227 protein-coding genes, 2 tRNA genes and 33 pseudogenes (2 of these 262 only partly in view) are annotated in these 230,686 nt (G+C 48.1%); 109 read left to right on the plus strand and 153 right to left on the minus strand.

Going from position 1 to position 230,686, the window contains the following annotated elements; all coding sequences use genetic code 11:
- The 7 genes from chbG to osmE all read right to left on the minus strand — a co-directional run.
- Positions 1–374: the 5' end (the start) of a chitin disaccharide deacetylase gene (gene chbG, locus C1P89_RS07950; protein WP_000440481.1), read on the minus strand. The gene continues 385 nt to the left of window position 1, outside the view; 374 of the gene's 759 nt are visible here — the first part of the coding sequence; the start codon lies at positions 372–374; its stop codon lies beyond the left edge, outside the window.
- Positions 375–386: 12 nt separating this feature from the next.
- On the minus strand, positions 387–1,739 hold the full coding sequence (gene celF / locus C1P89_RS07955; protein WP_000078721.1) for a 6-phospho-beta-glucosidase: 1,353 nt from the start codon (positions 1,737–1,739) through the stop codon (positions 387–389).
- Between the two features lie 104 nt (positions 1,740–1,843).
- Complete coding sequence (gene chbR, locus C1P89_RS07960; RefSeq protein ID WP_000983653.1) at positions 1,844–2,686, minus strand: transcriptional regulator ChbR; 843 nt, start codon at positions 2,684–2,686, stop codon at positions 1,844–1,846.
- Positions 2,687–2,693: 7 nt separating this feature from the next.
- The gene (gene chbA, locus C1P89_RS07965; protein ID WP_000968919.1) at positions 2,694–3,044 is read right to left on the minus strand and encodes a PTS N,N'-diacetylchitobiose transporter subunit IIA; all 351 of its coding nucleotides are present in this window, start codon (positions 3,042–3,044) and stop codon (positions 2,694–2,696) included.
- Positions 3,045–3,094: 50 nt separating this feature from the next.
- Positions 3,095–4,453 carry a PTS N,N'-diacetylchitobiose transporter subunit IIC gene (gene chbC / locus C1P89_RS07970; protein WP_000073012.1) on the minus strand — a complete coding sequence of 453 codons (1,359 nt, stop codon included), beginning with the start codon at positions 4,451–4,453 and terminating at the stop codon, positions 3,095–3,097.
- An 84-nt stretch (positions 4,454–4,537) separates the two neighbouring features.
- Positions 4,538–4,858: a PTS N,N'-diacetylchitobiose transporter subunit IIB gene (chbB, locus tag C1P89_RS07975; RefSeq protein WP_000412169.1), complete on the minus strand. Its 321-nt coding sequence runs from the start codon at positions 4,856–4,858 to the stop codon at positions 4,538–4,540.
- Positions 4,859–5,156: 298 nt separating this feature from the next.
- On the minus strand, positions 5,157–5,495 hold the full coding sequence (osmE, locus tag C1P89_RS07980; RefSeq protein ID WP_001039044.1) for an osmotically-inducible lipoprotein OsmE: 339 nt from the start codon (positions 5,493–5,495) through the stop codon (positions 5,157–5,159).
- 201 nt (positions 5,496–5,696) lie between these two features.
- Between osmE and nadE the strand changes: the two genes are divergently transcribed.
- Positions 5,697–6,524, plus strand: coding sequence for an NAD(+) synthase (nadE, locus tag C1P89_RS07985; protein ID WP_000175008.1), 828 nt, complete (start codon positions 5,697–5,699; stop codon positions 6,522–6,524).
- Positions 6,525–6,753: 229 nt separating this feature from the next.
- A complete protein-coding gene (cho, locus tag C1P89_RS07990) occupies positions 6,754–7,641 on the plus strand; it encodes an excinuclease Cho (RefSeq protein WP_000252397.1) in 888 nt (295 codons plus the stop codon).
- Here the strand turns inward: cho and ves are convergent.
- The 8 genes and pseudogenes from ves to astC form a co-directional block, all read right to left on the minus strand.
- Entirely contained in the window at positions 7,601–8,176 is a 576-nt protein-coding gene (gene ves, locus C1P89_RS07995; protein ID WP_004983350.1) for an environmental stress-induced protein Ves, read from the minus strand. The two genes, cho and ves, sit on opposite strands and share 41 nt — an antisense overlap.
- Positions 8,177–8,431: 255 nt before the next feature.
- Positions 8,432–9,129, minus strand: a protein-coding gene (locus C1P89_RS08000) for an IS1-like element IS1A family transposase (protein ID WP_094096600.1) whose coding sequence is annotated in 2 segments (ribosomal slippage) — positions 8,432–8,880 and positions 8,880–9,129 — 699 coding nt in all. Because the reading frame shifts where the segments join, the coding sequence is not laid out codon by codon here.
- Between the two features lie 50 nt (positions 9,130–9,179).
- Positions 9,180–9,641 (minus strand): ATP-independent periplasmic protein-refolding chaperone Spy, encoded by a 462-nt coding sequence (gene spy, locus C1P89_RS08005; RefSeq protein WP_001228982.1) that lies wholly within the window; start codon positions 9,639–9,641, stop codon positions 9,180–9,182.
- 329 nt (positions 9,642–9,970) lie between these two features.
- On the minus strand, positions 9,971–10,939 hold the full coding sequence (gene astE / locus C1P89_RS08010; RefSeq protein ID WP_000368481.1) for a succinylglutamate desuccinylase: 969 nt from the start codon (positions 10,937–10,939) through the stop codon (positions 9,971–9,973).
- The gene (gene astB / locus C1P89_RS08015) at positions 10,932–12,275 is read right to left on the minus strand and encodes an N-succinylarginine dihydrolase (protein ID WP_000994988.1); all 1,344 of its coding nucleotides are present in this window, start codon (positions 12,273–12,275) and stop codon (positions 10,932–10,934) included. The genes astE and astB overlap by 8 nt, the downstream gene beginning before the upstream one ends.
- Positions 12,272–13,750: pseudogene (gene astD / locus C1P89_RS08020) on the minus strand (succinylglutamate-semialdehyde dehydrogenase). The gene astB and the pseudogene astD overlap by 4 nt, the downstream one beginning before the upstream one ends.
- Positions 13,747–14,781, minus strand: coding sequence for an arginine N-succinyltransferase (gene astA, locus C1P89_RS08025; RefSeq protein ID WP_000989404.1), 1,035 nt, complete (start codon positions 14,779–14,781; stop codon positions 13,747–13,749). The pseudogene astD and the gene astA overlap by 4 nt, the downstream one beginning before the upstream one ends.
- Complete coding sequence (gene astC, locus C1P89_RS08030) at positions 14,778–15,998, minus strand: succinylornithine/acetylornithine transaminase (protein WP_000081997.1); 1,221 nt, start codon at positions 15,996–15,998, stop codon at positions 14,778–14,780. The genes astA and astC overlap by 4 nt, the downstream gene beginning before the upstream one ends.
- Positions 15,999–16,443: 445 nt before the next feature.
- Here astC and xthA point away from each other — a divergent pair, with 445 nt between their 5' ends.
- From xthA to ynjE, 9 genes and pseudogenes are all read left to right on the plus strand, one after another.
- Positions 16,444–17,250, plus strand: a complete 807-nt coding sequence (gene xthA, locus C1P89_RS08035; protein WP_000673918.1) for an exodeoxyribonuclease III — start codon at positions 16,444–16,446, stop codon at positions 17,248–17,250.
- Between the two features lie 166 nt (positions 17,251–17,416).
- Entirely contained in the window at positions 17,417–18,127 is a 711-nt protein-coding gene (locus tag C1P89_RS08040) for a TVP38/TMEM64 family protein (RefSeq protein WP_005138990.1), read from the plus strand.
- Between the two features lie 4 nt (positions 18,128–18,131).
- A complete protein-coding gene (gene ydjY, locus C1P89_RS08045) occupies positions 18,132–18,809 on the plus strand; it encodes a lipoprotein YdjY (protein WP_000077941.1) in 678 nt (225 codons plus the stop codon).
- Positions 18,810–18,823: 14 nt separating this feature from the next.
- Complete coding sequence (locus tag C1P89_RS08050; protein WP_000977126.1) at positions 18,824–19,531, plus strand: TVP38/TMEM64 family protein; 708 nt, start codon at positions 18,824–18,826, stop codon at positions 19,529–19,531.
- Positions 19,531–20,079 carry a carboxymuconolactone decarboxylase family protein gene (locus C1P89_RS08055; RefSeq protein ID WP_000524072.1) on the plus strand — a complete coding sequence of 183 codons (549 nt, stop codon included), beginning with the start codon at positions 19,531–19,533 and terminating at the stop codon, positions 20,077–20,079. Before C1P89_RS08050 ends, C1P89_RS08055 begins: the two co-directional genes overlap by 1 nt.
- Positions 20,080–20,088: 9 nt before the next feature.
- Entirely contained in the window at positions 20,089–21,255 is a 1,167-nt protein-coding gene (locus tag C1P89_RS08060; RefSeq protein ID WP_001215333.1) for an ABC transporter substrate-binding protein, read from the plus strand.
- Positions 21,228–22,764 (plus strand): annotated as a pseudogene (locus tag C1P89_RS08065) (ABC transporter permease family protein). The gene C1P89_RS08060 and the pseudogene C1P89_RS08065 overlap by 28 nt, the downstream one beginning before the upstream one ends.
- Positions 22,764–23,417: an ATP-binding cassette domain-containing protein gene (locus C1P89_RS08070; protein ID WP_005138999.1), complete on the plus strand. Its 654-nt coding sequence runs from the start codon at positions 22,764–22,766 to the stop codon at positions 23,415–23,417. The pseudogene C1P89_RS08065 and the gene C1P89_RS08070 overlap by 1 nt, the downstream one beginning before the upstream one ends.
- A 66-nt stretch (positions 23,418–23,483) precedes the next feature.
- Complete coding sequence (gene ynjE, locus C1P89_RS08075; RefSeq protein WP_001297658.1) at positions 23,484–24,791, plus strand: thiosulfate sulfurtransferase YnjE; 1,308 nt, start codon at positions 23,484–23,486, stop codon at positions 24,789–24,791.
- An 8-nt stretch (positions 24,792–24,799) separates the two neighbouring features.
- Here the strand turns inward: ynjE and C1P89_RS08080 are convergent.
- From C1P89_RS08080 to C1P89_RS08090, 3 genes and pseudogenes are all read right to left on the minus strand, one after another.
- A pseudogene (locus tag C1P89_RS08080) lies at positions 24,800–25,156 on the minus strand (CDP-alcohol phosphatidyltransferase family protein); the annotation flags it as partial.
- Positions 25,157–25,172: 16 nt separating this feature from the next.
- Positions 25,173–25,870 (minus strand): IS1-like element IS1A family transposase gene (locus C1P89_RS08085; RefSeq protein ID WP_094096600.1). Its coding sequence is split into 2 segments (ribosomal slippage): positions 25,173–25,621 and positions 25,621–25,870, totalling 699 coding nucleotides; the frame shifts between segments, so codons are not numbered across the junction.
- Positions 25,871–25,926: 56 nt separating this feature from the next.
- Positions 25,927–26,196: pseudogene (locus C1P89_RS08090) on the minus strand (CDP-alcohol phosphatidyltransferase family protein); the annotation flags it as partial.
- Between the two features lie 86 nt (positions 26,197–26,282).
- Between C1P89_RS08090 and nudG the strand changes: the two are divergent.
- Entirely contained in the window at positions 26,283–26,690 is a 408-nt protein-coding gene (gene nudG / locus C1P89_RS08095) for a CTP pyrophosphohydrolase (RefSeq protein ID WP_000781869.1), read from the plus strand.
- Here nudG and C1P89_RS08100 read toward each other — a convergent pair.
- Positions 26,656–26,928 (minus strand): annotated as a pseudogene (locus C1P89_RS08100) (YnjH family protein). The gene nudG and the pseudogene C1P89_RS08100 sit on opposite strands and share 35 nt — an antisense overlap.
- A gap of 235 nt (positions 26,929–27,163) precedes the next feature.
- On the opposite strand from C1P89_RS08100, the gene gdhA reads away from it, so the two are divergent.
- A complete protein-coding gene (gene gdhA / locus C1P89_RS08105) occupies positions 27,164–28,507 on the plus strand; it encodes an NADP-specific glutamate dehydrogenase (RefSeq protein WP_000373023.1) in 1,344 nt (447 codons plus the stop codon).
- Between the two features lie 116 nt (positions 28,508–28,623).
- On the opposite strand, the gene C1P89_RS08110 is transcribed toward gdhA, so the two are convergent.
- Positions 28,624–29,664: a DUF1266 domain-containing protein gene (locus C1P89_RS08110; protein ID WP_000756927.1), complete on the minus strand. Its 1,041-nt coding sequence runs from the start codon at positions 29,662–29,664 to the stop codon at positions 28,624–28,626.
- 159 nt (positions 29,665–29,823) lie between these two features.
- Between C1P89_RS08110 and C1P89_RS08115 the strand changes: the two genes are divergently transcribed.
- Positions 29,824–30,521 (plus strand): IS1-like element IS1A family transposase gene (locus C1P89_RS08115; RefSeq protein WP_094096600.1). Its coding sequence is split into 2 segments (ribosomal slippage): positions 29,824–30,073 and positions 30,073–30,521, totalling 699 coding nucleotides; the frame shifts between segments, so codons are not numbered across the junction.
- 47 nt (positions 30,522–30,568) lie between these two features.
- Here the strand turns inward: C1P89_RS08115 and topB are convergent.
- From topB to C1P89_RS08130, 3 genes are all read right to left on the minus strand, one after another.
- Complete coding sequence (gene topB, locus C1P89_RS08120) at positions 30,569–32,530, minus strand: DNA topoisomerase III (RefSeq protein WP_001235834.1); 1,962 nt, start codon at positions 32,528–32,530, stop codon at positions 30,569–30,571.
- A 4-nt stretch (positions 32,531–32,534) separates the two neighbouring features.
- Positions 32,535–33,578, minus strand: a complete 1,044-nt coding sequence (gene selD / locus C1P89_RS08125; protein WP_001298241.1) for a selenide, water dikinase SelD — start codon at positions 33,576–33,578, stop codon at positions 32,535–32,537.
- A 116-nt stretch (positions 33,579–33,694) separates the two neighbouring features.
- Positions 33,695–34,246 (minus strand): NAD(P)H nitroreductase, encoded by a 552-nt coding sequence (locus C1P89_RS08130; protein WP_000339283.1) that lies wholly within the window; start codon positions 34,244–34,246, stop codon positions 33,695–33,697.
- 160 nt (positions 34,247–34,406) lie between these two features.
- On the opposite strand from C1P89_RS08130, the gene sppA reads away from it, so the two are divergent.
- The 3 genes from sppA (at position 34,407) to pncA (ending at position 38,098) form a co-directional block, all read left to right on the plus strand.
- Positions 34,407–36,263, plus strand: a complete 1,857-nt coding sequence (gene sppA / locus C1P89_RS08135; protein ID WP_001259824.1) for a signal peptide peptidase SppA — start codon at positions 34,407–34,409, stop codon at positions 36,261–36,263.
- 166 nt (positions 36,264–36,429) lie between these two features.
- A complete protein-coding gene (gene ansA / locus C1P89_RS08140; protein WP_001170162.1) occupies positions 36,430–37,446 on the plus strand; it encodes an asparaginase in 1,017 nt (338 codons plus the stop codon).
- Positions 37,447–37,456: 10 nt separating this feature from the next.
- Entirely contained in the window at positions 37,457–38,098 is a 642-nt protein-coding gene (gene pncA, locus C1P89_RS08145; RefSeq protein WP_001135075.1) for a bifunctional nicotinamidase/pyrazinamidase, read from the plus strand.
- Positions 38,099–38,258: 160 nt separating this feature from the next.
- Here the strand turns inward: pncA and C1P89_RS08150 are convergent, their stop codons facing one another.
- Positions 38,259–38,531, minus strand: coding sequence for a YeaC family protein (locus tag C1P89_RS08150; RefSeq protein WP_001299575.1), 273 nt, complete (start codon positions 38,529–38,531; stop codon positions 38,259–38,261).
- 41 nt (positions 38,532–38,572) lie between these two features.
- Positions 38,573–38,986 (minus strand): peptide-methionine (R)-S-oxide reductase MsrB, encoded by a 414-nt coding sequence (msrB, locus tag C1P89_RS08155; RefSeq protein ID WP_001284618.1) that lies wholly within the window; start codon positions 38,984–38,986, stop codon positions 38,573–38,575.
- Positions 38,987–39,327: 341 nt separating this feature from the next.
- On the opposite strand from msrB, the gene gapA reads away from it, so the two are divergent.
- On the plus strand, positions 39,328–40,323 hold the full coding sequence (gapA, locus tag C1P89_RS08160; protein ID WP_000153502.1) for a glyceraldehyde-3-phosphate dehydrogenase: 996 nt from the start codon (positions 39,328–39,330) through the stop codon (positions 40,321–40,323).
- Positions 40,324–40,406: 83 nt separating this feature from the next.
- Positions 40,407–41,291 (plus strand): D-hexose-6-phosphate mutarotase, encoded by an 885-nt coding sequence (locus C1P89_RS08165; RefSeq protein WP_005139030.1) that lies wholly within the window; start codon positions 40,407–40,409, stop codon positions 41,289–41,291.
- A gap of 50 nt (positions 41,292–41,341) precedes the next feature.
- Here the strand turns inward: C1P89_RS08165 and yeaE are convergent, their stop codons facing one another.
- The 3 genes from yeaE to C1P89_RS08180 form a co-directional block, all read right to left on the minus strand.
- The gene (gene yeaE, locus C1P89_RS08170; protein WP_001186339.1) at positions 41,342–42,196 is read right to left on the minus strand and encodes a methylglyoxal reductase YeaE; all 855 of its coding nucleotides are present in this window, start codon (positions 42,194–42,196) and stop codon (positions 41,342–41,344) included.
- Between the two features lie 89 nt (positions 42,197–42,285).
- Positions 42,286–43,032, minus strand: coding sequence for a scaffolding protein MipA (mipA, locus tag C1P89_RS08175; protein WP_000163765.1), 747 nt, complete (start codon positions 43,030–43,032; stop codon positions 42,286–42,288).
- A 492-nt stretch (positions 43,033–43,524) separates the two neighbouring features.
- Entirely contained in the window at positions 43,525–44,250 is a 726-nt protein-coding gene (locus C1P89_RS08180; RefSeq protein WP_000101249.1) for a class I SAM-dependent methyltransferase, read from the minus strand.
- A 34-nt stretch (positions 44,251–44,284) separates the two neighbouring features.
- On the opposite strand from C1P89_RS08180, the gene C1P89_RS08185 reads away from it, so the two are divergent.
- Positions 44,285–44,740 carry a hypothetical protein gene (locus tag C1P89_RS08185; RefSeq protein WP_000358334.1) on the plus strand — a complete coding sequence of 152 codons (456 nt, stop codon included), beginning with the start codon at positions 44,285–44,287 and terminating at the stop codon, positions 44,738–44,740.
- Between the two features lie 25 nt (positions 44,741–44,765).
- On the opposite strand, the gene C1P89_RS08190 is transcribed toward C1P89_RS08185, so the two are convergent.
- The 5 genes from C1P89_RS08190 to C1P89_RS08210 all read right to left on the minus strand — a co-directional run bounded on the left by C1P89_RS08190 (position 44,766) and on the right by C1P89_RS08210 (position 47,239).
- Positions 44,766–45,560 carry an HNH endonuclease signature motif containing protein gene (locus tag C1P89_RS08190; RefSeq protein ID WP_001278181.1) on the minus strand — a complete coding sequence of 265 codons (795 nt, stop codon included), beginning with the start codon at positions 45,558–45,560 and terminating at the stop codon, positions 44,766–44,768.
- A 60-nt stretch (positions 45,561–45,620) separates the two neighbouring features.
- A complete protein-coding gene (locus tag C1P89_RS08195; RefSeq protein WP_000623522.1) occupies positions 45,621–45,914 on the minus strand; it encodes a 3TM-type holin in 294 nt (97 codons plus the stop codon).
- Complete coding sequence (locus tag C1P89_RS08200; protein ID WP_001008612.1) at positions 45,911–46,222, minus strand: hypothetical protein; 312 nt, start codon at positions 46,220–46,222, stop codon at positions 45,911–45,913. Before C1P89_RS08200 ends, C1P89_RS08195 begins: the two co-directional genes overlap by 4 nt.
- A gap of 75 nt (positions 46,223–46,297) precedes the next feature.
- Entirely contained in the window at positions 46,298–46,798 is a 501-nt protein-coding gene (locus C1P89_RS08205) for a hypothetical protein (RefSeq protein ID WP_243666942.1), read from the minus strand.
- A gap of 9 nt (positions 46,799–46,807) precedes the next feature.
- The gene (locus C1P89_RS08210; RefSeq protein WP_024261339.1) at positions 46,808–47,239 is read right to left on the minus strand and encodes a GIY-YIG nuclease family protein; all 432 of its coding nucleotides are present in this window, start codon (positions 47,237–47,239) and stop codon (positions 46,808–46,810) included.
- Between the two features lie 39 nt (positions 47,240–47,278).
- Here C1P89_RS08210 and C1P89_RS08215 point away from each other — a divergent pair, with 39 nt between their 5' ends.
- Positions 47,279–47,728 (plus strand): glycoside hydrolase family protein, encoded by a 450-nt coding sequence (locus tag C1P89_RS08215; protein WP_001281602.1) that lies wholly within the window; start codon positions 47,279–47,281, stop codon positions 47,726–47,728.
- Positions 47,729–47,766: 38 nt separating this feature from the next.
- On the opposite strand, the gene C1P89_RS08220 is transcribed toward C1P89_RS08215, so the two are convergent.
- From C1P89_RS08220 to C1P89_RS08260, 9 genes are all read right to left on the minus strand, one after another.
- Complete coding sequence (locus tag C1P89_RS08220) at positions 47,767–48,039, minus strand: PspA/IM30 family protein (protein WP_000350982.1); 273 nt, start codon at positions 48,037–48,039, stop codon at positions 47,767–47,769.
- Positions 48,040–48,101: 62 nt separating this feature from the next.
- Positions 48,102–48,758 (minus strand): hypothetical protein, encoded by a 657-nt coding sequence (locus tag C1P89_RS08225; protein ID WP_000896789.1) that lies wholly within the window; start codon positions 48,756–48,758, stop codon positions 48,102–48,104.
- Between the two features lies 1 nt (position 48,759).
- The gene (locus tag C1P89_RS08230) at positions 48,760–49,056 is read right to left on the minus strand and encodes a hypothetical protein (RefSeq protein WP_000046940.1); all 297 of its coding nucleotides are present in this window, start codon (positions 49,054–49,056) and stop codon (positions 48,760–48,762) included.
- Between the two features lie 157 nt (positions 49,057–49,213).
- Positions 49,214–52,234, minus strand: a complete 3,021-nt coding sequence (locus tag C1P89_RS08235) for a fibronectin type III domain-containing protein (RefSeq protein ID WP_243666943.1) — start codon at positions 52,232–52,234, stop codon at positions 49,214–49,216.
- A protein-coding gene (locus tag C1P89_RS08240; RefSeq protein ID WP_087880099.1) for an IS3-like element IS911 family transposase occupies positions 52,164–53,332 on the minus strand; the annotation gives its coding sequence in 2 pieces (ribosomal slippage) (positions 52,164–53,083 and positions 53,083–53,332; 1,170 coding nt in all). Before C1P89_RS08240 ends, C1P89_RS08235 begins: the two co-directional genes overlap by 71 nt.
- Entirely contained in the window at positions 53,313–53,768 is a 456-nt protein-coding gene (locus C1P89_RS08245) for a hypothetical protein (RefSeq protein ID WP_000520404.1), read from the minus strand. The genes C1P89_RS08240 and C1P89_RS08245 overlap by 20 nt, the downstream gene beginning before the upstream one ends.
- Positions 53,761–54,165, minus strand: coding sequence for a DUF6950 family protein (locus C1P89_RS08250; RefSeq protein WP_000792963.1), 405 nt, complete (start codon positions 54,163–54,165; stop codon positions 53,761–53,763). The genes C1P89_RS08245 and C1P89_RS08250 overlap by 8 nt, the downstream gene beginning before the upstream one ends.
- Entirely contained in the window at positions 54,165–54,788 is a 624-nt protein-coding gene (locus C1P89_RS08255) for a hypothetical protein (RefSeq protein ID WP_000377003.1), read from the minus strand. Before C1P89_RS08255 ends, C1P89_RS08250 begins: the two co-directional genes overlap by 1 nt.
- Positions 54,788–55,345, minus strand: coding sequence for a hypothetical protein (locus C1P89_RS08260; protein ID WP_000146083.1), 558 nt, complete (start codon positions 55,343–55,345; stop codon positions 54,788–54,790). The genes C1P89_RS08255 and C1P89_RS08260 overlap by 1 nt, the downstream gene beginning before the upstream one ends.
- A 1-nt stretch (position 55,346) precedes the next feature.
- Here C1P89_RS08260 and C1P89_RS08265 point away from each other — a divergent pair, with 1 nt between their 5' ends.
- Positions 55,347–55,919, plus strand: coding sequence for a hypothetical protein (locus tag C1P89_RS08265; protein ID WP_000937665.1), 573 nt, complete (start codon positions 55,347–55,349; stop codon positions 55,917–55,919).
- Positions 55,920–55,929: 10 nt separating this feature from the next.
- On the opposite strand, the gene C1P89_RS08270 is transcribed toward C1P89_RS08265, so the two are convergent.
- The 12 genes and pseudogenes from C1P89_RS08270 to C1P89_RS26345 all read right to left on the minus strand — a co-directional run.
- Entirely contained in the window at positions 55,930–58,143 is a 2,214-nt protein-coding gene (locus tag C1P89_RS08270) for a hypothetical protein (protein ID WP_000002824.1), read from the minus strand.
- Complete coding sequence (locus tag C1P89_RS08275) at positions 58,133–58,495, minus strand: hypothetical protein (RefSeq protein WP_000247585.1); 363 nt, start codon at positions 58,493–58,495, stop codon at positions 58,133–58,135. Before C1P89_RS08275 ends, C1P89_RS08270 begins: the two co-directional genes overlap by 11 nt.
- Before the next feature lie 32 nt (positions 58,496–58,527).
- Entirely contained in the window at positions 58,528–58,827 is a 300-nt protein-coding gene (locus C1P89_RS08280; protein WP_001052317.1) for a hypothetical protein, read from the minus strand.
- Positions 58,828–58,878: 51 nt separating this feature from the next.
- A complete protein-coding gene (locus C1P89_RS08285; RefSeq protein WP_001240498.1) occupies positions 58,879–59,352 on the minus strand; it encodes a phage tail tube protein in 474 nt (157 codons plus the stop codon).
- A 58-nt stretch (positions 59,353–59,410) separates the two neighbouring features.
- Positions 59,411–62,062: a tail fiber domain-containing protein gene (locus tag C1P89_RS08290; protein WP_001279896.1), complete on the minus strand. Its 2,652-nt coding sequence runs from the start codon at positions 62,060–62,062 to the stop codon at positions 59,411–59,413.
- 17 nt (positions 62,063–62,079) lie between these two features.
- A complete protein-coding gene (locus C1P89_RS08295) occupies positions 62,080–62,472 on the minus strand; it encodes a hypothetical protein (RefSeq protein ID WP_000979722.1) in 393 nt (130 codons plus the stop codon).
- A 1-nt stretch (position 62,473) separates the two neighbouring features.
- Positions 62,474–62,797, minus strand: coding sequence for a hypothetical protein (locus C1P89_RS08300; protein ID WP_001263482.1), 324 nt, complete (start codon positions 62,795–62,797; stop codon positions 62,474–62,476).
- Between the two features lie 13 nt (positions 62,798–62,810).
- Entirely contained in the window at positions 62,811–64,655 is a 1,845-nt protein-coding gene (locus C1P89_RS08305) for a phage major capsid protein (protein WP_000425297.1), read from the minus strand.
- Entirely contained in the window at positions 64,603–66,111 is a 1,509-nt protein-coding gene (locus C1P89_RS08310) for a phage portal protein (RefSeq protein WP_000498730.1), read from the minus strand. Before C1P89_RS08310 ends, C1P89_RS08305 begins: the two co-directional genes overlap by 53 nt.
- On the minus strand, positions 66,111–66,599 hold the full coding sequence (locus C1P89_RS08315) for a hypothetical protein (protein WP_134799512.1): 489 nt from the start codon (positions 66,597–66,599) through the stop codon (positions 66,111–66,113). The genes C1P89_RS08310 and C1P89_RS08315 overlap by 1 nt, the downstream gene beginning before the upstream one ends.
- A 53-nt stretch (positions 66,600–66,652) precedes the next feature.
- The gene (locus tag C1P89_RS08320; RefSeq protein WP_311774405.1) at positions 66,653–67,699 is read right to left on the minus strand and encodes a terminase gpA endonuclease subunit; all 1,047 of its coding nucleotides are present in this window, start codon (positions 67,697–67,699) and stop codon (positions 66,653–66,655) included.
- Positions 67,691–68,131 (minus strand): annotated as a pseudogene (locus C1P89_RS26345) (phage terminase large subunit family protein); the annotation flags it as partial. The gene C1P89_RS08320 and the pseudogene C1P89_RS26345, both read right to left, overlap by 9 nt.
- A gap of 113 nt (positions 68,132–68,244) precedes the next feature.
- On the opposite strand from C1P89_RS26345, the gene C1P89_RS08325 reads away from it, so the two are divergent.
- A protein-coding gene (locus C1P89_RS08325) for an IS3-like element IS2 family transposase (RefSeq protein WP_243666944.1) occupies positions 68,245–69,473 on the plus strand; the annotation gives its coding sequence in 2 pieces (ribosomal slippage) (positions 68,245–68,560 and positions 68,560–69,473; 1,230 coding nt in all).
- Here the strand turns inward: C1P89_RS08325 and C1P89_RS25895 are convergent.
- Both C1P89_RS25895 and C1P89_RS08335 read right to left on the minus strand, forming a co-directional pair.
- On the minus strand, positions 69,444–69,887 hold the full coding sequence (locus C1P89_RS25895) for a phage terminase large subunit family protein (RefSeq protein ID WP_112367396.1): 444 nt from the start codon (positions 69,885–69,887) through the stop codon (positions 69,444–69,446). The two genes, C1P89_RS08325 and C1P89_RS25895, sit on opposite strands and share 30 nt — an antisense overlap.
- Positions 69,802–70,347 (minus strand): terminase small subunit, encoded by a 546-nt coding sequence (locus C1P89_RS08335; protein ID WP_000355337.1) that lies wholly within the window; start codon positions 70,345–70,347, stop codon positions 69,802–69,804. Before C1P89_RS08335 ends, C1P89_RS25895 begins: the two co-directional genes overlap by 86 nt.
- A 35-nt stretch (positions 70,348–70,382) precedes the next feature.
- Here C1P89_RS08335 and C1P89_RS08340 point away from each other — a divergent pair, with 35 nt between their 5' ends.
- Positions 70,383–70,946 (plus strand): hypothetical protein, encoded by a 564-nt coding sequence (locus tag C1P89_RS08340; RefSeq protein WP_001283839.1) that lies wholly within the window; start codon positions 70,383–70,385, stop codon positions 70,944–70,946.
- Between the two features lie 145 nt (positions 70,947–71,091).
- Here C1P89_RS08340 and C1P89_RS08345 read toward each other — a convergent pair whose 3' ends face one another.
- From C1P89_RS08345 to C1P89_RS08355, 3 genes are all read right to left on the minus strand, one after another.
- A complete protein-coding gene (locus tag C1P89_RS08345) occupies positions 71,092–71,394 on the minus strand; it encodes a hypothetical protein (RefSeq protein ID WP_129025646.1) in 303 nt (100 codons plus the stop codon).
- Positions 71,395–71,613: 219 nt separating this feature from the next.
- Complete coding sequence (locus C1P89_RS08350) at positions 71,614–72,054, minus strand: hypothetical protein (RefSeq protein WP_000705803.1); 441 nt, start codon at positions 72,052–72,054, stop codon at positions 71,614–71,616.
- 750 nt (positions 72,055–72,804) lie between these two features.
- Positions 72,805–73,356: an EAL domain-containing protein gene (locus C1P89_RS08355; protein ID WP_001017964.1), complete on the minus strand. Its 552-nt coding sequence runs from the start codon at positions 73,354–73,356 to the stop codon at positions 72,805–72,807.
- A 192-nt stretch (positions 73,357–73,548) separates the two neighbouring features.
- Between C1P89_RS08355 and C1P89_RS08360 the strand changes: the two genes are divergently transcribed.
- Positions 73,549–73,860, plus strand: a complete 312-nt coding sequence (locus tag C1P89_RS08360; RefSeq protein ID WP_000031010.1) for a hypothetical protein — start codon at positions 73,549–73,551, stop codon at positions 73,858–73,860.
- Between the two features lie 132 nt (positions 73,861–73,992).
- Complete coding sequence (locus tag C1P89_RS08365; RefSeq protein WP_000340587.1) at positions 73,993–74,661, plus strand: hypothetical protein; 669 nt, start codon at positions 73,993–73,995, stop codon at positions 74,659–74,661.
- Positions 74,662–74,917: 256 nt separating this feature from the next.
- On the opposite strand, the gene C1P89_RS08370 is transcribed toward C1P89_RS08365, so the two are convergent.
- Together C1P89_RS08370 and C1P89_RS08375 are read right to left on the minus strand one after the other, a co-directional pair.
- On the minus strand, positions 74,918–75,391 hold the full coding sequence (locus tag C1P89_RS08370) for a hypothetical protein (protein WP_000029077.1): 474 nt from the start codon (positions 75,389–75,391) through the stop codon (positions 74,918–74,920).
- 82 nt (positions 75,392–75,473) lie between these two features.
- Positions 75,474–76,217 (minus strand): HNH endonuclease, encoded by a 744-nt coding sequence (locus C1P89_RS08375; RefSeq protein ID WP_001080479.1) that lies wholly within the window; start codon positions 76,215–76,217, stop codon positions 75,474–75,476.
- Between the two features lie 545 nt (positions 76,218–76,762).
- On the opposite strand from C1P89_RS08375, the gene C1P89_RS08380 reads away from it, so the two are divergent.
- From C1P89_RS08380 to yeaK, 3 genes are all read left to right on the plus strand, one after another.
- A protein-coding gene (locus C1P89_RS08380) for an IS1-like element IS1A family transposase (RefSeq protein ID WP_237158186.1) occupies positions 76,763–77,460 on the plus strand; the annotation gives its coding sequence in 2 pieces (ribosomal slippage) (positions 76,763–77,012 and positions 77,012–77,460; 699 coding nt in all).
- Between the two features lie 9 nt (positions 77,461–77,469).
- Positions 77,470–78,942 carry a diguanylate cyclase DgcJ gene (gene dgcJ, locus C1P89_RS08385; RefSeq protein WP_024261240.1) on the plus strand — a complete coding sequence of 491 codons (1,473 nt, stop codon included), beginning with the start codon at positions 77,470–77,472 and terminating at the stop codon, positions 78,940–78,942.
- Positions 78,943–78,984: 42 nt separating this feature from the next.
- A complete protein-coding gene (yeaK, locus tag C1P89_RS08390; protein ID WP_000138052.1) occupies positions 78,985–79,488 on the plus strand; it encodes a mischarged aminoacyl-tRNA deacylase in 504 nt (167 codons plus the stop codon).
- On the opposite strand, the gene yoaI is transcribed toward yeaK, so the two are convergent.
- A complete protein-coding gene (yoaI, locus tag C1P89_RS08395) occupies positions 79,489–79,593 on the minus strand; it encodes a small membrane protein YoaI (protein WP_000999630.1) in 105 nt (34 codons plus the stop codon).
- Between the two features lie 169 nt (positions 79,594–79,762).
- Here yoaI and C1P89_RS08400 point away from each other — a divergent pair, with 169 nt between their 5' ends.
- Complete coding sequence (locus C1P89_RS08400) at positions 79,763–80,209, plus strand: DUF441 domain-containing protein (RefSeq protein ID WP_000460707.1); 447 nt, start codon at positions 79,763–79,765, stop codon at positions 80,207–80,209.
- Here C1P89_RS08400 and nimR read toward each other — a convergent pair.
- Positions 80,166–80,986: pseudogene (gene nimR / locus C1P89_RS08405) on the minus strand (DNA-binding transcriptional regulator NimR). The gene C1P89_RS08400 and the pseudogene nimR overlap by 44 nt on opposite strands.
- A 96-nt stretch (positions 80,987–81,082) precedes the next feature.
- On the opposite strand from nimR, the gene nimT reads away from it, so the two are divergent.
- The gene (nimT, locus tag C1P89_RS08410; protein WP_000128453.1) at positions 81,083–82,264 is read left to right on the plus strand and encodes a 2-nitroimidazole transporter; all 1,182 of its coding nucleotides are present in this window, start codon (positions 81,083–81,085) and stop codon (positions 82,262–82,264) included.
- A gap of 54 nt (positions 82,265–82,318) precedes the next feature.
- A complete protein-coding gene (locus C1P89_RS08415; RefSeq protein WP_001297652.1) occupies positions 82,319–82,666 on the plus strand; it encodes a DUF488 domain-containing protein in 348 nt (115 codons plus the stop codon).
- Between the two features lie 21 nt (positions 82,667–82,687).
- On the opposite strand, the gene yoaF is transcribed toward C1P89_RS08415, so the two are convergent.
- Positions 82,688–82,942: a DUF333 domain-containing lipoprotein YoaF gene (gene yoaF, locus C1P89_RS08420; RefSeq protein ID WP_000691906.1), complete on the minus strand. Its 255-nt coding sequence runs from the start codon at positions 82,940–82,942 to the stop codon at positions 82,688–82,690.
- A gap of 182 nt (positions 82,943–83,124) precedes the next feature.
- On the opposite strand from yoaF, the gene dgcP reads away from it, so the two are divergent.
- Genes dgcP through yoaJ form a run of 3 tightly spaced genes read left to right on the plus strand, consistent with a single transcriptional unit; the run spans position 83,125 to position 84,358 of the window.
- Entirely contained in the window at positions 83,125–84,150 is a 1,026-nt protein-coding gene (gene dgcP, locus C1P89_RS08425) for a diguanylate cyclase DgcP (protein WP_001283451.1), read from the plus strand.
- Between the two features lie 32 nt (positions 84,151–84,182).
- Positions 84,183–84,281, plus strand: a complete 99-nt coding sequence (locus tag C1P89_RS08430; protein WP_001219350.1) for a YoaK family small membrane protein — start codon at positions 84,183–84,185, stop codon at positions 84,279–84,281.
- A gap of 2 nt (positions 84,282–84,283) precedes the next feature.
- Positions 84,284–84,358, plus strand: coding sequence for a protein YoaJ (gene yoaJ / locus C1P89_RS08435; protein WP_001386836.1), 75 nt, complete (start codon positions 84,284–84,286; stop codon positions 84,356–84,358).
- Between the two features lie 58 nt (positions 84,359–84,416).
- Here yoaJ and C1P89_RS08440 read toward each other — a convergent pair whose 3' ends face one another.
- The 5 genes from C1P89_RS08440 to dmlR all read right to left on the minus strand — a co-directional run bounded on the left by C1P89_RS08440 (position 84,417) and on the right by dmlR (position 87,219).
- Positions 84,417–84,665, minus strand: a complete 249-nt coding sequence (locus C1P89_RS08440) for a GlsB/YeaQ/YmgE family stress response membrane protein (protein ID WP_000512153.1) — start codon at positions 84,663–84,665, stop codon at positions 84,417–84,419.
- A gap of 147 nt (positions 84,666–84,812) precedes the next feature.
- On the minus strand, positions 84,813–84,995 hold the full coding sequence (locus tag C1P89_RS08445) for a DUF1869 domain-containing protein (protein ID WP_000513737.1): 183 nt from the start codon (positions 84,993–84,995) through the stop codon (positions 84,813–84,815).
- Positions 84,996–84,998: 3 nt separating this feature from the next.
- Entirely contained in the window at positions 84,999–85,358 is a 360-nt protein-coding gene (gene yeaR, locus C1P89_RS08450) for a DUF1971 domain-containing protein YeaR (protein WP_000939321.1), read from the minus strand.
- A gap of 172 nt (positions 85,359–85,530) precedes the next feature.
- On the minus strand, positions 85,531–86,169 hold the full coding sequence (leuE, locus tag C1P89_RS08455; RefSeq protein WP_000457202.1) for a leucine efflux protein LeuE: 639 nt from the start codon (positions 86,167–86,169) through the stop codon (positions 85,531–85,533).
- A 126-nt stretch (positions 86,170–86,295) separates the two neighbouring features.
- On the minus strand, positions 86,296–87,219 hold the full coding sequence (dmlR, locus tag C1P89_RS08460; RefSeq protein ID WP_005138615.1) for a DNA-binding transcriptional regulator DmlR: 924 nt from the start codon (positions 87,217–87,219) through the stop codon (positions 86,296–86,298).
- A 102-nt stretch (positions 87,220–87,321) separates the two neighbouring features.
- On the opposite strand from dmlR, the gene dmlA reads away from it, so the two are divergent.
- The 4 genes from dmlA to yeaX all read left to right on the plus strand — a co-directional run bounded on the left by dmlA (position 87,322) and on the right by yeaX (position 92,445).
- Positions 87,322–88,407: a multifunctional D-malate/3-isopropylmalate/tartarate dehydrogenase gene (dmlA, locus tag C1P89_RS08465; RefSeq protein WP_000978510.1), complete on the plus strand. Its 1,086-nt coding sequence runs from the start codon at positions 87,322–87,324 to the stop codon at positions 88,405–88,407.
- Positions 88,408–88,657: 250 nt separating this feature from the next.
- Positions 88,658–90,268: a BCCT family transporter YeaV gene (gene yeaV, locus C1P89_RS08470; RefSeq protein WP_000987539.1), complete on the plus strand. Its 1,611-nt coding sequence runs from the start codon at positions 88,658–88,660 to the stop codon at positions 90,266–90,268.
- Between the two features lie 31 nt (positions 90,269–90,299).
- Positions 90,300–91,424, plus strand: a complete 1,125-nt coding sequence (gene yeaW, locus C1P89_RS08475) for a carnitine monooxygenase, oxygenase subunit YeaW (protein ID WP_000067822.1) — start codon at positions 90,300–90,302, stop codon at positions 91,422–91,424.
- Positions 91,425–91,479: 55 nt separating this feature from the next.
- Entirely contained in the window at positions 91,480–92,445 is a 966-nt protein-coding gene (gene yeaX / locus C1P89_RS08480; protein ID WP_001287008.1) for a carnitine monooxygenase reductase subunit YeaX, read from the plus strand.
- A gap of 53 nt (positions 92,446–92,498) precedes the next feature.
- Here the strand turns inward: yeaX and rnd are convergent, their stop codons facing one another.
- From rnd to yoaA, 5 genes are all read right to left on the minus strand, one after another.
- The gene (gene rnd / locus C1P89_RS08485; protein WP_005138604.1) at positions 92,499–93,614 is read right to left on the minus strand and encodes a ribonuclease D; all 1,116 of its coding nucleotides are present in this window, start codon (positions 93,612–93,614) and stop codon (positions 92,499–92,501) included.
- A gap of 81 nt (positions 93,615–93,695) precedes the next feature.
- Positions 93,696–95,381 (minus strand): long-chain-fatty-acid--CoA ligase FadD, encoded by a 1,686-nt coding sequence (gene fadD / locus C1P89_RS08490; protein ID WP_005142335.1) that lies wholly within the window; start codon positions 95,379–95,381, stop codon positions 93,696–93,698.
- Between the two features lie 204 nt (positions 95,382–95,585).
- The gene (yeaY, locus tag C1P89_RS08495) at positions 95,586–96,167 is read right to left on the minus strand and encodes a Slp family lipoprotein YeaY (RefSeq protein WP_000290561.1); all 582 of its coding nucleotides are present in this window, start codon (positions 96,165–96,167) and stop codon (positions 95,586–95,588) included.
- A gap of 39 nt (positions 96,168–96,206) precedes the next feature.
- Entirely contained in the window at positions 96,207–96,902 is a 696-nt protein-coding gene (gene tsaB / locus C1P89_RS08500) for a tRNA (adenosine(37)-N6)-threonylcarbamoyltransferase complex dimerization subunit type 1 TsaB (protein ID WP_001221020.1), read from the minus strand.
- A 57-nt stretch (positions 96,903–96,959) separates the two neighbouring features.
- Complete coding sequence (yoaA, locus tag C1P89_RS08505) at positions 96,960–98,870, minus strand: DNA repair helicase YoaA (protein WP_000128844.1); 1,911 nt, start codon at positions 98,868–98,870, stop codon at positions 96,960–96,962.
- A 131-nt stretch (positions 98,871–99,001) separates the two neighbouring features.
- On the opposite strand from yoaA, the gene C1P89_RS08510 reads away from it, so the two are divergent.
- The 3 genes from C1P89_RS08510 (at position 99,002) to C1P89_RS08520 (ending at position 100,843) form a co-directional block, all read left to right on the plus strand.
- The gene (locus C1P89_RS08510) at positions 99,002–99,346 is read left to right on the plus strand and encodes a RidA family protein (RefSeq protein WP_001295493.1); all 345 of its coding nucleotides are present in this window, start codon (positions 99,002–99,004) and stop codon (positions 99,344–99,346) included.
- A gap of 427 nt (positions 99,347–99,773) precedes the next feature.
- Positions 99,774–100,471 (plus strand): IS1-like element IS1A family transposase gene (locus tag C1P89_RS08515; protein ID WP_094096600.1). Its coding sequence is split into 2 segments (ribosomal slippage): positions 99,774–100,023 and positions 100,023–100,471, totalling 699 coding nucleotides; the frame shifts between segments, so codons are not numbered across the junction.
- 72 nt (positions 100,472–100,543) lie between these two features.
- Positions 100,544–100,843, plus strand: a complete 300-nt coding sequence (locus tag C1P89_RS08520; RefSeq protein ID WP_001111990.1) for a DUF1889 family protein — start codon at positions 100,544–100,546, stop codon at positions 100,841–100,843.
- A 119-nt stretch (positions 100,844–100,962) separates the two neighbouring features.
- On the opposite strand, the gene C1P89_RS08525 is transcribed toward C1P89_RS08520, so the two are convergent.
- Positions 100,963–101,142, minus strand: coding sequence for a YoaH family protein (locus C1P89_RS08525; RefSeq protein WP_000457334.1), 180 nt, complete (start codon positions 101,140–101,142; stop codon positions 100,963–100,965).
- 73 nt (positions 101,143–101,215) lie between these two features.
- Here C1P89_RS08525 and pabB point away from each other — a divergent pair, with 73 nt between their 5' ends.
- The 4 genes from pabB to C1P89_RS08545 all read left to right on the plus strand — a co-directional run bounded on the left by pabB (position 101,216) and on the right by C1P89_RS08545 (position 106,436).
- The gene (pabB, locus tag C1P89_RS08530) at positions 101,216–102,577 is read left to right on the plus strand and encodes an aminodeoxychorismate synthase component 1 (RefSeq protein ID WP_000854984.1); all 1,362 of its coding nucleotides are present in this window, start codon (positions 101,216–101,218) and stop codon (positions 102,575–102,577) included.
- Between the two features lie 3 nt (positions 102,578–102,580).
- Positions 102,581–103,159 carry a CoA pyrophosphatase gene (locus tag C1P89_RS08535; protein ID WP_000456706.1) on the plus strand — a complete coding sequence of 193 codons (579 nt, stop codon included), beginning with the start codon at positions 102,581–102,583 and terminating at the stop codon, positions 103,157–103,159.
- Positions 103,160–103,342: 183 nt separating this feature from the next.
- Positions 103,343–104,707, plus strand: a complete 1,365-nt coding sequence (gene sdaA / locus C1P89_RS08540; protein ID WP_000624298.1) for an L-serine ammonia-lyase — start codon at positions 103,343–103,345, stop codon at positions 104,705–104,707.
- A gap of 130 nt (positions 104,708–104,837) precedes the next feature.
- Positions 104,838–106,436 carry an EAL domain-containing protein gene (locus C1P89_RS08545; protein ID WP_005138590.1) on the plus strand — a complete coding sequence of 533 codons (1,599 nt, stop codon included), beginning with the start codon at positions 104,838–104,840 and terminating at the stop codon, positions 106,434–106,436.
- A 3-nt stretch (positions 106,437–106,439) separates the two neighbouring features.
- Here the strand turns inward: C1P89_RS08545 and yoaE are convergent, their stop codons facing one another.
- Both yoaE and C1P89_RS26250 read right to left on the minus strand, forming a co-directional pair.
- Positions 106,440–107,996: a CNNM family cation transport protein YoaE gene (gene yoaE, locus C1P89_RS08550; protein WP_000394983.1), complete on the minus strand. Its 1,557-nt coding sequence runs from the start codon at positions 107,994–107,996 to the stop codon at positions 106,440–106,442.
- Positions 107,984–108,142, minus strand: coding sequence for a protein YoaL (locus C1P89_RS26250; RefSeq protein WP_001327808.1), 159 nt, complete (start codon positions 108,140–108,142; stop codon positions 107,984–107,986). Before C1P89_RS26250 ends, yoaE begins: the two co-directional genes overlap by 13 nt.
- Positions 108,143–108,458: 316 nt before the next feature.
- Here C1P89_RS26250 and manX point away from each other — a divergent pair, with 316 nt between their 5' ends.
- The 5 genes from manX (at position 108,459) to mntP (ending at position 112,665) form a co-directional block, all read left to right on the plus strand.
- Entirely contained in the window at positions 108,459–109,430 is a 972-nt protein-coding gene (manX, locus tag C1P89_RS08555) for a PTS mannose transporter subunit IIAB (RefSeq protein WP_000150543.1), read from the plus strand.
- A gap of 62 nt (positions 109,431–109,492) precedes the next feature.
- Complete coding sequence (manY, locus tag C1P89_RS08560; RefSeq protein ID WP_000406926.1) at positions 109,493–110,293, plus strand: PTS mannose transporter subunit IIC; 801 nt, start codon at positions 109,493–109,495, stop codon at positions 110,291–110,293.
- Between the two features lie 12 nt (positions 110,294–110,305).
- Positions 110,306–111,157: a PTS mannose transporter subunit IID gene (gene manZ / locus C1P89_RS08565; protein ID WP_000228655.1), complete on the plus strand. Its 852-nt coding sequence runs from the start codon at positions 110,306–110,308 to the stop codon at positions 111,155–111,157.
- A gap of 54 nt (positions 111,158–111,211) precedes the next feature.
- On the plus strand, positions 111,212–111,670 hold the full coding sequence (locus tag C1P89_RS08570) for a DUF986 family protein (RefSeq protein WP_000156255.1): 459 nt from the start codon (positions 111,212–111,214) through the stop codon (positions 111,668–111,670).
- Between the two features lie 428 nt (positions 111,671–112,098).
- Positions 112,099–112,665, plus strand: coding sequence for a manganese efflux pump MntP (mntP, locus tag C1P89_RS08575; protein WP_001296134.1), 567 nt, complete (start codon positions 112,099–112,101; stop codon positions 112,663–112,665).
- Here mntP and rlmA read toward each other — a convergent pair.
- From rlmA to mgrB, 5 genes are all read right to left on the minus strand, one after another.
- Positions 112,662–113,471, minus strand: coding sequence for a 23S rRNA (guanine(745)-N(1))-methyltransferase (gene rlmA, locus C1P89_RS08580; protein WP_000010143.1), 810 nt, complete (start codon positions 113,469–113,471; stop codon positions 112,662–112,664). The two genes, mntP and rlmA, sit on opposite strands and share 4 nt — an antisense overlap.
- 165 nt (positions 113,472–113,636) lie before the next feature.
- Positions 113,637–113,846, minus strand: coding sequence for a transcription antiterminator/RNA stability regulator CspE (gene cspE / locus C1P89_RS08585; protein WP_001062678.1), 210 nt, complete (start codon positions 113,844–113,846; stop codon positions 113,637–113,639).
- A 12-nt stretch (positions 113,847–113,858) separates the two neighbouring features.
- Complete coding sequence (locus tag C1P89_RS08590; protein WP_001295496.1) at positions 113,859–114,002, minus strand: DUF2627 domain-containing protein; 144 nt, start codon at positions 114,000–114,002, stop codon at positions 113,859–113,861.
- A gap of 669 nt (positions 114,003–114,671) precedes the next feature.
- Positions 114,672–114,959 (minus strand): YebO family protein, encoded by a 288-nt coding sequence (locus C1P89_RS08595; RefSeq protein WP_001006860.1) that lies wholly within the window; start codon positions 114,957–114,959, stop codon positions 114,672–114,674.
- A 74-nt stretch (positions 114,960–115,033) separates the two neighbouring features.
- Entirely contained in the window at positions 115,034–115,177 is a 144-nt protein-coding gene (gene mgrB / locus C1P89_RS08600) for a PhoP/PhoQ regulatory lipoprotein MgrB (protein ID WP_000714550.1), read from the minus strand.
- A gap of 158 nt (positions 115,178–115,335) precedes the next feature.
- Here mgrB and C1P89_RS08605 point away from each other — a divergent pair, with 158 nt between their 5' ends.
- Positions 115,336–115,575, plus strand: coding sequence for a YobH family protein (locus tag C1P89_RS08605; protein WP_001211011.1), 240 nt, complete (start codon positions 115,336–115,338; stop codon positions 115,573–115,575).
- A 142-nt stretch (positions 115,576–115,717) separates the two neighbouring features.
- Here the strand turns inward: C1P89_RS08605 and kdgR are convergent, their stop codons facing one another.
- Positions 115,718–116,509 (minus strand): DNA-binding transcriptional regulator KdgR, encoded by a 792-nt coding sequence (kdgR, locus tag C1P89_RS08610; RefSeq protein ID WP_001262174.1) that lies wholly within the window; start codon positions 116,507–116,509, stop codon positions 115,718–115,720.
- Positions 116,510–116,685: 176 nt separating this feature from the next.
- Here kdgR and C1P89_RS08615 point away from each other — a divergent pair.
- A pseudogene (locus C1P89_RS08615) lies at positions 116,686–117,749 on the plus strand (MFS transporter).
- Positions 117,750–117,794: 45 nt separating this feature from the next.
- On the opposite strand, the gene htpX reads toward C1P89_RS08615, so the two are convergent.
- The 4 genes from htpX to msrC form a co-directional block, all read right to left on the minus strand.
- Positions 117,795–118,676, minus strand: a complete 882-nt coding sequence (gene htpX / locus C1P89_RS08620) for a protease HtpX (protein ID WP_000984517.1) — start codon at positions 118,674–118,676, stop codon at positions 117,795–117,797.
- Between the two features lie 191 nt (positions 118,677–118,867).
- Positions 118,868–120,916 carry a carboxy terminal-processing peptidase gene (prc, locus tag C1P89_RS08625; protein WP_011310196.1) on the minus strand — a complete coding sequence of 683 codons (2,049 nt, stop codon included), beginning with the start codon at positions 120,914–120,916 and terminating at the stop codon, positions 118,868–118,870.
- 19 nt (positions 120,917–120,935) lie between these two features.
- The gene (proQ, locus tag C1P89_RS08630; RefSeq protein WP_000431370.1) at positions 120,936–121,634 is read right to left on the minus strand and encodes an RNA chaperone ProQ; all 699 of its coding nucleotides are present in this window, start codon (positions 121,632–121,634) and stop codon (positions 120,936–120,938) included.
- Positions 121,635–121,730: 96 nt separating this feature from the next.
- Complete coding sequence (msrC, locus tag C1P89_RS08635; RefSeq protein WP_001043882.1) at positions 121,731–122,228, minus strand: L-methionine (R)-S-oxide reductase; 498 nt, start codon at positions 122,226–122,228, stop codon at positions 121,731–121,733.
- A gap of 129 nt (positions 122,229–122,357) precedes the next feature.
- Here msrC and yebS point away from each other — a divergent pair, with 129 nt between their 5' ends.
- The 4 genes and pseudogenes from yebS to C1P89_RS25900 form a co-directional block, all read left to right on the plus strand.
- Positions 122,358–123,641: a membrane integrity lipid transport subunit YebS gene (gene yebS, locus C1P89_RS08640; RefSeq protein WP_001207284.1), complete on the plus strand. Its 1,284-nt coding sequence runs from the start codon at positions 122,358–122,360 to the stop codon at positions 123,639–123,641.
- Positions 123,610–126,243, plus strand: a complete 2,634-nt coding sequence (gene yebT / locus C1P89_RS08645; RefSeq protein ID WP_005138565.1) for a lipid-binding membrane homeostasis protein YebT — start codon at positions 123,610–123,612, stop codon at positions 126,241–126,243. Before yebS ends, yebT begins: the two co-directional genes overlap by 32 nt.
- Positions 126,244–126,323: 80 nt before the next feature.
- The gene (rsmF, locus tag C1P89_RS08650) at positions 126,324–127,763 is read left to right on the plus strand and encodes a 16S rRNA (cytosine(1407)-C(5))-methyltransferase RsmF (protein WP_005138560.1); all 1,440 of its coding nucleotides are present in this window, start codon (positions 126,324–126,326) and stop codon (positions 127,761–127,763) included.
- A gap of 117 nt (positions 127,764–127,880) precedes the next feature.
- A pseudogene (locus C1P89_RS25900) lies at positions 127,881–127,964 on the plus strand (DUF1480 family protein); the annotation flags it as partial.
- Positions 127,965–127,980: 16 nt separating this feature from the next.
- Here C1P89_RS25900 and C1P89_RS08655 read toward each other — a convergent pair.
- Positions 127,981–128,678, minus strand: a protein-coding gene (locus C1P89_RS08655) for an IS1-like element IS1A family transposase (protein ID WP_094096600.1) whose coding sequence is annotated in 2 segments (ribosomal slippage) — positions 127,981–128,429 and positions 128,429–128,678 — 699 coding nt in all. Because the reading frame shifts where the segments join, the coding sequence is not laid out codon by codon here.
- A gap of 57 nt (positions 128,679–128,735) precedes the next feature.
- Between C1P89_RS08655 and C1P89_RS08660 the strand changes: the two are divergent.
- Together C1P89_RS08660 and C1P89_RS08665 are read left to right on the plus strand one after the other, a co-directional pair.
- Positions 128,736–128,894: pseudogene (locus C1P89_RS08660) on the plus strand (DUF1480 family protein); the annotation flags it as partial.
- 104 nt (positions 128,895–128,998) lie between these two features.
- Entirely contained in the window at positions 128,999–129,190 is a 192-nt protein-coding gene (locus C1P89_RS08665) for a YdfD/YebW family protein (RefSeq protein WP_001296140.1), read from the plus strand.
- Here C1P89_RS08665 and C1P89_RS08670 read toward each other — a convergent pair.
- The 3 genes and pseudogenes from C1P89_RS08670 to C1P89_RS08680 form a co-directional block, all read right to left on the minus strand.
- Positions 129,191–129,391, minus strand: a pseudogene (locus tag C1P89_RS08670) (serine/threonine-protein phosphatase); the annotation flags it as partial.
- 41 nt (positions 129,392–129,432) lie between these two features.
- Positions 129,433–130,589 (minus strand): IS3-like element IS600 family transposase gene (locus tag C1P89_RS08675; protein WP_094096605.1). Its coding sequence is split into 2 segments (ribosomal slippage): positions 129,433–130,340 and positions 130,340–130,589, totalling 1,158 coding nucleotides; the frame shifts between segments, so codons are not numbered across the junction.
- A gap of 57 nt (positions 130,590–130,646) precedes the next feature.
- Positions 130,647–130,952 (minus strand): annotated as a pseudogene (locus C1P89_RS08680) (metallophosphoesterase family protein); the annotation flags it as partial.
- Between the two features lie 54 nt (positions 130,953–131,006).
- On the opposite strand from C1P89_RS08680, the gene C1P89_RS08685 reads away from it, so the two are divergent.
- Positions 131,007–131,704, plus strand: a protein-coding gene (locus C1P89_RS08685; protein ID WP_094096600.1) for an IS1-like element IS1A family transposase whose coding sequence is annotated in 2 segments (ribosomal slippage) — positions 131,007–131,256 and positions 131,256–131,704 — 699 coding nt in all. Because the reading frame shifts where the segments join, the coding sequence is not laid out codon by codon here.
- A gap of 13 nt (positions 131,705–131,717) precedes the next feature.
- On the opposite strand, the pseudogene C1P89_RS08690 reads toward C1P89_RS08685, so the two are convergent.
- Positions 131,718–131,891: pseudogene (locus tag C1P89_RS08690) on the minus strand (metallophosphoesterase); the annotation flags it as partial.
- A gap of 650 nt (positions 131,892–132,541) precedes the next feature.
- On the opposite strand from C1P89_RS08690, the gene C1P89_RS08700 reads away from it, so the two are divergent.
- Positions 132,542–133,698 (plus strand): IS3-like element IS600 family transposase gene (locus tag C1P89_RS08700; RefSeq protein WP_085948186.1). Its coding sequence is split into 2 segments (ribosomal slippage): positions 132,542–132,791 and positions 132,791–133,698, totalling 1,158 coding nucleotides; the frame shifts between segments, so codons are not numbered across the junction.
- A 201-nt stretch (positions 133,699–133,899) separates the two neighbouring features.
- Complete coding sequence (gene ipaH3, locus C1P89_RS08705; protein WP_077137862.1) at positions 133,900–135,615, plus strand: T3SS effector E3 ubiquitin-protein ligase IpaH3/Hc; 1,716 nt, start codon at positions 133,900–133,902, stop codon at positions 135,613–135,615.
- Positions 135,616–135,730: 115 nt separating this feature from the next.
- Here ipaH3 and C1P89_RS08715 read toward each other — a convergent pair.
- A protein-coding gene (locus C1P89_RS08715; RefSeq protein WP_094096605.1) for an IS3-like element IS600 family transposase occupies positions 135,731–136,887 on the minus strand; the annotation gives its coding sequence in 2 pieces (ribosomal slippage) (positions 135,731–136,638 and positions 136,638–136,887; 1,158 coding nt in all).
- 247 nt (positions 136,888–137,134) lie between these two features.
- On the opposite strand from C1P89_RS08715, the gene C1P89_RS08725 reads away from it, so the two are divergent.
- The 9 genes and pseudogenes from C1P89_RS08725 to C1P89_RS08770 all read left to right on the plus strand — a co-directional run bounded on the left by C1P89_RS08725 (position 137,135) and on the right by C1P89_RS08770 (position 142,544).
- Positions 137,135–137,455 (plus strand): exodeoxyribonuclease VIII, encoded by a 321-nt coding sequence (locus C1P89_RS08725; protein ID WP_241556168.1) that lies wholly within the window; start codon positions 137,135–137,137, stop codon positions 137,453–137,455.
- Positions 137,433–137,549: pseudogene (locus tag C1P89_RS08730) on the plus strand (host-nuclease inhibitor Gam family protein); the annotation flags it as partial. The gene C1P89_RS08725 and the pseudogene C1P89_RS08730, both read left to right, overlap by 23 nt.
- Before the next feature lie 62 nt (positions 137,550–137,611).
- Positions 137,612–138,768 (plus strand): IS3-like element IS600 family transposase gene (locus C1P89_RS08735; RefSeq protein ID WP_087879964.1). Its coding sequence is split into 2 segments (ribosomal slippage): positions 137,612–137,861 and positions 137,861–138,768, totalling 1,158 coding nucleotides; the frame shifts between segments, so codons are not numbered across the junction.
- Positions 138,769–138,813: 45 nt separating this feature from the next.
- Positions 138,814–138,996: pseudogene (locus C1P89_RS08745) on the plus strand (host-nuclease inhibitor Gam family protein); the annotation flags it as partial.
- 5 nt (positions 138,997–139,001) lie between these two features.
- Positions 139,002–140,099, plus strand: a complete 1,098-nt coding sequence (locus C1P89_RS08750) for an AAA family ATPase (RefSeq protein ID WP_001173292.1) — start codon at positions 139,002–139,004, stop codon at positions 140,097–140,099.
- Positions 140,100–140,149: 50 nt separating this feature from the next.
- A complete protein-coding gene (locus C1P89_RS08755) occupies positions 140,150–140,338 on the plus strand; it encodes a DUF1187 family protein (protein ID WP_000276803.1) in 189 nt (62 codons plus the stop codon).
- Positions 140,339–140,444: 106 nt separating this feature from the next.
- Positions 140,445–140,705, plus strand: a complete 261-nt coding sequence (locus C1P89_RS08760; protein WP_077447296.1) for an excisionase — start codon at positions 140,445–140,447, stop codon at positions 140,703–140,705.
- Positions 140,706–140,733: 28 nt separating this feature from the next.
- A protein-coding gene (locus tag C1P89_RS08765; RefSeq protein ID WP_229318984.1) for an IS1-like element IS1A family transposase occupies positions 140,734–141,431 on the plus strand; the annotation gives its coding sequence in 2 pieces (ribosomal slippage) (positions 140,734–140,983 and positions 140,983–141,431; 699 coding nt in all).
- Between the two features lie 36 nt (positions 141,432–141,467).
- Positions 141,468–142,544 (plus strand): tyrosine-type recombinase/integrase, encoded by a 1,077-nt coding sequence (locus C1P89_RS08770; RefSeq protein WP_001189101.1) that lies wholly within the window; start codon positions 141,468–141,470, stop codon positions 142,542–142,544.
- A gap of 392 nt (positions 142,545–142,936) precedes the next feature.
- Here the strand turns inward: C1P89_RS08770 and C1P89_RS08775 are convergent, their stop codons facing one another.
- From C1P89_RS08775 to yobA, 3 genes are read right to left on the minus strand one after another with little or no spacing between them, the layout of a single operon-like run.
- The gene (locus C1P89_RS08775; RefSeq protein WP_000976476.1) at positions 142,937–143,278 is read right to left on the minus strand and encodes a YebY family protein; all 342 of its coding nucleotides are present in this window, start codon (positions 143,276–143,278) and stop codon (positions 142,937–142,939) included.
- Positions 143,279–143,290: 12 nt separating this feature from the next.
- Positions 143,291–144,163 carry a copper homeostasis membrane protein CopD gene (gene copD / locus C1P89_RS08780; RefSeq protein WP_000879296.1) on the minus strand — a complete coding sequence of 291 codons (873 nt, stop codon included), beginning with the start codon at positions 144,161–144,163 and terminating at the stop codon, positions 143,291–143,293.
- Between the two features lie 3 nt (positions 144,164–144,166).
- The gene (gene yobA, locus C1P89_RS08785) at positions 144,167–144,541 is read right to left on the minus strand and encodes a CopC domain-containing protein YobA (RefSeq protein ID WP_000168735.1); all 375 of its coding nucleotides are present in this window, start codon (positions 144,539–144,541) and stop codon (positions 144,167–144,169) included.
- Between the two features lie 138 nt (positions 144,542–144,679).
- Between yobA and holE the strand changes: the two genes are divergently transcribed.
- From holE to exoX, 3 genes are all read left to right on the plus strand, one after another.
- Positions 144,680–144,910: a DNA polymerase III subunit theta gene (gene holE, locus C1P89_RS08790; protein WP_000916763.1), complete on the plus strand. Its 231-nt coding sequence runs from the start codon at positions 144,680–144,682 to the stop codon at positions 144,908–144,910.
- A 101-nt stretch (positions 144,911–145,011) separates the two neighbouring features.
- Positions 145,012–145,668: a carbon-nitrogen hydrolase family protein YobB gene (gene yobB, locus C1P89_RS08795; protein WP_000011652.1), complete on the plus strand. Its 657-nt coding sequence runs from the start codon at positions 145,012–145,014 to the stop codon at positions 145,666–145,668.
- A 23-nt stretch (positions 145,669–145,691) separates the two neighbouring features.
- On the plus strand, positions 145,692–146,354 hold the full coding sequence (gene exoX / locus C1P89_RS08800) for an exodeoxyribonuclease X (protein WP_000944256.1): 663 nt from the start codon (positions 145,692–145,694) through the stop codon (positions 146,352–146,354).
- On the opposite strand, the gene ptrB is transcribed toward exoX, so the two are convergent.
- From ptrB to yebG, 4 genes are all read right to left on the minus strand, one after another.
- On the minus strand, positions 146,351–148,411 hold the full coding sequence (gene ptrB / locus C1P89_RS08805; RefSeq protein ID WP_000936913.1) for an oligopeptidase B: 2,061 nt from the start codon (positions 148,409–148,411) through the stop codon (positions 146,351–146,353). The genes exoX and ptrB overlap by 4 nt on opposite strands.
- Before the next feature lie 208 nt (positions 148,412–148,619).
- On the minus strand, positions 148,620–149,279 hold the full coding sequence (locus tag C1P89_RS08810) for a tellurite resistance TerB family protein (RefSeq protein WP_000024745.1): 660 nt from the start codon (positions 149,277–149,279) through the stop codon (positions 148,620–148,622).
- Positions 149,280–149,605: 326 nt separating this feature from the next.
- Positions 149,606–149,962 carry a protein YebF gene (gene yebF, locus C1P89_RS08815; protein ID WP_001295500.1) on the minus strand — a complete coding sequence of 119 codons (357 nt, stop codon included), beginning with the start codon at positions 149,960–149,962 and terminating at the stop codon, positions 149,606–149,608.
- Positions 149,963–150,028: 66 nt separating this feature from the next.
- Entirely contained in the window at positions 150,029–150,319 is a 291-nt protein-coding gene (gene yebG / locus C1P89_RS08820) for a DNA damage-inducible protein YebG (RefSeq protein ID WP_000257738.1), read from the minus strand.
- 133 nt (positions 150,320–150,452) lie between these two features.
- Here yebG and purT point away from each other — a divergent pair, with 133 nt between their 5' ends.
- On the plus strand, positions 150,453–151,631 hold the full coding sequence (gene purT, locus C1P89_RS08825) for a formate-dependent phosphoribosylglycinamide formyltransferase (protein WP_000173484.1): 1,179 nt from the start codon (positions 150,453–150,455) through the stop codon (positions 151,629–151,631).
- A gap of 55 nt (positions 151,632–151,686) precedes the next feature.
- On the opposite strand, the gene kdgA is transcribed toward purT, so the two are convergent.
- The 3 genes and pseudogenes from kdgA to zwf form a co-directional block, all read right to left on the minus strand.
- Positions 151,687–152,328 (minus strand): bifunctional 4-hydroxy-2-oxoglutarate aldolase/2-dehydro-3-deoxy-phosphogluconate aldolase, encoded by a 642-nt coding sequence (kdgA, locus tag C1P89_RS08830; RefSeq protein ID WP_000800512.1) that lies wholly within the window; start codon positions 152,326–152,328, stop codon positions 151,687–151,689.
- Positions 152,329–152,364: 36 nt separating this feature from the next.
- Positions 152,365–154,176, minus strand: coding sequence for a phosphogluconate dehydratase (edd, locus tag C1P89_RS08835; protein WP_001069438.1), 1,812 nt, complete (start codon positions 154,174–154,176; stop codon positions 152,365–152,367).
- Between the two features lie 234 nt (positions 154,177–154,410).
- Positions 154,411–155,885 (minus strand): annotated as a pseudogene (gene zwf, locus C1P89_RS08840) (glucose-6-phosphate dehydrogenase).
- 337 nt (positions 155,886–156,222) lie between these two features.
- Between zwf and hexR the strand changes: the two are divergent.
- Together hexR and pyk are read left to right on the plus strand one after the other, a co-directional pair.
- Positions 156,223–157,092, plus strand: a complete 870-nt coding sequence (hexR, locus tag C1P89_RS08845) for a DNA-binding transcriptional regulator HexR (protein ID WP_001056706.1) — start codon at positions 156,223–156,225, stop codon at positions 157,090–157,092.
- Between the two features lie 127 nt (positions 157,093–157,219).
- The gene (pyk, locus tag C1P89_RS08850; protein WP_000091148.1) at positions 157,220–158,662 is read left to right on the plus strand and encodes a pyruvate kinase; all 1,443 of its coding nucleotides are present in this window, start codon (positions 157,220–157,222) and stop codon (positions 158,660–158,662) included.
- Between the two features lie 59 nt (positions 158,663–158,721).
- On the opposite strand, the gene C1P89_RS08855 is transcribed toward pyk, so the two are convergent.
- Positions 158,722–159,564 carry a Nif3-like dinuclear metal center hexameric protein gene (locus C1P89_RS08855; RefSeq protein WP_000546442.1) on the minus strand — a complete coding sequence of 281 codons (843 nt, stop codon included), beginning with the start codon at positions 159,562–159,564 and terminating at the stop codon, positions 158,722–158,724.
- Between the two features lie 120 nt (positions 159,565–159,684).
- A protein-coding gene (locus C1P89_RS08860) for an IS1-like element IS1A family transposase (protein WP_094096600.1) occupies positions 159,685–160,382 on the minus strand; the annotation gives its coding sequence in 2 pieces (ribosomal slippage) (positions 159,685–160,133 and positions 160,133–160,382; 699 coding nt in all).
- 55 nt (positions 160,383–160,437) lie between these two features.
- Here C1P89_RS08860 and C1P89_RS08865 point away from each other — a divergent pair.
- From C1P89_RS08865 to C1P89_RS08890, 5 genes and pseudogenes are all read left to right on the plus strand, one after another.
- Positions 160,438–160,743: pseudogene (locus tag C1P89_RS08865) on the plus strand (phospholipase D-like domain-containing protein); the annotation flags it as partial.
- Between the two features lie 88 nt (positions 160,744–160,831).
- The gene (locus tag C1P89_RS08870) at positions 160,832–162,700 is read left to right on the plus strand and encodes a beta-L-arabinofuranosidase domain-containing protein (RefSeq protein WP_000575888.1); all 1,869 of its coding nucleotides are present in this window, start codon (positions 160,832–160,834) and stop codon (positions 162,698–162,700) included.
- Between the two features lie 36 nt (positions 162,701–162,736).
- Positions 162,737–164,369: pseudogene (locus C1P89_RS08875) on the plus strand (glycoside hydrolase family 38 N-terminal domain-containing protein); the annotation flags it as partial.
- Positions 164,370–164,424: 55 nt separating this feature from the next.
- Positions 164,425–165,122 (plus strand): IS1-like element IS1A family transposase gene (locus tag C1P89_RS08885; RefSeq protein WP_094096600.1). Its coding sequence is split into 2 segments (ribosomal slippage): positions 164,425–164,674 and positions 164,674–165,122, totalling 699 coding nucleotides; the frame shifts between segments, so codons are not numbered across the junction.
- 15 nt (positions 165,123–165,137) lie between these two features.
- Positions 165,138–166,595, plus strand: a pseudogene (locus tag C1P89_RS08890) (glycoside hydrolase family 38 C-terminal domain-containing protein); the annotation flags it as partial.
- Between the two features lie 87 nt (positions 166,596–166,682).
- On the opposite strand, the gene lpxM reads toward C1P89_RS08890, so the two are convergent.
- From lpxM to znuA, 3 genes are all read right to left on the minus strand, one after another.
- Positions 166,683–167,654: a lauroyl-Kdo(2)-lipid IV(A) myristoyltransferase gene (gene lpxM, locus C1P89_RS08895; protein ID WP_000448381.1), complete on the minus strand. Its 972-nt coding sequence runs from the start codon at positions 167,652–167,654 to the stop codon at positions 166,683–166,685.
- A gap of 119 nt (positions 167,655–167,773) precedes the next feature.
- On the minus strand, positions 167,774–169,096 hold the full coding sequence (gene mepM, locus C1P89_RS08900) for a murein DD-endopeptidase MepM (RefSeq protein ID WP_001184041.1): 1,323 nt from the start codon (positions 169,094–169,096) through the stop codon (positions 167,774–167,776).
- Between the two features lie 15 nt (positions 169,097–169,111).
- Positions 169,112–170,044, minus strand: a complete 933-nt coding sequence (znuA, locus tag C1P89_RS08905) for a zinc ABC transporter substrate-binding protein ZnuA (protein WP_001300644.1) — start codon at positions 170,042–170,044, stop codon at positions 169,112–169,114.
- A 78-nt stretch (positions 170,045–170,122) separates the two neighbouring features.
- Here znuA and znuC point away from each other — a divergent pair, with 78 nt between their 5' ends.
- Together znuC and znuB are read left to right on the plus strand one after the other, a co-directional pair.
- Positions 170,123–170,878: a zinc ABC transporter ATP-binding protein ZnuC gene (gene znuC, locus C1P89_RS08910; RefSeq protein WP_000202996.1), complete on the plus strand. Its 756-nt coding sequence runs from the start codon at positions 170,123–170,125 to the stop codon at positions 170,876–170,878.
- Entirely contained in the window at positions 170,875–171,660 is a 786-nt protein-coding gene (znuB, locus tag C1P89_RS08915; RefSeq protein WP_000571478.1) for a zinc ABC transporter permease subunit ZnuB, read from the plus strand. Before znuC ends, znuB begins: the two co-directional genes overlap by 4 nt.
- A gap of 146 nt (positions 171,661–171,806) precedes the next feature.
- On the opposite strand, the gene ruvB is transcribed toward znuB, so the two are convergent.
- From ruvB to yobI, 3 genes are all read right to left on the minus strand, one after another.
- The gene (gene ruvB / locus C1P89_RS08920) at positions 171,807–172,817 is read right to left on the minus strand and encodes a Holliday junction branch migration DNA helicase RuvB (RefSeq protein WP_000568511.1); all 1,011 of its coding nucleotides are present in this window, start codon (positions 172,815–172,817) and stop codon (positions 171,807–171,809) included.
- An 8-nt stretch (positions 172,818–172,825) separates the two neighbouring features.
- Positions 172,826–173,437 (minus strand): Holliday junction branch migration protein RuvA, encoded by a 612-nt coding sequence (gene ruvA / locus C1P89_RS08925; RefSeq protein WP_000580326.1) that lies wholly within the window; start codon positions 173,435–173,437, stop codon positions 172,826–172,828.
- A gap of 138 nt (positions 173,438–173,575) precedes the next feature.
- Positions 173,576–173,641: a stress response small protein YobI gene (yobI, locus tag C1P89_RS08930; RefSeq protein ID WP_072095795.1), complete on the minus strand. Its 66-nt coding sequence runs from the start codon at positions 173,639–173,641 to the stop codon at positions 173,576–173,578.
- 73 nt (positions 173,642–173,714) lie between these two features.
- On the opposite strand from yobI, the gene C1P89_RS08935 reads away from it, so the two are divergent.
- Positions 173,715–174,317, plus strand: a complete 603-nt coding sequence (locus tag C1P89_RS08935; RefSeq protein WP_001024929.1) for a YebB family permuted papain-like enzyme — start codon at positions 173,715–173,717, stop codon at positions 174,315–174,317.
- A gap of 1 nt (position 174,318) precedes the next feature.
- Here the strand turns inward: C1P89_RS08935 and ruvC are convergent, their stop codons facing one another.
- The 4 genes from ruvC to aspS all read right to left on the minus strand — a co-directional run bounded on the left by ruvC (position 174,319) and on the right by aspS (position 177,986).
- On the minus strand, positions 174,319–174,840 hold the full coding sequence (gene ruvC / locus C1P89_RS08940; protein WP_005140141.1) for a crossover junction endodeoxyribonuclease RuvC: 522 nt from the start codon (positions 174,838–174,840) through the stop codon (positions 174,319–174,321).
- Positions 174,841–174,874: 34 nt separating this feature from the next.
- Positions 174,875–175,615: a YebC/PmpR family DNA-binding transcriptional regulator gene (locus tag C1P89_RS08945; protein WP_000907248.1), complete on the minus strand. Its 741-nt coding sequence runs from the start codon at positions 175,613–175,615 to the stop codon at positions 174,875–174,877.
- Positions 175,616–175,643: 28 nt separating this feature from the next.
- Positions 175,644–176,096 (minus strand): dihydroneopterin triphosphate diphosphatase, encoded by a 453-nt coding sequence (gene nudB, locus C1P89_RS08950; protein ID WP_001308712.1) that lies wholly within the window; start codon positions 176,094–176,096, stop codon positions 175,644–175,646.
- 117 nt (positions 176,097–176,213) lie between these two features.
- On the minus strand, positions 176,214–177,986 hold the full coding sequence (aspS, locus tag C1P89_RS08955; protein ID WP_001258664.1) for an aspartate--tRNA ligase: 1,773 nt from the start codon (positions 177,984–177,986) through the stop codon (positions 176,214–176,216).
- A gap of 309 nt (positions 177,987–178,295) precedes the next feature.
- Between aspS and C1P89_RS08960 the strand changes: the two genes are divergently transcribed.
- From C1P89_RS08960 to ipaHd, 4 genes and pseudogenes are all read left to right on the plus strand, one after another.
- Complete coding sequence (locus C1P89_RS08960; RefSeq protein WP_000891620.1) at positions 178,296–178,862, plus strand: hydrolase; 567 nt, start codon at positions 178,296–178,298, stop codon at positions 178,860–178,862.
- Positions 178,859–178,954, plus strand: a pseudogene (locus tag C1P89_RS25905) (hypothetical protein); the annotation flags it as partial. The gene C1P89_RS08960 and the pseudogene C1P89_RS25905, both read left to right, overlap by 4 nt.
- 262 nt (positions 178,955–179,216) lie before the next feature.
- Complete coding sequence (locus tag C1P89_RS08965) at positions 179,217–179,465, plus strand: DinI-like family protein (protein WP_001217553.1); 249 nt, start codon at positions 179,217–179,219, stop codon at positions 179,463–179,465.
- A gap of 600 nt (positions 179,466–180,065) precedes the next feature.
- A pseudogene (gene ipaHd / locus C1P89_RS08975) lies at positions 180,066–181,816 on the plus strand (T3SS effector E3 ubiquitin-protein ligase IpaHd).
- A 179-nt stretch (positions 181,817–181,995) separates the two neighbouring features.
- Here the strand turns inward: ipaHd and C1P89_RS08985 are convergent.
- The 4 genes and pseudogenes from C1P89_RS08985 to C1P89_RS09000 form a co-directional block, all read right to left on the minus strand.
- A complete protein-coding gene (locus tag C1P89_RS08985) occupies positions 181,996–182,619 on the minus strand; it encodes a DUF4376 domain-containing protein (protein ID WP_000551126.1) in 624 nt (207 codons plus the stop codon).
- Positions 182,570–183,448, minus strand: a pseudogene (locus tag C1P89_RS08990) (phage tail protein); the annotation flags it as partial. The gene C1P89_RS08985 and the pseudogene C1P89_RS08990, both read right to left, overlap by 50 nt.
- A 102-nt stretch (positions 183,449–183,550) precedes the next feature.
- A pseudogene (locus C1P89_RS08995) lies at positions 183,551–184,708 on the minus strand (IS3-like element IS600 family transposase).
- A 116-nt stretch (positions 184,709–184,824) separates the two neighbouring features.
- Positions 184,825–185,945 (minus strand): annotated as a pseudogene (locus tag C1P89_RS09000) (IS3-like element IS2 family transposase); the annotation flags it as partial.
- A gap of 33 nt (positions 185,946–185,978) precedes the next feature.
- On the opposite strand from C1P89_RS09000, the gene istA reads away from it, so the two are divergent.
- The 9 genes and pseudogenes from istA to C1P89_RS09050 all read left to right on the plus strand — a co-directional run bounded on the left by istA (position 185,979) and on the right by C1P89_RS09050 (position 190,751).
- Positions 185,979–187,151 carry an IS21-like element IS21 family transposase gene (istA, locus tag C1P89_RS09005; protein WP_000952382.1) on the plus strand — a complete coding sequence of 391 codons (1,173 nt, stop codon included), beginning with the start codon at positions 185,979–185,981 and terminating at the stop codon, positions 187,149–187,151.
- Positions 187,151–187,948 (plus strand): IS21-like element IS21 family helper ATPase IstB, encoded by a 798-nt coding sequence (gene istB, locus C1P89_RS09010; protein ID WP_000544828.1) that lies wholly within the window; start codon positions 187,151–187,153, stop codon positions 187,946–187,948. Before istA ends, istB begins: the two co-directional genes overlap by 1 nt.
- A 215-nt stretch (positions 187,949–188,163) precedes the next feature.
- Positions 188,164–188,286, plus strand: a pseudogene (locus C1P89_RS26450) (hypothetical protein); the annotation flags it as partial.
- Positions 188,283–188,540, plus strand: a complete 258-nt coding sequence (locus tag C1P89_RS09020) for a hypothetical protein (RefSeq protein WP_001064800.1) — start codon at positions 188,283–188,285, stop codon at positions 188,538–188,540. The pseudogene C1P89_RS26450 and the gene C1P89_RS09020, both read left to right, overlap by 4 nt.
- Positions 188,540–188,914, plus strand: coding sequence for a RusA family crossover junction endodeoxyribonuclease (locus C1P89_RS09025; protein WP_001215509.1), 375 nt, complete (start codon positions 188,540–188,542; stop codon positions 188,912–188,914). The genes C1P89_RS09020 and C1P89_RS09025 overlap by 1 nt, the downstream gene beginning before the upstream one ends.
- The gene (locus tag C1P89_RS09030) at positions 188,911–189,765 is read left to right on the plus strand and encodes an antitermination protein (RefSeq protein WP_000762867.1); all 855 of its coding nucleotides are present in this window, start codon (positions 188,911–188,913) and stop codon (positions 189,763–189,765) included. The genes C1P89_RS09025 and C1P89_RS09030 overlap by 4 nt, the downstream gene beginning before the upstream one ends.
- Before the next feature lie 102 nt (positions 189,766–189,867).
- Positions 189,868–189,943, plus strand: a tRNA-Ile gene (locus C1P89_RS09035).
- 100 nt (positions 189,944–190,043) lie between these two features.
- Positions 190,044–190,120 (plus strand) — tRNA-Arg (locus C1P89_RS09040).
- A gap of 499 nt (positions 190,121–190,619) precedes the next feature.
- Entirely contained in the window at positions 190,620–190,751 is a 132-nt protein-coding gene (locus C1P89_RS09050) for a DUF3927 family protein (RefSeq protein ID WP_000562553.1), read from the plus strand.
- Between the two features lie 280 nt (positions 190,752–191,031).
- On the opposite strand, the gene C1P89_RS09055 is transcribed toward C1P89_RS09050, so the two are convergent.
- Positions 191,032–191,367, minus strand: coding sequence for an anti-adapter protein IraM (locus tag C1P89_RS09055; protein WP_032156133.1), 336 nt, complete (start codon positions 191,365–191,367; stop codon positions 191,032–191,034).
- Positions 191,368–191,627: 260 nt separating this feature from the next.
- Between C1P89_RS09055 and C1P89_RS09060 the strand changes: the two genes are divergently transcribed.
- Positions 191,628–191,801, plus strand: coding sequence for a DUF1737 domain-containing protein (locus tag C1P89_RS09060; protein ID WP_005145943.1), 174 nt, complete (start codon positions 191,628–191,630; stop codon positions 191,799–191,801).
- Here the strand turns inward: C1P89_RS09060 and C1P89_RS26350 are convergent.
- Positions 191,798–191,902, minus strand: a pseudogene (locus C1P89_RS26350) (IS3 family transposase); the annotation flags it as partial. The gene C1P89_RS09060 and the pseudogene C1P89_RS26350 sit on opposite strands and share 4 nt — an antisense overlap.
- 54 nt (positions 191,903–191,956) lie before the next feature.
- Between C1P89_RS26350 and C1P89_RS09070 the strand changes: the two are divergent.
- Positions 191,957–192,654 (plus strand): IS1-like element IS1A family transposase gene (locus C1P89_RS09070; RefSeq protein WP_094096600.1). Its coding sequence is split into 2 segments (ribosomal slippage): positions 191,957–192,206 and positions 192,206–192,654, totalling 699 coding nucleotides; the frame shifts between segments, so codons are not numbered across the junction.
- Between the two features lie 16 nt (positions 192,655–192,670).
- Here C1P89_RS09070 and C1P89_RS09075 read toward each other — a convergent pair.
- From C1P89_RS09075 to C1P89_RS09120, 9 genes and pseudogenes are all read right to left on the minus strand, one after another.
- Positions 192,671–193,731: pseudogene (locus tag C1P89_RS09075) on the minus strand (IS3-like element IS600 family transposase); the annotation flags it as partial.
- A gap of 51 nt (positions 193,732–193,782) precedes the next feature.
- Positions 193,783–194,394 carry a hypothetical protein gene (locus C1P89_RS09080; protein WP_000620675.1) on the minus strand — a complete coding sequence of 204 codons (612 nt, stop codon included), beginning with the start codon at positions 194,392–194,394 and terminating at the stop codon, positions 193,783–193,785.
- Positions 194,395–194,823: 429 nt separating this feature from the next.
- Positions 194,824–195,147: a hypothetical protein gene (locus C1P89_RS09085; RefSeq protein WP_001067387.1), complete on the minus strand. Its 324-nt coding sequence runs from the start codon at positions 195,145–195,147 to the stop codon at positions 194,824–194,826.
- 167 nt (positions 195,148–195,314) lie between these two features.
- Entirely contained in the window at positions 195,315–195,734 is a 420-nt protein-coding gene (locus tag C1P89_RS09090) for a hypothetical protein (RefSeq protein WP_000882667.1), read from the minus strand.
- On the minus strand, positions 195,734–196,024 hold the full coding sequence (locus C1P89_RS09095; RefSeq protein WP_001216626.1) for a hypothetical protein: 291 nt from the start codon (positions 196,022–196,024) through the stop codon (positions 195,734–195,736). The genes C1P89_RS09090 and C1P89_RS09095 overlap by 1 nt, the downstream gene beginning before the upstream one ends.
- 320 nt (positions 196,025–196,344) lie before the next feature.
- Positions 196,345–196,635 (minus strand): hypothetical protein, encoded by a 291-nt coding sequence (locus C1P89_RS09105; RefSeq protein WP_000666098.1) that lies wholly within the window; start codon positions 196,633–196,635, stop codon positions 196,345–196,347.
- Positions 196,635–197,521, minus strand: a pseudogene (locus tag C1P89_RS09110) (helix-turn-helix domain-containing protein). Before C1P89_RS09110 ends, C1P89_RS09105 begins: the two are co-directional and overlap by 1 nt.
- Positions 197,522–197,884: 363 nt before the next feature.
- The gene (locus tag C1P89_RS09115; RefSeq protein ID WP_000021003.1) at positions 197,885–198,547 is read right to left on the minus strand and encodes a DNA N-6-adenine-methyltransferase; all 663 of its coding nucleotides are present in this window, start codon (positions 198,545–198,547) and stop codon (positions 197,885–197,887) included.
- 368 nt (positions 198,548–198,915) lie between these two features.
- Complete coding sequence (locus C1P89_RS09120; protein WP_000996134.1) at positions 198,916–199,467, minus strand: recombinase family protein; 552 nt, start codon at positions 199,465–199,467, stop codon at positions 198,916–198,918.
- Between the two features lie 586 nt (positions 199,468–200,053).
- On the opposite strand from C1P89_RS09120, the pseudogene C1P89_RS09125 reads away from it, so the two are divergent.
- The 4 genes and pseudogenes from C1P89_RS09125 to cmoB form a co-directional block, all read left to right on the plus strand.
- Positions 200,054–200,401: pseudogene (locus tag C1P89_RS09125) on the plus strand (DUF72 domain-containing protein); the annotation flags it as partial.
- A 52-nt stretch (positions 200,402–200,453) separates the two neighbouring features.
- Positions 200,454–200,849: an MAPEG family protein gene (locus C1P89_RS09130; RefSeq protein ID WP_000252980.1), complete on the plus strand. Its 396-nt coding sequence runs from the start codon at positions 200,454–200,456 to the stop codon at positions 200,847–200,849.
- Positions 200,850–200,889: 40 nt separating this feature from the next.
- Positions 200,890–201,633 carry a carboxy-S-adenosyl-L-methionine synthase CmoA gene (gene cmoA, locus C1P89_RS09135; RefSeq protein WP_000019601.1) on the plus strand — a complete coding sequence of 248 codons (744 nt, stop codon included), beginning with the start codon at positions 200,890–200,892 and terminating at the stop codon, positions 201,631–201,633.
- Positions 201,630–202,601, plus strand: a complete 972-nt coding sequence (gene cmoB, locus C1P89_RS09140) for a tRNA 5-methoxyuridine(34)/uridine 5-oxyacetic acid(34) synthase CmoB (protein WP_000564745.1) — start codon at positions 201,630–201,632, stop codon at positions 202,599–202,601. Before cmoA ends, cmoB begins: the two co-directional genes overlap by 4 nt.
- Positions 202,602–202,765: 164 nt before the next feature.
- On the opposite strand, the gene torZ is transcribed toward cmoB, so the two are convergent.
- The 4 genes from torZ to C1P89_RS09160 form a co-directional block, all read right to left on the minus strand.
- Positions 202,766–205,195, minus strand: a complete 2,430-nt coding sequence (gene torZ, locus C1P89_RS09145) for a trimethylamine N-oxide reductase TorZ (RefSeq protein ID WP_000176753.1) — start codon at positions 205,193–205,195, stop codon at positions 202,766–202,768.
- A 24-nt stretch (positions 205,196–205,219) separates the two neighbouring features.
- Positions 205,220–206,320 carry a NapC/NirT family cytochrome c gene (locus tag C1P89_RS09150; RefSeq protein WP_001214309.1) on the minus strand — a complete coding sequence of 367 codons (1,101 nt, stop codon included), beginning with the start codon at positions 206,318–206,320 and terminating at the stop codon, positions 205,220–205,222.
- 387 nt (positions 206,321–206,707) lie between these two features.
- A complete protein-coding gene (gene cutC / locus C1P89_RS09155) occupies positions 206,708–207,454 on the minus strand; it encodes a copper homeostasis protein CutC (protein WP_001185741.1) in 747 nt (248 codons plus the stop codon).
- 13 nt (positions 207,455–207,467) lie between these two features.
- Entirely contained in the window at positions 207,468–208,034 is a 567-nt protein-coding gene (locus C1P89_RS09160) for a VOC family protein (RefSeq protein ID WP_005140097.1), read from the minus strand.
- Positions 208,035–208,249: 215 nt separating this feature from the next.
- Here C1P89_RS09160 and argS point away from each other — a divergent pair, with 215 nt between their 5' ends.
- Positions 208,250–209,986: an arginine--tRNA ligase gene (gene argS / locus C1P89_RS09165; RefSeq protein ID WP_001025298.1), complete on the plus strand. Its 1,737-nt coding sequence runs from the start codon at positions 208,250–208,252 to the stop codon at positions 209,984–209,986.
- Positions 209,987–210,027: 41 nt separating this feature from the next.
- Here the strand turns inward: argS and yecV are convergent, their stop codons facing one another.
- Positions 210,028–210,072, minus strand: a complete 45-nt coding sequence (gene yecV, locus C1P89_RS25915) for a protein YecV (RefSeq protein ID WP_211180499.1) — start codon at positions 210,070–210,072, stop codon at positions 210,028–210,030.
- Between the two features lie 90 nt (positions 210,073–210,162).
- On the opposite strand from yecV, the gene C1P89_RS09170 reads away from it, so the two are divergent.
- On the plus strand, positions 210,163–210,651 hold the full coding sequence (locus tag C1P89_RS09170; RefSeq protein WP_005142225.1) for a lysozyme inhibitor LprI family protein: 489 nt from the start codon (positions 210,163–210,165) through the stop codon (positions 210,649–210,651).
- A gap of 119 nt (positions 210,652–210,770) precedes the next feature.
- On the opposite strand, the gene flhE is transcribed toward C1P89_RS09170, so the two are convergent.
- The 3 genes and pseudogenes from flhE to flhB all read right to left on the minus strand — a co-directional run.
- Complete coding sequence (gene flhE, locus C1P89_RS09175) at positions 210,771–211,163, minus strand: flagellar protein FlhE (protein WP_001259583.1); 393 nt, start codon at positions 211,161–211,163, stop codon at positions 210,771–210,773.
- On the minus strand, positions 211,163–213,241 hold the full coding sequence (gene flhA, locus C1P89_RS09180; RefSeq protein WP_000066983.1) for a flagellar biosynthesis protein FlhA: 2,079 nt from the start codon (positions 213,239–213,241) through the stop codon (positions 211,163–211,165). Before flhA ends, flhE begins: the two co-directional genes overlap by 1 nt.
- Positions 213,234–214,181, minus strand: a pseudogene (flhB, locus tag C1P89_RS09185) (flagellar biosynthesis protein FlhB); the annotation flags it as partial. The gene flhA and the pseudogene flhB, both read right to left, overlap by 8 nt.
- A 140-nt stretch (positions 214,182–214,321) precedes the next feature.
- On the opposite strand from flhB, the pseudogene C1P89_RS09190 reads away from it, so the two are divergent.
- A pseudogene (locus C1P89_RS09190) lies at positions 214,322–214,900 on the plus strand (IS110-like element ISEc11 family transposase); the annotation flags it as partial.
- Positions 214,901–214,916: 16 nt separating this feature from the next.
- Here C1P89_RS09190 and C1P89_RS09195 read toward each other — a convergent pair.
- A protein-coding gene (locus C1P89_RS09195) for an IS1-like element IS1A family transposase (protein ID WP_094096600.1) occupies positions 214,917–215,614 on the minus strand; the annotation gives its coding sequence in 2 pieces (ribosomal slippage) (positions 214,917–215,365 and positions 215,365–215,614; 699 coding nt in all).
- Between the two features lie 57 nt (positions 215,615–215,671).
- Between C1P89_RS09195 and C1P89_RS09200 the strand changes: the two are divergent.
- Positions 215,672–216,118: pseudogene (locus tag C1P89_RS09200) on the plus strand (IS110-like element ISEc11 family transposase); the annotation flags it as partial.
- Between the two features lie 246 nt (positions 216,119–216,364).
- Here the strand turns inward: C1P89_RS09200 and C1P89_RS09210 are convergent.
- From C1P89_RS09210 to flhD, 13 genes and pseudogenes are all read right to left on the minus strand, one after another.
- Positions 216,365–216,601 (minus strand): annotated as a pseudogene (locus C1P89_RS09210) (EscU/YscU/HrcU family type III secretion system export apparatus switch protein); the annotation flags it as partial.
- 201 nt (positions 216,602–216,802) lie between these two features.
- The gene (cheZ, locus tag C1P89_RS09215) at positions 216,803–217,447 is read right to left on the minus strand and encodes a protein phosphatase CheZ (RefSeq protein ID WP_000983603.1); all 645 of its coding nucleotides are present in this window, start codon (positions 217,445–217,447) and stop codon (positions 216,803–216,805) included.
- A gap of 10 nt (positions 217,448–217,457) precedes the next feature.
- Complete coding sequence (gene cheY / locus C1P89_RS09220; protein ID WP_000763867.1) at positions 217,458–217,847, minus strand: chemotaxis response regulator CheY; 390 nt, start codon at positions 217,845–217,847, stop codon at positions 217,458–217,460.
- 14 nt (positions 217,848–217,861) lie between these two features.
- Positions 217,862–218,911, minus strand: coding sequence for a protein-glutamate methylesterase/protein glutamine deamidase (gene cheB / locus C1P89_RS09225; protein WP_000036371.1), 1,050 nt, complete (start codon positions 218,909–218,911; stop codon positions 217,862–217,864).
- 2 nt (positions 218,912–218,913) lie between these two features.
- The gene (gene cheR, locus C1P89_RS09230) at positions 218,914–219,774 is read right to left on the minus strand and encodes a protein-glutamate O-methyltransferase CheR (RefSeq protein ID WP_000204335.1); all 861 of its coding nucleotides are present in this window, start codon (positions 219,772–219,774) and stop codon (positions 218,914–218,916) included.
- An 18-nt stretch (positions 219,775–219,792) separates the two neighbouring features.
- On the minus strand, positions 219,793–221,394 hold the full coding sequence (gene tap, locus C1P89_RS09235) for a methyl-accepting chemotaxis protein IV (RefSeq protein ID WP_000483231.1): 1,602 nt from the start codon (positions 221,392–221,394) through the stop codon (positions 219,793–219,795).
- 45 nt (positions 221,395–221,439) lie between these two features.
- A complete protein-coding gene (tar, locus tag C1P89_RS09240; protein WP_001324928.1) occupies positions 221,440–223,101 on the minus strand; it encodes a methyl-accepting chemotaxis protein II in 1,662 nt (553 codons plus the stop codon).
- Between the two features lie 144 nt (positions 223,102–223,245).
- A complete protein-coding gene (cheW, locus tag C1P89_RS09245; protein WP_000147302.1) occupies positions 223,246–223,749 on the minus strand; it encodes a chemotaxis protein CheW in 504 nt (167 codons plus the stop codon).
- Between the two features lie 20 nt (positions 223,750–223,769).
- On the minus strand, positions 223,770–225,734 hold the full coding sequence (gene cheA / locus C1P89_RS09250; RefSeq protein WP_011310187.1) for a chemotaxis protein CheA: 1,965 nt from the start codon (positions 225,732–225,734) through the stop codon (positions 223,770–223,772).
- A gap of 4 nt (positions 225,735–225,738) precedes the next feature.
- Entirely contained in the window at positions 225,739–226,665 is a 927-nt protein-coding gene (gene motB, locus C1P89_RS09255) for a flagellar motor protein MotB (protein ID WP_000795616.1), read from the minus strand.
- Positions 226,662–227,549 (minus strand): flagellar motor stator protein MotA, encoded by an 888-nt coding sequence (gene motA, locus C1P89_RS09260; protein ID WP_000906331.1) that lies wholly within the window; start codon positions 227,547–227,549, stop codon positions 226,662–226,664. Before motA ends, motB begins: the two co-directional genes overlap by 4 nt.
- 125 nt (positions 227,550–227,674) lie before the next feature.
- Positions 227,675–228,253 (minus strand): flagellar transcriptional regulator FlhC, encoded by a 579-nt coding sequence (gene flhC / locus C1P89_RS09265; RefSeq protein ID WP_001291603.1) that lies wholly within the window; start codon positions 228,251–228,253, stop codon positions 227,675–227,677.
- A gap of 2 nt (positions 228,254–228,255) precedes the next feature.
- Positions 228,256–228,606, minus strand: coding sequence for a flagellar transcriptional regulator FlhD (flhD, locus tag C1P89_RS09270; protein WP_001295647.1), 351 nt, complete (start codon positions 228,604–228,606; stop codon positions 228,256–228,258).
- Between the two features lie 780 nt (positions 228,607–229,386).
- Between flhD and uspC the strand changes: the two genes are divergently transcribed.
- Positions 229,387–229,815, plus strand: a complete 429-nt coding sequence (gene uspC, locus C1P89_RS09275; protein ID WP_000122426.1) for a universal stress protein UspC — start codon at positions 229,387–229,389, stop codon at positions 229,813–229,815.
- 6 nt (positions 229,816–229,821) lie between these two features.
- Here uspC and otsA read toward each other — a convergent pair whose 3' ends face one another.
- Positions 229,822–230,686, minus strand: the 3' portion of a protein-coding gene (gene otsA / locus C1P89_RS09280) for an alpha,alpha-trehalose-phosphate synthase (protein ID WP_001295646.1). The gene runs 560 nt beyond the window's last position; the window shows 865 of its 1,425 coding nt (coding positions 561–1,425); its start codon lies off the right edge, out of view; its stop codon occupies positions 229,822–229,824.

Below are 230,686 nucleotides of genomic sequence, written 5' to 3' on the forward strand. Positions count from 1 at the left end.
TGGCTATCAAGATGCGTAGGTTTGCGTCCAAATAGCTCAATGAAACGCAAATACTGACTGGCAAGCTCCTGAGTAATTTCTTCCAGCGGTAAAGCATCTTCTTCTGCCAACTGCCAGATCCATTTTCCCAGCACACCATCGCGGGTTAACCCCGGCATAGCTGTCAGTGGCTTGCCCATAGTAAGGACAAAGTACATCCCTATGGCCAGACTCGGTTCATCACGACTCAACTGCACCGCATGGTCAATAGCCTGCCCATTCACCAGCGCCGTCGTCGATGTGACAATCCCATTGCGACAGGCCTCGATAATGCCGTAGTTCTGACCTTTGCTTAAGCCAAAATCATCGGCATTAACAATCAGTAAGCGTTCCATAATCAGCCTCGGTTAATGTGCTTTTTTAAGCTCTGCGATGCAGTCGGCAAAATTTGGCAGCCATTTCTCGTGCGCCAGAATCATCTCGCGTGCCAGCAGCTCAGCATCGCGATCGGAATGCACCAACGGACTAAGGTTTAGCGCCAGTAACACATCGTTAAATTCTCCGCTAAGTGCGGCGTTGCTGGCAGCAATCTCGAAGCCTTTAATGGTGTGAATCAGCCCCATCACTTTATCATCGAAATGCGTAATGCGCGGATGTGGCGTCGCGCCATCGCGCCCCAGCTTACAGGTCATTTCTACCGCCCAGTCTGCCGGAATATTATCAATATGCCCATGATGCGGGATATTAACGTAATGTTCAGCTTGCTTGTCGTTGTAGATAGCGTTGATCACTTCGCACGCTGCATCAGAGTAATAAGCCCCACCGCGCTGTTCCAGTTCTTTCGGCTTAACTTTCAACTCCGGGTTTTTATACAGCTCAAAAAGTTGTTTCTCGACTTTCTGTACTACCTGCGCTCGTGCGCCGCCTTTGTAGTATTCGCCCATTTCAATAGCCAGCATCTCTTTTTGCTTGAAGTAATAAAGCAAATAAGAACACGGCAACAGATTCAGAGAACGAATTAAGCCTTCGCTAAATGGCAGATCGAAAATATTTTTAACGCCAGATGCTTTTAACTGCCCGGATGCCACACCATCAAGCAATTCGGCAAAGCGCGACTTGCCATTTACCAGCACATCCTTAATGAACACCATATGGTTGAGGCCGAACAAATCGATAGATAAATCATCGCTGTCTTTCAGCATCAGAACATCGTGAATAAACATCTTCATGCCGATCGGAATATTACACACGCCGATAAAGCGTTTAAATCCGGTATGACGATAAACGGCTTCAGTAACCATTCCCGCCGGGTTAGTGAAGTTAATCACCCATGCATTCGGACAAAGTTCTTCGACATCTTTTACGATGTCAAAAATCACCGGAATGGTACGCAGACCTTTAAACAGACCGCCCGCGCCGTTGGTTTCCTGGCCAAGATAACCATGACTTAATGGAATACGTTCATCCAGTTCGCGCGCCGGTAATTGGCCTACGCGCAGTTGGGTAGTAACGAAATCAGCATCTTTCAATGCTTCGCGGCGATCCAGCGTTTTATAAAGCTTCATCGGGACGCCAGCGTTATCAATCATCCGTTGGCAGAGTTCAAAAATGATATCCAGTTTCTCTTTACCATCTTCGACATCCACCAGCCATAATTCGCTGACCGGCAATTCGTGATAACGCTTAATAAATCCTTCCAGTAACTCCGGGGTATAGCTGCTCCCGCCACCAATAGTGACGACTTTTAATTTCTGGCTCATAATTTCTCCCTTCAGTACAGAATACTGATATCTGGCATATCTGCCCCCCCGGACATAAATAATCCAGCAACAGGACAGATATGTGAATTGTCAGGTATAACGACTTACTGATTAAATTCAGTCAATTTCTTACGATAGCTCTTAGGCGTAAAGGACGTTAATTTCTTAAACGTTTTAATAAACAAACTCGGGCTACTATAACCGGCCTCAAACGCAATATCCGTCACGGAATAGTTGGTCATTTCCAGTTGTTTTTTGGCAAAATTAATACGGATCTCATTAATAATCTGCATTGGTGTTTTGCCATAATATCGTTGAGTCGCTCGCGTCAAATATTCCTGTGATTTGGCTGACAACGTCACCATATTCTCCAGCGCCGATTCACTAAACTGCTCTTTATCATGCATCTTTTCTACCGTACTTTTCAGCCACTGCGGTACATCATCAATCACCTGTTCTTCGCGGTAATGACGTAAACGGTTAATGACATAAAAAGTAACCATCTCAACAAACTCTTCCAGCCCTGTTTCGCGGAAATTCAATGAAGAAATCACTGTTTCCACATAGGTGAGAAAAGCGTTATTGGTCCGGTATACCTGCGAAGCGACAAAGCAATAAGGCAACAACGGCAGGTAATGCTGCTCAAAAAAGCGTTTACTGATCCCAACGTTCAATATACGCGTGGCACCAAACTCATAAAAACTTTGATGGTGCGAACCTAACGGAATAAAAACAAAATCGCCCCGTTCCAGTAACACGCGCTTACCGTTAATCTCCTGGAAATAACGCCCGGTTAATACCAGAGTAAATTCATAATAGTCGTGCTGATGCAGCCCGCTGATACTCTCAGTTTTGTTATAGATAAACACATGGAAGTTTTTGCCATTAAACAACTGCTGTTCTCGGGCAGTGGCAATTTCCGGCGCGTTAATCACTGGCTGCATCATCGACTCCTTATGCCTTCAGTTTTTCATGAAGCTCAATTAATTCAGTAATCAGTTCACGCGCAAGCATGGACGTCATTAAATGATCCTGAGCGTGGACCAGCACCAGACTCACTTTCATCTTACCTTCGCCCGCATCGCCTTCAATCAGTTTCGTCTGTACCAGATGCGCTTCATTCAATGCCATCCGTGACTGATCCATCATGGCTTTTGCTGCAGCAAAATCGCCCTGCTTCGCCTGTTTCAGTGCCGCATACGCCAGGCTGCGCGCTTGTCCGGAGTTGATGATAAGCCCCATCACCACTTCTTCCAGCTCTTCAGCTTCCGTTTGCGTATCGGGAATGTTATCGAGATCCATCATACATCGTTCCTCTCTATTCTTACCGGCACGATTACCCGTACCGGCATCGATTAAAATTTCAGGGCGTTAGCGATATCTTCTTCGCGCTCTTCTTTATCAATCGCGTTTTGTGCTTTGTTAGCCACCACAACAAAGGGCAGATAAATTAACGTTGCGATACCAAGGTTGAAGAGTGCAACCAGCAATGCGGCGACGCTACCGTTGGTGTTAAAGAAGGCTCCCAGACCGGTTGGCATGGTCCACGGTGCAATATTGGTCACCGGAGGAATGATGCCCATGTAGTACGCTGCGAGGGTGATTGCCGCCAGAATCGGTTGTACCAGTACAAACGGGATAAACATCACCGGGTTCATGATAATTGGCAGACCAAACAGAATCGGTTCGTTAATCTGGAAGATGCCGGACGGCAGCGCCAGTTTTGCCACCTGACGATAATCAGCACGGCGAGAGGCGATAAAGATAGCCAGGATCAGGCCTAAAGTCGCACCACTGCCCCCAAGGAAAATAAAGGAGTCCAGCATCGGCTTGGCCCAGATATGGAAGGTCTTACCGGCTGCCAGCGCCGCTTCGACGGAACCATATTGCTGATAGGTCGCGATATTTTCCAGCGCCCACGGCGTCATAATGCCGTTGTCCAGTGCGGTCAGCGCCAGCGCGCCATGAATACCGAAGAACCAGAGCAGTGGAACAAAGATCACATAGGCCCAGCCCACCACGCTACCCAACGATGCCAGTGGGGTTGAGATGGTATCCATAATGATCTGATGGAAGTTGGTGCCCCAGGTATTCAACGCCCAGGCAATAATCCCCATCACGGAAAGAATAATAAAGCCGGGAATTAATGCCGAGAAGGAACGCGATACTGAAGCAGGTACGCTATCGGGCAATTTAATGACCCAATTGCGGCGGACAATAAAGGTAAACATTTCTGCCACCACCAGGCCAATAATAATCCCGGAGATGATATTCGCTCCACCTAACCAGTTTGCGCCAACCACATAGGCCTCACCGACACTATATGGGGTGACGGTCATAAATGCTGCAACGGATAACAACCCAGCCGCCAGCGCATCGACTTTACGCTCTTCTGCCAGCGCCATGCCAATAAAGAACGGTGCCATTAAAGACATTATCCCTAATGTTCCGTTATATACGTTGCCGCCAATACCTTTCAGGCCATTAAGTGTTTCAATGGTTGAGGCGTCGAGGCGAATACCTAAGGAATAAAAAAACGCCCCCTCCCCAAAGCTTAGAAAAACGTTGTTAATTAATACAAACATGGCCCCCGCAAGGGTTAACGGCATTAAGCGAATAAAGCCATTTTTGATTGCATTAACGTGTGGCTGCTTTCCTATTTTAACTGCAAAAGGGAGGAGTACCTTTTCAAGCGATGCAATAACATTACTCATAGAAAAATACCCTTAAAAACCGCAATTTAAATATTGCGGTATTGATTTATGAAATAACTCTTTGACGGGAAAATTTAAAATAAATTAATTTGCTGCGGCTTTTTTAATCGCTGCAACCGCAGCCTTAAGCACGCCTAAACCATCGACTTTGCCATAAAGCAGCGAGTCAATTACTTCAACCGGTTTGTTGGGTAACAAACGCTGGATTTCGGGCAACATATAAGCAATCTGCGGCCCTAATAACACGACATCGGCATTCTGACCTTTTTCACCAGCCAGTGTTTCCGGAAATGCTTCAATAATGACCGGAACTTCATATTTTTCTGCCTGTGCGCGCATTTTTGATACCAGTAAAGAGGTAGACATGCCCGCAGAACAAAACAGATAAATGTGTTTCTTTTCCATAAAACTGCCCTCATCGACGATTATCTGTCAGCCAGACACTCCGCAAGCCTTAACCTGCTTCCATGCTCTGGGTAACTTGCGAAACCAACATGACTTTTTTTGTGGCTGAAAGGAGTATACGGTATAGACCTGAGCAATAGTATTTCTTTGACCTTATAAATTGTTTCTCCTTGACCTGTGGTTATGACCCTCTTCACATTTCGGGCAAATAATTCGCGAAGATAATTAAGAACTCAGGCCAAAAAAAACCGGCGCAATGGCCGGTTTCCGTTGTTACTCAAGCTTTCAGACGAATTGATTACTTCGCAGCCTGTGGATCAGTGTCGTATTCAGCACAGGTCTGATAACCGGAGTTGATGACATGTCCGGTATCATCTAACGCGACAAAGTAGGTTTCTGCTTTACCATCACGTTGACCCAGGATGTAGGTCTGGCAAGTACCACGAGCATGGATCATGCTCACTTCAGACGAAGGTTTACCCGCAATTTGTGCAACCTGCGCCCGGCTCATGCCTTTTTTGACGTCTTTCACCACAGGCTGTACAAACTGGTCTTTAGTACGATCATAAGCCGTACAACCCGCCAGCATGGTTAATACCGCCGCTGCACTCAGAATTCCTGCCATATTCTTGTTCATATTCCGTCCTCTTGTTTATCAGCGTGTTAGATAAGCCTGGAATACATTGGGCGCTTTTTCAAGCCCGCGAACGAAACGGCTCCGCTTTCAGAGGATTCCTGTATGACGTTTTAACCACCATTCAGCCCGCTGTCGCTTGTCGTTTCAGTGGCAACGGGTTAGCTTTAAGGAAGTTTTGTCTTTTCTGTCTGGAGGGGTTCAATGACATTGCAACAACAAATAATAAAGGCGCTGGGCGCAAAACCGCAGATTAATGCTGAAGAGGAAATTCGTCGTAGTATCGATTTTCTGAAAAGCTACCTGCAAACTTATCCGTTCATTAAATCACTGGTGCTCGGGATCAGCGGCGGTCAGGACTCCACGCTTGCCGGAAAGCTGTGCCAGATGGCGATTAATGAGCTGCGCCTGGAAACCGGCAACGAATCACTGCAATTTATTGCCGTACGCCTGCCCTATGGTGTTCAGGCCGACGAACAAGATTGCCAGGATGCCATTGCCTTTATTCAACCGGATCGCGTATTAACCGTTAATATCAAGGGCGCGGTATTGGCCAGCGAACAGGCATTGCGGGAAGCAGACATTGAACTGAGCGATTTTGTCCGTGGCAATGAAAAAGCGCGTGAGCGGATGAAAGCACAATATAGCATTGCGGGTATGACCAGCGGTGTCGTGGTGGGCACCGATCATGCAGCAGAAGCCATTACCGGATTCTTCACTAAATATGGTGACGGCGGTACAGACATTAATCCGCTGTATCGTCTCAACAAACGTCAGGGTAAACAGTTACTGGCGGCATTAGGTTGCCCGGAACACCTTTATAAGAAAGCGCCAACGGCCGATCTGGAAGATGATCGCCCTTCTCTGCCAGATGAAGTGGCACTCGGCGTGACCTATGACAATATCGACGACTATCTGGAAGGGAAAAACGTACCTGAACAGGTCGCCAGAACAATAGAGAACTGGTATCTGAAAACCGAACATAAACGCCGTCCGCCAATTACCGTTTTCGATGATTTCTGGAAAAAGTAATAATTTGCACATAATGGTTTGTGCGAAAAAGAGTAATTTGTTCACGCCGGATGCGGCGTGAACGCCTTATTCGACCTACAAAACTATGCAAATTCAATATATTGCAGGAGTCGAATAGGCCTGACAGGCGTAGCACGTCAGACGGTGTAACCTTTGTCATCGACCCGCCTCTTTTTTAATCGCTCCCCGCCTGTTACACTGGATAGATAACCAGCATTCGGAGTCAACAGTGGTACGGCGTTTAACTTCTCCGCGGCTCGAATTTGAAGCTGCGGCAATTTATGAATATCCCGAACATTTACGTTCATTCCTTAATGACTTACCCACCCGACCAGGGGTGTATCTGTTTCATGGCGAAAGTGACACCATGCCGCTCTATATCGGCAAAAGCGTTAATATCCGCAGTCGGGTGCTTTCTCATTTACGCACCCCGGATGAAGCCGCCATGCTACGGCAATCCCGGCGAATTAGCTGGATCTGTACCGCAGGCGAAATCGGCGCTCTGCTCCTTGAAGCGCGATTAATCAAAGAACAACAGCCGCTGTTTAATAAACGGTTGCGCCGCAATCGCCAGCTCTGTGCCCTGCAATTAAATGAAAAGCGCGTCGATGTGGTGTATGCCAAAGAGGTGGATTTTTCACGAGCCCCCAACCTGTTTGGCCTGTTTGCCAATAGGCGCGCAGCTTTGCAAGCATTGCAGACCATCGCTGATGAACAAAAACTTTGTTATGGCCTGCTGGGACTGGAACCGTTAAGTCGCGGTCGTGCATGTTTTCGTTCAGCGCTAAAACGTTGCGCCGGAGCATGCTGCGGTAAAGAGAGCCATGAGGAACATGCGCTACGCTTGCGCCAGTCTCTGGAGCGTTTGCGGGTGGTGTGTTGGCCTTGGCAAGGTGCGGTGGCACTGAAAGAACAGCACCCGGAAATGACTCAATATCATATTATTCAAAACTGGCTGTGGCTGGGGGCGGTTAATTCGCTGGAAGAAGCGACAACGTTAATTCGGACACCCGCCGGGTTTGATCACGACGGTTATAAAATTCTTTGTAAGCCGCTGCTTTCCGGTAACTATGAAATTACTGAACTTGATCCGGCGAATGACCAGCGAGCCAGTTGATTTCACTGAACAACAGTTTACCTTGCGGTTGTAAAAGCCGCAGGGTGTGCCTGCCATCGAACCAGCACGCGCCCTGGTCGGTAGTGAGCAATTTATCGCCCAGTTGCCACGCCCCGTTAATCACAAACACCACCCCGCCGCGTGAGCCAAAGGTAGTAAACGTACGTTCGGCAATTCTGACTTTCGCCTTACAGACATCCAGGCGTGTCATGATGTTGAAATCCATCGACATCTGCCCTTCCGTCAGTTTCGCTTTTACCACCTGGTCCGCTGCAAAGGCAAAAGGCTGTAACGGTTTTAAGGTATGGTTAAAGCGGTCTGCGCTTTCAAGGAGCATCTCGCCGCCTTCCAGCAACGTCACTATCCTTTCCATGCCGGGAAACAAAGAAAACTCCCCATTCGCCGCGATGGATGCAATGCTGGCACGCCAGTAAAAATCACGTTTTGCCGGTGGGAAAGTGCAAATTTCGCGCGTTTCACCGGCAGCATTTCGCCACAGATTCACCGACATTTTACGCATATCAAAGTATTCCATACTCGCTCCCGGCCCGTTCTTTTCATTGTTATCGTTCAGGTAACCGTGGATGGTTATCGGCAACTCGGGTGATTTACGTTAGTGGTGATCAGGCTTTTTTTACAACTGTTTGAGAAGAGAAAAGAAAACCGCCGATCCTGTCCACCGCATTACTGCAAGGTAGTGGACAAGACCGGCGGTCTTAAGTTTTTTGGCTGAAAGATTATTCAGCAGTTGCAGGCATTTTACCTTTTGCCGCTGGGTAATGACTCCAACTTATTGATAGTGTTTTATGTTCAGATAATGCCCGATGACTTTGTCATGCAGCTCCACCGATTTTGAGAACGACAGCGACTTCCGTCCCAGCCGTGCCAGGTGCTGCCTCAGATTCAGGTTATGCCGCTCAATTCGCTGCGTATATCGCTTGCTGATTACGTGCAGCTTTCCCTTCAGGCGGGATTCATACAGCGGCCAGCCATCCGTCATCCATATCACCACGTCAAAGGGTGACAGCAGGCTCATAAGACGCCCCAGCGTCGCCATAGTGCGTTCACCGAATACGTGCGCAACAACCGTCTTCCGGAGACTGTCATACGCGTAAAACAGCCAGCGCTGGCGCGATTTAGCCCCGACATAGCCCCACTGTTCGTCCATTTCCGCGCAGACGATGACGTCACTGCCCGGCTGTATGCGCGAGGTTACCGACTGCGGCCTGAGTTTTTTAAGTGACGTAAAATCGTGTTGAGGCCAACGCCCATAATGCGTGCAGTTGCCCGGCATCCAACGCCATTCATGGCCATATCAATGATTTTCTGGTGCGTACCGGGTTGAGAAGCGGTGTAAGTGAACTGCAGTTGCCATGTTTTACGGCAGTGAGAGCAGAGATAGCGCTGATGTCCGGCAGTGCTTTTGCCGTTACGCACCACCCCGTCAGTAGCTGAACAGGAGGGACAGCTGATAGAAACAGAAGCCACTGGAGCACCTCAAAAACACCATCATACACTAAATCAGTAAGTTGGCAGCATCACCTTGCCGCTGGACGTTCTGTCAGACGCTTCTCAAAATTAGCATTAAATTGCTTTTTCTGTTCCGGCGTCAGGATGTTGTAAATTTTGTTCTGGGTTTCCATGTGCGCCAGCATGTTAGCTTTGCGCTGTTCTTCCATTTTTGCGATCTGCGCTTCAGCTTTTGCTTTATCGAAGGTATCGCTGGCAATGATGTCATGCATTGCGCGGCGTTCTTCCAGCGGCGGACGTTTCATCTGGTCACGCTGGCCTTTCATGATTTCGCGGATCTGCTGTTTCTGCGCGTCGGTCAGGTTCAGGTCTTTGAACATCATGTCCTGATGCGGACCGAACTTGCCTTTGTGGTGCATCATCGGCTTCGCGTCAGCCGGTGCTGCGGTAGTGGTGTCTGCGGCATGGGCCAGGTTAGCCGCGCCAAGAGCCAGGGTAGAGGCAACAAACAGTGCAGTTAATTTACGCATATTCTATATCCTTCCTTTCAGTTATTTATTACGGCTTTCTTAAGTAGCGTGCCGTGTTGACGAGATTAACTTTACTGACTTTAGCGTCAATTAATCAGAGCAACGGTAAAACAATGAAAGTGTAAAAAACACTTTTGCGCCAATTATGGAGAAAAAAAGAAAATTTGATGGAGAGTGATGAGAGAATATTACAACACAATGATTTTGCAGAGATTATGAAGAACTATACCGGATGACTGGTGATAAATAAAGCAAATAACCAGGATTAATCTGTATTAATTTATAAGAAAGCAACTTAATACCCGCAGAATGATTTCTGCGGGTAAGTATTAGCTTATTTTTTCGAGCATTAATCCCGCGCGTAATCCCAACGCTACCAACGGATTAGGGAATAACACATACTCTACATCATGGGTTACGGTAAAACGTTCCTCTCCGTCCTGCGCCAGCAATGTTCCTTTCTCAAACGGCATAAAATTCAGCGTGTCACTTGCCATATGCATTTCGAAGGACGGCGAGTGGCGAGTAATTTGCGAAACCACCCGATAACGGAGCGGCGGTGTTCTCACGATACCGACACTCTCACCAGATAGCAGCGCAGCAATTGCGCTGGCAGTTACTGCAAACTGGCGAAGATCGTTTTGCCCAAAGGGCAACGCTTTGCCAAGTTCCAGCGTACAGGCCAGCGCGCCAAAATGTCTGGCGCTGAAATGGGTAAACGTACCACCAGGCTCCTGATGGAACACCAGCGCCTCCAGCCCCGCCGCACCCAGCCACGTCAGAAATTTCTCGTCCCAGGGAATGTCGCGTTGCGGTAATACACCGAACTGAGGATGCAAGGAGCCACGAATTGCGGTATGTAGATCAAGGTGCCAACGCACAGATTCTTTGCCCTGGTCATAAAAATCTTCCAGGCACTGTTCCAGTTCGCGCGCCCGACAGGTTTCTCCGCTTTCAGCAAATAGCTGCCAACGACCGCCAAACATTCGGTTCATATCGCTATGGCAATAACGTTTCCCTTGCTTCAGCGCAGGAGGATCCCCGAGGATCACCAGCAACCGCCAACGTAACGGGATCTCGCCGTGAGATATCGCGCCAAGCAACGCGTCCAGCATTTCCACAGGTGCCGTCTCATTACCGTGGATCCCCGCAGAAATCACCAGCGCGCCTTGCGGTGGCGTTAATGGCGTCAGTTCCAGCACACCATCGCCCAGCCAGCGCCAGCGAACGCCGTTGATTTCTCGCTCGGTGATAACCGGTTTTTTACCCGTTAAGGTCAGAGCAAGAAAATTATCCATTGCCCCCTCCCTCGCGCTGGAACGGATAAACCGAACCGAGATTCAGTAATTGGCTCAATACATCCAGTGCTTCCCGCCCTTCGCGCAGCAATTGCGGGTCGGCCAGATCGGCAGCAGTAAGGCGATCGCGGTAGTAACGATCCACCCAGTCATTGAGCGCATTAAACAGCGTATCGTTCATCATCACCGCCGGATTCACCGCCCGGCGTTCTTCTTCTGTCAATACTACCCGCAACCGCAGGCACGCCGGGCCGCCGCCATTCGCCATGCTTTCACGTAAATCAAAGACTTTTAGTTCGCTAATCGGGTTGTCAGCGGCAAGGAGTTCATTGAGATAACCCCATACTCCGGCGTGTTCCCGACACTCCTGAGGCAGCACCAACATCATGGAACCATCATCGCGGCTCAACAGTTGGCTGTTAAACAGATAGGTAGACACCGCATCCGACACGGAAACCTGAGTTGCCGGAACTTCTATCGCCATAAAACCGTTCACCCGCGCCCGCAGGTTTGCCAGTAACTGTGACTGGCGAGCGAACGCCTGTTGGTGGCAAAACAGCACCTGGCGGTTACTTACGGCAATCACGTCATTATGAAAAACACCCTGGTCGATAACGTCCGGGTTTTGCTGGGCGAAAATCACCTGTTGGGGATTCACCTGATTAAGCCTTGCCACCGCCTCGCTGGCTTCGCGAGTCTGTCGCGCCGGATAACGGGAAGGCCGGGTATCATTGCCTTCTTCTCGCCCGTAGACAAAAAGTTGCATACCCGGCTCACCGTAATGACCGCCGAGACGATTGTGGTTTGCCGCCCCCTCATCACCGAGCAACGCTACCTGCGGCAACGCCGAATGGACGCTAAATTTCTCTTCGTCGTTAAAAATAGCTTTTAACAGCGATTCAGTGACGGGCGCTTCCAGCGAACGGTGAAATTTATTGTTCAGGTTGGCAACGGTGAGATGCACTTTGCCATCCAGCGTATCGGCAGATGGCGCGATCGTTGCCGCATTGGCTACCCACATTGGCGAAGCGGAGCTGACGCTGGAAAGCCAGTGCGGTGCCTGGCGTGCAACTTTTTCCAGTACCTGCTCATCGCTACCACTGAATCCCAACTGACGCAGCACCGGAATAAACGGACGCTCGTGCGGCGGGATCACGGCCTGGGGGAATCCCGCATCGGCAAGGGTTTTCATTTTCAGTAAGCCCTGTTTCGCCGCCAGTCGCGGGTTAGACACCTGAAAACGGTGACGGGTAGAGGCTTCATTACCAAACGACAGGCCAGCGTAATGATGCGTCAGCCCTACCAGCCCGTCGAAATTAACTTCCCAGGCGTTCATCGCACCACCTCATCGGAAAAATCCAGCCCGGGGTTAAGCGTTGCGGGCAAAGTTAACGAGTCCGACTCCAGGCTCGCCATAGGCCATGCGCAGTAATCTGCGGCATACCAGGCGCTGGGGCGATGGTTACCGGATGCACCAATGCCGCCGAATGGCGCGGTACTGGCAGCACCAGTAAGCGGTTTGTTCCAGTTAACAATCCCCACCCGCGCCTCCAGCAACAGTTGATCGAATTTTTCCCGCTCGGGGGAAACCAGACCGCAAGAGAGTCCGAAGCGAGTGTTATTCGCCATTAGAATCGCTTCCTCGAAAGAATCATAACGCCAGACGCGCAATAACGGTCCGAACACCTCTTCATCTGGTACGCCAGCAACGCCTGTCATTTCAATGATCCCCGGCGTCAGCAACGATGTCTCTGATTGTAATAAGCGCGGCGCAAGCAGGGTTCGTCCGCCCATCGCTTCCAGTTGCTGCTAGGCAGTAACCACCTGCTGTGCGGCCTGTTCAGAAATCAGCCCGCCAATAAACGGCTGCGGTTCGTCATCCCAGTTGCCCGGCGTTAATCGCTGGCTGACGGCAACCAGACGAGCAAGAAACGCATCGCCCTGTGCTCCGCTTTTGAGCAATAAACGGCGGGCGCAGGTGCAGCGTTGCCCGGCTGTGACAAACGCCGACTGAATGGTCAGATGGACAGCCGAGTCGATATCCGCCACCTCATCGATAATTAGCGGATTATTACCGCCCATCTCAAGGGCGAGAATTTTCTCCGGCTGACCGGAGAGCTGGCGATGCAGCTGGTAGCCGGTATTGGCGCTACCGGTAAACAGCAAACCGTCGAGATCCTCCAGCGCACTCAGCGCCTGACCCGTTTCACGCCCGCCCTGCACCAGGTTCAGCACGCCCGGCGGCAAGCCAGCCTGCTGCCATAAACGCATTACCGCTTCGCCACTCCACGGTGTCAGTTCGCTGGGTTTAAAGATAATGGTGTTACCTGCCAGCAATGCCGGAACGATATGTCCGTTCGGCAAATGACCAGGGAAATTATACGGCCCAAACACCGCCAGCACGCCGTGCGGGCGATGTCGCAGGCTCGCCGCACCGTCCGGCATTTCACTACGCTGCTCGCCGGTACGAACGTGATACGCCTTAATTGATATCGCGATTTTATTGATCATCGCCGTCACTTCGGTTGCCGCTTCCCAGCGCGGCTTACCCGTTTCTCTGGCAATAATCGCGGTTAATTCGGCTTTATTGCTTTCCAGCAATCCGGCAAAGCGTTCGACAACGACCTGACGTTCAGCCAATGAGAGCCGCGCCCAGCGCGGAAACGCCGCACGGGCTGCCCGACAAGCCTGTTCGACCTGAGCGGCATCGGCATCATTGCCTTGCCATAACACCTCGCCCGATACCGGATTACGCTTCACACGCGATGCGCCCTGGCCCGTTATCCAGTCACCGTTAATCCATAAAGTCATGCTGTTTTCTCCTCTGCGCACAGGCGCACCAGACGAACGCGATCCCCTGCGTGGCATTTGAGGGCATCCAGTTGTGCGGCGGTTAAAATCAAACGCTCGGTTGCCGGATCGGTACGCGCCAGCACCACGCGGAAATGGTGATAATTTTCATTGGCGACCAGGCAGGCCGGAAAATCGCCCTGCGCAGGCTGCCCTTCTGCCACTTCCACCAGCCGACTTTTACGGATGGCGCGCACGCGGTCGATGTCACACTCAAGCGTTGGCCCGCCGTCGAAGATGTCGATATAGTTGCGGTAACGAAAACCTTCTTTCTCCAGCACCGCGCGGGCAGGCGCGGTTTGCGGATGTACCTGACCGATGACGTCCTGGGCTTCCTGGGATAAAAAGTGGGTATAGATCGGATGTTTCGGCATCAGTTCTGCAATAAATGCCTTTTGCCCGGTGCCGCAGAGAAAATCGACGCGGCTAAAATCCATCGAAAAGAAGCGTTTACCGAGGCTTTGCCAGAACGGTGAATAGCCGTGTTCGTCAATCACCCCGCGCATTTCAGCAACCACTTTGTCATTAAACTTGTCGCGAAAAGCCGCCATAAACATAAAGCGCGATTTCGACAGCAAATAGCCGTTGCCCTCTTTGCGCCAGTCCGGGTCGAGAAACAGCGTGCACAGCTCGCTGCTGCCGGTGTGATCGTTACTAAGAAACAGCGTCGGCAATGCGTTATAGATATTCAGCTCTTTTGAGGCGTGAACCAACGTGCCGACCCGATAGTTGTACCAGGGATCGTTCAGCCCAACCGCCACCTCAATGGCGCAAATCCCCGCCACGGTGCCTGTCTCGCTATCTTCCAGCACGAACACATAGCCCTGCTCGCTTTTGGGCAGTTCGCCTTGCCAGGTTTTGATTGCCCTTTCGATACGCGCGGAAAGCGTGGCTTCATTGGCGGGAAGCGACGTCAGGCCGCCGCCCGTTTTGCTGGCAAGCTGCATCAGCGCCGAGACATCTGAGCGCTCAACGGGACGGATGACCATCATGATGAACCTCGGCTAACAAAGTGTTCGCAAGCAGCTGCAAAGCGATCCAGTCCGGTCGTCACCTCTTCTTCGCTGACATTGAGCGCAGGCGCAAAACGCACCACGTTGCCACCCGCAATCAGTACCATAACGCCTGCTTTCGCCGCCTCCTGAGAGATCTGTTTCGCTTGTCCGGCGTAATCGGCATTCAGTACACAGCCAATCAACAAACCTAAGCCGCGAACTTCACTGAACAAACCGTAGCGGTGATTAATGGTATTAAGACGCTCAACAAACCAGTCGTGACGCTGTTTAACGCCATTAAGCATCTCTGGTGTGTTGATGAGCTCCAGCACTTTGCCCGCCACCGCCGAGGCCAGCGGATTGCCGCCATAGGTGGTGCCATGAGTGCCAACGGTCATCACGCTGGCGCACTCTTCGGTTGTTAACAACGCACCGACCGGGAAACCGCCGCCCAGCGCTTTGGCGGTAGTTAACAGATCAGGTGTCACGCCGTAGTGCATATAGGCATACAGTTCCCCGGTGCGCCCGACGCCGGTTTGTACTTCATCAAAAATCAACAGCGCATTGTGGCGGTCACACAATTCACGCAGACCTTGTAAAAACGCGTTGCTGGCTGGCACCACACCGCCTTCCCCCTGGATGGGTTCGACAATCACCGCACAGGTGGCGTCGTCAATCAGCGCGCTGGCAGAGTTAATATCGTTATATGCAGCATGACGGATATCTGGTGGCAGTGGCGCAAAATCCTGTGAATAGGCTGGCTGCCCACCCGCACTGACAGTAAACAGCGTGCGACCATGAAACGCATTTTTAAACGCCACGATACCGCTCTTATGGCTGCCGTAGCGGTCGTGAGCGAATTTACGCGCCAGTTTTAGCGCCGCTTCGTTGGCTTCCGCACCGGAGTTACAAAAGAAGACGCGATCGGCAAACGTGGCGTCGATCAATTTTTTCGCCAGTCGCAGTACCGGCTCGTTGGTGTAACCGTTGCCGGTATGCCAGAACTTACTCGCCTGTTCGTTCAGCGCTTCACGCAGTTCCGGATGCGCATGGCCCAGCGCGTTCACCGCAATGCCACCCGCGAAGTCGATATACTCTTTCCCCTGCTGATCCCACAAGCGCGAACCTTCGCCACGTACCGGTATAAAGGGTGCCGGAGCGTAAACAGGTATCATCCATTCATCAAAGTTTTCACGCGTAATTGGCTGAGACATAGCGACCTCTACAGTAAATAATTCGCTATCTATATGTTAACAATAAGTAATGTTTGCGCTGTAAATGTAGATTGCAGGGTTCGTGCCAGCCAGTGATAAAAGTGCATAAACGGCGGAGGCTAACTGGAAATCAAGGAGTTATAACCAAACCATATGCATTTAAAGTGCATATAAAGTGAATACGTTTGCGATGTGGGTGAATAAAAAGAATAAAAAACGCAATGTTATGCAGAAGTAAAATATAATTCTGGAATTGTGATCATTGACGAAATTTACTGGAAATTACTGCGCCATTCTGACGCAGCGCGCACCAAAAGCGGGCATTTTTTGCGCCATCGTTGACATCATTAACAACCATCGATCAAATCACTTAACAACAGGCGGTAAGCAACGCGAAATTCTGCTACCATCCACGCACTCTTTATCTGAATAAATGGCAGCGACTATGAAATTTGTCTCTTTTAATATCAACGGCCTGCGCGCCAGACCTCACCAGCTTGAAGCCATCGTCGAAAAGCACCAACCGGATGTGATTGGCCTGCAGGAGACAAAAGTTCATGACGATATGTTTCCGCTCGAAGAGGTGGCGAAGCTCGGCTACAACGTGTTTTATCACGGGCAGAAAGGCCATTATGGCGTGGCGCTGCTGACCAAAGAGACGCCGATTGCCGTGCGTCGCGGCTTTCCCGGTGACGACGAAGAGGCGCAGCGGCGGATTATTATGGCGGAAATCCCCTCACTGCTGGGTAATGTCACCGTGATCAACGGTTACTTCCCGCAGGGTGAAAGCCGCGACCATCCGATAAAATTCCCGGCAAAAGCGCAGTTTTATCAGAATCTGCAAAACTACCTGGAAACCGAACTCAAACGTGATAATCCGGTACTGATTATGGGCGATATGAATATCAGCCCTACAGATCTGGATATCGGCATTGGCGAAGAAAACCGTAAGCGCTGGCTGCGTACCGGTAAATGCTCTTTCCTGCCGGAAGAGCGCGAATGGATGGACAGGCTGATGAGCTGGGGGTTGGTCGATACCTTCCGCCATGCTAATCCGCAAACAGCAGATCGTTTCTCATGGTTTGATTACCGCTCAAAAGGTTTTGACGATAACCGTGGTCTGCGCATCGACCTGCTGCTCGCCAGCCAACCGCTGGCAGAATGTTGCGTAGAAACCGGCATCGACTATGAAATTCGCAGCATGGAAAAACCGTCCGATCACGCCCCCGTCTGGGCGACCTTCCGCCGCTAATTTAGCAGCTCTCCTGGCTCAAACTGGGTCAGGAGAATTAACCTTGAGAAAAATCAACAAACTGTCAGTAATGATTTGTTGCCTGCCGTCCTTTGTTATACCGTCACTGCGTTTTTAGTTGTCTGACCACTTCTCTATTATCAAGTTTGATATAGGAAACTCCACGATGAATGCTGAGCGTAAATTTCTTTTCGCCTGTCTTATTTTTGCGCTGGTCATTTACGCTATCCACGCTTTCGGTTTATTCGATCTGCTCACCGATTTACCCCACTTACAGACACTCATTCGCCAGAGCGGATTGTTCGGTTATAGCCTCTATATTCTGTTATTCATCATTGCCACCCTCTTTGTGTTACCAGGAAGCATACTGGTGATCGCTGGAGGAATAGTTTTTGGCCCGCTCTTAGGGACACTACTCTCATTAATTGCCGCCACGCTGGCCTCCTCGTGCTCATTCCTGCTGGCGCGGTGGCTGGGACGTGATTTACTGCTGAAATACGTGGGCCATAGCCATACCTTCCAGGCCATTGAAAAAGGCATTGCGCGTAACGGTATTGATTTTCTTATTCTGACCCGCTTAATCCCGTTGTTTCCTTACAATATTCAAAATTACGCTTACGGATTAACCACCATCGCCTTCTGGCCTTATACCCTTATTTCGGCACTCACGACCCTGCCCGGTATTGTTATTTATACCGTGATGGCAAGCGATCTCGCCAATGAAGGCATTACGCTGCGCTTTATTTTACAACTCTGTCTGGCGGGCCTGGCGCTGTTTATTCTCGTCCAGCTCGCAAAACTCTACGCCCGACACAAACATGTGGATCTGTCTGCTTCGCGCCGCAGCCCGCTTACTCACCCAAAAAATGAAGGATAGAACGATGTCGCAACATTATTCAGTGTCATGGAAAAAAGGACTGGCTGCACTCTGCTTACTGGCTGTTGCCGGGCTTAGCGGCTGCGATCAAAAAGAGAATGCGGCGGCAAAAGTGGAATACGACGGACTTTCGAACAGCCAACCGCTGCGCGTCGATGCCAATAACCATACGGTAACCATGTTGGTGCAAATTAATGGTCGTTTCCTCACCGACGACACTCGTCACGGTATTGTGTTTAAAGATGGCTCCAACGGACATAAATCGCTGTTTATGGCTTATGCGACCCCGAAAGCATTTTATGAAGCCCTGAAAGAGGCAGGTGGTACGCCGGGCGAAAACATGACGATGGATAATAAAGAAACGACTCATGTCACAGGCAGCAAACTGGATATTTCGGTCAACTGGCAAGGGGCGGCAAAAGCGTATTCCTTCGATGAAGTGATTGTTGACAGTAATGGCAAGAAACTGGACATGCGCTTTGGCGGTAATTTAACGGCAGCAGAAGAGAAGAAAACGGGTTGCCTGGTGTGTCTGGATAGCTGCCCGGTCGGCATCGTCAGCAATGCAACATACACTTATGGTGCGGTGGAAAAACGCGGCGAAGTGAAATTCAAAGGCAATGCCTCAGTTCTCCCGGCGGATAACACGCTGGCAACGGTTACCTTTAAAATCACCGAATAAAGCCAGGATAAAGGATGATGAAGATGCAATCGCGTAAAATCTGGTACTACCGTATAACCCTCATCATCCTGTTGTTCGCTATGCTGCTCGCATGGGCGCTGCTTCCCGGCGTCCATGAGTTTATCAATCGCAGCGTTGCGGCGTTTGCCGCCGTGGACCAACAGGGTATAGAACGCTTTATTCAGTCTTACGGCGCACTGGCGGCAGTTGTCTCGTTCTTGTTGATGATTTTACAGGCCATTGCTGCACCGCTACCTGCGTTTTTGATCACCTTTGCCAATGCGTCGCTGTTTGGCGCGTTCTGGGGCGGCTTGCTGTCGTGGACCAGTTCGATGGCCGGCGCGGCGCTGTGCTTTTTTATCGCCAGAGTGATGGGCCGCGAAGTGGTGGAAAAATTAACCGGCAAAACCGTGCTTGACAGTATGGACGGCTTTTTCACTCGCTACGGCAAACACACCATCCTGGTCTGTCGGTTATTGCCTTTTGTCCCTTTCGATCCAATCAGCTATGCTGCCGATCTGACTTCAATACGTTTTCGCTCGTTTTTTATCGCCACCGGGCTTGGTCAATTACCGACGACTATTGTTTATTCCTGGGCGGGCAGCATGTTAACAGGCGGTACTTTCTGGTTTGTCACCGGACTGTTTATTCTGTTTGCCCTGACCGTGGTGATTTTTATGGCGAAGAAAATATGGCTTGAGCGCCAGAAGAGGAATGACTGATGGGTTTACCGCCGCTTAGCAAAATTCCTTTCATTTTACGTCCGCAGGCGTGGCTGCATCGTCGCCATTACGGCGAGGTGCTAAGCCCGATTCGCTGGTGGGGGCGGATCCCGTTTATCTTTTATTTGGTGTCAATGTTTGTTGGGTGGCTGGAGCGCAAACGCTCACCGCTCGATCCGGTAGTGCGATCGCTTGTCAGCGCGCGCATTGCGCAAATGTGCCTGTGTGAGTTTTGTGTGGATATCACCAGTATGAAAGTCGCCGAGCGTACCGGCAGCAGCGATAAACTGCTGGCAGTGGCTGACTGGCGGCAAAGCCCGCTCTTTAGCGATGAAGAACGGCTGGCGCTGGAGTACGCCGAAGCCGCAAGCGTCACACCGCCAACAGTCGATGATGCCCTGCGTACCCGACTGGCTGCGCATTTTGACGCTCAGGCGCTCACCGAACTGACGGCATTGATCGGCCTGCAAAACCTGTCGGCTCGTTTTAATTCTGCCATGGACATTCCCGCTCAGGGGCTGTGCCGTATTCCGGAAAAACGTTCTTAAGGAGAGAAGATGCGCCATTGTGGGTGGTTGCTGGGATTGTTATCGCTGTTTTCTTTGGCAACACATGCCAGTGACTGGCAGGAAATTAAAAATGAGGCCAAAGGGCAAACCGTCTGGTTTAACGCCTGGGGCGGCGATACCGCAATTAACCGCTATCTCGACTGGGTTAGCGGCGAGATGAAAACCCATTACGCTATAAACCTGAAGATTGTTCGTCTCGCGGATGCCGCAGACGCGGTGAAGCGCATTCAGACCGAAGCTGCTGCCGGTCGTAAAACGGGCGGCTCGGTGGATCTGCTCTGGGTGAACGGCGAAAACTTCCGCACCTTAAAAGAGGCCAATTTATTACAAACGGGCTGGGCGGAGACTCTGCCCAACTGGCGCTATGTCGACACACAGCTGCCGGTGCGGGAAGATTTTTCAGTGCCGACACAAGGTGCGGAATCGCCCTGGGGCGGCGCACAACTGACGTTTATCGCCCGCCGCGATGTTACGCCACAGCCACCACAAACGCCGCAAGCCTTACTGGAGTTTGCTAAAGCCAATCCCGGCACGGTTACTTATCCGCGCCCACCGGACTTTAGCGGCACGGCGTTTCTTGAACAGTTGCTGATTATGCTGACGCCAGATCCCGCCGCATTAAAAGAAGCGCCGGACGATGCGACTTTCGCCCGTGTCACTGCGCCCTTGTGGCAATATCTTGATGCACTGCATCCGTATTTGTGGCGCGAAGGAAAGGATTTCCCGCCTTCGCCCGCGCGGATGGATGCTCTGCTGAAAGCCGGCACATTGCGCCTGTCGCTGACCTTTAACCCCGCGCATGCGCAGCAAAAAATCGCCAGCGGCGATTTGCCGGCAAGCAGTTACAGTTTTGGCTTTCGCGAGGGGATGATTGGCAACGTGCATTTCGTCACCATTCCAGCCAACGCGAATGCCAGTGCTGCGGCGAAGGTAGTTGCCAATTTCCTGCTCTCACCCGATGCGCAACTGCGTAAAGCAGATCCCGTTGTCTGGGGCGATCCTTCTGTTCTCGATCCGCAAAAACTGCCTGACGGGCAGCGCGAAATATTGCAATCAAGAATGCCGCAGGATCTGCCGCCGGTACTGGCTGAACCGCACGCAGGATGGGTGAATGCACTGGAACAAGAATGGTTACGCCGTTACGGTACGCATTAATCTTTTTGCTGTGGGCGATGGTGGCGGTGATTTATGCACCGCTGATCCCGGCAGCTCTCACGCTGATATCGCCTGCGTTGTCGTTGACACACTGGCAGGCGTTATTTGCCGATCCACAGTTACCGCATGCATTACTGGCAACGCTGGTATCGACAACCATCGCGGCGGTCGGGGCATTGTTGATTGCCCTGCTGGTGATTGTGGCGCTATGGCCTGGGCCGAAATGGCAGCGTATGTGCGCCCGTCTGCCGTGGCTGCTCGCCATTCCCCATGTGGCTTTTGCCACCAGCGCCCTGCTGCTCTTTGCTGACGGAGGGCTGCTATATGACTATTTCCCGTATTTCACTCCGCCAATGGACCGATTTGGCATCGGTCTGGGCCTCACCCTTGCAGTGAAAGAAAGCGCATTTCTGCTGTGGATCTTAGCGGCAGTATTGAGCGAAAAACGGCTGTTGCAGCAGGTCATTGTGCTGGATTCGCTGGGCTACAGCCGCTGGCAATGCCTGAACTGGCTGCTGTTGCCCTCCGTCGCGCCTTCGCTGGCAATGGCGATGCTGGCGATTGTTGCCTGGTCGCTTTCGGTCGTGGATGTGGCGATTATTCTTGGGCCAGGTAATCCACCGACGCTGGCAGTAATTAGCTGGCAGTGGTTAACTCAGGGCGACGCGGATCAACAAACGAAAGGCGCACTCGCCAGTCTGCTGCTGATGCTGTTACTCGCCGCCTACGTTTTGCTGAGCTATCTGCTATGGCGCAGCTGGCGGCGCACTATTCCCCGCGTAGATGGCATTCGCAATGCCTGCCACACCTTTATTACCAGGCACTACGCTGGCGAGTTTTTTACCCTTAACCGGTGTGCTGTGTGTGGTTCTGCTGGCGATCCTCGCGGATCAGTCGACGATCAATAGTGAAGCACTCATCAACAGTCTGACAATGGGGCTGGTAGCAACATTCATCGCTTTGCTCCTGTTACTGCTGTGGCTGGAATGGGGGCCACAGCGTCGCCAGTTGTGGCTATGGTTGCCCATTCTATTGCCCGATCTGCCACTGGTGGCGGGCCAGTACACGCTGGCGCTATGGCTGAACCTAGATGGAAGCTGGACGGCGGTGGTCTGGGGGCATCTGCTGTGGGTAATGCCGTGGATGCTGTTTATCCTGCAACCCGCCTGGCAGCGCATTGATTCACGGTTAATTTTGATTGCGCAAACACTGGGCTGGTCGCGGGCCAAAATCTTCTTTTACGTGAAATGCCCACTCATGTTGCGCCCTGTGCTGATTGCCTTCGCGGTGGGATTTTCAGTCAGTATTGCGCAGTATATGCCGACGCTGTGGCTGGGCGCGGGGCGTTTTCCGACGCTCACCACTGAGGCGGTGGCATTAAGCAGCGGCGGCAGCAACGGTATTCTCGCCGCCCAGGCTTTATGGCAACTGTTGTTACCGCTTATTATTTTTGCCCTGACCGCGTTAGTCGCAAAATGGGTAGGTTATGTCAGACAAGGACTCCGCTAATGCTCTGCGTGAAAAATGTTTCGCTACGTTTACCAGAAAGCCGCTTGCTGACAAACGTTAACTTTACGGTTGATAAAGGTGACATCGTCACGTTAATGGGGCCGTCTGGCTGTGGAAAATCCACTCTGTTTTCATGGATGATTGGTGCACTGGCTGGACAGTTTTCTTGTACAGGTGAGCTATGGCTCAATGAGCAACGGATTGACATGCTACCCACCGCACAGCGTCAGATTGGCATTCTTTTCCAGGATGCACTGTTATTTGACCAGTTCAGCGTCGGGCAAAATTTACTGCTGGCGCTACTGTCGACGCTCAAGGGGACTGCCAGGCGCAATGCCGTGAAAGACGCGCTTGATCGAGCGGGACTGGCTGAAACTTATCACCAGGACCCTGCGACATTATCAGGCGGTCAGCGAGCGCGGGTGGCCCTGCTGCGCGCCCTTCTCGCTCAGCCAAAAGCGTTACTCCTGGATGAGCCATTCAGCCGTCTTGATGTGGCTCTGCGCGATAATTTTCGCCAGTGGGTGTTCAGCGAAGTTCGCGAACTGGCGATCCCCGTCGTTCAGGTAACGCACGATCTCCAGGATGTTCCTGCTGATAGTTCTGTTCTGGATATGGCGCAGTGGTCAGAAAATTACAACAAACTGCGATAACGCAAAGTTTTTCTCAATGCGTCAGTTCAGAATGGCGCACTCAAAACTACAATGTCGGGATTTTCGATGAAACGTGTTTCTCAAATGACCGCGCTGGCAATGGCTTTAGGGCTGGCTTGCGCTTCTTCGTGGGCCGCTGAACTGGCGAAGCCTCTTACACTTGACCAGCTTCAACAACAAAATGGCAAAGCGATAGATACTCGCCCCAGCGCGTTTTATAACGGCTGGCCACAAACCTTAAATGGCCCTTCTGGTCATGAACCTGCCGCCTTAAACCTCTCTGCCAGCTGGCTCGACAAAATGAGCACCGAACAGCTCAACGCGTGGATCAAGCAACATAACCTGAAAGCCGATGCCCCGGTGGCGCTGTACGGTAATGACAAAGATGTCGACGCCGTCAAAACGCGACTGCAAAAAGCAGGTTTTACGCATATCTCCATTCTGAGTGACGCGCTAAGCGAACCTTCCCGTCTACAAAAACTGCCGCACTTTGAGCAGCTGGTTTATCCGCAATGGCTGCACGACCTGCAACAAGGTAAAGAGGTTACGGCGAAACCTGCCGGTGACTGGAAAGTCATTGAAGCGGCCTGGGGCGCTCCTAAGCTTTACCTTATCAGCCATATTCCCGGTGCTGACTACATCGATACCAACGAAGTGGAAAGCGAACCGCTGTGGAACAAAGTTTCTGATGAACAACTAAAAGCGATGCTGGCAAAACACGGCATTCGCCATGACACCACGGTCATTCTGTACGGGCGTGACGTATACGCTGGAGCGCGTGTGGCGCAAATTATGCTCTACGCAGGCGTGAAAGATGTGCGTCTGCTGGATGGCGGCTGGCAAACCTGGTCCGACGCGGGACTGCCTGTTGAGCGAGGAACGCCACCGAAAGTGAAAGCGGAACCGGATTTCGGCGTGAAGATCCCGGCACAACCGCAGTTGATGCTCGATATGGAACAGGCCCGTGGACTGCTGCATCGCCAGGATGCATCGCTGGTGAGCATTCGTTCGTGGCCAGAATTTATCGGTACGACCAGCGGTTACAGCTATATTAAACCAAAAGGTGAAATAGCCGGAGCACGTTGGGGACACGCTGGTAGCGACTCGACGCATATGGAAGATTTTCATAACCCGGATGGCACCATGCGCAGCGCCGATGATATTACCGCTATGTGGAAAGCGTGGAATATCAAACCAGAGCAGCAAGTTTCATTCTACTGCGGCACCGGCTGGCGCGCGTCCGAAACCTTTATGTACGCACGCGCCATGGGTTGGAAGAATGTTTCCGTGTATGACGGCGGCTGGTACGAATGGAGCAGCGATCCAAAAAATCCGGTAGCAACCGGTGAACGCGGCCCGGACAGTAGCAAATAACATTGCAATTACTGACGCTGGAGCGACTTCAGCGTCAGATACCCACTCCACACCCGCGTAAAGGTCGTCATCCAGCACAACGCACCGAAGATCCACGCAAACCACGCAAACCATGCAGGGAATAAACATCCCAGCACAAACAGTAAGATCGTTTCTGTGCCTTCGGTTAATCCCCCCAGATAGTAAAACGACTTATGTGCATAACCGGGGTTATCAATCTGATGTTTTGCTGCCAGTGCAGCAAAGGCGAGAAAACTGCTGCCCGTGCCGATAAACGCAAACAACAACCAGCCGCCTGCCAGCGCATTTTGCTCCGGTGCAGCAAGAATAAAGCCAAACGGCACCAGCGCGTAAAAGAGAAAATCGGGTAATGACTCCAACTTATTGATAGTGTTTTATGTTCAGATAATGCCCGATGACTTTGTCATGCAGCTCCACCGATTTTGAGAACGACAGCGACTTCCGTCCCAGCCGTGCCAGGTGCTGCCTCAGATTCAGGTTATGCCGCTCAATTCGCTGCGTATATCGCTTGCTGATTACGTGCAGCTTTCCCTTCAGGCGGGATTCATACAGCGGCCAGCCATCCGTCATCCATATCACCACGTCAAAGGGTGACAGCAGGCTCATAAGACGCCCCAGCGTCGCCATAGTGCGTTCACCGAATACGTGCGCAACAACCGTCTTCCGGAGACTGTCATACGCGTAAAACAGCCAGCGCTGGCGCGATTTAGCCCCGACATAGCCCCACTGTTCGTCCATTTCCGCGCAGACGATGACGTCACTGCCCGGCTGTATGCGCGAGGTTACCGACTGCGGCCTGAGTTTTTTAAGTGACGTAAAATCGTGTTGAGGCCAACGCCCATAATGCGTGCAGTTGCCCGGCATCCAACGCCATTCATGGCCATATCAATGATTTTCTGGTGCGTACCGGGTTGAGAAGCGGTGTAAGTGAACTGCAGTTGCCATGTTTTACGGCAGTGAGAGCAGAGATAGCGCTGATGTCCGGCAGTGCTTTTGCCGTTACGCACCACCCCGTCAGTAGCTGAACAGGAGGGACAGCTGATAGAAACAGAAGCCACTGGAGCACCTCAAAAACACCATCATACACTAAATCAGTAAGTTGGCAGCATCACCGAAAATCAAGAGAAATATCAAGAAAGCCGCCCGCGTCGGTAAGCTCTCTGCGCCGCGCCAGCGCACCGTCCAGACCATCAAGCAGCCTGTTCAACAAAATGACGACTAGCGCCGCCAGATACCAGCCCAGCGCCAGAAACGGCAGAGCCAGCACGCCGATGGCAAATCCCACTAATGTTAAACCATCTGGCGTAATGCCCGGTTTATCAAGAACCCGCACGCACTGATGCAACAACGGTTTAATCCGGGGATGAAGATGGCGGTCTAGCACAGGCACTCCTTAAATATAAAGCCTTTCTGATTGAGCAACAGTGCGGATATTATGGCATTTTTCGCTTATCTGCCCGTGTGTAATTTATGAAAATGATTGAAGTTGTTGCCGCCATCATTGAACGTGATGGCAAAATTTTACTCGCGCAACGCCCCGCCCAGAGCGATCAGGCGGGATTATGGGAGTTTGCCGATGGTAAAGTCGAGCTGGATGAAAGCCAGCAGCAGGCACTGGTGCGTGAGTTAAACGAAGAATTGGGCATCGAAGCAACTGTGGGTGAGTATGTTGCCAGCCATCAGCGAGAAGTTTCGGGCCGGATTATCCATCTTCATGCCTGGCACGTACCCGACTTCCACGGGACGTTACAGGCACATGAACATCAGGCGCTGGTCTGGTGCTCACCTGAAGAGGCGCTGCAATATCCGCTGGCCCCTGCTGACATTCCACTATTAGAGGCGTTTATGGCTTTACGCGCCGCCAGAGCAGCGGATTAGTGCTAAGGGTTTTGTCATCCCGCTGGCATTACAGCAGTATTCCTTCGGCTTTAATTACCGCCCCTTCAGAATAATTTTGATCCTGATAAACGCAGCACTGAGTACAGGGCTGCGCTGACTGCCCGCCTGAACTGAACACTTCTGGCGGTACGTTTACCTCCACGTCCGGACGATAATGCGGGTTAGCCAGTGCAATTAATGGAAATGCTAATACTACGGCGAACAATGCTCGACTCACAGGGAACTCCTTAACGTTATTGTCTCTGCAACTGATAACGGTAGCCGGGTGGCAAAACTTTAGCGTCTGAGTTATCGCATTTGGTTATGAGATTACTCTCGTTATTAATTTGCTTTCCCGGGTCATTTTTTTCTTGCTTACCGTCACATTCTTGATGGTATAGTCGAAAACTGCAAAAGCACATGACATAAACAACATAAGCACAATCGTATTAATATATAAGGGTTTTATATCTATGGATCAGACATATTCTCTGGAGTCATTCCTCAACCATGTCCAAAAGCGCGACCCGAATCAAACCGAGTTCGCGCAAGCCGTTCGTGAAGTAATGACCACACTCTGGCCTTTTCTTGAACAAAATCCAAAATATCGCCAGATGTCATTACTGGAGCGTCTGGTTGAACCGGAGCGCGTGATCCAGTTTCGCGTGGTATGGGTTGATGATCGCAACCAGATACAGGTCAACCGTGCATGGCGTGTGCAGTTCAGCTCTGCCATCGGCCCGTACAAAGGCGGTATGCGCTTCCATCCGTCAGTTAACCTTTCCATTCTCAAATTCCTCGGCTTTGAACAAACCTTCAAAAATGCCCTGACTACCCTGCCGATGGGCGGTGGTAAAGGCGGCAGCGATTTCGATCCGAAAGGAAAAAGCGAAGGTGAAGTGATGCGTTTTTGCCAGGCGCTGATGACCGAGCTTTATCGTCATCTGGGCGCGGATACCGACGTTCCGGCAGGTGATATCGGCGTTGGTGGTCGTGAAGTCGGCTTTATGGCGGGGATGATGAAAAAGCTCTCCAACAATACCGCCTGCGTCTTCACCGGTAAGGGCCTTTCATTTGGCGGTAGTCTTATTCGCCCGGAAGCTACCGGCTACGGTCTGGTTTATTTCACAGAAGCAATGTTAAAACGCCACGGTATGGGTTTTGAAGGGATGCGCGTTTCCGTTTCTGGCTCCGGCAACGTCGCCCAGTACGCTATCGAAAAAGCGATGGAATTTGGTGCTCGTGTGATCACTGCGTCAGACTCCAGCGGCACTGTAGTTGATGAAAGCGGATTCACGAAAGAGAAACTGGCACGTCTTATCGAAATCAAAGCCAGCCGCGATGGTCGAGTGGCAGATTACGCCAAAGAATTTGGTCTGGTCTATCTCGAAGGCCAACAGCCGTGGTCTGTACCGGTTGATATCGCCCTGCCTTGCGCCACCCAGAACGAACTGGATGTTGACGCCGCGCATCAGCTTATCGCCAATGGCGTTAAAGCCGTCGCTGAAGGGGCAAATATGCCGACCACCATCGAAGCGACTGAACTGTTCCAGCAGGCAGGCGTACTGTTTGCACCGGGTAAAGCGGCTAATGCTGGCGGTGTAGCAACGTCGGGCCTGGAAATGGCACAAAACGCTGCGCGCCTGGGCTGGAAAGCCGAGAAAGTTGACGCACGTTTGCATCACATCATGCTGGATATCCACCATGCCTGTGTTGAGCATGGTGGTGAAGGTGAGCAAACCAACTACGTGCAGGGCGCGAACATTGCCGGTTTTGTGAAGGTTGCCGATGCGATGCTGGCGCAGGGTGTGATTTAAGTTGTAAATGCCTGATGGCGCTACGCTTATCAGGCCTACAAATGGGCACAATTCATTGCAGTTACGCTCTAATGTAGGCCGGGCAAGCGCAGCGCCCCCGGCAAAATTTCAGGCGTTTATGAGTATTTAACGGATGATGCTCCCCAGGGAACATTTCTTATGGGCCAACGGCATTTCTTACTGTAGTGCTCCCAAAATTGCTTGTCGTAACGATAACACGCTTCAAGTTCAGCATCCGTTAACTTTCTGCGATAGCAGCAGATATGCCAGTAAAGAAACCCCATTAGACTATTTTTTTGATAATCTTCTTCGCTTTCGAACAACTCGTGCGCCTTTCGAGAAGCAAGCATTATATAATGCCAGGCCAGTTCTTCTTCAATTGTCCCGTTTTGAAAAGCTGTGCTTGATATCGAGGTCATCCATGATAATTCCGCCGCCCATATTAGCTTCGCCGAGGATTTACCGGAGCGATTATTAGCGCAATCAGAGATATAGTCTGAGGGAAAAACAGCAAATTTATTCAACAAGGCGATAACCTGCTCTGGGGCTTCCTCCATGTTTGCTTTAAAGGTATTGGCTCCATGGTCGCCAGAAAGAAAATGCTCCATTAAGGCACAATAACTTTCGCTATCTTCGATACCCCATTGATTCTCTAAAGACTCGCGTCTTTTACTGATGATATCGATCGAGTCAAAAGGAAGCACATGATATTGGAAGGTATCTTTACCAGGTTCAGGCTTTCGCGGCCAGAACTCTAGCGTTTCAGACCATTGCTTATGATAGAATCGATAAGGTGCGATCAATTGTAGCGCCTGTAACTTCTCGATACTGAGCGGCTCAATACCTTTAGCCTGATAATAATGCAGTTGTTCTTTTTTTGCTTTAAAACCGGCCCGAACAATAAGCCCCATCATAATTAATAGATAAAGAAAAGAGCATCCCGCGGTAATCAGGCCTCTTTCATTCAAACCGTTGGATGTTATCGCTGCGAACACAAACATTACAGCGACAACACATGTTAAATAAAACCCCCACTTACAAAGCAGCATGGCCTTATTTTCTTTAATCATCCGTTCAAAATTACTATTAAATATTTCCCAGCCATTAAAAGAATACTTCTCGCTCCCAGGATGGTTTTGTAATAAAACTTTTTTCATCACATTCCCTGTTATTACATACTTTAGAGGCGATAATTTTATCCATGCAAAAAAAATATCCAACGAATTTTCTTGATCCGCTGGATATTTCAGAATATGACTCGGGTGATGCTGCCAACTTACTGATTTAGTGTATGATGGTGTTTTTGAGGTGCTCCAGTGGCTTCTGTTTCTATCAGCTGTCCCTCCTGTTCAGCTACTGACGGGGTGGTGCGTAACGGCAAAAGCACTGCCGGACATCAGCGCTATCTCTGCTCTCACTGCCGTAAAACATGGCAACTGCAGTTCACTTACACCGCTTCTCAACCCGGTACGCACCAGAAAATCATTGATATGGCCATGAATGGCGTTGGATGCCGGGCAACTGCACGCATTATGGGCGTTGGCCTCAACACGATTTTACGTCACTTAAAAAACTCAGGCCGCAGTCGGTAACCTCGCGCATACAGCCGGGCAGTGACGTCATCGTCTGCGCGGAAATGGACGAACAGTGGGGCTATGTCGGGGCTAAATCGCGCCAGCGCTGGCTGTTTTACGCGTATGACAGTCTCCGGAAGACGGTTGTTGCGCACGTATTCGGTGAACGCACTATGGCGACGCTGGGGCGTCTTATGAGCCTGCTGTCACCCTTTGACGTGGTGATATGGATGACGGATGGCTGGCCGCTGTATGAATCCCGCCTGAAGGGAAAGCTGCACGTAATCAGCAAGCGATATACGCAGCGAATTGAGCGGCATAACCTGAATCTGAGGCAGCACCTGGCACGGCTGGGACGGAAGTCGCTGTCGTTCTCAAAATCGGTGGAGCTGCATGACAAAGTCATCGGGCATTATCTGAACATAAAACACTATCAATAAGTTGGAGTCATTACCTATGACTCGAATAGCACGAAAGATTCACTCGCTTACGCTATCGCCCCGCTTCCGACTTCATCTGCTGGCGGACTTTTTTTCGCACTACGTTTACGCGGTGCAGCCTTTTTCTTATCAGCACTGCCACCACTGCCCGGAGCCACAATGCCGCGAAACTGCCGCACCGGCGTACGTTTGGCTTGATCAATAAGCTGATATAGCGTCCCCACCAGCGGCTGCATAAAGTCCTGATAGCGACACTGCTTTTCGCTGATTTGCGTCAGCACCGATTCCCAGTGCGCGGTCATGTCCGGTCGCGTCGCCATTTCTGGCAGCGAATGGAATAACGCTTTTCCGGCGTCGGTAGAGTGGATATAGCGCCCTTTTTTGGTCAGAAAACCACGCTTGAACAGCAGTTCAATAATCCCGGCACGGGTTGCTTCTGTCCCCAGACCATCGGTCGCACGAAGGATCTTTTTCAGATCTTTGTCCTGCACAAAGCGCGCGATCCCGGTCATCGCCGAAAGCAGTGTTGCATCGGTAAAATGGCGCGGCGGCTGGGTTTGCCGCTCTACCACTTCACCTTTTTCACACAGCAACTCATCGCCTTTCGCCACCACAGGCAATGGCGTACCGTCGTTTTCTTCATCGCGCTCTTTGCTGCCTAACAGCGTGCGCCAGCCTGCTTCAGCAAGAAAACGCGCTTTAGCGACAAATTTGCCTTTGGCAATGTCCAGTTCGATAACACACTTGCGGAACACCACATCCGGGCAGAACTGCATCAAGTACTGACGGGCAATCAGGTTATAGACCTTCGCTTCGTTCTCCGTCAGGTTGATGGCTGAACTCCGTGCGGTCGGGATGATGGCGTGGTGTGCATCGACCTTTTTGTCATCCCAACAGCGGTTGCGTATATCTGGATCTACCACTGGCTGCAGCAACAGATCTGGTGCATGAACGCTGATGGCATTCATCACCGCGTGGCGTCCGGCAAAATGTTCTTCTGGCAAATAGCGACAATCGGAACGCGGATAAGTGATTAGCTTGTGCGTTTCGTACAGCTTCTGGCAGATATCAAGCACGTTCTGCGCGCTCAGACCAAAGCGTTTTGCCGCTTCAATCTGCAACGCCGAAAGCGAAAAAGGCAGCGGCGCGGATTCTGATTCCCGTTTATCGTTATAGCTGGTGACAATTGCTGGTTGACCACTAATGCGGTTAACCACATGCTCCGCCAGTGGACGATGTAACAAGCGCCCTTCTTCATCCTGGTACGGTTCACACGCTTCGCTCGGTTGCCAGATAGCGGTAAACCGCTCATCGGCAGGTGTCACGATATGTGCTTTGACTTCAAAGAAGTCTTTCGCCACGAAGTTTTCAATCTCTTCATCGCGGCGCACCACCAGCCCGAGCACGGGTGTCTGCACGCGTCCCACGGAAAGTACGCCCTGATAACCGGCATTGCGACCGAGAATGGTATACGCACGGGTCATATTGATGCCGTACAGCCAGTCGGCACGCGCTCGCGCCAGCGCAGAAACGCACAATGGCACAAACTCACTGTTGGACCGAAGACGGTCGAGCGCCCGCTCAACCGCCTGCGGGTTCAGGTCGTTTATCAAGCAACGCTGCACCTGCTGGCGCTTTTCCGGTGCCAGTTGCAGATAGTCCAGCACTTCATCCACCAGCAGTTGCCCTTCACGATCCGGGTCCCCGGCGTGAACGATTTCGCTGGCTTCATGCAGGAAGCGTTTGATGACGTTAAGTTGTTTGGTCACGGAGGGTCGGGGCTGTAATTGCCACTTTTCCGGGACAATCGGCAAATCCGCAAGATTCCAGCGCGCATAGCGGCTGTCGTAGGCGTCTGGCTGCGCCTGCTCAAGCAGGTGACCGATACACCAGGTCACCACCTGACCATTACCGCACTCGATAAAGCCATCGCCTTTCCGGTGCGGTTTGGGCAGGACATCAGCAATGGCGCGCGCCAGACTCGGTTTTTCGGCAATAAACAACCGCATTGAATTAACGAATCTCAACCATGGCACGACCGCCGCGCGCTGGCACCAGTTCGCCAATTGCCGTCAGTTCAATGCCAAACTCGGCGGCTGTAGCTTTGACCTCATTTTCTGCTTCCGGCATGACCGCCAGCAGCAAACCGCCAGAAGTTTGCGGATCGCACAGCAAATCGCGCACTTCACGCGGCATTTCACCCATCAGATGACCGTAGCTGGCAAAGTTACGTTCGGTGCCGCCAGGCACTGCGCCCAACTTAATGTACTCTTCAACCCCCGGCAATTTTGGGATCGCGTCATAGTCAACGCGCGCCTGCACACCTGCGCCCTGACACATTTCGCTCAAATGGCCCAGCAGACCAAAACCCGTAACGTCGGTCATCGCTTTTACGCCTTCGATGTTGGCAAAGGACGCGCCTGCGATGTTCATCCGGCACATCACTTCCGTCGCTAGTCCCTGATGTTCTGGTTTCAGCAGTGATTTTTTCTCAGCCGTGGTAAGAACGCCGATCCCCAGCGGTTTCGTCAGGAACAGTTTGCATCCGGCTTGTGCGGTACTGTTTTTCTTCACCCGCTCGGTCGGTACGATCCCCGTTACCGCCAGACCAAAAATCGGCTCCGGCGCATCGATGGAGTGACCGCCAGCCAGCGCAATACCCGCCTGACGGCATGCATAGCGTCCACCTTCGGTTACTTCGCGGGCAATTTCCGGGGAAAGTTTGTTAATCGGCCAGCCGAGGATCGCAATCGCCATAATCGGTTTGCCCCCCATCGCGAAGATATCGCTGATGGCGTTAGTCGCCGCAATGCGGCCAAAATCGAAAGGATTATCAACGATCGGCATAAAGAAGTCGGTGGTACTGATAACGCTGGTGCCATTGCCCAGATCGTACACCGCCGCATCGTCGCGGGTCTCATTACCCACAAGCAAATTCGGATCAACAAACTTCGCCTGCTCACTGTGCAGGATGGTTTCCAACACTTTTGGGGAAATTTTACAGCCGCAACCAGCTCCGTGGCTGTATTGGGTCAAACGAATCGAGTTCTCGCTCATGGACATCTCCTGTCAATGCAATCCGGGTATGGTAACCCTCATTCCGTGAAGTGATAAGTGAGAGTGTCTGAATTCCTGCGCCTTTGCTCACAATCCAGACAGTTTCGCGACAATTATCAGAAATAAGTTACAAACGGCGTCGGGTCCGGGACGTTAATCGACGTAGATGCTTTCAACTGCGGCGTGCCGAGGTAGAGAAAACCGACAATTTTATCCTGCTCACGGCAACCGAATGCTTCACGCACTACCGGACTTTCAGTTAATGCGCCACTGCGCCAGATGCCGCCAAATCCCTGGGCAACGGCTGCCATTTGCATCGCCATGACCGCGCATCCGGCAGACATTTCCTGTTCCCATCGCGGGACTTTATGATTTTCTTCGCATTTCGCCACCACCGTGATGATGAGCGGTGCGCGGAACGGCGCATTACGGGCTTTGTCGATAGCTTTGTCATCACTACCGGCAGCAATCGCCCCCTGTTCCAGTACGGCGCTGAAACGCTCGCGCCCTTCCCCTTCAATCACAAAAAAATGCCACGGTTGCATGGACTTATGGTCCGGCGCACGCATACCCGCACGCAGGATGTTTTGCAGTTGTTCACCCGTTGGCGCGGGTTCAGCCAGGCGGGAGGCGCTACGGCGATTGATCAATAGTTCGAGTGCATCCATTTGATTAACTCCTGTCGTGATATTTATTCACAAAATTAACACGAGAGTGGATTTTGTTACAGCACAGTCCGCAATTCCTGCTGACAAGTGCCGGTTGGGTCATTACGATAACCACATCTATTGCGCCTGTGACAGGTGTGACCTTAAGTTGGGAGAATACATGCGAACCCTTTGGCGATTTATTGCCGGATTTTTTAAATGGACGTGGCGTCTGCTGAATTTCGTCCGTGAAATGGTACTTAACCTGTTCTTTATTTTCCTCGTACTGGTTGGTGTGGGGATCTGGATGCAGGTCAGTGGTGGTGATTCGAAAGAAACGGCCAGTCGTGGCGCACTGCTGCTGGACATTTCTGGTGTGATCGTCGATAAACCCGACAGTTCTCAGCGGTTTAGTAAATTAAGCCGCCAGCTGCTTGGTGCCAGTTCCGATCGTCTGCAGGAAAACTCACTGTTTGATATCGTCAACACCATTCGCCAGGCGAAGGACGACCGCAATATCACCGGTATCGTGATGGATCTGAAAAACTTCGCAGGCGGCGACCAGCCGTCTATGCAGTACATCGGCAAAGCCCTGAAAGAGTTTCGTGACAGCGGGAAACCGGTTTATGCCGTTGGCGAGAACTACAGCCAGGGGCAATATTATCTCGCCAGTTTCGCCAATAAAATTTGGCTGTCACCGCAAGGCGTGGTGGATTTGCACGGTTTTGCTACCAACGGTCTGTACTACAAATCGTTGCTGGATAAGCTGAAAGTTTCCACCCATGTGTTCCGCGTGGGTACGTATAAATCTGCCGTTGAACCGTTTATTCGTGATGACATGTCACCGGCAGCCCGCGAAGCTGACAGCCGCTGGATTGGTGAGCTGTGGCAAAACTATCTGAATACTGTTGCCGCTAACCGGCAGATCCCTGCTCAGCAGGTATTCCCTGGCGCGCAAGGGTTGCTTGAGGGTTTAACCAAAACCGGTGGCGATACCGCGAAATATGCACTGGAAAACAAGCTGGTCGATGCACTGGCATCGAGTGCCGAAATCGAAAAAGCTCTAACCAAAGAGTTCGGCTGGAGTAAGACTGATAAAAATTATCGCGCCATCAGTTATTACGATTACGCATTGAAAACGCCGGCAGATACCGGTGACAGCATCGGTGTCGTCTTCGCTAATGGCGCAATTATGGATGGCGAGGAAACTCAGGGGAATGTTGGCGGTGATACCACTGCGGCACAAATCCGCGACGCTCGCCTTGACCCGAAAGTGAAAGCGATTGTCCTGCGTGTTAATAGCCCAGGCGGCAGCGTTACCGCGTCTGAAGTGATTCGCGCTGAACTGGCAGCAGCCCGGGCAGCGGGTAAGCCTGTGGTTGTATCGATGGGCGGCATGGCGGCATCTGGTGGTTACTGGATTTCCACGCCAGCTAATTACATTGTGGCTAACCCCAGCACCCTGACCGGTTCTATCGGTATCTTCGGCGTGATCACCACCGTAGAAAATAGTCTGGATTCGATTGGTGTTCATACTGATGGTGTCTCAACTTCACCGCTGGCGGATGTTTCTATCACCAGGGCACTGCCGCCGGAAGCGCAGCAGATGATGCAATTAAGCATTGAGAATGGCTATAAACGCTTTATCACGCTGGTTGCTGATGCGCGTCATTCGACGCCGGAGCAGATTGATAAAATCGCCCAGGGCCACGTCTGGACCGGTCAGGATGCAAAAGCTAACGGGCTGGTCGATAGTCTCGGGGATTTCGATGATGCGGTCGCCAAAGCAGCAGAGCTGGCAAAAGTGAAACAGTGGCATCTGGAATACTACGTTGATGAACCGACCTTCTTCGACAAAGTGATGGACAACATGTCTGGTTCTGTCCGGGCAATGTTGCCAGATGCGTTCCAGGCCATGTTACCTGCACCGCTTGCCTCGGTAGCCTCTACCGTTAAAAGTGAAAGCGACAAGCTGGCCGCGTTTAACGACCCACAAAACCGTTATGCGTTTTGCCTGACCTGCGCCAACGTGCGTTAAGTCTTGTACTGAGTGGCCGACAGATCGTCGGCCACATTATTTTTTACGTCGACGAATCCTCTTCCCGCTGTCTCGCCCCATATTTCCTTATCCGCATAGTATCAGGTGCGCTCCTCCTGCCTCACGTATATACTTTTGCTCTTTCGATATCATTCATATCAATATCATGCAAAAGAAATCAATTTACGTCGCCTACACGGGCGGGACCATCGGGATGCAGCGTTCCGAGCAGGGTTATATTCCGGTGTCAGGTCATCTACAACGCCAACTGGCGCTGATGCCGGAATTCCATCGCCCGGAGATGCCAGATTTCACCATTCATGAATATACGCCGCTGATGGATTCTTCTGATATGACGCCAGAAGACTGGCAGCATATTGCTGAAGATATTAAAGCGCACTATGACGACTATGATGGTTTTGTCATCCTGCACGGCACCGACACGATGGCGTATACTGCCTCTGCGCTGTCGTTCATGCTCGAGAATCTCGGTAAACCGGTCATTGTGACAGGGTCACAAATCCCGCTGGCTGAGTTACGCTCTGACGGACAAATTAATCTGCTGAATGCGTTGTACGTTGCGGCGAATTATCCGATCAACGAAGTAACGCTCTTTTTCAATAACCGATTGTATCGCGGCAACCGCACTACCAAAGCCCATGCCGATGGTTTTGATGCGTTTGCCTCTCCAAACCTTCCTCCGTTACTGGAAGCTGGTATCCATATTCGTCGTTTGAATACGCCACCCGCCCCGCACGGTGAAGGGGAATTAATCGTTCATCCAATCACGCCACAACCAATTGGCGTAGTGACGATTTATCCAGGGATTTCTGCTGACGTCGTGCGCAATTTTCTGCGCCAACCGGTGAAAGCATTGATTCTGCGCTCCTATGGCGTGGGTAATGCGCCACAAAACAAAGCCTTCCTGCAGGAATTACAAGAAGCCAGCGATCGCGGTATTGTGGTGGTCAACCTGACACAATGTATGTCCGGTAAAGTGAATATGGGTGGTTATGCCACCGGTAACGCCCTCGCCCATGCCGGCGTTATTGGCGGTGCAGATATGACTGTAGAAGCCACGCTAACCAAACTGCATTACCTGCTGAGCCAGGAACTGGATACTGAAACCATTCGCAAGGCCATGAGCCAAAACCTGCGCGGCGAACTGACGCCGGATGATTAAGGAGACTGTAATGCCCCCTCGCGCCCTGTTACTGGTCGATTTACAAAATGATTTCTGTGCTGGTGGCGCGCTCGCCGTGCCGGAAGGTGACAGTACGGTGGATGTCGCTAACCGCCTGATTGACTGGTGCCAGTCGCGCGGTGAAGCGGTTATCGCCAGTCAGGACTGGCACCCGGCGAATCACGGCAGTTTTGCCAGTCAGCACGGTGTAGAGCCTTATACGCCAGGCCAACTCGACGGTTTGCCACAAACCTTCTGGCCAGATCACTGTGTGCAGAACAGTGAAGGCGCACAATTACATCCGTTACTGAACCAAAAAGCGATCGCAGCGGTGTTCCATAAAGGCGAAAATCCTTTAGTTGACAGTTACAGTGCCTTTTTTGATAACGGCCGTCGGCAGAAAACCTCGCTCGATGACTGGTTACGCGATCATGAAATCGATGAATTGATCGTTATGGGCCTGGCTACTGACTATTGCGTGAAGTTTACCGTGCTGGACGCGTTACAGTTAGGTTATAAGGTAAATGTGATTACCGATGGTTGTCGTGGCGTGAATATCCAGCCCCAGGACAGTGCGCACGCGTTTATGGAGATGTCAGCAGCTGGGGCAACGCTATATACGCTGGCAGACTGGGAAGAGACACAGGGGTAATATTAGTTGAATTCATCTCTGGCCTACATTTCCTCAATGACATTGTAGGCCAGATAATACTTGTCAGTGTTGCATTTAACCTACTTGCAGCTAAAACACGACGTCCTAACAAGTATATTTGCCCTCCCTTAATAACAGGCTTAAATACTAGATAACTCATTCACTTAAACATAGCAATAGGCTTTGCTGAGATACCAAAATCTTCTTTTAACTGCTGTTTGCTCTTCATGACCATCTGACCATTTGTGTCAATTGTCATATGCTGTGCTTCGGTATTATGGCGAGCTTGCCACAGCATCACCAGTTGCAGGCAGTTCGCTTTTTGTTCCTCGGTCAACGCAACGCCATCGGGCCATTTCCCCAGTTCAACGGCGGTCGACAAACGCTGGTATACCTCAGGCGTCATGCTGTTGATAATGTCATCAAGATTCATAATTTTTCCGCTCCTGTGGAATAAGTTGCTGAATCGTTTTTTCAACCGTTGATTTCTTCGCCGTTTTCGCCATCAGTGAAGCGTAAAGAAGCAGAGTTAACACAATAACGTTCGCCCGTTGGCTGCGGCCCGTCAGGGAAGACATGCCCCAGATGGGCATCACAGTTACCGCAACGAATTTCTATGCGCTGCATTCCATGTGACAAGTCTTTGATATAACGAATGGATTCTTCACTCACCGGTTCGTAGAAACTGGGCCAACCACAGCCGGAATCATACTTGGTTTGGGAATGAAACAGCGGGGCATCGCAGATCAAACAGTGATATACGCCGTCACGCTTGTTATGCAGTAAACGACCCGTAAATGGCGGCTCTGTCCCATGATTCTGCGTCACGTAAAACTGCATCTCGGACAAATTTTTTTTCAGTTCTTCTGCCGAAGGTTTATTAGCCATTTGCTCACATCTCACTTTAATCGTGCTCACATTACGTGACTGATTCTAACAAAACATTAACACCAACTGGCAAAATTTTGTCCTAAACTTGATCTCGACGAAATGGCTGCACCTAAATCGTGATGAAAATCACATTTTTATCGTAATTGCCCTTTAAAATTCGGGGCGCCGACCCCATGTGGTTTCAAGCCCAAAGGAAGAGTGAGGCGAGTCAGTCGCGTAATGCTTAGGCACAGGATTGATTTGTCGCAATGATTGACACGATTCCGCTTGACGCTGCGTAAGGTTTTTGTAATTTTACAGGCAACCTTTTATTCACTAACAAATAGCTGGTGGAATATATGACTATCAAAGTAGGTATCAACGGTTTTGGCCGTATCGGTCGCATTGTTTTCCGTGCTGCTCAGAAACGTTCTGACATCGAGATCGTTGCAATCAACGACCTGTTAGACGCTGATTACATGGCATACATGCTGAAATATGACTCCACTCACGGCCGTTTCGACGGTACCGTTGAAGTGAAAGACGGTCATCTGATCGTTAACGGTAAAAAAATCCGTGTTACCGCTGAACGTGATCCGGCTAACCTGAAATGGGACGAAGTTGGTGTTGACGTTGTCGCTGAAGCAACTGGTCTGTTCCTGACTGACGAAACTGCTCGTAAACACATCACCGCTGGTGCGAAGAAAGTGGTTATGACTGGTCCGTCTAAAGACAACACTCCGATGTTCGTTAAAGGCGCTAACTTCGACAAATATGCTGGCCAGGACATCGTTTCCAACGCTTCCTGCACCACCAACTGCCTGGCTCCGCTGGCTAAAGTTATCAACGATAACTTCGGCATCATCGAAGGTCTGATGACCACCGTTCACGCTACTACCGCTACTCAGAAAACCGTTGATGGCCCGTCTCACAAAGACTGGCGCGGCGGCCGCGGCGCTTCCCAGAACATCATCCCGTCCTCTACCGGTGCTGCTAAAGCTGTAGGTAAAGTACTGCCAGAACTGAATGGCAAACTGACTGGTATGGCGTTCCGCGTTCCGACCCCGAACGTATCCGTAGTTGACCTGACCGTTCGTCTGGAAAAAGCTGCAACTTACGAGCAGATCAAAGCTGCCGTTAAAGCCGCTGCTGAAGGCGAAATGAAAGGCGTTCTGGGCTACACCGAAGATGACGTAGTATCTACCGATTTCAACGGCGAAGTTTGCACTTCCGTGTTCGATGCTAAAGCTGGTATCGCTCTGAACGACAACTTCGTGAAACTGGTATCCTGGTACGACAACGAAACCGGTTACTCCAACAAAGTTCTGGACCTGATCGCTCACATCTCCAAATAAGTTGAGATGAAACTGTGATCTAAAAAGAGCGACTTCGGTCGCTCTTTTTTTTACCTGATAAAATGAAGTTAAAGGACTGCGTCATGATTAAGAAAATTTTTGCCCTTCCGGTCATCGAACAAATCTCCCCTGTCCTCTCCCGTCGTAAACTGGATGAACTGGACCTCATTGTGGTCGATCATCCCCAAGTAAAAGCCTCTTTTGCATTACAGGGCGCACACCTTCTCTCGTGGAAACCTGCGGGTGAAGAAGAAGTTCTGTGGTTGAGCAACAACACACCGTTCAAAAATGGCGTCGCTATTCGCGGTGGCGTACCGGTTTGCTGGCCGTGGTTTGGTCCGGCGGCACAACAAGGTCTGCCTGCGCACGGTTTTGCCCGCAACCTGCCGTGGACGCTGAAATCACATAATGAAGATGCTGATGGCGTAGCGCTGACTTTTGAATTGACGCAAAGCGAAGAGACGAAAAAATTCTGTCCGCACGACTTTACGCTGTTAGCGCATTTCCGCGTGGGTAAAACCTGTGAAATCGATCTTGAATCACATGGCGAATTTGAAACCACCTCTGCCCTGCATACCTACTTTAACGTGGGTGATATCGCTAAGGTAAGCGTCAGTGGGCTGGGCGATCGCTTCATTGATAAAGTGAATGACGCGAAAGAAGATGTACTGACCGACGGTATTCAGACCTTCCCTGACCGTACCGATCGCGTGTATCTGAATCCGCAAGATTGCAGCGTGATTAATGATGAAGCGCTGAATCGTATTATCGCCGTAGGCCACCAGCATCATCTGAACGTTGTAGGCTGGAACCCGGGACCGGCGCTTTCAATTAGCATGGGCGATATGCCGGATGATGGCTACAAAACATTTGTTTGTGTAGAAACGGCTTACGCTTCAGAAACGCAAAAAGTCACCAAAGAGAAACCTGCACATCTGGCGCAATCCATTCGCGTTGCGAAACGTTAATTTGCGTTAATGTTGTGTGCCGGGTGCGATGCATCCGGCACGTATCAACATCACACCATATCCAGCGCAGTTTTTCCTTTTGGTGCCGGATACGCTTTATCCAGCATGGTTAATTCCGCTGACGAAAGTTCGACCTCAAGCACAGCCGCATTCTGTTGAACATGGGCAATCGTGGCCGCTTTTGGAATCGCCATCACACCCTGATGGCTGATTACCCACGCCAACAATACTTGTGCCGAGCTGATATTGTGAGCATGTGCAATTTCGTTGACTACCGCGTTTTTTAACAGTCCATTGCGCAACCGCCCGGCCTGGGCTAATGGACTGTAAGCCATCACCGGCATCTGCTGTTGCTGGCACCAGGGGAGTAGATCGTACTCAATCCCTCGTGAACCGAGATGGTAAAGCACCTGATTAGTGGCACACTGATTTCCCCCCGGCAGCTGCCAGAGTTCCTGCATATCAGCATAATCAAGGTTAGAAACGCCCCAGCGGCGGATTTTTCCCTGGGCGATCAATTTTTCCATCGCTGCAACAGTCTCTTCAAAAGCGAAACTGCCAGACCTGTGTAATAAGTAGAGATCGAGATAATCAGTATTGAGACGGCGTAAACTGGCTTCGCATGCATTTATCGCTTTTTGCCCGCCAGCATTCCACGGATAGACTTTAGAGACGAGAAAGACGTTATCACGCAGACCGGTTAATGCTTCCCCAACCACCTTTTCGGCACCGCCATCGGCATACATTTCGGCGGTATCAATGAGGGTTAAACCGAGCTCAATGCCCGCGCGTAGTGCAGCAACTTCTGTTTTGCGCTGACTGGCATCTTCGCCCATATACCATGTTCCCTGCCCTATGGCTGGCAGTGAGACATCGCCACTAAATTGAATCATTTTTTGTTGCATTGTTTCCTCCCAGGTATTGCACCACCGTAATGCAAAACAGGGCGTGACGCCCTGTTTTTATGCACAAAATGCCCTGGAAAGATGCATTATCAGAATTTGTAGGTGATCCCGGTAGAAATCAGGCCAGTCCAGGATTTATCCACCATCGGGCTGTCAGTAACTTCATCAGACAGACGGGTATAGCGCGCGGTACCGTAAACACTCCAGTCGCCGAGGAAGTTGTAGCTGGCGCTCAGCTCCAGGTAAGGGCTCCAGCTGTCGTTCGGGTTATAGCCACGCAGACCGCTGCGAGCGGACTCTTTGCGCGATACGCCATAATAGTATTCGTTCTGGTTTTCGCTGTTCCACTGCACACCGATACCCGGGGTCACTGTCAGGCCGCCGTTGGTGTAACGATACAACCAGGCCATATCCCAGACAATGCCGTTGCTGTTATCCAGGGTATCGCCAGCCAGGATGGTACGCAGGTAACCGTACTGGGTAAAGTGAGCATAAGACAGACCAGCCATCATGGTGCTCTTACGGTCATCCAGGTGACGCATTTGGTGATCGCCACTGTCTTTCGCTTTGAAGTAAAGCGGCGACCAATAAGCGGTAATTGAAAGTTTGTCCGTTGCGTCATTCCACAGGTAGTAACCACCACCTAAGCCACGGAACCAGAAGTTATCGCCTTCATAGTTGATTACCGGTACTGGGTAAACATCGGTATCGTAATCTTTATATGGGTGTTCAACGACACCGACGCCTGCGCCCAGGGAAAATTTACCTTCAGCGTGCGCTACGCCTGCAGACGTTGCGATAAGCACTCCAAGTGCCAGAAGTTTGAGTTTGGTCACAATTAATCATTCCTTAAACAAATGTTTAGCGGGCGACAAAGTTTACCCGTCAATACATCGAAACCCAACCTTTTTACGTTTTCATTTTTTAAAGTAACTGTTTAATTTTCCTGACGCGGATGACACCGCGCTTACAGCCAAATGAATTTAGCGTTACTGGCGAGCCTTGTCTTTACATTAATTATGCAAAATTTATGGATGAGTTGTTGATATGCCATTGAAATTAAGAAAGCCGTGCAGGCAAGTTTTCCATTTGCCATCTACGCTTAATTTTGAAGGTGTATCACCGGGCACGTTGTTCTCATCGTCGATAAAATGGCATGAGAGTTGCTGTGTTTTAGCAAGAGACGTCGTTCAGTTTACCTCTTCCGGGAGCCTCTACTATTCATATGAACGGCTCTTAACCTGTGCTAAAAAACGAAAGGACGCATAACTTCATCAATGGGAACATTTGCAAGTACTACTATCTTTATGATTTCTTAACTAATTTAGTTACAGATTTGTACCGTCATCATCTACTAACACCGATTCGCATATCACCTTAGTACCATTCCATTCATCCCTGTAGATACTTGTATCGATGCCTACACCTGGATGTAGCTCATAGCCAGTATCCTTCACAAACTTCTGGTACTTACATGATTCTCTACGCTCATAACAATGTACCCCACTGTAGACAAAGCCTGCGGAACCTTGCGGTACTATCCATGCACCATAGGACGCAAAGGTACTTGCATGTTCAATCACCTTGTATTCAAATTCACTACCCTTATAACGGCCTGTATACGCTTTTGAGGTACTGATCTTCCCAAAGGGTGGATTACCATAGGCAACATCATAGAAACGGTCTGGTGAGTACTGTAGTGCGTTACCAGTGATCCATTCTGCCTCTGGTAGTACCCTCTTCCCGATCATTACGTACTCAGGATTGAGTTCCACGCATGTAATATGCGTTGGTTTATTCCTTAAGTACTGGTAGTAGCTGAGGCGACCGATACCAGCACATAGTTCAATACAGTCACCAGTACAGTCAGCATCAAGTACAAAATCCCATGCTAAAATTTCAGGTGTGAAGAAGGCACCTGTAGCCCCTATCCCATCCCCCCTATAATTGGTGAATATGAATTCCCTATCTTCTTGTGTTAGGAGCTTATCTGAATGTATTAATTCCATCACTTTATTGTGATTAGCAGATTCCTTTTTACTTATCCTTGCCATAAGATACCTTTTTTAAAAATACGACGGGGTATTTATGGACAAGAAAGGAATATTTTTAATCATAGCGTTACTTATTTTTATTTTACTAATGTTGCTTTTATTCGCTAAGCTAAATTTTAATGTAAATACTGCCCTCGCTATATTATCATTAATTTTAACAGTGCTATCAGGTACGGACTTAGTCAAAAAGTACACTACGGTCAAATCGACAAATAAAAGCCCTATAGATATGTGGATGGTTTTCGGTATTGCTATCTCCGCTGTTTCTATGTATGGATTATATATAGACCCCCAACTATCACCTTTAGAAGGTTTAACTATTTGTATAGTATCACTTATACTTTTTGTTTCTGTTTTAGTTTCGGCTTTATTAAATTACAAAAAAATAAAGAAACCAGATGTTAGGGAAATAATAAAACAAAGCCATTCGGTTTTTAGAGAAAACGAAGAAACCATTACTATTACAACAACCATAAAAAAAGCCCCATAAGGGGCTTTTATATATTTCATAACACTCATAGAATAGGAGAGTAAATTTCCACCTCAGGGTAATAAGCTCTAAGGTAATTTATAAGACCTTCATAAGCATTAAGAAGAGATATTTTATGTGAAATCAAATCTTGTTCTATTATCAGTGCTTTATCGGATGGTAGCTCATCATAATTGAAATGACAAAGAAGATTATGATTCGCACCACCAAACACCTGAATGTTTCTATTATCGGAAATCGGCAAATGTCCAGATATGATAAAATCAATATTTTTATACGAATCAATAAAACTTTGGAAATGACCGTGGAGTAATTTATCATTTAAAGGATAGCTCGCTGGAAAATCCCTTAAAATACTATCAAACTGATCTCCAAAAATAAGAAGATTGATGTGAAAAGAATTAGGTAAAGTTTCAACTAATGAACGTACCCTCGCAAACGGTGTAAAGTGGAAGTAAGCGTTTAAAAAGTCCACATCTGACTGTCTTTTTTTATCTGAAAATAATGTATTATCGGTTGCACCCTGTATATAAGCCTCATGTTCACTTTTGATTTGATGCAATTTTTCTACTGTATAAGTGAATGGATCTCTATCAACAAGAATATGATCATTTGCACAAAGCAGGATAAGATTTTCATAAGAATTGTCATTTGCTAACAGGTCATCGCCCCTTGGTCCTTTTGGGCTTTTGGCTATTACATGAGCCATTTGTCCGATGTGAACCTGCTCTTTAAAAAGAGAAGTTCGGCAAATATTACATTGCCCAGCGGATAGTCCATACAATTTTTTTATTGCTGCTGTAGTAATTGCATCACTCATAAATCAAATCCTTAGATTGCTATTTTATTAACTCAAAACACATATTAAAGGAAAAATCTTTCAGCTTCCACCAACCATAATCAATAGCACTTGCAAAAGTTGTCCTAATGGAACTTGGATCACAATAATTCCAAAAGCATCAAGTACTGGTACTATGATCCAGTTATAGAGAATGATAAGGGTTAGTACAAAACCGAGGGCATTACGCCAGTGGAATGTTACCTTTTCAATCTCTTCTTTATTCGTTTCAATCTGCCCTTCTACATTCGTTTTCTTTACTTCCTGTTCAATAGTTTTCTTCTTAATGAAAAAATCCAATCCTGACTTCAGAAACTCAATCAATATACTAATCATTCAATAATCCCCACGGCATATACCCAAAAATGTTTACCCTTCACAAAGAGCTTTTTACTCTCAATTAGAAATACAGGCATCTTTTCACCCTGTAATTCCCATTCAAGTACTTCACCAACTTTGAAATCTTTCTTCTTCTCATAAATAACGTTCATATAGCTATCAATCTGATAATTACTTTTCTTAACGACCTTTTGAAATTTCTTATCAAGAAAACATTTGTTAATTGGCATACTATTACCATCTGGTGTCATGCCATTTAGCTTAATCTTGCTTATTAAATCACCATAATGTTGCTCAAAATTCATTGTCTACTTATCCTGAATGTTCCCTGAATACCGCTCATAATTACCCTTACACCATCATTGGCTTCCTTATAGAAGTCAATAGATAAGGCGACGTTGTTTCTTCTCACGTAAGCCAATTACACGTTTGGTTTTCTTCTTGGTATCTTTCTTTGCGGTATCAATTAATCGTTCTTTACCATTCTTACCCTTCACTACCTTATATCGTTCACTTAAAAGATTCTTTTTCAGTCCTGAAATGTTGCCCTGCTTAGTTAATCTTGTAGATGAAGTAGGTATAAACTTATCAATTGCCTTTGGCTGTACCAGTACTTGATAAAGGTACTTAGCCTGAATATCTTTAACCATGATGGTCGATGTAACTGAATTTCTCCCAACCTTTCTATAGAAGAAAAGGATGGAACGTTGAGTAAAGCCCACTGCCCCACGGTCAACGCTATTATTCAAATCACCCTGCATTCTTTGGGATAGTAGCTTGGAACGTTTAATTATTTCATTCTGGAATTGATTATTTAATCTAACTCCCTGCGTTTGTATATAGTTCCTTATACTACCAATCCCATTTATTCCACTTGCCATATATTTACCTCAATTCAAGTACTCCAATAGTTCCTGTACTATTCCGAGTAGTCTTTTTTTATCCTTTGCATTTGGTGATCTAATCTTACTCATCATTGCCAGATTCAAACATTCCGGTTTAAGCATCTGATGAAGGATCAGTATTGCCTCTACAATCATTACCTCTCGCATAGTTGCGAAGCACCATAGAATCGTTTTTGAGTACTGTTCACCATTTTCAATTTTGTTTTTAACGACATTGGAACTACTGAGGTACTCACGCCAGCCATTTTCCTTTGAAGTGGGCTTTAGCTTTCTCGCATCCTTAACCCGCTGATAGATTTGCTTAGCACCGACATAATTAGAACCATCCTCAAACTGAAAGATATAAACGAAACCAGCATATTCACCGGATAACATTTCCTCCTCGCTCCAATCATCCGAGTATTTCCATTCACTCATCATAAATATTCCTATAAATTCATTATAGGTATTTAGTAAATGAGCGATTTAAAAACACGATTAAAAGAATATGAAGGTACTAAAGAGTATCAGGCAAATTTGAAGTACTTCAGAAATGGGAAATTCTATCCATATGCTGATAGTTTAGGATGTAGTACTATTGTATATGGTCACTTAATTCAGGCGGGAGAAGATTTTAGTACTGGCATTACTGAAAGCGAAGCAGACAAGTTACTATCTCGCGATTTAGCCAAAACAATTATGCAGGTACAGACATTAGGGTTAAATCTTCCCGATGACTGGAATGATTTTATTATTATCATGACCTTCCAGTTAGGTATTGGCGGGGTGAAGAAATTCCGTAAGATGTTAGCAGCCCTGAAAGCACATGATTACCTTGAAGCAATTAAACAGGCTAAGTGTTCTCTATGGTACAGGCAGACACCAAACCGTGTGAATTCCATGATTGCAGTACTTAAAAACAAATAAAGAAAAGGCATAGTACGAATGACATACTATGCCTTTTTTTATGGTCGTTGTTTCTGCTGAAGAATTGCAATAATCCTTTCAATCTTAACATCAAGTTCATGGATTTGTGTTTCCAGTTTACTTAGTGTATCTCTCATCTTATCCTGATCATCCTCAATACGGGAAATACTACTTTCCAGTACAGCAATGGTAGTTTCAAGAGTAGCAACGCGAGTTAATAGATCATTCGTATCCTTTGTATTATCTCTAAAGATAGTATAAAGGAATACGCATCCAGAAATAACAAGAGCTAAAATAGCACCGATATCCATACTGAAATCCCTTTGTTGTTATTGTTATTGTTATTGTTATTGTTATTGTTATTGTTTTTGTATTAATACCCTGTAAATGTCGCCAATGCTATCTGGATACCATTATTCCCCATTGCCTGGCGGTAGGTTTTCTGGTTCTTTGAAACGTACTGTAGACTGAATGAAGTACTGGAATTACGCCTGATAACCAGACCAGAGTACCCAATTACTGTACCATCATCTGATATGTTCCCCGGACATTGTGACCAGCAGAACCAGGGATCAGCTACTGGAGACGTTACCGTAATGGCAGTACTGAGATCGGTAGCCGCAGGTGCTGTCAAAAATCCCCTGATACGTGGCATTGTTGCCGCTGATGCAGCAGACCAGATTAAAGTACCTTCTTCACTGAACACATCAAGAAAACCAGATGTGGGGGTAGCCGTGTGACTACTTGTCATGAACCTGCCCATGCCAGGCTGGAACATATAGGCACCAGGGAAACACCATGCCCCGTCTTTCTGTATCTGGAACCAGTACTGTGTTGTGTTCCTGTTAGCTACTACTGATGGCATAACGAAACCGAGCGATCCACCATTACCGAAGGCACAGGTAAAGCCTGTGTAGTATCCCGTATCAGTTAGATTTCCCATGGCCTTTACTGCACCCGTCATTATCGACTTGTTAGTACTATCTATAGTCAGTGCACCCGCTGAATTATATACCTCGAAACCTGCCATCTTACGCCGTCCACTTATATACGTTAAAAGTGTAGTTACCAGCTAACGGTGCATATGTTGGCAAATAAACCGCAGTAAATGACCCATTATTACAAAAGGCTGACCACTCATTAAAGGTATCACTGGCGGGGGCATAGTGTACAAACCAGCCTGTAGTTTTCATATTTGGTACTGATACAGTATAGGTCTGTGCAGAAGTAGCCTTGACAGTATAAGTACCCATAAAACGTATGTTATAATCAGTCAGATCTACTACTAATACACCCGCTGCATTCCAACATTGTAATCCCTGTGCCATAGCTCTTACTCCTGTAAATCCTTTTCTTCATTCCAATTGTTTCTTTTCCGCTAATACTGAATGGGTTAGTACTGGTACTATTGAAAGTACGTTCATTAGATTTCATTTATGTATCCTTTTGAAATGAGGTTACAGTTAATAATCCCTGAATTATTTATTACCATAAACCCATACGTACACGTAACGTATTATTATTGTCATAGATTTGAATAATATTATTACTGATTACCATTCTACCAGTACCACCCGTTCCATTGATTAGGATCGTACCTGCTTTATTGATTTGCCAGCCTGTTTTATTTGCTACGTAATTAGTACTTTGAATAGTATTTGAGATTTTGGCTGTAGTTATACAACCATCAACCACGTTTAATGTATTCACTGAGCCGGAGGCCAGTTTTAGATTGGTAATTGCCGCATCAGCGATGTAACCAGTACCGATACTTGCCGCCTGTATCATTGCCGTCTTCAAGTATGTAGTACCGTTGACTATGGCAAATGGTGCAGTACCACCTACAGTAGCAGTGTCAGTACCGGAGACTATGAACTTGTTCGCAGCGAAATAGATTGCTGAGTTGTTACTCGTTCCACTACTCGCAACAAGACGCATACCAGCTACCGTGCCATTAGCCTGTACTGATAGTGAGTACTGAGCATCTACAGTAGATTTATCGGCTTTAGTACTCATTGACTGGTTAACAGTGGCAATCTGTCCATTCACATCACTACGTAGCTGTGAGACTGCTGTAGTCTGAGCTTTGTTGTTATCCGTTACCGTCTGGGATAGTGTCTGGATACTGGCCTTGTTACCATTGGCAGTACTTTCAACGGTGCTAAGTTTCTGTGATAAGGAACTATTTACCCCAGTGATCTGAGTACTTAACGTTTTCTCACTGGCAGTGATTTTATCATTGGTACGTGCCTCTGATGCACTGATAACAGTACTGGTATTCTTATTGGCAATTTTGACCGCATCATTAATGGTACCAGTCAGGCGATCTTCTAAATCAAGAATCCCGTTAATTGCCTCTGCATCATCTTCGGTAAACTGGTACTTGGAGTTGATACTGATTGTTTGTTCTGGACAATATTGAATATCATCAGTACCAAACACATCAAAGAATCCCATCTTAACCTTATACTCACCATCAGTGATGTTTGGTATTGAATCAAATTCAGGTGCATAACTGGTGAATATACGTGTATTAGTACCATTAACAATACTGATAATCGCACCTGCATAATCACGTTCAGTAGATTTAGTCCATGAAGCAAACAAATTACCAAAACCACCCGTAAAGCTAACATCCTCTACTAAACCACACTGTTTATTCTCTACGGTTATTTTCACTTCCTCTGAATATGTACCATCATTAAATCCCTGTGCGATAATACCAATGGTAGGCTTACGTACTTTCAGACGGTTCATTTCAAGAGTGAAATTAAAGGCATTACTTTGCGTATAGAATGTATCTACTAATTTAGTACCGTCATAGATTTTAATAACGTAATACTTGAAGTACTCACTAAATGATCGGTTATTCACTCTGATATCTTTTTGTGAATCCCAGGCAATATTGAAATCTGGTGAGTCAGTTACATACGCTGATTCTGTTTTATTTGTCAGTACTACACGCGTTACCGCAGGTAGTGCAAAGTTGAATGTTGGAACAATGCCAGTTAGGGAAAGCTTCTTGGATACCAGCCCTAAGTTGTTGTAAGCCTCTACCGAAAAGTCGTAGCTTGCAGTATCAGACAATCCAAATAATTCATAATCAAGCTTCTGTACGCCAGTCTGCCCCGCATACGTCCAGGTACTGGAACCGTTAAGACGGTAGTAAACATAGTACCCACGCAGATACGGATCTGGTGAAGCATCCCAGGTAAGATCCACGATTGAACCAGAAGTAGTATTCCCCTTACGTACTGCCTGTAGGTTCGTTGGCGGTAGTACCTGTAGTTCAGGGAAGTTAATTACCCCACCAGGCGACCAGATACCCGGATCAATACCATCATACATTGCATCAGGTGCTTCTACTGCCGTGATGGTTACATAGCCAACGTTCTCTTGATCGGTGCTGATATCTTTATTGAGTACTTTAAATTTGCCTGAGATAGCGAGTTCTTCATTGCTGACATTGATCGCATCCCATACTTCGAGATCCCAACCTTCACTTGTGGTGAAGCTGATAGTACGCAGGGCATACTTAGCCTTGAGTACATCAACGTTAGCCATTTTTGCAATCACCTCTTGATCATATGACCATGAGTAATCGCGTGATAATGCTATGACCTGTCCATCATGCTGTACTGCTTCATCCGTAGTGATATCGGAAGGGATACGTACTACGTCAGTGGTGTACATCGATTCAGGGTTAGTAAACTTGCAATCGACTACGTTGAAGTAGTCAGTACCGCCAGAAGTAGAAACCTGTACCGCCCCTACCATGTTACGCTCATCAAATGAGGCTACGGATACCGATTTGCGGTCTGTGGTAATACAGATTTGTCCGGCATGTACATACATGATGCCGCCAAATGACTGACAGATATTTTCAATATTATCTTTATAGGTTTTTTGATAACTGATAGCACCATTAGCATAATATTCAAAAGCATCACAATATGCTGCGGTTTCTGCAAACGTATCGGTATTAATCAATGATGGATCAATACCCATACCATAGATTGAATTTGTTAAGTAATCATAGATAATTGAAGGAGGGTTACTACTTGCTTTATAAGTACCATCAACAAAATCATAAATCACCTGCCCTTTCATTTCTACAGTTAAAGCGAATTGATCATTAACAAGAATATTATTTTCTAATGAATCTTGAGTTTTTAAGATAACGGTACTGATACTAACAATACCCTTACCAAGAAATTTATTTGTCCATTTCGAACCAGCATATTTTGCAGCAAGAGTTTTAGTACTCGTATAGTCACCACCAAATCGTACTTCTAATTGCAAATAGTTCTGGTACTTCGCTGCAATACTTTCTTTAGGTACTACACCCTCTGCTGTAATCGGTACTGCAAGTACTGGCTCATTATCAATATAGATTTGCTCAATATGCTTTTCTACACCAGCATATGTGAAGTGGTCAACAAAAACTGGCCACCGAGTTAGAGTTTTTCCAGTATCGATTTTCCGATTCGTTTGGGGGTAACCCACCGTTATATTCGTGCGGTCTTAGTGCGCTGTAATATCCAACGATATAGTCCGTTATGGCGTGAGCTGCCTCGCTGAAGCTTACGTAACCCACCACCGGCATCCATTCGTTCTTCAGACTCCTGAAGAAGCGTTCCATTGGGCTGTTATCCCAGCAGTTTCCGCGCCGGCTCATACTCTGTCTGATCTGGTATCGCCACAATAACTGCCGGAACTGCCTGCTCGTATAATGACTGCCCTGATCGCTGTGGAACATCACCCCGCCGGGCTTACCACGGGTTTCCCATGCCATTTCCAGCGCTTTCATGGTGAGCCTGCTGTCCGGCGAGAACGACATGGCCCAGCCCACTGGTTTTCTTGCGAACAGGTCGAGAACAACGGCGAGGTACGCCCAGCGCTTACCCGTCCAGATATAGGTCACATCACCGCACCACACCTGATTTGGCTCGGTCACGGCGAACTGCCTTTCAAGGTAGTTAGGGATAGCAACATGTTCATGACCACCACGTTTATACCGGTGAGTCGGCTGCTGACAGCTGACCAGCCCCAGCTCTTTCATGAGCCTGCCAGCAAGCCAGCGTCCCATCTGGTAGCCTCTCCGGGTTGCCATTGTGGCGATGCTTCTTGCTCCGGCCGAACCGTGGCTGATGCCATGTAGCTCAAGTACCTGACTGCGTAATACAGCCCGTCTGCCGTCTGGTTTTTCAGGACGGTTTTTCCAGTATCTGTAGCTGCTGCGATGAACCCCGAACACATGGCAGAGTGTGACCACAGGATAATGCGCTCTGAGTTTCCCGATTATCGAGAACTGTTCAGGGAGTCTGACATCAAGAGCGCGGTAGCCTTTTTTAATATTTCATTCTCCATTTCAATGCGTTGTAGCTTTTTCCTCAGCTTACGTATTTCGATTTGTTCTGGTGTTATCGGAGAGGCTTTTGGTGTTTTGCCCTGACGCTCATCACGCAGTTGTTTGACCCATCTTGTCATTGTGGAAAGGCCAACATCCATAGCTTTGGCGGCATCTGCCACCGTGTATTTCTGGTCAACAACCAGTTGAGCGGATTCGCGTTTAAACTCTGCGCTAAAATTTCTTTTTTTCATTGGAGCACCTGTGTTGTTCTGAGGTGAGCATATCACCTCTGTTCAGGTGGCCAAATTCAGTGTGCCACTTCAATGCTACAGCCTGTTCTGAGAATAAGTACTGAGAATCAGAATTTGGTACGTTGTACCAGGCTACTATGCTTCCGGTTAGGATGAAGGAACCGCCTGATACACCATTTTTATGTGGTAGTTCTCCACCGTATATAACGGGTAATCCAGTAGTTGGTGAAGTACTTCTACTTAGTGAGTCTGCTACATCACCGTATCCAGAAACCCCGATTTGACCTAACATAGAACTTGCAACTAATGACAAAGATCCGGCTGCTGCACCCCAACCTATTGCTGCTAATGCTGTACCTCCTGAAAAGTACACAGCAGCCGCGACGACAACTGCCGTAATTATGGCTCCAAAAAAGCCCCCTAAACTCTTACCCATCTCTCTGTTTCCTTACTCTGTAATATGTTCCCTCTGTTGGTTTTGGTTGAAGTTCGAAACCATCATGATCAGCATTTACTCCAAGTACCCGACCAGATGCCACTACTGCCATAATTAATGGGTTGTCAGGATCTAACCAGATATCACCGTCTATAGTGGCTTGTACTGGCTTACAGTACGCTTCAACAATTTCCCCTGTATGGTTCCATCCTTCCTTGTTTAAACCTGCTATACCTTCTTTAATGCTCGAATACTGGCGATTAGTTAACTGTGTAGTACCATTAATTAAATCAATAAGGCGTAGTACTATAATGTTGCAATCGTTATCACCATACTTATATGGGTTATCAATTGAGTACTGAATAATACTCATTACTTCATTATGTAGATTTTTCATTACTTGTATTTCCAGTTCTGATTTTGATTAACTTGACCTAACAGACTAAAGTACTCATCATTTCTATAGTAAGATTGATATACTGAGTTGGCGGCAATTAATGCAGGTTGTCTGTCTAATTTCTTATAGACAGAATTCACATATATAGTCATTTCGTTTTGCTTCTGATTTGGATCAGTTACTGCCTGTACATAGTCAATAAACCCCGTAAACATGAGCATTGAATCAATTACAGTACTATCATATGGATTGAGAATTACTAACTTGATATTCATCTGTGCATCTTTCAAGAAACCACCAAGGGCAAGAGCACGAACCGAGGCGTTTACATTGCTAATTTTAAAATTGATAGCATCATTAGACATGCCCTTTTGTTCAGAATATGAAGGTAATGAACCACTGATAATGTCGGGGAAACTTATGTACTTATAACCATCCAGATCTATATCAATTAGTGAATCCGTCCAGTGAAAACCATTAGTACCTTTTGGTAGTACATCAAAACAAGTAACATTAACGCCTAAGCTCATAATTTCCATTAGTGTTAATCTTGTCTTGGTTGTACCTCTGACTAACTTCCAGTACTTAAGAAGATTAGCATTAGTATATATACCTGAGTCCATTAGATGATATTCTCCGTTGCTTTCAATGTAATATTCATGATGTTCCCAATAGGCAATGAATAATCATTGTCTGGATCTAATACAGCCTCGATCATGAGATTGTTATATTTGAGTGCTTCACTTGCCTGTACTGTATTTTGTAGAGCAGGGAAAATAGTAATTGAAGTACTGGTACGTTCTACGATTCGATATAGCTTATTGTGATTGGAAAACTGTACCCACTCACCCACAGCTAATGTGTTAGTACTGATAGGTACAACCATATTACCCGGTTTAGTGAGAGCAGTAGCGGTTACTGCACCAGTCTGTTTACCGTAATATGTACCTGCAAGCCCCAATGACATAGTGAAAGGTTTGCCCTGTGCATATTGAGCTAAAAAGCTATTCACTTCATTTAGTGATGCAGGATTAAAATTAAGGGTGAACTGAATTTGATAGTATTGAATTCCAGTACTTCTCATGATACGTTGACCTGTCCATGTTTGATTAGAATAGATCGGTTCAGTACTTTTAATTTGAAAGTTCGTTACTTTTATTTGATTTGAAAAGGATGCCATTTTGTTACCTCGAATATCTTCTTTCTTTATTTATTTAAAAACCTCGATTCGTATTTTTTTTAACAGGCTTGATTGGCAGGCTGCATCCGTCATCGTTGCTATGTTGTTATTTGCAGGCCAAATAGGCTATAACGCATATGATAAATGGAAAGAAAGTTCAGATGATGTTTTTAAGATGCGTGTAATCTTATTGAGCGAAATCAACAATAACCTTTTAGCTCTTGCTACTGGTGGCGATGAGTCTCAGGTGTTAGGCACATATGAAATATGTATTCCTCTTCCAACTGAAGATACAGAAGCTATTAAAAGAGTAGCAACTGCCGTTTCTTATTTGCATGATGATGTATATTATTCCCAATTAGAAAAATTAGCATCACTCCCAAAAAAAGAAGTAGATGCCATCGTAAAGAGTTATTATTCATTATCGAGATTACGTACTCTTTCAACACAGCTTGCATACAATATTAAATACTCACCACCTAAAGTTAAATTATTGCGGGAAGAGTATTACAATCTCTATACCCTTTCATCTTCTCTTTCACAATATTTGTCTTATCACACGGAAAATCCCTAACTGGGCTTTCTTATGTATTACGTTTTTGACTACTTCTCACAGCTTGAGAAACACTATTGGCGTGTTTCTTAAGCATCTCATTAAATTTCTTGTCATCATCAGCTACATCACCCTGGATGATCAATGGTGCGTTAACGGTAATATCACCTGAAGTACTTCCACCTTCTTGTTTATCCAAGAATGCTGTTAATTTCTTATTCGCTTCAGGCTGCACCACTCTCTCGCCCTGCTTAAGTACAAATGATTTGTTGTCATAACTTGCTGGTAGTTCATCTACCCCGCCATGGAACTGACCAGCAGCAGCACCCTTTGCAGTACTAATAATCGACATACCAAGTGAAAGTACTTGTGCATAGTTTGCCAATGAAGCTGGCCAAGGGGTAGCGAGTGCTTGGGCCAATGCTGACTGAATTGAAAGTACTGTCTGTGCAATGCTTATGCTCTTACTTAGGGTAAATGCAGCTTGTGCAGCCCCACTACTTTCCCCAAACGCATCAACCATGCCCTGTGATAGTGACTGTGCAGTACTTGAGAAGATACTTAACTGATCCTGTGCATTCTGGTTACTGATTTGGATGGCCTGTGCATTGTACTTTGCCGTGATCTCAGCTTTACGTTTCTCATAGTCCTCATGGCCTTTCAGCAACAACTCATTCTGCTGAAGTTCAGCATTCATAGCATCAGCGTTATCTTTCAACTTCTGATCGGTATCGTTATAGGCTAATGGATTACCACCATTGATACGCTGATTCTGTTGCTGTGCCAGATACCCCTTCTGATTGTCATTGAGTAGACCGGAACCAATAAGAGCATTGGTATCTTTCAGACCCTGATTAGGATCTTGATAACCAACCATTGAATTCAGTAAATCAGTACGTTGTTTAGCACCATATGCAGTAGCGTTCTTTAGCATTTCATCAGGATTGATACCGAGTACTTGAGCACTATCGGTGATGGTTTTAAGAAGTGCCTTTTGTTGTCTGTCGAACTGCTGTAGACGTACCTGAAAACCATCTTCCCCAACTTGAGCAAGAGCAGCTTCCAGATTACGTTGAGCCTGTAGGCGTTTTGCATCTGCCGCCTTTTGTGCCGCTTCTGCCTGTTTACGTTGTTGTTCTAACTTCTTCGCTGCATCTTCAGCTTCTTTTGCCTGATCAACCCATCCGCCAGTAGGAGCGGTAGCAACCGCAACATCGGACTTTAGGTTGTTTGCCAGTTCTTCTAAACGTGCCTTAGCCTGAGCGAACTCATTACCCTTGTTGCCCTTATCATCCATGATGCCAGTATTGAGTGCTGCACCCTGGTAGTTTAATGCCCCTGCTGTACGTAATTTTTCCCAGATATCCAACATATCCTGTAGAGAACCCTTGGAAGTTTTAATACGTTCATTCAGATCTTCAAACAAACCTGCCTCGTGAGGTTTTTGATTTGCAGCATCATAGACACTGTTCATGGCATTAACTAAAGGTGATAGGCCATCAGCAATAGTACCTTTAATGCTGGTAGTAAGTTTCCCAAGGTTTTTATCGAATTCAGCATATTTTTCAGCAGCATCATTAGTTACTTCAGCATTTTGTGACTGGATATAGGCTGTAGCTTGAGCCTCATTATTGAACTGCTGAAGAGTACTAATCATGTGGCTTGAGTCACTGGCTAACGTTTCCATTACGTTAACTATTTCACTCTGTGATTTACCTGCATCACGCATGGCGTAAAAGGTGTGGATCACAGCCTGCATACCACCATCAGCCTGTTTTAAGTACTTGTTATAGTCCTGTAGGTTGAGTCCATATTCTTTAAGATCATCGGATACACCACCGCCAGCACGAAAAGCATCACCGAGCTTATCCAAGGTATCCTTGTTGAAATCACCAAACTTATCAATCTCAAGACCGAGGCCACTAAACGCCGCTGATAGCTGTTGTAACTGAACCACGGACAATCCGGTACTCTTACTGATCTGGTTCATTTCACGCACATATTCACGTGATGATTCTACTAATGCTGCCAGGCCACCAATACCAATAGCCGCAGCACCCGCGATCCCGGTCATAGCAGTACCGAACCCGCCAGCCATACCAGTTATTCGGCCTGTGAACTCTTCAACAATGCCACCAGCAGTACTACCAAATTCCTCTAATGATTCAGTACCAGACCTTAAAGCACGCTGTAAACCGGAAGAATCACCCGTAATATCTACACGTATTCTATTATTATTTGCCATTCTTTTTCTTTCCTAATACCTGAGATTTAATTAACTCCCCTATAGATTTAATATCATTGGATTGAGCCTCTTTAGTTTTTAATTTTCTTTCTTCAGCTTTCTCTGAAGTACTCTTAGTACTATCACTAAGCACATCAAGAAAATCAAAATCCTGTACCTTGATACTTTTCCTTGCTTCTGGTGTTAGGTTGCCATTACTGATAGTGGTGTAGTAACACTGGTACGCATGTTTCATCATTTCAATCTGCGTACCGGATGGTTCTATAAAAGTATCGTAGATCATAAGCATATTGAGTACATCAGGATCTAAACTAAAGTATTCTTCAGGTGATAAGCCTCTTTTGTTAACCATCTTACAAAAGTACTTTAATTCGATATCACCTCTTACTTTTTTTCTACTTCATCTACAGGTTTCGCAGTATTGATTAAAGCAATAATTGCTGAGTAAATTTCATTCTGGATTACAAAATCAATAGAGTTAACATTAATTCGTCCATCAATATCTTCTTCTGCGAAGATAGGATCACCATTTTCATCTTTTACACATAGGATTAGAGTTTTAGCCACATCAGTGCATTTCTGGAAATCCTGACCATTTGGACGATGAATAAAGATGATTTCACCCATTACTTCATGTGGTTTTAATTCTGGTTGTAGTTTTTTCTTCAATTCGTTTAAATTCATTTTCATCTCCAATAAAAAAGGGAAAGTTGAGCACCTTCCCTTTATTTATTATTATTCGCCCGATTCTGGTTTTGGAGTAATCAGACCTGAATCAATTGCTTCACCATCAACTGCAAGGGTGAAAGTCTTAGTTACTACTTCATCTTTATCACCACCGATAGTGGTACTTGAAACAAAGCAGGTATAAATTACAAAGAAACCTTCTTTTTTAGTTGCATCGGTAAAATAGCTTAGTTTTACCTGACAACGTTTCTGATCGTCTGCAAGTTGTTCTAAATTCTGATGTACTGCATTATCTGGTAAGTAGTTAACTGCAAGAGAAATGTCCGGGATTGACTTAGTACCCAATAGCTTACGATCATAAGCATTATTGAATGTTTTTACGCTAATTACAGTACTTTCAAAGCCTGAAGTACTGAAGGTGTTTACCTCTGGTACTTCTACAAAGTCAGTAGCAACTGTTTTACCAGCACTTGAACCTACTTCTACAGTAAGGTTAGCACCGGAAAAAATATCCATAGCCATAGTTTTATATCCTTATAAGAAAATTTTATTGGAGTGAATCCGTTCACCCCGTTTATATTTATTTATTATTTAATAGCTGTTGTACTAAATCTTTTAGCTGATTAATTTCTTCTTGTTGGGCTTGAATAGCTCCCATCAAGTCCATCACTATTGGATTTAAATCAACACGTGGATGATCACGAGTGACAATCTCCCCTTCTATTTCAACTGTTTCTTCATCATGCTTAATGTACTGCGGAGCAGTCAACTCAGCATCTTCGGCGATAACACCAAACCTAACCCTTTCTTGTTCATCATCCTTGTAGATAAACGTTACTAAATCTTGTGACATTATCCGATCTAATGCTTCAACTGGATTTGCTGGAGTTATGTCTCTTTTAAACTCACGACCTGATGTACCTTGAGCTTGCATTACTAACCATCCAAACCATGTTGTACCGTTCCCGCCTCGTACTCTTAAAGTACCACCACCGTCTATCTGAAGCTGAGAGCGATTTGCCCCTGGGTATCTTTGCATGTGCAATAAAGGGGAATATTTTTCACTATAGTTAATACCTGAGTCACCTGGCCCTGCATACATACCGTTAAAGGTGATGGTATTGGCATCTGTCGGTCCCGAAACAGCGGTATTAGTCATCCATCCTGATTGAACATCAGTTAGGATCGTTCCAGTCGGCCCTTTTAGCCCCCATAGTTTATCCTCTGCACCATTTTCAGAAATAAAAAGGGTGAGATCAGCCTGTCCAGTCTGTCCCATCGTTTTACCAACCCGAAAACCACCAGATATTTCAGTTGATGTACCAATGTTGCATATCGAACGAATACGCCCTCCAGTTACATAACTACCAATTGCCGTAGAGGAAGGGGAAGAAGCAATAACATCCCATTGAGGACTAACTGAAGTACGACTACTCAGCAAGTTTTCAACCCAGCGTTTGGTAGTCGCGTCAGAATCAGAGACAGGATCTCCTGCTAAAGAAGTTGCACCCGTAGGACGAATCGCAGGCCATAACTCAGCCTGAGTCTTAACACCAGTACCGCCCTGCGGAATTGCTAATGCTTTCCAGCCAGTGAAAGCACCCGCAATATATGTAGCTGAACCCCATTGCCCTCCATCATAAACCACTAATGCAGCGGAAGAATCAGCGGATTTAATAGTTGTTAAATTACTACCTTGATTAAAGCGATCCACCTGAAAGTTTAGGCGAGCACTCAAAGCATCTGTAGCCCCTGTCCCCCCCTGACCTATACCTAAAGCAATCCATCCAGTACCAGTACTTGCACCCCATGCCCCGTTATCCTGAATTCGGATACGGTTAGTCAGGTCATTACTCATCAGATCGGTGTACGTAGCACCCTGAGTCAAACGGTTCACCTGTAGGTTAGTACGTGCTGTAGAGAGACTGGATAGATCAGAAAGGTTACTCGCTTTCTTCATGGAAGCGGAATCAAGGGAAGTAATACTGTCAGCTAAAGCCGTTACCTCTGCATCTACTTCATCCATTGAGTAAACAGCAAGGTTAATACGTGCTTCTTCCACGTCCCCCAGATCACTTAGATTACCTGCTATCGTAAGCTGGGCATCATCTGTAACCTTCCCTAAGCCAACATCAGTACTGGTAAGTACTACATCCTCACTGAGTACATGACCGTTGACCATACGTGTATCAGGTACTGAACCTGTATCTTCACTACTCAGTACTACATTTTCACTAAGTACATGACCGTTCACTGTACGCGTGTCAGGTACTGAACCTGTATCTTCACTACTCAGTACTATATCTTCACTGAGTACATGACCATTAACTGTCCGTGTATCTGGTACAGAGCCGGTATCAGTACTGGTAAGTACTACATCCTCACTTAGAGGCTTACCATTCACAGTACGTGTATCAGGTACTGAACCTGTATCTTCACTGTTCAGTACTAAATTGGCCGTGAGTGCATGGCCGTTGATGGTACGTGTAAGGGGTACGTATCGCCCGTCCATCTGTGTAGCGGTATATATGCGTGTCCAGGCGGTTGTAGCGTTCTTTGCATAGATACTTAGAGTACCCGTCTTTGTCATCGCAAGAGAACTTACAGTAGTGCCATCTACAAGCCCTACTCCCATCAGATCCGCCCCGGCAGGATTGCCTGCTTGAGATGATGGTACTTTGATGAAGCTGTTACCCGTAGGTACTGATGGTGAGTACTGAGGTACATCCGTAGTGTTCGAACCTAAACCGTAGTCCCCCTGATAGATTGGCGATAGTGCGTTAATGGTCATTGCACGTGCGATCACATCATGTGGGGCAAAACTGTATGCCTTGGTTACTACTGAACCTTTATCACCGTCCAACTTATAAGAGGTGATATAACCATTCACCATCGCATAAGTAATGGTATTTTCATCCTTATTCATCTGGTACTGAATGATGATCTGGAAAAGCTGCTGAGACTTAGCGGCATTATCCAAGAATTGATGTGTAGGATCATCAGGTAGGTAGTTAACTACAATATCAAATGGTGCTACTGATTTATCAGATAGTAGTACTGTCCTGTAATCACTATCATACGTTTCAAAATTATTTGCTTCTGAATTTATTGTTAAGGTTGGAAAAGTATTAATCTGTTTAATTACTACATTGCCTGCTCCCTGTGGTGTTCTGTTACCAATATCAGCATTATACTGTACTGATAATTCTCTTCCTGAGAAAATATCACTCATCCTTTATATCCTTTTAGTTATCTTGTCTTTTCCGTAACTTGAATATTTATCGTAAAGGATAGGGAAACCGAGCCAGTTATAGGATCTGTGACAATATCGGATTGTTCATAAGAACACGAAAGCATTATTAAACCTGCATCACTGAATGCTGAAGTTTTCTCTTTATCAAAAGTACTAATAATCTGATCATAAGTGATGGATGGGGCTGTATTACCTGATTCTGGTTTAGGGGAAATCAGATACTGAATTGCAAAGTTACCTGCCCGGCGTTCATTGCTGAAACTTAAACTCGTTAATGAGTAATCAAAAGCAATTTGTTCAAATACATCAACATCACGTGATACTGTCAGATTCTTAGTAGCATTGATAAGCTGCTTCATCGTATTCCGTACTTTTTGTACTAACATCATATTAGTAGTCCTCTGCAAATGAAGCACCAGCAGAAGTACGGAAATAGCAATTAACCATACCTGATAGATCATCTTCAATGTTATAGATTGTCTGGTTTACACCATCAATGATTAGTACTGTACCAATTGCCACGTTTGCGGTTATTAGATCGTCCTTTCTGATTGTTAGGTATGTTTCCACGCTTTCGATAAATCCACCTGCCGCCTCAATAGAAACGGGAAGTACTTCTACTATTCCTGTAAAAGTACTTCCCGTACAAGTTTGGATAGACTGACCGAAAGCATTTAGAAACGCATCACACTGCGTATCTTTAAATACTCTCATTATCTAATCCTTATTATTCTGCTTTACCAATAACGATATTTACGAAAGCTTCAGAGTGTGCAAGTGCGATATCTGAGTAATCCCATACGCGATATACGATAGTGTTACTTGAACGATAGGATGTATCGTCATAATCTACTTCCTGCCCTTCCCAATTAGCGAGAATTACATTGGAGAAATCGCCCATTAGAATAGTACCATCTGCTACGAATTCAGAAATCACTACACGTACTTCATCAGCAAGCCACATTTCAGTACTGCGATAACCTTCAACCATTGCTTTAGCAGCAGTGTTATCAAGTACTGCAATCTGACGTAGGGTACTTAGGGTTTTAGCGTTCATAACAGCTTTAACGCCACGCATATCAACGTTAGCCTGTGCCAGCTTCGCTACTGCACCCTGAACATCTTCAAGAGTAATAGAACCAGCAGTTTCAACATTGAACACCGGAGCAGCGGCAACTACTTTATCCATTACATTTTGCTCAAGACCCTGAGCGGCATACCGTAGTAGTTCACTTTGTACAAATGATTCAATATTTGGAGCCGTTAGAATTGCTTGTTTGGATAGTGGAATAGCACCACCAAAAGCTTTAGGGCTTAGGGTTACTTTAGTAAAGCTTGCAATAGAATCATCCTGTGCTTCTGCTTCACCATAGAATTTAAATACCGGAGATACACCAGCCGCTTTTGGAATACTTAGAGTACCGCGACCTGCAAGGCCAGAATAAACAGTGGTGTTTAGTTCACCAAGTGCAGAAATTTTTAGTAGTTCTGGAATGTATTGATCTTGTAGGTCATCAGCTACAACGCCAGCAGCGGTAGTAGTATTAGTACTTGGTACAGCCGCACGTACAAAACCATTAATACCACGTTCATATGCTTCAAGAGCAGATTTATCGCCAGTTTTAATGGCACGTACCATATCTTTTAATAGATTTTTATTATCCATTTCTTTGATTTCCTTATCATGAAGAGGATTTTGTTTAATGTCATTCAATTGACGTTTGAAATCTGAAATTGAAATTCCTGTTTCAATTGCTTCAGATACATCAATATTAAGTACTTTACCGAGTGCTTCTAATTCACGAACACGTTCAGTATCTTCTGTACTATTTATACTTTCTGGTTCTTCACCATGTACTTTATTGAGCAAATCAGGTCGAGTAGAGATAATTTCTAAAAGTTCTTCATCACTTAATTCTTGTTTGATTTCTTCTGCATATTCGACCGATGGCTCTACTAATGCCTCTTCAATTGTTTCATTTACTTCTTCAGTACTATCAACAATTGATTCCTTTTCGTTTTCTGGATTATCCATATCCATTTGACCCTCTTGAATTGTTTCACCTTCTTTATTTAGTGATTTCAATGCAAGTTGTGAGTCCATTGAACGACCTACCCCAACGGTAGGATCGGCAGGTACTGTTACTAATGAGATTTCATAAATTTCGTAGTTGGTAACATAGATATTATTACCATCAATTTGATAATCATTAATGTTATAGCCAATGCTAATATGGGTTAGTACGCCTTCCTGAATCATTTCCCATTCATCGTTGGCGGTACTGCTAATTCGTAATGTAGCTCTACCAACGCGATCAGCATCCACTCGTGCATCAACTACAGCACCAATAAGATCATCACGGTTATGGTTAAAGAGTACTGCCCCATTGTTATTAAGGCGGGTTAGGTCTGCGTTACTGGAACCACATAGAAGAATTTCGTTATAGATTTGACCGTTGATTTCACGTTCTACAGGGGTTTCTGAACAAAACGCTACTTCGATGGTACGCGATTCTGTATTAATCGCCTGTAGGGGTTTCGTTAGTTCCCTCTTCTGGTTTTTCATTTCCATCCTGGATTACTTCCTTGTTTTTATTTTCTTTATCCTTTTCTGCCTGTACCTCTGCTAATACCTTCACTGGATCACCGCCTAACTCAGCAATAACCTGTGTTTTAGATTTAATACCTGCTTCTAACTGGAGTAGTTCAGCCTGTATATCCTTTACAGGATCTAAACTAATTGGCTTTTGAGAAATATACCGAGCACAAATAAGATCATCAAAGCTCAAGAAACTTAGATTTAACTTATTGTTATTTAGCATTTCGTTCTTTAACCAGGCGATATAAATTGGTTTAAGTACTTTACTGATTAGTACATTAGTACGGGTACGGAATGTAGTTTGTTGTAATTTCTCAGTAAGTCGGCTTGCACTAAATGAAGCATTGGATGTATCAGATAATAAGGCTTGCTTTGTTATGTTCAGACCCATCGAGATCTGATTCATCAATTCATTGGTAAATTGATCAATCCCATCAACACCATTAGTAGGTGTAACAGTTTTAATATCCTGCCCTTCGGCTAACTCACCAATAAAGCCAGCTTCAAAATACTCTGTATATACTGGTGTAACTTCTTCTCGTTCATCAGCCCCTAACAGATCAGTACTGGTAGTGTCGTTATTATTGGTAATAAAAGCCATTGACGATGCAGATACACGTTTCGCAGTTAACGCAGCCTCAGTGAAGTTCTTGAGATCTTCCATTAATTTGGAAGTTGCAACCATGTCCGGCAATCCGCGTTCCTGGCCTTGTTGATCAGCAATAAAGTAGTGACAGATTTCCGCAGCGGGAATTACTTCATAATCGCCAGTGATATAAGTATAGGTAACAGGATCGAATTTACAGAAATAGTAATTAACTGGCTTATGCCATTTATCAAATTCAATACCATTACTAATATAATTACCATTACTCAAACGTTGATTATTTAACTGAAGCAAACGAACCGTATCGAGAATTTCTAACTTGATGGTATTATTAATATTGTGTATACGAATAAAGCATTCACCATCCTGGACCCTTACCTTCTCTGCGTTCTGCTGAAACAGGTCAAAACTTAATGAGCCATCAACACTAAAACGATCAGCATCATATGCCCAACGGTCAAAGAGCTTTTCCAAGGTTAGATTGATTCCGTTGATTTCTTCTTCAGTACCGTCAATCTCTACTGAAGGTTTAACGTACAGGCCATCAGAGCCTACAACGCCATCTACCGATAGGTTCATGTACTTACGACCAATAGGATTCTTAAGTACTGCATCACGTGAGAAAGCCCTGAAGGTAGGTAGTGCTTTCATCAGAAGGAAGTTGATATTGCTGCCTGAGTTTGAATTGAATCCGAAGTTCATTACTGATGTGTTGCGTACTGCCTGTAGATCTCGTTTTAAGGTACTTTGTTTTAAGGAACGTTCCTGTTTAATCTTCTTGGGTTTAGTTTCTGAATTTTTATTTTTCTTATTCCAGAACATTAGCGTGTACTCCCTGGCTTAGGCCTGAAAACCGTAATACTCTTGATTGGTTTACCGCCATTAGAGAAAGTACCGCCATTCATTTTCACAAATAGAGCATTAGCACGTTTTACATAGCGTTCCCGCATTGATTCAAGCGATGATAATGATTCACTTACAAGAGTCTTATTATTAATTGTTATTGAGTAATTAGCACCGCCTGCAATTTTATTAGCTATAACCTGATCAATTTCACTGATCATCTGTTTTAATTGGGAGTACTCAGAAGTATAAAGTAATGGATTAATGACTTCAGAAGTAAAAGTACTGGTTTGACCATTAGATATTTGAGTACAGAATAGTAATTCCTGTGCTGTACTCATATCTAATACAACCGTAAATTCTTTTGAAGTACTACCATTTAAATTATCTAATGAGGTACTTTTTCCAGATGATGTAAAACTAATAACAAGAATAGTAGCAGCGGGTACTAATACCGTTAGATCCATGGGATTCGATACCATGTAGATCTTTTCTGGTAGAAGTGTCATTTTTGATATCCTTATCTTTTACCGAACCAGTTTGATCCCATTCCAGTACGTCTATTCCGTTTTGGTTTTTGTACTGTTTCTGGTTTTGGTTCTTCTACTTTATTTATCTCGTATTTAGTGGTTTCCTGTGCTTTATAATCGCGTAACTTCCTGAATGGTTGAGTACCTAATTTTGATTGGGCATATGCTATGGCGATCATTCCATAACAGATTAGGTCTAAAGCCTCATTTCTTCTTTGACCTTTCTTTAATCGCCATACCAACTTACCACCAGCGGGTTTTAACTCCTCTGCTGAAAGTTGCTCAAAGAAATCTGATGGTAAGGTACTACTGAAGCGGAGCTTAACCGGGGCGTTATCTGCCTCACTGGATAGCATCAGGTTCAGGAGGCGGCGTATCGTGTTCTTCTGTTCATGTACGTTTAGGATCTGTAGTTTGTACCCCGCCTGAGTACTGGTCTTGAATAGTTCACCAGTAGTGGAGCTGCTACCCTTGATCGGATGATACTTACTCCAACGTGTAGTGAATTTTTTCACAGTATCCGTAGCGTTACCGTTCCCTGCATCAATGAACACAGCCAGTGTAGGTACTATGCGACCTGATACAGTACTGAAATCCTGACGGCAAAACTGATCTAAATCCTTCCAAGCTGGGGCTTCAATCTTCGTACAATCGTGGGAGTAGAAAAACTCATGCCCAAGTACATAAATGTTCTTTTCATCAAAACCTAAAAGCAGACTTTCCAGCCTATCACCCTGCTGATCAACTGAAATACACAACGCTAAGGTACTTTCAGGAATTTTATAAAGGTTAAATTCATCTTCTCGTAGGGATTCTAATTGGAGAATATCTAATTCTTTTTGATACTCATCTTCGAATGGCAAGCCCAATTCGTTATTGTAAAAGGTTTGAAGATTGAAGTTATATAGAGCATCAGCAAACTTTGAAACCATTTCAGTAATAGTATTCAGAGGTGAATACATTCTACTGATTTGATACCCTACTACACCCGGTTCCCCATCTGGATTAGTTGCAATCCATCGACCATTATCAACCATCTGATGCCGTGTATGTTCATCTATTCCCTCATTGCAATGAGGGCATAACAAACGAGTAGTAGTACTATCAGGAATGGATCTACCATTTTCTAATTGCTTAAATTCAAACGCTACTTGTTCCCATTCAAAAGTATATTCATGACCGCATGTGTGAGTAACAAAGTACCTACGTTTATCACTGAGGTTGTACTCAGCATTGATTAAATCGTCTTTATACAATGGCGTGGAAGATACAACCACCAGTGAGTCACTACCGAAGGTACTGGTACGTGCTTCTGCCAGTTTGATTGGGTTCCCTTCATCAGTGATTTCGCAGCTACTGACCTCATCTAACAGAACACAGCGTGTTGTGATACCGCGAAGGTTCCCCGGCGTGTTGAGGTTCAACCAATAGATAAAAGTACCGTTCACCATTTGTGTTTGTTTAGAGTTATTGGCGGCGTTCTTATCATTCTAGACTGGCCCCCTGAATCTCCAGACAACCAGTATCACTTAAATAAGTGATAGTCTTAATACTAGTTTTTAGACTAGTCATTGGAGTACAGATGATTGATGTCTTAGGGCCGGAGAAACGCAGACGGCGTACCACACAGGAAAAGATCGCAATTGTTCAGCAGAGCTTTGAACCGGGGATGACGGTCTCCCTCGTTGCCCGGCAACATGGTGTAGCAGCCAGCCAGTTATTTCTCTGGCGTAAGCAATACCAGGAAGGAAGTCTTACTGCTGTGGCCGCCGGAGAACAGGTTGTTCCTGCCTCTGAACTTGCTGCCGCCATGAAGCAGATTAAAGAACTCCAGAGCCTGCTCGGCAAGAAAACGATGGAAAATGAACTCCTCAAAGAAGCCGTTGAATATGGACGGGCAAAAAAGTGGATAGCGCACGCGCCCTTATTGCCCGGGGATGGGGAGTAAGCTTAGTCAGCCGTTGTCTCCGGGTGTCGCGTGCGCAGTTGCACGTCATTCTCAGACGAACCGATGACTGGATGGATGGCCGCCGCAGTCGTCACACTGATGATACGGATGTGCTTCTCCGTATACACCATGTTATCGGAGAGCTGCCCACGTATGGTTATCGTCGGGTATGGGCGCTGCTTCGCAGACAGGCAGAACTTGATGGTATGCCTGCGATCAATGCCAAACGTGTTTACCGGATCATGCGCCAGAATGCGCTGTTGCTTGAGCGAAAACCTGCTGTACCGCCATCGAAACGGGCACATACAGGCAGAGTGGCCGTGAAAGAAAGCAATCAGCGATGGTGCTCTGACGGGTTCGAGTTCTGCTGTGATAACGGAGAGAGACTGCGTGTCACGTTCGCGCTGGACTGCTGTGATCGTGAGGCACTGCACTGGGCGGTGACTACCGGCGGCTTCAACAGTGAAACAGTACAGGACGTCATGCTGGGAGCGGTGGAACGCCGCTTCGGCAACGATCTTCCGTCGTCTCCAGTGGAGTGGCTGACGGATAATGGTTCATGCTACCGGGCTAATGAAACACGCCAGTTCGCCCGGATGTTGGGACTTGAACCGAAGAACACGGCGGTGCGGAGTCCGGAGAGTAACGGAATAGCAGAGAGCTTCGTGAAAACGATAAAGCGTGACTACATCAGTATCATGCCCAAACCAGACGGGTTAACGGCAGCAAAGAACCTTGCAGAGGCGTTCGAGCATTATAACGAATGGCATCCGCATAGTGCGCTGGGTTATCGCTCGCCACGGGAATATCTGCGGCAGCGGGCTTGTAATGGGTTAAGTGATAACAGATGTCTGGAAATATAGGGGCAAATCCACATTCTTATCGGTTACTAACGGCTTTAGTACTGAACTGGTTTCAATAGCTGGAAGAAATTTACCATCCTTGAATTTCTTCACTTCTGATTCAGAACTACTACCAAAAGCAAAGTTACAGGGATCATTAGCCATTAGGTTAAATGCAATTGATTGTAGTACTGTAGTTTTCAAAAGCTGGGAACAAGATTGAAGTACAATCTTTTTAGTACTTCGCTCTTGAGCTATATCCATTGGTTCTTTTTGGAAACTAAACGGAACCCAATCAAGGCCCATATTCGGCCCGTCCACAAATTTAACTACACCATTACTAATCCACTCACTCGTTTTCTGTATCTTCGGCGGTTGTATCGTCGGTAGTACTTTCTTCAGTATCCTCGTTAATTTCTTCTTGTTTGTTTCCATCCTCTATTACTTCCATGTCATCGGGTAACTCAAATTCCATTGAGCCTAATTGGTATAATGTTTTATCAATATGCGTTCTTAATACATCGCGTAAATCCTTTGCATCTGATTGTGCAAATAATTCAAGATAAGTTTTTGATGGTATTGCACGCACTGCTGTTTTGACCTGGAATAGATATTCCGTTAGTACCTGTTCTATATATTCAGTACTGACCACCAGCCCATTCTTTTCTGCTAATTCTAATTCTGCTAACTGCCGTTCTGCTGAAAGCTTCTTCAAACGCTCTTGTTCAATTTGTTCTTTTGTATTAGTATCACGCAACGGCTTTAGTACATTATCTACAATCCAACTTCTTGCGTTTGAATCAGTGTCTGTCGGCATTCCCTTTTCTACCCAAGTTCGAACTGTAGATTCATCGTATCCGTACTGTCTCGCTAATGACCTTAATGAGATATCCATATTTGTTCCTTTTTATTTTATTTATAGGGTTTACAATGTCAGACCGTAACAATGATTTTTCTCTGTTAGTAAAATTGCTGAACGGATTTTTGAAGAAAGATGAGATAAAAAAAAGACTATATTCTTTCGTGAAAAAAGAAACTAATGATTGGGAAAAGTGGCTGCAAATAGAATTTGCTCATTATCTAACTTCAAAAAGGAAGTACGAGCTACATCGTGAAGTTACGATATACCTCGATCCAATAGATTATCCTGATAGTAAACTTGCTAAAGTAGATTTGATACTGCGTGAAAAATCCACACCCTCTGATGATTATATTTTTATTGAGTTTAAATGTACTAAAGGTGTAGTACCATTAGTTAGGGGCTTAAATGCTGACAAAAATAAAATTAGTGCTATAAGACAGTGTAACTACAAAATGCGTAATTATCTTGGTGTCGGATTTCATCTTTTTTGTGAACCAGATGATATCGAGTTTATGGAAAAGTACGTAACTGAAGAACTTAAAGGCTCTTACGCCGTGTTTAAATTATGCGAGTGTCCAGTAAGATATAATTGCCAATGTGAATTTAATGAAATTGGTGTGGTACTTTTTTAAATGCGGTGCGGGTATGATCATTTTGTTCACACACAATTGATTAAACCCGCTGCCGAAAACCCTCGATAGTACCGCCAGTATGGAGGGACCCATTGAATGCAATGGTTAATATACTTTGTAAGCTATATACAATGAATCATGAGTATCAAAGCCGCTTACATTTAATATCATCGTACAAAGTTCCTTCTTTGTTTAGATATCTCGAACCGTAATTATATCCATCATCAAATGCTTCATTGGTTATTACCAGTTCCCTGTAAAATTTCTCATCAGGTGCTGTTTCATAATGAAATGCACCATAAGGCGGCGGCATTTTACCGAGATATCTTGTAACGTAGAAACTCATGTCAGTACTAAATGAATCGTTATGAATATCCCAGCATTTAAAGTCTGGAATAGCTGCACTTGTTGTTAAAGGTAATAATAATAGCAATATCAATTTTTCCATAAGAGATACCAATGCAAATGATTTAATTGCATGATAACACCTACAAAGTCTCAATACCAATTAACAAGCGATATGGCTGATTTTGTTTCAATTACGTAAAATAATTTAAAATATCGTTAATTAAAACAATTGTGATGAAATGCTCACCTTGTAATTTGTTGCGTATTTGATGAAAGTACTTACCCTTCATCAAATACACATTTCTTTAGTACTTGCCCTTTACTTGATAAGCAAACTATAGAATTTTCTTGTCTGCTCAACTGCAACGACAAAACAGCCAATTGCAAAACATGCTCTCAACCCACCATCCCCGCCGTGTAATGACATTGCGGTAGTGAATATAAAATTAGTCACCAAGAAAGTAATAGCCATATACAAGATGAAATATAGAAATGAGAAAATGCGGCAAAGTATATTACTGCTTTTAATATCAAATATCTTTGCAAATACTTTCGTTAGTGGTGAAAAAAGCATAGCAATAAAACCAGGAACTACAGTTAGTAAGAATATCATTACTAACATTAAAGGTACTTTAACGTATTCATAACCACTAACACGAGTTAAAATAAGTACTCCGACGATACCTGTTATTAAGCCACCGATTAGTAGTTCTTTAGTTCCTGCAAACATTTCAGAGATATTATCGACTGTAATTTTCATTCTACTAACTATTCCTTCATAAAAAGTTCACTCCGATCTTATCACCGCATAAAGAAAAAGCCCTGTAGATTCTCACCATACAGCCTAAGCACTAAACTTTTCGGATTACTTCGATACTACCTGCCATTGTCCATCATGCCGGATGATCTCATACTGGTACTTACCATCACACCGTACATCAATACGTCCTGTACCATTCTCAGTACTATCCATAGTCACCATATCGCATGGGTACTTACCCTTGATTAGTGACTGTGCGAAATCCATAGCGTTCTGGTTCTCATTGTCCGTGTACTGTGGCTGGGGTGCATCCTCACCTGCAATGTTGAAGAGTACCCCAGCCAGTACTAACAAAATCACCATTACCTTTCCCATACGTACCCTATAGATTGTCGAGGATATGGGATGGTGAATTGACCCCTTCTAACCAATCGTGAACACTATCGGTCTGATGTGGTACTACCTTACTTACATGCTCTCTATAGGGATGTAGTTCAGCAATGCGGGAATCTCGTATGAGGCATCCAGTACTTGTATTGTCATCATGATAGATCTTGTTATAGATGCGACCGCAATCACTCTGGAACTGAGGACGGTAGTACTTCACCCCATTACGTGTTCCTGCATCAAACAGTACTACGGCCTTGTCATCTACATAGCCAACGTAAGCTTTATCCATGAAGCTGTGCGTAGTAGTACATCCAGTACTAAGGGCAATCAGTAACCCAATTAGTAATTTTTTCATTATTGTTATCCTATTAATTTTTCACATTGCTCAAAACGCATTGGCCTGAACTCTCCCTGTACCGCCCATACACCGGCCTCTCTGAGAATTGGGTAATACGTTTTATCTCTGACGGGTACGATCACCTTCTCGCAGTACTGGCGAATGCTTTTTATGAGTACTGGAAAGATCAGACGGTCAATGTTCTCTTCTGTGTACCTTCTATTTAATCGGGCAACCTCGAAATCACCTGTAACCAGAGGAATAGCAGAACCACCATGTACACCGAGATCATCAAGCCACTGCTGGTTATGTACTTTCATATCCCTTGTCATCTGCCGAAGGAATGGTAAGTACTCGTATGGTTCACCACGGCCAGTAGTAATCACACAATACAAACCGTTATCCCTGAACCATGCCGCCTTGCTTTCAATAAGCATTAGTTGCCCATGAAGTACTTCTTCTTCCCATAGGCCGATCTGCCTGATTCCCTCGCGTTCTACATGGCTGACCAACTCAACCCCCAGCAACTGACCACCCAAACTTGTTATCGGTATTGCCCAATTATCAATGTTCATAACTTTGCTCGTTACGCTTTAAGTTATTGATAATTGATCATTTTTAAAACATTGGCAATTAAATCGATCAATTTTATTGATCATTACAATAGAATTAATCATTCAAAGTGGTAAACAAAGGGGTGCTGGATTTTTGGGAAACTGACTGCAATACTGTACATATATACAGTAATACATAGAGGAGGGTAACAAATGAGCAAAGACGGCTATGATCCATCCATTACGCGAGGGGTTCAGAAGTTCTCACATAACGGTCGCTGGGCAACCGTGTGTTATTGGGGATCTGCACTAACAGAATTTCATTATGGGGATAGGGTATTCTTCCAGAATCAGTACAGGGAATACTGGTTAGGTACTATAGAGAGAGATTGTTTTGTACTTACCTGTGAAACACCACTAATAAGTGTTATTGATGGGTTAGCATATCTATCTGCTGAGTACCGGATGAATCAAAGCAGTGAAGAAGGTGATTGGTTCTGTGATCAGGGGGAACTACCCTTCTGAGGATACACGTACTGCTCACCCCAACAAAATAACAAACCCAACATGTGAGCAGTACGTGAACGGGTAGTGTACTTGATTGTGTTTCGGATGGTAAAGTATTTGCCCCTTTAATGCGTTCAGGAACTACTTTCGATGGATTGTAGAAAATTAAATATCGTTCTTTTATCGACCGTAGCAGTATTACTGGTTGTTGTAATTTTAGTACTAATAAAATCACTCTTTGTTGGTTCTGAAGGTTTCGAGTGGGGATCGGTTAGTGACTGGGTTAGTTCTATTGCCAATCTCATTATGGCTGGAGCAGCCCTATATGCAGCATGGAACGCTAAAAATTGGTTTCAAACTAAAATAAAGGAAAATGCTTTAAATCAAGTTACTAAGTTCTGGACTAATTGCGATCTTTTTTCGTTGGAGATGTTGAAAACATATGAAAATATATGCAACCTTAACAATACTGAACCAGATATAGAACCAAAAAATTTCGCACATTTAGTTAAAACTGAACGAGAAGTTATCGATCTATTAAACATTAAGTTAGCCTCATTAAAAAGCGAATTGCAATCACTTACCTTTTGGAAAGTATCGCCAAAAGATGAAGCTATATTCAATAATTATTTCTTCAGTAATCAAATTGCTTTAGGAACATTGAGGGAAGCGATAAGTTTTGATATAAATGACATTCATGATAGATATCATTACAATGTCAGCTATGGAAAGTTATTAGTAGATACATTTGATAGTTTAATAGAAGCACATGCAACCTTGAAAAAGGACATGAATAACTTATTCGTTTTCTCTAATTAGAGTCCACAACTCCCAATAGACGGTGGGGTATCCTCACCGCTATAACTAACATCTCAACATTAAGATTTATAAGGTCTTCATTAAAGTACTCCCCCTTTCGTACCTCCTATATAAATAGAGGAAGTAATATATATCACCATCGTAGGTGTTAAATTCCATTCTTATCATCTCGTAAACCCTATAGTGGGTTAGTAGTTCTAACCCTCAATCTATAGTGGCATCTAACATTTACCTTACATTCCAAAAAATATTATTCTTAAGTCTTTTTATCTTGCTTAAGTAATGCAATGAGTCTGTGAGAGTTAGGGATTTTATGTTCATTCCCCTCCACATCTAAAATAGTTATATCTTCTAAATGACAAATATCACATTCATTATCTATCGTGACTAAGTCTGAGCTTACCAATTCAAATTTTTTTCTTTGCTTTTCTTTAATAACAATGCTCTCTTTTGGAGATGAATGGCTCCTAATGCCTTTTTCATAATGGCAAAGCATCCCTTCCAAAACTGCATCACGCCTACCAACATTGATCACTATCACCTCGATTTTATAAGGTTCCTCATCAAAAGACTCGTAGACGAGGTCAGCTGTTATTTTTAGCCTTGATCTATCATGCCATGCTGCCCTACCGGAGAAGTATAAGGAAGTACATGCAATAATAAATGACAACGCCGAAAAAGCAATAGTTAACACATCTTTATATGTAGCTGCTATTGTTGTTATGCTCATTTTTCTCTCAACTTACATGTCTAATTTAAAGCATATTGTATTCATAACTTTTCAAGTATGTCGTATCAAGTCTAAAATAAATTCAAATTTTATTGCTGTCTTTAAACAACAGTGCTTTTAAACTTTCGACACTTAATACTTCGTTACCGCGATGTACCATTGCGTGACAGTTTGGACAAAGTGGAACCATATCAGTAATTGGATTTACCTCGTAATCCTCGCCTACTGTGTGTAGCGGTTTGATATGATGAACGTGTATAAAGCCCTTGGCGTGTTCACCATAGACTTTCTCAAAGTTAAACTCACAACACCCGCAGGAAGTACCATGATGGTCAATACAAGCCTGTCGTGCTTTTGGATCACGCTCGTAGGAGTTTACTGTAACTTGCTTTTTTGCACCCTCAGCGTAGTTTTCAGGTGAGGTAATTTCATCTGGAAATGGATTAGGTAAAAAGTCTGCATACCAAACTGTTCCTTCTTTCCGAAGGTAACGTTTTTCAAGTTTTGGAGTGAACCGTTTGATAACAGCTACATCTCTATTCTCATCGTTTCGTCCCTGCTCCATATCAAACGTGTAAAGCTCATAACCTTCAGCTATCAATTGAATGTGTTCAATAGCTTGAATATATCCAAGATTTTTTCTTTCCTTTCCCTCCACAACTTTGGTTTTCCACCGCTCCCTCAGAATGACTGATCTTTCTTGCTCTTTTTGTACATCCCATGCACCAAAGATAACCATTTTCTTGTCGTGGTTCACAAATGACCAACTCCAAGTCCAGTTACTACAAGTAGCACCATGCGACTGGATGAATTGTTTTCTGTTCATGGTATCCCTCTCTTAATTCCCTCTTTGTACACAAAAAATGCCTACTTGATCCAGTACTTTATGTAGCTATCCAATAGCATCATAGTAGTGGAAATGACCAGAGCGAGAGTTGTGGAACTGGCGGGGCATGTCGTACTTACCAATTCACTTTAGGTACTTCATTTGCTGTACTAACATCTATCGAGCAAAGCGAGTAGTAACGCCTTGCGGGTTTTCGAGTACTGGCGAGAAAAACGCAACGTTACTAACCAATACTACGAGGAGTTCACGACGAGTAGTATTCGTGACGCAAGTCACAGTTTCTTGGAATACTGATAGAGAAAGAAATACATGGAATGAAATGGAATGGATTTCGTATCTCTATACTTAGTTGCCGTATTGATGGTAAATAGCGGGTTTCAGGGGCTTTTTTTGCCGTATTACGGCATACATCCATGCCGTAATATGCCGTAATAAGTTACAATTAACGCAAGCCCTTTAAGTACTCGATGGTGATGCTGCCAACTTACTGATTTAGTGTATGATGGTGTTTTTGAGGTGCTCCAGTGGCTTCTGTTTCTATCAGCTGTCCCTCCTGTTCAGCTACTGACGGGGTGGTGCGTAACGGCAAAAGCACTGCCGGACATCAGCGCTATCTCTGCTCTCACTGCCGTAAAACATGGCAACTGCAGTTCACTTACACCGCTTCTCAACCCGGTACGCACCAGAAAATCATTGATATGGCCATGAATGGCGTTGGATGCCGGGCAACTGCACGCATTATGGGCGTTGGCCTCAACACGATTTTACGTCACTTAAAAAACTCAGGCCGCAGTCGGTAACCTCGCGCATACAGCCGGGCAGTGACGTCATCGTCTGCGCGGAAATGGACGAACAGTGGGGCTATGTCGGGGCTAAATCGCGCCAGCGCTCGCTGTTTTACGCGTATGACAGTCTCCGGAAGACGGTTGTTGCGCACGTATTCGGTGAACGCACTATGGCGACGCTGGGGCGTCTTATGAGCCTGCTGTCACCCTTTGACGTGGTGATATGGATGACGGATGGCTGGCCGCTGTATGAATCCCGCCTGAAGGGAAAGCTGCACGTAATCAGCAAGCGATATACGCAGCGAATTGAGCGGCATAACCTGAATTTGAGGCAGCACCTGGCACGGCTGGGACGGAAGTCGCTGTCGTTCTCAAAATCGGTGGAGCTGCATGACAAAGTCATCGGGCATTATCTGAACATAAAACACTATCAATAAGTTGGAGTCATTACCCGGCATTTTATCGCCGCAAGTGTCATTGTGCTGACATCTTCCTTCCTTATTTTTGAACTTGTCGCCAGCGACAGAGCAATGAGTGCCTATCTGCGCTATATCGTGCAGAAAGCAGACTCCTCCTTTCTTTATGATAAGTATCAGAATCAGAGTATTGCCGCGCATGTGATGCGCGCTCTCGCTGCTGAGCAGTCGGAAGTGTCGCCAGAACAGCGGCGCGCCATCTGCGAGGCTTTTGAGTCTGCCAATAATACCCATGGCTTAAACCTGACTGCCCATAAATACCCGGGCTTACGCGGCACACTACAAACCGCATCCACTGACTGCGACACAATTGTGGAAGCTGCAGCACTATTACCCGCTTTTGATCAGGCAGTGGAAGGCAACCGCCACCAGGATGATTACGGTTCAGGTCTTGGGATGGCCGAAGAGAAATTTCACTATTATCTCGATCTCAATGACCGCTATGTCTATTTTTATGAGCCGGTTAATGTTGAATACTTTGCGATGAATAACTGGTCCTTCCTGCAGTCAGGAAGTATTGGCATCGATCGCAAAGATATTGAAAAGGTATTTACCGGGCGTACCGTATTGTCGAGCATTTACCAGGATCAGCGTACTAAACAGAACGTGATGAGTTTGCTGACGCCGGTATATGTCGCAGGGCAGCTAAAAGGGATTGTGCTGCTGGATATTAACAAAAACAATTTGCGGAATATCTTTTACACTCATGACCGCCCTCTCCTCTGGCGTTTTCTCAATGTCACGCTAACCGATACCGATTCGGGGCGCGACATTATCATCAACCAGAGCGAAGATAATCTGTTCCAGTATGTCAGTTACGTCCATGACTTACCGGGCGGCATTCGTGTCTCGTTATCCATTGATATTCTTTACTTTATCACGTCTTCGTGGAAAAGCGTTCTGTTCTGGATTTTGACGGCGTTAATTTTGCTGAATATGGTCCGAATGCACTTCCGTTTATACCAAAATGTGTCGCGAGAAAATATTAGTGATGCGATGACTGGACTGTATAATCGCAAAATTTTAACCCCTGAACTGGAGCAGCGGTTGCAGAAACTGGTGCAATCCGGTTCTTCGGTGATGTTTATTGCAATTGACATGGACAAGTTAAAGCAAATAAATGACACCCTCGGTCATCAGGAGGGGGATTTAGCGATTACGTTATTAGCTCAGGCGATTAAACAATCGATTCGTAAAAGTGATTATGCCATCCGACTCGGTGGCGATGAATTCTGCATCATTCTTGTCGATTCGACGCCGCAAATTGCAGCACAACTGCCTGAACGTATCGAAAAACGTCTGCAACATATCGCGCCGCAGAAAGAAATCGGCTTCTCTTCCGGTATTTACGCGATGAAAGAAAACGATACGTTACATGATGCGTATAAAGCTTCCGATGAGCGTTTATATGTCAATAAGCAGAACAAAAACAGCCGTTCATGATAACCTTCTGTGGTTGTTTGCTTGTAATCTCAGGAGCGTGAAATGACTGAAATGGCTAAAGGAAGCGTGACGCATCAGCGGTTAATCGCTTTATTATCACAAGAAGGTGCTAACTTCCGCGTCGTTACCCATGAAGCGGTAGGTAAATGTGAAGCGGTGTCAGAAATTCGTGGCACCGCTTTAGGCCAGGGAGCTAAGGCACTGGTATGTAAAGTCAAAGGCAATGGCGTAAATCAACATGTTCTGGCGATCCTCGCTGCCGATCAACAGGCCGATCTGAGCCAACTTGCCAGCCATATAGGCGGATTACGCGCTTCGTTAGCCAGCCCTGCTGAAGTCGATGAACTCACAGGCTGTGTCTTCGGCGCGATCCCCCCTTTCAGCTTCCATCCAAAACTCAAACTGGTTGCCGACCCTCTACTCTTCGAACGATTTGATGAAATCGCCTTCAATGCAGGGATGCTGGATAAATCCGTTATTTTGAAAACCACGGATTATTTGCGCATTGCGCAACCAGAACTGCTCAATTTCCGCCGCACTGCGTAACTAGCCTGTCCGTTCAATAAGCAGAACGGACAAAACCAGCACAACAGCAATGGCAAAAAACGATGACGTGATAATCAGTGTCTCGACGAACATTTGATCGTTCATAGCATGCCCCCGGGAGATAGCTGTTTTCACGTTATTGTTAGCGTGCACAAATGGCAGTTTGATGACAATTCGCCTGATTTTTTATGCAAAAAACGTAAAGATTTTCTACTTCCTTCCTGCAGCAAACGTAAAGTAAGCAGGCTTATTATTTTTTGGCAAGGAAACCACGATGTTTGATGTCACTTTGCTGATCCTGCTCGGGTTAGCTGCGCTGGGCTTTATCAGTCATAACACCACTGTCGCCGTTTCAATTCTGGTGTTGATCATTGTCCGCGTCACACCGTTAAGCACCTTTTTCCCGTGGATTGAAAAACAGGGGCTAAGTATCGGGATAATCATTCTGACGATTGGCGTTATGGCCCCCATCGCCAGCGGGACGCTACCGCCCTCAACCTTGATTCACTCGTTTCTGAACTGGAAATCGCTGGTGGCAATTGCAGTAGGCGTGATTGTCTCCTGGCTGGGTGGGCGCGGCGTGACCTTAATGGGCAGCCAGCCGCAACTGGTCGCCGGGCTGCTGGTAGGCACTGTTTTAGGCGTGGCGCTGTTTCGCGGCGTACCGGTCGGCCCGCTTATTGCCGCGGGTCTGGTTTCGCTGATTGTGGGGAAACAGTAGTTAATCCCGCAATATATCGGCCTGGCGTTTGCCCCAGGCCTTTCTTAAACATAGTAATAAAGGCCGTTGTTGAATCATACCCCAGCGTATGAGCAACTTTCTGTACAGTATCGCCTTTCACTAATCCCTGAAGTGCCATAATCAGCTGTAACTGCTGACGCCACTGGCGAAAACTCAACCCCGTCTCTTTACTATCAGTCGCGCAAGATTGCGTTCACTCATCGCAAAAAAGCCAGCCCATTGCCCTAATGACCCCCACTCGACGGGCCCTTTCGCCATCATCTCCACCATCGTGCGGATTTTAGGATGAGAAGAAACGGGCAGGTGCAGCTGTTGTTGTGGCTGCTGAGGGAGTTCATCAAACAGGACCTGAATTAATCTGCGGGTCATCGGCTCAGCACGCTGAGTCGTCGTCCTGTTTGCCAGGGTTAAAATCAATTCCCGGCATAAGGGCGATATTTTCAATGTGCAACATGTTGTCGGCATTGTCACTGCGCTGGGTTCGATAAACAGAAAACAGAGTTCAGCGTTAGCTGTCACTTGATTGCTATGTTCCACCCCGCCCGGTATCCAAACCGCATATTGCGGCGGCACCATCCACAAAGCATTTTCCACCGTACAGGTAATTGCACCATGTAATGCTAGTATCAGCTGTCCTTTGCGGTGCTGATGTACAGGACTGGTTAACTCATCCGTTCCGGCGTGAATACAAAATGCGACCGCGGCTTCATGGTGTCGGTCGGGTTCATAGCCATTGAGATTCAACCTGTGCATCATTTTGTCCGAATTTAGCGATAATTTGTCATTTTAGCTTGATTCAACATAACAATAAAAACGGTAAGGTACAGCCTCGTTTGTAACAATGAGAAGCATATGACCTGTTCAACTTCATTAAGCGGCAAAAACAGGATTGTCCTTATCGCTGGCATTCTGATGATTGCCACAACATTACGCGTCACCTTTATCGGCGCAGCACCGTTACTGGATACGATTCGTTCCGCTTACTCGCTGACGACAGCGCAAACCGGCTTATTGACCACCCTGCCATTATTGGCCTTTGCGCTAATCTCACCTTTGGCCACCCCGGTAGCGCGACGTTTTGGTATGGAACGTAGCCTGTTTGCCGCGTTACTTTTGATCTGTGCTGGTATCGCAATTCGCTCTCTCCCTTCGCCTTACTTATTATTTGGCGGTACAGCGGTCATTGGCGGTGGGATTGCATTAGGCAATGTCTTACTGCCAGGATTAATTAAACGCGATTTCCCTCATTCCGTCGCCAGACTTACCGGCGCATATTCCCTGACAATGGGAGCTGCAGCGGCACTGGGATCGGCTATGATAGTGCCGCTGGCTTTGAACGGTTTTGGCTGGCAAGGCGCGTTGCTCATGCTGATGTGTTTTCCTCTGCTGGCTCTTTTTTTATGGCTGCCACAGTGGCGAAGCCAACAACATGCAAATTTGAGTACCTCGCGCGCCTTACATACTCGGGGTATCTGGCGTTCGCCGCTTGCCTGGCAGGTAACATTGTTTCTTGGGATCAACTCACTGATCTATTACGTGATTATTGGCTGGCTTCCGGCGATCCTCATCAGTCACGGCTATAGCGAAGCACAGGCGGGTTCACTGCATGGTTTGCTGCAACTAGCCACAGCAGCTCCCGGTTTGCTGATCCCTCTTTTCTTACATCATGTGAAAGATCAGCGTGGTATTGCAGCGTTCGTTGCCTTGATGTGCGCAGTGGGCGCTGTTGGGCTCTGCTTTATGCCAGCGCACGCGATCACCTGGACTCTGCTTTTCGGTTTTGGTTCCGGCGCAACAATGATACTGGGGTTGACGTTCATTGGTCTTCGGGCAAGTTCTGCGCATCAGGCGGCGGCACTCTCGGGGATGGCACAATCCGTCGGGTATTTGCTGGCAGCCTGTGGGCCGCCGCTAATGGGTAAAATACACGATGCTAACGGTGACTGGTCCGTACCACTGATGGGTGTTGCAATACTTTCACTACTGATGGCGATTTTCGGACTTTGCGCCGGGAGAGACAAAGAAATTCGCTAATATCCGGTGCTATAGTGACGTGACAAATCATGCGTGAAAGGGAGAACAAACACGATGAATATTCAGTGCAAACGCGTTTATGATCCGGCTGAACAGAGCGATGGTTATCGCGTACTGGTCGACCGCCTCTGGCCGCGCGGTATCAAAAAAACCGATTTAGCCCTTGATGAGTGGGATAAAGAAATCACGCCGTCAACGGAACTGCGCAAAGCCTTTCACGGCGAAGTCGTCGATTTTGCAACCTTTCGCGAGCAATATCTTGCAGAACTGGCGCAACACGAGCAAGAAGGAAAGCGGCTGGCGGACATCGCCAAAAAACAGCCGCTGACCCTGCTCTACGCAGCAAAAAACACCACGCAGAACCATGCGCTGGTGCTGGCCGACTGGCTACGTAGCTTGTGATTTTAGTACAGCATCCGGCGGTTATTTTTCACCAGCCGGATGGTCCCGTCGCCACAATGCCCATTCATCAATCGTTTCACCGCCCGGTAATTTGCAATTGTTGCTGACCCCTTGCGCTGTCGACACTGGAATGAGCGTCCCGCCCTTCTGCTGGCAATAGACCGACGCCGGATTTGCCATACCAATCTGCGGCGGTTTAGGTACTTCTGGCTGAGAAGAGGTTGAACAACCAGCCAGGACCAGCAAGCAAGGCAAAGCAAAACTGATAATTTTCATTTATTGATCTCACTCATTTATCTACGCTTAGAGTATCGCGGTATCGTTTTGTTTTGCAGCACTATTTTTATTACATTCACTCAAAACATATTACGTCTTGTTTCATCTTTGTTGGTGATGTTTTATCATGCCTGCAAAGATTAAATAATCAGCATTTACCCGCCGTATCCTGGAGTTGTTTCGTGTCAGATCAGATTATCGCCCGCGTCTCGCAATCCCTTGCCAAAGAACAGTCACTGGAAAGTCTGGTCCGACAGCTTCTGGAGATGCTGGAAATGGTCACTGATATGGAATCAACCTACCTGACCAAAGTGGATGTCGAAGCGCGCCTGCAGCATATTATGTTTGCCCGTAACAGCCAGAAAATGCACATCCCGGAGAATTTTACCGTCTCGTGGGATTACTCGTTATGCAAACGCGCCATTGATGAAAACTGCTTTTTCAGCGATGAAGTCCCTGACCGTTGGGGCGACTGTATTGCGGCACGCAATCTTGGCATCTCCACATTTCTGAGCACACCAATTCACTTACCGGATGGATCATTCTATGGCACGCTTTGCGCCGCCAGCAGTGAGAAGCGCCAGTGGAGTGAACGCGCGGAACAGGTTTTACAGTTATTCGCCGGACTGATTGCACAATATATTCAAAAAGAGGCACTGGTTGAACAGTTGCGCGAAGCCAATGCTGCGCTGATTGCGCAATCGTATACCGACTCGTTAACCGGGTTGCCGAATCCGCGGGCGATTTTTGAAAATCTGACGACGCTGTTTTCTCTCGCCCGGCATCTTAACCATAAGATAATGATCGCGTTTATCGATCTGGATAACTTCAAATTAATCAATGATCGTTTTGGTCATAATAGTGGCGATCTGTTTCTCATTCAGGTTGGCGAGCGCCTTAATACGCTCCAGCAAAATGGCGAAGTTATTGGTCGTCTCGGCGGTGATGAGTTTTTGGTTGTTTCACTAAACAACGAGAATGCGGATATTTCGTCGCTGCGAGAACGCATTCAGCAGCAAATACGTGGAGAATATCACTTAGGTGATGTTGATTTGTATTATCCCGGTGCCAGTCTTGGCATAGTAGAAGTCGATCCTGAAACAACCGATGCAGACAGTGCCCTGCATGCTGCCGATATTGCGATGTATCAGGAGAAAAAACACAAACAGAAAACACCTTTTGTCGCGCATTCAGCGCCACATTGCTGAGGCGTATTCACATCCTTTTGATTGGTGATAACATGCGAATCGGTATTATTTTTCCGGTTGTAATCTTTATTACAGCGGTCGTATTTTTAGCATGGTTTTTTATTGGCGGCTATGCTGCCCCGGGGGCATAAAGATGAAAAAAACAACGATTATTATGATGGGTGTGGCGATTATTGTCGTACTCGGCACTGAGCTGGGATGGTGGTAACGTCACCTCTAAAAAATAGCAAAGGCTGCCTGTGTGCAGCCTTTGTGCAATTTAAGCGTTAACTTTTAATCTTCCTGTAGATAAATAGCACGACAATCGCACCAATAACGGCAACCACGAAGCTGCCAAAATTGAAGCCATCGACTTTACCAAAGCCAAACAGCGTGCTGATCCATCCGCCGACTACGGCACCGACTATCCCCAGCAGGATAGTCATAAAGAATCCACCACCATCTTTACCTGGCATGATCCACTTCGCCAGAATACCGGCAATAAGCCCAAAAATAATCCATGACAGAATGCCCATTGTTTCCTCACTTATCTGTTTTGCATTAGCGGGTTAGTCGCTGATAAAAAGCATAGCACAACATCGGGAGGGCAAGATTTGTGACGAGCATCACGGAGGATTTTTTTGCGATGGCGCAGAAATTGCGCCATCAACGATCAGTGATAATTACCAACCACAAACATCATGTTCGTTTTCCGTGTCATAAGAACGCACGGTATTCACCAGATCTTTTATCACTTCAGCCGCCACTTCTGGCACCAGCAAAGTCATCGGCGTCTCTGTTTCATAATCGACAGAAACGCCATTACTGTTATTGGTGACGGTCACGGTATACGTTGCTTTGCCCATGATTCATTTCCCGTTATGAATGACTTTCCGTTGTTGCGCACCTTCCATCAGGACTTCAGGAGCCACGAAGAAGTCAATGTTGAAATAAGTATCGTCAGTCATGGCTTCAATGTTGTGCCACTTTTCTGGAGGGAACACCTCAAACTGCCCCGCTTCGATAAGGATCACCTGATCAGGCTCTGCACTGTGTTCATCAGCGTAGCCGAGATATTTGACCGCCCCATGCATAACGGAAAGGCGTGGGTAAACCCCCGGGCGCGTTCCTTTATCAAGATGACGTTCGAATATTCCGGCAGGCGCAGTTTGTTTATTCCAGAAAGGCGTTGAGCGCGTATGAATATAATTCTGTGGGATTTGCAGCATCCTTTTCCCTCCTTCGGTGAATGCGCTGAAAACGGTTTATTCCAGCCGTTTCAGGGTACGCCTGATAATTTGCATTTTAAATACCATTTATTGGTTACTTTTTAGCACCATATCAGAGAAAAATCAGGGAGGATTACAAGTGGGAAGCCCGCGACAACGCGGGCTGAATGTATCAGGATTGCAGCGTCGCCAGTCGGGCGGCGAAACCCACGAACATCAAACCAATCAGTGAGTTGCCAACTTTAGCCAGTTTCTTTTTGGTACGTATGTACTGCGTGACAAAAGCACCAGAAATAATCAGGAAGCTCAAATAGCAGAAACTCACCAGTTCCAGCGTCGTCGCCAGAATAAAGAATGAAATTCCCGTATGTGGGGCATTAACATCGATAAACTGTACGAAAAACGACACATAGAACAAAATGGCTTTCGGATTAGTCAGGCTCAAAATTAACGCGCGTTTAAAAATGGCCCCGTATTGGGGCTCATCGGATTTGGCCTCGTTATTTTTACCCTTCAGGGTCGCGTAGAGAATTTTACTCCCCAGATAGAGCAAATAAAACGCACCAAGATAACGTACAATGTTGAATAATATCGGGGTGGTCTTAATTAATGTCGCCACTCCAGCCCATGCCAGAAACATCAATACTGCATCGCCAATAAATACACCGCAGGCCGCAAGATAACCGCCTTTCATACCGCTACTGACGCTATTTTTGAGTACAAACAGGGTATTTGGCCCTGGCACCAACACAATAAAAATGGCCCCAACCAGATAGGTCCAGTAATTCAGAACCCCGTATTCAGCGAACACATTAACCTCTTTAATTATCTTTCGATCATGCGCGATTAAAGGTGAATATGCTAACCAATCTGTAGCGGCTTAGAAAGGAGAAAATCAGGTTTTAACCCGATATCAACCCGATAATTGAATAATTAATCAGGCATGCTCCAGTGAAAAATTCGGGTAGTGCTCGGCAAAATACTGGCGTAAAAATTCTATCGTTATCCGCACTTTCGCTGACGTCGCCAGCCTTGAAACATAAACGGCCCAGACGTTCGCTGGCTGGTAATATTCCGGTAGCACTTGCACTAAATGACCACTGGCAATGTTTTCGCTAACATCCCACCAGGAGCGCAGAGCAATCCCCTGCCCATCGAGACACCACTGATGGACAATTTCTCCATGATTAGACGACAGTGGGCCGGTGACTTTAATCGCATGGTGGCCTTCTTTATTGCGTAATTGCCAGACACCAAAAGGATGATCGCGCTCTTTAATGACCAGGCACGGCAATGCGGAAAGATCGGTTAAATGTTTCGGCGCGCCATGTTGCGCAATAAATTCCGGCGACGCGCAGAGAATGCGGTAATTAGTCGCCAGTTTGCGGGCGATTAAATTAGGGGCGATGTCATCGCCAATGCGAATATCGAGATCAACACCTTCATTGACCAAATCGACCAACCGGTCTTCCACATCAAAACGTAATTCCAGTTGCGGATACGCCTTAGCCAGCGCTGATAACGCCGGAGCCACCACCTGTCGTCCAAAACCAAAGCTGCTGATAATACGCAGCATCCCCTGCGGCACCTGACGCACGTCAGAAAGTTCGTCCATCATCTGACCGACATCCTGCAAAATCCGCTGCGCCCATTCATAAATCCGCTCTCCTTCTTCGGTAATGGTGACGCGGCGGGTGGTGCGGTGTAACAACACCACGTTTAGCGTTTGCTCCAGCAAGGCGATGCGCTTGCTGACGAACGCCGGTGAAACGCCCAGTTCTTCCGCCACGGCGGCAAAACCAGCCCGGCGAGCCACCAGCATAAAGACGCGCAAATCGTTCAGCAGCGGTAAATTATTCATGATTCGTGTTTTATGTTTCACCAGTTACGGGGATTAATTCCTTTTCAGTCAATTATAGGATGGTGATGTTGTCAATTTTGATGGTCAGGAAGTGAGAACCCAATGATGAAAACGATGCGTATTGCTGCGATCCCGGGAGATGGGATTGGCAAAGAAGTCCTTCCTGAAGGGATTCGCGTATTACAGGCTGCCGCTGAGCGCTGGGGCTTCGACTTGAGTTTTGAGCAAATGGAGTGGGCGAGCTGCGAGTATTACAGCCATCACGGTAAAATGATGCCGGACGACTGGCATGAGCAACTTAGCCGTTTCGACGCCATCTATTTTGGTGCCGTCGGCTGGCCGGATACCGTTCCGGACCATATTTCGTTGTGGGGTTCGCTGCTGAAATTTCGTCGTGAATTCGACCAGTACGTCAACCTGCGCCCGGTTCGTCTCTTTCCTGGCGTTCCCTGCCCGCTGGCGGGAAAACAGCCTGGCGACATCGATTTTTACGTGGTCAGGGAAAACACCGAAGGCGAATATTCCTCGCTCGGCGGTAGAGTGAATGAAGGTACAGAGCATGAAGTCGTCATTCAGGAATCGGTATTTACGCGTCGTGGTGTCGATCGCATTTTGCGTTATGCCTTCGAACTTGCGCAAAGCCGCCCACGTAAGACGCTAACTTCTGCCACTAAATCAAACGGTTTAGCCATCAGCATGCCGTACTGGGATGAGCGAGTGGAAGCAATGGCCGAGAATTACCCGGAGATCCGCTGGGACAAGCAGCATATTGATATTCTCTGCGCGCGTTTTGTGATGCAGCCGGAACGCTTCGATGTGGTGGTGGCGTCCAATTTGTTTGGCGATATCCTTTCCGATCTTGGCCCGGCCTGCACCGGCACCATTGGCATTGCCCCATCCGCCAACCTGAATCCGGAACGCACTTTCCCGTCGCTCTTCGAGCCTGTCCACGGTTCCGCGCCGGATATCTACGGGAAAAATATTGCTAACCCTATCGCCACAATTTGGGCCGGTGCGATGATGCTCGATTTTCTCGGCAATGGCGATGAGCGTTTCCAGCAAGCGCATAACGGTATTCTGGCAGCGATTGAAGAAGTGATTGCTCACGGGCCGAAAACACCGGATATGAAAGGCAGTGCCACCACGCCACAGGTTGCCGACGCGATTTGCAAAATTATTTTGCGTTAAGGTCAAACCAGTTTATTTGAACCGCGTCACTGACGCGGTTTTTTTATTCGTTCTTTGCAGTTAATAACCTGCGTCATTTCACCTTTTATTGTTTCCGTTTCGTGTTTTATGGCTTTCCGTATTCTTAATTGTTTAATTTATGTAACATGCAAATAATCAATTTGTTAAACACAACATACAACTCATTACCCTGCAAATAATTACAACTGGCAAAAGCCAGAGACGGGCTTTTATGCCCAGGAGATGACTCATGATGAGCAATGTTAAGAAAAAAGATGTGCCGCTGATAAGCATCAGCCTGGTGGCCATTCTTTTCATCGCAGCTGCATTAAGCCTTTTCCCACAACAATCGGCCGACGCGGCCAACACAATATACACTTTTGTTACGCGTACGTTAGGTTCCGCCGTACAGGTATTGGTTTTGCTGGCAATGGGACTGGTGATTTATTTAGCCACCAGTAAATACGGCAATATTCGTCTTGGCGAAGGAAAACCGGAATACAGCACGCTCTCCTGGCTGTTTATGTTTATTTGTGCCGGTTTAGGTTCTTCTACGCTTTATTGGGGGGTTGCTGAATGGGCCTATTATTATCAAACGCCTGGATTAAATATCGCACCACGTTCACAACAGGCACTCGAATTTAGCGTCCCTTACTCCTTCTTCCACTGGGGCATCAGCACCTGGGCAACTTATACGCTGGCCTCATTAATCATGGCTTATCACTTTCATGTGCGTAAAAACAAAGGTCTGAGTCTTTCCGGCATTATTGCCGCGATTACCGGCGTTCGCCCGCAAGGCCCATGGGGAAAACTGGTTGATTTGATGTTTCTGATCGCCACTGTCGGCGCACTGACTATTTCCCTTGTTGTCACCGCAGCAACCTTTACTCGTGGACTTTCCGCGCTGACCGGTTTACCCGATAACTTCACCGTGCAGGCATTTGTGATCCTGCTTTCCGGCGGCATTTTTTGCCTAAGCTCGTGGATTGGTATCAACAACGGTTTGCAACGTCTGAGCAAAATGGTTGGCTGGGGCGCGTTCCTGCTGCCATTACTGGTGCTGATTGTCGGTCCAACCGAATTTATTACCAACAGCATCATCAATGCCATCGGCCTGACCACGCAAAACTTCCTGCAAATGAGCTTATTCACCGATCCGCTTGGCGATGGTTCATTTACCCGCAACTGGACCGTTTTCTACTGGCTGTGGTGGATCTCATACACCCCTGGCGTAGCAATGTTTGTCACCCGCGTTTCCCGCGGTCGTAAGATTAAAGAAGTTATCTGGGGACTGATCCTCGGCAGCACCGTCGGTTGCTGGTTCTTCTTCGGCGTAATGGAAAGCTATGCCATTCATCAGTTTATCAATGGCGTAATCAACGTCCCACAGGTGCTGGAAACACTGGGCGGCGAAACAGCTGTACAGCAAGTTCTGATGTCGTTGCCAGCCGGTAAATTGTTCCTCGCCGCATACCTGGGCGTGATGATTATTTTCCTTGCCTCGCATATGGATGCAGTGGCCTACACCATGGCGGCGACCAGTACGCGTAATCTCCAGGAAGGTGACGATCCTGACCGTGGGCTGCGTCTTTTCTGGTGCGTGGTGATCACTCTGATCCCGCTTTCCATCTTGTTTACCGGTGCTTCGCTGGAAACGATGAAAACCACCGTCGTGCTCACAGCCCTTCCCTTCCTCGTCATTTTACTGGTGAAAGTCGGCGGATTTATTCGCTGGCTGAAACAGGATTATGCCGACATTCCGGCTCATCAAGTTGAACATTATCTCCCGCAGACACCGGTTGAAGCCCTGGAAAAAACACCAGTGCTCCCTGCGGGAACCGTATTCAAAGGCGACAACTGAGCGCCATCATCCTAACGATAAAGGTATCCCTATGAGCAATCTGAGCCCTGACTTTGTACTACCCGAAAATTTTTGCGCTAACCCGCAAGAGGCGTGGACCATTCCTGCCCGTTTTTATACCGATCAGAACGCGTTTGAACACGAAAAAGAGAACGTCTTCGCCAAAAGCTGGATTTGCGTCGCTCACAGCAGCGAACTGGCGAATGCCAATGATTATGTGACGCGTGAGATCATTGGCGAAAGCATCGTGCTGGTACGCGGTCGTGATAAGGTTTTGCGCGCGTTCTATAACGTGTGTCCGCACCGTGGTCATCAGTTGTTGAGCGGTGAAGGAAAAGCAAAAAATGTGATTACCTGCCCATATCACGCATGGGCATTCAAACTCGATGGCAATCTGGCCCATGCACGTAACTGCGAAAACGTCGCCAATTTCGATAGCGACAAAGCGCAACTGGTTCCGGTGCGTCTGGAAGAATATGCCGGATTCGTCTTCATCAACATGGACCCCAACGCCACCAGCGTAGAAGATCAGTTACCCGGTCTGGGCGCGAAAGTGCTGGAAGCCTGCCCGGAAGTCCACGATCTGAAACTGGCGGCCCGCTTTACCACCCGCACGCCTGCCAACTGGAAGAACATTGTCGATAACTATCTCGAGTGCTATCACTGTGGTCCGGCGCATCCAGGTTTCTCCGACTCCGTACAGGTTGATCGCTACTGGCACACCATGCACGGTAACTGGACGCTGCAATACGGTTTCGCCAAACCGTCCGAACAGTCGTTTAAATTTGAAGAGGGTACGGATGCGGCATTCCACGGTTTCTGGCTGTGGCCGTGCACGATGCTGAACGTCACCCCGATCAAAGGGATGATGACGGTCATTTATGAATTCCCGGTGGATTCTGAAACTACCCTGCAAAACTACGATATTTACTTCACCAATGAAGAGTTAACCGACGAGCAAAAATCGCTGATTGAGTGGTATCGCGATGTGTTCCGTCCGGAAGATTTACGTCTGGTTGAAAGCGTACAGAAAGGGCTGAAATCGCGTGGCTATCGTGGTCAGGGGCGCATCATGGCCGACAGTAGCGGTAGTGGCATTTCCGAACATGGTATCGCCCATTTCCATAATCTGCTGGCGCAGGTGTTTAAGGACTAATGACATCGGCGGCGGTATTTTCCGCCGCTGGGCTGATTTTTGATGGAGTACAGCAATGTCAGACTATCAAATGTTTGAAGTACAGGTGAGTCAGGTGGAACCGCTTACCGAACAGGTGAAACGCTTCACGCTGGTGGCAACCGATGGCAAACCGCTGCCTGCGTTCACCGGAGGAAGTCACATCATTGTGCAGATGAGCGATGGTGATAACCAGTACAGCAATGCGTATTCACTACTGAGTTCGCCGCATGACACCTCTTGTTATCAGATTGCCGTTCGGCTGGAGGAAAACTCGCGCGGCGGTTCCCGCTTTTTGCATCAGCAGGTAAAAGTGGGCGATCGGTTAACGATTTCAACGCCTAATAACCTGTTTGCGCTAATTCCCTCAGCCAGAAAGCATCTGTTTATCGCGGGCGGTATTAGTATCACCCCTTTCCTGTCGCACATGGCAGAGTTGCAACACAGCGACGTCGACTGGCAGCTACATTACTGCTCGCGAAATCCAGAAAGTTGCGCATTTCGTGATGAGCTAGTCCAGCATCCGCAGGCTGAGAAAGTCCATTTGCATCATTCATCAACCGGAACACGACTGGAATTAGCGCGATTATTGGCGGATATCGAACCTGGCACACACGTTTATACCTGTGGCCCCGAGGCGCTAAATGAAGCGGTAAGAAGTGAAGCTGCGCGTCTGGACATCGCCGCCGATACGCTGCACTTTGAGCAATTTGCTATCGAAGACAAAACCGGCGATGCCTTTACCCTGGTGCTTGCCCGTTCCGGAAAAGAGTTTGTGGTGCCGGAAGAGATGACTATTTTGCAGGTTATTGAAAATAATAAAGCCGCGAAAGTGGAATGTTTATGTCGTGAAGGGGTATGCGGAACCTGCGAAACAGCAATACTGGAAGGTGAAGCTGACCATCGGGATCAGTATTTTAGCGATGAAGAGCGTGCCAGCCAGCAAAGTATGTTGATCTGTTGTTCGCGTGCGAAGGGTAAACGCCTGGTGTTGGATTTGTAGTTTGCCAAAGCCGGATGTGGCGCTGAGCGCGCCCAGTCCGGCTTCGGAAGATTTTACTGCGGATATTCCTGCAATAAATTGTGTAATGCTTCCGCCATCAGCTCACCACGCCAGCCGGAAATCAGCTCCGGCAAATTGTTCTGCGGTTTCAGTTTCCAGTGCCAGTTCAGCAGTTGGTTGATTTGCCGACGCGATGCCAGCAATTCGGCGCTGATCTTATGCGTTTCGCTCACGTCAGTAATCAGCGACTTAATCGCTTTAAACGCTTTACGATAACCCGGCATGTCCATCAGGTTAAGCATCGGCTGCGGTAAGGCCTCTTCCGGCAATGTCTGCGCTTTTTCCACCAGCGCCAGCAGCGTTTTACCGTGAAAGCGGATTTCGCTACCGGATAAACCCAGGCTGTCCAGTTCGCCTAAACTTCCCGGCATATAACGCGCGACCGACCACAAATGCTCTTCACGCACGACAAAGTTCACCGCCAGATCACGCTCACGAGCCTTGCGCAGTCGCCAGTCGGCTAACAGTTGCAGACAGGCCAGTTGGCGTGTGCGTAATTGCCAGGCATTGGTGATATCACGCCAGGCATCTTCCGGCGCAACGACTTCCTGACGACGCATTTGCATCAGGCGGCATTCATCCAGCGCCGCAGGTAGCCAGCCGGAGGCCTCCGTTTCTACCATAAGCTTGGCGGTGATCGGTAACAGATACCAGACATCCGCCGCTGCGTATTCACACTGACGTTCGGTCAGCGGTCTGGCCAGCCAGTCGGTGCGCGATTCACTCTTGTCCAGCGTAACGCCGGAATACTCTTCCACCATGGAAGCGAAACCCCATGACATCGGGCGTCCGCAGAAGGCAGCAAGGATTTGCGTGTCAATCAGGGGTTGTGGTAATTCGCCAAAGACATTGAGGAACACTTCCAGATCTTCACTGCCTGCATGGAGAAATTTTGTGATGGACGGATCGCGCAGGATCGCTTTCAGCGGTGACCAGTCGGTGATCCCGAGAGGATCAATTAGCGCCAGATGCTCACCATCGAAAAGTTGAATCAACCCCAGCTGCGGGTAATAAGTGCGCGTACGAACAAATTCAGTATCCTGGGCTATCGCCGGAAAGACACGGACGGCTTCACACAAAGAAGCCAGCGCATCGTCCGTGGTAATCATTTGGTAATTCAAATTGTATTCTCTTTAGTGGGCGTCAAAAAAAACGCCGGATTAACCGGCGTCTGACGACTGACTTAACGCTCAGGCTTTATTGTCCACTTTGCCGCGCGCTTCGTCACGTAATTCTCGTCGCAAAATTTTTCCGACGTTAGATTTCGGTAACTCATCACGAAACTCCACCAGCTTCGGTACTTTGTAGCCCGTGAGCTGACGGCAGCAAAAGGTCACCAGTGACTCTTCGGTAAGCGATGGATCTTTTTTCACTACGAAGATTTTCACCGCTTCACCACTGGAGCCGGAAGGTACGCCAACAGCCGCGACTTCCTGTACGCCAGGATGCTGCATGACGACATCTTCAATCTCGTTGGGATAGACGTTAAAACCGGAAACCAGAATCATGTCTTTTTTACGATCGACAATGCGCAGGAACCCTTCTTCATCCATCACCGCGATGTCGCCGGTGTGTAACCAGCCATTTTTGATGATCTCATCGGTAGCATCGGGACGCTGCCAGTAACCCAGCATCACCTGCGGTCCTTTGACACAAAGCTCACCCGGTTGACCCGGTGGTACTTCATTATCGTCGTCATCCACCAGTTTGGCTTCCGTCGACGGCACCGGCAAACCGATGCTACCACTATGATAATCAATATCATATGGGTTAACGCTGACCAGCGGCGCACACTCGGTAAGACCATAGCCTTCCAGCAGATACTGTCCTGTCAGTTTCACCCAACGCTCTGCCACCACTTGCTGCACTGGCATCCCACCGCCTGCGGAAAGATGCAGACTGGAGAAATCCAGCTGCTGGAACTCTTTATTGTTCAGCAACGCATTGAACAAGGTGTTAACGCCAGTGATAGCGGTAAACGGATATTTCGCTAACTCTTTTACCAACCCTGGAATATCGCGCGGGTTAGTGATAAGCAGGTTCTGCCCACCCAGTTCGATAAACAGCAGGCAGTTAATGGTCAGGGCAAAAATGTGATACAGCGGCAGTGCCGTTACTACCAGTTCTTTACCTGGATGCAGCAACGGCCCATAGGTGGCGTTGACCTGTTCCAGGTTCGCCAGCATATTGCGGTGAGTCAGCATCGCGCCTTTCGCCACACCTGTGGTGCCGCCGGTGTATTGCAGGAAGGCTAAATCTTCCGGCACCAGTTCGGGTTTGACGTACTGCATCCGGTAGCCGTTATGCAGTGCGCTACGAAATGAAATGGCATCTGGCAGATGGTATTTCGGCACCAAACGCTTGATGTATTTAACAACGAAATTGACTACCGTGCCTTTTGCCGTAGATAGCTGATCGCCCATACGGGTCAGAATTACGTGCTGAACGGCGGTTTTATCAACCACTTTTTCCAGTGTGTGAGCAAAGTTAGACACGATAACAATCGCCGATGCGCCGCTATCGTTAAGCTGATGCTCAAGCTCACGCGGGGTATACAACGGGTTAACGTTTACGACGATCATCCCGGCACGCAAAATGCCAAACAGCGCCACCGGATATTGCAATAAATTAGGCATCATCAACGCAACGCGATCGCCTTTCTTCAGCCCCAACCCTTGTTGCAAATAAGCGGCAAACGCGCGACTGCGTTCTTCCAGCTTGCGGAAGGTCATTACCTCCCCCATATTCACAAACGCAGGCTGATCGGCGTAGCGGACGACCGACTGCTCAAACATATCTATCAGAGATTGATAACGGTCAGGGTTGATCTCCGTCGGAACATCCGCGGGATAACGGTTAAGCCAAACCTTCTTCAATTCTTCACCTCTAAAATGCGTGTTCGTCGTCATCGCAACCCCAAGTGATAAACATGTTGTTAACATAACATTAACTCATCTTACCAGCTTGATAATTAGACAACGAAAAGGTTGCGAAGCGCGTCACTATTTATTTTTATAGTTGCCGTATGAACGCAGAAACAGCGGACCAGCCGCTGTTTCTTTTTCTTTAAAAACAACTTGTTACTCGGTTACAATTGTTTCAACTCTTGCAGGGCCAGGATTATACCAACCCCATCCGCCGTAACCATAGGGCCAGCCGCGTCCACCATAAAACCATGGATCAATTGGCTGCGGCGGCATAATCACCTGTTGAGTGATATGCCAGCGTTTGTAACCTGTTACCTGCATAACCATAAATTTATATGGTGCATTATTTACTTTGCCATCCACTGTGCCAGTGATTGGCCCGACAACCGTCACCAGTTGTCCACGAAAATCGACCGGATCAAGAAAACCGTTCACATCGGCATAAATGCGCCCGCGTGAAGGTTCTCCCAAGGTTGGTCTTGCTCCGCTGTCCAGCGGTACGGTAGCAATTTCCAGGCGGGTTTTCCCTTGCTGGTTTTGTACCACAACCACTTTGCCGCCAAAGCGCGCCTCCTGACCAACATATAAATCTGGCGCATTCATCACGCGTACCAGATCTTGCTGTGGTGTTGGACTGCTGCCTTTAATGGCGTCCGGCACAGTGACACAACCGCTCAGCATTAGCGCAAACGTACCTGCCAGTATGCCTTTGATAACATTCTTTTGAACCGCCATGATGCGACTCCTTTTTTTCTCAGGGCATACTCTTAAGATTCATTCTTTGCCCGGAAGTTTCTTCCATGCGACGTTGTTACGTAAATAAACCGGTTCGGCATGTTCCACCGCCACCGTTTTACCCTCGGCAAACATCTGACACGCAATCGGCAGCATATCTTCCGCCGCTGGCAGTAAAACTTCTCCGTCGCGCAAAACCAGCCCGCTCTCTTTACGGAGATCCGGCCAGGCTTGCCAGCCCGTCCCTACCGTTACCCATTCGCCGGAAAGCTGTTGCATTCGTTCATGAACGAGTTCGGGTTTGAGTACGGCTTCGGTTTCTTCACCGCGCCAGATACCGTTTTCATCACGCTGATATTCGGCCCAGTAAACTTCGCCCATTCGCGCGTCAATGGCTGCCAGCACGCGGGTTGCGCCGTTTTTGCGCCACGCCCCCTGCGCCATCGTCATTAGCGTAGAGACACCAATCATCGGTAACTCCGCGCCAAGCGCCAGCCCTTGCGCAATACCAATACCAATGCGCACGCCAGTAAAGCTACCGGGGCCGCGCCCGTAAGCCAGAGCGTTTATGTCAGTCAGGGAAGTTCCGCTGGTGGTCAGGATATCCTGCACCATCGGTAAGATTCGTTGAGTATGTTCACGAGGGCAAAGCTCAAAATGAGCGTTGACATTACCGTCGTTCCACAGAGCGACAGAGCAGACCTCTGTCGCGGTATCGATAGCCAGAATTCGCATGGGTCTTCGTGCTTAGATCAATAAAAAGGCGCGCATCATACCATACTCCGTAACAAATTACCTGGAGGATGGTATCGCAAGGAAACGAACCGCACGGGCAATGTCACGGGTGCGTGGCGCGGGCGGCAGACTGGCGAGAAACGTCGCGCCGTAAGGACGCATCACCAGCCGATTGTCACAAATTACCAGCACGCCGCGATCGTCGGCGTCGCGAATCAGTCGCCCTACTCCCTGCTTGAGAGTAATGACCGCATCCGGCAGCTGCACTTCATCGAACGGGTCGCCACCGCGCAAACGACAATCTTCCATGCGCGCTTTTAACAGTAGATCATCCGGCGAGGTAAACGGCAATTTGTCGATAATTACCAATGACAATGTATCGCCACGCACGTCCACCCCTTCCCAGAAACTACTGGTTGCCACAAGAAGCGCGTTACCGGCGCTGACAAATTGCTGCAACAGTTGCCCTTTGCTGGTTTCCCCCTGCAACAAAACGGGAAGCGTCATGGTAGCGCGGAACTGCTCGGCCAGATCGCGCATCATGGCATGCGAGGTACAAAGCATAAAACAACGACCGTTGTTAGCTTCGATGATCGGTCGCAGCATTGCCGCCAGTTGCCGTGCACAACCCGGTTGATTGGTTTGCGGCAGGTTGCGCGGCACACAGAGTAACGCCTGGCGGCTGTAATCAAACGGGCTTGGCAATAGCAACGACTCCGCCTGTTCTATCCCAAGCCGCGAGGTGAAATGATGCAGATCGTCGTTCACCGACAGCGTTGCTGAGGTGAAGATCCAGCTACCGGGCTTTTGCGCCATTAACTCTTTGAATTTATCCGCCACGCTGAGCGGCGTGAGAGCCAGAGTAAAATGGCGCGAAGTGCATTCGTACCAGTAGCTGTAGCCCGGCTGATTGATCTCTTTTAGCCGCTTCAGCCGTGTGCGATACAACGTGGCGCGCTCAAATGCCGCATCCAGCAAGGCGGAACGCCCCAGTGACAGTTTCGCCACGTCATAACAAAGTTCCAGGGTGTCATCGAGCAGTAAAAATGCCCGCTGAATTTGCGGATTAGCTAACAGCTCACGCAGGTTACCGCGATAACCTGGCTCACCGAGTTGCAGACGAAAATCCTGTGCACTCTGGGCAAGACGATCAGCGCACTTTTGTAACTGCTGGGTGTCTTTTAATTCGGTGCGGTAGGCGATGGTGATGTCTTTTGCCAGGTCGAGCAGTTGTCGACTGGAGAGTGACTGACCAAAATACTGGCTGGCAATGTCCGGTAGCTGGTGGGCTTCGTCGAAGATCATGACGTCCGCTTCAGGGATCAACTCGCCAAATCCACTCTCTTTAACCACCATATCCGCCAGAAAGAGATGATGGTTTACCACCACCACATCGGCGTCCATCGCTTTTTTACGTGCTTTGACCACAAAGCAATCTTTATACATCGGGCAGTCGCTGCCAAGACAGTTGTCGTTGGTGCTGGTGACCAGCGGCCACGCCTGTGAATCTTCCGCCACGCTGACGCAGGTGCTGATATCACCATCGACTGTTTGATTAGACCAGGAGCGCAGCAGGATCACATCGCTTAAGATTTGTACCGGCAGATCGCCCCCCGCCAGCGCCTGCTGTTCGAGACGTTCGAGGCAGAGGTAGTTTGAGCGCCCTTTCAGCAGCGCCACGTTGCCCGTATATTTCAATGCCTTTGAGACTGTTGGCAAATCGCGGCTGTAGAGCTGATCCTGCAACGCTTTTGAGCCGGTCGAGATAATGACTTTCTTTTTCGCCCGCAGCGCAGGAGCCAGGTAAGCGTAGGTTTTGCCCGTACCGGTTCCTGCTTCCACCACCAGCGGCTGGCCTTTTTCTATCGCCTGGGTGACGGCTACCGCCATCTGTCGCTGTGGTTCTCGCGGCTTAAAGCCTGGTATCGCTTTCGCCAGCTGACCGTCTGGTGCAAAATCGTCCGTCACACTACCCCCTGTTGATTTGAACAGGGATTATGTCAGGATGAGGGCGCTTTCGCCAGTTGAAGTGGTGACGGCAACCTCACATTGTGGCAGTCTTTGCAGCACGAAAATGGAAGTATAATGAGGACAAAATGATGACTATCGTTCGTATCGATGCTGAAGCCCGCTGGTCTGATGTAGTAATCCACAACAACACGCTCTACTACACTGGTGTACCGGAAAACCTCGACGCCGATGCCTTTGAGCAAACCGCCAACACGCTGGCACAGATTGACGCCGTGCTGGAAAAACAGGGCAGCAATAAATCGAGCATTCTGGATGCCACCATTTTCCTGGCCGATAAAAACGACTTCGCGGCGATGAATAAAGCGTGGGATGCCTGGGTTGTCGCGGGTCATGCGCCAGTGCGCTGCACGGTACAAGCGGGTTTGATGAACCCGAAGTATAAAGTTGAAATTAAGATTGTGGCTGCGGTGTAAGCTTTATCGAAGCAAAATAAGTCAGACGATAATTTATCGATAATACTGGTCGGTTTTACATAAATCGACCAGAGAATAAGATATTACTGTTGATGCTTCTGCTAATTCATTATTTATATTTATAATTTCAATTTTATCTATAAAACTAACTATATAAATAAACATAACCATGCCGTTGTGTTCGCCCTTTGATTAGCAACTCTGGTTTTCTTTCTTAGCTGAACAATCTGGTTATAGCGTGCGGACTGACCGTTAATTTTCTCCTTCTTACTGGATAACACACCATGAGCTGCTACCTTTAAAACACCTGAATGTCAACAGGTTAACTCGTGCCATATCGTTATAATCCCTTTGATATTAGATGCAAATTAAGGTGATGCTGCCAACTTACTGATTTAGTGTATGATGGTGTTTTTGAGGTGCTCCAGTGGCTTCTGTTTCTATCAGCTGTCCCTCCTGTTCTGCTACTGACGGGGTGGTGCGTAACGGCAAAAGCACTGCCGGACATCAGCGCTATCTCTGCTCTCACTGCCGTAAAACATGGCAACTGCAGTTCACTTACACCGCTTCTCAACCCGGTACGCACCAGAAAATCATTGATATGGCCATGAATGGCGTTGGATGCCGGGCAACTGCACGCATTATGGGCGTTGGCCTCAACACGATTTTACGTCACTTAAAAAACTCAGGCCGCAGTCGGTAACCTCGCGCATACAGCCGGGCAGTGACGTCATCGTCTGCGCGGAAATGGACGAACAGTGGGGCTATGTCGGGGCTAAATCGCGCCAGCGCTGGCTGTTTTACGCGTATGACAGTCTCCGGAAGACGGTTGTTGCGCACGTATTCGGTGAACGCACTATGGCGACGCTGGGGCGTCTTATGAGCCTGCTGTCACCCTTTGACGTGGTGATATGGATGACGGATGGCTGGCCGCTGTATGAATCCCGCCTGAAGGGAAAGCTGCACGTAATCAGCAAGCGATATACGCAGCGAATTGAGCGGCATAACCTGAATCTGAGGCAGCACCTGGCACGGCTGGGACGGAAGTCGCTGTCGTTCTCAAAATCGGTGGAGCTGCATGACAAAGTCATCGGGCATTATCTGAACATAAAACACTATCAATAAGTTGGAGTCATTACCCAAATTAAGGTCATATATAGCCTTATCGATAACATGGTTAATTTTAAGGATAAGAATATGCCTGCTGTAATAGATAAAGCCCTGGATTTCATTGGTGCCATGGATGTATCAGCGCCAACACCAAGTTCGATGAATGAAAGCACGGCGAAGGGAATCTTTAAATATTTAAAAGAACTGGGAGTACCTGCGAGTGCCGCTGATATTACGGCGCGAGCTGACCAGGAAGGCTGGAACCCTGGGTTTACGGAAAAAATGGTTGGATGGGCAAAAAAAATGGAGTCAGGTGAACGCTCTGTGATTAAAAATCCTGAATACTTTTCAACATATATGCAGGAAGAACTAAAAGCACTGGTCTGAGTAAAATTTACATCAGCATAAATGGATCAGGACGCTTTTAATCACATATAAAAAGCGTCCTTTTTCTCACAATCAAATAATCATCGGCTTGTATAACGAAATCAATACGGATTAGTGTGTTACTCGTCTTCATCCTCAAAACGCGCCACGATTCGCTCGCCGGAATGGTTGGCACGCAGCTCTTCTGCCACCAACGCGATTGCCTGGCCGCTGCTCATCCCTTGTGCCATCAGTTCCTGGATCCGCTCGACAGCTTTTTGCTGCTGTTCATGGGTGAGTGAAGGTAAACCTGCAAACATTGTTAACTCCTGCTAAATTGTTGGCGCTAATTATTTCATGCTACCCGGCACATAGCCAGTAGAGTCAGGACTGATGAAGACGTTATCTCCCGCTGTGATTACTTTACCCTGGCGTCAGGACGCCGCTGAATTTTATTTCTCCCGCTTAAGCCACCTGCCGTGGGCGATGCTTTTACACTCCGGCTATGCCGATCATCCGTATAGCCGCTTTGATATTGTGGTCGCCGATCCGATTTGCACTTTAACCACTTTAGGTAAAGAAACCGTTGTTAGTGAAAGCGAAAAACGCACAACGACCACTGATGACCCGCTACAGGTGCTCCAGCAGGTGCTGGATCGCGCAGACATTCGCCCAACGCATAACGAAGATTTGCCATTTCAGGGCGGCGCACTGGGGTTGTTTGGCTACGATCTGGGCCGCCGTTTTGAGTCACTGCCAGAAATTGCGGAACAAGATATCGTTCTGCCGGATATGGCAGTGGGTATCTACGATTGGGCGCTCATTGTCGACCACCAGCGTCATACAGTTTCTTTGCTGAGTCATAATGATGTCAATGCCCGTCGGGCCTGGCTGGAAAGCCAGCAATTCTCGCCGCAGGAAGATTTCACGCTTACTTCCGACTGGCAATCCAATATGACCCGCGAGCAGTACGGCGAAAAATTTCGCCAGGTACAGGAATATCTGCACAGCGGTGATTGCTATCAGGTAAATCTCGCCCAGCGTTTTCATGCGACCTATTCTGGCGATGAATGGCAGGCATTCCTTCAGCTTAATCAGGCCAACCGCGCGCCATTTAGCGCTTTTTTACGTCTTGAACAGGGTGCAATTTTAAGCCTTTCGCCAGAGCGGTTTATTCTTTGTGATAATAGTGAAATCCAGACCCGCCCTATTAAAGGCACGCTACCACGCCTGCCCGATCCTCAGGAAGATAGCAAACAAGCAGAAAAACTGGCGAACTCAGCGAAAGATCGTGCCGAAAATCTGATGATTGTCGATTTAATGCGTAATGATATCGGTCGTGTTGCCGTAGCAGGTTCGGTAAAAGTACCAGAGCTGTTCGTGGTGGAACCCTTCCCTGCCGTGCATCATCTGGTCAGCACCATAACGGCACAACTACCAGAACAGTTACACGCCAGCGATCTGCTGCGCGCAGCTTTTCCTGGTGGCTCAATAACCGGGGCTCCGAAAGTACGGGCTATGGAAATTATCGACGAACTGGAACCGCAGCGACGTAATGCCTGGTGCGGCAGCATTGGCTATTTGAGCTTTTGCGGCAACATGGATACCAGCATTACTATCCGCACTCTGACTGCCATTAACGGACAAATATACTGCTCTGCGGGCGGTGGAATTGTCGCCGATAGCCAGGAAGAAGCGGAATATCAGGAAACTTTTGATAAAGTTAATAAGATATTACGCCAACTGGAGAAGTAAGACGTGGAATACCGTAGCCTGATGCTTGATGATTTTTTATCGCGCTTTCAACTTTTGCGCCCGCAAATTAACCGGGAAACCCTAAATCATCGTCAGGCTGCCGTGTTAATCCCCATCGTCCGTCGACCGCAACCGGGGTTGTTGCTGACTCAGCGTTCAATTCATCTGCGTAAACACGCTGGACAAGTGGCATTCCCTGGAGGTGCAGTCGATGACACGGACGCATCAGTTATCGCCGCCGCGCTGCGCGAAGCTGAAGAAGAGGTCGCTATACCGCCTTCCGCCGTTGAAGTTATCGGCGTGCTGCCGCCCGTCGATAGCGTAACTGGCTATCAGGTAACCCCAGTGGTCGGCATTATCCCGCCCGATCTGCCGTATCGCGCCAGTGAAGATGAAGTCTCGGCGGTGTTTGAAATGCCGCTCGCCCAGGCATTACATCTGGGTCGTTATCACCCTTTAGATATCTACCGCCGTGGCGATTCACATCGGGTATGGCTGTCCTGGTACGAACAGTATTTTGTATGGGGAATGACCGCAGGCATAATTCGTGAGCTGGCGCTGCAAATTGGTGTGAAACCCTGACTATACTTATCTTTACATCTACAAAACACTACTTGAGACAATCATCGCAATATTAGTTAAATCGCGGTTTTTGATTAGTTTAATTCATGTGAATAGTTAAGCCAGTCGCCGCGTTCCCTCTTACACTATGCGCTGTTATTAGTTCGTTACTGGAAGTCCAGTCACCTTGTCAGGAGTATTATCGTGATTAGTCTATTCGACATGTTTAAGGTGGGGATTGGTCCCTCATCTTCCCATACCGTAGGGCCTATGAAGGCAGGTAAACAGTTCGTCGATGATCTGGTCGAAAAAGGCTTACTGGATAGCGTTACTCGCGTTGCCGTGGACGTTTATGGTTCACTGTCGCTGACGGGTAAAGGCCACCACACCGATATCGCCATTATTATGGGTCTTGCAGGTAACGAACCTGCCACCGTGGATATCGACAGTATTCCCGGTTTTATTCGCGACGTAGAAGAGCGCGAACGTCTGCTGCTGGCACAGGGACGGCATGAAGTGGATTTCCCGCGCGACAACGGGATGCGTTTTCATAACGGCAACCTGCCGCTGCATGAAAACGGTATGCAAATCCACGCCTATAACGGCGATGAAGTCGTCTACAGCAAAACTTATTATTCCATCGGCGGCGGTTTTATCGTCGATGAAGAACACTTTGGTCAGGATGCTGCCAACGAAGTGAGCGTGCCGTATCCGTTCAAATCTGCCACCGAACTGCTCGCGTACTGTAATGAAACCGGCTATTCGCTGTCTGGTCTCGCTATGCAGAACGAACTGGCGCTGCACAGCAAGAAAGAGATCGACGAGTATTTCGCGCATGTCTGGCAAACCATGCAGGCATGTATCGATCGCGGGATGAACACCGAAGGTGTACTGCCAGGCCCGCTGCGCGTGCCACGTCGTGCGTCTGCCCTGCGCCGGATGTTAGTTTCCAGCGATAAACTGTCTAACGATCCGATGAATGTCATTGACTGGGTAAACATGTTTGCGCTGGCAGTTAACGAAGAAAACGCCGCCGGTGGTCGTGTGGTAACTGCGCCAACCAACGGTGCCTGCGGTATCGTTCCGGCAGTGCTGGCTTACTATGACCACTTTATTGAATCGGTCAGCCCGGACATCTATACCCGTTACTTTATGGCAGCGGGCGCGATTGGTGCATTGTATAAAATGAACGCCTCTATTTCCGGTGCGGAAGTTGGTTGCCAGGGCGAAGTGGGTGTTGCCTGTTCAATGGCTGCTGCGGGTCTTGCAGAACTGCTGGGCGGTAGCCCGGAACAGGTTTGCGTGGCGGCGGAAATTGGCATGGAACACAACCTTGGTTTAACCTGCGACCCGGTTGCAGGGCAGGTTCAGGTGCCGTGCATTGAGCGTAATGCCATTGCCTCTGTGAAGGCGATTAACGCCGCACGGATGGCTCTGCGCCGCACCAGTGCACCGCGCGTCTCGCTGGATAAGGTCATCGAAACGATGTACGAAACTGGTAAGGACATGAACGCCAAATACCGCGAAACCTCACGCGGTGGTCTGGCAATCAAAGTCCAGTGTGACTAATACTTCTTACTCGCCCATCTGCAACGGATGGGCGAATTTATACCCGCTTTCTCGTCTGCTGTAATATTCCCCACTACACTTCCACTGTTGCGTCAGGCGTTTGTCGCCATACGCTTACAGGGTGGCCCGCATGCAAAAAGCACAACGGATCATTAAAACCTATCGCCGTAATCGAATGATTGTTTGTACGATTTGCGCACTCGTTACGCTCGCTTCGACCCTGAGCGTGCGATTTATTTCACAGCGTAACTTAAATCAACAACGGGTAGTACAATTCGCCAATCACGCTGTAGAGGAATTAGATAAAGTACTGCTTCCCCTACAGGCAGGTAGCGAAGTCTTGCTTCCGCTGATTGGTCTGCCCTGCTCTGTCGCCCATTTGCCATTACGTAAACAGGCGGCAAAACTCCAAACTGTGCGATCCATTGGCCTGGTGCAAGACGGAACACTCTATTGCTCCAGCATTTTTGGTTATCGCAATGTGCCCGTCGTGGACATTCTGGCTGAACTTCCTGCACCGCAACCACTTTTACGCCTGACGATCGACCGTGCCCTGATTAAAGGCAGTCCGGTTTTGATTCAATGGACGCCTGCAGCGGGCAGTAGCAATGCTGGGGTCATGGAGATGATTAACATCGACTTACTGACGGCAATGCTCCTTGAGCCACAACTGCCGCAAATCAGTAGCGCCAGCCTGACGGTGGACAAACGGCATTTGCTCTATGGTAATGGGCTGGTAGATTCCCTTCCGCAACCTGAAGACAATGAAAACTATCAGGTTTCTTCGCAACGCTTTCCTTTTACCATTAACGTTAATGGTCCGGGGGCTACGGCGCTGGCATGGCACTATCTTCCAACACAATTACCGCTGGCGGTGCTGCTAAGTTTACTGGTGGGCTACATCGCCTGGCTGGCGACCGCTTACCGGATGAGCTTTTCCCGCGAAATCAATCTGGGCCTGGCGCAACATGAGTTCGAATTGTTCTGTCAGCCTTTGCTTAATGCGCGCAGCCAGCAATGTATTGGTGTAGAGATTTTGCTGCGCTGGAACAATCCGCGTCAGGGCTGGATTTCACCGGATGTGTTTATTCCTATCGCGGAAGAACATCATTTAATTGTGCCACTGACCCGCTATGTGATGGCAGAAACCATTCGTCAGCGCCATGTTTTCCCGATGAGTAGTCAGTTTCATGTTGGCATTAACGTCGCACCCAGCCATTTTCGCCGTGGTGTGCTGATAAAAGATCTCAATCAGTACTGGTTTAGCGCTCACCCGATTCAGCAACTGATCCTCGAAATCACCGAACGCGATGCCTTACTGGATGTTGATTATCGGATTGCCCGCGAGCTACATCGTAAAAACGTCAAACTGGCGATTGATGACTTCGGCACCGGCAACAGTTCATTTTCCTGGCTTGAAACATTACGTCCTGACATGCTGAAAATTGATAAGTCATTTACCGCAGCTATAGGTTCTGACGCGGTTAACTCGACGGTGACCGATATCATCATCGCGCTGGGGCAAAGACTGAATATTGAACTGGTGGCGGAGGGCGTGGAAACGCAAGAACAGGCGAAGTATTTGCGCCGTCATGGCGTGCATATTTTGCAAGGGTATTTGTACGCACAGCCGATGCCGCTACGTGATTTTCCCAAATGGCTGGCGGGCAGCCAACCGCCGCCCGCCCGGCATAATGGACATATCACGCCCATTATGCCGTTACGTTAATGCTTACTCATCTTCATCGTGCGCCGGTTGCTCTTTAACAATGCGAACCAGATCAACACGATAATCATTGGCTTCAATGATGGTGATATGCAGTGGCCCTACATCAATCACATCGCCCACACGGGGAATGTGACCATTTGCCGAGATCACGAGGCCCGCGACCGTCGCGATATCATCGTCATCGGCAAGGTGCTCAACATCAAGCGCCTGCTGCAAGGCATGCAAATCTGTACCGCCTTTTACCAGCCAGCCGTCACCATCAGTAATGATTTCCGGCGTTTCGTCAGCGTCCGGGAATTCACCCGCAATGGCTTCCAGCACATCCAGCGGCGTGACCAGACCTTGTACCACACCAAACTCGTTGGTCACGATAACAAAGCTCCCGCGAGCACGACGCAGCACGCCCAACAGGTTGATCGGATCGAGGGTTTCCGGGACGATAATCGCCGGAGACGCCGAAGCAATCGCCGCCACATCAACGCCCTCTTCCAGCGCCACCAGCAGTTCTTTAGCACGTACAATACCGATGATTTCATCCAGTTCACCGCGACATACCGGGAACAGACTGTGCGGTGAAGAGAGCAGTTGCTCGCGGATTTCATCGACCCCGAGATTAGCGTCAACCCAGCTTATTTCACCGCGCGGCGTCATGATCCCGCGCAGAGAACGCGACGCAAGCGTCAGTACGCCGTTAATCATGTAACGTTCTTCTTCGGCAAATGCACCTTCCGGGATCGGCATCGGCATCGGGTTATCGGCATCGTGCTGAACATTGGCCTGACGTTTCCCGCCCATCAAACGCAGGATGGCATCGGCAGTACGCGCTCGCAGCGGCAAAGTCGACTGGTGGCGAATAAAGTTGCGACGCGCAATCTGGTTAAACACTTCGATGATGATCGAGAAGCCAATCGCGGCATACAGGTAACCTTTCGGAATGTGGAAACCGAAACCTTCTGCCACCAGACTCAGACCAATCATTAACAGGAAGCTCAGACAGAGCACCACCACCGTGGGGTGCTGGTTAACGAATCGCGTCAGCGGTTTGGATGCCAGCAACATAACCGCCATCGCAATCACTACCGCCGCCATCATCACCGGCAGATGGTTAACCATCCCTACTGCAGTAATTACCGCATCCAACGAGAAGACGGCGTCAAGGATGACAATCTGTGTGACGACCACCCAGAAACTGGCGTAGCCTTTACCGTGGCCGGAATCATGATCGCGGTTTTCCAGCCGTTCATGCAGTTCGGTTGTTGCTTTGAACAGCAAGAATATCCCCCCGAACAACATAATCAGGTCGCGTCCGGAGAAGGAGAAATCCATGACGGTAAATAGCGGTTTGGTCAGCGTGACCATCCATGAAATCAGCGACAGCAGCCCCAGACGCATAATCAGCGCCAGTGATAACCCCAGCAAACGCGCTTTATCGCGTTGTTTTGGCGGCAGTTTGTCAGCAAGAATGGCGATGAAGACCAGGTTATCGATACCCAGCACAATTTCGAGAACAACAAGCGTGAGTAGCCCCGCCCAAATTGAGGGGTCCATTAAGAATTCCATGACAAGCTCCTGCTTAAGGAATAGCTATTCGACGCCAGAAATAATGCAGGCGTAACGACAAAATGCAAACGAAAGGTGCGGCATAGAGTGCCAGAAAGGCAGGCGTTAAAAGGCCTGATGCTGAAATGACGTCGGTGACGATCCATACTGCGGGCTACTGCCCTATACTCCATGGTTGTTAAACGGGAGTTAAACATATCAGAGACGCCTCTGATTTGGCAAAGATTTACCTTCCTTTGCAAACGAATGTGACAAGGATATTTTACCTTTCGAAATTTCTGCTAATCGAAAGTTAAATTACGGATCTTCATCACATAAAATAATTTTTTCGATATCTAAAATAAATCGCGAAACGCAGGGGTTTTTGGTTGTAGCCCTTATCTGAATCGATTCGATTGTGGACGACGATTCAAAAATACATCTGGCACGTTGAGGTGTTAACGATAATAAAGGAGGTAGCAAGTGACCATTGCTATTGTTATAGGCACACATGGTTGGGCTGCAGAGCAGTTGCTTAAAACGGCAGAAATGCTGTTAGGCGAGCAGGAAAACGTCGGCTGGATCGATTTCGTTCCAGGTGAAAATGCCGAAACGCTGATTGAAAAGTACAACGCTCAGTTGGCAAAACTCGACACCACTAAAGGCGTGCTGTTTCTCGTTGATACATGGGGAGGCAGCCCGTTCAATGCTGCCAGCCGCATTGTCGTCGACAAAGAGCATTATGAAGTCATTGCAGGCGTTAACATTCCAATGCTCGTGGAAACGTTAATGGCTCGTGATGATGACCCAAGCTTTGATGAACTGGTTGCGCTGGCAGTAGAAACAGGCCGTGAAGGCGTGAAAGCACTGAAAGCCAAACCGGTTGAAAAAGCCGCGCCAGCACCCGCTGCCGCAGCACCAAAAGCGGCTCCAACTCCGGCAAAACCAATGGGGCCAAACGACTACATGGTTATTGGCCTTGCGCGTATCGACGACCGTCTGATTCACGGTCAGGTCGCCACCCGCTGGACCAAAGAAACCAATGTCTCCCGTATTATTGTTGTTAGTGATGAAGTGGCTGCGGATACCGTTCGTAAGACACTGCTCACCCAGGTTGCACCTCCGGGCGTAACAGCACACGTAGTTGATGTTGCCAAAATGATTCGCGTCTACAACAACCCGAAATATGCTGGCGAACGCGTAATGCTGTTATTTACCAACCCAACAGATGTAGAGCGTCTCGTTGAAGGCGGCGTGAAAATCACCTCTGTTAACGTCGGTGGTATGGCATTCCGTCAGGGTAAAACCCAGGTGAATAACGCGGTTTCGGTTGATGAAAAAGATATTGAGGCGTTCAAGAAACTGAATGCGCGCGGTATTGAGCTGGAAGTCCGTAAGGTTTCCACCGATCCGAAACTGAAAATGATGGATCTGATCAGCAAAATCGATAAGTAACGTATTGTGTTGATTATCACTCAGTTTTCACACTTAAGTCTTACGTAAACAGGAGAAGTACAATGGAGATTACCACTCTTCAAATTGTGCTGGTATTTATCGTAGCCTGTATCGCAGGTATGGGATCAATCCTCGATGAATTTCAGTTTCACCGTCCGCTAATCGCGTGTACCCTGGTGGGTATCGTTCTTGGGGATATGAAAACCGGTATTATTATCGGTGGTACGCTGGAAATGATCGCGCTGGGCTGGATGAACATCGGTGCTGCAGTTGCGCCTGACGCCGCTCTGGCTTCTATCATTTCTACCATTCTGGTTATCGCAGGTCATCAGAGCATTGGTGCAGGTATCGCACTGGCAATCCCTCTGGCCGCTGCGGGCCAGGTACTGACCATCATCGTTCGTACTATTACCGTTGCTTTCCAGCACGCTGCGGATAAGGCTGCTGATAACGGCAACCTGACAGCGATTTCCTGGATCCACGTTTCTTCTCTGTTCCTGCAAGCAATGCGTGTGGCTATTCCGGCCGTCATCGTTGCGCTGTCTGTTGGTACCAGCGAAGTACAGAACATGCTGAATGCGATTCCGGAAGTGGTGACCAATGGTCTGAATATCGCCGGTGGCATGATCGTGGTGGTTGGTTATGCGATGGTTATCAACATGATGCGTGCTGGCTACCTGATGCCGTTCTTCTACCTCGGCTTCGTAACCGCAGCATTCACCAACTTTAACCTGGTTGCTCTGGGTGTGATTGGTACTGTTATGGCAGTGCTCTACATCCAACTTAGCCCGAAATACAACCGCGTAGCCGGTGCGCCTGCTCAGGCAGCTGGTAACAACGATCTCGATAACGAACTGGACTAACAGGTGAGCGAAATGGTTGATACAACTCAAACTACCACCGAGAAAAAACTCACTCAAAGTGATATTCGTGGCGTCTTCCTGCGTTCTAACCTCTTCCAGGGTTCATGGAACTTCGAACGTATGCAGGCACTGGGTTTCTGCTTCTCTATGGTACCGGCAATTCGTCGCCTCTACCCTGAGAACAACGAAGCTCGTAAACAAGCTATTCGCCGTCACCTGGAGTTCTTTAACACCCAGCCGTTCGTGGCTGCGCCGATTCTCGGCGTAACCCTGGCGCTGGAAGAACAGCGTGCTAATGGCGCAGAGATCGACGACGGTGCTATCAACGGTATCAAAGTCGGTTTGATGGGGCCGCTGGCTGGTGTAGGCGACCCGATCTTCTGGGGAACCGTACGTCCGGTATTTGCAGCACTGGGTGCCGGTATCGCGATGAGCGGCAGCCTGTTAGGTCCGCTGCTGTTCTTCATCCTGTTTAACCTGGTGCGTCTGGCAACCCGTTACTACGGCGTAGCGTATGGTTACTCCAAAGGTATCGATATCGTTAAAGATATGGGTGGTGGCTTCCTGCAAAAACTGACGGAAGGGGCGTCTATCCTCGGCCTGTTTGTCATGGGGGCATTGGTTAACAAGTGGACACATGTCAACATCCCGCTGGTTGTCTCTCGCATTACTGACCAGACGGGCAAAGAACACGTTACTACTGTCCAGACTATTCTGGACCAGTTAATGCCAGGCCTGGTACCACTGCTGCTGACCTTTGCTTGTATGTGGCTACTGCGCAAAAAAGTTAACCCGCTGTGGATCATCGTTGGCTTCTTCGTCATCGGTATCGCTGGTTACGCTTGCGGCCTGCTGGGACTGTAAGACTGTTGTACACTACCGGGGCCTTTTGGCCCCGTTTTTTTATCTGGAGGATTAATGACAATCACGGACCTGGTACTGATTCTTTTCATCGCCGCACTCCTGGCCTTCGCGATCTACGATCAGTTCATCATGCCCCGCCGTAACGGCCCCACCCTGCTGGCAATTCCTTTGCTCCGGCGTGGTCGCATCGATAGCGTTATCTTCGTCGGATTGATTGTCATTCTTATCTATAACAACGTCACGAATCATGGTGCGTTAATAACGACATGGTTATTAAGCGCACTGGCTCTGATGGGTTTTTATATATTCTGGATCCGCGTTCCGAAGATCATCTTTAAACAAAAAGGTTTTTTCTTCGCCAATGTCTGGATTGAATATAGCCGAATCAAAGCGATGAACTTGTCGGAAGATGGCGTGTTGGTGATGCAATTAGAACAGCGTCGGCTGTTAATCCGCGTTCGAAATATCGACGATCTGGAAAAAATTTATAAGCTTCTCGTTTCAACTCAATAAGTTATGAATTTAGCCAAAGCTATGTTTAGTGTATTTTTAATAATCAGACATAGCTTAGGCTATATTACCTCTTCCCTTATTTGTTATTTATTTTAACGTTTCATTGATATATAAATCCAAATGAAAATCGTTATCAATAAAGCAATGAAATAATATATTCCAACAGTTGTTTTATATTCTCAAAATATGTTAAGGTTGCGCCCTCATTTGGGGAGTAGCCGATTTCCAGATTCCGGAAATGTACGTGTCAACATACTCGTTGCAAAACGTGGCACGTACGGACTGAATACTTTCAGTCAGGCGAGACCATATGCACATCAATCGCTATGCCTGCATGAACGCGAAAACCATCACGGCTTGTTGTTCATGTATGCATGTTTGCTGGGGGCGATGATGTGTTTTATGGATACCCCGGTCAGGACATTGTCATGAATATCACTGCTACTGTTCTTCTTGCGTTTGGTATGTCGATGGATGCATTTGCTGCATCAATCGGTAAAGGTGCCACCCTCCATAAACCGAAATTTTCTGAAGCATTGCGAACCGGCCTTATTTTTGGTGCCGTCGAAACCCTGACGCCGCTGATCGGCTGGGGAATGGGCATGTTAGCCAGCCGGTTTGTCCTTGAATGGAACCACTGGATTGCGTTTGTGCTGCTGATATTCCTCGGCGGGCGAATGATTATTGAGGGTTTTCGTGGCGCAGATGATGAAGATGAAGAGCCGCGCCGTCGACACGGTTTCTGGCTACTGGTAACCACCGCGATTGCCACCAGCCTGGATGCCATGGCTGTGGGTGTTGGTCTTGCTTTCCTGCAGGTCAACATTATCGCGACCGCATTGGCCATTGGTTGTGCAACCTTGATTATGTCAACATTAGGGATGATGGTTGGTCGCTTTATCGGCTCAATTATTGGGAAAAAAGCGGAAATTCTCGGCGGGCTGGTACTGATCGGCATCGGCGTCCAGATCCTCTGGACGCACTTCCACGGTTAATAAGAACGCTGCCAGAGGTGAATATTAAAGTCCGTCTGGCAGTCGAACACTTCTTTTGCTGCCAGTGTTTGCCAGACTTCTGGCTTCGCACGCCAGGTAAACGGCGTCATCTGCAATAATGCGACGGCTTCATCACCGCGAAGACGCATCGGATAACACAACTCCGCACTCTGCTGTAATGTAAAACCTTCCAGTTGTTCTGCATGAGGTGCATGAAGATGTACTTCATTGTAAATCAGCCCCTTCAGCTCCATCAAATGTCGCGGTCCCGGCGTGGCAGTAATGACCCAGCCGCCGGGCTTCACTACTCGTGCTAATTCTTCTGCTTTACACGGCGCGTAAATACGTATTATGGCGTCCATACTGGTATCGGAAAACGGCAAACGGTGGCTGGAAGCGACACAAAAAGTGACCTGCGGATAGCGTTTCGCCGCCGCTTTTATCGCTACCTTCGAAACATCCAGACCAAACGTGGTGATTTCGGGCAACGCATCGGCAAATGCGTGTGTGTAATACCCTTCACCACAGCCAATATCCAGCACCGCCGTGGCCTTATCATCAAGCCGTTCCCTCAGTTGGGCGACAATTGCATCACGCAGCGGCTGATAATGTCCGGCATCTAAGAATGCGCGGCGTGCTTGCATCATTTCCGCGCTGTCGCCCGGATCACGAGACCGTTTATGCTGAACGGACAGCAGATTGACATACCCTTCTTTCGCCATATCAAACTGATGTCGCTGGGGACAGATATAGCTGTTTTTTTCACGCGAAAGAGGCTGATGGCAAAGTGGACAGGAAAAAGACATGACAACTCCGGCAGGATACTAAAGGCCGCAAGTGTAACGCGAATCACGCGGCGGGCAAATATCCGAACGCCAGGAGCGAAGATAAAGCATAGTAAAAAGCCTCGCATTCGACGAGGCTTTATAGCGAGATTGAAGCGTATTCACACTTCAGATCAGTGGATTCGATCAGATAGCTGTTACGTTAACAGCTGCCGGACCTTTCTGGCCGTCCTGAATTTCGAACTCAACGTTCTGACCTTCAGCCAGAGTTTTGAAGCCATTACCCTGGATAGCGGAGAAGTGTACGAACACGTCTTTGCTGCCATCAGCCGGAGTAATGAAGCCAAAACCTTTAGACTCGTTGAACCACTTAACCTGACCTTTAATCTTTGCCATTTGAAAAATTCCTTAGATTGTTTTCTTCGCCCGCAGGCATAACATAGATAAAACTGACACATTACTGCATGAGGCACCAATATAAGGCTCGGCAGAGAAGCGGTATTCAACGTCAACGTGTTTACTCAGGACTTCTTTACTGAAAATGCCACACATAAACAGAACTGTACCTCGTTTAACCCGAAATCTGTTATCACATACAACGTTAATTATGGCAAGCCATTTTTAAACATGTCTCGATCAGACGCACAAATCTCGATACGTCTTCCACTTTTTTTGCACACTTATGCAACGGAATACGCGCCGATATATCATTGTGCTTAACCTTGCCAGTTCAGGCAGATACTTAAACTGGCGTATTTTCTAACATAGTTCAATAAGTTCAGTTGTTCCAGGCCAGTGGGAGAAGTTATTACATAGTGCGTGCAATATCACATTTTTTGCTATGCAATGAATAAAAAGTTATATCACTTTTTCTCATAAAACAGTCGGTTAACGGCTATCAATTACCCTAAAGAGAAGTCAATCCCCAAAGGGATTGAAAATTTAAAATAAGAAAAATTGATGAATGAGCAAAAAAATCAAGAGAGAAACGTTTCGCTAATAAATAATACCACGCTTAATCACAAATCCGATGTAAACATCCTAATAAATTAATGAGGAAAATATCTTTTTCTGATATCCCGTTACGCAAATAAATAATATGATAATTATTTGAAGTCAGACCAGAGTTTTAATTTGAAGCAGTTGCACCATGACAGTGCGTATAATCAGGATGAATTGAGTAACCCTTCAACGACGGGGTTACTCAAGATTGAGGAAGGATTATCGTTCGGCGACCAGGCGAATAATATCTTCGTCATCAACCGATTTTTGACTCTCAATGGTCTTTTTATCTGCTTTCTCTGGTTCGTTTGCTTCGCACAAACGACGTAACAGTGCATTTTGACGTTTTTGCTGATCCAGCAACGCCTCAAGCAGTTCAATCTGTTCGTTAGTCCGTGAACTGGCACGATTGATAAAAAACCACAAGATGAGCCCGATAAGAAGAACCACCACCGATACAACCAAAGACGCAATGTTCATCACGCCTGAATTTACAACTTCGTTCATTTCACCACCTCTGAGTAGAGGCGCTATTCTACCACTGCTGGAGAGGAAGAAAATCTAGTGCTGAAAAAATGATATCACCACGGGATAAACTGGTTAATGGCACAAATTCCGCTGAAAAATTGTACATCCTGATCGCACATCATGTTGAATACCTGCGCCCAAAGCAGCAAGCAAGCCAACACCACGACAACCAGAACGACCCATCGAAACTTTTTCACTCCAATCTCCGCTTCACCTACCTTATGTCATTAAACTAGCATGCGTTAGTTAAACAGCGCCTAACTATGTCGATATTCGTGCTTTTTCGGAATGAGTAGCTTGCTTCAGCGCATATTGCCGCTACGATTAAGCGAACATAAAAAGAGAAGAGGTTGTAATGCGATTCATCATTCGCACAGTTATGCTGATAGCACTGGTATGGATAGGATTATTACTCAGCGGATATGGCGTTTTGATTGGAAGCAAAGAGAATGCCGCAGGATTAGGTTTGCAATGTACCTATCTGACTGCCAGAGGCACCAGCACGGTACAATACTTGCACACTAAAAGTGGTTTCTTGGGGATAACAGATTGCCCACTGTTACGTAAAAGCAATATCGTGGTCGATAATGGTTAAGGGTAATAAACAACCAGATTCTCACTCATGAGTAAAATATTCTTATAGCAAGCGCGTTTAATATAACGCACCTTCAACTTTATTTTTCTCATGCTAAATAAAGAACCTGTCTGTTTGATATTCCGACAGGTTCTTACTCTCATCAGAACGGATAGTCGTGATAACCCATTTGGGCAGAAATTTTGCGCGCTGCGGTATGCAACATTGCGACATATTCCTGTAAACGCTCTTCAGAGAAACGCAACGTCGGGAAGGAGATGCTCAAACCGGCAATGACCACGCCAAAGCGATCAAATACCGGTACCGCAATGCATCGCAGCCCTTCTTCCTGCTCTTCGTTATCTTCGCCATACCCCTGCTCGCGCACCTGGTCCAGAACGGGTAATAACGCTTCTGTACTGGTGATGGTCCGCTCGGTACTGCGTTTATACTCCACGCCCTCAAGAATTTGCTTCACTTCATCGAGATCGCGCCATGCCAGCAGTACCTTACCAATCGCGGTGCTGTACAGCGGATTACGACGCCCAATCCGTGAATACATGCGCAAATTGTACATAGAGTCAATTTTGTGAATGTAAACAATACTGTCTTCGTCCAGTGCGCCGAGGTGGATAGTTTCTTTGGTCAGGCGGGAGATCTCACGCATCTGGATATCTGCGCTACGAATTAAATCGACGTTTTGTAACGCGCGAGCGCCCAGTTCAAACAATTTCAGGGTCAGGGAATATTTCTCCGACTCCCCTTCCTGCGCCACATAACCTAAGGTTTTCATGGTCTGTAAAAAGCGATAAACGGTGCTTTTTGACATCATGACGCGCTGCGACAGCTCGGTTATCCCTATTTCGCGCTCTTCACCCAGCGCCTGCAAAATGCCAAAAACTTTTAGCACGGAAGATACAGAATCAGGCTGTTTATCCAGATCTGCGTTAGCCATTTATCACCTCATTGCGAGTGTTTTATAAAAATCAGAACTGTTTTTTATTATAATTTCGCACCAGGGTGGTCGCAATCCATCTTTTGCCGGTTAGTTACAATTCTGCGACATCCACCGTGAATATCAGTGCTAGAATCATACCCCTGTTGATTATTCACCAAAGATATAAAATTCCTATGCCAAAAGTTCAGGCCGACGGCCTGCCATTGCCCCAGCGATACGGTGCGATATTAACCATTGTGATTGGCATTTCGATGGCTGTCCTTGACGGCGCAATCGCCAACGTCGCCCTGCCAACAATCGCCATATTGTTGCCGTCTCTTCTGCTGCCGGGCCGACAATTGCTGCAGCAATCCTCTCCATCGCATCCTGGAAATGGTTATTTTTAATCAACGTACCGTTAGGTATTATCGCCCTGCTTCTGGCGATGCGTTTTCTGCCACCCAATGGTTCTCGCGCCAGTAAACCCCGTTTCGACCTGCCCAGCGCCGTGATGAACGCGTTAACCTTCGGCCTGCTTATCACTGCGTTGAGTGGTTTCGCTCAGGGGCAATCGCTGACGTTAATTGCTGCGGAACTGGTGGTAATGGTTGTTGTTGGTATTTTCTTTATTCGCCGCCAGCTTTCTCTTCCCGTACCGCTGCTACCGGTGGATTTACTGCGTATCCCGCTGTTTTCACTTTCTATTTGCACATCTGTTTGCTCTTTCTGCGCACAAATGCTGGCAATGGTTTCCCTGCCCTTTTACCTGCAAACCGTGCTCGGGCGTAGTGAAGTCGAAACAGGTTTACTTCTGACACCGTGGCCGTTAGCAACGATGGTGATGGCTCCGTTGGCAGGCTATTTGATTGAACGCGTACATGCAGGATTGCTGGGTGCTCTAGGGTTGTTCATCATGGCTGCGGGGCTTTTTCCCCTGGTTCTGCTGCCCGCGTCACCTGCGGATATCAATATTATCTGGCCGATGATCTTATGTGGCGCTGGATTTGGCTTGTTCCAGTCACCCAATAACCACACCATTATTACCTCCGCTCCTCGCGAACGTAGCGGTGGAGCCAGTGGCATGTTAGGAACGGCTCGTCTACTGGGTCAGAGTAGCGGCGCGGCACTGGTGGCGCTGATGCTAAATCAGTTCGGTGATAATGGTACGCACGTTTCGCTGATGGCTGCGGCTATTCTGGCAGTGATTGCTGCCTGTGTCAGTGGTTTACGTATCACTCAGCCACGATCCAGGGCATAAAAAAAGCGCGTCGATCAGGACGCGCTTTTTAGTATTTACTTCATATTACTTCAGGTATTCACCCGTACGCAGAGCTTCAATTCGTTTATCCAGCGGCGGGTGAGTCATGAACAACTCACTGAGCGATTTCGACTTACCGTTAATGCAGAAAGCCATCATGCTGGTTGCTTCTTGCGGTTCATAGCTGGTTTTCAGGCGCTGCAGCGCGGCAATCATTTTCTCGCGACCAACCAGTTTTGCCGAACCGGCATCAGCATGGAATTCACGATGACGCGAGAACCACATGGTGATAATGCTCGCCAGAATACCAAACACCAGTTCCAGAACCGTTGCAACCGCAAAGTAGATCAGCGGGTTGCCGTTGCTCTCTTCACCTTCATCACGATTTCCGCCCATAAAACCCGCGGCAAGCTGCGCCAGAATACGGGAAATAAAGATAACGAAGGTGTTCACCACGCCCTGAATCAGCGTCATGGTGACCATATCACCATTGGCGATGTGGCTGATTTCGTGAGCAATTACCGCCTCGGCTTCATCCGGGCTCATGTTCTGCAGCAAACCGGTGCTGACAGCAACCAGAGAGGCATCACGGCGCGCACCGGTTGCAAAAGCGTTGATGTCCGGCGCATGGTAGATAGCCACTTGCGGCATAGCGATCCCTGCCTGACGAGCCTGGGTTGCTACAGTATTGACCAGCCAACGTTCCCTTTCGTTACGCGGTTGCTCGATCACTTCCCCGCCAACAGATCGTAATGCCATCCATTTGGACATCAGAAGCGAAACGAAGGAACCACCAAAACCGAACAGCAAGGCCATGATCATCAGCCCCTGAACGCTGCTCGACTGTATCCCTGTCAGGCTCAGTACCAGCCCGAAAACGACCATTACGGCCAGGTTCGTTAGCAGGAAGAGCGCGATTCGCATCATAATTTTCTTTTTACCTCAGTTTAACAAAACGCAATATGCGATACCCACATCGTATGGGTTACGCGACTATTTTCAAGTCTGGATAGTGCGTAAGTCACCAGAAAGACACAACTTTACATTTTGTAGCATCTGATTTACGGCATCTTGCCGCTGTTAAAAAATCAGGCACAATTTCTTGTGCCTGATTGATATTACTTGACGGGAGCGGGTTGTTCCGCGGGTCTGGCTTTTTCAAGCTTCGCCAGATCGAGTGCGATATTCACCGTCTCATCCAGATAAGGATCCGGCTCCTGGTAATCTTTCGGTAGATCATCCAGCTTCTTCAACTCCGGTTTACCTTCGCGTTTAAAGCGTTCGTTCAAACGCGCCAGACGCGTCGCATCATCTTCATTATTCTCTTTCTCACGCACAGCGTAGTTCAGAGAAACGATATTGCGCTTGTCCCTCATAGCGTTGAAGCGCGCGATATCCTTCATGATGTTCTGGAACTCAGGATCTTTCGCGATACGCGCATTATGTTCCTTCAGCAGCTCCGGCCCAAAGGCCGTTAAATCGCCTGATTTCACATAAGTCGCGGCATCAATGCTATCCCACGGCAGCGCGTTATCTTCGAATTTCTCACCCGTTTCCGTTTCTTCATTACCCGTCGGCATGATGATGTCTGGCGTTACGCCTTTACGTTGCGTACTGCCGCCGTTAACGCGATAGAATTTCTGGATCGTGTACTGCACAGAACCCAGCGCTGGCCATTCAGGACGTAACATCTGATCGTAAATACGGTTCAATGAACGGTATTGCTGAACGGTGCCTTTACCAAACGTCGGTTCACCCACAACCAGCGCACGACCGTAATCCTGCATTGCCGCGGCAAAGATTTCTGAAGCCGAAGCACTGAAACGGTCAACCAGTACCACCAGCGGGCCTTTATAGAACACCTGCCCGTCGGTATCGCTGTCTTCACGAACCTTGCCGTTGTTATCGCGGACCTGAACAATGGGACCCGCAGGAATAAACAGACCTGAGAGCGATACCGCTTCGGTCAACGCCCCACCGCCATTGCTACGCAGGTCGATGATCACACTGCTGACATTCTGTTTTTCCAGTTTCTGCAGTTGAACTTTGACATCGTCTGTCAAACCCACATAGAAGCCCGGAATATCCAGCACGCCGACTTTCTCTTTACCGACGGTCTTCACCGACATTTTAACCGCGCGGTCTTCGAGACGAATACGTTCACGGGTCAATGTTACAGTGCGGGTCTTGGTCCCTTTACCAGCAGGTAAAATTTCCAGACGAACTTTACTGCCCTTCGGCCCTTTAATTAAGGCAACCACATCATCAAGACGCCAGCCAATCACGTCAACCATCGGCTTGCCTGTTTGACCAACACCGACAATTTTGTCACCAACGCTGATAGCTTTACTCTTCGCTGCCGGACCACCTGCCACCATCGAATTGATAACGGTGTAGTCATCATCCATTTGCAGCACTGCGCCAATACCTTCCAGCGACAAACTCATTTCAGTGTTGAACTGTTCGGTATTACGCGGGGAAAGATAGTTGGTATGCGGGTCGATTTCACGCGCAAACGCCGTCATTGCCAGCGAGAAAACATCTTCGCTGTTGGTTTGCGCCAGACGACGAATGGCAAATTTGTAGCGGCGTGTCAGGGTTTCACGAATTTCTTTATCCGTTTTTCCTGCCAGCTTCAGGCTTAACTCGTCGAATTTGACTTTACTGTCCCACAGCGCGTTCAACTCAGCCTCGTTTTTCGGCCAGGGCGCTTTGCTGCGGTCAAGGTTATAAGTGTCGTTGCCGGTGAAATCCATCGGCTTTTCCAGTACCGACAAAGCGTACTGGTAACGCTCAAAACGGCGCTTTTGCGCCAGATTGTAGAGATCGTAGAAAACGTCGAGTTTGCCTGAACGCAGTTCATCGCCTAACTCGGTTTTCTTTTTCGCGAACTGTTCAACATCGCTTGCCAGCAGCACGTTGTGGCTGTAATCGAGCAGATTCAGGTAGCGGTCAAAGATTTTGGCCGAAAATGCCTGATCGAGGTCGAACTGGCGATAATGAGAACGGGTGAAGCGCGACGTTACGCGCTCACTTACCGTCGCATGCTGCGTCTCTTCCTTTAATACCGGAATTTGATCAGCACGCGTGATATCTTCTACAGCGAAGGTCTGGCCTGCTATTGCAAGCAGGCCAGCTAACGCGGTAAGCCTAAAAAACATGTTCATGCCTGGCCCGGCCTCCGTTTCAGAACACCAGGTGTTCTGCGCGCACAATCAAAGACATACCCGAATTCAGCTGGACGCGGACGCCATCTTTGGTGATTTCTAATACGGTGGCATCCATCGCGTTTTGACCCGCTTTCACCTTCAGGGCTTGTCCGACAGTCAGAGCTGAAATGTCAGAAACCGGGGTGTGCTGTTCTTCGCGAGGTGCTTTTACTGTTTTTGGCGCTTTCTCTACCGGCTTTTGCGCACGAGGTTTACGTTCAGCGCCTTCTTTGCGGCGTGGCGTGGTCGGACGTGGCTTGCGTTCGCGGCGCGGTGCGTCTTCTTTCTCACCAGCAGCTGCGGCAGCTTCGCGTTTTTTCGCTTGCTGTTCAGCACGCTGTGCCTGAACACGCGCTTTCGCTTCTTCAAGCTGCTTGCGAGCATGCTCTACATGTTGCTCGTCCAGCTCACCGCATGGGTTGCCGTCAAGATCGACACGCGTTGCGCCGGGTTTAACACCGTAAAGATAACGCCAGCTCGAAGTGTAGAGACGTAAAGCGGATCGTAATTGCGTTTTGCTCAGGTTCATTTCCCCGGCAACACGATCGACCAAATCCTGAAAAATACCGATTTTCAGCGGACGCGCTTCACCTTCCGCACTGAAACAGTGGGGAAAACGTTCGGCCAGAAACGCGATTACTTCTTTACTGCTATTCAACTTAGGTTGATTTTCCATGAAATTTCCTGATTACAACGGACGTAGCCAACAAGCGCAGGCATGAACAGGCGTCATTATAATGACGCTACCAGTAAATGCTACGTTATCCGTTGATTATCCTGCGACGCTCGCAAAGAATTTTTTGTAATCCGTCGTTGCAAGCACTTTTTCAAGCTGTGCCACAAGCTGACGTAAGCCTTGCTCGTCCTCGTCTGTAAAGCGACCGAAGACGGTACTATCGATGTCAAGAACACCAATAATCTGATTTTTCACCACCAGCGGCAGAACAATTTCAGAATTACTCGCCGCATCACAGGCAATATGCCCGTCAAACGCGTGAACATCCTCGATACGCTGCACTTGATTGCGGGCAACCGCAGTGCCGCACACCCCGCGCCCGACGGGTATCCGGACACAGGCAATTTTGCCCTGAAATGGTCCGAGTACCAGTGTATCGTCCTCAAGCAAATAAAAACCTGCCCAGTTTACGTCAGTGAGACGCTCGTATAACAACGCACTGGTGTTCGCAAGCGTTGCCAGAAAACTGGTTTCTCCCGCCATCAGCGCGTTAAAGTCGCGATTTAAATCCGCGTAAAATTCTGTTTTGTTCATTATATAATCACTTGTTTGTCTTACCTGGAACTGCCAGCCTATTAAAATAAGCATTAAATGCGTTAATGCTCAAGATCATTCCCATCATGGGTTAAGATTAATGTTAATTCTTATTACATTTGGCACGTCATGGCTCTTAACACACCACAAATTACGCCGACAAAAAAGATAACAGTGAGGGCAATCGGCGAGGAACTGCCGCGTGGTGATTACCAACGTTGCCCGCAATGTGACATGCTGTTTAGCCTGCCCGAGATAAATTCTCATCAGAGTGCCTATTGTCCGCGCTGTCAGGCAAAAATTCGCGACGGGCGCGACTGGTCGCTAACGCGCCTGGCGGCAATGGCTTTCACCATGCTGTTGCTGATGCCGTTTGCCTGGGGCGAACCGCTGTTGCATATCTGGCTGTTAGGTATTCGTATCGACGCCAACGTCATGCAAGGCATCTGGCAAATGACCAAACAGGGCGATACGATAACGGGGGCGATGGTCTTTTTCTGCGTTATTGGTGCCCCCCTCATTCTGGTGTCCTCCATAGCATATTTATGGTTTGGTAACCGACTGGGAATGAATTTACGTCCGGTACTGCTGATGCTTGAGCGTCTTAAAGAGTGGGTAATGCTGGATATCTACCTGGTCGGCATTGGCGTTGCTTCTATAAAGGTACAGGATTATGCCCATATCCAGGCGGGTGTCGGCTTGTTCTCTTTTGTGGCGTTGGTGATTTTAACGACGGTGACGTTGTCACATCTTAATGTTGAGGAGCTGTGGGAGCGATATTATCCGCAGCGCCCCGCTACGCGTAGGGACGAGAAACTTCGTGTCTGTCTTGGGTGCCATTTTACCGGCTATCCTGATCAGCGTGGTCGCTGCCCGCGTTGCCATATCCCGCTACGCCTGCGTCGTCGTCATAGTTTGCAAAAATGCTGGGCGGCGCTGTTAGCGTCAATCGTTTTGTTGTTACCAGCCAACCTATTGCCTATTTCTATCATTTATCTGAATGGTGGCCGGCAGGAAGATACGATTCTTTCCGGGATTATGTCGCTGGCAAGTAGCAACATTGCGGTCGCCGGAATCGTGTTTATCGCCAGTATTCTGGTACCGTTTACTAAAGTGATCGTCATGTTCACTTTACTGTTGAGCATTCATTTTAAATGCCAGCAAGGTTTACGCACACGCATTCTGTTACTGCGGATGGTGACCTGGATTGGACGCTGGTCGATGCTCGACCTGTTTGTCATATCTTTAACCATGTCGCTGATTAATCGCGATCAGATCCTCGCTTTTACTATGGGACCGGCTGCGTTTTATTTTGGCGCAGCCGTAATTTTGACTATTCTTGCTGTGGAATGGCTGGACAGCCGCTTACTTTGGGATGCACATGAGTCAGGAAACGCCCGCTTCGACGACTGAAGCGCAGATTAAAAATAAACGCCGTATCTCACCTTTCTGGCTGCTGCCTTTCATCGCGCTAATGATTGCCGGTTGGCTGATTTGGGACAGTTATCAGGACCGGGGTAATACCGTCACCATCGACTTTATGTCGGCGGATGGTATTGTCCCGGGCCGTACGCCTGTTCGTTATCAGGGCGTTGAAGTCGGAACAGTGCAGGATATCAGCCTCAGCGACGATCTTCGTAAGATTGAAGTCAAGGTCAGCATCAAGTCCGATATGAAAGATGCGCTGCGCGAAGAGACTCAGTTCTGGCTGGTGACGCCAAAAGCATCGTTGGCAGGTGTCTCCGGGCTGGACGCCCTCGTCGGTGGTAACTATATCGGCATGATGCCAGGTAAAGGTAAAGAGCAGGATCACTTTGTCGCACTCGATACCCAACCGAAATATCGACTGGACAATGGCGATCTGATGATCCACCTGCAAGCCCCCGATCTCGGTTCGCTGAACAGCGGTTCATTGGTCTATTTCCGCAAGATCCCTGTGGGAAAAGTCTACGACTATGCCATCAATCCCAACAAGCAAGGCGTGGTGATTGATGTCCTGATCGAGCGGCGTTTTACCGACCTGGTGAAAAAAGGTAGCCGTTTCTGGAACGTTTCCGGCGTTGATGCCAACGTCAGTATCAGTGGCGCGAAGGTGAAACTGGAAAGTCTGGCGGCACTGGTTAACGGTGCGATTGCCTTCGATTCACCTGAAGAGTCGAAACCTGCCGAGGCGGAAGATACCTTTGGTCTGTATGAAGACCTCGCCCATAGCCAGCGTGGCGTAATAATCAAACTGGAACTGCCGAGTGGGGCCGGATTAACCGCCGACTCGACGCCATTAATGTATCAGGGACTGGAAGTCGGACAGCTAACTAAACTGGATTTAAATCCTGGTGGTAAAGTCACTGGGGAAATGACAGTTAATCCCAGCGTCGTTACCCTGCTTCGTGAAAATACCCGCATCGAATTACTTAATCCGAAATTATCCCTTAGCGATGCCAATCTCAGCGCCCTGCTGACTGGCAAAACCTTCGAGTTGGTACCCGGCGATGGCGAGCCACGCAAAGAGTTCGTTGTTGTGCCAGGCGAAAAAGCACTGCTGCATGAACCTGATGTTCTGACGCTGACCCTGACCGCGCCGGAAAGTTACGGTATTGATGCTGGTCAGCCGCTCATTCTTCACGGCGTGCAGGTAGGCCAGGTTATTGATCGTAAACTCACCAGCAAAGGCGTTACCTTTACCGTCGCCATCGAGCCTCAGCATCGCGAACTGGTAAAAGGCGATAGCAAATTTGTCGTCAACAGCCGTGTCGACGTGAAGGTGGGGCTGGATGGCGTTGAGTTTCTTGGTGCCAGCGCCTCAGAATGGATTAACGGCGGGATACGTATTCTGCCAGGCGATAAAGGTGAGATGAAAGCCAGCTATCCACTGTATGCCAATCTGGAAAAAGCGCTGGAGAACAGCCTTAGCGATTTACCCACCACAACCGTGAGTTTGAGTGCAGAGACGCTGCCGGATGTGCAGGCAGGCTCGGTAGTGCTGTACCGTAAATTTGAAGTTGGTGAAGTGATTACCGTGCGTCCGCGAGCTAACGCGTTTGATATCGATCTGCATATTAAGCCGGAGTATCGCAACCTTCTGACCAGCAATAGCGTGTTCTGGGCAGAAGGCGGGGCGAAAGTTCAGCTGAATGGTAGTGGCCTGACCGTACAGGCATCCCCGCTCTCCAGAGCATTAAAGGGAGCCATTAGCTTCGATAACCTCAGCGGTGCCAGCGCCAGTCAGCGTAAAGGCGACAAACGAATTCTGTATGCTTCCGAAACAGCGGCCCGTGCGGTTGGTGGGCAGATTACGCTTCACGCTTTCGATGCCGGAAAACTGGCGGTCGGGATGCCAATTCGCTATCTCGGTATTGATATCGGGCAAATCCAGACGCTGGATCTGATTACCGCGCGCAATGAAGTACAGGCAAAGGCGGTGCTCTATCCGGAGTATGTCCAGACCTTCGCCCGCGGCGGTACGCGCTTCTCGGTGGTCACACCGCAAATTTCAGCCGCGGGCGTTGAGCATCTAGATACTATCCTCCAGCCGTATATCAATGTCGAACCAGGTCGGGGTAATCCTCGCCGTGACTTTGAGTTGCAAGAAGCTACTATTACTGATTCGCGTTACCTGGATGGCTTAAGCATTATTGTCGAAGCACCGGAAGCCGGTTCGTTAGGTATTGGTACGCCTGTGCTGTTCCGTGGTCTGGAAGTAGGTACGGTTACCGGAATGACGCTGGGGACATTGTCAGATCGCGTGATGATTGCGATGCGCATCAGTAAACGCTATCAACACCTGGTGCGTAACAATTCCGTCTTCTGGTTGGCATCGGGTTACAGTCTGGACTTTGGTCTGACGGGCGGCGTAGTGAAAACCGGCACCTTTAACCAGTTTATCCGTGGCGGCATCGCCTTCGCCACGCCTCCGGGTACGCCACTGGCACCGAAAGCCCAGGAAGGCAAGCACTTCCTGTTGCAGGAAAGTGAACCGAAAGAGTGGCGTGAATGGGGTACTGCGCTTCCCAAATAATGCCCACTGCTCCGGCGTGCCTGCGCCGGAGCGTTTATGCTAAACTGCGCGCCTGTTTTTTTTGCCAGTGGTATATGCTCGTGGCCCAACACACCGTTTATTTCCCGGACGCCTTTCTGACGCAAATGCGCGAAGCGATGCCTTCGACGCTCTCTTTTGATGATTTTCTTGCCGCCTGTCAGCGCCCGTTGCGCCGCAGCATTCGCGTTAATACGCTGAAAATCTCCGTTGCTGATTTCCTGCAATTAACCGCTCCTTATGGCTGGACGCTTACGCCAATTCCGTGGTGTGAAGAAGGTTTCTGGATTGAACGCGACAATGAAGATGCATTGCCATTGGGTAGTACCGCCGAGCATTTAAGTGGCCTGTTTTATATTCAGGAAGCCAGTTCAATGTTGCCCGTCGCCGCCTTGTTTGCTGACGGTAATGCACCACAGCGGGTGATGGATGTCGCTGCCGCGCCTGGCTCCAAAACGACGCAAATTTCCGCGCGGATGAATAACGAAGGGGCAATTCTTGCCAATGAGTTTTCCGCCAGTCGGGTAAAAGTGTTACATGCCAATATCAGCCGCTGTGGTATCAGTAATGTTGCGCTCACACATTTTGATGGCCGCGTGTTTGGTGCGGCAGTGCCAGAAATGTTTGATGCCATTTTGCTGGACGCTCCCTGCTCCGGCGAAGGCGTGGTGCGTAAAGATCCCGATGCGCTAAAAAACTGGTCACCAGAAAGCAATCAGGAAATCGCAGCTACCCAACGGGAACTGATCGACAGCGCCTTTCATGCATTACGCCCTGGCGGTACGCTGGTTTACTCGACCTGTACCTTAAACCAGGAAGAAAACGAAGCCGTTTGCCTGTGGCTGAAAGAGACTTACCCCGACGCAGTAGAGTTTTTACCGCTTGGTGATCTCTTCCCTGGTGCAAACAAGGCGCTGACCGAGGAAGGCTTTTTGCATGTTTTCCCACAAATTTACGACTGCGAAGGCTTCTTCGTTGCTCGTCTGCGTAAAACTCAGGCGATTCCCGCCTTACCCGCCCCCAAATACAAAGTCGGTAATTTTCCGTTCAGCCCAGTGAAAGATCGCGAAGCTGGACAAATTCGTCAGGCGGCTGCAGGTGTTGGCTTAAACTGGGATGAAAACCTGCGCCTCTGGCAGCGTGACAAAGAACTGTGGTTGTTCCCGGTGGGCATTGAAGCCCTGATCGGTAAAGTCCGATTTTCTCGCTTGGGGATTAAACTTGCCGAAACGCACAACAAAGGTTATCGCTGGCAGCATGAAGCAGTTATTGCCCTTGCCACCCCCGACAATGTGAACGCTTTTGAACTGACACCGCAGGAAGCGGAGGAGTGGTATCGCGGGCGCGATGTTTACCCGCAAGCCGCGCCAGTGGCGGATGACGTGTTGGTTACTTTCCAGCATCAACCGATTGGTTTAGCCAAACGGATTGGTTCGCGATTGAAAAACAGCTATCCGCGTGAACTGGTGCGCGATGGGAAACTTTTTACCGGTAACGCCTGACAGCGCACAAAAAAAGCGCACTTTTTGACTGGCACATTCGGCTGCCTCAACTAGGCTGAAAAATGGTGCGATCGGACTGGTCGTACCACAACCGGCAGCTAAATGGAGAGCACGAAGATGAAAACCAGTGTGCGCATAGGCGCTTTTGAAATCGACGACGGCGAATTACACGGTGAATCGCCGGGTGATCGAACGTTAACCAGGTAATGACTCCAACTTATTGATAGTGTTTTATGTTCAGATAATGCCCGATGACTTTGTCATGCAGCTCCACCGATTTTGAGAACGACAGCGACTTCCGTCCCAGCCGTGCCAGGTGCTGCCTCAGATTCAGGTTATGCCGCTCAATTCGCTGCGTATATCGCTTGCTGATTACGTGCAGCTTTCCCTTCAGGCGGGATTCATACAGCGGCCAGCCATCCGTCATCCATATCACCACGTCAAAGGGTGACAGCAGGCTCATAAGACGCCCCAGCGTCGCCATAGTGCGTTCACCGAATACGTGCGCAACAACCGTCTTCCGGAGACTGTCATACGCGTAAAACAGCCAGCGCTGGCGCGATTTAGCCCCGACATAGCCCCACTGTTCGTCCATTTCCGCGCAGACGATGACGTCACTGCCCGGCTGTATGCGCGAGGTTACCGACTGCGGCCTGAGTTTTTTAAGTGACGTAAAATCGTGTTGAGGCCAACGCCCATAATGCGTGCAGTTGCCCGGCATCCAACGCCATTCATGGCCATATCAATGATTTTCTGGTGCGTACCGGGTTGAGAAGCGGTGTAAGTGAACTGCAGTTGCCATGTTTTACGGCAGTGAGAGCAGAGATAGCGCTGATGTCCGGCAGTGCTTTTGCCGTTACGCACCACCCCGTCAGTAGCAGAACAGGAGGGACAGCTGATAGAAACAGAAGCCACTGGAGCACCTCAAAAACACCATCATACACTAAATCAGTAAGTTGGCAGCATCACCCGTTAACCATTCCTTGTAAATCTGACCCCGATTTATGTATGCAACTCGATGCCTGGGATGCTGAAACCAGTATCCCTGCCCTGCTAAATGGCGAACACTCTGTCCTTTACCGTACCCGTTACGATCAACAATCTGATGCCTGGATTATGCGTCTTGCCTGATCCAAAAAGAACCCGTCGGGATGGCGGGTTATTTGTCCTGGTTATTCCCCCGTTGTAAAATCTCTCCTAAACTTAACGGTACGGCACCACACTTCGGGGATGAAATGTTCGCGCTGGTACTTTTTGTTTGCTACCTGGATGGCGGTTGTGAAGATATTGTTGTGGATGTCTACAACACGGAACAGCAGTGTCTTTATTCTATGAGCGATCAACGGATCCGCCATGGCGGTTGTTTTCCGATTGAGGATTTTATAGATGGTTTCTGGCGACCTGCACAGGAGTACGGTGATTTTTAATTATTGCAATTGCACAAGAGTCAGTTCGCCCCCAAAGACAGCACCGGTATCAATATAATGCAGGTTGCCAATATCCACGCGATGTCGCAACGGTGTATGACCAAACCAGAAATGATCAGCACCTGTAATTCCCTGCCCTTTTTGGCGTTCACCTAATCGCGAGCGGCTCCACAAGACCTGATGCAAATCAACGTCCTTTTGAGGTGTACTGGCAATAGCGGACACTACCATTTGTTCTTTTTTTAAGCAGCCATCTGATGATATTTTTCCCTGAAGGCTGCCGGGGAGATATTCCCCAGACGAGAGTGACGACGCTGACGATTGTAGAAAATCTCAATGTATTCCCGTATTACTGAGATGGCTTCATCCCGGTTATTAAAACGATAGTGGCTCAGGCTCTCATTTTTCAGCGTTCCCCAGAAGCTTTCCATCGGAGCGTTGTCGTAACAGTTACCTTTACGCGACATTGATGTTTTCAGACCAGACTGCTCCTGTATGACCCGGTAATCGTATGCGCAGTACTGTGAACCTCGATCAGAGTGGTGGATTAGCCCGGCAGGTGGGCGCTGGCTCCTGAGCGCCATAAACAGGGCTTTACCTGTCAGCTCTTTTGTCATGCGCTCTCCCATGGCGTAGCCGACAATTTCGCACGTATAAACATCTTTGATGCCAGCGAGGTACAACCATCCCTCCTGTGTGGCAACATACGTCAGGTCCGCCACCCAGACCTGATTTGGTGCTGTAGGAGTGAACGTCTGGTTCAGCAGATTTGGCGCAACTGGCAGATTGTGGTTCGAGTTCGTAGTCGCTCTGAACTTGCGTTTCTGCTTACAGCGTAGCCTTAGCTCCTTACGAAGACGTGCCAGTCGGTCACGACCAACGATGATGCCATTCTCTGCCAGCTCCGTCTGGAGCCGCCGGGTTCCATATGTTTCGCGAGTGCGGATATGTGCCACCTTAATCTCCAGTTTTAGCCGCTCATCACTTTGTTTTCTGTCTGAGGGTTCATGCTGTACCCAGTTGTAATAACCGCTCCTGGATACACCAAATACCTGACACATCGCTTCAATGGGAAATTGTTGTCGCCATTGTTCGATTAACGCGTATTTTTCAGCGACTCCTGTGCAAAATACGCTGTTGCTTTTTTTAATATATCTCGCTCAAGGCGAGCTTCATTTAACGCCTTACGCAGTTGCAGAATTTCAGATTCCAGTTCAGCCACCGTGCGGGAACCAGGAGTACCGAGCCCTTTTCTGGCGGCGGTAACCCATTGTCCTAAAGTGCCTTCAGGAAGAGATAATCGGGAAGCGCCTTCACTGATCGAAAGTTGATTTTCAAGAACCGTTCTGACAGCTTCGGCTTTGAACTCTTTAGAGTAACGTTGGGTTTTTCTGCTCATTATTAGCTCCTTCTGATGCCATTCTATTTCAGGAAGGAGTGTCCGTTAAACTCAGGCTACCTCATTTTGCCATTCATAAACATCATCTGGATAATCGGCATGAGCAATAACATGTTTGCCGGTACGACTGTGTACTTCAAGAATAAAGGGCAAATGCTGACATTTTTCCAGCGCCGTTTTCGCTTGTTTCTGTTGATTATCTGCCAGCGCAATAAACCAGTCGCCGCCATTCATCAACCACAAAGACATCTGCTGGGATGCCAGCGCATCCATCGCCATCTGTTCATGATTGCCTCTTACCGCACAAACCCAATGTTGTTCCAGTAACTGCAGACAACGTAAACTTTGCGGCCCACGATCGAGGTGATGCTGCCAACTTACTGATTTAGTGTATGATGGTGTTTTTGAGGTGCTCCAGTGGCTTCTGTTTCTATCAGCTGTCCCTCCTGTTCAGCTACTGACGGGGTGGTGCGTAACGGCAAAAGCACTGCCGGACATCAGCGCTATCTCTGCTCTCACTGCCGTAAAACATGGCAACTGCAGTTCACTTACACCGCTTCTCAACCCGGTACGCACCAGAAAATCATTGATATGGCCATGAATGGCGTTGGATGCCGGGCAACTGCACGCATTATGGGCGTTGGCCTCAACACGATTTTACGTCACTTAAAAAACTCAGGCCGCAGTCGGTAACCTCGCGCATACAGCCGGGCAGTGACGTCATCGTCTGCGCGGAAATGGACGAACAGTGGGGCTATGTCGGGGCTAAATCGCGCCAGCGCTGGCTGTTTTACGCGTATGACAGTCTCCGGAAGACGGTTGTTGCGCACGTATTCGGTGAACGCACTATGGCGACGCTGGGGCGTCTTATGAGCCTGCTGTCACCCTTTGACGTGGTGATATGGATGACGGATGGCTGGCCGCTGTATGAATCCCGCCTGAAGGGAAAGCTGCACGTAATCAGCAAGCGATATACGCAGCGAATTGAGCGGCATAACCTGAATTTGAGGCAGCACCTGGCACGGCTGGGACGGAAGTCGCTGTCGTTCTCAAAATCGGTGGAGCTGCATGACAAAGTCATCGGGCATTATCTGAACATAAAACACTATCAATAAGTTGGAGTCATTACCCACGATCGATAACGTCTCCCACTGAGATAAGTAAATCTCGCCACGGATCAAAACGACAATGCCATAATTTGCGGCGCAACTGCTCAAGACAACCGTGTATATCGCCAGAAAGCCAGATATGTCGCCATTGATGACCCGCAATTCTCTGATAAACGGGCGCAGGCTGTTTCATCAATATTTTCCTCCCGCGCTAAAGATCACATAATTTTAACAAGAATGTTAAAAAACGTTGGACTCAGACAGTAGAGTGTGTGTTATGGTTGACTATAAAGTCAGCGAAGGAAATGCTTCTGGCTTTTAACAGATAAAAAGAGACCGAACACGATTCCTGTTTTCGTCAACAAACAATAAAACCCTTTAAAATTAATGCGTTAAATAAATTTACGTTCATCTTTTAATCCCTGACACGTACCATTGCATATTAATACATTCAACCAGTTACCATTTTTTTCGAGTTTTTTAGAGAAATTTTCGGGAATATTTCAGGTCAATCCATGCAGACGCAAGCAATTCCTGTATTGAATAATTCCGTAGCAATTATGTAAAATCATCTCCGGCTGATTTTCATTCAAACTCGCGCTATCGAACATCCATCAGCCAGCCGTGGCACGTTCTTGCATACGACGTGCTACGGTTTCCTTTACGATTTGGGGTTGCGACTTTACCTCTATTGATAATGCATTCCGGCAGAACGTTCAAATATGAAGTACGATGTTTAACTAACCGAAAAACAAGAACAATACGGTGCAAGCAAGCTATGAGGTAGCCTGAGTTTAACGGACACTCCTTCCTGAAATAGAATGGCATCAGAAGGAGCTAATAATGAGCAGAAAAACCCAACGTTACTCTAAAGAGTTCAAAGCCGAAGCTGTCAGAACGGTTCTTGAAAATCAACTTTCGATCAGTGAAGGCGCTTCCCGATTATCTCTTCCTGAAGGCACTTTAGGACAATGGGTTACCGCCGCCAGAAAAGGGCTCGGTACTCCTGGTTCCCGCACGGTGGCTGAACTGGAATCTGAAATTCTGCAACTGCGTAAGGCGTTAAATGAAGCTCGCCTTGAGCGAGATATATTAAAAAAAGCAACAGCGTATTTTGCACAGGAGTCGCTGAAAAATACGCGTTAATCGAACAATGGCGACAACAATTTCCCATTGAAGCGATGTGTCAGGTATTTGGTGTATCCAGGAGCGGTTATTACAACTGGGTACAGCATGAACCCTCAGACAGAAAACAAAGTGATGAGCGGCTAAAACTGGAGATTAAGGTGGCACATATCCGCACTCGCGAAACATATGGAACCCGGCGGCTCCAGACGGAGCTGGCAGAGAATGGCATCATCGTTGGTCGTGACCGACTGGCACGTCTTCGTAAGGAGCTAAGGCTACGCTGTAAGCAGAAACGCAAGTTCAGAGCGACTACGAACTCGAACCACAATCTGCCAGTTGCGCCAAATCTGCTGAACCAGACGTTCGCTCCTACAGCACCAAATCAGGTCTGGGTGGCGGACCTGACGTATGTTGCCACACAGGAGGGATGGTTGTACCTCGCTGGCATCAAAGATGTTTATACGTGCGAAATTGTCGGCTACGCCATGGGAGAGCGCATGACAAAAGAGCTGACAGGTAAAGCCCTGTTTATGGCGCTCAGGAGCCAGCGCCCACCTGCCGGGCTAATCCACCACTCTGATCGAGGTTCACAGTACTGCGCATACGATTACCGGGTCATACAGGAGCAGTTTGGTCTGAAAACATCAATGTCGCGTAAAGGTAACTGTTACGACAACGCTCCGATGGAAAGCTTCTGGGGAACGCTGAAAAATGAGAGCCTGAGCCACTATCGTTTTAATAACCGGGATGAAGCCATCTCAGTAATACGGGAATACATTGAGATTTTCTACAATCGTCAGCGTCGTCACTCTCGTCTGGGGAATATCTCCCCGGCAGCCTTCAGGGAAAAATATCATCAGATGGCTGCTTAAAAAAAGAACAAATGGTAGTGTCCGCTATTGCCAGTACACCTCACTATTCACAGTTAACTGAAACAGTATCGTTTTTTTACAGCCAATTTTGTTTGTCCTTTTATAATAAAAAAGTGCTGAAGTTCATTTCATGGAATGAACTTCATAAAAACTCCTACTTATTTCTTTTAACAAAGCCATTTGTCCATCGGCTTTAACTGAATGTCCATCATGTTACCGATAAATAATAACTTTTCATTGTCCCAAAATTCTTTTTATAACACTATTTCCGGTACATATGCTGATTACTTTTCAGCATGGGATAAATGGGAAAAACAAGCGCTCCCCGGTGAAAATCGGAATGAAGCGGTCTCCCTACTTAAAGAATGTCTCATCAATCAGTTCAGTGAGCTTCAACTGAATCGTTTAAATCTGTCCTCGCTACCTGACAACTTACCACCTCAAATCACTGTTCTGGAAATTACTCAGAATGCCCTAATATCATTACCAGAATTGCCAGCATCGCTGGAATACCTTGACGCCTGTGACAATCACCTGTCAACACTTCCTGAATTACCCGCATCTCTGAAACATCTTGATGTAGATAACAACCAACTAACCATGCTTCCTGAATTGCCTGCATTGCTGGAATATATTAATGCAGATAACAATCAGCTAACCATGCTTCCTGAATTACCTACATCGCTGGAAGTGCTCTCAGTAAGAAATAACCAGCTGACATTTCTCCCTGAGTTACCTGAATCACTGGAAGCGCTCGATGTAAGTACTAATCTTCTGGAAAGCCTACCAGCCGTACCTGTAAGAAATCATCACTCAGAGGAAACCGAGATATTTTTCCGGTGCCGCGAGAATCGCATCACATACATTCCGGAAAATATACTTAGCCTTGATCCGACCTGCACTATCATCCTCGAAGACAATCCTCTGTCCTCACGGATCAGGGAGTCTCTGTCGCAACAAACCGCCCAACCGGACTACCACGGCCCACGGATTTACTTCTCCATGAGTGACGGACAACAGAATACACTCCATCGCCCCCTGGCTGATGCCGTGACAGCATGGTTCCCGGAAAACAAACAATCTGATGTATCACAGATATGGCATGCTTTTGAACATGAAGAGCACGCCAACACCTTTTCCGCGTTCCTTGACCGCCTTTCCGATACCGTCTCTGCACGCAATACCTCCGGATTCCGTGAACAGGTCGCTGCATGGCTGGAAAAACTCAGTGCCTCTGCGGAGCTTCGACAGCAGTCTTTCGCTGTTGCTGCTGATGCCACTGAGAGCTGTGAGGACCGTGTCGCGCTCACATGGAACAATCTCCGGAAAACCCTCCTGGTCCATCAGGCATCTGAAGGCCTTTTCGATAATGATACCGGCGCTCTGCTCTCCCTGGGCAGGGAAATGTTCCGCCTCGAAATTCTGGAGGACATTGCCCGGGATAAAGTCAGAACTCTCCATTTTGTGGATGAGATAGAAGTCTACCTGGCCTTCCAGACCATGCTCGCAGAGAAACTTCAGCTCTCCACTGCCGTGAAGGAAATGCGTTTCTATGGCGTGTCGGGAGTGACAGCAAATGACCTCCGCACTGCCGAAGCCATGGTCAGAAGCCGTGAAGAGAATGAATTTACGGACTGGTTCTCCCTCTGGGGACCATGGCATGCTGTACTGAAGCGTACGGAAGCTGACCGCTGGGCGCTGGCAGAAGAGCAGAAATATGAGATGCTGGAGAATGAGTACCCTCAGAGGGTGGCTGACCGGCTGAAAGCATCAGGTCTGAGCGGTGATGCGGATGCGGAGAGGGAAGCCGGTGCACAGGTGATGCGTGAGACTGAACAGCAGATTTACCGTCAGCTGACTGACGAGGTACTGGCCCTGCGATTGCCTGAAAACGGCTCACAACTGCACCATTCATAATCACATCGCATAAACCACAGACCGGACTGACTCCGGAAAAACAGAGGCCCGCCCCCGGGCCTCCCCGGATTCTGAGGTGTACTGGCAATAGCGGACACTACCATTTGTTCTTTTTTTAAGCAGCCATCTGATGATATTTTTCCCTGAAGGCTGCCGGGGAGATATTCCCCAGACGAGAGTGACGACGCTGACGATTGTAGAAAATCTCAATGTATTCCCGTATTACTGAGATGGCTTCATCCCGGTTATTAAAACGATAGTGGCTCAGGCTCTCATTTTTCAGCGTTCCCCAGAAGCTTTCCATCGGAGCGTTGTCGTAACAGTTACCTTTACGCGACATTGATGTTTTCAGACCAGACTGCTCCTGTATGACCCGGTAATCGTATGCGCAGTACTGTGAACCTCGATCAGAGTGGTGGATTAGCCCGGCAGGTGGGCGCTGGCTCCTGAGCGCCATAAACAGGGCTTTACCTGTCAGCTCTTTTGTCATGCGCTCTCCCATGGCGTAGCCGACAATTTCGCACGTATAAACATCTTTGATGCCAGCGAGGTACAACCATCCCTCCTGTGTGGCAACATACGTCAGGTCCGCCACCCAGACCTGATTTGGTGCTGTAGGAGTGAACGTCTGGTTCAGCAGATTTGGCGCAACTGGCAGATTGTGGTTCGAGTTCGTAGTCGCTCTGAACTTGCGTTTCTGCTTACAGCGTAGCCTTAGCTCCTTACGAAGACGTGCCAGTCGGTCACGACCAACGATGATGCCATTCTCTGCCAGCTCCGTCTGGAGCCGCCGGGTTCCATATGTTTCGCGAGTGCGGATATGTGCCACCTTAATCTCCAGTTTTAGCCGCTCATCACTTTGTTTTCTGTCTGAGGGTTCATGCTGTACCCAGTTGTAATAACCGCTCCTGGATACACCAAATACCTGACACATCGCTTCAATGGGAAATTGTTGTCGCCATTGTTCGATTAACGCGTATTTTTCAGCGACTCCTGTGCAAAATACGCTGTTGCTTTTTTTAATATATCTCGCTCAAGGCGAGCTTCATTTAACGCCTTACGCAGTTGCAGAATTTCAGATTCCAGTTCAGCCACCGTGCGGGAACCAGGAGTACCGAGCCCTTTTCTGGCGGCGGTAACCCATTGTCCTAAAGTGCCTTCAGGAAGAGATAATCGGGAAGCGCCTTCACTGATCGAAAGTTGATTTTCAAGAACCGTTCTGACAGCTTCGGCTTTGAACTCTTTAGAGTAACGTTGGGTTTTTCTGCTCATTATTAGCTCCTTCTGATGCCATTCTATTTCAGGAAGGAGTGTCCGTTAAACTCAGGCTACCTCAGGGATTAGCGACCCGAATGAACCGAAATGGATTCCCGGTCATCATATCTCCTCAAATGAAGTCAAAAAAACGGAAAATGAAGTGCGACAGACTGAAGATAAACAGCACCAGAACAGCGAACCGGAGGAGGGAACACCCTGCAATCAGACTGGCGAGGATAACTGCCCTGACTGTGGCGCGGTGATGGGAGACGCAACTTATCAGGAAACTTTTGACGAAAAAAAACCAGATGAAGCACAGGAAGAAGAGCCGAAGAAAACGGAAAAAGCTGATGATTTGTTACCGGAGAACGCTGGCAGCGATCAGCATAATGATAGCAATAATGAAACTGGCGAAGATGAACTCAACTGGAAAAGACAGGTGTTGATTGCGGCGGTTTACGGTTTATGTGCGAATCCTGCGTGCATAGCCTATGCGCCTGCAATCCCTGACATCGCAATGATGATTGCCAACAAGCTTGAAAATTTTGGAGTGACCAGTGATGAGCGCTTACCCGATTTTTGATCGTATTGAAGAAATGGCATGGGCTCGTCACTACCAGCAGATCGTTCGTGAAGAAAAAGAAACGGAACTGGCGGACGACCTGGAAAAAGGTCTGAGGTAGCCTGAGTTTAACGGACACTCCTTCCTGAAATAGAATGGCATCAGAAGGAGCTAATAATGAGCAGAAAAACCCAACGTTACTCTAAAGAGTTCAAAGCCGAAGCTGTCAGAACGGTTCTTGAAAATCAACTTTCGATCAGTGAAGGCGCTTCCCGATTATCTCTTCCTGAAGGCACTTTAGGACAATGGGTTACCGCCGCCAGAAAAGGGCTCGGTACTCCTGGTTCCCGCACGGTGGCTGAACTGGAATCTGAAATTCTGCAACTGCGTAAGGCGTTAAATGAAGCTCGCCTTGAGCGAGATATATTAAAAAAAGCAACAGCGTATTTTGCACAGGAGTCGCTGAAAAATACGCGTTAATCGAACAATGGCGACAACAATTTCCCATTGAAGCGATGTGTCAGGTATTTGGTGTATCCAGGAGCGGTTATTACAACTGGGTACAGCATGAACCCTCAGACAGAAAACAAAGTGATGAGCGGCTAAAACTGGAGATTAAGGTGGCACATATCCGCACTCGCGAAACATATGGAACCCGGCGGCTCCAGACGGAGCTGGCAGAGAATGGCATCATCGTTGGTCGTGACCGACTGGCACGTCTTCGTAAGGAGCTAAGGCTACGCTGTAAGCAGAAACGCAAGTTCAGAGCGACTACGAACTCGAACCACAATCTGCCAGTTGCGCCAAATCTGCTGAACCAGACGTTCGCTCCTACAGCACCAAATCAGGTCTGGGTGGCGGACCTGACGTATGTTGCCACACAGGAGGGATGGTTGTACCTCGCTGGCATCAAAGATGTTTATACGTGCGAAATTGTCGGCTACGCCATGGGAGAGCGCATGACAAAAGAGCTGACAGGTAAAGCCCTGTTTATGGCGCTCAGGAGCCAGCGCCCACCTGCCGGGCTAATCCACCACTCTGATCGAGGTTCACAGTACTGCGCATACGATTACCGGGTCATACAGGAGCAGTCTGGTCTGAAAACATCAATGTCGCGTAAAGGTAACTGTTACGACAACGCTCCGATGGAAAGCTTCTGGGGAACGCTGAAAAATGAGAGCCTGAGCCACTATCGTTTTAATAACCGGGATGAAGCCATCTCAGTAATACGGGAATACATTGAGATTTTCTACAATCGTCAGCGTCGTCACTCTCGTCTGGGGAATATCTCCCCGGCAGCCTTCAGGGAAAAATATCATCAGATGGCTGCTTAAAAAAAGAACAAATGGTAGTGTCCGCTATTGCCAGTACACCTCAGTCTGCCTCAGCACCTGTTTGAATCGCTCTGCATCGACCATTTGCAACGCCACGGTGCCAATAAACAGGCAATCAGCCACGCATTTGATGATGATGTTGAGTTTCAGGAGCGCATGGCAGAACACATCCGGTACATGGCTGAAACCATTGCCCACCACCAGGTTGATATTGATTTGGAGGACTAAAATCTATGGCGCTTTTTCAACGAGCAATAAACACACAGGCCTATCTAAAAGCAGGAATTATGGGGTTTGCTGGCGACGGCAAAACCTACACAGCAAGCGAACTGGCTATTGGTCTGGTAATGCTTATGCGGCAACGGGGAATTGAAGCTGGTAACCGCCCGGTAATGTTTCTGGACACAGAAACAGGCTCTGACTGGGTTAAACCCCGCTTTGATGCGGAAAATATCGAATTATTTACGGCAAAAACCCGCTCGTTTGTTGATCTGCTTGAAGCCATTAATGAAGCGGAAAGCAGCGGTTCCGTAATGATCATCGACTCCATCAGTCACTTCTGGACCGGATTATGCGACGAGTATGCCAGACGCCGAAACCGTAAACGAGGACTGGAATTTTCAGACTGGGCGTGGCTCAAACAGGAGTGGCGACGCTTTACCGATCGATTTGTTAACAGTCAGGCGCACATTATTATGTGCGGGCGTGCAGGATATGAGTATGACTTTTTCGAAGGTGATGATGGCAAACGCCAGTTGGCAAAAACCGGTATAAAAATGAAAGCAGAAACAGAAACCGGTTATGAACCCTCCATCCTGATCCAGATGGAGAAGCAAATGAACATAGAAACCGGTCAGGTGTGGCGCACCGCCAGAATACTAAAAGATCGCTCCACCCGTATTGATGGACAGGTATTTTCAAACCCAACATTTAAAAACTTTCTTCCTCATATCGAGTTTCTTAACCTGGGAGGTGAACACCTCGGCATCGATACCTCACGGGATAACAGTGAATTATTTGCCAACGACGGTACACCGACATGGCTAAAAGAAAAGCGTGCAAAAGAAATCGCACTTGATGAAATTATCGAGTTGCTCAACAAACACCATGGGGGCACCAGTAACGACGCCAAACGCGCAAAAGCTGATTTGCTGGAAAAAACATTCACCTCCCGCTCATGGGAAAGAATCAAAGGTATGGACTGGCCGACAATCAAAGCTGGTCGTAATGCACTATGGATTGAACTGGAAGGCGTTGAATATGCATTCCCGGATCCACAAACACAAAACGAAACGCAACAAGCAGGATACGATGAGAATATTCCGGTGTAAAACCAAGTGCATTTTGGACACGGTTTTTGAAAATATTAATGGAGGTGTTCATGTATAAAATTACAGCCACTATTGAAAAGGAAGGTGGTTCTCCTGCCAGCTGGACAAGATACTCAAAGAAAAAACTAACGAAATCAGAATGCGAAAAAATGCTCTCAGGGGAAAAAGAAGCAGGCGCTTCCAGAGAGCAGAAAGTAAAACTGATAAATTTTAATTGCGAGAAACTTCAGTCCTCGTGAATTTCATTATATCCAGATTAGAACTTCATAGCTGATTATTAAAAATCAACCACACCCGCCAGTATTCTGTATATTTACTGGCGGTCATATCGTGAGAGGTATGGCAATGAATCTTGTGACACTCAAAACGTGGGGAAAACTCAGATATCCGGATAACCCACCATCAATATCAACGCTGAGACGATGGGCAAGGAATGGAAACATTTATCCTGCACCTGAACTACACGGGAGGAGTTACAGGGTGGTTCCGGAGGCTTTCTATATCAACCCAAATAAGGTTGATACCGATATAACACACCATCAGCCTAATGGGCGACAAGGGAGAGACAGTCCGTTAATGGGTGATGCTGCCAACTTACTGATTTAGTGTATGATGGTGTTTTTGAGGTGCTCCAGTGGCTTCTGTTTCTATCAGCTGTCCCTCCTGTTCAGCTACTGACGGGGGGGTGCGTAACGGCAAAAGCACTGCCGGACATCAGCGCTATCTCTGCTCTCACTGCCGTAAAACATGGCAACTGCAGTTCACTTACACCGCTTCTCAACCCGGTACGCACCAGAAAATCATTGATATGGCCATGAATGGCGTTGGATGCCGGGCAACTGCACGCATTATGGGCGTTGGCCTCAACACGATTTTACGTCACTTAAAAAACTCAGGCCGCAGTCGGTAACCTCGCGCATACAGCCGGGCAGTGACGTCATCGTCTGCGCGGAAATGGACGAACAGTGGGGCTATGTCGGGGCTAAATCGCGCCAGCGCTGGCTGTTTTACGCGTATGACAGTCTCCGGAAGACGGTTGTTGCGCACGTATTCGGTGAACGCACTATGGCGACGCTGGGGCGTCTTATGAGCCTGCTGTCACCCTTTGACGTGGTGATATGGATGACGGATGGCTGGCCGCTGTATGAATCCCGCCTGAAGGGAAAGCTGCACGTAATCAGCAAGCGATATACGCAGCGAATTGAGCGGCATAACCTGAATCTGAGGCAGCACCTGGCACGGCTGGGACGGAAGTCGCTGTCGTTCTCAAAATCGGTGGAGCTGCATGACAAAGTCATCGGGCATTATCTGAACATAAAACACTATCAATAAGTTGGAGTCATTACCCGTTAATGGAGAAGTTAAAACATGCAGCGGAAAAAATACGATCCCAATTTGCCTAGAAACTTAACATATCGAAGGAGAGACAAAGCATATTACTGGCGCAACCCTCTGACGAAAGAAGAATTTACACTAGGTAAAATTTCAAGAAGAGATGCAGTAACGCAGGCAATTGAAGCAAATCATTATATATACAAAAACTACTCTCCCGCTGCCTTAATTGAAAAACTTAAAGGGTTCGACTCATTTACTATGGCAGACTGGATTGAACGTTACAAAACGATTCTTATAAGGAGAAAAGTGTCCAGAAATACTTATAAAATTCGGGCAAATCAACTGGAGACAATAAAAGAAAAATTGGGAGAGATTTTACTGACAGAAATAACCACTCGCCATATTGCCGAGTTTCTTGATTTGTGGATTGAAGGAGGGAAAAACACAATGGCAGGATCAATGCGTTCTGTGTTGTCTGATATGTTTCGCGAGGCCATTGTTGAAGGACGTATATCTCAAAATCCAGTCACGCCAACAAGAGCACCGAAAATAGTAGTTACAAGAGAACGACTGAAACTAAAGATATACAACTGCATCAGGGAGGCAGCAGATCAACTTCCGGCATGGTTCCCATTAGCTATGGATTTAGCCCTTGTAACAGGACAACGTCGCGAAGACATAACGAATATGCGGTTCAGTGATATTTATGATGATCGTCTCCACGTCAGGCAAATTAAGACAGGAATGATGATTGCTATCCCCCTGTCACTCAGCCTTCCTGTCGCTGGTCTACGGCTTGGTACAGTAGTTGAACGATGCCGCCTGGTAAGCCGGGGAGATTATCTAATCAGTGCCGGGATTAGAAAAAACAGCCCTGACGGCAGCATTCACCCGGATGGCCTGACAAAAAAATTTGTCGCAGCCAGAAAATTCACAGGTATCCAGTTCAGTGAAAACCCACCAACTTTTCACGAGATCAGAAGCCTGGCTGGACGATTGTACAAAGAAACATGTGGAGAAGAATTTGCTCAGCGTCTACTTGGCCACACATCGGAGAAGACAACAAAAATGTATCTTGATGAGAGAGAAAAAACGTACTTACTGCTCTGATTTTAACGTAAATGGATTGTTAAATGTATTTTGGTTGTGATATAACCAAAAAGACCGGAATACAGAAATTCGAGTAAATTTCGGGGAATTTCGGGGGAGACATTTGCAACTAATTGATTTCAAATGCAATTAAAAAAAGACCGAATACGATTCCTGTATTCGGTCCAGGGAAATGGCTCTTGGGAGAGAGCCGTGCGCTAAAAGTTGGCATTAATGCAGGCTTAGTTGCCTTGCCCTTTAAGAATAGATGACGACGCCAGGTTTTCCAGTTTGCGTGCAAAATGGTCAATAAAAAGCGCGGTGGTCATCAGCTTAAATGTTAAAAACCGCCCGTTCTGGTGAAAGAACTGAGGCGGTTTTTTTATTGGAAATCAAAAGGCTATTTTAGGTAATTAACAGAGTTTTTCAGCTCGTTCTATAAACGGTGCCAGACTCATTTTTTCGCCGGGATTGTTAGGATCATCAATCTGAATCACCGAAATGGGTTGGGCATTGGTCTTCCCACTGGCAACTTCCTTTTGTGCGATATCGTTTAAAGGATACTGCACGAGGGTACTCGGATTAATAACATACAAAGCATTACCCGGTCGGCAAGTCAGCATCACCTCTTCGCGATTAAACGCCCATTTGTCTTTACCCACTTCAAAACGACTGACGGTAATCACCTGCGGTGCAGCCAGCGCCGCTGCAGAACTGGTGAGTAACAGAAACGCCAGAATACTTTTTTTCATCATTTTCGTAATCCATCAAAAAGGTTCGAGAGTCGCAAGCAGGCTGATGATCACCAGCACTACCGCACCTATCGCCCATTCGAGTTTAGTCATCCACACAAACCAGGGTGCCGCACGATCTTCCTCCTGCCTCATGCGCGGTACAAGAACATAACGATTAGCCAGCGCAATGACCACCATAATCATCACCAGGATGGCTTTGAGCAATAAGAGTTGGCCCCAGTAAGTCGTAAGCGTGGGGGGAAATCCGGTAATCAACAATGCATTAAGCACGCCGCTTGCCAGTACGCCGATCACCGCAAAATGCCCGCACCATGAAAAACACATCAGCGCCTGAATAGCCTGGTGTCGCCAACGGCCTTTGATGAGTTGCATACACCAGAGCACCGGCAGTAATCCCCCAAACCACGCCGCCGCACAAATCAGGTGAATCGCGTGATTAGTCTGATGGATTTTCGCCGTTACCCCTTCATTCAGTGTCGCATGCCCCATTCCCGCCAGCAGAATAAATTGCGCGGTAGTGAGCATAAACAGCAAACGTGGCATATTCCGCGGTTGCATAAGGGCGACGATCAACGTTACGAGGGCGAGAACAATTTGCCATAACCAGACGCCACCAAACTGCGTTTGCAAAACAGCCTGCCAAATGTTTGGCGAAAATACATCTGTCCATCCCGTTCCCATCAACCCGCCCTGAACGGCGAGCATTGCAGTGGCACTGATCAAACTCCAGACGGCAGCGTGCTGTTGTAAACGCAGAAAACGCTTCGCCAGCAAGCGACGAATCGTCAAGGGGGCCAGCCAGGCACCGTACATTGCGAAGCCAAAAACCAGCATCAGCGAGGTGAAATGGATAAATCGCAGCGCGATCCAGGTAAACGCCAGCATGATTTATTTCACGCTAAAGGTGTAGTGTCCTTTCGTTTTATGCCCGTCCACCGAAACAACATGCCAGTCAACGGTGTAGGTTCCGGGTTTCAGCGAATCGGCCAGTGGAACAATCAGTTGCTTTTGGTCCTGCTCATTTCGCTTCGCCGGTAATGTTTTAATATTTTCGTTTTTTGGCCCCGTGATTTTTGCACCACTGAATCCTGTTTCCACACCTTCCGAGAAGTTTAAAGTGATTGCCTGCGGTGCAGCTGTCACTTGCGCGTTTGCCGCAGGATACTGATGCGTTAAATGCGCATGTGCCCAGACGAAAGGTGTCACCAACGAAGTGGTCAGGATTGCCAGCGCGTAGCGAAGGGAGCGTGCAGTTGAAGCCATATTATCTATTCCTTTTTGTAATAACTTTTTTACAGAGCATAACCTTGTCTAATGTCTGAGTCGAGGATCATCAATTCCGGCTTGCCATCCTGGCTCACTCTTAGTAACTTTTGCCCGCGAATGATGAGGAGATTAAGAATGCTGAAGAATCTGGCTAAACTGGATCAAACAGAAATGGATAAAGTGAATGTCGATTTGGCGGCGGCCGGGGTGGCATTTAAAGAACGCTACAATATGCCGGTGATCGCTGAAGCGGTTGAACGTGAACAGCCTGAACATTTGCGCAGCTGGTTTCGCGAGCGGCTTATTGCCCACCGTTTGGCTTCGGTCAATCTGTCACGTTTACCTTACGAGCCCAAACTTAAATAAAACTTATACAGGGTTACACTTTCTTACATAACGCCTGCTAAATTATGAGTATTTTCTAAACCGCACCCATAATTTGCAGTCATTTTGAAAAGGAAGTCATTATGTCGTTCTGGAAAGTTGCAGCAGCGCAATATGAGCCTCGTAAAACCTCACTCACCGAACAAGTAGCTCATCATCTGGAGTTTGTGAGGGCCGCCGCCAGGCAACAATGTCAGCTGTTAGTTTTTCCATCGCTTTCTTTACTGGGGTGTGATTATTCGCGACGTGCCCTTCCTGCCCCACCCGATCTCTCACTGTTAGACCCGCTTTGTTATGCCGCAACGACCTGGCGAATGACCATCATTGCCGGCCTTCCCGTTGAATATAACGATCGCTTTATTCGTGGAATTGCGGTGTTCGCACCGTGGCGAAAAACGCCTGGGATCTACCATCAGAGTCATGGTGCATGTCTGGGCCGTCGTTCCAGAACCATCACGGTGGTCGATGAACAACCGGAAGGTATGGATATGGACCCGACCTGTTCACTGTTTACGACAGGGCAATGTCTGGGAGAACCCGACCTGCTGGCGTCGGCCCGTCGCTTACAATTTTTTTCACATCAGTACTCGATTGCTGTGCTGATGGCAAATGCCCGTGGTAACAGTGCACTATGGGATGAATATGGTCGTCTCATCGTTCGCGCCGATCGTGGTTCATTATTGTTAGTCGGTCAGCGTTCATCACAGGGTTGGCAAGGCGATATCATTCCATTACGCTAGGCTTTTTCGGCCTGGAGTATGCCATGTTGCGCATTATCGATACAGAAACCTGCGGTTTGCAGGGAGGGATCGTTGAGATTGCCTCTGTTGATGTCATTGACGGAAAAATCGTCAACCCCATGAGCCACCTGGTGCGCCCCGATCGTCCTATTAGTCCACAAGCGATGGCGATTCATCGCATCACCGAAGCCATGGTCGCCGATAAACCGTGGATTGAAGATGTGATCCCACACTATTACGGCAGTGAATGGTATGTCGCGCACAACGCCAGCTTTGACCGCCGCGTACTGCCTGAGATGCCCGGTGAGTGGATTTGCACCATGAAACTGGCCCGTCGCTTGTGGCCAGGAATCAAGTACAGCAATATGGCGTTATATAAAACACGGAAGCTCAATGTACAGACGCCGCCGGGCCTGCATCATCACCGCGCGTTGTATGACTGTTATATCACCGCCGCGTTGCTTATCGATATTATGAACACCTCCGGCTGGACGGCAGAACAGATGGCCGATATCACCGGACGTCCGTCGTTGATGACGACCTTCACCTTTGGCAAATACCGTGGCAAAGCGGTTTCCGACGTTGCCGAACGCGATCCGGGCTATCTGCGCTGGTTATTTAATAACCTGGACAGCATGAGCCCGGAGCTGCGTTTAACACTGAAACATTATCTGGAAAATACTTAATCCGCAGGCGTAGCGGGTAATGTTCCCTGCGCCAGCGCGACCAGAAAAGCATATTCCATCGCTACGCCTTCGTACGATTTAAAGCGGCCAGATTTACCGCCATGGCCTGAGTCCATGTCGGTACAGAGCAATAAAAGATGGTTATCGGTTTTCAGCTCGCGCAATTTAGCGACCCATTTTGCCGGTTCCCAATATTGCACCTGAGAATCGTGTAAACCGGTCGTTACCAGTAAATGCGGATAAGCCTGTGCGGTGACGTTGTCATACGGGCTGTAGCTTTTCATGTACTCGTAATATTGCGGATCCTGCGGGTTACCCCACTCTTCAAACTCACCAGTGGTAAGAGGAATTGATTCATCAAGCATCGTTGTTACAACATCAACAAACGGTACCTGGGCGATAACGCCGTGGAATAATTCCGGGCGTTGATTAATTGCAACGCCCATCAACATGCCCCCCGCACTCCCGCCCATCGCATAACAAAGCGAAGGAGAGCCATAGCCCAGTTTTAACAATGCATCGCAGGCATCAAGATAATCATTAAACGTATTTTTCTTCTTCAGAAATTTTCCGTCTTCGTACCATTGTTGCCCCAGCTCACCACCGCCGCGAACATGGACAATGGCGTAGACAAAGCCACGATCTAACAAACTCAAGCGGCTAAAACTGAAATCGGCATCAATACTTGCGCCGTAAGAACCATAGCCATACACCAGCAACGGGTTGTGTCCTTTGCGAAAATGTTTGCGATGGTAGACCAACGAAACCGGAACTTCGACGCCATCACGGGCGACTATCCACAGGTGTTCACTGCGGTAATTCGCCGCATCAAAACCAGGAACTTCCGTTTGTTTTAATACACGACGCTCATCGGTATCCATATCCAGTTCAAACAAAGTGTCTGGTGTGGTCATGGAAGAATAACCATAACGCAATCGCGCGGTTTCAGGTTCTGGATTGTAGGCAATCCAGGTCACATAGGCTGGATCATCAAAGGCAATACCAATGACTTCCCGGGTCTTGCGGTTAATTTGGCGCAAACTGGTTAACCCGCGCTGACGCTCTTCAACCACCAGCCAGTCGGTAAACAGCGTAAACCCTTCCAGCATGATGTTTTCGCATGGCGGAATTAACTCTTCCCACTGTTGCTCATCACGCATACGGGTACGGTATAAGCCAAAGTTTTTGCCGTGGCGGTTGGAACGCAGATAAAAACGATGCTGGTAGTGATCAAGGCTGTATTCGTGATCTTTGCGGCGCGGCAGAAAAACAAACGGCTCGGCATCGGCCATTTCCGCGTCCAGCAGGCGAACTTCACTGGTGGTGGCGCTGGCCAAATGAATGACTACATAGTGCTTCGAGGTCGTTTTATGCAGGCTGACGTAATAGGTATCGTCTTTTTCTTCGTAGATCAGTTTATCTTGCGATGCTGGCGTACCGATGGCGTGACGCCAGACCTGATAAGGCAGCAGCGTCACCGGATGCTTGCGAACATAGTAGAAAGTCCAGGAGTCATTTGCCCAGACAAAGCTGGGTTCAACGTTATCCAGCAGTTCCGGGTACCAGTTACCAGTTTCCAGATTACGAAAACGAATGCCGTACTGGCGTCGGGAAAGAAAATCTTCTGCCAGCGCCATAATGGTGTTATCGGGCGTAATCGCCATTCCGCCCATCGAATAAAACTCACTATGAGCTGCGCGCTTATTGGCATCGAGCAATATTTCCCACTCATCCCACTCTTCACTGAATGCCGATTGACGCTGGTAGATAGCATATTCACAGCCTGGTTCATAAATATGCCGATAGCGGTAGCCATTTTTGATGTAGGGCGCAGAAACTTCTCGTTGCGGAATGCGGTCGATGATTTCCTTTAAGATGCGATCCTGCAAGGCTTGTTGTGAGGCCATCACCCGATGACCGTAACTATTTTCTTGTTGCAGGTAGTCCAGGACTTCTGGCTGAGAACGCGTATCATCCCGCAGCCAGTAGTAATTATCGATGCGCGTATCGCCATGAAGCGTCATGGCGTGGGGAATGCGGGCGGCTTTTGGTAGCATGTTATTGTTCTTTCTGGTTGAAACATCTTATAAGGGTGGCAAAACTCACCGGGGATGCAAGCGAAACAGGGGAGTCATTGCTTAGATGATGACAGGTAATGGCACGGATATCGAATGTTATGCAGACAGAGAAACTCAGCCTGTTCAAATGGCTGTGCGGTTCTGGATAGCCCGAAATAGTCAACTTCAGGCTATCCAGAGAGCGGAATTATTCCGCCAAAGTGCGTTTTTGCTGTTCGAGATCGCGTTCAATGCCGTCACGAACATCCTGGGGGATTTTCAGCGCGTCACCCAGTGCATTCAGGTAACTGCGTTCCATAAAATGGTCAATATCAATAGCCGCGCAACTCAGGAAATAGATTTCCAGCGCCTCTTCTTCATTGCGGACCCCGGTAGCCAGGCGTTGTGGATCCAGCGGTTGTTCGATTGCCTGCTCAATGAGTACACGCCCCTGCTCTTCCACGCCGGCTTCACGCAATTGCTGGTCGATTGCCGCACGTTCTTTGGCATCAATATGACCATCACTTTTAGCGGCAAAGACCAGCGCAAGGATCAAACGTTCTGTACGCTCATCCAGCGGCGTACTTTGCGCGCCAAACTGCGGTTCGTCCTGATGCGCCGCGCGAATTTTATCTTTGTATTTATTCCACAGCACCGTACCCGCTACCGCTCCGCCGCCAACCAGTAACGCGTTGGTGCCATATTTCGTAAGAAGTTTACGTGCTGATTTATTTGCGACCAGCAGCCCAGCCAGTCCGCCTAATGCGCCTGGCACTAACAGTTTGCCCAATCCCTGATCCGCAGACGAGGAGGTAGAAGAACTGCTTTGCCCAAGCAGGGATTGCAGTTGATTTAACCAGTTAGCCATATTTGCTCCTCAATAACCATTTTTAGTGCCTGTAGCATAGCGGATGAGGATGTCAGAAAATGTATATCGAGACAAAAGATGCGCAAATAAGCGGGGCGGTAGGCCGTTATTCAAAGAAATTCGCGCCAGGTAAGGTATTTACTGTATATCAGGTGATAAGGGTATTTTAGGTGAAAGTAGTTTGTCGTTTTGAGTGGCATTGTTTGATGCTGATTGCCCGATGCGACGCTGTTGCGTCTTCTCAGGCCTACGATTGTGGTGCGTTCTGGGGCGGACAAGGCACTCGCGCCGCATCCACCAACGGTCAATCGAATTATCAGAAGCCATTAACGCCGCTGATATTCCGCCATTCCCGCTTTGCAGTCCACGCTGACCTGGTAATGAATATCGGCACTTTTACCACGCACGGTTAGCGGTACTGACCATTTATCATCTTTACCCTGAATGTCCTGCAAACTGACCCAAGCCACGGGATCGGCCTGACCGACAATTTTTTGATCATCTGCCCAACGCGCCACGCGATTTTGTTGATAATCACGTTTTACGCTCGCGGCAATTCCGGCAGCATCCAGACCTTCACACTTTGGGAAAGTGACCGACTTGCTGGTTTCATTATTGGCAGCGAAAACTGATGCGCAGGCAGAAACCAACAACAGCCCTAAAAACGCCCCTCTTTTTTTCATGTTTTTCTCCATAGCACAATGATTCAGGAGAAAGCATGGTACAAATTGTCAGGAGCGCAAGTTGCTTCAGGCCGCGTGTGAGGCATCTTCCTCTTCGGATTCAGCACCGACGACCTGTGGGGACGGTAATTTGCCGGTTTTCAGAATGGTGCTCAGCACATCTTTTTGTTCTGCCAGCCATAGCGAAAGGGCTTCACGTTGCTCGTCTTCCATTTGCACTGGAGAATTTGTCAGCCAGGTGTCAAGCAGATCCGCCGTATCAAGCATTTTGTCATAAGCATCGGCTTCCTTTTTGCTGGTAAACGACATTTTCTCTTCGCCCTCACGAATGACTACGTATTTAACTTCAACCGCCATTTGCAGCCTCTCATAATAACTGTGATTTTATACAGTATATTTCTTTTCGGTTGAGAAATCAACATCAGCAATAAAGACACACGCAAACGTTTTCGTTTATACTGCGCGCGGAATTAATCAGGGGATATTCGTTATGACGTTATTAGGCACTGCGCTGCGTCCGGCAGCAACTCGCGTGATGTTATTAGGCTCCGGTGAACTGGGTAAAGAAGTGGCAATCGAGTGTCAGCGTCTCGGCGTAGAGGTGATTGCCGTCGATCGCTATGCCGACGCACCAGCCATGCATGTCGCGCATCGCTCCCATGTCATTAATATGCTTGATGGTGATGCATTACGCCGTGTGGTTGAACTGGAAAAACCACATTATATCGTGCCGGAGATCGAAGCTATTGCCACCGATATGCTGATCCAACTTGAAGAGGAAGGACTGAATGTTGTCCCCTGCGCTCGCGCAACGAAATTAACGATGAATCGCGAGGGTATCCGTCGCCTGGCGGCAGAAGAGCTGCAGCTGCCCACTTCCACTTATCGTTTTGCCGATAGCGAAAGCCTTTTCCGCGAGGCGGTTGCTGACATTGGCTATCCCTGCATTGTAAAACCGGTGATGAGCTCTTCCGGCAAGGGGCAGACGTTTATTCGTTCTGCAGAGCAACTTGCTCAGGCATGGAAGTACGCTCAGCAAGGCGGTCGCGCCGGAGCGGGCCGCGTAATTGTTGAAGGCGTCGTTAAGTTTGACTTCGAAATTACCTTGCTAACCGTCAGCGCGGTGGATGGCGTCCATTTCTGTGCACCGGTAGGTCATCGCCAGGAAGATGGCGACTACCGTGAATCCTGGCAACCACAGCAAATGAGCCCGCTTGCCCTTGAACGTGCGCAGGAGATTGCCCGTAAAGTGGTGCTGGCACTGGGCGGTTATGGTCTGTTTGGTGTCGAGCTGTTTGTCTGTGGTGATGAGGTGATTTTCAGTGAGGTCTCCCCTCGTCCACATGATACCGGGATGGTGACGTTAATTTCTCAAGATCTTTCAGAGTTTGCCCTGCATGTACGTGCCTTCCTCGGACTTCCGGTTGGCGGGATCCGTCAGTATGGTCCTGCAGCTTCTGCCGTTATTCTGCCACAACTGACCAGTCAGAATGTCACGTTTGATAATGTGCAGAATGCCGTAGGCGCAGATTTGCAGATTCGTTTATTTGGTAAGCCGGAAATTGATGGCAGCCGTCGTCTGGGTGTTGCGCTGGCGACCGCTGAGAGTGTTGTTGACGCCATTGAACGCGCGAAGCACGCCGCCGGACAGGTAAAAGTACAGGGTTAAACCCGGCAAAAAAACGCTACAAAAATGCCCGATCGTAGATCGGGCGTTTTGACTTTTACAGCTTAGCGCCTTCTACAGCTTCACGCGCCAGCTTAGTAATGCGGTCGTAATCGCCCGCTTCCAGCGCATCTGCCGGAACCAGCCAGGAACCACCGATGCACAGCACGCTTTTCAGCGCCAGGTAGTCACGGTAGTTAGCCGGAGAAATACCACCCGTCGGGCAGAAACGGACCTGGGAGAACGGACCCGCGATCGCCTGCAGGGCTTTCACGCCGCCGTTAGCTTCAGCCGGGAAGAATTTGAACTCTTTCAAACCGTAGTCCATACCCAGCATCAGTTCGGAAACAGTGCTGATCCCCGGAATTAGAGGAATAGTCCCTTCGGTAGCAGCTTTCAGCAGCGGCTCGGTCAGACCCGGGCTAATTGCGAACTGTGCACCCGCTTCAGTGACTTCTGCCAGCTGCTGTGGATTCAGCACCGTACCGGCACCCACAATCGCTTCAGGCACTTCTTTGGCGATAGCACGGATAGCGTCAACTGCACACTCGGTACGCAGAGTCACTTCCAGAACGCGCACCCCACCAGCAACCAACGCTTTTGCCATCGGCACTGCGTGTTCCAGTTTTTTTACCACGATAACCGGTACAACCGGGCCGGTGGTCAGGATTGATTCTGCACTTGTTTTCCAGTTTTTCATCAGAGTTTTCTCTCGCCTGATTACAAATTTGTCGTCTTAAAAAGTGATACAGGTTGCGCCCTGTTCGGCACCGGACAGTTTTTCACGCAAGGCGCTGAATAATTCACGTCCTGTCCCCACGCGTGACGCGCTCAGGTCAGGAATGTGCGGTTCGCGAGCAGCCAGTTCCGCTTCGTCTACCAGCAGCGTCAGTTCGCCTGTCTGTCCATTCACACGAATGATGTCCCCGTCGCGCACTTTTGCCAGCAGCCCGCCATCGTAGGCTTCTGGTGTTACGTGGATAGCTGACGGCACTTTACCTGAAGCGCCGGAGAGTCGTCCATCGGTAACTAACGCAATTTTGAAACACCGGTCCAATAATACACCAAGTGGCGGCATGAGTTTATGTAATTCTGGCATTCCGTTCGCTTTTGGCCCCTGATGACGGACAACAACGACACAATCGCGGTCCAGCAAACCCGCTTCAAAGGCCGGCATAACGTCATGCTGGCTTTCAAAAACAACCGCTGGCGCTTCAATCACCTGGTTCTCAACCGGCACGGCAGAGGTTTTCATAACCGCACGGCCCAGGTTACCGCTTAACACTTTTGTCCCACCATGATGAGAGAAAGGTTGTTCGAAGGAAGCGATCACATTGCTGTCGAGTGATTTTTCCGCCCCTTCCCGCCAGTCCTGTTCACCATTATTCAGCCATGGTTCAAGGGTATAACGAGACAGACCAAAGCCTGCCACCGTATTGACATCTTCATGCAGCAGGCCTGCTTTGAGCAGTTCACGCACCAGAACCGGTACGCCACCTGCCGCCTGGAAGTGGTTAATATCGGCCGGACCGTTCGGGTAGAGACGTGCCATCAGCGGTACAACATCAGAAAGGTCAGAGAAGTCATCCCAGTTAATCTGAATACCGGCCGCGCGCGCCATCGCCACCAGGTGCATGGTGTGGTTAGTGGAACCACCGGTCGCCAGCAGTGCAACGATACCGTTCACCACCACTTTCTCATCGATCATCTTACCGATCGGCATCCATTCATTACCATTACCGGTCATGCGTGTAACCTGACGCGCAGCGGCAGCGGTCAAAGCATCGCGCAGCGGAGAATCCGGATGAACAAAAGAAGAGCCTGGCAACTGCATCCCCATAAATTCCACCACCATCTGGTTGGTGTTGGCAGTACCGTAGAAAGTACATGTTCCCGGCGCATGGTAAGACGCGGCTTCTGACTCCAGTAAGGCCATGCGGTCCACTTTACCTTCGGCATAAAGCTGGCGAATACGCACTTTTTCTTTATTTGGCAAACCGCTTGCCATCGGTCCAGACGGCACAAACACCGCAGGCAAATGACCAAGCGACAGGGCTGCCATCGTCAGACCCGGGACAATCTTGTCGCACACACCGAGGAACAGAGCACCATCAAACATGTTATGGGACAGCCCCACCGCCGCAGACATCGCTATCACTTCGCGGCTTAGCAGCGACAATTCCATTCCATCCTGCCCCTGGGTGACACCATCACACATCGCCGGAACACCGCCCGCAACCTGACCAACCGCATTCGCTTCATGCAGGGCTTTACGAATGATTTCTGGATAGTGTTCATAAGGCTGGTGCGCGGAGAGCATGTCGTTATAGGAGGTGATGATGGCGATATTGTTACGCAACATGCTTTTCAAAGAGGCTTTGTCTTCTGGCTGGCAGGCAGCGAAACCGTGTGCCAGGTTACCGCATGCCAACTGCGAACGATGAACGGTCGACGTTTTCGCTTGTTCTATCCGGGCGAGATAAGCAGAGCGAGTCTCGCGCGAACGTTCAATGATTCGATTTGTTACGCATAACAATTGTGGATTCATAAAGGCTCCTGAAATTGAGTTGTCAGAGCAGGATGATTCACAACGCGTTTCATTCAGAGGATTTATGAGTGAAACGCCTGTAACCGGAGCTCATAGGGCAAAAACGTTTCAGTCAGTGTAATAAAAAAAGCCTCGTGGGTGAATCCGCACGAGGCCTGAAAGTGTAAAAATTGTTCTACAATCTGTGCAAGATCATGTTACCGGTAAAATAACCATAAAGGATAAGCGCAGATATTACTCAAACTCATTCCAGGAACGACCATCACGGGTAATCATCGCCACCGAGGCAACGGGTCCCCAGGTTCCGGCCTGATACGGTTTCGGCGCATCATTGTCCATCGCCCACGCCTCAGTAATGGAGTCTACCCATTTCCAGGCTTCTTCCACTTCATCACGACGTACAAACAGTGCCTGAATACCACGCATGGTTTCCAGCAGCAGACGTTCATAGGCATCCGCCAGATGCGTCTGATTAAAGGTTTCTGAATAGCTCAGATCCAGCTTGGTGATTTGCAGGTTATGTTTGTGGTCAAGGCCAGGAACTTTATTCAGTACCTGGATATCCACGCCTTCATCAGGTTGCAGACGGATAGTCAGTTTATTCTGCGGCAGATCCTGCCACGACTCTTTAAACAGATTCAGTTCAGGTGTTTTGAAATAGACCACGACTTCAGAACATTTGGTCGGCAGACGTTTACCAGTACGCAGGTAGAATGGCACACCGGCCCAGCGCCAGTTATCAATGTCGACGCGGATCGCCACGAAGGTTTCTGTATTGCTGCTCTTGTTCGCGCCCTCTTCTTCCAGATATCCCGGCACTTTTTTGCCCTGGGCGAAGCCCGCAGTATATTGCCCGCGTACGGTTTTTTCGCGTACGTTGGAGCGGTCGATGCGGCGCAGGGACTTCAGTACTTTCACTTTTTCATCGCGGATGCTGTCTGCGCTCAGGTCAGATGGCGGAGACATCGCAATCATGCAGAGAATTTGTAGCAGGTGGTTCTGAATCATGTCACGCATCTGACCGGCTTTATCAAAATAGCCCCAGCGCCCTTCGATCCCCACTTCTTCTGCCACGGTAATCTCAACATGATCAATGGTGCGATTGTCCCAGTTATTCACAAACAGGGAGTTAGCAAAACGCAGCGCCAACAGGTTCAGCACCGTTTCTTTACCAAGATAGTGGTCGATACGGTAAACCTGGCACTCCTCGAAGTATTCGCCAACCTGATCATTGATTTCCTGCGAGGTCGCCAGCGACGTCCCCAGCGGTTTCTCCATGACTACGCGTGCCGGTTTAGCATTCAGTTTTGCCTCGCCAAGCCCTTTGCAAATTGCGCCAAAAGTGCTGGGCGGCATGGCAAAGTAGTTAATGGTGATACGATTTTTTTGATCCAGCATCGCGCCGAGACGGTTGAATGCAGCAGTGTCATTGACATCGAGATTACAAAAATCCAGACGTGCACTCAGGGTGTCCATAAACCTTCATCAATGGTTTCTTTCATGAAAGTTTCGAGCGCCTCGCGGACAACTTTGGTATATGCCGCTTTATCCCAGTCAGCACGCCCTACGCCGATAATCCGGGTGTCCGGGTTGAGCTGACCGGCTTTTTCCAGTTGATACAGGGAAGGCAGCAATTTACGACGCGCAAGGTCGCCTTTCGCGCCGAAAATGACCAGGTCACAGGCCTGGGTTGTTTGCGTTACCGCCATGTCATTCTCCTTAAGTTAACTAACCCGGTACTTAAGCCAGGGTATACTTGTAATTTTCTTACGGTGCACTGTACTGCTTTTACGAGCTTGCGAAAACTGTAAACGCTTATCCACCCGTGCGATTACGGGAAAAGCGCGCAAAGTGCGGCAAAACTGATAAAAAAATCATCGTTTTCCATTCGGTAAAAATCTGACACTGATCATGTTATGAAAAAAAATAACAACTTTTTTATCTGCTTTTGTCATTAACACGGCACACAGGCGTAATATCTGACAAAACTGCATTTCGATTTCTTTCAGTGCGGAAATCGTCATTACCCGTGAGTCTCTTTACATCATGAATATGCTGGAAAAAATCCAGTCTCAGCTGGAACATTTGAGCAAATCAGAGCGCAAAGTTGCCGAGGTCATTCTGGCTTCGCCCGATAACGCGATCCATTCGAGTATTGCTGCTATGGCACTGGAAGCCAATGTTAGCGAACCGACGGTGAATCGTTTCTGTCGCAGCATGGACACGCGCGGTTTTCCTGATTTTAAACTTCATCTGGCACAGAGTCTGGCGAATGGCACTCCCTATGTTAATCGCAATGTCAATGAAGATGACAGCGTTGAATCATACACAGGGAAAATATTTGAGTCCGCAATGGCAACGCTTGATCATGTCCGTCATTCACTGGATAAATCTGCCATCAACCGCGCCGTCGACTTGCTCACTCAGGCAAAAAAAATCGCCTTTTTCGGATTAGGCTCTTCAGCCGCCGTTGCCCACGATGCGATGAATAAGTTCTTTCGTTTTAATGTTCCGGTGGTGTACTCCGATGATATCGTGCTGCAACGCATGAGTTGTATGAATTGTAGCGACGGAGACGTGGTGGTGCTGATTTCTCACACTGGAAGAACAAAAAATCTGGTCGAGCTGGCGCAGCTGGCTCGCGAAAACGACGCAATGGTGATTGCCCTCACCTCTGCGGGTACCCCGCTCGCCCGGGAAGCAACGCTGGCAATTACCCTCGACGTACCGGAAGATACTGACATTTATATGCCCATGGTTTCTCGACTTGCACAGCTGACCGTGATAGATGTGCTGGCGACAGGATTTACTTTGCGACGCGGTGCAAAATTCAGAGATAACTTGAAGCGGGTCAAGGAAGCGCTGAAGGAATCGCGTTTTGATAAGCAGTTACTTAATTTAAGTGACGATCGCTAAAAACGACTGTCACTGTCCTAATCTTATACGACATCCGAATGAGATTAATTTATCGCCATCGCGGCGTTATTTCATTCGGATTTCATGTTCAAGCAACACCTGGTTGTTTCAGTCAACGGAGTATTACATGTCCAGAAGGCTTCGCAGAACAAAAATCGTTACCACGTTAGGCCCAGCAACAGATCGCGATAATAATCTTGAAAAAGTTATCGCGGCGGGTGCCAACGTTGTACGTATGAACTTTTCTCACGGCTCGCCTGAAGATCACAAAATGCGCGCGGATAAAGTTCGTGAGATTGCCGCAAAACTGGGGCGTCATGTGGCTATTCTGGGTGACCTCCAGGGGCCCAAAATCCGTGTATCCACCTTTAAAGAAGGCAAAGTTTTCCTCAATATTGGGGATAAATTCCTGCTCGACGCCAACCTGGGTAAAGGTGAAGGCGACAAAGAAAAAGTCGGTATCGACTACAAAGGCCTGCCTGCTGACGTCGTGCCTGGTGACATCCTGCTGCTGGACGATGGTCGCGTCCAGTTAAAAGTACTGGAAGTTCAGGGCATGAAAGTGTTCACCGAAGTCACCGTCGGTGGTCCCCTCTCCAACAATAAAGGTATCAACAAACTTGGCGGCGGTTTGTCGGCTGAAGCGCTGACCGAAAAAGACAAAGCAGACATTAAGACTGCGGCGTTGATTGGCGTAGATTACCTGGCTGTCTCCTTCCCACGCTGTGGCGAAGATCTGAACTATGCCCGTCGCCTGGCACGCGATGCAGGATGTGATGCGAAAATTGTTGCCAAGGTTGAACGTGCGGAAGCCGTTTGCAGCCAGGATGCAATGGATGACATCATCCTCGCCTCTGACGTGGTAATGGTTGCACGTGGCGACCTCGGTGTGGAAATTGGCGACCCGGAACTGGTCGGCATTCAGAAAGCGTTGATCCGTCGTGCGCGTCAGCTAAACCGAGCGGTAATCACGGCGACCCAGATGATGGAGTCAATGATTACTAACCCGATGCCGACGCGTGCAGAAGTCATGGACGTAGCAAACGCCGTTCTGGATGGTACTGACGCTGTGATGCTGTCTGCAGAAACTGCCGCAGGGCAGTATCCGTCAGAAACTGTTGCAGCCATGGCGCGCGTTTGCCTGGGTGCGGAAAAAATCCCGAGCATCAACGTTTCTAAACACCGTCTGGACGTTCAGTTCGACAATGTGGAAGAAGCTATTGCCATGTCAGCAATGTACGCAGCTAACCACCTGAAAGGCGTTACGGCGATTATTACCATGACCGAATCGGGTCGTACCGCGCTGATGACCTCCCGTATCAGCTCTGGTCTACCAATTTTCGCCATGTCGCGCCATGAACGTACGCTGAACCTGACTGCTCTCTATCGTGGCGTTACGCCGGTGCACTTTGATAGCGCTAATGACGGCGTAGCAGCTGCCAGCGAAGCGGTTAATCTGCTGCGCGATAAAGGTTACTTGATGTCTGGTGACCTGGTGATTGTCACCCAGGGCGACGTGATGAGTACCGTGGGTTCTACTAATACCACGCGTATTTTAACGGTAGAGTAATCTCACCTGCCCCGGCCGCTGATGGCCGGGGTATTTAGCAACACATAAATTAGGACTACTTATTCAATCCAATCATAATCACAGCCCCCTGTAAAATGAATACAGGGATAGCCTGAATGGAGATCTAAATAGCTTGCAAGACGTCGCATACCCGCTTCCTCTGCAACACTATGTCCAATAACTGCCATCGGTAAGCCACTATCTTTGGAGTATTGTGTCTGCACCCATGTTTTAATTGAATCGTTAATCGTAATATAATAATCAGCCTGATATTCCATATATTGTATTGGATCACAAAAACAGCCTGCCCCAATGCCAACAGTTCTGACTACTCTGGCTTTATCTCCATAAAATTGAATGCCAGGAAGATTATATATTTTCAAATTTTTGGCAAAACGTTTGGTAATGTTAATGGCACTGTCAGGGTCTATAGCATATACACAGTACATCTCATCAGAAGCAACAATATTTGTAACATCCAGTTCTAACTGCTGAGCCAAAGCCTTAGACATTCCGAACGTAGGCTCTCGATCCATGACATCATGGCAACGAATGATTACCAAATTATTTTTATGCAAAAACTCCTTTTTTTGCTCAATTATTTTTAAATAACTGAGTTCACCGCGAGTATAATCCATTATTTTTCTGGCCCATGAAAACTCAAGATCGTCACCCTCCAGATCAGCATAAGAATAAAATGTAGGCTCATGTGTAATAATGATATTGACACCTTCAAAAACAGCCTTTCTTAAAACATCCATTGAGGCAATCCAGCAGGTCCCAATTTTATTAATAAGTGTCGCCTCAGCACCAAAAATAATTTTATCAACAGTTGGTTGCGAAACAGCAACCATTGAATTTAAAAAACAATTAAGATCCGCGGCTGTTTTAATATGATGCATTCAACATCCTTCACAGGTTTCATCAGCAATAAAATAATTTCAACATTTCTGGGAAACGTTTTGCCCATGCAGACTCAGAGTGGGTATCACCTCCCCATAAATGATGGTAATGACTCCAACTTATTGATAGTGTTTTATGTTCAGATAATGCCCGATGACTTTGTCATGCAGCTCCACCGATTTTGAGAACGACAGCGACTTCCGTCCCAGCCGTGCCAGGTGCTGCCTCAGATTCAGGTTATGCCGCTCAATTCGCTGCGTATATCGCTTGCTGATTACGTGCAGCTTTCCCTTCAGGCGGGATTCATACAGCGGCCAGCCATCCGTCATCCATATCACCACGTCAAAGGGTGACAGCAGGCTCATAAGACGCCCCAGCGTCGCCATAGTGCGTTCACCGAATACGTGCGCAACAACCGTCTTCCGGAGACTGTCATACGCGTAAAACAGCCAGCGCTGGCGCGATTTAGCCCCGACATAGCCCCACTGTTCGTCCATTTCCGCGCAGACGATGACGTCACTGCCCGGCTGTATGCGCGAGGTTACCGACTGCGGCCTGAGTTTTTTAAGTGACGTAAAATCGTGTTGAGGCCAACGCCCATAATGCGTGCAGTTGCCCGGCATCCAACGCCATTCATGGCCATATCAATGATTTTCTGGTGCGTACCGGGTTGAGAAGCGGTGTAAGTGAACTGCAGTTGCCATGTTTTACGGCAGTGAGAGCAGAGATAGCGCTGATGTCCGGCAGTGCTTTTGCCGTTACGCACCACCCCGTCAGTAGCTGAACAGGAGGGACAGCTGATAGAAACAGAAGCCACTGGAGCACCTCAAAAACACCATCATACACTAAATCAGTAAGTTGGCAGCATCACCGACCCACGTGTAGAACTGTATTACCGCTTTAACCATGAAGAAGAATATTACCCTTCTCACCGTTTTATGCTTGTTGTTGATATGAAGACAGTAATGGTTTTTTCACAACGAGCTGAATCACTGGGGTTATACTCGAATAATCGCTTGCTTATCAATATAATTGCCGAACATATCCATAGTGATATATATCTAACCAAGTATCAGCAACAATATCCAGATGCCAATGCATTAATAAATACTTTGCATGAATCTGGCAATGATATGGTGCAGGATGAAAAACATTTGAGTGATAGCAAAAACCGTTAATATTTTCCTTTCATTGTGATCGTCTGTAGGCGATCACAATCTATTTGTCTTTTATAACGTCTAAACTTTTTTATGCAAAGGTGTATTTATGATTTTTTTTAACGATATAAAGCCCACTGGTTGGTTAAAGAATAAGATGGAATGGTATATGAACGGTCATATAGGAGAACTGGATAAATTAGTTCCCCATCTTATTACGGAGCATAAAATATATGGAAGAGATCGTATAACTCCACGCACTGTATCTGCTGAAGATGGCGTTATTAAAAAACAGAATAATCCCGATGATAACATGATGCAATATTATTGGTGGGATAGTGAAACTCAATCGAATTGGAAGGATGGATATTGCCGCAGTGCCTACTTGTTAGATAATAAAGAATGGCAGGAAAAAGCGAGCGATTTATGTTTGGAACTTATCGATACGCAAGATGATGATGGCTACATTGGAATTTATGATTCATCATTAAAATTTAACTGTAAAGCAGAAAACGGAGAGTTCTGGGCACAAGCTACTGCCTTGCGTTTTGTGCTTGGATGTTATGAGTCCACCCGTAATGAGAGTTTATTAACTTCTCTTACCCAAGCCGCACAATGCATTATGGCTGGCTACCCTAAAGAAACGTCACATCCTTTCGTTGTGGAACAGGGTTTTGCTGGACATAGCCACGGATTAACAATAACAGATGTTTTCTACCGCCTTTATGAAATAACCAATAACATTGAATATCTCTCATATTGCTTGTGGCTGTATGAAGATTATTCCGCAGGATGCGTGTCGGAGCAAGATCTGCAATATAAAAATGTCATAGACCCTGGTTACCTTCTTAAAGGTCATGGCGTACATACGTATGAGCATATTAGGGCATTAGCCATCGCAGCGAGCCAACGGCCGCAGTATCAAACTGCATTAGATATTTTTTTATCCCAGTTGAAATATTATCTTACACCATCTGGCGCTCCCATTGGTGATGAGTGGATTACAGGACGCACAGCTAATGCCACTTATACAGGCTATGAATATTGTTCTGTTCATGAACTATTTAGCACTTATGTTATGTTAATAAAACTGACCACTAATATTGGTCTGGCCGATGATGCTGAGTGGCTATTCTATAATGCTAGTTTTGGCATGCAGCATCCCATACTTCACGCGATAATGTACTGTAAGACTGATAATTGTTATGAAGCAAATGAAAGGAAACATCCTGACAGTAATCAGTTTAATACCAGATATAAATACTCCCCTACTCATGAGGAGGCTGCTGTCTGCTGCGTACCGAATACAGCAAGAACCATACCGGCTTTTGTCGAAAATATGTTTCAAGAAAATAACAATGGTTTTACTGCATTATTTTATGGCCCGTGTGAGTTTTATGGCACATTTAATAATGTTGCAATTAAAATTACACAATTAACTGAATACCCTCATGATTTAAGCGTAAAATGTCTCATTGAGCCTGAGTCATCTGTTCGTTTTGCTCTCAGTTTCCGTTACCCCGGCTGGGCAAAAATGATGATTATTAATGGTGTTACTTTTACTAAAAATGATACTCAAAACTCACTTATTATTTTAGATAGAACATGGCAACATCATGATGTGATTGACATTAAATTTATAGCTGATATACAGTTTAATACTGACTTATGTGGTGACACTTATATTTCCAGAGGTCCCGTTTTATATGCAATTGAGCTTGAGAGCGATATTTTAATCAAAAAAAACCTGCTGAACGGGAAATATTTTGACTCAGGATACATACCCTGTAGTAGAGCTGATGAATCTATCCAGTTCTCTTATGCTGATATGGAATCTTTTTCATATTCAACCTCACCAGAGGGCAAACAATACATTGAAGGCTGTTTTTATTTAAACAAGACTAAAATAGTCAGAAAACTTATACCATTTGGTCAAACCATTCTTCGCAAAGTAACTTTCTCCAATATAGAGAGTTAATATTTTCGAGTGTTATAATTAATTAAAGGGATTTCTATGTACCTTACTGATAATATTATCAAACTGTCGAATAAAATAGGTCAGCGTGTTTATACTGTTGTCTCTGAAATGTCGATTGAAGCATGGATAACAAAAGAACCGCAGCCTTTTGTTTATCGCCGTAGCGGCGCTTACCAGAAACTCACCATTGGCTCAGACTGGGGTCAACTGTTTGACTGTGCCTGGATGCGAGTTTATGGTAAACGTCCAGCAGATAAATTTAGACACAAACTCGTCGCTCTCGTTGATATCGGTGGCGAAGGTCTTATTGTGGATAAGAATGGTTCACCCATCTGCGGCATCACGAATAAAGCATCATCTTATGGCGTACCGCCAGATAAACCAGGTAAATGGGTGGTTGACCTTTCTCTCGTTAGTGAAAATGACGAGGTTGAGTTTTGGATTGATGCTGCCTGCAACGATTTATTTGGCTATGTTACTAATGGAGGGATTATTACTGATGTTCATATCGCGACACGTAATCAACTACTGAAATCCCTTTATTATGATATTGAGGTGCTTTTCGACTGGATTAATGATGGTCAGAAGTTTGAATCCATACATCCTAAAGGTATCACCCCAGAACAATTTATTGCCAAAAGAAGTGAGCGTACTGACGAAATCATAAGTACTCTCGAATATATTGATAATACGTTAATTACCTTTAGCAATGAAGAAATAATTAAATGTCAAATTGCAATCCAATCCATAATCAATAAAAACAATAATCCTTCAGAGTTCAGGATTATGGCTACTGGTCATGCCCATTTAGATATAGCGTGGATGTGGCCTTTAAGAGAAGGACGCAGAAAAGCAATAAGAACATTTGCCACCGCCCTTGCAAACATTGAAAAATATCCTGATTACATTTTTGGCGCTAGTCAGTACCAACTTTTTCACTGGATAAAAAAAGATTATCCCTATTTCTTCGAAAAGTTAAAAAAACAAATCGCCGCAGGCCGCTTTGAGTTACAAGGTTGCTTCTGGGTCGAATGCGATTTAAATCTGGTAAGTGGTGAATCGCTGATAAGGCAAATCATGCATGGGACACGATTCACACTGCAGAATTTTTCAAAAAAGATAAATTATGTCTGGCAACCGGATGTCTTTGGATTCCCCGCAACGCTTCCACAAATTCTCAAAAAATCAGGCATTAACTATATTGCATCGCAAAAGCTCTCACAAAACAAGATTAATAAATTTAATAATTACCTTTTCCGCTGGCAGGGCCTGGATGGCTCAGAAATTCTGATGCATAACTTTCCTGAAGACACTTATGATAGCCGAGCACGTGCTCGCTCTTTAGAATATATTGAACAAAACTATAATGAAAAAGAGATCTGTCCCTATGCGCTTATGGTGTATGGTGTATGGTGTCGGTGATGGCGGCGCTGGCCCCGGTGAGGAACATATAGAACGATTAACACGTATACGCAATATTGATGGCTTACCTCATGTTGATTTCAGCCGTGTTGATAAGTTCTTCACTTACGCCGACGCCTTTCGCGAAAGCTTGCCCATTATTTCAGGTGAACTTTATTTCGAGGCTCATCAAGGGTGCTTTACATCAGAGTCAGCAACTAAAGCTCATAATCGAAATATGGAAAATAAATTACATGATGCTGAATTTGGTGATGCTGCCAACTTACTGATTTAGTGTATGATGGTGTTTTTGAGGTGCTCCAGTGGCTTCTGTTTCTATCAGCTGTCCCTCCTGTTCAGCTACTGACGGGGTGGTGCGTAACGGCAAAAGCACTGCCGGACATCAGCGCTATCTCTGCTCTCACTGCCGTAAAACATGGCAACTGCAGTTCACTTACACCGCTTCTCAACCCGGTACGCACCAGAAAATCATTGATATGGCCATGAATGGCGTTGGATGCCGGGCAACTGCACGCATTATGGGCGTTGGCCTCAACACGATTTTACGTCACTTAAAAAACTCAGGCCGCAGTCGGTAACCTCGCGCATACAGCCGGGCAGTGACGTCATCGTCTGCGCGGAAATGGACGAACAGTGGGGCTATGTCGGGGCTAAATCGCGCCAGCGCTGGCTGTTTTACGCGTATGACAGTCTCCGGAAGACGGTTGTTGCGCACGTATTCGGTGAACGCACTATGGCGACGCTGGGGCGTCTTATGAGCCTGCTGTCACCCTTTGACGTGGTGATATGGATGACGGATGGCTGGCCGCTGTATGAATCCCGCCTGAAGGGAAAGCTGCACGTAATCAGCAAGCGATATACGCAGCGAATTGAGCGGCATAACCTGAATCTGAGGCAGCACCTGGCACGGCTGGGACGGAAGTCGCTGTCGTTCTCAAAATCGGTGGAGCTGCATGACAAAGTCATCGGGCATTATCTGAACATAAAACACTATCAATAAGTTGGAGTCATTACCGCTGAATTTTTTATAACTATTACTAATAATATGACATCAATTCTTCGCAGTGAGTTTGATGAAATATGGAAAGCGATGCTGACCTTGCAATTCCATGACATCCTTCCCGGCTCATGTATTTCAAGAGTTTATCATGAAACTGAAAAGGAATATCTTAAACTAGAAGCAAAAACCGAGAAAATTATTTCTGATGCGCAGTCTACTTTATTAAGTAAAATTGACACTTCTTCTTATAAAGATCCGCACATTTTGTTTAATACCACCTGTTTTGCTCGTAACGAATGGATCAATATAAACAACAACTGGCTCAAAGCACGAGTAAACTCTTATGGTTATGCTGTGATTGTTCCAAAGAATAAGATCGTAAATGGTCTGAAGGCAGAATCTCAAAGTATTGAAAATAATTACATTAAACTTCTTTTTTCAGAAAGCGGTGATTTAATTTCGCTATATGATAAAAGATATGGTAAAGAATACATTACTGAAAATATGCACAGTGAGATCCGTGCATACCACGAAGATGCAGGTTTTTTCGCGGCCTGGGATTTTGCTTCAAATTATCGTGATGGGGAATCATATGTTTTACTCGCTGAAAAAATGACAACTGTGATCAGCGGGCCTAAAACTACGATGACGCTGATTTATCACTACAATTCCTCTTATCTTCGTTTAGCCTTTACCCTGACACAGGATAGTCCACGCGTTGATGTCCAAACGTTTATTGATTGGCACGAACCTAATGTTTCTCTCAAAGTAAAATTCCCGGTGTCAGTACAAACATCTCTTGCACAATGTCAAATTCAGTTCGGTGTAATTGACAGACCAACGCATAGCGATGATTCGTTCGCTTTTGCCAAAGATGAAATACCAGCACATCACTGGGTCGACCTTTCTGATCGAGAAACTGGCATAGCTTTAATAGCAAAAAACAAATATGGCTATCGTGTCAAAGACCAGACGCTTGAATTAACTTTGCTGCGTTCGCAGCATAAACCTGGGGAAGTTGTTAAGACAGACAATTATGATAATTTCCTGATTAATAATTTTGCAGATATTGGTAAACAAAAATTCATATTCTCCTTATTTCCTCATCATGGAGATTACCGTGTGGGTGGTGTTATTAATCAAGCCTATATAATGAATCATCCCTTACAGGTCGTCCCTGTCAAACCGCACCCGGGTGAATTACCCCCTTCACTATCATTTTTTGCTATCGATACTAACAGCGTTATCATCGAAACAATAAAATTAGCTGAAGACGGCGACGGTATAATCGTAAGATTATATGAGAGTCATGGATTAGAAATTTCAGCCATGCTTTCGTGAGTATGTAATTATCACTACGTTCAATATGTCGATCTTCAAGAAAATAAGTTAGATGACAGTTTTTATTGCAATCAATATTGCAATCTTGAGTTCAAACCTTTTGAAATTATCACGCTACGATTAACTCAATAGCGTACTAACCTAAAAACTCAAAATAGTGGGAACACTCATTGAGATTTTTTATCGAGTACAGCCTCTCAATAATTTGAGAGGCTTTTTTTATTTGATAGGATAAAGATCTTTACGCTTATACGGTTGGATTTCGCCCGGTTTGCGAGTTTTCAGCAATTTTAATATCCAGGTGTATTGTTCTGGTCGCGGACCAACAAAAATCTCGACTTCTTCATTCATCCGCCGCGCAATCGTATGATCATCCGCCTCTAACAGATCATCCATCGGTGGGCGCACCTGAATCGTCAGACGGTGCGTCTTGCCATCATAAATCGGAAACAGCGGAACAACGCGCGCACGGCACACTTTCATCAAACGACCAATCGCGGGCAACGTCGCTTTATAGGTGGCAAAGAAATCCACAAATTCGCTGTGCTCTGGGCCATGATCCTGATCGGGTAAATAATATCCCCAGTACCCCTGACGTACCGACTGGATGAATGGTTTAATACCGTCATTTCTCGCATGCAGACGACCGCCAAAGCGACGACGCACCGTGTTCCAGACATAATCAAAAACCGGGTTGCCCTGATTATGGAACATCGCTGCCATTTTCTGCCCTTGCGAGGCCATCAGCATGGCAGGAATATCGACGGCCCAACCGTGCGGCACCAGAAAGATAACTTTCTCGTTATTACGCCTCATCTCTTCGATGATCTCCAGCCCTTGCCAGTCAACGCGCGGCTGAATTTTCTCCGGTCCGCGTATTGCCAACTCAGCCATCATTGCCATCGCTTGCGGCGCGGTGGCAAACATCTCATCAACAATCGCTTCGCGTTCAGCTTCACTACGTTCTGGAAAGCAGAGCGACAGATTGATTAACGCACGACGGCGTGAGCTTTTTCCCAGTCGTCCGGCAAAACGTCCCAGCCGTGCCAGAATGGGATCACGGAACTTTGGCGGCGTTAAAGCGATACCCGCCATCGCTGCTACACCCAGCCATGCTCCCCAGTAGCGCGGGTGGCGAAAGGATTTATCAAACTCAGGAATGTATTCGCTATTATTTTTTTTCGTTTCCATGCTTTTCCAGTTTCGGATAAGGCAAAAATCAATCTGGTGATAGTGTAGCGGCGCAACTTGCCCCGCACCAAATAAAAAAAGCCGATACTGACTGCGTACCGGCTGCGAATGGATGTTAATTAATCAAACCGTAGCTGCGGCACAATCTCTTTGGCCTGCGCCAGGAATTCGCGACGATCGGAGCCGGTCAGCCCTTCGGTACGCGGCAGTTTTGCCGTCAGCGGGTTTACGGCCTGCTGGTTTATCCATACTTCATAGTGCAGATGCGGCCCGGTTGAACGTCCGGTATTACCGGAAAGCGCGATACGGTCGCCACGTTTCACCTTCTGTCCCGGTTTCACCAGAATCTTGCGCAAGTGCATATAACGCGTGGTGTAGCTGCGACCATGACGAATAGCCACATAATAACCTGCTGCGCCACTGCGTTTGGCAACCACCACTTCACCGTCACCCACTGAAAGCACTGGCGTACCCTGCGGCATGGCGAAATCAACACCTCTGTGTGCTGCAACGCGACCGGTCACCGGATTAGTACGACGCGGGTTAAAGTTAGACGAGATACGGAACTGTTTCGCCGTCGGGAATCGCAAGAATCCTTTCGCCAGACCAGTACCGTTACGATCGTAGAATTTGCCATCTTCAGCGCGGATAGCGTAATAATCTTTACCTTCTGAACGCAAACGTACGCCCAGCAGCTGGCTTTGCTCACGTTTACCATCAAGCATTTCTCGAGACATTAACACCGCAAATTCATCGCCTTTTTTCAGTTTGCGGAAATCCATTTGCCACTGCATGGCTTTAATCACTGCGCTCACTTCGGCGCTGGTTAAACCGGCGTTTCTGGCGCTGGCAACAAAGCTCCCCCCGACGGTACCTTTCAGCAGATTGTTAACCCACTCTCCTTGCTGCATTTCGCTGGTCATTTTAAAACCGTTAGCGGCAGTACGGTCATAGGTTCGGGTTTCACGACGAGACACTTCCCAGGTGAGGCGCTGCAGTTCGCCGTCCGCGGTTAATGTCCAGGAGAGTTGTTGACCGATTTTCAGGTTACGCAATTCTTTGTCGGCCGCAGCCAGTTGGGTGATATCACCCATATCAATACCATACTGATTGAGAATGCTGCTTAGCGTATCGCCAGTGGAAACAACATATTCATGCACGCCCGCTTCACCGGCGATTTTGTCATCCAGTTCGTCCTGGGGAATGGCTTCATCTTCTTGTGCAGCTTGATCAATCGGCTCACTGGCTTCAGGTAAGAGCGAACGAATTTCGTTCTGTTCCAGCTCAATGGTTTTGACAATTGGCGTGGCATCGCGGTGATAAACATAGGGCCGCCAGACAGCGACGGCCAGAGTAAGAACGGTGAGCGACCCCAACATAACGCGGTGTGGTCGCGGTAAATTATTAAACGCCAGGGCGACAGAGCGGGCTATCTGTTGCACGTAATCACTTCCTCATTAATCTCCTTTCAGGCAGCTCGCATACTGGTTGGCTAATTGACTCAGGAATTCTGAATAGCTTGTTTTACCCAGTTTGATATTCGTCCCCAGGGGATCCAACGTTCCCATACGAACGGATGTCCCTCGTGCGACGCTCTCAACGACCGCTGGCCTGAACTGTGGCTCAGCAAAAACGCAGGTTGCTTTTTGCTCAACCAACTGTGTTCTTATTTCATGTAAACGCTGCGCGCCAGGTTGAATCTCAGGGTTAACGGTAAAATGACCAAGCGGTGTCAGTCCGAACTGTTTTTCGAAATAGCCGTAAGCATCGTGAAAAACGAAATAACCTTTCCCCTTGAGCGGCGCGAGCTCGTTACCAACCTGCGTTTCGGTTGAGGCTAATTGTGCCTCAAAATCCTTCAGGTTGGCGTCAAGTTTGGCTCGACTTTGCGGCATAAGTTCCACTAATTTTCCATGGATTGCAACCGCTGTAGCCCGCGCTATCTCTGGGGAAAGCCAAAGATGCATGTTGAAATCGCCGTGATGGTGATCTTCGTCACTTTTTTCCGCGTGGTCGTGATCATCATCATCGCCGTGAATACTTTTCATCAGTAGCGGTTTCACATCTTCAAGCTGCGCAATCGTTACCTGCTTCGCTCCTGGTAATTTGCTTACCGGTTTTTGCATAAACGCTTCCATCTCCGGGCCAACCCAAACGACTAAGTCCGCGTTCTGTAAGCGTTTTACATCCGATGGGCGCAGTGAATAATCATGTTCTGAAGCGCCGTCAGGAAGTAAAACCTCTGTTTCTGTTACCCCATCAGCAATGGCAGAAGCGATGAACCCAACGGGTTTAAGCGAAGCGACAACGGCGGCATCTGCGGCCTGTGTTGCACCTCCCCAGAGAGCGGCGGATAATGCTGCGAAAAGAAGCGTTTTTTTATGTAACATAATGCGACCAATCATCGTAATGAATATGAGAAGTGTGATATTATAACATTTCATGACTACTGCAAGACTAAAATTAACATGACAAGTCTGGTTTCCTTGGAAAATGTCTCGGTTTCTTTTGGCCAACGCCGCGTCCTCTCTGATGTGTCGCTGGAACTTAAACCTGGAAAAATTTTGACTTTACTTGGGCCAAATGGCGCAGGTAAGTCGACACTGGTACGGGTAGTGCTCGGGCTGGTAACACCCGATGAAGGGGTTATCAAGCGCAACGGAAAACTGCGCATCGGCTATGTACCGCAGAAGCTGTATCTCGACACCACGTTGCCACTGACCGTAAACCGTTTTTTACGCTTACGCCCTGGTACACATAAAGAAGATATTTTGCCTGCACTGAAACGTGTCCAGGCCGGGCACCTGATTAACGCACCGATGCAAAAGCTCTCTGGTGGCGAAACGCAGCGTGTACTGTTAGCGCGAGCATTGTTAAATCGCCCGCAATTATTAGTGCTGGATGAACCCACTCAAGGCGTGGATGTAAATGGCCAGGTGGCGTTATATGACCTTATTGACCAACTGCGTCGTGAACTGGATTGTGGCGTTTTAATGGTTTCTCACGATCTGCATCTGGTGATGGCAAAAACCGATGAAGTGCTGTGCCTGAATCACCACATTTGTTGTTCCGGCACACCGGAAGTTGTTTCCCTGCATCCGGAGTTTATTTCAATGTTTGGTCCTCGTGGTGCTGAACAACTGGGTATCTATCGCCATCATCATAACCATCGTCACGATTTACAGGGACGAATTGTTTTGCGTCGGGGAAATGATCGCTCATGATTGAATTATTATTTCCCGGTTGGTTAGCCGGGATCATGCTCGCCTGTGCCGCGGGTCCGCTGGGTTCGTTTGTAGTCTGGCGTCGTATGTCTTATTTCGGTGATACGCTGGCTCATGCCTCATTACTTGGTGTCGCGTTTGGTTTGTTGCTGGACGTGAATCCATTCTATGCGGTGATTGCCGTTACGCTGCTGCTGGCGGGCGGTCTGGTATGGCTGGAGAAGCGTCCACAGCTGGCGATCGACACGTTATTAGGGATTATGGCGCACAGTGCCCTGTCGCTGGGCCTGGTGGTCGTTAGTCTGATGTCTAATATTCGTGTTGATTTGATGGCTTACCTGTTCGGTGATTTGCTGGCAGTGACGCCAGAAGATCTCATCTCTATTGCGATTGGCGTGGTCATCGTGGTGGCTATTTTGTTCTGGCAATGGCGCAATTTGCTGTCGATGACGATTAGCCCGGATCTGGCGTTTGTTGATGGTGTGAAATTACAGCGCGTGAAATTGTTGTTGATGCTGGTGACGGCATTGACGATTGGTGTAGCGATGAAATTTGTCGGTGCGTTGATTATTACTTCGTTGCTGATTATTCCTGCAGCTACTGCGCGTCGCTTTGCCCGTACGCCGGAACAGATGGCTGGTGTCGCTGTTTTGGTGGGGATGGTGGCAGTAACTGGCGGTTTAACCTTTTCCGCGTTTTACGATACGCCGGCGGGTCCGTCGGTAGTGCTATGTGCTGCACTGTTATTTATTATCAGTATGATGAAAAAGCAGGCCAGCTAATCTGTCGCTGAACACATTTGTCGGATGCGGCGCGAGCGCCTTATCCGACCTACGGTTCGCTATCTCTGGTAGGCCGGATAAGACGCGAATAGCGTCGCATCAGGCACACTGCCAATGTCGGATGCGGTGCGAGCGACCAATCCGACTTACGGCATTTCTGGCGGCGTTATGCCAAAGTGATTCCACGCCCGCGTCGTCGCCATACGCCCACGCGGTGTACGCTGCAAAAAGCCTTGCTGAATCAGATAAGGCTCCAGCACATCCTCAATGGTTTCACGTTCTTCGCCAATGGCTGCCGCCAGGTTATCCAGACCTACCGGCCCACCAAAGAACTTATCGATTACCGCCAGCAACAATTTGCGGTCCATATAATCGAAACCTTCAGCATCGACATTCAACATATCCAGCGCCTGAGCAGCGATATCTGCCGAGATGGTGCCATCGTGCTTCACTTCGGCGAAATCACGCACTCGACGCAGCAGACGGTTGGCAATACGTGGCGTACCGCGAGCGCGACGAGCAACTTCCAGCGCGCCGTCATCACTCATCTCAAGCCCCATAAAGCGTGCGCTGCGACTGACGATATATTGCAGATCCGGCACCTGATAAAACTCCAGACGTTGCACAATACCAAAACGGTCGCGCAACGGTGATGTCAGCGAACCTGCGCGCGTGGTTGCACCAATCAGGGTAAACGGCGGCAAATCAATTTTAATGGAGCGTGCCGCCGGACCTTCACCAATCATGATATCCAGTTGGTAGTCTTCCATTGCCGGGTACAGCACTTCTTCAACAACTGGCGATAGACGGTGGATCTCATCAATAAACAGCACGTCATGCGGTTCAAGGTTAGTGAGCATCGCTGCCAGATCGCCCGCCTTTTCCAGCACCGGACCAGAAGTCGTGCGTAAATTAACGCCCATTTCATTGGCGACAATGTTGGCAAGCGTAGTTTTACCCAACCCCGGAGGACCAAAAATCAACAGATGATCGAGGGCATCGCCGCGCAGTTTCGCTGCTTTGATGAAAATCTCCATCTGTGAACGAACCTGCGGCTGACCAACATACTCTTCCAGTAATTTAGGGCGAATGGCGCGATCTGCCCCATCTTCCGGCAAAGTGGTACCGGCAGAAATCAGACGGTCTGCTTCAATCATCCTTTACCTCATAACGCGGCGCGTAGGGCTTCGCGAATTAATGTTTCACTGCTGGCGTCAGTGCGAGCGATTTTGCTCACCATGCGGCTTGCTTCTTGTGGTTTATAGCCCAGCGCCACCAGCGCGGCAACCGCTTCCTGTTCAGCATCGTCGGTTGCCGGGCTGGCAGGCGACGTGAGCACCAGATCGGCGGCTGGCGTAAAGAGATCGCCGTGCAAACCTTTAAATCGGTCTTTCATTTCGACAATTAAACGCTCGGCGGTTTTTTTACCAATGCCCGGCAGTTTCACCAGTGCTCCCACTTCTTCACGTTCAACGGCATTAACGAACTGCTGCGCTGACATTCCGGAGAGGATCGCCAGCGCCAACTTCGGGCCGACGCCGTTGGTTTTGATTAACTCTTTAAACAACGTGCGCTCTTGTTTATTGTTAAAACCGTACAGCAGTTGCGCGTCTTCACGCACCACAAAGTGGGTGAAAACGATCGCTTCCTGACCCGCTTCAGGGAGTTCATAAAAACAGGTCATCGGCATATGCACTTCATAGCCTACGCCGCCCACTTCAATTAACACCAGCGGGGGTTGTTTTTCAATGATGATGCCTCTGAGTCTGCCTATCACATGACGCTCCTGCGTAATGAATCAAAGATAATGCTGTATGATAAAAAAATGCTGGATAGATATCCAGCGAAGGATGAAGAAAACTTGCGAGGTGTCTCGATGAACTGAAAAATGGCACAGTATAATTTATTCTACAGGTTATATTGGAAGCAAATATTTTAATATTACATATTCAGTGAATAAATGCGTAATAAAAATATACATTGCGCCTCCTGAAAAAAAAATAAATTTTTTATGCTATTACGTATATTCGTATCTATTTCAATGGAATGACAACGTGAATATTAATTACCCTGCTGAATATGAAATTGGAGATATCGTCTTTACATGTATAGGTGCTGCCTTATTTGGTCAAATATCAGCTGCATCAAATTGCTGGAGTAATCACGTCGGGATCATTATCGGTCATAACGGTGAAGACTTCCTGGTTGCAGAAAGCCGGGTTCCCCTTTCAACCATCACCACGCTATCTCGTTTTATTAAACGTTCGTCTAATCAACGCTATGCTATAAAGCGATTAGACGCTGGGCTGACAGAACAACAAAAACAACGAATTGTTGAACAGGTTCCCTCCCGGCTACGCAAACTTTACCACACCGGTTTTAAATACGAATCTTCGCGCCAGTTCTGTTCAAAATTTGTTTTTGATATTTATAAAGAAGCGCTATGCATTCCGGTGGGTGAAATAGAAACGTTTGGAGAACTGTTAAATAGCAATCCGAATGCAAAACTCACTTTCTGGAAATTCTGGTTCTTAGGTTCTATTCCGTGGGAGCGTAAAACCGTCACGCCAGCCAGTTTGTGGCATCATCCGGGTCTGGTGTTGATTCACGCGGAGGGAGTTGAAACGCCTCAGCCTGAACTGACCGAGGCGGTATAACTTAACGCAGTCGCCCTCTCGCCAGGTTCAGCCGCGATTCGCTCATCTGCATTGCATTCTGGCTGACGTGACAATGGGTAATCGCGATAGCTAACGCATCGGCGGCATCCGCCTGTGGATTAGCGGGCAGTTTCAGCAAGGTGCGGACCATATGCTGCACCTGGCTTTTTTCGGCACTACCAATACCTACCACCGTTTGCTTTACCTGACGTGCCGCGTATTCAAATACCGGCAATTCCTGATTCACCGCCGCCACAATCGCCACGCCGCGCGCCTGCCCCAGTTTCAGAGCCGAGTCGGCATTTTTGGCCATAAAGACTTGTTCAATGGCGAAATAATCTGGCTGGAACTGGGTGATGATTTCCGTCACGCCCGCATAGATGAGCTTCAGACGAGACGGTAAATCATCCACTTTGGTGCGTATGCATCCGCTACCCAGGTAGGACAGTTGCCTGCCTACCTGGCGGATGACACCATAGCCGATCACGCGCGAACCCGGGTCAATGCCGAGAATAATAGCCATCACGCGTCTCCGTTTTGCTGTTTAGCAGGCCCCATCAGAGAGTTGCTGCAACCTCATCAGAGATTTCACCGTTATGGTAGACTTCCTGCACGTCGTCGCAATCTTCCAGCATATCGATCAGACGCATCAGTTTCGGTGCGGTTTCTGCATCCATATCAGCTTTGGTGGACGGGATCATGGAAACTTCCGCGCTGTCTGCTTTCAGACCTGCCGCTTCCAGAGCGTCGCGCACTTTACCCATTTCTTCCCATGCAGTGTAGACGTCAATCGCGCCGTCATCATAGGTCACAACGTCTTCAGCACCTGCTTCCAGTGCTGCTTCCATAATGGTGTCTTCATCGCCTTTCTCGAAGGAGATCACGCCTTTTTTGCTGAACAGATAGGCAACGGAACCATCAGTACCGAGGTTACCGCCACATTTGCTAAATGCATGACGCACTTCAGCAACGGTACGGTTGCGGTTGTCAGACAGACATTCAATCATGATTGCCGTGCCGCCAGGACCGTAACCTTCGTAGATGATGGTTTCCATGTTTGCATCATCATCACCGCCCACACCACGTGCAATTGCGCGGTTCAGTGTGTCACGGGTCATGTTGTTAGACAGTGCTTTATCCACCGCCGCACGCAGACGCGGGTTAGCGTCCGGATCGCCACCGCCCAGCTTAGCCGCGGTTACCAGCTCACGAATGATTTTAGTGAAGATTTTACCGCGCTTAGCATCCTGCGCAGCTTTACGATGTCTGGTGTTGGCCCATTTACTATGACCTGCCATAAAAATATCTCCAGATAGCCCTGCCTGTTCAGGCAGCGTTAATTACAAACTGTTCAATCGCCTGCCGGTTGCTCCAGGACTTAGTGAGCGCCGCGGCAGCAGGCGCATCAAGCCACTTGTAAGCCAGATGTTCAGTGAAGACTACCTGGCGTTCGTGCGGGAGCGCAAGACAGAACCATGATTCCGTATTACGCGTCACGCCCGGCGCATAGCGATGACGTAAATGTGAAAAAATTTCAAACTCTACCGTGCGCTGACAGTCAATTAAGGTCAGTTGTTCAGCGACAACATCAATGGTGACCTCTTCCTTTACTTCGCGCATGGCAGCTTGCGGCGCGGTTTCACCCTCTTCCACGCTGCCGGTTACCGACTGCCAGAAATCGGGATCGTCACGCCGCTGCAACATCAGCACCCGTTTCGTATCTTGTGCATAGATGACCACTAAGATCGAAACGGGACGCTTATACACTTTATCCTTCACGCTGCCTCTTCGTTGACTGCCTTCGCTCATCCCATTCACATAGTTATCTATGCTCATGGGAGTTCACTCAGTTGCCGCCTTGATGCAACGCGAATGATTTCGTGTATTTGAGTCATATCAGTTATTCTCAGCCTTCTTCACAACCTGAATGCTCAGCTCAGCCAGTACAGTCGGGTTAGCAAAGCTCGGTGCTTCAGTCATCAGACACGCTGCCGCCGTGGTTTTCGGGAAGGCGATAACGTCACGGATATTGTCGGTGCCAGTCAGCAGCATGGTCAGACGGTCAAGACCGAATGCCAGACCTGCGTGCGGCGGAGTACCGTATTTCAGGGCGTCGAGCAGGAAGCCGAATTTCTCGCGCTGTTCCTCTTCGTTGATACCCAGAATACCAAACACCGTCTGCTGCATATCACCATTATGGATACGTACTGAACCACCGCCCACTTCGTAACCATTGATGACCATATCGTAAGCGTTCGCCACCGCATTTTCCGGTGCAGCTTTCAGTTCTGCAGCAGTCATGTCTTTCGGTGAGGTGAACGGATGGTGCATTGCCGTCAGGCCGCCTTCACCGTCGTCTTCAAACATCGGGAAGTCGATAACCCACAGCGGTGCCCATTTGCTTTCGTCGGTCAGACCAAGGTCTTTACCCACTTTCAGGCGCAGTGCGCCCATCGCGTCGGCAACAATTTTCTTGTTGTCGGCACCGAAGAAAATCATATCGCCATCTTGCGCGGCAGTACGATCCAGGATGGCTTCGATGATTTCTGCATTAAGGAACTTCGCTACCGGGCTGTTGATACCTTCCAGACCTTTCGCGCGTTCGTTAACTTTGATGTAAGCCAGACCTTTCGCGCCGTAGATTTTAACGAAGTTACCGTATTCGTCGATCTGCTTACGGGTCAGCGATGCGCCACCCGGAACACGTAGAGCGGCAACACGGCCTTTCGGATCGTTCGCCGGCCCCGCAAATACTGCAAACTCAACAGATTTCAGCAGATCGGCAACGTCGGTCAGTTCCATCGGGTTACGCAGATCCGGTTTATCAGAACCATAACGGCGTTCTGCTTCCGCAAAGGTCATTACCGGGAAATCGCCCAGATCCACGCCCTTCACTTCCAGCCACAAATGACGCACCAGCGCTTCCATCACTTCACGCACTTGCGGCGCGGTCATGAAAGAAGTTTCCACATCGATCTGAGTAAATTCAGGCTGACGATCAGCGCGCAGGTCTTCGTCACGGAAGCATTTAACGATCTGATAGTAACGGTCAAAACCGGACATCATCAGCAGCTGTTTGAACAACTGTGGGGATTGCGGCAGTGCGTAGAATTTACCTTTGTGCACACGAGAAGGCACCAAGTAGTCACGCGCGCCTTCCGGCGTGGCTTTGGTCAGCATCGGAGTTTCGATGTCGAGGAAGCCGTGGTCATCCATAAAACGGCGCACCAGGCTGGTGATTTTAGCGCGGGTTTTCAGGCGCTGCGCCATTTCCGGGCGACGCAGGTCGAGGTAGCGGTATTTCAGACGCGCTTCTTCGGTGTTGACGTGGTTAGAGTCAAGCGGCAGAACATCTGCGCGGTTGATGATAGTCAGCGAGGACGCCAGCACTTCAATTTCGCCGGTCGCCATATCGCGGTTAATATTTTTTTCGTCACGCGCACGTACGGTGCCCGTAACCTGAATGCAGAACTCATTACGCAGTTCAGAGGCCAGCTTTAACGCGTCCGCACGATCCGGATCGAAAAATACCTGCACGATACCTTCGCGGTCGCGCATATCGATGAAGATCAGGCTACCAAGATCACGACGACGGTTGACCCAACCACACAGAGTCACCTGCTGCCCCACGTGGGACAAACGGAGCTGTCCACAATATTCTGTACGCATGAGATATCCCTTAACTTAGCTGCCGGCGGATGCCCCCTGCTGCGCAGGTGACCAAGTCGCAGCGTTAGCTGTATGTCACAACTGAATGAAAAAAGGCGGCTATTATACTGGAAATTCTGCCGCACCGTAAGAGCCTGGCCCGCGCTGTAACGCCTCGTTACCACTTTATATCGGGCCTGAAATCAGACTCTACGCCAGTTTGCTATAAAGGTGTTGCCCGAACTCATAAAAATTAACAAAATTTGTCGTTCCGCCATCGGCTAATCGCATTAAGGTGTGAGGCACGATTTTGTTTTTTCAGGAGTCAGCATGCTTGAACTTAATGCTAAAACCACTGCGTTGGTGGTGATCGATTTACAAGAAGGCATCTTACCTTTTGCCGGTGGTCCACATACTGCCGATGAGGTAGTTAATCGCGCCGGGAAGCTGGCGGCGAAATTTCGCGCCAGCGGTCAGCCCGTGTTTCTGGTGCGAGTTGGCTGGTCTGCCGATTACGCCGAAGCATTAAAACAGCCGGTTGATGCCCCCTCCCCCGCTAAAGTGTTGCCCGAAAACTGGTGGCAACATCCAGCTGCATTAGGTGCAACTGACAGTGATATCGAAATCATCAAACGTCAGTGGGGTGCGTTTTACGGTACGGATCTGGAGTTGCAACTGCGCCGCCGAGGTATCGATACAATAGTGTTATGTGGGATCTCGACCAATATCGGTGTTGAATCCACCGCCCGCAATGCCTGGGAACTTGGCTTTAATCTGGTGATTGCCGAAGACGCCTGTAGTGCCGCCAGCGCCGAGCAACACAATAACAGCATTAATCATATCTACCCGCGCATCGCCCGTGTGCGTAGCGTGGAAGAGATCCTTCACGCGTTATGATTTACATCGGTCTACCGCAATGGTCGCATCCTAAATGGGTGCGGTTGGGGATCACCAGCCTTGAAGAGTATGCCCGCCACTTTAACTGCGTGATACGGGATTTTTAAAAATCACTAAAGAACGCCCAAGAGCATGTGTTTTCTTTAGAATAATCAAAGCGTTGGATTGCCATGCCATATGAAAATCGGCAAAGTTCATATGTAACAAAGTGTCCCAATCATGCCCCAAAATGCCCCACAACAAATATTTTTGCCCCATGCATGCCCCAAAAAATCACTTTCCCTCACTCTTGACACTGTTTATCCATACAGTTAAAAATAATACTGTATAAAAACACAGTGTAGAGGGATTTTTATGCGTATTGAAATCTGCATAGCCAAAGAGAAAATGACTAAAATGCCAACCGGTGCTGTGGATGCGTTAAAGGAAGAATTAACCCGACGCATCAGTAAACGTTATGACGATGTAGAGGTGATCGTAAAAGCCACCAGCAACGATGGCCTTTCTGTTACGCGCACCGCCGATAAAGATTCAGCTAAAACTTTTGTTCAGGAAACTCTGAAAGATACCTGGGAGTCTGCTGACGAGTGGTTTGTTCACTAATTAGCACGTAAAATCAGTAACGGCTGGAAATCATTCAATACTCGCACTATCGGAAGTTCACCAGCCAGCCGCAGCACGTTCTTGCATACGACGTGTCTGCGGTCTCAACTCCGCCCGCCCCCGCCAATCATGATTGGGCAGTACCAGTACAGCACTAGCAAAGACAGGAAATTAGCAGTCTCAGCAAAACACCGACCAGACGGTGAGAAGACAAAAAGATACGCAAAGATGCCGCGGTTCCAGAAGAATAAAAAACCGCTAATGGACAGCCTCCTTAACACAGTTTTTTATATACATGATTCACTGATACCAGTGGCATTAATAGCTATTATATAGCTTCAGCTCCTTTTTTCATACCTTAAGGAAAAATTGCCCCCTCCCCCAAAAAGTATCGTTTTTTTACATTAAACCGATCCAGTTTAGGATAGTGTAAAGCAGAAGTTCTTCAATATATAACATATGGAGTTAATATGCTTACACAAACTATATATCCGCCTCCTCCAGAAGTTCCTGTCTACTGCTGAAGGGAACCAATAACATTGCAAAGCAGATAAAAAAGAATCCAACACCTCTCAACATAAAGAATACGCCCTGATATTTATGCTCCCGACAAATAACAATCACAGATTAATTTCAAATTCGTTCTCCACTTATTCAATCGACACTAGCCGTGCATATGAAAATTATCTAACCCATTGGACTGAATGGAAAAATAACCGCATACAAGAAGAACAACGAGACATCGCTTTTCAGCGACTAGTATCATGTCTACAAAACCAAGAGACGAACCTGGACTTGTCTGAATTAGGCCTGACAACATTACCTGAAATCCCCCGGGAATTAAATCAATTAATATAAGTAAAAATAATTTAAGCTTAATCTCCCCATTGCCTGCGTCCCTTACACAGCTTAATGTCAGCTATAACAGACTTATTGAACTGCCTGCTTTGCCTCAAGGACTTAAATTATTGAATGCGTCCCACAATCAACTAATCACACTACCCACACTCCCCATATCTTTGAAGGAGCTTCATGTCTCAAATAATCAATTATGTTCTCTTCCTGTTTTACCAGAACTACTGGAAACATTAGATGTATCATGTAATGGGCTGGCAGTTTTACCACCTTTACCATTTTCTTTACAAGAGATTAGCGCAATAGGGAATCTTCTTAGTGAACTCCCCCCTCTACCTCACAACATTCACTCCATATGGGCAATCGACAATATGTTAACCGATATTCCATACCTGCCGGAAAATTTAAGGAACGGTTATTTTGACATAAATCAGATAAGTCATATCCCGGAAAGCATTCTTAATCTGAGGAATGAATGTTCAATAGATATTAGTGATAACCCATTGTCATCCCATGCTCTGCAATCCCTGCAAAGATTAACCTCTTCGCCGGACTACCACGGCCCGCAGATTTACTTCTCCATGAGTGACGGACAACAGAATACACTCCATCGCCCCCTGGCTGATGCCGTGACAGCATGGTTCCCGGAAAACAAACAATCTGATGTATCACAGATATGGCATGCTTTTGAACATGAAGAGCATGCCAACACCTTTTCCGCGTTCCTTGACCGCCTTTCCGATACCGTCTCTGCACGCAATACCTCCGGATTCCGTGAACAGGTCGCTGCATGGCTGGAAAAACTCAGTGCCTCTGCGGAGCTTCGACAGCAGTCTTTCGCTGTTGCTGCTGATGCCACTGAGAGCTGTGAGGACCGTGTCGCGCTCACATGGAACAATCTCCGGAAAACCCTCCTGGTCCATCAGGCATCTGAAGGCCTTTTCGATAATGATACCGGCGCTCTGCTCTCCCTGGGCAGGGAAATGTTCCGCCTCGAAATTCTGGAGGACATTGCCCGGGATAAAGTCAGAACTCTCCATTTTGTGGATGAGATAGAAGTCTACCTGGCCTTCCAGACCATGCTCGCAGAGAAACTTCAGCTCTCCACTGCCGTGAAGGAAATGCGTTTCTATGGCGTGTCGGGAGTGACAGCAAATGACCTCCGCACTGCCGAAGCCATGGTCAGAAGCCGTGAAGAGAATGAATTTACGGACTGGTTCTCCCTCTGGGGACCATGGCATGCTGTACTGAAGCGTACGGAAGCTGACCGCTGGGCGCTGGCAGAAGAGCAGAAATATGAGATGCTGGAGAATGAGTACCCTCAGAGGGTGGCTGACCGGCTGAAAGCATCAGGTCTGAGCGGTGATGCGGATGCGGAGAGGGAAGCCGGTGCACAGGTGATGCGTGAGACTGAACAGCAGATTTACCGTCAGCTGACTGACGAGGTACTGGCCCTGCGATTGCCTGAAAACGGCTCACAACTGCACCATTCATAATCACATTGCATAAACCACAGACCGGACTGACTCCGGAAAAACAGAGGCCCGCCCCCGGGCCTCCCCGGATTCATCCGTTTCCCTGTTCAGCCTGACAGCACGCCCCCGCGGCCGGATGACAGACTCCGCTTCGGTAAGCAAAGCGGTCTTCTGTGATTCCGCCAGTTGCGGCTTATTCATTACTCAACGTCAAACGCCCGAATTGAAGCCAAATCATCCAGACCGCTCAGCTCCTCTTTCATTTCACGCTGACGGCGATAAATCTCATCGTTGCGATCGACCTGCGCCTGCACCATTGCTGCCGCCAGTTCTTCCAGTTCCGGCATCGACAGTTTCACCTGCTGATTATCGGCATCGCTCCACGCCATATGTGTTTGTGCTGTGACAGATTTTGCCAGCATGACTACCGGGGACAGGCGGCCCAGTGAGTCGGGACCAGCATTCCAGATACGACCGTTCCATTCAAACGTGAACGGCTTCGCCTCCTGTTCTGCGCGCCATGCTTCAATTTCCTGACGCCTGGCCTCTCTGGCCGCTTCCAGCATTTCTGGTGTCACAGTGAATGGGGCTATCTCACCCCATTTGCCACTTTGCAGTTCCTGCCAGATTTGCTGACCCGTCGGTGCGACATCATCAGCGGTGGCTGTGTAGGGGACTGCCTGGTCCCTGTCGTCAAAAAAAACGTCACAGTCTACTGCGCCACTTTCGGTATAACGGGGATTAATGATTTTTTTAATTTCCACGGTGCATTCCTCACGATGTGCGAATAAAAAGCCCGGGCATTGCGCCAGAGACATGTGCATCCGGCACCCCGGACAGGGCGCAATATGACCCCGGTAATGAATGCTCTGAACATCCCGTAATGAAAAATTGTGGGGATGCTATATACGTTCCGGTGGGAGTACTGGGCACTGAAATCCCCACCGGTCCCAGTCGTGAGCCTCTGTATGACTGCCCCCTGACAAGTCTGATGACTTTATCACCGTCAGCTTCTCCCTGGTACGCAGCAATAATCAGCCCGCCAATGTCAGGGTCTCCCCATCTGTTGCGGACAGAGCTCGCCACGATTCTGTAAATAATATCTTCTGTGGTTATATTTATTTTCACCCAGCCAGTCAGTCTGGATATGGGCCAGTAGCAGTAGCGGGTGTGATAAATGGGGCCGTTAATGCCGTAAAAAGTAAGGGATTTGGCTCTGTACCGCGGTTCTGTTGTCTCAGGGCGTGCATCAGTCCACCGGATGCTGAGCACCCCTTCAAACCGTGTGTCGGGTATGATGATGTCGTAGGGGCCAGCAACGGAATATTCACCTGGCAGCGCATTCCTTACCCAGGCCAGGAAATCACTCTTAGTGTCAAAACGGATAACATCTTCAGGCAGAAAAGCACACCCAAAGCCGAATGCGCCGGGTATCGCCAGACGGCCTTTTGTCCGGTCGTAAATGTCGCTCTGTGCTTCCATCGTGGCCGCACTTTTCAGCCCCAGATTATCCCGGGACTTCTGTTGTGCCTTTTCGCCTGCTGCTGCGATTTCAGACAGATGGTTAGCCGTTTTCAGAGTGCCGGTCAGCGCAGCATCAATGTCATTTTTGGCCTGTTCTGCTGCGCGGGCATAACCTGCGGCTGCCTGTGCACGCTGACCGGATAAGACGGCGTTTTTCCCCGTGCTTTTCACGTCTTCCGCAGTGGCCTTGAGGTGTACTGGCAATAGCGGACACTACCATTTGTTCTTTTTTTAAGCAGCCATCTGATGATATTTTTCCCTGAAGGCTGCCGGGGAGATATTCCCCAGACGAGAGTGACGACGCTGACGATTGTAGAAAATCTCAATGTATTCCCGTATTACTGAGATGGCTTCATCCCGGTTATTAAAACGATAGTGGCTCAGGCTCTCATTTTTCAGCGTTCCCCAGAAGCTTTCCATCGGAGCGTTGTCGTAACAGTTACCTTTACGCGACATTGATGTTTTCAGACCAGACTGCTCCTGTATGACCCGGTAATCGTATGCGCAGTACTGTGAACCTCGATCAGAGTGGTGGATTAGCCCGGCAGGTGGGCGCTGGCTCCTGAGCGCCATAAACAGGGCTTTACCTGTCAGCTCTTTTGTCATGCGCTCTCCCATGGCGTAGCCGACAATTTCGCACGTATAAACATCTTTGATGCCAGCGAGGTACAACCATCCCTCCTGTGTGGCAACATACGTCAGGTCCGCCACCCAGACCTGATTTGGTGCTGTAGGAGCGAACGTCTGGTTCAGCAGATTTGGCGCAACTGGCAGATTGTGGTTCGAGTTCGTAGTCGCTCTGAACTTGCGTTTCTGCTTACAGCGTAGCCTTAGCTCCTTACGAAGACGTGCCAGTCGGTCACGACCAACAATGATGCCATTCTCTGCCAGCTCCGTCTGGAGCCGCCGGGTTCCATATGTTTCGCGAGTGCGGATATGTGCCACCTTAATCTCCAGTTTTAGCCGCTCATCACTTTGTTTTCTGTCTGAGGGTTCATGCTGTACCCAGTTGTAATAACCGCTCCTGGATACACCAAATACCTGACACATCGCTTCAATGGGAAATTGTTGTCGCCCATTGTTCGATTAACGCGTATTTTTCAGCGACTCCTGTGCAAAATACGCTGTTGCTTTTTTTAATATATCTCGCTCAAGGCGAGCTTCATTTAACGCCTTACGCAGTTGCAGAATTTCAGATTCCAGTTCAGCCACCGTGCGGGAACCAGGAGTACCGAGCCCTTTTCTGGCGGCGGTAACCCATTGTCCTAAAGTGCCTTCAGGAAGAGATAATCGGGAAGCGCCTTCACTGATCGAAAGTTGATTTTCAGGAACCGTTCTGACAGCTTCGGCTTTGAACTCTTTAGAGTAACGTTGGGTTTTTCTGCTCATTATTAGCTCCTTCTGATGCCATTCTATTTCAGGAAGGAGTGTCCGTTAAACTCAGGCTACCTCACGGTTCTCTGGGAACGATTTACCGGCGTTTTTATAACGGACTGGATTTGCCCCTATATTTCCAGACATCTGTTATCACTTAACCCATTACAAGCCCGCTGCCGCAGATATTCCCGTGGCGAGCGATAACCCAGCGCACTATGCGGATGCCATTCGTTATAATGCTCGAACGCCTCTGCAAGGTTCTTTGCTGCCGTTAACCCGTCTGGTTTGGGCATGATACTGATGTAGTCACGCTTTATCGTTTTCACGAAGCTCTCTGCTATTCCGTTACTCTCCGGACTCCGCACCGCCGTGTTCTTCGGTTCAAGTCCCAACATCCGGGCGAACTGGCGTGTTTCATTAGCCCGGTAGCATGAACCATTATCCGTCAGCCACTCCACTGGAGACGACGGAAGATCGTTGCCGAAGCGGCGTTCCACCGCTCCCAGCATGACGTCCTGTACTGTTTCACTGTTGAAGCCGCCGGTAGTCACCGCCCAGTGCAGTGCCTCACGATCACAGCAGTCCAGCGCGAACGTGACACGCAGTCTCTCTCCGTTATCACAGCAGAACTCGAACCCGTCAGAGCACCATCGCTGATTGCTTTCTTTCACGGCCACTCTGCCTGTATGTGCCCGTTTCGATGGCGGTACAGCAGGTTTTCGCTCAAGCAACAGCGCATTCTGGCGCATGATCCGGTAAACACGTTTGGCATTGATCGCAGGCATACCATCAAGTTCTGCCTGTCTGCGAAGCAGCGCCCATACCCGACGATAACCATACGTGGGCAGCTCTCCGATAACATGGTGTATACGGAGAAGCACATCCGTATCATCAGTGTGACGACTGCGGCGGCCATCCATCCAGTCATCGGTTCGTCTGAGAATGACGTGCAACTGCGCACGCGACACCCGGAGACAACGGCTGACTAAGCTTACTCCCCATCCCCGGGCAATAAGGGCGCGTGCGCTATCCACTTTTTTGCCCGTCCATATTCAACGGCTTCTTTGAGGAGTTCATTTTCCATCGTTTTCTTGCCGAGCAGGCGCTGGAGTTCTTTAATCTGCTTCATGGCGGCAGCAAGTTCAGAGGCAGGAACAACCTGTTCTCCGGCGGCCACAGCAGTAAGACTTCCTTCCTGGTATTGCTTACGCCAGAGAAATAACTGGCTGGCTGCTACACCATGTTGTTTCCTTAAGGTTCTCACACCAGAAAGGACATCAACATGCTGAGCAGAGAGGACTTTTACATGATAAAGCAAATGCGCCAGCAGGGCGCGTACATCGTCGATATTGCGACTCAGATTGGTTGCTCTGAACGGACGGTCAGACGCTACCTCAAATACCCTGAACCGCCAGCCAGAAAGACCCGCCACAAAATGGTTAAGCTGAAACCGTTTATGGATTACATCGACATGCGCCTGGCAGAGAATGTCTGGAATAGCGAGGTTATCTTCGCGGAGATTAAGGCAATGGGTTATACGGGCGGACGTTCCATGCTGCGTTACTACATCCAGCCCAAACGTAAAATGCGTCCGTCAAAAAGAACAGTTCGCTTCGAAACTCAGCCTGGATACCAGCTCCAGCATGACTGGGGCGAAGTTGAGGTGGAGGTTGCCGGGCAACGGTGCAAAGTTAACTTTGCGGTTAATACGCTGGGGTTCTCCCGCAGCTTCCATGTCTTCGCCGCACCAAAACAGGATGCTGAGCATACCTACGAATCACTGGTTCGCGCCTTCCGCTACTTCGGTGGTTGTGTGAAAACGGTGCTGGTTGATAACCAGAAGGCTGCGGTGCTGAAGAATAACAACGGGAAAGTCGTGTTCAACTCCGGATTCCTGTTGCTGGCTGACCACTATAACTTCCTGCCACGGGCATGCCGTCCACGCAGGGCCAGAACAAAAGGTAAGGTTGAGCGGATGGTGAAATACCTCAAGGAGAACTTCTTCGTCCGGTACCGCAGGTTCGACAGCTTCACTCATGTCAATCAACAACTGGAGCAATGGATAGCCGATGTGGCTGACAAACGGGAGCTTCGCCAGTTCAAAGAAACGCCGGAACAGCGCTTCGCGCTGGAGCAGGAACATCTGCAGCCGTTACCGGATACAGACTTCGATACCAGTTACTTCGATATCCGCCATGTGTCCTGGGACAGCTATATCGAGGTTGGTGGTAATCGTTACAGCGTTCCCGAAGCGCTGTGTGGTCAGCCGGTATCGATACGAATATCGCTGGATGACGAGTTGCGGATCTACAGTAATGAGAAACTGGTGGCCTCACATCGCCTCTGTTCAGCATCGTCTGGCTGGCAGACAGTGCCGGAGCATCACGCCCCGCTCTGGCAGCAGGTCAGTCAGGTGGAACATCGACCACTGAGTGCCTATGAGGAGCTGTTGTGATGCATGAACTGGAAGTCCTGCTGAGTCGCCTGAAAATGGAGCATCTGAGTTATCACGTTGAAAGCCTGCTGGAACAGGCAGCTAAAAAAGAGCTGAACTACCGGGAGTTCCTGTGCATGGCGCTACAGCAGGAATGGAACGGCAGGCATCAGCGCGGTATGGAGTCCAGGCTGAAGCAGGCTCGTCTGCCGTGGGTCAAAACGCTGGAGCAGTTCGACTTTACCTTCCAGCCGGGCATCGACCGTAAGGTTGTCCGGGAACTGGCTGGTCTGGCGTTCGTGGAGCGCAGCGAAAACGTGATCCTGCTGGGCCCTCCTGGTGTCGGAAAAACTCATCTGGCCATAGCTCTTGGCGTGAAAGCGGTGGATGCGGGACATCGGGTACTGTTTATGCCACTGGACAGACTGATCGCGACACTGATGAAAGCGAAACAGGAAAACCGGCTGGAGCGTCAGCTACAGCAACTGAGTTATGCCCGGGTGTTGATCCTGGATGAAATAGGCTATCTGCCGATGAACAGAGAGGAAGCCAGTCTGTTCTTCCGGCTACTGAACCGTCGATATGAAAAAGCGAGCATCATACTGACGTCAAACAAAGGGTTCGCAGACTGGGGAGAAATGTTCGGAGATCACGTACTGGCAACAGCGATCCTGGATCGGCTGCTACATCACTCAACCACGCTGAATATCAAAGGAGAGAGTTACCGGTTAAAAGAGAAACGTAAAGCTGGAGTGCTGACCAAAAACACAACGCCAATCAGTGATGATGAAATGGTGGAAAGCGGACAGCATCAGTAACGAAAGTATTTAGCGGGCATGAAAATGGCAAATAACGGTCAAACATCGTGGCGTTGACACAATTGCGATCTTTTCCTGTGTGGTACGCCGTCTGCGTTTCTCCGGCCCTAAGACATCAATCATCTGTACTCCAATGACTAGTCTAAAAACTAGTATTAAGACTATCACTTATTTAAGTGATACTGGTTGTCTGGAGATTCAGGGGGCCAGTCTACGGACATTTTCTGCCTGTGGACCAGGAAAGTGCACGGGTGCTTTCCACTCCCATGAAGCCCGGCAATCCGCGCAGATACAGTAATAAACGAACTGACAGCAGTAAGATGGAGCGTTTCTTTTGAACAACCAGACAATGACTTTTACCCCTGAACAATTGCGTAAACACGCGCAGGAAATGCTGCGTCATGCTGAACAACTCGAAAAAACGGGCATAACAAAAGACGCTATCCGTAAAGATATGGTACCCGCGCTTCGGGAACTGATGCAGGCGAAGCATCGCGCACAGAAAGCAGTAGATGAGCTGGTGGACTGTGTGGCAGAGCTGGAAACCAGAGTCGGAAAGTTTGAAAAACTGGTGCAGGAGGTGCTGCGCTGATGCGCCATGAGTTTATTTTACCTTATCCGCCGACGGTGAATACTTACTGGCGACGTCGTGACAACACATATTTTGTATCAAAAGCCGGTGAGCGTTATCGCCGGGATGTGGCGCTTATTGTCCGTCAGCAGCGACTGAAATTAAGCCTGTCCGGAAGACTGGCGATAAAGATTATTGCAGAGCCACCGGATAAGCGCCGTCGTGACCTGGACAATATCCTGAAAGCACCACTGGATGCACTGACACATGCGGGAGTGTTAATGGACGATGAGCAGTTTGATGAAATCAATATCGTTCGTGGTCAGCCAGTATCTGGTGGACGTCTGGGGGTGAAGATTTACCCCATAATGCATGAAGAGCAGGTCAAAAAATGAAACTGGAAGATTTACCGAAATACTACTCCCCAAAATCCCCTTGCCTGACCGATGCATCGGCCTCAACGTCAAAAGATGCGCTGAGTATCACTGATGTGATGGCCGCGCAGGGCATGACACAGAATCGGGCTGAGATGGGGTTTTCTGCGTTCCTGGGGAAAATGGGCATCAGTATGAATGACAGGGCGCGGGCAACAGAATTACTGGCAGATTATGCACTCAGTCGGTGCGATCGTGTGGCGGCGTTGAGAAAACTTCCGGCAGAAATAAAACCGGTAGTGATGCGCATTATGGCTTCGTACGCTTTTGAGGATTATGCCCGCAGCGCAGCGAGTAAAAAGCAGTGCCCTTGTTGCTATGGGGAAAAATTTATTGAAAGCGTAGTTTTTACAAACAAGGTCCAGTATCCGGATGGTAAGCCGCCGGTATGGGCAAAGTGTACGAAAGGTGTGTATCCGTCTTACTGGGAAGAATGGAAAAAAGTCAGGGAGGTGGTAAAAGTTGCCTGTCCGGAGTGTGGCGGAAAGGGTGAGGTTTCCACCGCCTGTAAGGATTGCCGTGGGCGTGGTGTCGCCATTCATCGTGAAGAGTCGGTAAAACGTGGTATGCCTGTTATCAGAGACTGCCAGCGTTGTGGTGGTCGTGGCTATGAAAGACTACCATCAACGGAGGCATTTAATGCTATATGCGAGGTGACAAACCAGATAACACGCGCGTCATGGGAAAAAACAGTTAAGAAATTCTATGATGCGCTGGTGACCCGGTTTGATATTGAAGAAGCATGGGCTGAGCGGCAGTTAAAAAAGGTAACTAGGTTGATTTTTCCGGAATCTGTGGTAAATTCGTCATAACTATGGGCGTTTTATGCCTGACGTTAGAAGAGTTTCTACAACCCGCCGCCGAGCGGGTTTTTTATTGCGGAATTAATTACGGACCGTTATTATTCTGCTCCCGGCCCTTTAGCTCAGTGGTGAGAGCGAGCGACTCATAATCGCCAGGTCGCTGGTTCAAATCCAGCAAGGGCCACCATCACAAACCGCCATTAGCTTATCAGGAAGAGCAGACGACATGATAACAGGGTTGTTGGTGCGGGGGCGGGTCCCCGATGGCGGTCCATTATCGGTATTCAGCGTTGTTAGCTCAGCCGGACAGAGCAATTGCCTTCTAAGCAATCGGTCACTGGTTCGAATCCAGTACAGCGCGCCATATTCATTCTTCCAGATTCCTTCCGGCAGAGCCTTATACTGAAATATACCTGGCTCAGGATATTGTTGAAAATATTTTATGTTTGTCAAAAATAAAAGTTCTGTTAAGTATTGATTGAGTGTTTGTTATACGGTCTAATGGTTTTTTCAGCATTAAATATTTATCATTCATATGGTGTGGGTAGAGTGAATATTGATGAGGCGTCGGGGTGTTTCATCCTTAGGCAGCGTATTGATATAGTCAATGCAGCACGAGCAAAGGCCTTCAGCCGTTTGACAGTTTTGTTCTGTACTCCTGATCGTCTTTCGGGAAGAGACGTTATTATTCTGAATAGTGATGCTATACAGAGGGTTTGCGATGAGTTCATGGTTGCTAATTCAGAATTATTTGCTCTTGTTCAGGAGTACAACAGAATAGCCAGGACCTGTGGTATGGATGAACTTCGGATTACTCATCTGGGGTAGATACATATCTGGATTATCACCTGTTACGGTAAAAAGTGATTGCTTACTGTTTTTGTGAATGGCATTGCAGCAGCCGGATAATGTCAGTGCTGGCTGACGGTGTGCTGGTGGCGGGTGTGGTGGTTGTTGCTTTCCCGTTGCTGAAAAAGAAAACGCCAGACTGTTAGCCGGGTATCAGTTAGCGGGAGAAATTTTTAAATACTTCACAATTCAGGCGGTTGACTGTTGTCTGGTTTGCGGGGAGTTTGTTAAAAGAAACTGGCATGGTGAATCCCCCTGTGCGGAGGGGCAATCAGCGAGTAGGTATATGGGATAATCGCGGATTCAGGTGCTGGTACTGAATTCACCGGGAGGCACCCGGCACCATGCAATGGCACATAGCGCCACTCTCCAGCCCCTCTCCGGAGGGGCTGTTTATATTGATTTTGTCAGATGTGAGTAAACTCCTTATGGACTTTGTTGTTTTAGTCCATAAGGACATATTTGCAGAGTGCAACGGTTATTAAAGCATTCATTCAATACGTTATCTGTATTTGTAGGGCATTCCTGGCTATTTTTGATTGAATTCCAGAATGTTTTATTGAATGGTACTACGTTGTAAATGGTTACAGGTAGCACTTTGTTATTGAGCATGATGCCTGTGTGAGTCAGTGTAAATATACTTTCAGGAGGTAAGAAAGCATCCGATTGATACCAGATTATTAATTTTATTTTACTCCATATGACTGAAAAAGATATTCCGCATGATGGCTGGATAACTGTATCAATCACAATCCACTTCATTTAGTTTCCTTGTTTATGCCTTGCTGGTGATGTTCTGAAAAGTATAAATGATATTTTTGAATGTAAACCATAGAGCAGAATTATTTTTCTGATGTTGTTTATTGTTTATTTAAATGCAGGGTGGTTTATATCTCGTCTTGTAGTTTATCCATGCATATCTGCTTGATAATCAGGTTTTTATTTAAGGTATGGTTTTGTGTTTTTTCTGTATTACATGTCAGGTATTTTAAAGAATTATTTTTCAGATGGTGGAAAGAACCATGGCATTTAAACACTATGATGTTGTCAGGGCGGCGCCGCCGTCAGATCTTGCGGAAAAGCTGACACATAAACTGAAAGAGGGCTGGCAGCCGTTTGGTAGTCCGGTGGCCATAACCCCTTATACCCTGAGGTGTACTGGCAATAGCGGACACTACCATTTGTTCTTTTTTTAAGCAGCCATCTGATGATATTTTTCCCTGAAGGCTGCCGGGGAGATATTCCCCAGACGAGAGTGACGACGCTGACGATTGTAGAAAATCTCAATGTATTCCCGGTGATGCTGCCAACTTACTGATTTAGTATATGATGGTGTTTTTGAGGTGCTCCAGTGGCTTCTGTTTCTATCAGCTGTCCCTCCTGTTCAGCTACTGACGGGGTGGTGCGTAACGGCAAAAGCACTGCCGGACATCAGCGCTATCTCTGCTCTCACTGCCGTAAAACATGGCAACTGCAGTTCACTTACACCGCTTCCCAACCCGGTACGCACCAGAAAATCATTGATATGGCCATGAATGGCGTTGGATGCCGGGCAACTGCACGCATTATGGGCGTTGGCCTCAACACGATTTTACGTCACTTAAAAAACTCAGGCCGCAGTCGGTAACCTCGCGCATACAGCCGGGCAGTGACGTCATCGTCTGCGCGGAAATGGACGAACAGTGGGGCTATGTCGGGGCTAAATCGCGCCAGCGCTGGCTGTTTTACGCGTATGACAGTCTCCGGAAGACGGTTGTTGCGCACGTATTCGGTGAACGCACTATGGCGACGCTGGGGCGTCTTATGAGCCTGCTGTCACCCTTTGACGTGGTGATATGGATGACGGATGGCTGGCCGCTGTATGAATCCCGCCTGAAGGGAAAGCTGCACGTAATCAGCAAGCGATATACGCAGCGAATTGAGCGGCATAACCTGAATCTGAGGCAGCACCTGGCACGGCTGGGACGGAAGTCGCTGTCGTTCTCAAAATCGGTGGAGCTGCATGACAAAGTCATCGGGCATTATCTGAACATAAAACACTATCAATAAGTTGGAGTCATTACCTGTATTCCCGTATTACTGAGATGGCTTCATCCCGGTTATTAAAACGATAGTGGCTCAGGCTCTCATTTTTCAGCGTTCCCCAGAAGCTTTCCATCGGAGCGTTGTCGTAACAGTTACCTTTACGCGACATTGATGTTTTCAGACCAGACTGCTCCTGTATGACCCGGTAATCGTATGCGCAGTACTGTGAACCTCGATCAGAGTGGTGGATTAGCCCGGCAGGTGGGCGCTGGCTCCTGAGCGCCATAAACAGGGCTTTACCTGTCAGCTCTTTTGTCATGCGCTCTCCCATGGCGTAGCCGACAATTTCGCACGTATAAACATCTTTGATGCCAGCGAGGTACAACCATCCCTCCTGTGTGGCAACATACGTCAGGTCCGCCACCCAGACCTGATTTGGTGCTGTAGGAGCGAACGTCTGGTTCAGCAGATTTGGCGCAACTGGCAGATTGTGGTTCGAGTTCGTAGTCGCTCTGAACTTGCGTTTCTGCTTACAGCGTAGCCTTAGCTCCTTACGAAGACGTGCCAGTCGGTCACGACCAACGATGATGCCATTCTCTGCCAGCTCCGTCTGGAGCCGCCGGGTTCCATATGTTTCGCGAGTGCGGATATGTGCCACCTTAATCTCCAGTTTTAGCCGCTCATCACTTTGTTTTCTGTCTGAGGGTTCATGCTGTACCCAGTTGTAATAACCGCTCCTGGATACACCAAATACCTGACACATCGCTTCAATGGGAAATTGTTGTCGCCATTGTTCGATTAACGCGTATTTTTCAGCGACTCCTGTGCAAAATACGCTGTTGCTTTTTTTAATATATCTCGCTCAAGGCGAGCTTCATTTAACGCCTTACGCAGTTGCAGAATTTCAGATTCCAGTTCAGCCACCGTGCGGGAACCAGGAGTACCGAGCCCTTTTCTGGCGGCGGTAACCCATTGTCCTAAAGTGCCTTCAGGAAGAGATAATCGGGAAGCGCCTTCACTGATCGAAAGTTGATTTTCAAGAACCGTTCTGACAGCTTCGGCTTTGAACTCTTTAGAGTAACGTTGGGTTTTTCTGCTCATTATTAGCTCCTTCTGATGCCATTCTATTTCAGGAAGGAGTGTCCGTTAAACTCAGGCTACCTCACTAATCAGCTTAGCCAGTCTTGATTTCAGCAAATTAATCTCATTTTCTCTTGCTTTCATCAGTTTCTCTTTGGCAATTTCTTCAAGCTCAGCTTGTGATTTATCAGCAACAATTAGAGACAGTCGATGTGGTGCTCTGACAGCTCTTTCTGTACGAACAACTCTTTGACCTTCTGGTAAATCTGCAATCACTTTACCAATCTCTACAGGGTCATACCCCCAACCGTCACGGTCTAGTCGAGAGAAACAAGCATAAGAATTGGTTTGAAGCTCCATCGAAATAACCATTTCGTCAATTTCGTCTTCAAGCTTGGACTGAATTTTCTCGTAAACACTTCTCATTGCTTCTTGAGAGTCTTTAATAGCTTGGAAATATCGGCGTTGTAGCTTCAACTTCAAATCAAGTTCACACCGTTCGTTCATAGAAAAATCAATTTCAACTCTTGGAATCTCGAGTGGTTCTGGTGGAATATATGGACCTTTATTTACTTCGTGTGATTCCCGCCAAGCTCTATCAAAAGATTCACGCAAAGTTAATTCGTGAATATCAAGTGCACTTGGTCTGTGTTCGATAAGCATTTCATGTTCATTTCTAATCATTCGTTCACCCCTTAGTTTATTTGTTATTTCAATTTATAGAAGCACACTCAGCAATCAGAGGTGAAGAGTCTGACTGAACAAGAACCTGCCAAGTGTGCTTTTAAAAACTGAAAAAGCCCTAAACATTTCTGTGAAGGGCAAAGGATTCAATAATGAATGAACAAGAGTACTTTTTGAGATAGCCTCTCAGACTAACCTGAAAGGCCATGACGAAAAGCATTGCACCTTTCCAACTCAGAATATCCATCCATCGGATTATTGAAAGAAAAATAAGAGAGAATTGCTCTCCCATAATTAAAATTATGCCATGCTTAAGGTTATTTGTCAACAGCTTTTTAACAGGTTGATAACATCAATTCTTATTTACCGCATTGTTAATAATGCAACCAACAAATAAGCCAAGCAACGTCCAAGCAATTATTAAACCCATTAGTGAACCCTCACAGAATCCGTCACCAGAATATTATCACTGTACAGGATTGTCACAGCACCTTTCAAAAATTGCTCTGGGGAAATACTGTATATGTTCGTTTGCTCGATAACCAATCTTTTCATGTTGCTGTCTGTAATTGGTAGCATCATTCGAGGCTCGTTAAACTCCACCGACTGAATAAAGTCAGAGATGTTTTCTGCATTATCAGCCATCAGCTTTAGTAATTTATCAAAATTAATTGCGATACCTGCATCAATGAAGCTTTGCACCATCATAGCAGTGTCGTTATCAACCATAATTTGCATTGGGTAATTATTCATTTTTAAATCTCCTATGAAACACACCTCAGACCTCTTAAAATAGCCATTCTGAGGCCAGTAACCATGCGGGTTACAGAGGGAGTTGCACTGGCTGGTAAGGTAATTTATCAAATTAAGGTGCAACTCTGCCTGTAAAGTGCATTCTACCGTTTCTTAGATGGTTATTTTTAATTGTCTTTATTAATCAATGACTTAACGTAGAAATACTGTCTCCGTGAAATACCATATTTTTCTGTAATGTATCGCTGAGATTGACCAGCATTTATGGCCTGAGTGATATCATCACGGTTATAGCGGTTACCACGGGATTTATATTTGTCACCATCCACATCTTCTGAGGTATTGAAGTCTTCAATCAGCTTAATTGCATCGTGAAGGTCATCTTCTGAGGCATAATCGAAGGTATGGATAATCTCAAAATCACCAGTATCTGCTGGTGCATTCTTCCATCTGGAGAAGCGGGATTTTAATTGCTGGTGTGTGAAGGGTTCAGCATTACGAGTTAAATCTTTCCATGTTCCGTTATTCTCACGGACAAGGTGACCTCTATGGCGATAAAACGCATGATAATCAAATGTGCATAGCATTAAACCCCCAGCTTATCCGCCAGTTGATGAACCTTGGCACTCAACACCTGAATCATTGAGCAACCTGCCACTGCGGACTGTGCTTTGAGTAGTTCCAGTTGGCCCGTTGTGATTCTGATGGCCTTAGAACCCTCTGCAACGCCCTTGATAGCGTCAAACGGTGTAAGGGCTGTGTGTTCCTTCAGAATCTCACCAACAAGTGCTGTGTGGCTCATGGCTGGGTATTTGTCTTTGATTGCTGCCAGTCTGGAATATGCCTCTGGCAAAAGGCGTGTAACTGTGTGTCTCATTAAATTTTCCTTCTTAAAATCTTTGACTTATAACTAACTTTAACATATTTATAACATATTGTCAACAACTCATTTACATGTTAATATGGTTGTAGGGGGCTGATACAGGTCATTCCCTTTGATAAATAAGGGGAATTAATGGGCTTTCTTGAAACAATTGCTGAATCTCACAGATTCGCAAGCTTAGGTTGCTTTGTGTTTCTGGTGCTTCTTGTGTATCAGCTTTTAAAAATGATTATCGCCAGAAGTACACGATTCAATTTCAGCATTAAGCTTTTCAAATATGAAATCACAATTACGATTGATGATGGTAAAACAAACTAACGTTTTGTGATAATATTGGTGGCCTTTAAGTTGCTGGGGTCACCGTCTTTTAATCGTAGCTGGTGGATTGAATTCCAGATATCAAAATGATACAGCACTGCAAACCTCAAAGCGTCAATCTTTAAATCTGTCACACCATCGTAAAAGAAATAACCCCTCCCTTCTTTCTTTGGTCTAATCCGGTAAACTTCCCCGTGAGTATCCTTCATAAGATGACCTTCACGAGAAATGCTGTAACGCTTTAACAGGTAATCTTTGTATCTCTTTTCACCGTGATATTCTTTCATTACTTAATTCCTCCACCGGCAAAATACATCTTCGGTTTAATTTTTTGCTTCTTGTCATCCTGAGTTTGTTTCTTTTTCGGTGAAAGATAATAATCATCTTCACTGTCATCGAATGGGTCTAAACCCGATACTTTGTTCTTTTGTCTTGCAAGCTCGAATCTCTTTTTCTTCTCTGCCCTCTTAATGGCTTTTTCACGTTCATCCTCTTCATCATCGAAGGGGTCCAACTCATCATCAGTGGCGGGGCACTGTGTGTTTTTATGGTCACTATCAACACTCACATCAGTGATTTCTCTGTCTTGTTTAGAAGTCTTTTTAGAGCTTACTTCAAGGTCAGATTCATTCATAGAGAGAAAATCATTTAATTCATCCAAAGAAAGAAAGTCATCTTCTTTAATATCATCATTAAGTCCAGTCTCTTTATTCTTATCTGTAATATTATTATCTAATGTTTTATCTAATAACTTATCTCTCTAACACGGGTGACATTTTGTCACTACCCCCATGACATTTTGTCACTGGTAGTGGTGTCATTTTGTCTTACTGAGGCTGCAACTTCCTGTGATGTAGGTCTTACAAGTAATTCCGGCTTATCATCCAGTGTGAATACACGATAAGTGCTTTGACGCCCCTGATTCTTTTGCACCTGAATTAAACCGTGTTTCTCAAGTGTCTCAATGGCTCTGATTGCTGTTCTCTTTGATACACCAGCCATATAAGCGAGATGGTCAATACTTGGTGAATATGATTTGTATTTCTCTTCATAGAAGTCACAGCTATGGACCATGACCATATAAATCAATCTTGCTGCTGCGTTAATTTCTTCTGAAAGTTGAGAGATTCGCACATCAAATTTATAAAACTGATTTGGGTTATATTTAGACATTCATAAATTACCTCATACGTGAAAAGGCCAACCGGATAAAACCGATTAGCCTGTGTGATTAAAATATCTGGGGGATTGATGGACTGATAAAGAAGTCCATGCCTGAAACAGTACGATGATTAAAACGCTGAGGTATACCCTGAATGAGAGGTTAATATACGCCAACCATCTGACACCTCCCCAAGTGTTACCACTTCAAGACATGAACTTTTTTATCAGCCCATATAGAAACTATAACAGATGTGATTATAAATTGCAACAATTATTTCACAGAATGATTACTGATTGGTCATTTATTGTTCACAGGGATACTTCTTAACATCTGAATCACCTGTCTTGTAAATGACCATATTTATGAGAATTTTAGCTCAACCTTTGAGCAATCCTGTATGACGTGCTCAGAGGCATTCTGAGAGCATCTGCAATGTACTTAATGGGTTTTCCTTGCCTGTATAGTTTTATGAAGCTGTCGAGCGTCTCAGGTGGGTAAATGGTGGGTCTTCCTCTTAGTCCACCACGGTTAATGATGGTTAACGGTAGCAATGTATCAGCACAGCAAACCATCTGTGTAATTTCATGCTTACGTGGTTCTTTTTTAAAAACAACGACTGCACTTGGAAACGGTGACCTAATAGTAAGCCTGTTATGCCCTGCTGGTGGAAGGTATTTAACTGCACGATGAAGAATACGGATTTCATGACAGTGGTTATTGCTGTAAATGTGCCTAAGCCAGTAGCTGGTGTTGGCTCTATGCGGTATCAGGAAAGCTACTAAATCCGCTTCAGACGCTTTTAAGAGGAACGACGGAATATCGCTGTACGGCGGGTTACAGAAGACCTTTTCACTAACCCATGATTGACGGCTTATATCATCGGTGAATCGTGGTAACAGCGTGTCATGCTCAGTTGCAGCACCATCTAGACTGAAAATAAATTCACGGTGTAAGTTCTTAAATAACAAAAATGGAGTTCTCCAGTAATCAGAACCCCCATGATGCTTCCCGATTAAAATATGCTCAATTGACATAAGAAATAAAAATTTTTATTGCAATCACTCTTGACAAGGTTTACTCTCTTTTAAGAGATACTTAACAGGTTTTCTAAACGGATATCCTTTCTGGGATATCTATCTTTTATCTTAAAAGTTTTTACAGATACTTTAAAGATATCTGTATATATTCTGTACAGTAACTTTTCAGAGTCTGAAAATTTTTATAAAAAATGACTAGCCCTCTTTGAATCTCATCTTCCCCGAATCTTCGAAAATATCTGTCTAGTTGATTCGGTAGAATCTACCTCATGATGTATACGTGTTTAGTACCCGTCACACCAGCTATGTGACCCCCTTGGCAAAAAAGCCAAATATCAGCTACATCCATGTAACTATTCAGTAACTTATTTAGCAAGTCTGTAATAAGTTGCTCTAGAGATTCCTAGCTCTTCCTGAATCTGCAACCTCGTTTTACCTTGTGAAATAAGCATCTGTACAGCCTCTGAAGAAGCTTTTACAGGTCTTCCCATATGTACCCCTTCAGCTTTAGCACGTTCAATACCAGCCTTTCTACGCTCTGCTATCAAGCTTCTTTCAAGCTGTGCCAACGTTGACATAATGCCTAACATTGCTTCACCCATAGCGCTTGATAAGTCAAATCCTTCTCTAAGGCTGATAACTGTCACACCTTTAGCCTGTAGCGCTTTAACCGTTGATAACACATCAATTGTGTCACGTCCAAGACGGTCTACAGCTACCACAACTACGGTGTCACCTTCTCGTGCATAAGCTAACAAACTGCTGAAACCGTTTCTTAAAGAAGCTTTGACAGAACCACTGACAGCTTCATCAGCGAACCATTTAGCAATGTTGTACCCTGCCTCTTCAATTTGCATTTGCTGGTTAGTGATGGATTGGTCATCTGTACTCACCCTGCAATATCCAAGTATCGCCATAATGTTCCCCTTAGAAGTCTCAAAAGTTAGTCTCATAAGTTTAGCTGTCTCATAATCCAAAAACAACCTTTTGAGACTACTTGAGGGTGCATTCTACCGTTACGTTGAAAGTGTCTCAAAAGGACTTCCTTATGAGACTGGTTAATAGAGCGCTATGAAGATTCAGGAGGGTAACTATAACCATCACTTTCTAACTTTCACGTAGGAAATCGTTAAGTTTCTTGATAGTTACACCATGTGACCAACTATCTATATATCGTTATATAGTCCTGTATATAGCACTATATGTAGTGTCTGGAGAGGGACGACTAACACGATACAGTTTACCCTGAAAAGAGACTTCACAGATTCTTTATATATTTCAATAAGTTATGCTAAAAAGAGACTATACCGATACTGCATAGAATTTGTGTAGGATTGCATAGATACTTGGAAAAACACCGTTAAATTGCATAGTCATTCACCTGATATTGTCCTGTTTTTACAGGTAGTTGATTCGGATGTTCTAGGAATCATCCTCATAGTTGATTCGGTTAGTTGGGCTTGTACCAACCCCTAATCAACCTCATAGTGTATTTAGACCTTGATGATTTTAGACAGCCGCCCTGTTCATGCAGCACGTCCACACAGTGAAGCTATTCGCGACGCTCAACGAAAAAAACCTAAAGTTCCGGTACATGCTGTACTGACGGCGACAAATCCGCTGATTCGTTTTATCGGTAGTGATGATATGACGCAAAACCGGGAATTATTTCAGGTCTGGTTACAGAAATTAGCGCAGTGGCATCAGACCACTACGCCTTATCTTTTTTTACATACGCCAGACATTGCCCAGGCCCCGGAACTGGTACATACCCTGTGGGAAGACTTACGTAAAACGCTTCCAGAGATCGGAGCAGTTCCGGCTATTCCACAGCAATCTTCTCTTTTCTGAATTTGCCACCTATCATAGACAGGTGCCATCGGCCATTTTAAAGGGAGTTTGTATGGTAAGCGCGCTATATGCCGTTTTAAGTGCGTTGTTATTAATGAAGTTCTCTTTTGATGTCGTTCGCCTGCGAATGCAGTACCGCGTTGCCTATGGTGACGGTGGTTTTAGCGAACTGCAAAGCGCTATTCGCATTCATGGTAACGCGGTGGAATATATTCCCATCGCGATTGTGCTGATGCTGTTTATGGAAATGAATGGCGCAGAAACCTGGATGGTGCATATTTGCGGCATCGTTTTGCTTGCTGGTCGTCTGATGCATTATTACGGTTTTCATCACCGTCTGTTTCGCTGGCGACGTTCCGGCATGAGCGCCACCTGGTGTGCGCTGTTGCTGATGGTGCTGGCGAATCTTTGGTATATGCCCTGGGAGTTGGTTTTCTCCCTGCGTTAGCGCACAATACGCCACTTTCTTTTTCCCGGATTTTTACGTTATGTCTCACCGCGACACGCTATTTTCTGCCCCTATCGCCAGACTGGGCGACTGGACCTTTGATGAACGGGTAGCTGAAGTCTTCCCGGATATGATCCAGCGTTCCGTTCCCGGCTATTCCAATATTATTTCCATGATTGGTATGTTAGCCGAGCGCTTCGTTCAACCTGGTACGCAGGTTTACGATCTGGGTTGTTCTCTGGGCGCGGCGACGCTCTCGGTGCGTCGCAACATTCATCATGATAATTGCAAAATTATTGCCATCGACAACTCCCCGGCGATGATTGAACGCTGCAGTCGTCATATTGACGCCTATAAAGCCCCTACGCCAGTAGACGTCATTGAAGGTGATATTCGCGATATCGCCATTGAAAACGCATCGATGGTGGTGCTGAATTTTACCCTGCAATTCCTGGAACCTTCCGAGCGCCAGGCATTACTGGATAAAATTTATCAAGGACTGAACCCGGGCGGCGCGCTGGTGCTTTCGGAAAAATTCAGTTTCGAAGATGCCAAAGTTGGTGAACTGTTGTTCAACATGCACCACGACTTTAAACGTGCCAACGGTTACAGCGAACTGGAGATCAGCCAGAAGCGCAGCATGCTGGAAAACGTGATGCTGACCGATTCCGTGGAAACCCATAAAGCACGCCTGCATAAAGCCGGTTTTGAGCATAGCGAGCTGTGGTTCCAGTGCTTTAACTTTGGTTCACTGGTGGCATTAAAAGCAGAGGACGCTGCATGATCGACTTTGGTAACTTTTATTCTCTGATTGCCAAAAATCATCTTTCACACTGGCTCGAAACGCTGCCCGCGCAGATTGCTAACTGGCAGCGCGAGCAGCAGCACGGGCTGTTTAAGCAGTGGTCCAACGCGGTGGAATTTCTGCCTGAAATTAAACCGTATCGTCTGGATTTATTGCATAGCGTAACCGCCGAAAGCGAAGAGCCACTGAGCACCGGGCAAATTAAACGCATTGAAACGCTTATGCGGAACCTGATGCCATGGCGCAAAGGGCCGTTCTCACTGTATGGCGTCAACATCGATACCGAATGGCGTTCCGACTGGAAATGGGATCGTGTTCTGCCCCATCTTTCTGATTTAACCGGACGCACCATTCTGGATGTCGGCTGCGGCAGCGGTTATCACATGTGGCGCATGATTGGCGCAGGCGCGCACCTCGCGGTGGGGATCGACCCTACGCAACTGTTTCTGTGCCAGTTTGAAGCGGTGCGTAAACTACTGGGTAACGATCAGCGCGCACATTTGTTACCGTTAGGTATTGAACAGCTTCCGGCACTGAAAGCCTTTGATACCGTCTTTTCGATGGGCGTGCTTTACCATCGCCGTTCGCCGCTGGAGCATCTCTGGCAGTTGAAAGATCAACTGGTGAATGAGGGTGAACTGGTGCTGGAAACGCTGGTTATTGATGGCGATGAGAACACGGTGCTGGTACCAGGCGATCGTTACGCGCAAATGCGTAATGTCTATTTCATCCCTTCCGCGCTGGCGCTGAAAAACTGGCTGAAGAAGTGTGGTTTTGTAGATATCCGCATTGTGGATGTGTGCGTTACCACTACTGAAGAGCAGCGACGCACTGAATGGATGGTTACCGAATCTCTGTCCGATTTCCTCGACCCACATGATCCGAGTAAGACAGTTGAAGGTTATCCTGCGCCTAAACGCGCGGTGCTGATTGCGCGCAAGCCGTAAAGGTCTGGTATTACTGCCGGATGCGGCGTGAATGCCTTATCCGGCCTACAAACCCTTGCTAATTCAATCTATTGCAGGGACTATGTAGGCCTGATAAGCATAGCGCATCAGGCAGTTTTACGTTTGCATAACCTCAGCGCCCGTTTCCGGGCGCTATTCACTTCTTACGCCTGAACAGCAGGCTTATCAAATGCCGTTAACTTCGGTGCGTTACCCGTATATTTTTCGATATACACCAGCGCAGAGTTACCGGCACAGGCATTTGCCAGCTGCGAGCTGGGGATATCCGCCGTTAACACGTTCGCACTGCCGTTTTTACACAAGCCGTTTTCCAGATCTGGCCATGCACCTTCATGCACGCATACCACGCCTTTTTTGATCCCGTCAGTCACCACCGCGCCTGTCAAAATCTGACCACGTTTGTTCCAGACACGCACCAGATCGCCATTCGCAATACCAAATCGAGCAGCATCTTCGGTGTGAATAGTGATCGGTTCACGATCGGCAACCGCATATTTTTTACGCAGTTCCGCATAGTTAAGCTGACTGTGTAAACGGTGTGCCGGATGTGCGGTCAGAAGCTGCAACTGCTTCTCGTCGGCGGTACCCTTCCACTCATCAGGCGCAAGCCAGGTTGGGTGTGCCGGGCAATCCTTATAGCCAAATTTTTCCAGCGTTTTGGAGTAAATCTCAATTTTGCCACTTGGCGTACCCAGCGCATTTTTCACCGGATCGGCGCGGAAATCACCATAACGAACGTACTGTTCGTTCTTCTCGCTGCGGCGCATTTCGATCAGTTTATTTTGCTGCCAGAAGGCATTAAACATTGGCATAGTGACGCGTTGCGCACGGGCCCCTTTCTGAGCGGCATCATAGAAAAATTTCAGCCACGCCATTTCATCTTTACCTTCGGTATAGATCTCTTTTCCGCCAGGTTTGAGTAATTCCGCAAGATCGGCAAACACATCAAAATCGTTTCGCGCTTCAAATTGCGGAGCAACAGCCTGCTTCATCGGCACAATATGCTGGTTGCTGTAATCACCGGTCATCGTCAAGTCATTGCGCTCAAACGATGTGGTGATCGGTAATACGATATCTGCGTGTTTAGCAGCTGCGGTCCAGTAGCATTCAGAAACGACGATCATCTCCGGTTTCTGCCATGCTTTAATCAGACGATTAGTATCCTGGTGATGGGTAAAGTTACCGCCACCCGCCCACCAGATCATTTTGATATTCGGATACGTTTGCTCTTTACCGTTATGCTGATATTTGCCGCCAGGATTTTCCAGCGCATCGACGATACGGGCAACAGGAATCGCCCTCATTCCGCCATCATCAGCGGCCTCGCTGGCCTGTCCGGCAATCGCCGCAGACATTTCCGGCAGCACGCCGCCAACACGTGTCGGGTTGCCACCATTGGAGTAATGATAAGAGAAACCAAAACCGCCGCCCGGTGTACCAATCTGCCCTAACATCGCCGCCAGCGTCACCAGCATCCAGTGTTTCTGTTCACCATATTGCTGGCGCTGAATTCCCCAGCCTGCCATCAGCATTGTGCGATTCGCCGCCATCAGTTCAGCGAGTTTGACTATCTGCGCTTCCGGTACGCCAGTAATTTCCGCCGCCCAGGCCGCGCTCTTCGGCGTATTATCGCTCTTACCTCTCAGATACTCTTCAAACTGCGGATACCCGGTAGTGTATTTTTCAAGGAACACTTTATCGTGTTTGCCTTGTGTCATCAGGGTATGCGCAATCCCTAACATCAGTGCCACGTCGGTGCCCATATTCGGCGCGATCCAGGTGGCATTATCGCCAAAGAAGTCGATGGTTTCGGAGCGGATAGGATCAATGGCAATCACTGGTTTGCCAGATTTTTTCAGCTGATGGAAGTATTCCAGCCCTTGCTCATCGGTACTGCTCCAGGCAATTTTTAAGGTATTCAGCGGGTTCATCCCCCACAGCACCACAACCTGGCTGTTTTCCAGAATCAGCGGCCAGGAGGTCTGCTGTTCATACACCTCTACAGAACCGACCACATGCGGCATGATCACCTGTGCCGCCCCGGTTGAATAATCGCCGCTATGCCCGGAATAACCGCCCGCCAGGTTCATATAACGTTGCAGTAAGGTTTGCGCTTTATGCAACACGCCAGAAGAGCGCCAGCCGTATGATCCGGCAAAAATAGCCGATGGTCCGTTAGCTTTGCGAATGCGATCGTGTTGCTCATGAATCAGTTTTAATGCTTGTTCCCAGCTCACCTGTACATAGGTATCTTCGCCACGACCTTTCGTCGGTTGCAGTGGATTATCGAGATAGCTTTTTCTCACCATCGGATGCTGAATACGCGTCGTGGTGTGTACCTGATCCGCCGCCGTAGACTGTAAGGAATTCGGTATGGTTTTCGCCAGCGCGCCTGTTGAAGAAACAATCTTGCCGTCCTTCACTTCTACGTTCATCGCTCCCCAACGTCCCGCGGTGAGGATTTTACCGTCCTTCTCTTCTGCCCATGCGGGGAGCGGTGCTGCCGATGTCACCACCAGCGCTCCAGCGGCAATACCGCTGTGTTTAATAAATTCACGTCTTGTTAATGTCATAACTTCCTCCCTGATCAACGAGGATCACTGTTTCTCGGTAATATCTTTGGCGTTGTACTGGAAATACCGCGTTAAAATGTCCAGTTCGTTTTCGCTCATGCTGGTTCGTGCCCCCATTCCTTTGGCAATGGACGGCCACGCATTGACGGTGTAATGGTCGGCGGCAATAGGGGCATGACAACCAGCGCAATAGGTATCGTCAAGTTTTTCAGCGTATTGCCATAGCGGTTTACGGTCCGCTAATCCGGGATCGGTAAGCGCACCCTGTAAAGACGCCTGACGCCATTGATTGCCGTATTCGTCAGCCTGCCATTCCCCGTTTACCGTGAGCGCCTTGATACCTTCTTCACTTAATGTGGCTAGCGCCAGCCGTTGACCTGCCGCCAGGTAGAGCGTGTTTTCACTGCCCTGCATTTGATAACCCTGCAACAGAACGATCGGCTGTTTGCCACTGGCATCAACGACGGTGAGATCGGTACCAGGATTCACGGTAGCCAGCTCGCCTATGCGAGAAGTTTTGAAAGGATAAATATGTGCGCCATTAGTCACTGAAGTAGCGGCCTGACTTTCCAGCTCATGCGCCGCGTTGTCATCCATTTTTATTTCTGGCGGAAAATGGGCAATGCCTTTATGACAATCGATACAGGTTTCGCCGCCCTTTTGTGCTTTGTTATGCATTTTCTGCGCAGATTCACTTTGCGAGGCAATATCCATGGCATCAAAAGAATGGCAACTACGGCACGTTGCAGAGTCAGTTGCTTTTAATTCTTTCCATACTGTTTCGGCCATTTCCTGGCGATGAGTTTCGAACTTATCGTCACTGTCTATTTTGCCGCTAACAAATTCATGATAAATATCTTTAGATGCTTTTAATTTAGCAAATAAATAATCCATCCCTGACTTTGGAATATGGCAATCTGCACATTCCGCACGTATCCCTTTCTGGTTCGAAAAGTGGACAGTTCCCTGATATTCCTCAAAAGGTTTACTCATCGAGTGGCAGGAAAGGCAAAATGCTGTATCCGACGTTTTATGTAAGGCTTTTTGCGCCAGCAATAACCCGCCGCCACCAACCACAACCGCTATCAGCAAAAACAATAACCCAATGCGTTTTTTCCCTCGCATAGATTCCTCTAAATAAATTCCAGAACACCGAAATCATTGTATAATTAAATACACAACGAATTAACCGCTTGCATAACTCGGCACAACACTGCCTGAAATAATCGATAAAGAATATGATTTATTACAATGTAATCATTAATTGCTAAGGAATAACCCAGTTGCTATTTAGAATATATATTTATCAGTTTTAGCAATTTAAATCCCATAATCAATGTGAATATAAAAAATATTATTAGCACAACGCTATGTTCACTGTCACCCGCTCAACAGATCACGGTTATCGTTCGTTTTTTATACTGCTCAGGGATAAAAAAAGGCCCCTGTTGAAATTGCAGGGGCCTGGTACGAGCAAGCATCATATTGGGCGACATGATGCAACGGTAAAAATCATTTGGCCTGATGGCGTTCAATGATTCCTTTCATTTCAGCAACCGCCGCCCCGTCTACGATATAACGCGAATACTCGTCCGCGTGTTCATCTGATGACATGGACAATCCTTGATTACGATAACGCATCGGTGAGGCTTGCCACGCTCCCGCGGAGCTATGGACTTCCAGCACTCCGGCATCGAGGAAGTGGTGCAGGTTTTCTGCACGGACTCCTGCTCCGGCCATAATGATTGGAGCATCACGATGGGCAATAAGTTCCATAATTTTTGATAAACCTTGCAGTGCGTCTGATTTTTGCCCTGATGTCAGTACCCGGGCAATGCCCAATTCCGCAAGATTATTGAGTGTATATAAAGGGTTAGCGCACATATCGAAGGCGCGATGAAAAGTCACTGCCAGCGGACCGGCAGCAGCCATTATTTTTTCCATTCGTGGCATATCGACATTCCCGTCAACATCGAGAACGCCCGTCACCAGTCCAGGAAAACCTAATTCGCGGACCGTGCGCACATCCTCAAGAATGGCGGCAAACTCACCGTCGCTGTAGCAAAAATCACCACCGCGTGGGCGAATTATCGGATGCACAGGGATCGTCACCCGCTGGCGCACGGATTTCAGTACCCCCAACGACGGCGTTAAGCCCCCCTCTTTTGGGGCTGCGCATAATTCAACTCTGTCTGCGCCGTTTTGCTGCGCCGTTAGTGCACATTCCATGCTGTAACAGCAAATTTCCAGTAATGCCATTTTTGCTCCTTAATTACGCTGACTGCTCGCTGGCAACGATCTCTTCAATGGACCACGGATGAAACTTAATAGTTGTTTTGCCATCGGTGACCGCCAGCGTCGGATTCGGTAATCGCTCATGCTCACCTTTTGGTGAACTGGTTTTAACTGAGATCCCCGGTAGGCTGAGTCCTTCATCAGAAAGCAATGCCAGCGCACGGGCATTCAGCGTTTCTGGATCACCCAGCAGAACGATTTCAATATGTTCCCAACCTTCGTGTGGGTAACGTTTTTCCCCGGGCCACGGTAGCTCCACAATAGAAAACTGCCAGTGCGCAACCTGTACCGGTTCATGCAATTTAAACAGACAAATCGGTCTGCCATTGATCATATTTTCTGACAAAAGCTCGCCACACTGTTCAAACCCGCGACGCCAGCGTTCAGCAGTGGCGTTTTGATGGCAACGCAAAGAAATGTGATCGGCAGTCAGCGGAGTGATATTCAACCCCAGACGGAGGGAAAGTTCATCTAATGCGTGGGTAAATCGCGGTAAATCCGATGCAATATCCTGCAGCTCGTCGATAGATTGCCAGTTCGCCATAATCACTCTTCGTCTTTCAGTAAAAGCGTTAATTTACCCTGTTGCCCTGCGCCAACCAACCGCTGATTTCACGCCGCTTCTGATGCAATAGTGAAAACGGCAATACGCCACGCGCACGTTGCTGACGAAAACAGCCATTTGCAGTATACTCCCGCCCTAATTTCTTTAACTGGTGCGGGCAATTTTTGCTCGCTTCATCAATGTAAGGTATTCCGGTGAATATTCAGGCTCTTCTCTCAGAAAAAGTCCGTCAGGCCATGATTGCGGCAGGCGCGCCTGCGGATTGCGAACCGCAGGTTCGTCATTCAGCAAAAGTTCAGTTCGGCGACTATCAGGCTAACGGCATGATGGCAGTTGCTAAAAAACTGGGTATGACACCGCGACAATTAGCAGAGCAGGTGCTGACTCATCTGGATCTTAACGGTATCGCCAGCAAAGTTGAGATCGCCGGTCCAGGCTTTATCAACATTTTCCTTGATCCGGCATTCCTGGCTGAACATGTTCAGCAGGCGCTGGCGTCCGATCGTCTCGGTGTTTCTACGCCAGAAAAACAGACCATTGTGGTTGACTACTCTGCGCCAAACGTGGCGAAAGAGATGCATGTCGGTCACCTGCGCTCTACCATTATTGGTGACGCAGCAGTGCGTACTCTGGAGTTCCTCGGTCACAAAGTGATTCGCGCAAACCACGTCGGCGACTGGGGCACTCAGTTCGGTATGCTGATTGCATGGCTGGAAAAGCAGCAGCAGGAAAACGCCGGTGATGAAATGGAGCTGGCTGACCTTGAAGGTTTCTACCGCGATGCGAAAAAGCATTACGACGAAGATGAAGAGTTTGCCGAGCGTGCACGTAACTACGTGGTAAAACTGCAAAGCGGTGACGAATATTTCCGCGAGATGTGGCGCAAACTGGTCGACATCACCATGACGCAGAACCAGATCACCTACGATCGTCTCAACGTGACGCTGACCCGTGATGACGTGATGGGCGAAAGCCTCTACAACCCAATGCTGCCAGGAATTGTGGCGGATCTCAAAGCCAAAGGTCTGGCAGTAGAAAGCGAAGGGGCGACCGTCGTATTCCTTGATGAGTTTAAAAACAAGGAAGGCGAACCGATGGGCGTGATCATTCAGAAGAAAGATGGCGGCTATCTCTACACCACCACTGATATCGCCTGTGCGAAATATCGTTATGAAACACTGCATGCCGATCGCGTGCTGTATTACATCGACTCCCGTCAGCATCAACACCTGATGCAGGCATGGGCGATCGTCCGTAAAGCAGGCTATGTACCGGAATCCGTACCGCTGGAACACCACATGTTCGGCATGATGCTGGGTAAAGACGGCAAACCGTTCAAAACCCGCGCGGGTGGTACAGTGAAACTGGCCGATCTGCTGGATGAAGCCCTGGAACGTGCACGCCGTCTGGTGGCAGAAAAGAACCCGGATATGCCAGCTGACGAGCTGGAAAAACTGGCTAACGCGGTTGGTATTGGTGCGGTGAAATATGCGGATCTCTCCAAAAACCGCACCACGGACTACATCTTCGACTGGGACAACATGCTGGCGTTTGAGGGTAATACCGCGCCATACATGCAGTATGCTTACACGCGTGTATTGTCCGTGTTCCGTAAGGCAGAAATTAACGAAGAGCAACTGGCTGCAGCTCCGGTAATCATCCGTGAAGATCGTGAAGCGCAACTGGCAGCTCGCCTGCTGCAGTTTGAAGAAACCCTCACCGTGGTTGCCCGTGAAGGCACGCCGCATGTGATGTGTGCTTACCTGTACGATCTGGCTGGTCTGTTCTCTGGCTTCTACGAGCACTGCCCGATCCTCAGCGCAGAAAACGAAGAAGTGCGTAACAGCCGTCTGAAACTGGCACAACTGACAGCGAAGACGCTAAAGCTGGGTCTGGATACGCTGGGTATTGAGACAGTAGAGCGTATGTAATCGATTTTTCGTGAGAGTAAAGCCTGATCAGGGTTACCTGATCAGGCTTTTTTATTGCCATCTAAATGTATTCTGAAAATGGACATGCCATTGTTTTCTGACTGTTGGATAAGAGGCCAGAAGCGTAATATCCGGCCCCAGGGAAACGATAACGGTTGAATTTAAGGAATACCGCAGTGTTTAAATTTCTTGTATTAACATTAGGCATTATCTCTTGCCAGGCTTACGCAGAAGATACGGTTATAGAAAACGACCATGACATTTCAGCCATCAAAGATTGTTGGCAAAAAAATTCAGATGATGATACTGACATTAACGTGATCAAATCATGCCTGCGACAAGAATACAATCTCGTCGATGCGCAATTAAATAAAGCCTATGGTGAAGCTTATCGTTATATAGAACAAGTGCCACGCACAGGTGTAAAAAAACCTGATACCGAACAACTTAACTTGCTTAAAAAATCACAGCGAGCCTGGCTGGATTTTAGGGACAAAGAATGTGAATTAATCCTTTCAAATGAGGACGTTCAGGATTTAAGTGACCCTTATTCTGAATCAGAATGGCTCTCATGTATGATCATACAGACCAATACGCGAACTCGCCAGTTGCAGCTATACCGTAACTCTGAAGATTTTTATCCAAGCCCTTTGACAAGAGGATAATTCACATCTTTTTGGCATGTTTTGTTGCAAGCTATTCCTGATAAATAATTGCAACAAGACATCGAGCCTTTTTCACTGAGTTATTAAACATACTCGCGAGCGCGTAATTTTTTTGTCCTTCAGCGATAATTCACAATCACTTCATTACGTTGTACCTTTAGCGGTGGAATTAACCGCCCACCGCCTGGCACTTCCCAGATAAATCGCAACGGTTCTGCTGCCGCTATACCGGAAAAGGCCACGGTGGTTCCGCTCTGCCCCTCTAATTCGACACAACGAGATTGCGAACACAAGCGAACCCGCAGTCCTGAAGGTGTCGGGCCGATAAGCTGATAACGCCACGCTACCAGCGTCATCAATCCTGAAGCAGGTTGTCGCGTAGAAAGAGGCGCAGACGACATCGACTCACCGCGATGATTTAGCGTAATTCCTACACTACTTGCCTGCCACATCCCCTCCCCGGCGGCTTGCACCAGCAGCGGAAACAATAATATTGCTAATAAGGTTCTCATTATTTGCCGCCAATTGTCGCCGTCATGCGGATATGTCGGTTATCAGACAGTTCCAGATTCGACAGGACCACTAACTGCGGCAAGCTGCGGCGCAGGAAGCGAGACAATAATGGTCGCAGCGCGTGGTTCACCAACAATACTGGCGGCGCGCCCAGCATCTCCTGACGGGATAGCGCTTCCTGAGTTTGCGCCAGTAAACGATCCGCCAGCCCTGGCTCCAGTCCTCCCCCGCCCTGCAGCGCCTGTAGTAACAAACGTTCCAGCGGTGTATCGAGGCCAATAACATGGACTTCATCTTTGCCAGGAAACCACTGCTGGGTAATCGCCCGTCCCAACGCCACGCGCACGACGGCGGTTAATTCATGTGGATCGCTTTGGATGGGCGCATGTTCCGCCAGCGTTTCGAGAATGGTGCGCATATCGCGAATCGGTACTTTTTCATCGAGGAGATTTTGCAGCACTTTATGCAGTGTGGTGAGCGTGACGACGCCAGGAACGAGATCTTCCGTCAGCTTTGGCATCTCCTGGGCGACGCGATCCAACAGCTGTTGCGCCTCCTGACGACCAAACAGCTCTGCGGCATGCTGGCTAATGAGGTGGTTAAGATGCGTTGCTACCACCGTGCTGGCCTCAACCACTGTGTACCCCTGAATCTGCGCCTGTTCTTTTAGCGCACTTTCAATCCAGATAGCATTCAGGCCAAATGCCGGATCGACGGTCGCCTCACCAGGTAACGTCCCGGCAGCGGTTCCAGGGTTAATCGCCAGCCAGCGCCCCGGATAAGCATCACCACTGCCAATCTCCACGCCTTTCATCAAAATGCGATAGCGGGCAGGTTGCAGATCCATATTGTCGCGAATGTGCACCACTGGCGGCAGAAATCCCATCTCCTGGGCAAATTTCTTGCGGATACTGCGTATACGGCCCAACAACTCACCATCCTGCTGGAAATCGACCATCGGGATCAGTCGATAACCCACTTCCATTCCCAGAGAATCTTCCAGTTGTACATCGTTCCACGTCGCTTCGACAACGGTATTATTCTCTGCCATTTTTACCGGTTTGGGTTCGGCAGGCGCTTTTTGTTCGCGTCCGCGTATCCACCAGGCCAGCCCGAGCAATCCGGCAGTGAACAGCAAAAATACCAGGTTCGGCATTCCAGGCACCAGGCCGAGTAAACCGAGCACGGCGGCGCTTAACAACATAACGCTTGGGTTACTGAAAAGCTGATTCACCATCTGCTCGCCAACATCCTGATCGGTGCTGACACGCGTAACGATGACCCCCGCGGCGGTAGAAATCACCAGCGCCGGAATTTGTGCCACCAGACCGTCGCCAATGGTCAATAGCGTATAACTTTCCGCCGCGTGTCCCATGCTCATGCCATGTTGCAGCACGCCGACCAGCAACCCGCCGACAACGTTAATGACCATGATGAGGATCCCGGCGATGGCATCGCCGCGAACAAACTTACTTGCCCCGTCCATTGAGCCGTAAAAATCGGCTTCCTGAGTCACTTCGGAGCGGCGTTTTTTCGCCTCATCTTCACCAATCAATCCAGCGTTAAGGTCGGCGTCAATCGCCATCTGCTTACCCGGCATACCATCGAGAACAAAGCGCGCACCCACTTCTGCGATACGCCCGGCACCTTTGGTAATGACCATAAAGTTGATGATCACGAGAATGACAAACACCACGATACCGATAGCGAAATTGCCACCAACGAGGAAGTGACCGAACGCTTCGACCACCTTCCCTGCCGCCGCCGCGCCGGTATGCCCTTCCATCAAAATGATACGGGTTGAAGCCACGTTAAGTGCCAGACGCAACAACGTAGTAAACAACAGAATGGTCGGAAACGCAGCAAACTCAAGCGTGCGCTGGGTAAACATCGCCACCAGCAACACCATGATCGACAAGGCAATATTGAAGGTAAACAACAGGTCGAGTATGAATGCGGGCAGTGGCAGCACCATCATCGACAAGATCAACAGGATCAAAATCGGTCCGGCAAGGATCTGCCATTGTGTCGATTTCAGGTTTGCGGGCAGGCGCAGCATCGCGGCCAGATTACTCATGGGTCGGTTTCTCGTTAATAAAATCCAGGGCTTCCGGCACCGGAAGATGAGTAGGTTGTACAGGGCGCTGTCCACCAGCCAGACGCCAGCGTTTCAGTTGCCAGACCCAGGCCAGCACTTCCGCCACCGCGGCGTACAGTTGACCCGGGATTTGTTGACCAATCTCCGCATGTCGATACAGCGCTCGCGCCAGCGGCGGCGCTTCAAGCGTCGGGACGTTATTTTCAGCGCCAATTTCACGAATGCGCAGCGCGACCAGCCCTGCACCTTTAGCGACCACTTTCGGTGCGCTCATTTTGTTTTCGTCATACTGCAACGCTACCGAATAGTGGGTCGGGTTATTGACAATGACATCAGCTTTCGGCACATCGGCCATCATCCGACGCCGTGCAGCAGCTCGCTGCATCTGACGGATCCGCCCTTTAACATGAGGGTCACCTTCGCTTTGTTTGAACTCATCACGAATATCCTGCCGCGACATACGCAGCTTTTTCAGGTGGCTGAAGATTTGGAAAAAGACGTCAAATCCCACCATTGGAATGACACCAAGCACCACCAGCAGTGCGCATAGCCCAACCAGATCCATCGCATTACCCATGGCGGTAGTCGGAGACTCGGCCATTAAGCGCATCATCTGCGGCCAGTGATGCCAGAGATAAAACCCCGTCACGCTGCCAACCAGGATGGTTTTCAAAATTGCCTTAAGCAACTCCGCGCCAGTCTGTGCCGAGAACATCCGTTTAATGCCCGGTAGCGGGTTGAGTTTGGAAAACTTCGGCTGCAAGGATTTGCCGCTAAATACCAGCCCCCCCAGCATGACCGGAGAAATGAGCGCCACCAGCACCACGCCGCTAATCAGCGGCAGCAGCGCCAGCATGGCTTCTCTGATCAGCAGAATAATCTGCCCGAGGATCAGATTCGGGTCATTGAAAATGTAATGAACGCATCCCACACAATTAAACACGGAGCAGTATGATGGTTAAAAGGGTGAAACTGGCAGGTGTGGAGCCTCGCAGATTTCCGGCATCATAGTGCCCAATACGGGATGCATAAAGCTCCCTCAGACTGGAGACTCCACAAATGAAATATACACCGGTTGGCGTTGATATCGCAAAACATGTCATTCAGATTCACTTCATCAATGAGCACACAGGTGAAGTGGTTGATAAACAGTTGCGTAGACAGGATTTTCTGACGTTCTTCGGCAACCGTGAGCCATGCCTGATTGGTATGGAGGCCTGTGGAGGTTCTCAGCACTGGGCACGGGAACTGACAAAACTTGGTCATAAAGTCCGGTTGTTGCAGGCCCGCTTCGTTAAGGCATTCGTCATGGGCAATAAGAATGATGTGATGGATGCCCGGGCTATCTGGATGGCGGTTCAGCAGCCGGGTAAAGAAATCGCCGTAAAAACAGAAGAACAGCAGTCGGTACTGGTTCTGCACCGTACCCGCATGCAACTGGTGAAGTTCCGGACCGCACAAATTAATGCCCTGCACGGGACGTTACTGGAGTTTGGTGAAACCATCCACAAAGGCCGGGCAGCGATGGAGCGGGAGTTCCCCGAAGCACTGGAACGGATGAAAGAGAGACTGCCACCGTATCTCATTATGGTTCTGGAAAACCAGTACAACCGACTGAATGAGCTGGACTCACTGATAGGGTAATGACTCCAACTTATTGATAGTGTTTTATGTTCAGATAATGCCCGATGACTTTGTCATGCAGCTCCACCGATTTTGAGAACGACAGCGACTTCCGTCCCAGCCGTGCCAGGTGCTGCCTCAGATTCAGGTTATGCCGCTCAATTCGCTGCGTATATCGCTTGCTGATTACGTGCAGCTTTCCCTTCAGGCGGGATTCATACAGCGGCCAGCCATCCGTCATCCATATCACCACGTCAAAGGGTGACAGCAGGCTCATAAGACGCCCCAGCGTCGCCATAGTGCGTTCACCGAATACGTGCGCAACAACCGTCTTCCGGAGACTGTCATACGCGTAAAACAGCCAGCGCTGGCGCGATTTAGCCCCGACATAGCCCCACTGTTCGTCCATTTCCGCGCAGACGATGACGTCACTGCCCGGCTGTATGCGCGAGGTTACCGACTGCGGCCTGAGTTTTTTAAGTGACGTAAAATCGTGTTGAGGCCAACGCCCATAATGCGTGCAGTTGCCCGGCATCCAACGCCATTCATGGCCATATCAATGATTTTCTGGTGCGTACCGGGTTGAGAAGCGGTGTAAGTGAACTGCAGTTGCCATGTTTTACGGCAGTGAGAGCAGAGATAGCGCTGATGTCCGGCAGTGCTTTTGCCGTTACGCACCACCCCGTCAGTAGCTGAACAGGAGGGACAGCTGATAGAAACAGAAGCCACTGGAGCACCTCAAAAACACCATCATACACTAAATCAGTAAGTTGGCAGCATCACCCACTGATAGAGGATATTGAAAAACAGCTTACCAGCGTGGCGAGGCAGAATGAAACCTGTAAGCGGTTGCTGGATATTCCTGGCGTTGGACCACTTATTGCGACGGCAGCGGTGGCCACCATGGGGGAAGCATCAGCGTTTAAATCGGGGCGAGAGTTCGCCGCATATGTTGGTCTGGTTCCAAAACAAACTGGCTCCGGAGGGAAAGTACGTCTGCTGGGGATAAGCAAACGTGGTGACACTTATCTCAGGACATTATTTATCCACGGTGCAAGAGCGGTGGCATTAGTAGCTAAAGAGCCTGGCCCGTGGATAACCGAACTGAAAAAACGTCGTCCAGCCAGTGTGGCAATCGTCGCCATGGCAAACAAGCTGGCACGAACAGTATGGGCGATAACCGCCCATGACCGTAAGTATGACAGGAACCACGTCAGTATCAGACCATATTAATCGCTGATACCATTAAACAATGAACTCTTAACAAAAGGGTGAATGCTGAAAGGTTGCTATGGCGGCCAGAGTGATGACAAAGACAGGTAAGACCGTGACTCACTAAACCTGAACAGTATTTTGGGCTTGAAGTCCGCCGTGAAAATAAGGGGGGAGTCGGCGAATTACATAGGGGCTCGCAGCGTTACGGCTGCAATAAAGCCGGATATAAAGCTGCAACCTACCCGTCATGTCAAAACAATGGATGCCTTGCAAACGGGATGCGTTCATATAAATACTGTGATCAAAATGCAGCCCAGCGGAGAGCATGCCCGACAATCGACGGGCCAGCGACACACCGCCAAACCAGATAACACACACGCCCACTAACAAAATCAGCAACGAGGTCAGTTCACGGGAACGCGGGATTTGCCCCTCTTCCCGCGCTTTTTCTAGTCGGTGAGGTGTGGGGGCTTCTGTTTTGTCGTCGCTCTCGTCAGACACGTCGCCAATCCTGGAAAGAGTATTAAGCTTAAATGATGCCAGAGCGCAAAGCGTTCAATGGTTTGAGTAAGGGGCAAAACAGGCGGGATTTAGGGCTTTTGCTGCCACACATCAAGCATAGTGTGCGTTTGTCGGATGCGGCGTCATCGCCTTATCAGACCGCCTGATATGACGTGGTCACGCCACATCAGGCAATACAAATCAAAATCCAAGACTATCCAACAAATCGTCCACCTGATCCTGACTGGCTACCACGCCGACTTTGCTGGTATCGACCTGAGGTCCATTAAGCAAACTCTGGTTTTCACGTTTTGGACGCGACTCCTGTTCCGGGATGTTTTCCAACAGCACCATCAGCAACTGGCGTTCGATCTCCTGAATGACATCCATCATCCGCTTAATGACCAGCCCGGTGAGATCCTGAAAATCCTGCGCCATCATGATTTCCAGCAGTTGCGCGTTAGTAAAGCTGGTATGCGCGGGTACATCTGCCAGAAATTGTCGTGTATCTGTTACCAGTTCACGGGCATCGGCAAGGTCAATCGGATCGGCAAACCAGTCATCCCAACGTTGGGTTAACGCTTTTGCTGATTTCTCCATTTGATCCTGATGCGGTTGTGACGCCTCAACACTGTTCAGCGCCCGCTCCGCAGCCTGGGCGGTCATCTGCACAACATAGTACAAACGATCGCGCGCATCGGGGATGGCTTCCGCCGCTTCGGCAATGGCCTGATCCAGCCCCAGTTCCCGCAAACTGTCGCGCAGCATACGCGTCAGGCTGCCGATGCGCGCAATGATATCGCCAGCTGAATGCTCGTCAGCAGGTTTGATTGATGGTTGCATCATAGTCGCATCCTCACATGCCCAGTTTCTCAAAGATTTTGTTGAGTTTTTCCTCCAGCGTCGCGGCGGTAAATGGCTTCACCACATAGCCACTGGCCCCCGCTTGCGCCGCAGCAATGATGTTCTCTTTCTTCGCTTCTGCAGTCACCATTAACACTGGCAATGCCGACATCGCGCCATCCGCACGAATTGTTTTCAGCAATTCCAGGCCATCCATATTGGGCATGTTCCAGTCGGAGATAACAAATCCATAACCGCCTGCCTGCAACTTATTGAGAGCGTCGACGCCATCTTCCGCTTCCTCAACATTATTGAATCCCAGCTCTTTCAGCAGGTTACGCACTATGCGTCGCATGGTGGAAAAGTCATCCACAACCAAAAATTTAAGTTCTTTATCCGCCATTTCACACTCCTGATTTAAATACGTATCGCCTGTCCGGCACTAATTTTTGCCAACATTTGCTGGCTTACCTGGCTAAGATCGACCACTTCGCAGACACCACCCATATTGATGGCCTCGCGCGGCATGCCGAACACCACGCAACTTGCTTCGTTTTGCGCAAGGGTCCATGCCCCCGCCTGACGCATCGCCAACATTCCCGCCGCGCCGTCGTTGCCCATACCGGTCAGGATCACCCCAACCGCATTACGCCCCGCCTGTTTGGCGACAGAATGGAACAACACATCTACCGAAGGCCGATGACGGTTAACCGCCGGGCCGTCGTGAATTTTGATTTGATAATTTGCGCCACTACGCGCCAGTTCCATATGCCGATCGCCCGGCGCAATATAGGCATGCCCCGGCAAGACACGTTCTCCGTCTTCGGCTTCTTTAACCCCGATCTGGCAAAGCTTATTAAGTCTGTCGGCAAAAGAGCGGGTGAAACCGGGCGGCATATGTTGGGTAATTAACAATGCCGGGCTGGAAAGCGGCAACGGTTGCAGTACGTGACGAATTGCCTCAGTTCCACCCGTTGAAGCACCAATCGCAATCAGTTTTTCAGAACTCAACAACGGACCCGCCTTCAGCGTTGTCGGTGCTGACAATGGCTTATGTGCTGCAAGGCTCGCCTTTGCTGCCGTACGCACCTTTTCAGCAATCATTTCGCTATACGCCAGCATTCCTTCGCGAATACCCAGTTGCGGTTTGGTGACAAAATCTATTGCCCCCAGCTCCAGCGCGCGCAGCGTGACTTCTGATCCTTTGCCGGTCAAGGAAGAAACCATCACAACGGGCATTGGACGCAAACGCATTAATTTTTCGAGGAAATCCAGTCCGTCCATCCGCGGCATTTCAACATCCAGCGTCAGCACATCGGGATTGAATTTCTTAATCAAGTCACGCGCGACCAGCGGATCAGGCGCGGTCGCCACCATTTCCATGTCGCTATGGCTGTTGATGATTTCTGTCATGATCTGGCGCATCAGTGCCGAATCATCGACAGATAACACCCTGATTTTGCTCATCGTTAATCCTTACTTAGCGCATACACCGTCTGACCACGCAGCGTGAAGCGGCGCTCAAGGTGGCTAAAGTTTTCAGAGTGACCCGCAAACAGCAATCCGTCGGGTTTAAGGAGCGGAACAAAGCGGCGCAAAATCTCCTGCTGGGTATTTTGATCGAAGTAGATCATGACGTTACGACAGAAGATCGCATCAAACGGCCCCGGCACGGTGTACTGTTTCGCCAGTAGATTCAGCGGGGCAAAATCAACATAGTTCGCCAGCTCCTGACGCACGCGTACCAGCCCTTCATGCGGTCCCGTCCCTCGCATGAAATACCGTTGCAGTTGCTGCGGCGTCAGGTTTTTCAACTCTTCATGGCGATAAATACCGCTTCTGGCTTTTTCCAGCACTTCGGTGTCGATATCACTGGCAAACACTTTCCAGCGTCCGGGCGCGGTGCCCAATGTGTCAGCCAGCGTCATCGCAATGCTGTACGGCTCTTCGCCGGTCGAAGCCGCCGCGCTCCATACGCGATACTCGCCAGAACGGCGACGTGCGTGATCCGCGAGCAGAGGGAAATGGTGTGCCTCACGGAAAAATGCCGTCAGATTCGTGGTCAGCGAATTGATAAACGCCTGCCACTCACCGCTGTGCTGATTAGATTCCAGCAAGTTCAGATAATGACCGAAATCCGTCAGTCCCAGCGAACGCAAACGACGAACCAGTCGGTTGTAAACCATGTCGCGTTTATGGTCAGCCAGAACGATCCCGGCTCGTTGATAGATCAATTGACTTATCCGCCGAAAATGCGCGTCGGAAAGCGCCAGGCGCTCGGTCATCTGTAACAATAAAGACGTTTGCCCACAGGGCAGAGATGAAGTCATAGCGCCTTCTCAATCACTTCAGGATACCACTGGCGCAATTTGTAACTGCGCCGACTCATGTCGTGCTACTTCATGTTCTTCAAGGGTAAATACCGCCACACGCGACGAAAGATGGTCGGCCTGATTCGCCAGTTGTTCCGTTGCCACCGCCGCTTCTTCTACCAGCGAGGCGTTCTGCTGAGTCACCTGATCCATCTGGCTGACAGCCTGTGCAACCTGCTCAATCCCCCGCTGTTGTTCTTCCGACGCAGAGGCAATTTCTCCCATAATGTCGTTCACGCGGGTCACCGAACTGACAATATCGATCATGGTCGCGGCGGCGTTATTCACCAGTTTCGAACCCTGCTGGACACGATTGACTGACTCTTCGATCAGCCCTTTGATCTCTTTTGCTGCCTGCGCGCTACGGCTGGCAAGATTGCGCACTTCACCTGCCACTACCGCAAAACCACGCCCCTGCTCTCCGGCGCGAGCCGCTTCCACTGCCGCATTCAGGGCCAGAATATTGGTCTGGAAAGCAATTCCGTCGATAACGCTGATAATGTCGCCAATTTTTTGCGAGCTGGTGGCGATCTCCTGCATGGTGTGAGTCATGGTACTGACCTGAACACCGCCCGCCTGCGCCGTTGTCGCGGCATTTTTTGCCAGTTCCGACGCCTGTCGTGCGTTATCGGCGTTTTGCCCTACCGTGGCGGTTAATTGCTCCATACTGGCGGCCGTTTGTGCCAGCGATGCCGCCTGCTGTTCGGTACGACTTGAGAGATCGTTATTGCCTGCGACAATCTCCGCGATACCAATGTGCATCTCCTGGCTTCCCTTACGCACATCACTTACCGTCCCACGCAAAGCCTGCTGCATGGTCTTCAGACTGGCAAAAATGGCGGTGATCTCATTACGACCATATACCGCAATCGGACGCGCCAGATTACCCGCAGCAATGCTGTCAAAATGGCTACCGATAATGGCCAGTGGTTGAACAATCATCTTGCGCGTCCACCACAGCGCACTGCTGATGTAGATCGCCGCAACAATAATCATGCTGATAAACACCAGTGTCGAAATCTGATAGTTACGCTGGCTTTGCGCACTGGCGGCTTCCAGCACATGGTTGATCTCCAGCTGCCAGGCCTCAAAGTTAACGTCAAACGCATTCTGTGATCCCTGCACCGGCGCAGTGAGGAAATCCGAAAGTTGATTACTTTCAAGCCAGGTCGCCTGATGTTCGAGATCGTTGTGCCAGCGGGCAAAACTTTTCTCCGTCTCTTTTTGCAATGCCCTGACGTGCTCGTTGCCCGCAGTCATCGCCATAAAACTTTTAAACAGCGTGGTGGATTGCGTCAGACTGGCGCGCGCCGTCGTCATCAACGTTTTAATGTCATCCGCCGGATAGCTAAGTGCCGTCAGAGTGCCCGCTTTGTTCAGCGCGGTACTGGCCTGTAACATTACCGCCCGAGTTTGCGCTAATGCCGCACGTTGCTGATTGCTCTGCTCGACCTGATTCAGTCGTTGCAAATCGTCGCGAAATGCCCAAAAAGACATGCCGTTACTGCCAATCTGCAAGATCCCGCAGAGAATCAAAATTAAAAACAGCGTGGTCGAAATTCGAATACGATTAAACATCAACGCTCCCCATCAGGCGGCAATGACCGCGTTAGTAAATACTCGTCAAAATGTTTCCCAGTTTGGATCTTGTTCAGCAATTCGCAGTCGTGGCTGTGCCGGTGGTTGCTCACTGGCAGGACGGGATGGTGTTTGCGGTTTATTGGTGAGTGGGCTGGCTGCCAGACGGAACGCGGAAACCGCTTGCGTTAAACGACTCGCCTGTTCTTCCAGCGCAGCGGCGGCGGCAGCTGATTCCTGCACCAGCGATGCGTTCTGTTGCGTGACGCGATCCATTTCCGAAACCGCCAATGCGACTTGATCGATGCCACGGCTCTGTTCATCCGATGCCGATGCAATCTCGCCCATAATGTCAGTCACGCGAGTGACAGCATTGACGATATTGTTCATTGTTTCCCCGGCGCTTTCGACCAGCACCGAACCGGTATCAACGCGTGCGACGGAGTCTTCAATGAGGGCTTTGATCTCTTTTGCCGCCTGGGCGCTGCGACTGGCAAGATTACGCACTTCACCCGCCACCACGGCAAAACCACGGCCCTGTTCACCCGCACGCGCGGCTTCAACCGCGGCATTCAGCGCGAGGATATTAGTCTGGAAGGCAATACCGTCGATAACGCTGATAATGTCGGCAATTTTCTTCGAACTATCGGCGATCTCATGCATCGTTTTCACTACGCCATCCACCACTTTGCCGCCGTGCTGGGCGGTGTCGGAGGCACTTTGCGCCAGTTGCGAGGCCTGGCGGGCGTTATCGGCGTTTTGCTTCACTGTCGCGGTGAGCTGCTCCATGCTGGCGGCAGTTTCTTCCAGCGCGGATGCCTGCTGTTCAGTACGGGAGGAAAGATCGGTGTTGCCCGCCGCAATTTCACGGGTACCGGCATAGATGGCATCTGAACCTTCGCGGACATGAGTGACGGTGTCAGTCAAAGAGCGTTGCATATGTGAAACGCTCTGCGCCAGGTCGCCCATTTCACTGCGCCCGTCAATGGTCAGGGTATTCGCTAGGTTACCACCGGCGATTTCGCGAATGTGAGCAATAATTTTTGCCAGCGGAGTAAGCAACATACGGCGAATGCCGTACCACGCCACCAGCAGAATCAATACCACCACCAGCGCGATAACCGCCAGTTGCCACTGGGCAAATCGGTAATCATCTGCGTTGTCAGTGACGATATCGCGATACAGTTTTTCACTGCTGAGGGCGTACTGAGCAAACGCTTCGCCCATTGCATTTTGCATTCCCTGGGTTGGCTGAGCGAAATAAGCTCCAGTATTGCCATAATCTAGATAATCAATCAGTTCAGTTAACGCTGTGTAATAGTTTTTATATTTTTCATCAATATTACGACTGGTAGCGACCATTTCAGGTAACGGTGCCATGCTTTTGAATTTTTTATAATGCGTCGCTGCCTGCGCCAATGTTTTCCTGGCGCTATCGAGCAATTCAACTTTGGCGTTACTTTGTTGATTGGAGGAATCCATCATCATCCGCACCGCTGAACGACTCAGGTTAATGCGCGTTTGCAGCATTAAATCCCAGGTTGACGTCAGCTCGCCCTGCTGTTCCCGCAATTGATTGGAAACCACAAAGCTCTTCTGGCTATGGTGAAGGGAAGAAAAAAACAGACTGCCGGAAATAAGCTGTAACAGTGCGAATACCCCCAGCACCATTACCAACAGCGTGACTACGCGGATACGGTTAATCATAAGGCACCTTCCTGAAAACAAGTTGATCTCGTTATCGGCAAGAAGGGGGGAAACTTTATTGCTGATGCCACCCGCCGCGAAATTGAAATAAAAAACCCGATGCGCAGATCATCGGGTTCATTTCAATTGAGGAAATCGGGAGAATTACGCCACTTCTGACGCCGCGCTATCTAACAGCGCCATCTCTTCGCTGTTCAGCAGTTTTTCGATGTTCACCAGAATCAACATACGGTCGCCCAGTGCGCCCAGTCCAGTGAGATATTCTGTTGAAAGCGTCACGGCAAACTCTGGTGCCGGACGAATTTGCTCCGCCGTCAATGAAAGCACGTCTGAAACGCCGTCAACCACGATGCCGACCACCCGCTGTCCGAGATTCAGGACGATAACTACCGTGTTGTCGTTATAGTCCACATCCACCTGGCTGAACTTAATTCGTAAGTCAACAATCGGCACAATAACGCCGCGCAGATTCGTGACGCCTTTGATAAACGCTGGCGTGTTCGCAATCCGTGTTACCTGATCGTAGCCACGGATCTCCTGCACTTTCAGGATATCAATACCGTACTCTTCATCACCAAGGGTAAATACCAGAAATTCCTGGCCTGACGGCTCGCTGGCCAGCTTTGTTACATTCGTCATACCGGTCATATTGTTACCTTTTTACTCATTCAGGCGGCGGTGTTCGCCATACGTTGTTCGCGGTTTATCGCCTGCAAGGCGGAGACATCAACAATCAGTGCCACGCTGCCGTCGCCAAGAATGGTCGCAGCAGAAATGCCGGGGACTTTGCGATAGTTACTTTCAAGGTTTTTAACCACAACCTGGTGTTGACCAATTAATTGATCCACCAGCAAGGCGTAGCGGCGACCGCCACTTTGTAAGATCACAACAATTCCCTGGGTGGCTTCGGTTTTCGCGCCCGCGACGTTGAACACTTTCCACAGTTCGACGATGGGCAGATATTCACCCCGCACTTCCAGCACCCGCTCGCCGCCGGCCAGTGGATGGAGATCGGCTTCACGGGGTTGCAGTGATTCCATAACAGCATTCAGCGGCAGAATGAAAACTTCATCCCCAACGCGTACGGACATGCCGTCGAGGATGGCCAGCGTCAGCGGCAGTAAAATGCGGATCGTAGTGCCAGTCCCCTGCTTCGACTGGATTTCGACATGACCGCCCATCTCCTGGATATTACGTTTAACGACGTCCATGCCGACGCCGCGCCCGGAGACGTCGGTGACCTGCTCTGCCATGGAGAAGCCTGGTGCAAATATCAGCATCGCGACTTCGTCGTCGCTCATGTTTTCGCTGACAGTCAAACCTTGCGAGGCCGCTTTTGCCAGAATTCGCTCACGGTTTAGCCCCGCCCCATCGTCGGTCACTTCAATGCAAATGTTGCCGCCCTGATGTTCGGCAGACAGAATTAAATTTCCGACGCTGTTTTTACCTGCGGCGAGCCGTTTTTCTGGCAGTTCAATACCGTGATCGAGGCTATTGCGTACCAGGTGGGTCAGCGGGTCGATAATGCGTTCTATCAGGCTTTTGTCGAGTTCAGTAGAACTGCCCACCAGCGTCAGTTCTACCTGCTTGCCGAGTTTTCCCGCCAGATCACGCACCAGCCGGGGATAGCGACTAAAAACATATTCCATCGGCATCATGCGAATCGACATCACTGATTCCTGCAAATCACGGGCGTTACGTTGTAACTGCCCCATGCTGGTTATCAAATCACCATGATTAACCGGGTCCAGTTCGCTGGAACGCTGGGCAAGCATGGACTGGGTGATAACCAGCTCGCCGACGAGGTTAATTAATTGATCAACCTTTTCTACCGCTACACGGATGCTGGTGGATTCATTGCTGCGCGTCGTTTTTTCCCGCTCCACGCGGCCGGTTGGCGCTTGTTCGGCTGCCAGTTTAAGCACTGGTGGGGTGGATATTTTTGGCGAGACTTCTACTGTTTCAAAGGTAATCTGATCGGCTTCAATCACAAAACAGAGTACCGCTGTGATGTCATCTTCGGCGATGTCGCCCGGTAATATTGCCGAGAGCGAATCCGCCCCTTTCACCACGTCAGTTAACGTTGTCAGATGTCCCAGTTCTTCTTCCAGCAGGTCGACTTCCCCGGCCTTCAGGCGCGAAAGGATAATTCGTCGCGGCGACTGACTGCGACTCTGCTCATCTTGCGGTTCACTTTTGGCAACCACACTTAATCGGGTCACTGCGGATGGCGTTTCGCCTTTCGCTTCTAATGCCAGTTGACGCAAGGCCTGGCAGATATAATCGAAGCTGGCGGCATCCGGCTCTTGCGACTGTTTATAAGCGTCGAGCTGTTCTTGCATGATGTCCTTCGTTTCCAAAAACAGATTGATAATGTCGGTGTTGAGTTGCATCTCACCTCGTCTGGCTTCATCGAGCAGGTTTTCCATCAGATGCGTGGTTTCCTGCAAAACGCTGAAGCCAAAAGTTCCTGCCCCTCCTTTGATCGAGTGGGCAGCCCGAAAGATGGCATTCAATTGTTCGGCATCTGGCGCTTCCGGCTGCAAAACCAGCAGATGCTGCTCCATGTCAGCCAACAGTTCGTCCGCTTCATCAAAAAATGTCTGATAAAAATCGCTTATATCCATGCTCACGCTGTCACCTCGGTTCGGCTGATGGCATTGTGGGAACACTGACCTGTGGTGCAACCTCAGGTTTTTCCAGGGCGCTTACTGGCTCATTCTGGCTTTCGGCGTTTTCATGCAAAATGGCCTGTTCGGCTTGTTTGTTCAGTACCAGCAGGCTGATGCGACGGTTGACGGCATCATCAGGTCCGCGATCGCTTAAGCGCATCGTTGCCGCCATGCCGACGACACGTAACACTTTGCCGCTATCCAACCCTCCGACCATCAGTTCGCGGCGGGATGCATTGGCCCGATCGGCAGAAAGCTCCCAGTTGCTATATCCTTTCTCACCGCTGGCGTAGGGGAAATCATCGGTATGACCTGAAAGGCTAATACGGTTGGGAATACCGTTCAGTACAGGCGCAATGGCACGCAGAATGTCGCGCATATAGGGTTCGACATCGGCACTGCCGGTTCTAAACATCGGGCGATTCTGGCTATCGATGATCTGAATACGTAGACCTTCCTGGACCAGATCGATTTTGAGATGGGGACGTAACGCCCGCAGTTTCGGATCGGACTCTATCAACTGGTCGAGATCACCCCGCAATTTCCGCAATCGACTTTGCTCCATGCGTTTTTTCAGATCTTCGATGTTCGGCTGCTTATTCACTTCCCCCTGGCTTTGGGTGTAATCATCACCACCGCCGGGAATTGGGCTTTCACTATTAGAAATGCGATCGCCGCCCGTAACCGCAGTCGCCAGTGGAGTCCGGAAGTACTCCGCAATCTGAATCAGCTCTTTTGGGCTGGAGATGGAGATCAGCCACATCACCAGAAAAAAGGCCATCATCGCAGTCATAAAGTCGGCATAAGCAATCTTCCACGATCCATGTGCTGCCCCGTGGCTTTTGGCTTTGCGTCGTTTGACGACAATAATCGGATGCGCTTGATTCTTCATGCTTCCTCGGTTGTCGTCTGTTGTTGCGGATTTTTCACCGCACGCACATGCTCTTCCAGTTCAATAAACGACGGACGTTCGCTGGAATAGAGCGTTTTGCGACCAAACTCAACGGCGATAGGCGGTGCGTAACCGTTCAGATTAGAAAGCAGAGTGACTTTGACGCACTGCATCATTTTGCTGGTTTCGGCGCTTTTCTGACGTAAAACACTCGCTAATGGGGAAATAAATCCGTAAGCCAATAAAATGCCGAGGAAAGTCCCCACCATCGCATGTGCGATAAGCGCACCCAGCTCGGCGGCAGGACGATCGGCTGAACCTAACGCGTGAACGCCCCCCATTACAGCCGCGACAATACCAAACGCCGGAAGTGAGTCCCCGACCAGCGCCAGACTGTTCGCCGGGACTTCTGCCTCGCTTTCGTGCGTCTCAATCTCTTCATCCATCAGGGCTTCGATTTCGAAGGTGTTCATATGACCGCTGATAATCAGACGCAGATAATCGACGATAAAATCAAGCATGACGCTATCCGCGAGGATGCGTGGGTAGCTGGCGAAGATCTCGCTCTCACGGGGATTTTCAATATCACGTTCCAGCGAAAACATCCCCATCTGCCGCGATTTCGCCATCAACCGATAAAGCAGAGCCAGCAGATCCATATACATTGCTTTGGTGTATTTGGAGCGACGAAACAGCAACGGCAGCGCCTTCAGCGTGCCTTTAATCGCTTTGCCATTATTGCCGACGATAAACGACCCAATCCCTGCACCGGCAATAATCACCAGTTCAGCGGGTTGATAGAGTGCTCCAAGGCTTCCACCGGTCATCAAATAACCGCCGAAAACTGTACCGAGAACAACCAGGTAACCTAATAAGATAAGCACGACATCATCCTTCCACTGTTGACCATGACAGGATGTTCAGTCGTCAGGCGTTAACGCGCGATTGGGGCAAAAAAAGCAGCGGTACGTCGTTACCGCTGCTGGAATGTTGCGCCTCACCGTATCAGTTAAACAGCCTGTACTCTCTGTTCATCCAGCAGTTGTGGGATAATATCGGCAGGATTCTGGGAAAGTTTACGTCTTTTTACTGCCCGGGATGGCGGTTGACATAAGCTGCAGGCAAAGCTGCCAACAGGCTGGTGAGCGTGGGTAATAAAATTGCCGCCGCAGCAGTTGCAGCTGGAAAGTTGCAGTAATCCACTTTCAACAAACCGCACCAATGTCCAGGCACGGGTTAATGCCAGCAGTGGTCCTTCTTCTGCTTGTGGGCACTGTTCAAGGTATAAACGGTAGGCTTTGATCACCGCATCGACGCCATTACACAAACCGGTTTTCAGTAAAAACTGCCATGCATTACAGAACATCGAAGCATGAACGTTTTGTTCCCAGGTCATAAACCAGTCGGTTGAGAATGGCAGCATGCCTTTCGGCGGTGGGCTTCCGCGCAGTTCTTTATAAAGTTTTATCAGGCGTCCGCGACTTAACTGTGTTTCGCTTTCCAGCATCTGCAAACGAGCGCCCAGGGTAATCAATTCCATTGCCAGCTGAATATCCCGCGCTTCCTGAACAATGCTTTTTTCACTCATGATCAGGCCCTTTTCTTGCGCAGCGCTTCTTCAGGCTGATTAACATCATTCAGCAAGCGTGTTGAGAGCATGATGCCGGTATGAATTTGCTGGAGATCGTCAACGCGGGAATCTTGCGTCAACTGAGTAATCGTCTGGTGGCTGTCAAAACGGAAGTGACAAACCAGTTGATTGGTTTCTGCCAGCTTAACCATTTGCGGAAGAGTCAGTGCCGCTAACGTTGTCGCCATTTCTTCATTTATGCCGAGACGAAACATAGCGGACGCTTTGTCCTGAACAATCAAACGCTGTGCAAGTAGTAAATATGACAAGTTGATGTCATAAATGTGTTTCAGCAACTCGGAGGTATGCATTATTCCCACCCAGAATAACCAACTTTATTTTTATGCGGTTTCACCGCACCCCGTGATGTCGCCGGGAAGCCCCGGTAAAAAATAATTAGCATTAGAATAGTTGCGATAAGCTGCAATAAGCAGAACCACCTTTTTGGTTTAATATGTCCTTACAAATAGAAATGGGTCTTTACACTTATCTAAGATTTTTCCTAAATCGACGCAACTGTACTCGTCACTACACGCACATACAACGGAGGGGGGGCTGCGATTTTCAATAATGTGTGATGCAGATCACACAAAACACTCAATTACTTAACATAAATGTATAAGTCATACTTTTGTTTTGGGTGTATTTCAATATGTTAAAAAGTTTTTCGCTACGCTAGCAAGCAAAAATGAAACAGGAATAATCGAAATGGGATGTTGCGCACAGTTAAAATAAATCACCGTAAATAATCATCTGCTATAAATAATCACTTTCATGCAATACCAGATAAGCTATTTTTAAACAGACACTTACCGCACAACAAACTAATTAAATACAAAGAAAGGCAACAATCAACTTAATGTTAATGAAATGTTTTACATATATTAACCACTTGTTTAATGCGGAGAATCAGTACACTATTTTCTTATAATTACATTTGAAATTATATGATCACCGGGAGTGATTGATTAATTGTCTTTACTAATAATCAGACTAATATTTACCTGTTTGACCGAGTTGGGATTGCGTCGTTTCTCCATTAGGAGTAAAGCTTTAATGTCACCTGAAGTTCACAGAATAAGGAACAGGTTATGAGCTATAGCAATATTCTTGTCGCTGTTGCGGTTACACCGGAAAGTCAGCAACTGCTGGCAAAAGCGGTATCTATCGCCAGGCCAGTAAAGGGACACATCAGTTTAATTACTCTCGCTTCCGACCCGGAAATGTACAATCAATTAGCCGCGCCGATGCTTGAAGATTTACGCAGCGTGATGCAAGAAGAAACGCAAAGCTTTCTTGATAAGTTAATTCAGGATGCGGGGTATCCCGTTGACAAGACGTTTATTGCCTACGGTGAGTTAAGCGAACATATTCTGGAAGTATGTCACAAACATCATTTCGATTTGGTGATTTGCGGTAATCACAATCACAGTTTCTTTTCGCGAGCATCCTGCTCGGCGAAAAGAGTGATTGCCTCAAGTGAGGTCGATGTGCTGTTAGTTCCACTTACGGGAGATTAACCGCTCCTACGCAAGCTTTGGAAAGGTAGCAACTTTATCGCGCTGCTGGCTTTCCGCGCTTCGCGGAACTATCTGCTTTAGGTCGCTAATGAAGCACTCCTGCCAGTGGTTAATATCGTTTTTCACGATAACGTCCAGCATTTCTGCATGACGGGAAATACGTTCCGCCAGCGACATAGTCAATGCACGATCCAGCGCAGCTGCAACTTCGTCACGATCGTAGGGGTTAACAATTAACGCCGACGTTAACTCGTTTGCCGCTCCCGCAAATTGCGAAAGAACAAGAACGCCCGGGTTGGCTGGGTCCTGAGCAGCAACATACTCTTTTGCTACCAGGTTCATCCCGTCACGCAGTGGCGTCACTAAGCCCACGTCAGAGTAGCGGAATATTTTCATCAGTAATTTACGGTCAAAATGCTGATTCAAATAATAAAGCGGCGTCCAGCCTAATTGCCCGTATTTACCATTAATTCGTCCAGCTTCATTTTCGAGCTGATGACGAATATCCTGATAGGCTTGCACATCACCACGCGACGTTGGTGCAATCTGGGTATAACGAATTTTACCATGATGCTGCGGATATTTTTCCAGCAACGCTTCATAGGCGAGAAAACGCTCTGGCAAACCTTTGGAATAATCCAGCCGTTCGACAGAAAAGATATTTTGTACGTTTTTCAGTTCCGCTTTAAGTTGCGCCAGTTTTGGCGGCAGTGGCCCGGCAGCCTGTTTGGCTATTTCTTTCGGTTCAATGCCGATCGGGTAGACTTCTGTTCGAAATGCTTTGCCCCAGGCTGTATGGCTTTTTGCGCTACGTGTCGTGACGCGGGTCAGGTTAGAAAGACAATCCAGGAACGCCAGACGATCGTTTTCT

It is taken from the genome of Shigella sonnei, assembly GCF_002950395.1.
Lineage (GTDB): Bacteria > Pseudomonadota > Gammaproteobacteria > Enterobacterales > Enterobacteriaceae > ECMA0423.

Excerpts from the sequence above, each read along its gene's own strand:
- C1P89_RS08775 (WP_000976476.1), bottom strand. The coding sequence starts at position 143,278 with ATGATGAAAAAAAGTATTCTGGCGTTTCTGTTACTCACCAGTTCTGCA.
- rlmA (WP_000010143.1), bottom strand. The coding sequence starts at position 113,471 with ATGTCTTTTTCCTGTCCACTTTGCCATCAGCCTCTTTCGCGTGAAAAA.
- msrC (WP_001043882.1), bottom strand. The coding sequence starts at position 122,228 with ATGAACAAAACAGAATTTTACGCGGATTTAAATCGCGACTTTAACGCG.
- gdhA (WP_000373023.1), top strand. The coding sequence starts at position 27,164 with ATGGATCAGACATATTCTCTGGAGTCATTCCTCAACCATGTCCAAAAG.
- C1P89_RS08750 (WP_001173292.1), top strand. The coding sequence starts at position 139,002 with ATGGCGCTTTTTCAACGAGCAATAAACACACAGGCCTATCTAAAAGCA.
- osmE (WP_001039044.1), bottom strand. The coding sequence starts at position 5,495 with ATGAACAAGAATATGGCAGGAATTCTGAGTGCAGCGGCGGTATTAACC.
- cheB (WP_000036371.1), bottom strand. The coding sequence starts at position 218,911 with ATGAGCAAAATCAGGGTGTTATCTGTCGATGATTCGGCACTGATGCGC.
- C1P89_RS25895 (WP_112367396.1), bottom strand. The coding sequence starts at position 69,887 with ATGGAAACAAACAAGAAGAAATTAACGAGGATACTGAAGAAAGTACTA.
- chbA (WP_000968919.1), bottom strand. The coding sequence starts at position 3,044 with ATGATGGATCTCGATAACATTCCCGATACGCAAACGGAAGCTGAAGAG.
- znuA (WP_001300644.1), bottom strand. The coding sequence starts at position 170,044 with ATGTTACATAAAAAAACGCTTCTTTTCGCAGCATTATCCGCCGCTCTC.
- C1P89_RS09080 (WP_000620675.1), bottom strand. The coding sequence starts at position 194,394 with ATGATTAGAAATGAACATGAAATGCTTATCGAACACAGACCAAGTGCA.
- C1P89_RS09090 (WP_000882667.1), bottom strand. The coding sequence starts at position 195,734 with ATGCTATGCACATTTGATTATCATGCGTTTTATCGCCATAGAGGTCAC.
- yeaX (WP_001287008.1), top strand. The coding sequence starts at position 91,480 with ATGTCAGACTATCAAATGTTTGAAGTACAGGTGAGTCAGGTGGAACCG.
- nimT (WP_000128453.1), top strand. The coding sequence starts at position 81,083 with ATGACCTGTTCAACTTCATTAAGCGGCAAAAACAGGATTGTCCTTATC.
- C1P89_RS08340 (WP_001283839.1), top strand. The coding sequence starts at position 70,383 with ATGTCAGACCGTAACAATGATTTTTCTCTGTTAGTAAAATTGCTGAAC.
- yobA (WP_000168735.1), bottom strand. The coding sequence starts at position 144,541 with ATGGCTTCAACTGCACGCTCCCTTCGCTACGCGCTGGCAATCCTGACC.
- kdgA (WP_000800512.1), bottom strand. The coding sequence starts at position 152,328 with ATGAAAAACTGGAAAACAAGTGCAGAATCAATCCTGACCACCGGCCCG.
- holE (WP_000916763.1), top strand. The coding sequence starts at position 144,680 with ATGCTGAAGAATCTGGCTAAACTGGATCAAACAGAAATGGATAAAGTG.
- C1P89_RS08400 (WP_000460707.1), top strand. The coding sequence starts at position 79,763 with ATGTTTGATGTCACTTTGCTGATCCTGCTCGGGTTAGCTGCGCTGGGC.
- selD (WP_001298241.1), bottom strand. The coding sequence starts at position 33,578 with ATGAGCGAGAACTCGATTCGTTTGACCCAATACAGCCACGGAGCTGGT.
- C1P89_RS08290 (WP_001279896.1), bottom strand. The coding sequence starts at position 62,062 with ATGAGTGATATTTTCTCAGGAAGAGAATTATCAGTACAGTATAATGCT.
- C1P89_RS08130 (WP_000339283.1), bottom strand. The coding sequence starts at position 34,246 with ATGGATGCACTCGAACTATTGATCAATCGCCGTAGCGCCTCCCGCCTG.
- C1P89_RS08055 (WP_000524072.1), top strand. The coding sequence starts at position 19,531 with ATGGGTTTACCGCCGCTTAGCAAAATTCCTTTCATTTTACGTCCGCAG.
- C1P89_RS09150 (WP_001214309.1), bottom strand. The coding sequence starts at position 206,320 with ATGCGAGGGAAAAAACGCATTGGGTTATTGTTTTTGCTGATAGCGGTT.
- C1P89_RS08110 (WP_000756927.1), bottom strand. The coding sequence starts at position 29,664 with ATGAAAAAAGTTTTATTACAAAACCATCCTGGGAGCGAGAAGTATTCT.
- C1P89_RS08300 (WP_001263482.1), bottom strand. The coding sequence starts at position 62,797 with ATGAGAGTATTTAAAGATACGCAGTGTGATGCGTTTCTAAATGCTTTC.
- C1P89_RS08855 (WP_000546442.1), bottom strand. The coding sequence starts at position 159,564 with ATGCATCATATTAAAACAGCCGCGGATCTTAATTGTTTTTTAAATTCA.
- chbC (WP_000073012.1), bottom strand. The coding sequence starts at position 4,453 with ATGAGTAATGTTATTGCATCGCTTGAAAAGGTACTCCTCCCTTTTGCA.
- C1P89_RS08270 (WP_000002824.1), bottom strand. The coding sequence starts at position 58,143 with ATGGCAAATAATAATAGAATACGTGTAGATATTACGGGTGATTCTTCC.
- znuB (WP_000571478.1), top strand. The coding sequence starts at position 170,875 with ATGATTGAATTATTATTTCCCGGTTGGTTAGCCGGGATCATGCTCGCC.
- ynjE (WP_001297658.1), top strand. The coding sequence starts at position 23,484 with ATGAAACGTGTTTCTCAAATGACCGCGCTGGCAATGGCTTTAGGGCTG.
- msrB (WP_001284618.1), bottom strand. The coding sequence starts at position 38,986 with ATGGCTAATAAACCTTCGGCAGAAGAACTGAAAAAAAATTTGTCCGAG.
- C1P89_RS08275 (WP_000247585.1), bottom strand. The coding sequence starts at position 58,495 with ATGGTTAACAAAAGAGGCTTATCACCTGAAGAATACTTTAGTTTAGAT.
- C1P89_RS08060 (WP_001215333.1), top strand. The coding sequence starts at position 20,089 with ATGCGCCATTGTGGGTGGTTGCTGGGATTGTTATCGCTGTTTTCTTTG.
- C1P89_RS08250 (WP_000792963.1), bottom strand. The coding sequence starts at position 54,165 with ATGAAAAATCTACATAATGAAGTAATGAGTATTATTCAGTACTCAATT.
- C1P89_RS08370 (WP_000029077.1), bottom strand. The coding sequence starts at position 75,391 with ATGAGCATAACAACAATAGCAGCTACATATAAAGATGTGTTAACTATT.
- yoaI (WP_000999630.1), bottom strand. The coding sequence starts at position 79,593 with ATGAACGATCAAATGTTCGTCGAGACACTGATTATCACGTCATCGTTT.
- C1P89_RS08520 (WP_001111990.1), top strand. The coding sequence starts at position 100,544 with ATGCCTGCTGTAATAGATAAAGCCCTGGATTTCATTGGTGCCATGGAT.
- yoaE (WP_000394983.1), bottom strand. The coding sequence starts at position 107,996 with ATGGAATTCTTAATGGACCCCTCAATTTGGGCGGGGCTACTCACGCTT.
- edd (WP_001069438.1), bottom strand. The coding sequence starts at position 154,176 with ATGAATCCACAATTGTTATGCGTAACAAATCGAATCATTGAACGTTCG.
- yobB (WP_000011652.1), top strand. The coding sequence starts at position 145,012 with ATGTCGTTCTGGAAAGTTGCAGCAGCGCAATATGAGCCTCGTAAAACC.
- flhD (WP_001295647.1), bottom strand. The coding sequence starts at position 228,606 with ATGCATACCTCCGAGTTGCTGAAACACATTTATGACATCAACTTGTCA.
- cspE (WP_001062678.1), bottom strand. The coding sequence starts at position 113,846 with ATGGCAAAGATTAAAGGTCAGGTTAAGTGGTTCAACGAGTCTAAAGGT.
- yebS (WP_001207284.1), top strand. The coding sequence starts at position 122,358 with ATGGCTCTTAACACACCACAAATTACGCCGACAAAAAAGATAACAGTG.
- cmoB (WP_000564745.1), top strand. The coding sequence starts at position 201,630 with ATGATCGACTTTGGTAACTTTTATTCTCTGATTGCCAAAAATCATCTT.
- C1P89_RS08440 (WP_000512153.1), bottom strand. The coding sequence starts at position 84,665 with ATGGGCATTCTGTCATGGATTATTTTTGGGCTTATTGCCGGTATTCTG.
- C1P89_RS08295 (WP_000979722.1), bottom strand. The coding sequence starts at position 62,472 with ATGATGTTAGTACAAAAAGTACGGAATACGATGAAGCAGCTTATCAAT.
- dmlR (WP_005138615.1), bottom strand. The coding sequence starts at position 87,219 with ATGAATAATTTACCGCTGCTGAACGATTTGCGCGTCTTTATGCTGGTG.
- C1P89_RS08280 (WP_001052317.1), bottom strand. The coding sequence starts at position 58,827 with ATGAATTTAAACGAATTGAAGAAAAAACTACAACCAGAATTAAAACCA.
- C1P89_RS08525 (WP_000457334.1), bottom strand. The coding sequence starts at position 101,142 with ATGTTTGCAGGTTTACCTTCACTCACCCATGAACAGCAGCAAAAAGCT.
- ipaH3 (WP_077137862.1), top strand. The coding sequence starts at position 133,900 with ATGTCCATCATGTTACCGATAAATAATAACTTTTCATTGTCCCAAAAT.
- C1P89_RS08945 (WP_000907248.1), bottom strand. The coding sequence starts at position 175,615 with ATGGCAGGTCATAGTAAATGGGCCAACACCAGACATCGTAAAGCTGCG.
- xthA (WP_000673918.1), top strand. The coding sequence starts at position 16,444 with ATGAAATTTGTCTCTTTTAATATCAACGGCCTGCGCGCCAGACCTCAC.
- C1P89_RS08310 (WP_000498730.1), bottom strand. The coding sequence starts at position 66,111 with ATGTTCTGGAATAAGAAAAATAAAAATTCAGAAACTAAACCCAAGAAG.
- cheR (WP_000204335.1), bottom strand. The coding sequence starts at position 219,774 with ATGACTTCATCTCTGCCCTGTGGGCAAACGTCTTTATTGTTACAGATG.
- C1P89_RS08070 (WP_005138999.1), top strand. The coding sequence starts at position 22,764 with ATGCTCTGCGTGAAAAATGTTTCGCTACGTTTACCAGAAAGCCGCTTG.
- C1P89_RS08360 (WP_000031010.1), top strand. The coding sequence starts at position 73,549 with ATGAGCAAAGACGGCTATGATCCATCCATTACGCGAGGGGTTCAGAAG.
- C1P89_RS08965 (WP_001217553.1), top strand. The coding sequence starts at position 179,217 with ATGCGTATTGAAATCTGCATAGCCAAAGAGAAAATGACTAAAATGCCA.
- C1P89_RS08665 (WP_001296140.1), top strand. The coding sequence starts at position 128,999 with ATGTTCGCGCTGGTACTTTTTGTTTGCTACCTGGATGGCGGTTGTGAA.
- C1P89_RS08755 (WP_000276803.1), top strand. The coding sequence starts at position 140,150 with ATGTATAAAATTACAGCCACTATTGAAAAGGAAGGTGGTTCTCCTGCC.
- dmlA (WP_000978510.1), top strand. The coding sequence starts at position 87,322 with ATGATGAAAACGATGCGTATTGCTGCGATCCCGGGAGATGGGATTGGC.
- C1P89_RS08430 (WP_001219350.1), top strand. The coding sequence starts at position 84,183 with ATGCGAATCGGTATTATTTTTCCGGTTGTAATCTTTATTACAGCGGTC.
- ansA (WP_001170162.1), top strand. The coding sequence starts at position 36,430 with ATGCAAAAGAAATCAATTTACGTCGCCTACACGGGCGGGACCATCGGG.
- C1P89_RS08590 (WP_001295496.1), bottom strand. The coding sequence starts at position 114,002 with ATGTGTGGCATTTTCAGTAAAGAAGTCCTGAGTAAACACGTTGACGTT.
- manY (WP_000406926.1), top strand. The coding sequence starts at position 109,493 with ATGGAGATTACCACTCTTCAAATTGTGCTGGTATTTATCGTAGCCTGT.
- C1P89_RS09095 (WP_001216626.1), bottom strand. The coding sequence starts at position 196,024 with ATGAGACACACAGTTACACGCCTTTTGCCAGAGGCATATTCCAGACTG.
- htpX (WP_000984517.1), bottom strand. The coding sequence starts at position 118,676 with ATGATGCGAATCGCGCTCTTCCTGCTAACGAACCTGGCCGTAATGGTC.
- copD (WP_000879296.1), bottom strand. The coding sequence starts at position 144,163 with ATGCTGGCGTTTACCTGGATCGCGCTGCGATTTATCCATTTCACCTCG.
- tsaB (WP_001221020.1), bottom strand. The coding sequence starts at position 96,902 with ATGCGAATTCTGGCTATCGATACCGCGACAGAGGTCTGCTCTGTCGCT.
- astE (WP_000368481.1), bottom strand. The coding sequence starts at position 10,939 with ATGGATAATTTTCTTGCTCTGACCTTAACGGGTAAAAAACCGGTTATC.
- istA (WP_000952382.1), top strand. The coding sequence starts at position 185,979 with ATGCTGAGCAGAGAGGACTTTTACATGATAAAGCAAATGCGCCAGCAG.
- topB (WP_001235834.1), bottom strand. The coding sequence starts at position 32,530 with ATGCGGTTGTTTATTGCCGAAAAACCGAGTCTGGCGCGCGCCATTGCT.
- C1P89_RS08510 (WP_001295493.1), top strand. The coding sequence starts at position 99,002 with ATGACTATCGTTCGTATCGATGCTGAAGCCCGCTGGTCTGATGTAGTA.
- C1P89_RS08960 (WP_000891620.1), top strand. The coding sequence starts at position 178,296 with ATGCTTGAACTTAATGCTAAAACCACTGCGTTGGTGGTGATCGATTTA.
- C1P89_RS08345 (WP_129025646.1), bottom strand. The coding sequence starts at position 71,394 with ATGGAAAAATTGATATTGCTATTATTATTACCTTTAACAACAAGTGCA.
- tap (WP_000483231.1), bottom strand. The coding sequence starts at position 221,394 with ATGTTTAATCGTATTCGAATTTCGACCACGCTGTTTTTAATTTTGATT.
- C1P89_RS08570 (WP_000156255.1), top strand. The coding sequence starts at position 111,212 with ATGACAATCACGGACCTGGTACTGATTCTTTTCATCGCCGCACTCCTG.
- yoaF (WP_000691906.1), bottom strand. The coding sequence starts at position 82,942 with ATGAAAATTATCAGTTTTGCTTTGCCTTGCTTGCTGGTCCTGGCTGGT.
- celF (WP_000078721.1), bottom strand. The coding sequence starts at position 1,739 with ATGAGCCAGAAATTAAAAGTCGTCACTATTGGTGGCGGGAGCAGCTAT.
- flhA (WP_000066983.1), bottom strand. The coding sequence starts at position 213,241 with ATGAGTAATCTGGCCGCGATGCTGCGCCTGCCCGCAAACCTGAAATCG.
- C1P89_RS08285 (WP_001240498.1), bottom strand. The coding sequence starts at position 59,352 with ATGGCTATGGATATTTTTTCCGGTGCTAACCTTACTGTAGAAGTAGGT.
- C1P89_RS09130 (WP_000252980.1), top strand. The coding sequence starts at position 200,454 with ATGGTAAGCGCGCTATATGCCGTTTTAAGTGCGTTGTTATTAATGAAG.
- C1P89_RS08195 (WP_000623522.1), bottom strand. The coding sequence starts at position 45,914 with ATGATTAGTATATTGATTGAGTTTCTGAAGTCAGGATTGGATTTTTTC.
- uspC (WP_000122426.1), top strand. The coding sequence starts at position 229,387 with ATGAGCTATAGCAATATTCTTGTCGCTGTTGCGGTTACACCGGAAAGT.
- chbB (WP_000412169.1), bottom strand. The coding sequence starts at position 4,858 with ATGGAAAAGAAACACATTTATCTGTTTTGTTCTGCGGGCATGTCTACC.
- C1P89_RS08605 (WP_001211011.1), top strand. The coding sequence starts at position 115,336 with ATGCGATTCATCATTCGCACAGTTATGCTGATAGCACTGGTATGGATA.
- proQ (WP_000431370.1), bottom strand. The coding sequence starts at position 121,634 with ATGGAAAATCAACCTAAGTTGAATAGCAGTAAAGAAGTAATCGCGTTT.
- rnd (WP_005138604.1), bottom strand. The coding sequence starts at position 93,614 with ATGATTACCACGGACGATGCGCTGGCTTCTTTGTGTGAAGCCGTCCGT.
- pyk (WP_000091148.1), top strand. The coding sequence starts at position 157,220 with ATGTCCAGAAGGCTTCGCAGAACAAAAATCGTTACCACGTTAGGCCCA.
- C1P89_RS09030 (WP_000762867.1), top strand. The coding sequence starts at position 188,911 with ATGAAACTGGAAGATTTACCGAAATACTACTCCCCAAAATCCCCTTGC.
- astC (WP_000081997.1), bottom strand. The coding sequence starts at position 15,998 with ATGTCTCAGCCAATTACGCGTGAAAACTTTGATGAATGGATGATACCT.
- istB (WP_000544828.1), top strand. The coding sequence starts at position 187,151 with ATGCATGAACTGGAAGTCCTGCTGAGTCGCCTGAAAATGGAGCATCTG.
- C1P89_RS08050 (WP_000977126.1), top strand. The coding sequence starts at position 18,824 with ATGATGAAGATGCAATCGCGTAAAATCTGGTACTACCGTATAACCCTC.
- astA (WP_000989404.1), bottom strand. The coding sequence starts at position 14,781 with ATGATGGTCATCCGTCCCGTTGAGCGCTCAGATGTCTCGGCGCTGATG.
- C1P89_RS08335 (WP_000355337.1), bottom strand. The coding sequence starts at position 70,347 with ATGGATATCTCATTAAGGTCATTAGCGAGACAGTACGGATACGATGAA.
- C1P89_RS08040 (WP_005138990.1), top strand. The coding sequence starts at position 17,417 with ATGAATGCTGAGCGTAAATTTCTTTTCGCCTGTCTTATTTTTGCGCTG.
- C1P89_RS08760 (WP_077447296.1), top strand. The coding sequence starts at position 140,445 with ATGAATCTTGTGACACTCAAAACGTGGGGAAAACTCAGATATCCGGAT.
- C1P89_RS09055 (WP_032156133.1), bottom strand. The coding sequence starts at position 191,367 with ATGAAGTGGATTGTGATTGATACAGTTATCCAGCCATCATGCGGAATA.
- C1P89_RS08870 (WP_000575888.1), top strand. The coding sequence starts at position 160,832 with ATGATTTTTTTTAACGATATAAAGCCCACTGGTTGGTTAAAGAATAAG.
- aspS (WP_001258664.1), bottom strand. The coding sequence starts at position 177,986 with ATGCGTACAGAATATTGTGGACAGCTCCGTTTGTCCCACGTGGGGCAG.
- cutC (WP_001185741.1), bottom strand. The coding sequence starts at position 207,454 with ATGGCATTACTGGAAATTTGCTGTTACAGCATGGAATGTGCACTAACG.
- C1P89_RS08185 (WP_000358334.1), top strand. The coding sequence starts at position 44,285 with ATGGACAAGAAAGGAATATTTTTAATCATAGCGTTACTTATTTTTATT.
- C1P89_RS08215 (WP_001281602.1), top strand. The coding sequence starts at position 47,279 with ATGAGCGATTTAAAAACACGATTAAAAGAATATGAAGGTACTAAAGAG.
- C1P89_RS08375 (WP_001080479.1), bottom strand. The coding sequence starts at position 76,217 with ATGAACAGAAAACAATTCATCCAGTCGCATGGTGCTACTTGTAGTAAC.
- C1P89_RS09025 (WP_001215509.1), top strand. The coding sequence starts at position 188,540 with ATGCGCCATGAGTTTATTTTACCTTATCCGCCGACGGTGAATACTTAC.
- yeaR (WP_000939321.1), bottom strand. The coding sequence starts at position 85,358 with ATGCTGCAAATCCCACAGAATTATATTCATACGCGCTCAACGCCTTTC.
- C1P89_RS08725 (WP_241556168.1), top strand. The coding sequence starts at position 137,135 with ATGGGAGACGCAACTTATCAGGAAACTTTTGACGAAAAAAAACCAGAT.
- C1P89_RS09060 (WP_005145943.1), top strand. The coding sequence starts at position 191,628 with ATGGCATTTAAACACTATGATGTTGTCAGGGCGGCGCCGCCGTCAGAT.
- C1P89_RS08415 (WP_001297652.1), top strand. The coding sequence starts at position 82,319 with ATGAATATTCAGTGCAAACGCGTTTATGATCCGGCTGAACAGAGCGAT.
- C1P89_RS08445 (WP_000513737.1), bottom strand. The coding sequence starts at position 84,995 with ATGGGCAAAGCAACGTATACCGTGACCGTCACCAATAACAGTAATGGC.
- C1P89_RS08260 (WP_000146083.1), bottom strand. The coding sequence starts at position 55,345 with ATGGCATCCTTTTCAAATCAAATAAAAGTAACGAACTTTCAAATTAAA.
- nadE (WP_000175008.1), top strand. The coding sequence starts at position 5,697 with ATGACATTGCAACAACAAATAATAAAGGCGCTGGGCGCAAAACCGCAG.
- yebT (WP_005138565.1), top strand. The coding sequence starts at position 123,610 with ATGAGTCAGGAAACGCCCGCTTCGACGACTGAAGCGCAGATTAAAAAT.
- C1P89_RS08190 (WP_001278181.1), bottom strand. The coding sequence starts at position 45,560 with ATGAGTGATGCAATTACTACAGCAGCAATAAAAAAATTGTATGGACTA.
- C1P89_RS08220 (WP_000350982.1), bottom strand. The coding sequence starts at position 48,039 with ATGGATATCGGTGCTATTTTAGCTCTTGTTATTTCTGGATGCGTATTC.
- ruvC (WP_005140141.1), bottom strand. The coding sequence starts at position 174,840 with ATGGCTATTATTCTCGGCATTGACCCGGGTTCGCGCGTGATCGGCTAT.
- lpxM (WP_000448381.1), bottom strand. The coding sequence starts at position 167,654 with ATGGAAACGAAAAAAAATAATAGCGAATACATTCCTGAGTTTGATAAA.
- C1P89_RS08225 (WP_000896789.1), bottom strand. The coding sequence starts at position 48,758 with ATGGCAGGTTTCGAGGTATATAATTCAGCGGGTGCACTGACTATAGAT.
- C1P89_RS09160 (WP_005140097.1), bottom strand. The coding sequence starts at position 208,034 with ATGGCGAACTGGCAATCTATCGACGAGCTGCAGGATATTGCATCGGAT.
- cheZ (WP_000983603.1), bottom strand. The coding sequence starts at position 217,447 with ATGATGCAACCATCAATCAAACCTGCTGACGAGCATTCAGCTGGCGAT.
- cheW (WP_000147302.1), bottom strand. The coding sequence starts at position 223,749 with ATGACCGGTATGACGAATGTAACAAAGCTGGCCAGCGAGCCGTCAGGC.
- C1P89_RS08180 (WP_000101249.1), bottom strand. The coding sequence starts at position 44,250 with ATGGCAAGGATAAGTAAAAAGGAATCTGCTAATCACAATAAAGTGATG.
- cheY (WP_000763867.1), bottom strand. The coding sequence starts at position 217,847 with ATGGCGGATAAAGAACTTAAATTTTTGGTTGTGGATGACTTTTCCACC.
- hexR (WP_001056706.1), top strand. The coding sequence starts at position 156,223 with ATGAATATGCTGGAAAAAATCCAGTCTCAGCTGGAACATTTGAGCAAA.
- yeaE (WP_001186339.1), bottom strand. The coding sequence starts at position 42,196 with ATGCAACAAAAAATGATTCAATTTAGTGGCGATGTCTCACTGCCAGCC.
- flhE (WP_001259583.1), bottom strand. The coding sequence starts at position 211,163 with ATGAGAACCTTATTAGCAATATTATTGTTTCCGCTGCTGGTGCAAGCC.
- yebF (WP_001295500.1), bottom strand. The coding sequence starts at position 149,962 with ATGAAAAAAAGAGGGGCGTTTTTAGGGCTGTTGTTGGTTTCTGCCTGC.
- C1P89_RS08305 (WP_000425297.1), bottom strand. The coding sequence starts at position 64,655 with ATGGAAATGAAAAACCAGAAGAGGGAACTAACGAAACCCCTACAGGCG.
- C1P89_RS08545 (WP_005138590.1), top strand. The coding sequence starts at position 104,838 with ATGCAAAAAGCACAACGGATCATTAAAACCTATCGCCGTAATCGAATG.
- ydjY (WP_000077941.1), top strand. The coding sequence starts at position 18,132 with ATGTCGCAACATTATTCAGTGTCATGGAAAAAAGGACTGGCTGCACTC.
- C1P89_RS08320 (WP_311774405.1), bottom strand. The coding sequence starts at position 67,699 with ATGGTTGATAATGGTCGATGGATTGCAACTAATCCAGATGGGGAACCG.
- C1P89_RS09105 (WP_000666098.1), bottom strand. The coding sequence starts at position 196,635 with ATGAAAGAATATCACGGTGAAAAGAGATACAAAGATTACCTGTTAAAG.
- C1P89_RS09120 (WP_000996134.1), bottom strand. The coding sequence starts at position 199,467 with ATGGCGATACTTGGATATTGCAGGGTGAGTACAGATGACCAATCCATC.
- C1P89_RS08165 (WP_005139030.1), top strand. The coding sequence starts at position 40,407 with ATGATTAAGAAAATTTTTGCCCTTCCGGTCATCGAACAAATCTCCCCT.
- yeaW (WP_000067822.1), top strand. The coding sequence starts at position 90,300 with ATGAGCAATCTGAGCCCTGACTTTGTACTACCCGAAAATTTTTGCGCT.
- flhC (WP_001291603.1), bottom strand. The coding sequence starts at position 228,253 with ATGAGTGAAAAAAGCATTGTTCAGGAAGCGCGGGATATTCAGCTGGCA.
- C1P89_RS08210 (WP_024261339.1), bottom strand. The coding sequence starts at position 47,239 with ATGAGTGAATGGAAATACTCGGATGATTGGAGCGAGGAGGAAATGTTA.
- pabB (WP_000854984.1), top strand. The coding sequence starts at position 101,216 with ATGAAGACGTTATCTCCCGCTGTGATTACTTTACCCTGGCGTCAGGAC.
- C1P89_RS08200 (WP_001008612.1), bottom strand. The coding sequence starts at position 46,222 with ATGAATTTTGAGCAACATTATGGTGATTTAATAAGCAAGATTAAGCTA.
- cmoA (WP_000019601.1), top strand. The coding sequence starts at position 200,890 with ATGTCTCACCGCGACACGCTATTTTCTGCCCCTATCGCCAGACTGGGC.
- manZ (WP_000228655.1), top strand. The coding sequence starts at position 110,306 with ATGGTTGATACAACTCAAACTACCACCGAGAAAAAACTCACTCAAAGT.
- znuC (WP_000202996.1), top strand. The coding sequence starts at position 170,123 with ATGACAAGTCTGGTTTCCTTGGAAAATGTCTCGGTTTCTTTTGGCCAA.
- gapA (WP_000153502.1), top strand. The coding sequence starts at position 39,328 with ATGACTATCAAAGTAGGTATCAACGGTTTTGGCCGTATCGGTCGCATT.
- nudG (WP_000781869.1), top strand. The coding sequence starts at position 26,283 with ATGAAAATGATTGAAGTTGTTGCCGCCATCATTGAACGTGATGGCAAA.
- astB (WP_000994988.1), bottom strand. The coding sequence starts at position 12,275 with ATGAACGCCTGGGAAGTTAATTTCGACGGGCTGGTAGGGCTGACGCAT.
- torZ (WP_000176753.1), bottom strand. The coding sequence starts at position 205,195 with ATGACATTAACAAGACGTGAATTTATTAAACACAGCGGTATTGCCGCT.
- ves (WP_004983350.1), bottom strand. The coding sequence starts at position 8,176 with ATGGAATACTTTGATATGCGTAAAATGTCGGTGAATCTGTGGCGAAAT.
- C1P89_RS08985 (WP_000551126.1), bottom strand. The coding sequence starts at position 182,619 with ATGCACATGTCTCTGGCGCAATGCCCGGGCTTTTTATTCGCACATCGT.
- pncA (WP_001135075.1), top strand. The coding sequence starts at position 37,457 with ATGCCCCCTCGCGCCCTGTTACTGGTCGATTTACAAAATGATTTCTGT.
- mntP (WP_001296134.1), top strand. The coding sequence starts at position 112,099 with ATGAATATCACTGCTACTGTTCTTCTTGCGTTTGGTATGTCGATGGAT.
- kdgR (WP_001262174.1), bottom strand. The coding sequence starts at position 116,509 with ATGGCTAACGCAGATCTGGATAAACAGCCTGATTCTGTATCTTCCGTG.
- C1P89_RS09085 (WP_001067387.1), bottom strand. The coding sequence starts at position 195,147 with ATGAATAATTACCCAATGCAAATTATGGTTGATAACGACACTGCTATG.
- C1P89_RS08150 (WP_001299575.1), bottom strand. The coding sequence starts at position 38,531 with ATGAATCTTGATGACATTATCAACAGCATGACGCCTGAGGTATACCAG.
- C1P89_RS08770 (WP_001189101.1), top strand. The coding sequence starts at position 141,468 with ATGCAGCGGAAAAAATACGATCCCAATTTGCCTAGAAACTTAACATAT.
- C1P89_RS08365 (WP_000340587.1), top strand. The coding sequence starts at position 73,993 with ATGGATTGTAGAAAATTAAATATCGTTCTTTTATCGACCGTAGCAGTA.
- C1P89_RS09115 (WP_000021003.1), bottom strand. The coding sequence starts at position 198,547 with ATGTCAATTGAGCATATTTTAATCGGGAAGCATCATGGGGGTTCTGAT.
- yeaY (WP_000290561.1), bottom strand. The coding sequence starts at position 96,167 with ATGGCGGTTCAAAAGAATGTTATCAAAGGCATACTGGCAGGTACGTTT.
- yeaV (WP_000987539.1), top strand. The coding sequence starts at position 88,658 with ATGATGAGCAATGTTAAGAAAAAAGATGTGCCGCTGATAAGCATCAGC.
- ptrB (WP_000936913.1), bottom strand. The coding sequence starts at position 148,411 with ATGCTACCAAAAGCCGCCCGCATTCCCCACGCCATGACGCTTCATGGC.
- tar (WP_001324928.1), bottom strand. The coding sequence starts at position 223,101 with ATGATTAACCGTATCCGCGTAGTCACGCTGTTGGTAATGGTGCTGGGG.
- yeaK (WP_000138052.1), top strand. The coding sequence starts at position 78,985 with ATGACTGAAATGGCTAAAGGAAGCGTGACGCATCAGCGGTTAATCGCT.
- spy (WP_001228982.1), bottom strand. The coding sequence starts at position 9,641 with ATGCGTAAATTAACTGCACTGTTTGTTGCCTCTACCCTGGCTCTTGGC.
- C1P89_RS08230 (WP_000046940.1), bottom strand. The coding sequence starts at position 49,056 with ATGGCACAGGGATTACAATGTTGGAATGCAGCGGGTGTATTAGTAGTA.
- C1P89_RS26250 (WP_001327808.1), bottom strand. The coding sequence starts at position 108,142 with ATGGATCGTCACCGACGTCATTTCAGCATCAGGCCTTTTAACGCCTGC.
- C1P89_RS08810 (WP_000024745.1), bottom strand. The coding sequence starts at position 149,279 with ATGGCTAACTGGTTAAATCAACTGCAATCCCTGCTTGGGCAAAGCAGT.
- motB (WP_000795616.1), bottom strand. The coding sequence starts at position 226,665 with ATGAAGAATCAAGCGCATCCGATTATTGTCGTCAAACGACGCAAAGCC.
- C1P89_RS08350 (WP_000705803.1), bottom strand. The coding sequence starts at position 72,054 with ATGAAAATTACAGTCGATAATATCTCTGAAATGTTTGCAGGAACTAAA.
- C1P89_RS08255 (WP_000377003.1), bottom strand. The coding sequence starts at position 54,788 with ATGGACTCAGGTATATATACTAATGCTAATCTTCTTAAGTACTGGAAG.
- C1P89_RS08595 (WP_001006860.1), bottom strand. The coding sequence starts at position 114,959 with ATGAACGAAGTTGTAAATTCAGGCGTGATGAACATTGCGTCTTTGGTT.
- C1P89_RS08355 (WP_001017964.1), bottom strand. The coding sequence starts at position 73,356 with ATGAACATTGATAATTGGGCAATACCGATAACAAGTTTGGGTGGTCAG.
- sppA (WP_001259824.1), top strand. The coding sequence starts at position 34,407 with ATGCGAACCCTTTGGCGATTTATTGCCGGATTTTTTAAATGGACGTGG.
- exoX (WP_000944256.1), top strand. The coding sequence starts at position 145,692 with ATGTTGCGCATTATCGATACAGAAACCTGCGGTTTGCAGGGAGGGATC.
- yebG (WP_000257738.1), bottom strand. The coding sequence starts at position 150,319 with ATGGCGGTTGAAGTTAAATACGTAGTCATTCGTGAGGGCGAAGAGAAA.
- C1P89_RS08315 (WP_134799512.1), bottom strand. The coding sequence starts at position 66,599 with ATGGATCTAACGGTATTAGTACCCGCTGCTACTATTCTTGTTATTAGT.
- C1P89_RS08245 (WP_000520404.1), bottom strand. The coding sequence starts at position 53,768 with ATGGGTAAGAGTTTAGGGGGCTTTTTTGGAGCCATAATTACGGCAGTT.
- prc (WP_011310196.1), bottom strand. The coding sequence starts at position 120,916 with ATGAACATGTTTTTTAGGCTTACCGCGTTAGCTGGCCTGCTTGCAATA.
- ruvB (WP_000568511.1), bottom strand. The coding sequence starts at position 172,817 with ATGATTGAAGCAGACCGTCTGATTTCTGCCGGTACCACTTTGCCGGAA.
- chbR (WP_000983653.1), bottom strand. The coding sequence starts at position 2,686 with ATGATGCAGCCAGTGATTAACGCGCCGGAAATTGCCACTGCCCGAGAA.
- C1P89_RS08205 (WP_243666942.1), bottom strand. The coding sequence starts at position 46,798 with ATGGCAAGTGGAATAAATGGGATTGGTAGTATAAGGAACTATATACAA.
- purT (WP_000173484.1), top strand. The coding sequence starts at position 150,453 with ATGACGTTATTAGGCACTGCGCTGCGTCCGGCAGCAACTCGCGTGATG.